Annotated in this window: 196 protein-coding genes, 7 tRNA genes, 3 rRNA genes and 5 pseudogenes (2 of these 211 cut by a window edge); 63 read left to right on the top strand and 148 right to left on the bottom strand. The window is 69.2% G+C overall.

The genetic code is table 11. The features are described from left to right. From nbrcactino_RS08275 to rpsP, 16 genes are all read right to left on the bottom strand, one after another. Positions 1–517 carry the 5' portion of a siderophore-interacting protein gene (locus tag nbrcactino_RS08275; RefSeq protein ID WP_161926922.1) on the bottom strand. The gene continues 356 nt to the left of window position 1, outside the view, so 517 of the gene's 873 nt are visible here — the first part of the coding sequence; it begins with the start codon at positions 515–517; its stop codon lies off the left edge, out of view. A 201-nt stretch (positions 518–718) separates the two neighbouring features. Continuing rightward, the gene (locus tag nbrcactino_RS08270) at positions 719–1,630 is read right to left on the bottom strand and encodes a CE1 family esterase (protein WP_228460740.1); all 912 of its coding nucleotides are present in this window, start codon (positions 1,628–1,630) and stop codon (positions 719–721) included. A gap of 76 nt (positions 1,631–1,706) precedes the next feature. Continuing rightward, a complete protein-coding gene (locus tag nbrcactino_RS08265) occupies positions 1,707–2,378 on the bottom strand; it encodes a TetR family transcriptional regulator (RefSeq protein WP_161926921.1) in 672 nt (223 codons plus the stop codon). Positions 2,379–2,420: 42 nt separating this feature from the next. Next, entirely contained in the window at positions 2,421–3,554 is a 1,134-nt protein-coding gene (gene dprA, locus nbrcactino_RS08260; RefSeq protein WP_161926920.1) for a DNA-processing protein DprA, read from the bottom strand. After that, entirely contained in the window at positions 3,551–5,062 is a 1,512-nt protein-coding gene (locus tag nbrcactino_RS08255) for a YifB family Mg chelatase-like AAA ATPase (RefSeq protein WP_161926919.1), read from the bottom strand. The genes dprA and nbrcactino_RS08255 overlap by 4 nt, the downstream gene beginning before the upstream one ends. Beyond that, entirely contained in the window at positions 5,062–5,463 is a 402-nt protein-coding gene (locus nbrcactino_RS08250; protein ID WP_161926918.1) for a YraN family protein, read from the bottom strand. Before nbrcactino_RS08250 ends, nbrcactino_RS08255 begins: the two co-directional genes overlap by 1 nt. Before the next feature lie 93 nt (positions 5,464–5,556). Then, positions 5,557–7,155 (bottom strand): GMC oxidoreductase, encoded by a 1,599-nt coding sequence (locus nbrcactino_RS08245; protein ID WP_161926917.1) that lies wholly within the window; start codon positions 7,153–7,155, stop codon positions 5,557–5,559. Positions 7,156–7,249: 94 nt separating this feature from the next. Continuing rightward, positions 7,250–7,792: a TetR/AcrR family transcriptional regulator gene (locus nbrcactino_RS08240; protein ID WP_161926916.1), complete on the bottom strand. Its 543-nt coding sequence runs from the start codon at positions 7,790–7,792 to the stop codon at positions 7,250–7,252. A gap of 63 nt (positions 7,793–7,855) precedes the next feature. Next, the gene (locus tag nbrcactino_RS08235; protein WP_161926915.1) at positions 7,856–8,161 is read right to left on the bottom strand and encodes a DUF2469 domain-containing protein; all 306 of its coding nucleotides are present in this window, start codon (positions 8,159–8,161) and stop codon (positions 7,856–7,858) included. Further along, positions 8,158–8,835: a ribonuclease HII gene (locus nbrcactino_RS08230; RefSeq protein WP_161926914.1), complete on the bottom strand. Its 678-nt coding sequence runs from the start codon at positions 8,833–8,835 to the stop codon at positions 8,158–8,160. Before nbrcactino_RS08230 ends, nbrcactino_RS08235 begins: the two co-directional genes overlap by 4 nt. 12 nt (positions 8,836–8,847) lie before the next feature. Further along, entirely contained in the window at positions 8,848–9,636 is a 789-nt protein-coding gene (gene lepB / locus nbrcactino_RS08225; RefSeq protein WP_161926913.1) for a signal peptidase I, read from the bottom strand. A 122-nt stretch (positions 9,637–9,758) separates the two neighbouring features. Beyond that, on the bottom strand, positions 9,759–10,100 hold the full coding sequence (rplS, locus tag nbrcactino_RS08220) for a 50S ribosomal protein L19 (protein WP_161926912.1): 342 nt from the start codon (positions 10,098–10,100) through the stop codon (positions 9,759–9,761). 144 nt (positions 10,101–10,244) lie between these two features. Next, on the bottom strand, positions 10,245–11,006 hold the full coding sequence (gene trmD / locus nbrcactino_RS08215) for a tRNA (guanosine(37)-N1)-methyltransferase TrmD (RefSeq protein WP_161926911.1): 762 nt from the start codon (positions 11,004–11,006) through the stop codon (positions 10,245–10,247). Between the two features lie 2 nt (positions 11,007–11,008). Then, positions 11,009–11,527 (bottom strand): ribosome maturation factor RimM, encoded by a 519-nt coding sequence (gene rimM / locus nbrcactino_RS08210; RefSeq protein WP_161926910.1) that lies wholly within the window; start codon positions 11,525–11,527, stop codon positions 11,009–11,011. A gap of 19 nt (positions 11,528–11,546) precedes the next feature. Continuing rightward, positions 11,547–11,792, bottom strand: a complete 246-nt coding sequence (locus nbrcactino_RS08205; protein WP_161926909.1) for an RNA-binding protein — start codon at positions 11,790–11,792, stop codon at positions 11,547–11,549. After that, entirely contained in the window at positions 11,789–12,346 is a 558-nt protein-coding gene (gene rpsP / locus nbrcactino_RS08200) for a 30S ribosomal protein S16 (protein WP_161926908.1), read from the bottom strand. Before rpsP ends, nbrcactino_RS08205 begins: the two co-directional genes overlap by 4 nt. Before the next feature lie 346 nt (positions 12,347–12,692). Here rpsP and nbrcactino_RS08195 point away from each other — a divergent pair, with 346 nt between their 5' ends. Together nbrcactino_RS08195 and nbrcactino_RS08190 are read left to right on the top strand one after the other, a co-directional pair. Continuing rightward, entirely contained in the window at positions 12,693–12,959 is a 267-nt protein-coding gene (locus nbrcactino_RS08195; protein ID WP_161926907.1) for a hypothetical protein, read from the top strand. Between the two features lie 49 nt (positions 12,960–13,008). Beyond that, positions 13,009–14,679 carry an HNH endonuclease signature motif containing protein gene (locus nbrcactino_RS08190; protein WP_161926906.1) on the top strand — a complete coding sequence of 557 codons (1,671 nt, stop codon included), beginning with the start codon at positions 13,009–13,011 and terminating at the stop codon, positions 14,677–14,679. A gap of 30 nt (positions 14,680–14,709) precedes the next feature. Here nbrcactino_RS08190 and nbrcactino_RS08185 read toward each other — a convergent pair whose 3' ends face one another. The 10 genes from nbrcactino_RS08185 to nbrcactino_RS18155 form a co-directional block, all read right to left on the bottom strand. Continuing rightward, positions 14,710–15,795, bottom strand: a complete 1,086-nt coding sequence (locus tag nbrcactino_RS08185) for an amidohydrolase family protein (RefSeq protein WP_161926905.1) — start codon at positions 15,793–15,795, stop codon at positions 14,710–14,712. A 6-nt stretch (positions 15,796–15,801) separates the two neighbouring features. Beyond that, positions 15,802–17,370 (bottom strand): signal recognition particle protein, encoded by a 1,569-nt coding sequence (ffh, locus tag nbrcactino_RS08180; protein ID WP_161926904.1) that lies wholly within the window; start codon positions 17,368–17,370, stop codon positions 15,802–15,804. A gap of 44 nt (positions 17,371–17,414) precedes the next feature. Further along, positions 17,415–19,811, bottom strand: a complete 2,397-nt coding sequence (locus nbrcactino_RS08175) for a [protein-PII] uridylyltransferase (RefSeq protein ID WP_161926903.1) — start codon at positions 19,809–19,811, stop codon at positions 17,415–17,417. A 36-nt stretch (positions 19,812–19,847) separates the two neighbouring features. Continuing rightward, positions 19,848–20,186, bottom strand: coding sequence for a P-II family nitrogen regulator (locus nbrcactino_RS08170; RefSeq protein WP_161926902.1), 339 nt, complete (start codon positions 20,184–20,186; stop codon positions 19,848–19,850). A gap of 42 nt (positions 20,187–20,228) precedes the next feature. Then, the gene (locus nbrcactino_RS08165; RefSeq protein ID WP_161927662.1) at positions 20,229–21,569 is read right to left on the bottom strand and encodes an ammonium transporter; all 1,341 of its coding nucleotides are present in this window, start codon (positions 21,567–21,569) and stop codon (positions 20,229–20,231) included. A 164-nt stretch (positions 21,570–21,733) separates the two neighbouring features. Next, a complete protein-coding gene (gene ftsY / locus nbrcactino_RS08160) occupies positions 21,734–22,987 on the bottom strand; it encodes a signal recognition particle-docking protein FtsY (RefSeq protein WP_161926901.1) in 1,254 nt (417 codons plus the stop codon). Between the two features lie 9 nt (positions 22,988–22,996). Continuing rightward, positions 22,997–26,638, bottom strand: a complete 3,642-nt coding sequence (gene smc / locus nbrcactino_RS08155) for a chromosome segregation protein SMC (RefSeq protein WP_161926900.1) — start codon at positions 26,636–26,638, stop codon at positions 22,997–22,999. Positions 26,639–26,657: 19 nt separating this feature from the next. Next, entirely contained in the window at positions 26,658–26,933 is a 276-nt protein-coding gene (locus nbrcactino_RS08150; RefSeq protein ID WP_161926899.1) for an acylphosphatase, read from the bottom strand. Between the two features lie 7 nt (positions 26,934–26,940). Next, positions 26,941–27,348, bottom strand: coding sequence for an OsmC family protein (locus nbrcactino_RS08145; protein WP_161926898.1), 408 nt, complete (start codon positions 27,346–27,348; stop codon positions 26,941–26,943). Between the two features lie 208 nt (positions 27,349–27,556). After that, on the bottom strand, positions 27,557–28,129 hold the full coding sequence (locus tag nbrcactino_RS18155; protein ID WP_267130400.1) for an HNH endonuclease signature motif containing protein: 573 nt from the start codon (positions 28,127–28,129) through the stop codon (positions 27,557–27,559). A gap of 155 nt (positions 28,130–28,284) precedes the next feature. On the opposite strand from nbrcactino_RS18155, the gene nbrcactino_RS18350 reads away from it, so the two are divergent. The 3 genes from nbrcactino_RS18350 (at position 28,285) to def (ending at position 30,354) form a co-directional block, all read left to right on the top strand. Continuing rightward, a complete protein-coding gene (locus nbrcactino_RS18350) occupies positions 28,285–28,419 on the top strand; it encodes a hypothetical protein (RefSeq protein WP_267130399.1) in 135 nt (44 codons plus the stop codon). 480 nt (positions 28,420–28,899) lie between these two features. Further along, the gene (locus tag nbrcactino_RS08135) at positions 28,900–29,712 is read left to right on the top strand and encodes a helix-turn-helix domain-containing protein (RefSeq protein ID WP_161926897.1); all 813 of its coding nucleotides are present in this window, start codon (positions 28,900–28,902) and stop codon (positions 29,710–29,712) included. 78 nt (positions 29,713–29,790) lie between these two features. Further along, positions 29,791–30,354: a peptide deformylase gene (gene def / locus nbrcactino_RS08130; RefSeq protein ID WP_161926896.1), complete on the top strand. Its 564-nt coding sequence runs from the start codon at positions 29,791–29,793 to the stop codon at positions 30,352–30,354. 57 nt (positions 30,355–30,411) lie between these two features. On the opposite strand, the pseudogene nbrcactino_RS08125 reads toward def, so the two are convergent. The 3 genes and pseudogenes from nbrcactino_RS08125 to nbrcactino_RS08115 all read right to left on the bottom strand — a co-directional run. Continuing rightward, a pseudogene (locus nbrcactino_RS08125) lies at positions 30,412–30,576 on the bottom strand (zinc finger domain-containing protein); the annotation flags it as partial. A gap of 78 nt (positions 30,577–30,654) precedes the next feature. Further along, positions 30,655–30,945 carry a type II toxin-antitoxin system RelE/ParE family toxin gene (locus tag nbrcactino_RS08120; RefSeq protein ID WP_161926894.1) on the bottom strand — a complete coding sequence of 97 codons (291 nt, stop codon included), beginning with the start codon at positions 30,943–30,945 and terminating at the stop codon, positions 30,655–30,657. Continuing rightward, entirely contained in the window at positions 30,942–31,175 is a 234-nt protein-coding gene (locus nbrcactino_RS08115) for a type II toxin-antitoxin system ParD family antitoxin (protein ID WP_161926893.1), read from the bottom strand. The genes nbrcactino_RS08120 and nbrcactino_RS08115 overlap by 4 nt, the downstream gene beginning before the upstream one ends. A 135-nt stretch (positions 31,176–31,310) precedes the next feature. Here nbrcactino_RS08115 and nbrcactino_RS08110 point away from each other — a divergent pair, with 135 nt between their 5' ends. Next, positions 31,311–31,538 carry a YfbU family protein gene (locus tag nbrcactino_RS08110; RefSeq protein ID WP_161926892.1) on the top strand — a complete coding sequence of 76 codons (228 nt, stop codon included), beginning with the start codon at positions 31,311–31,313 and terminating at the stop codon, positions 31,536–31,538. A 13-nt stretch (positions 31,539–31,551) separates the two neighbouring features. Here nbrcactino_RS08110 and mutM read toward each other — a convergent pair whose 3' ends face one another. From mutM to nbrcactino_RS07995, 23 genes are all read right to left on the bottom strand, one after another. Then, positions 31,552–32,436, bottom strand: coding sequence for a bifunctional DNA-formamidopyrimidine glycosylase/DNA-(apurinic or apyrimidinic site) lyase (mutM, locus tag nbrcactino_RS08105; protein ID WP_161926891.1), 885 nt, complete (start codon positions 32,434–32,436; stop codon positions 31,552–31,554). 1 nt (position 32,437) lies between these two features. Continuing rightward, positions 32,438–33,163: a ribonuclease III gene (gene rnc / locus nbrcactino_RS08100; RefSeq protein WP_161926890.1), complete on the bottom strand. Its 726-nt coding sequence runs from the start codon at positions 33,161–33,163 to the stop codon at positions 32,438–32,440. Continuing rightward, positions 33,156–33,722, bottom strand: coding sequence for a YceD family protein (locus nbrcactino_RS08095; RefSeq protein WP_308470339.1), 567 nt, complete (start codon positions 33,720–33,722; stop codon positions 33,156–33,158). The genes rnc and nbrcactino_RS08095 overlap by 8 nt, the downstream gene beginning before the upstream one ends. Before the next feature lie 45 nt (positions 33,723–33,767). Then, positions 33,768–34,550 carry a DivIVA domain-containing protein gene (locus nbrcactino_RS08090; protein WP_186343322.1) on the bottom strand — a complete coding sequence of 261 codons (783 nt, stop codon included), beginning with the start codon at positions 34,548–34,550 and terminating at the stop codon, positions 33,768–33,770. Between the two features lie 97 nt (positions 34,551–34,647). Beyond that, positions 34,648–35,136 (bottom strand): pantetheine-phosphate adenylyltransferase, encoded by a 489-nt coding sequence (gene coaD / locus nbrcactino_RS08085; protein WP_161926888.1) that lies wholly within the window; start codon positions 35,134–35,136, stop codon positions 34,648–34,650. Beyond that, the gene (locus nbrcactino_RS08080; RefSeq protein ID WP_161926887.1) at positions 35,133–36,485 is read right to left on the bottom strand and encodes a glycoside hydrolase family 125 protein; all 1,353 of its coding nucleotides are present in this window, start codon (positions 36,483–36,485) and stop codon (positions 35,133–35,135) included. The genes coaD and nbrcactino_RS08080 overlap by 4 nt, the downstream gene beginning before the upstream one ends. Beyond that, positions 36,482–37,312, bottom strand: coding sequence for an NHL repeat-containing protein (locus tag nbrcactino_RS08075; RefSeq protein ID WP_161926886.1), 831 nt, complete (start codon positions 37,310–37,312; stop codon positions 36,482–36,484). Before nbrcactino_RS08075 ends, nbrcactino_RS08080 begins: the two co-directional genes overlap by 4 nt. Before the next feature lie 9 nt (positions 37,313–37,321). Further along, positions 37,322–37,894 carry a 16S rRNA (guanine(966)-N(2))-methyltransferase RsmD gene (rsmD, locus tag nbrcactino_RS08070; protein WP_161926885.1) on the bottom strand — a complete coding sequence of 191 codons (573 nt, stop codon included), beginning with the start codon at positions 37,892–37,894 and terminating at the stop codon, positions 37,322–37,324. Next, positions 37,894–39,024, bottom strand: coding sequence for a glutamate 5-kinase (gene proB / locus nbrcactino_RS08065; protein ID WP_371864507.1), 1,131 nt, complete (start codon positions 39,022–39,024; stop codon positions 37,894–37,896). Before proB ends, rsmD begins: the two co-directional genes overlap by 1 nt. Beyond that, a complete protein-coding gene (obgE, locus tag nbrcactino_RS08060) occupies positions 39,021–40,547 on the bottom strand; it encodes a GTPase ObgE (RefSeq protein WP_161926883.1) in 1,527 nt (508 codons plus the stop codon). Before obgE ends, proB begins: the two co-directional genes overlap by 4 nt. 110 nt (positions 40,548–40,657) lie before the next feature. Beyond that, complete coding sequence (gene rpmA, locus nbrcactino_RS08055; protein WP_161926882.1) at positions 40,658–40,921, bottom strand: 50S ribosomal protein L27; 264 nt, start codon at positions 40,919–40,921, stop codon at positions 40,658–40,660. A gap of 12 nt (positions 40,922–40,933) precedes the next feature. Next, complete coding sequence (gene rplU / locus nbrcactino_RS08050) at positions 40,934–41,245, bottom strand: 50S ribosomal protein L21 (protein WP_161926881.1); 312 nt, start codon at positions 41,243–41,245, stop codon at positions 40,934–40,936. Positions 41,246–41,397: 152 nt separating this feature from the next. Then, positions 41,398–44,418 (bottom strand): translation initiation factor IF-2 N-terminal domain-containing protein, encoded by a 3,021-nt coding sequence (locus nbrcactino_RS08045; RefSeq protein WP_161926880.1) that lies wholly within the window; start codon positions 44,416–44,418, stop codon positions 41,398–41,400. 409 nt (positions 44,419–44,827) lie between these two features. After that, on the bottom strand, positions 44,828–45,238 hold the full coding sequence (gene ndk / locus nbrcactino_RS08040; RefSeq protein ID WP_161926879.1) for a nucleoside-diphosphate kinase: 411 nt from the start codon (positions 45,236–45,238) through the stop codon (positions 44,828–44,830). Positions 45,239–45,665: 427 nt separating this feature from the next. After that, a complete protein-coding gene (locus tag nbrcactino_RS08035) occupies positions 45,666–46,070 on the bottom strand; it encodes a DUF4233 domain-containing protein (protein WP_161926878.1) in 405 nt (134 codons plus the stop codon). Next, on the bottom strand, positions 46,067–47,479 hold the full coding sequence (gene folC / locus nbrcactino_RS08030) for a bifunctional tetrahydrofolate synthase/dihydrofolate synthase (RefSeq protein ID WP_161926877.1): 1,413 nt from the start codon (positions 47,477–47,479) through the stop codon (positions 46,067–46,069). The genes nbrcactino_RS08035 and folC overlap by 4 nt, the downstream gene beginning before the upstream one ends. Continuing rightward, the gene (locus tag nbrcactino_RS08025) at positions 47,476–50,133 is read right to left on the bottom strand and encodes a valine--tRNA ligase (protein WP_161926876.1); all 2,658 of its coding nucleotides are present in this window, start codon (positions 50,131–50,133) and stop codon (positions 47,476–47,478) included. The genes folC and nbrcactino_RS08025 overlap by 4 nt, the downstream gene beginning before the upstream one ends. Before the next feature lie 138 nt (positions 50,134–50,271). Beyond that, positions 50,272–51,552 (bottom strand): ATP-dependent Clp protease ATP-binding subunit ClpX, encoded by a 1,281-nt coding sequence (clpX, locus tag nbrcactino_RS08020; protein ID WP_161926875.1) that lies wholly within the window; start codon positions 51,550–51,552, stop codon positions 50,272–50,274. A 151-nt stretch (positions 51,553–51,703) separates the two neighbouring features. Next, complete coding sequence (locus nbrcactino_RS08015) at positions 51,704–52,372, bottom strand: ATP-dependent Clp protease proteolytic subunit (RefSeq protein WP_161926874.1); 669 nt, start codon at positions 52,370–52,372, stop codon at positions 51,704–51,706. A 43-nt stretch (positions 52,373–52,415) separates the two neighbouring features. Then, a complete protein-coding gene (locus tag nbrcactino_RS08010; protein WP_161926873.1) occupies positions 52,416–53,009 on the bottom strand; it encodes an ATP-dependent Clp protease proteolytic subunit in 594 nt (197 codons plus the stop codon). A 214-nt stretch (positions 53,010–53,223) separates the two neighbouring features. Further along, entirely contained in the window at positions 53,224–54,576 is a 1,353-nt protein-coding gene (gene tig, locus nbrcactino_RS08005) for a trigger factor (protein ID WP_161926872.1), read from the bottom strand. A gap of 36 nt (positions 54,577–54,612) precedes the next feature. Then, a tRNA-Pro gene (locus tag nbrcactino_RS08000) sits at positions 54,613–54,686 on the bottom strand. A gap of 39 nt (positions 54,687–54,725) precedes the next feature. After that, positions 54,726–54,796, bottom strand: a tRNA-Gly gene (locus nbrcactino_RS07995). Between the two features lie 325 nt (positions 54,797–55,121). Here nbrcactino_RS07995 and nbrcactino_RS07990 point away from each other — a divergent pair. Beyond that, positions 55,122–55,796, top strand: coding sequence for a L,D-transpeptidase (locus nbrcactino_RS07990; RefSeq protein ID WP_161926871.1), 675 nt, complete (start codon positions 55,122–55,124; stop codon positions 55,794–55,796). Positions 55,797–55,909: 113 nt separating this feature from the next. Then, positions 55,910–56,965, top strand: coding sequence for a serine/threonine-protein kinase (locus nbrcactino_RS07985; RefSeq protein ID WP_161926870.1), 1,056 nt, complete (start codon positions 55,910–55,912; stop codon positions 56,963–56,965). On the opposite strand, the gene nbrcactino_RS07980 is transcribed toward nbrcactino_RS07985, so the two are convergent. The 3 genes from nbrcactino_RS07980 to nbrcactino_RS07970 form a co-directional block, all read right to left on the bottom strand. Further along, positions 56,940–58,213, bottom strand: a protein-coding gene (locus nbrcactino_RS07980; protein ID WP_161926869.1) for an IS3 family transposase whose coding sequence is annotated in 2 segments (ribosomal slippage) — positions 56,940–57,940 and positions 57,940–58,213 — 1,275 coding nt in all. Because the reading frame shifts where the segments join, the coding sequence is not laid out codon by codon here. The two genes, nbrcactino_RS07985 and nbrcactino_RS07980, sit on opposite strands and share 26 nt — an antisense overlap. A 28-nt stretch (positions 58,214–58,241) precedes the next feature. After that, the gene (locus nbrcactino_RS07975) at positions 58,242–60,098 is read right to left on the bottom strand and encodes a hypothetical protein (protein ID WP_161926868.1); all 1,857 of its coding nucleotides are present in this window, start codon (positions 60,096–60,098) and stop codon (positions 58,242–58,244) included. A gap of 117 nt (positions 60,099–60,215) precedes the next feature. Further along, positions 60,216–60,740 carry a hypothetical protein gene (locus nbrcactino_RS07970; RefSeq protein WP_161926867.1) on the bottom strand — a complete coding sequence of 175 codons (525 nt, stop codon included), beginning with the start codon at positions 60,738–60,740 and terminating at the stop codon, positions 60,216–60,218. A gap of 236 nt (positions 60,741–60,976) precedes the next feature. On the opposite strand from nbrcactino_RS07970, the gene nbrcactino_RS07965 reads away from it, so the two are divergent. Beyond that, positions 60,977–61,621, top strand: a complete 645-nt coding sequence (locus tag nbrcactino_RS07965; protein WP_161926866.1) for a hypothetical protein — start codon at positions 60,977–60,979, stop codon at positions 61,619–61,621. Between the two features lie 214 nt (positions 61,622–61,835). On the opposite strand, the gene nbrcactino_RS07960 is transcribed toward nbrcactino_RS07965, so the two are convergent. Then, positions 61,836–62,657: an Fpg/Nei family DNA glycosylase gene (locus nbrcactino_RS07960; RefSeq protein WP_161926865.1), complete on the bottom strand. Its 822-nt coding sequence runs from the start codon at positions 62,655–62,657 to the stop codon at positions 61,836–61,838. Next, the gene (locus nbrcactino_RS07955) at positions 62,650–63,123 is read right to left on the bottom strand and encodes a ribose-5-phosphate isomerase (RefSeq protein WP_161926864.1); all 474 of its coding nucleotides are present in this window, start codon (positions 63,121–63,123) and stop codon (positions 62,650–62,652) included. The genes nbrcactino_RS07960 and nbrcactino_RS07955 overlap by 8 nt, the downstream gene beginning before the upstream one ends. Positions 63,124–63,145: 22 nt before the next feature. Between nbrcactino_RS07955 and nbrcactino_RS07950 the strand changes: the two genes are divergently transcribed. After that, positions 63,146–64,177, top strand: coding sequence for a M48 family metallopeptidase (locus nbrcactino_RS07950; protein WP_161926863.1), 1,032 nt, complete (start codon positions 63,146–63,148; stop codon positions 64,175–64,177). A 19-nt stretch (positions 64,178–64,196) separates the two neighbouring features. Here nbrcactino_RS07950 and nbrcactino_RS07945 read toward each other — a convergent pair whose 3' ends face one another. Continuing rightward, on the bottom strand, positions 64,197–64,799 hold the full coding sequence (locus tag nbrcactino_RS07945) for a mycothiol-dependent nitroreductase Rv2466c family protein (RefSeq protein ID WP_161926862.1): 603 nt from the start codon (positions 64,797–64,799) through the stop codon (positions 64,197–64,199). A gap of 78 nt (positions 64,800–64,877) precedes the next feature. Here nbrcactino_RS07945 and pepN point away from each other — a divergent pair, with 78 nt between their 5' ends. The 3 genes from pepN to nbrcactino_RS07930 all read left to right on the top strand — a co-directional run bounded on the left by pepN (position 64,878) and on the right by nbrcactino_RS07930 (position 69,977). Further along, the gene (pepN, locus tag nbrcactino_RS07940) at positions 64,878–67,457 is read left to right on the top strand and encodes an aminopeptidase N (RefSeq protein ID WP_161926861.1); all 2,580 of its coding nucleotides are present in this window, start codon (positions 64,878–64,880) and stop codon (positions 67,455–67,457) included. Between the two features lie 15 nt (positions 67,458–67,472). Further along, a complete protein-coding gene (locus nbrcactino_RS07935; protein WP_161926860.1) occupies positions 67,473–68,804 on the top strand; it encodes a cation:dicarboxylate symporter family transporter in 1,332 nt (443 codons plus the stop codon). Between the two features lie 462 nt (positions 68,805–69,266). Beyond that, the gene (locus tag nbrcactino_RS07930) at positions 69,267–69,977 is read left to right on the top strand and encodes a hypothetical protein (protein ID WP_228460738.1); all 711 of its coding nucleotides are present in this window, start codon (positions 69,267–69,269) and stop codon (positions 69,975–69,977) included. Between the two features lie 66 nt (positions 69,978–70,043). Here the strand turns inward: nbrcactino_RS07930 and nbrcactino_RS07925 are convergent, their stop codons facing one another. The 3 genes from nbrcactino_RS07925 to nbrcactino_RS07915 are packed head-to-tail and all read right to left on the bottom strand — an operon-like array spanning position 70,044 to position 71,405. Further along, on the bottom strand, positions 70,044–70,514 hold the full coding sequence (locus tag nbrcactino_RS07925) for a DUF5130 family protein (RefSeq protein WP_161926859.1): 471 nt from the start codon (positions 70,512–70,514) through the stop codon (positions 70,044–70,046). Continuing rightward, a complete protein-coding gene (gene ctaJ, locus nbrcactino_RS07920) occupies positions 70,501–70,761 on the bottom strand; it encodes an aa3-type cytochrome oxidase subunit CtaJ (RefSeq protein ID WP_161926858.1) in 261 nt (86 codons plus the stop codon). The genes nbrcactino_RS07925 and ctaJ overlap by 14 nt, the downstream gene beginning before the upstream one ends. 41 nt (positions 70,762–70,802) lie before the next feature. Then, a complete protein-coding gene (locus tag nbrcactino_RS07915) occupies positions 70,803–71,405 on the bottom strand; it encodes a TetR/AcrR family transcriptional regulator (protein ID WP_161926857.1) in 603 nt (200 codons plus the stop codon). 70 nt (positions 71,406–71,475) lie between these two features. Between nbrcactino_RS07915 and nbrcactino_RS07910 the strand changes: the two genes are divergently transcribed. Further along, positions 71,476–72,882, top strand: coding sequence for a flavin-containing monooxygenase (locus tag nbrcactino_RS07910; RefSeq protein WP_161926856.1), 1,407 nt, complete (start codon positions 71,476–71,478; stop codon positions 72,880–72,882). Further along, positions 72,879–73,787, top strand: coding sequence for an alpha/beta hydrolase (locus nbrcactino_RS07905; RefSeq protein WP_161926855.1), 909 nt, complete (start codon positions 72,879–72,881; stop codon positions 73,785–73,787). Before nbrcactino_RS07910 ends, nbrcactino_RS07905 begins: the two co-directional genes overlap by 4 nt. A gap of 8 nt (positions 73,788–73,795) precedes the next feature. On the opposite strand, the gene nbrcactino_RS07900 is transcribed toward nbrcactino_RS07905, so the two are convergent. Next, a complete protein-coding gene (locus tag nbrcactino_RS07900) occupies positions 73,796–74,311 on the bottom strand; it encodes an HNH endonuclease (protein ID WP_228460737.1) in 516 nt (171 codons plus the stop codon). Between the two features lie 63 nt (positions 74,312–74,374). Further along, positions 74,375–75,286, bottom strand: a complete 912-nt coding sequence (locus tag nbrcactino_RS07895; protein WP_161926853.1) for an esterase/lipase family protein — start codon at positions 75,284–75,286, stop codon at positions 74,375–74,377. Between the two features lie 70 nt (positions 75,287–75,356). Between nbrcactino_RS07895 and nbrcactino_RS07890 the strand changes: the two genes are divergently transcribed. Then, positions 75,357–75,749, top strand: a complete 393-nt coding sequence (locus tag nbrcactino_RS07890; RefSeq protein WP_161926852.1) for a globin — start codon at positions 75,357–75,359, stop codon at positions 75,747–75,749. 23 nt (positions 75,750–75,772) lie between these two features. Then, positions 75,773–77,506, top strand: coding sequence for a glycoside hydrolase family 13 protein (locus nbrcactino_RS07885; RefSeq protein ID WP_161926851.1), 1,734 nt, complete (start codon positions 75,773–75,775; stop codon positions 77,504–77,506). A 99-nt stretch (positions 77,507–77,605) separates the two neighbouring features. On the opposite strand, the gene nbrcactino_RS07880 is transcribed toward nbrcactino_RS07885, so the two are convergent. The 5 genes from nbrcactino_RS07880 to ettA form a co-directional block, all read right to left on the bottom strand. Continuing rightward, a complete protein-coding gene (locus nbrcactino_RS07880; protein WP_161926850.1) occupies positions 77,606–78,295 on the bottom strand; it encodes a DUF8010 domain-containing protein in 690 nt (229 codons plus the stop codon). A 1-nt stretch (position 78,296) separates the two neighbouring features. Continuing rightward, complete coding sequence (locus nbrcactino_RS07875) at positions 78,297–78,746, bottom strand: acyl-CoA thioesterase (protein WP_161926849.1); 450 nt, start codon at positions 78,744–78,746, stop codon at positions 78,297–78,299. 100 nt (positions 78,747–78,846) lie between these two features. After that, positions 78,847–83,301 carry an NAD-glutamate dehydrogenase domain-containing protein gene (locus tag nbrcactino_RS07870; protein ID WP_161926848.1) on the bottom strand — a complete coding sequence of 1,485 codons (4,455 nt, stop codon included), beginning with the start codon at positions 83,299–83,301 and terminating at the stop codon, positions 78,847–78,849. A 66-nt stretch (positions 83,302–83,367) separates the two neighbouring features. Continuing rightward, positions 83,368–83,880 carry a hypothetical protein gene (locus nbrcactino_RS07865; RefSeq protein WP_161926847.1) on the bottom strand — a complete coding sequence of 171 codons (513 nt, stop codon included), beginning with the start codon at positions 83,878–83,880 and terminating at the stop codon, positions 83,368–83,370. A gap of 126 nt (positions 83,881–84,006) precedes the next feature. Beyond that, on the bottom strand, positions 84,007–85,680 hold the full coding sequence (gene ettA, locus nbrcactino_RS07860; RefSeq protein ID WP_161926846.1) for an energy-dependent translational throttle protein EttA: 1,674 nt from the start codon (positions 85,678–85,680) through the stop codon (positions 84,007–84,009). A 191-nt stretch (positions 85,681–85,871) separates the two neighbouring features. Between ettA and nbrcactino_RS07855 the strand changes: the two genes are divergently transcribed. Together nbrcactino_RS07855 and nbrcactino_RS07850 are read left to right on the top strand one after the other, a co-directional pair. After that, positions 85,872–86,654 carry an oxygenase MpaB family protein gene (locus nbrcactino_RS07855; RefSeq protein ID WP_228460735.1) on the top strand — a complete coding sequence of 261 codons (783 nt, stop codon included), beginning with the start codon at positions 85,872–85,874 and terminating at the stop codon, positions 86,652–86,654. Positions 86,655–86,797: 143 nt separating this feature from the next. Further along, positions 86,798–88,123 (top strand): HNH endonuclease signature motif containing protein, encoded by a 1,326-nt coding sequence (locus nbrcactino_RS07850; protein WP_161926845.1) that lies wholly within the window; start codon positions 86,798–86,800, stop codon positions 88,121–88,123. A 196-nt stretch (positions 88,124–88,319) separates the two neighbouring features. Here nbrcactino_RS07850 and nbrcactino_RS07845 read toward each other — a convergent pair whose 3' ends face one another. The 3 genes from nbrcactino_RS07845 to nbrcactino_RS07835 form a co-directional block, all read right to left on the bottom strand. Then, the gene (locus tag nbrcactino_RS07845) at positions 88,320–88,787 is read right to left on the bottom strand and encodes a single-stranded DNA-binding protein (protein WP_161926844.1); all 468 of its coding nucleotides are present in this window, start codon (positions 88,785–88,787) and stop codon (positions 88,320–88,322) included. A gap of 150 nt (positions 88,788–88,937) precedes the next feature. Continuing rightward, on the bottom strand, positions 88,938–90,926 hold the full coding sequence (locus tag nbrcactino_RS07840) for a bifunctional copper resistance protein CopD/cytochrome c oxidase assembly protein (RefSeq protein WP_161927658.1): 1,989 nt from the start codon (positions 90,924–90,926) through the stop codon (positions 88,938–88,940). Between the two features lie 151 nt (positions 90,927–91,077). After that, a tRNA-Arg gene (locus tag nbrcactino_RS07835) sits at positions 91,078–91,151 on the bottom strand. 122 nt (positions 91,152–91,273) lie between these two features. Here nbrcactino_RS07835 and nbrcactino_RS07830 point away from each other — a divergent pair. The 5 genes from nbrcactino_RS07830 (at position 91,274) to nbrcactino_RS07810 (ending at position 101,044) form a co-directional block, all read left to right on the top strand. Next, the gene (locus nbrcactino_RS07830) at positions 91,274–95,428 is read left to right on the top strand and encodes a bifunctional nitrate reductase/sulfite reductase flavoprotein subunit alpha (protein ID WP_161926843.1); all 4,155 of its coding nucleotides are present in this window, start codon (positions 91,274–91,276) and stop codon (positions 95,426–95,428) included. A gap of 28 nt (positions 95,429–95,456) precedes the next feature. Then, complete coding sequence (locus nbrcactino_RS07825) at positions 95,457–97,163, top strand: NTP transferase domain-containing protein (protein WP_161926842.1); 1,707 nt, start codon at positions 95,457–95,459, stop codon at positions 97,161–97,163. Between the two features lie 187 nt (positions 97,164–97,350). Then, complete coding sequence (gene nirB / locus nbrcactino_RS07820; RefSeq protein WP_161926841.1) at positions 97,351–99,906, top strand: nitrite reductase large subunit NirB; 2,556 nt, start codon at positions 97,351–97,353, stop codon at positions 99,904–99,906. Next, positions 99,903–100,325 (top strand): nitrite reductase small subunit NirD, encoded by a 423-nt coding sequence (gene nirD, locus nbrcactino_RS07815; RefSeq protein WP_161926840.1) that lies wholly within the window; start codon positions 99,903–99,905, stop codon positions 100,323–100,325. The genes nirB and nirD overlap by 4 nt, the downstream gene beginning before the upstream one ends. Beyond that, entirely contained in the window at positions 100,322–101,044 is a 723-nt protein-coding gene (locus nbrcactino_RS07810) for a sirohydrochlorin chelatase (protein WP_161926839.1), read from the top strand. The genes nirD and nbrcactino_RS07810 overlap by 4 nt, the downstream gene beginning before the upstream one ends. Here the strand turns inward: nbrcactino_RS07810 and nbrcactino_RS07805 are convergent. The 7 genes from nbrcactino_RS07805 to moaA all read right to left on the bottom strand — a co-directional run bounded on the left by nbrcactino_RS07805 (position 101,004) and on the right by moaA (position 107,267). Next, on the bottom strand, positions 101,004–101,681 hold the full coding sequence (locus tag nbrcactino_RS07805) for a YoaK family protein (protein ID WP_161926838.1): 678 nt from the start codon (positions 101,679–101,681) through the stop codon (positions 101,004–101,006). The genes nbrcactino_RS07810 and nbrcactino_RS07805 overlap by 41 nt on opposite strands. An 87-nt stretch (positions 101,682–101,768) precedes the next feature. Next, positions 101,769–102,899, bottom strand: a complete 1,131-nt coding sequence (locus tag nbrcactino_RS07800) for a uroporphyrinogen-III synthase (protein WP_161926837.1) — start codon at positions 102,897–102,899, stop codon at positions 101,769–101,771. Beyond that, entirely contained in the window at positions 102,899–104,305 is a 1,407-nt protein-coding gene (locus nbrcactino_RS07795) for a nitrate/nitrite transporter (protein WP_161926836.1), read from the bottom strand. Before nbrcactino_RS07795 ends, nbrcactino_RS07800 begins: the two co-directional genes overlap by 1 nt. 85 nt (positions 104,306–104,390) lie before the next feature. Further along, complete coding sequence (gene modB, locus nbrcactino_RS07790) at positions 104,391–105,248, bottom strand: molybdate ABC transporter permease subunit (protein WP_228460733.1); 858 nt, start codon at positions 105,246–105,248, stop codon at positions 104,391–104,393. Positions 105,249–105,261: 13 nt separating this feature from the next. Beyond that, a complete protein-coding gene (gene modA, locus nbrcactino_RS07785; RefSeq protein ID WP_228460732.1) occupies positions 105,262–105,999 on the bottom strand; it encodes a molybdate ABC transporter substrate-binding protein in 738 nt (245 codons plus the stop codon). Between the two features lies 1 nt (position 106,000). Further along, on the bottom strand, positions 106,001–106,252 hold the full coding sequence (locus nbrcactino_RS07780; protein ID WP_228460731.1) for a MoaD/ThiS family protein: 252 nt from the start codon (positions 106,250–106,252) through the stop codon (positions 106,001–106,003). Next, the gene (moaA, locus tag nbrcactino_RS07775; protein WP_161926833.1) at positions 106,245–107,267 is read right to left on the bottom strand and encodes a GTP 3',8-cyclase MoaA; all 1,023 of its coding nucleotides are present in this window, start codon (positions 107,265–107,267) and stop codon (positions 106,245–106,247) included. The genes nbrcactino_RS07780 and moaA overlap by 8 nt, the downstream gene beginning before the upstream one ends. 58 nt (positions 107,268–107,325) lie before the next feature. Between moaA and nbrcactino_RS07770 the strand changes: the two genes are divergently transcribed. The 4 genes from nbrcactino_RS07770 (at position 107,326) to nbrcactino_RS07755 (ending at position 110,496) form a co-directional block, all read left to right on the top strand. Then, entirely contained in the window at positions 107,326–108,510 is a 1,185-nt protein-coding gene (locus nbrcactino_RS07770; RefSeq protein WP_161926832.1) for a molybdopterin molybdotransferase MoeA, read from the top strand. Further along, positions 108,492–109,511 (top strand): bifunctional molybdenum cofactor biosynthesis protein MoaC/MoaB, encoded by a 1,020-nt coding sequence (gene moaCB, locus nbrcactino_RS07765; protein WP_161926831.1) that lies wholly within the window; start codon positions 108,492–108,494, stop codon positions 109,509–109,511. Before nbrcactino_RS07770 ends, moaCB begins: the two co-directional genes overlap by 19 nt. Then, the gene (locus nbrcactino_RS07760) at positions 109,504–109,935 is read left to right on the top strand and encodes a molybdenum cofactor biosynthesis protein MoaE (RefSeq protein WP_161926830.1); all 432 of its coding nucleotides are present in this window, start codon (positions 109,504–109,506) and stop codon (positions 109,933–109,935) included. Before moaCB ends, nbrcactino_RS07760 begins: the two co-directional genes overlap by 8 nt. 102 nt (positions 109,936–110,037) lie before the next feature. Then, positions 110,038–110,496, top strand: coding sequence for a hypothetical protein (locus nbrcactino_RS07755; RefSeq protein WP_161926829.1), 459 nt, complete (start codon positions 110,038–110,040; stop codon positions 110,494–110,496). A gap of 48 nt (positions 110,497–110,544) precedes the next feature. Here nbrcactino_RS07755 and nbrcactino_RS07750 read toward each other — a convergent pair whose 3' ends face one another. After that, entirely contained in the window at positions 110,545–111,168 is a 624-nt protein-coding gene (locus nbrcactino_RS07750) for a TMEM175 family protein (protein WP_161926828.1), read from the bottom strand. A gap of 34 nt (positions 111,169–111,202) precedes the next feature. Here nbrcactino_RS07750 and nbrcactino_RS07745 point away from each other — a divergent pair, with 34 nt between their 5' ends. The 8 genes and pseudogenes from nbrcactino_RS07745 to nbrcactino_RS07710 all read left to right on the top strand — a co-directional run bounded on the left by nbrcactino_RS07745 (position 111,203) and on the right by nbrcactino_RS07710 (position 117,120). Then, positions 111,203–111,568 (top strand): PLD nuclease N-terminal domain-containing protein, encoded by a 366-nt coding sequence (locus tag nbrcactino_RS07745; RefSeq protein WP_161926827.1) that lies wholly within the window; start codon positions 111,203–111,205, stop codon positions 111,566–111,568. A 1-nt stretch (position 111,569) separates the two neighbouring features. After that, positions 111,570–112,456 (top strand): annotated as a pseudogene (locus nbrcactino_RS07740) (Sir2 family NAD-dependent protein deacetylase). A 36-nt stretch (positions 112,457–112,492) separates the two neighbouring features. After that, the gene (locus nbrcactino_RS07735) at positions 112,493–113,041 is read left to right on the top strand and encodes a PadR family transcriptional regulator (RefSeq protein WP_161926826.1); all 549 of its coding nucleotides are present in this window, start codon (positions 112,493–112,495) and stop codon (positions 113,039–113,041) included. Between the two features lie 55 nt (positions 113,042–113,096). Further along, on the top strand, positions 113,097–115,196 hold the full coding sequence (locus nbrcactino_RS07730) for an NADPH-dependent 2,4-dienoyl-CoA reductase (RefSeq protein ID WP_161926825.1): 2,100 nt from the start codon (positions 113,097–113,099) through the stop codon (positions 115,194–115,196). A gap of 14 nt (positions 115,197–115,210) precedes the next feature. Then, on the top strand, positions 115,211–116,014 hold the full coding sequence (gene cmrA / locus nbrcactino_RS07725; protein WP_161926824.1) for a mycolate reductase: 804 nt from the start codon (positions 115,211–115,213) through the stop codon (positions 116,012–116,014). A gap of 10 nt (positions 116,015–116,024) precedes the next feature. Continuing rightward, on the top strand, positions 116,025–116,624 hold the full coding sequence (orn, locus tag nbrcactino_RS07720; protein ID WP_161926823.1) for an oligoribonuclease: 600 nt from the start codon (positions 116,025–116,027) through the stop codon (positions 116,622–116,624). Between the two features lie 107 nt (positions 116,625–116,731). Next, a tRNA-His gene (locus tag nbrcactino_RS07715) sits at positions 116,732–116,804 on the top strand. Between the two features lie 139 nt (positions 116,805–116,943). Then, the gene (locus nbrcactino_RS07710; protein WP_161926822.1) at positions 116,944–117,120 is read left to right on the top strand and encodes a hypothetical protein; all 177 of its coding nucleotides are present in this window, start codon (positions 116,944–116,946) and stop codon (positions 117,118–117,120) included. Positions 117,121–117,125: 5 nt separating this feature from the next. Here nbrcactino_RS07710 and nbrcactino_RS07705 read toward each other — a convergent pair whose 3' ends face one another. The 11 genes from nbrcactino_RS07705 to nbrcactino_RS07655 form a co-directional block, all read right to left on the bottom strand. Then, on the bottom strand, positions 117,126–117,548 hold the full coding sequence (locus tag nbrcactino_RS07705; protein ID WP_161926821.1) for an ectoine synthase: 423 nt from the start codon (positions 117,546–117,548) through the stop codon (positions 117,126–117,128). After that, positions 117,545–118,816 carry a diaminobutyrate--2-oxoglutarate transaminase gene (gene ectB / locus nbrcactino_RS07700; protein WP_161926820.1) on the bottom strand — a complete coding sequence of 424 codons (1,272 nt, stop codon included), beginning with the start codon at positions 118,814–118,816 and terminating at the stop codon, positions 117,545–117,547. Before ectB ends, nbrcactino_RS07705 begins: the two co-directional genes overlap by 4 nt. 94 nt (positions 118,817–118,910) lie before the next feature. Beyond that, positions 118,911–119,423 (bottom strand): diaminobutyrate acetyltransferase, encoded by a 513-nt coding sequence (gene ectA / locus nbrcactino_RS07695; RefSeq protein ID WP_161926819.1) that lies wholly within the window; start codon positions 119,421–119,423, stop codon positions 118,911–118,913. Positions 119,424–119,602: 179 nt separating this feature from the next. Next, entirely contained in the window at positions 119,603–121,096 is a 1,494-nt protein-coding gene (locus nbrcactino_RS07690; protein WP_161926818.1) for a DUF4185 domain-containing protein, read from the bottom strand. A 437-nt stretch (positions 121,097–121,533) separates the two neighbouring features. Further along, the gene (locus nbrcactino_RS07685; protein ID WP_161926817.1) at positions 121,534–122,676 is read right to left on the bottom strand and encodes an acyl-CoA dehydrogenase family protein; all 1,143 of its coding nucleotides are present in this window, start codon (positions 122,674–122,676) and stop codon (positions 121,534–121,536) included. 31 nt (positions 122,677–122,707) lie between these two features. Then, positions 122,708–123,922: a L,D-transpeptidase gene (locus tag nbrcactino_RS07680; protein ID WP_161927656.1), complete on the bottom strand. Its 1,215-nt coding sequence runs from the start codon at positions 123,920–123,922 to the stop codon at positions 122,708–122,710. 144 nt (positions 123,923–124,066) lie between these two features. Beyond that, positions 124,067–124,654 (bottom strand): hypothetical protein, encoded by a 588-nt coding sequence (locus nbrcactino_RS07675; RefSeq protein WP_161926816.1) that lies wholly within the window; start codon positions 124,652–124,654, stop codon positions 124,067–124,069. Then, entirely contained in the window at positions 124,651–125,355 is a 705-nt protein-coding gene (locus tag nbrcactino_RS07670) for a serine hydrolase domain-containing protein (protein ID WP_161926815.1), read from the bottom strand. The genes nbrcactino_RS07675 and nbrcactino_RS07670 overlap by 4 nt, the downstream gene beginning before the upstream one ends. A gap of 223 nt (positions 125,356–125,578) precedes the next feature. Next, a tRNA-Lys gene (locus tag nbrcactino_RS07665) sits at positions 125,579–125,651 on the bottom strand. A 92-nt stretch (positions 125,652–125,743) separates the two neighbouring features. After that, positions 125,744–126,901, bottom strand: coding sequence for a L,D-transpeptidase (locus tag nbrcactino_RS07660; protein ID WP_161927655.1), 1,158 nt, complete (start codon positions 126,899–126,901; stop codon positions 125,744–125,746). 41 nt (positions 126,902–126,942) lie between these two features. Next, positions 126,943–127,185 carry a DUF3618 domain-containing protein gene (locus nbrcactino_RS07655; protein WP_161926814.1) on the bottom strand — a complete coding sequence of 81 codons (243 nt, stop codon included), beginning with the start codon at positions 127,183–127,185 and terminating at the stop codon, positions 126,943–126,945. A 109-nt stretch (positions 127,186–127,294) separates the two neighbouring features. Between nbrcactino_RS07655 and bcp the strand changes: the two genes are divergently transcribed. From bcp to nbrcactino_RS07640, 3 genes are all read left to right on the top strand, one after another. After that, positions 127,295–127,768, top strand: a complete 474-nt coding sequence (gene bcp / locus nbrcactino_RS07650) for a thioredoxin-dependent thiol peroxidase (protein WP_161926813.1) — start codon at positions 127,295–127,297, stop codon at positions 127,766–127,768. Between the two features lie 11 nt (positions 127,769–127,779). Continuing rightward, positions 127,780–128,409 carry a TetR/AcrR family transcriptional regulator gene (locus tag nbrcactino_RS07645; RefSeq protein WP_161926812.1) on the top strand — a complete coding sequence of 210 codons (630 nt, stop codon included), beginning with the start codon at positions 127,780–127,782 and terminating at the stop codon, positions 128,407–128,409. A gap of 119 nt (positions 128,410–128,528) precedes the next feature. Beyond that, positions 128,529–130,085, top strand: a complete 1,557-nt coding sequence (locus nbrcactino_RS07640) for an HNH endonuclease signature motif containing protein (RefSeq protein WP_161926811.1) — start codon at positions 128,529–128,531, stop codon at positions 130,083–130,085. Between the two features lie 13 nt (positions 130,086–130,098). Here nbrcactino_RS07640 and acpS read toward each other — a convergent pair whose 3' ends face one another. Both acpS and nbrcactino_RS07630 read right to left on the bottom strand, forming a co-directional pair. Further along, a complete protein-coding gene (gene acpS, locus nbrcactino_RS07635) occupies positions 130,099–130,509 on the bottom strand; it encodes a holo-ACP synthase AcpS (protein ID WP_161926810.1) in 411 nt (136 codons plus the stop codon). Next, positions 130,506–139,763, bottom strand: coding sequence for a type I polyketide synthase (locus nbrcactino_RS07630; RefSeq protein WP_161926809.1), 9,258 nt, complete (start codon positions 139,761–139,763; stop codon positions 130,506–130,508). Before nbrcactino_RS07630 ends, acpS begins: the two co-directional genes overlap by 4 nt. Before the next feature lie 277 nt (positions 139,764–140,040). Here nbrcactino_RS07630 and nbrcactino_RS07625 point away from each other — a divergent pair, with 277 nt between their 5' ends. Continuing rightward, positions 140,041–140,454 carry an HIT family protein gene (locus nbrcactino_RS07625; RefSeq protein ID WP_161926808.1) on the top strand — a complete coding sequence of 138 codons (414 nt, stop codon included), beginning with the start codon at positions 140,041–140,043 and terminating at the stop codon, positions 140,452–140,454. A 17-nt stretch (positions 140,455–140,471) separates the two neighbouring features. On the opposite strand, the gene nbrcactino_RS07620 is transcribed toward nbrcactino_RS07625, so the two are convergent. Continuing rightward, positions 140,472–140,771 (bottom strand): rhodanese-like domain-containing protein, encoded by a 300-nt coding sequence (locus tag nbrcactino_RS07620; RefSeq protein ID WP_161926807.1) that lies wholly within the window; start codon positions 140,769–140,771, stop codon positions 140,472–140,474. Between the two features lie 158 nt (positions 140,772–140,929). Further along, the gene (locus tag nbrcactino_RS07615) at positions 140,930–142,639 is read right to left on the bottom strand and encodes a DEAD/DEAH box helicase (RefSeq protein WP_161926806.1); all 1,710 of its coding nucleotides are present in this window, start codon (positions 142,637–142,639) and stop codon (positions 140,930–140,932) included. Positions 142,640–142,786: 147 nt separating this feature from the next. On the opposite strand from nbrcactino_RS07615, the gene nbrcactino_RS07610 reads away from it, so the two are divergent. Beyond that, a complete protein-coding gene (locus nbrcactino_RS07610; protein WP_161926805.1) occupies positions 142,787–144,571 on the top strand; it encodes an AMP-dependent synthetase/ligase in 1,785 nt (594 codons plus the stop codon). After that, entirely contained in the window at positions 144,552–145,766 is a 1,215-nt protein-coding gene (gene opgC, locus nbrcactino_RS07605; protein ID WP_228460728.1) for an OpgC domain-containing protein, read from the top strand. Before nbrcactino_RS07610 ends, opgC begins: the two co-directional genes overlap by 20 nt. On the opposite strand, the gene nbrcactino_RS07600 is transcribed toward opgC, so the two are convergent. Together nbrcactino_RS07600 and nbrcactino_RS07595 are read right to left on the bottom strand one after the other, a co-directional pair. Continuing rightward, positions 145,751–147,244, bottom strand: a complete 1,494-nt coding sequence (locus nbrcactino_RS07600; protein WP_161926804.1) for a DUF7782 domain-containing protein — start codon at positions 147,242–147,244, stop codon at positions 145,751–145,753. The two genes, opgC and nbrcactino_RS07600, sit on opposite strands and share 16 nt — an antisense overlap. Beyond that, positions 147,241–147,978 (bottom strand): HNH endonuclease family protein, encoded by a 738-nt coding sequence (locus tag nbrcactino_RS07595; protein ID WP_228460727.1) that lies wholly within the window; start codon positions 147,976–147,978, stop codon positions 147,241–147,243. Before nbrcactino_RS07595 ends, nbrcactino_RS07600 begins: the two co-directional genes overlap by 4 nt. A gap of 114 nt (positions 147,979–148,092) precedes the next feature. Here nbrcactino_RS07595 and nbrcactino_RS07590 point away from each other — a divergent pair, with 114 nt between their 5' ends. Continuing rightward, on the top strand, positions 148,093–148,812 hold the full coding sequence (locus nbrcactino_RS07590) for a trypsin-like serine protease (RefSeq protein WP_161926803.1): 720 nt from the start codon (positions 148,093–148,095) through the stop codon (positions 148,810–148,812). 340 nt (positions 148,813–149,152) lie between these two features. On the opposite strand, the gene nbrcactino_RS07585 is transcribed toward nbrcactino_RS07590, so the two are convergent. Beyond that, positions 149,153–149,234: transfer RNA gene (locus nbrcactino_RS07585), tRNA-Leu, on the bottom strand. Between the two features lie 69 nt (positions 149,235–149,303). Between nbrcactino_RS07585 and nbrcactino_RS07580 the strand changes: the two genes are divergently transcribed. Both nbrcactino_RS07580 and nbrcactino_RS07575 read left to right on the top strand, forming a co-directional pair. Then, a complete protein-coding gene (locus nbrcactino_RS07580) occupies positions 149,304–149,726 on the top strand; it encodes an MATH domain-containing protein (RefSeq protein ID WP_161926802.1) in 423 nt (140 codons plus the stop codon). Positions 149,727–149,833: 107 nt separating this feature from the next. Then, positions 149,834–150,193, top strand: coding sequence for a DUF3817 domain-containing protein (locus tag nbrcactino_RS07575; RefSeq protein ID WP_161926801.1), 360 nt, complete (start codon positions 149,834–149,836; stop codon positions 150,191–150,193). A gap of 9 nt (positions 150,194–150,202) precedes the next feature. Here nbrcactino_RS07575 and rdgB read toward each other — a convergent pair whose 3' ends face one another. The 10 genes and pseudogenes from rdgB to clpS form a co-directional block, all read right to left on the bottom strand. Further along, positions 150,203–150,814: an RdgB/HAM1 family non-canonical purine NTP pyrophosphatase gene (gene rdgB / locus nbrcactino_RS07570; protein WP_161926800.1), complete on the bottom strand. Its 612-nt coding sequence runs from the start codon at positions 150,812–150,814 to the stop codon at positions 150,203–150,205. Between the two features lie 11 nt (positions 150,815–150,825). Then, a complete protein-coding gene (rph, locus tag nbrcactino_RS07565) occupies positions 150,826–151,587 on the bottom strand; it encodes a ribonuclease PH (RefSeq protein WP_161926799.1) in 762 nt (253 codons plus the stop codon). Between the two features lie 101 nt (positions 151,588–151,688). Beyond that, complete coding sequence (locus tag nbrcactino_RS07560; RefSeq protein ID WP_161926798.1) at positions 151,689–152,471, bottom strand: cyclic nucleotide-degrading phosphodiesterase; 783 nt, start codon at positions 152,469–152,471, stop codon at positions 151,689–151,691. 88 nt (positions 152,472–152,559) lie between these two features. Then, positions 152,560–153,381, bottom strand: coding sequence for a glutamate racemase (gene murI, locus nbrcactino_RS07555; RefSeq protein ID WP_186343321.1), 822 nt, complete (start codon positions 153,379–153,381; stop codon positions 152,560–152,562). 18 nt (positions 153,382–153,399) lie between these two features. Continuing rightward, complete coding sequence (locus nbrcactino_RS07550) at positions 153,400–154,371, bottom strand: PLP-dependent cysteine synthase family protein (RefSeq protein WP_161926797.1); 972 nt, start codon at positions 154,369–154,371, stop codon at positions 153,400–153,402. Positions 154,372–154,474: 103 nt separating this feature from the next. Next, positions 154,475–154,747: pseudogene (locus nbrcactino_RS07545) on the bottom strand (MoaD/ThiS family protein); the annotation flags it as partial. Between the two features lie 2 nt (positions 154,748–154,749). After that, positions 154,750–155,253 (bottom strand): M67 family metallopeptidase, encoded by a 504-nt coding sequence (locus nbrcactino_RS07540; RefSeq protein ID WP_161926795.1) that lies wholly within the window; start codon positions 155,251–155,253, stop codon positions 154,750–154,752. Between the two features lie 10 nt (positions 155,254–155,263). Further along, a complete protein-coding gene (locus tag nbrcactino_RS07535) occupies positions 155,264–156,370 on the bottom strand; it encodes a P1 family peptidase (RefSeq protein WP_161926794.1) in 1,107 nt (368 codons plus the stop codon). Beyond that, entirely contained in the window at positions 156,367–156,960 is a 594-nt protein-coding gene (aosR, locus tag nbrcactino_RS07530) for an oxidative stress transcriptional regulator AosR (RefSeq protein ID WP_161927651.1), read from the bottom strand. Before aosR ends, nbrcactino_RS07535 begins: the two co-directional genes overlap by 4 nt. Next, the gene (clpS, locus tag nbrcactino_RS07525; RefSeq protein WP_161926793.1) at positions 156,957–157,274 is read right to left on the bottom strand and encodes an ATP-dependent Clp protease adapter ClpS; all 318 of its coding nucleotides are present in this window, start codon (positions 157,272–157,274) and stop codon (positions 156,957–156,959) included. The genes aosR and clpS overlap by 4 nt, the downstream gene beginning before the upstream one ends. An 18-nt stretch (positions 157,275–157,292) precedes the next feature. On the opposite strand from clpS, the gene nbrcactino_RS07520 reads away from it, so the two are divergent. From nbrcactino_RS07520 to glgB, 3 genes are read left to right on the top strand one after another with little or no spacing between them, the layout of a single operon-like run. Continuing rightward, positions 157,293–158,594 (top strand): nicotinate phosphoribosyltransferase, encoded by a 1,302-nt coding sequence (locus tag nbrcactino_RS07520; protein WP_161926792.1) that lies wholly within the window; start codon positions 157,293–157,295, stop codon positions 158,592–158,594. Further along, positions 158,584–160,677, top strand: coding sequence for an ATP-dependent DNA helicase (locus tag nbrcactino_RS07515; protein WP_161926791.1), 2,094 nt, complete (start codon positions 158,584–158,586; stop codon positions 160,675–160,677). The genes nbrcactino_RS07520 and nbrcactino_RS07515 overlap by 11 nt, the downstream gene beginning before the upstream one ends. Further along, positions 160,674–162,929, top strand: a complete 2,256-nt coding sequence (glgB, locus tag nbrcactino_RS07510) for a 1,4-alpha-glucan branching protein GlgB (protein WP_161926790.1) — start codon at positions 160,674–160,676, stop codon at positions 162,927–162,929. Before nbrcactino_RS07515 ends, glgB begins: the two co-directional genes overlap by 4 nt. A gap of 64 nt (positions 162,930–162,993) precedes the next feature. Here the strand turns inward: glgB and nbrcactino_RS07505 are convergent, their stop codons facing one another. The 3 genes from nbrcactino_RS07505 to nbrcactino_RS07495 are packed head-to-tail and all read right to left on the bottom strand — an operon-like array spanning position 162,994 to position 165,533. Next, entirely contained in the window at positions 162,994–163,899 is a 906-nt protein-coding gene (locus tag nbrcactino_RS07505; RefSeq protein ID WP_161927650.1) for a tetratricopeptide repeat protein, read from the bottom strand. A 56-nt stretch (positions 163,900–163,955) separates the two neighbouring features. Next, positions 163,956–164,333: a DUF3817 domain-containing protein gene (locus nbrcactino_RS07500; protein WP_161926789.1), complete on the bottom strand. Its 378-nt coding sequence runs from the start codon at positions 164,331–164,333 to the stop codon at positions 163,956–163,958. Positions 164,334–164,342: 9 nt separating this feature from the next. Beyond that, positions 164,343–165,533, bottom strand: coding sequence for an acetyl-CoA C-acetyltransferase (locus tag nbrcactino_RS07495; RefSeq protein WP_161926788.1), 1,191 nt, complete (start codon positions 165,531–165,533; stop codon positions 164,343–164,345). Between the two features lie 77 nt (positions 165,534–165,610). Between nbrcactino_RS07495 and mce the strand changes: the two genes are divergently transcribed. Next, on the top strand, positions 165,611–166,066 hold the full coding sequence (gene mce, locus nbrcactino_RS07490; RefSeq protein WP_161926787.1) for a methylmalonyl-CoA epimerase: 456 nt from the start codon (positions 165,611–165,613) through the stop codon (positions 166,064–166,066). 25 nt (positions 166,067–166,091) lie between these two features. Further along, positions 166,092–167,150, top strand: a complete 1,059-nt coding sequence (locus tag nbrcactino_RS07485; RefSeq protein ID WP_161926786.1) for a coiled-coil domain-containing protein — start codon at positions 166,092–166,094, stop codon at positions 167,148–167,150. A gap of 18 nt (positions 167,151–167,168) precedes the next feature. On the opposite strand, the gene nucS is transcribed toward nbrcactino_RS07485, so the two are convergent. Beyond that, positions 167,169–167,852 (bottom strand): endonuclease NucS, encoded by a 684-nt coding sequence (nucS, locus tag nbrcactino_RS07480; RefSeq protein ID WP_161927649.1) that lies wholly within the window; start codon positions 167,850–167,852, stop codon positions 167,169–167,171. An 18-nt stretch (positions 167,853–167,870) separates the two neighbouring features. On the opposite strand from nucS, the gene nbrcactino_RS07475 reads away from it, so the two are divergent. Further along, entirely contained in the window at positions 167,871–168,722 is an 852-nt protein-coding gene (locus nbrcactino_RS07475) for a universal stress protein (protein ID WP_161926785.1), read from the top strand. 94 nt (positions 168,723–168,816) lie between these two features. On the opposite strand, the gene rrf is transcribed toward nbrcactino_RS07475, so the two are convergent. The 3 genes from rrf to nbrcactino_RS07460 all read right to left on the bottom strand — a co-directional run bounded on the left by rrf (position 168,817) and on the right by nbrcactino_RS07460 (position 174,063). Beyond that, a 5S ribosomal RNA gene (gene rrf / locus nbrcactino_RS07470) occupies positions 168,817–168,933 on the bottom strand. Positions 168,934–169,028: 95 nt separating this feature from the next. Then, positions 169,029–172,159, bottom strand: a 23S ribosomal RNA gene (locus nbrcactino_RS07465). A gap of 383 nt (positions 172,160–172,542) precedes the next feature. After that, positions 172,543–174,063: ribosomal RNA gene (locus nbrcactino_RS07460) — 16S ribosomal RNA — on the bottom strand. Together the 16S, 23S and 5S rRNA genes form the textbook arrangement of a ribosomal RNA operon. Before the next feature lie 550 nt (positions 174,064–174,613). Between nbrcactino_RS07460 and mftM the strand changes: the two genes are divergently transcribed. Continuing rightward, complete coding sequence (gene mftM, locus nbrcactino_RS07455) at positions 174,614–175,507, top strand: mycofactocin oligosaccharide methyltransferase MftM (RefSeq protein WP_161926784.1); 894 nt, start codon at positions 174,614–174,616, stop codon at positions 175,505–175,507. Here mftM and nbrcactino_RS07450 read toward each other — a convergent pair. The 7 genes from nbrcactino_RS07450 to murA form a co-directional block, all read right to left on the bottom strand. Next, a complete protein-coding gene (locus nbrcactino_RS07450) occupies positions 175,500–176,159 on the bottom strand; it encodes a MadR family response regulator transcription factor (RefSeq protein WP_161926783.1) in 660 nt (219 codons plus the stop codon). The two genes, mftM and nbrcactino_RS07450, sit on opposite strands and share 8 nt — an antisense overlap. Continuing rightward, a complete protein-coding gene (locus nbrcactino_RS07445; RefSeq protein ID WP_161926782.1) occupies positions 176,156–177,469 on the bottom strand; it encodes a MadS family sensor histidine kinase in 1,314 nt (437 codons plus the stop codon). The genes nbrcactino_RS07450 and nbrcactino_RS07445 overlap by 4 nt, the downstream gene beginning before the upstream one ends. A 2-nt stretch (positions 177,470–177,471) precedes the next feature. Further along, positions 177,472–178,650, bottom strand: coding sequence for an iron-containing alcohol dehydrogenase (locus tag nbrcactino_RS07440; protein WP_161926781.1), 1,179 nt, complete (start codon positions 178,648–178,650; stop codon positions 177,472–177,474). Positions 178,651–178,688: 38 nt separating this feature from the next. Then, entirely contained in the window at positions 178,689–180,230 is a 1,542-nt protein-coding gene (madC, locus tag nbrcactino_RS07435) for a MadC family VWA domain-containing protein (RefSeq protein WP_161926780.1), read from the bottom strand. A gap of 1 nt (position 180,231) precedes the next feature. Then, positions 180,232–181,296, bottom strand: a complete 1,065-nt coding sequence (locus nbrcactino_RS07430; RefSeq protein ID WP_161926779.1) for a MadB family AAA-type ATPase — start codon at positions 181,294–181,296, stop codon at positions 180,232–180,234. 122 nt (positions 181,297–181,418) lie between these two features. Continuing rightward, complete coding sequence (mdo, locus tag nbrcactino_RS07425; protein ID WP_161926778.1) at positions 181,419–182,690, bottom strand: NDMA-dependent methanol dehydrogenase; 1,272 nt, start codon at positions 182,688–182,690, stop codon at positions 181,419–181,421. 158 nt (positions 182,691–182,848) lie between these two features. After that, positions 182,849–184,105, bottom strand: a complete 1,257-nt coding sequence (gene murA, locus nbrcactino_RS07420) for a UDP-N-acetylglucosamine 1-carboxyvinyltransferase (RefSeq protein WP_161926777.1) — start codon at positions 184,103–184,105, stop codon at positions 182,849–182,851. A gap of 29 nt (positions 184,106–184,134) precedes the next feature. Between murA and nbrcactino_RS07415 the strand changes: the two genes are divergently transcribed. Next, complete coding sequence (locus tag nbrcactino_RS07415; protein ID WP_161926776.1) at positions 184,135–184,725, top strand: cob(I)yrinic acid a,c-diamide adenosyltransferase; 591 nt, start codon at positions 184,135–184,137, stop codon at positions 184,723–184,725. Between the two features lie 21 nt (positions 184,726–184,746). Here nbrcactino_RS07415 and nbrcactino_RS07410 read toward each other — a convergent pair whose 3' ends face one another. From nbrcactino_RS07410 to rpmE, 15 genes are all read right to left on the bottom strand, one after another. Next, a complete protein-coding gene (locus nbrcactino_RS07410; RefSeq protein ID WP_228460726.1) occupies positions 184,747–185,211 on the bottom strand; it encodes a DUF2550 domain-containing protein in 465 nt (154 codons plus the stop codon). Positions 185,212–185,260: 49 nt separating this feature from the next. After that, positions 185,261–185,641, bottom strand: coding sequence for a F0F1 ATP synthase subunit epsilon (locus nbrcactino_RS07405; RefSeq protein WP_161926775.1), 381 nt, complete (start codon positions 185,639–185,641; stop codon positions 185,261–185,263). Positions 185,642–185,650: 9 nt separating this feature from the next. Then, positions 185,651–187,102: a F0F1 ATP synthase subunit beta gene (gene atpD / locus nbrcactino_RS07400; protein ID WP_161926774.1), complete on the bottom strand. Its 1,452-nt coding sequence runs from the start codon at positions 187,100–187,102 to the stop codon at positions 185,651–185,653. A 50-nt stretch (positions 187,103–187,152) separates the two neighbouring features. Continuing rightward, a complete protein-coding gene (locus tag nbrcactino_RS07395; protein WP_161926773.1) occupies positions 187,153–188,103 on the bottom strand; it encodes a F0F1 ATP synthase subunit gamma in 951 nt (316 codons plus the stop codon). Between the two features lie 3 nt (positions 188,104–188,106). Beyond that, on the bottom strand, positions 188,107–189,744 hold the full coding sequence (atpA, locus tag nbrcactino_RS07390) for a F0F1 ATP synthase subunit alpha (RefSeq protein WP_161926772.1): 1,638 nt from the start codon (positions 189,742–189,744) through the stop codon (positions 188,107–188,109). 67 nt (positions 189,745–189,811) lie between these two features. Further along, the gene (locus nbrcactino_RS07385; protein WP_161926771.1) at positions 189,812–190,621 is read right to left on the bottom strand and encodes a F0F1 ATP synthase subunit delta; all 810 of its coding nucleotides are present in this window, start codon (positions 190,619–190,621) and stop codon (positions 189,812–189,814) included. A gap of 34 nt (positions 190,622–190,655) precedes the next feature. Then, positions 190,656–191,204: a F0F1 ATP synthase subunit B gene (locus tag nbrcactino_RS07380; RefSeq protein ID WP_161926770.1), complete on the bottom strand. Its 549-nt coding sequence runs from the start codon at positions 191,202–191,204 to the stop codon at positions 190,656–190,658. A gap of 13 nt (positions 191,205–191,217) precedes the next feature. Then, positions 191,218–191,463, bottom strand: a complete 246-nt coding sequence (locus tag nbrcactino_RS07375; RefSeq protein ID WP_161926769.1) for an ATP synthase F0 subunit C — start codon at positions 191,461–191,463, stop codon at positions 191,218–191,220. Positions 191,464–191,541: 78 nt separating this feature from the next. Further along, a complete protein-coding gene (gene atpB / locus nbrcactino_RS07370) occupies positions 191,542–192,327 on the bottom strand; it encodes a F0F1 ATP synthase subunit A (RefSeq protein WP_228460725.1) in 786 nt (261 codons plus the stop codon). A gap of 257 nt (positions 192,328–192,584) precedes the next feature. Next, positions 192,585–193,034: a Cg1360 family ATP-synthase-associated protein gene (locus tag nbrcactino_RS07365; RefSeq protein ID WP_161926768.1), complete on the bottom strand. Its 450-nt coding sequence runs from the start codon at positions 193,032–193,034 to the stop codon at positions 192,585–192,587. Positions 193,035–193,056: 22 nt separating this feature from the next. After that, positions 193,057–194,244: a glycosyltransferase family 4 protein gene (locus nbrcactino_RS07360; RefSeq protein WP_161926767.1), complete on the bottom strand. Its 1,188-nt coding sequence runs from the start codon at positions 194,242–194,244 to the stop codon at positions 193,057–193,059. 25 nt (positions 194,245–194,269) lie between these two features. Continuing rightward, a complete protein-coding gene (locus nbrcactino_RS07355; RefSeq protein ID WP_161926766.1) occupies positions 194,270–194,929 on the bottom strand; it encodes an L-threonylcarbamoyladenylate synthase in 660 nt (219 codons plus the stop codon). 23 nt (positions 194,930–194,952) lie between these two features. After that, a complete protein-coding gene (locus nbrcactino_RS07350; protein WP_161926765.1) occupies positions 194,953–195,906 on the bottom strand; it encodes a N5-glutamine methyltransferase family protein in 954 nt (317 codons plus the stop codon). 12 nt (positions 195,907–195,918) lie between these two features. Next, complete coding sequence (gene prfA / locus nbrcactino_RS07345; protein ID WP_161926764.1) at positions 195,919–196,995, bottom strand: peptide chain release factor 1; 1,077 nt, start codon at positions 196,993–196,995, stop codon at positions 195,919–195,921. A 90-nt stretch (positions 196,996–197,085) separates the two neighbouring features. Continuing rightward, positions 197,086–197,316: a 50S ribosomal protein L31 gene (gene rpmE, locus nbrcactino_RS07340; RefSeq protein WP_161926763.1), complete on the bottom strand. Its 231-nt coding sequence runs from the start codon at positions 197,314–197,316 to the stop codon at positions 197,086–197,088. Between the two features lie 240 nt (positions 197,317–197,556). Here rpmE and nbrcactino_RS07335 point away from each other — a divergent pair, with 240 nt between their 5' ends. From nbrcactino_RS07335 to nbrcactino_RS07320, 4 genes and pseudogenes are all read left to right on the top strand, one after another. Further along, complete coding sequence (locus nbrcactino_RS07335; protein WP_161926762.1) at positions 197,557–199,302, top strand: sulfite reductase subunit alpha; 1,746 nt, start codon at positions 197,557–197,559, stop codon at positions 199,300–199,302. Between the two features lie 153 nt (positions 199,303–199,455). After that, a pseudogene (locus nbrcactino_RS07330) lies at positions 199,456–204,070 on the top strand (glutamate synthase-related protein). A 4-nt stretch (positions 204,071–204,074) separates the two neighbouring features. Beyond that, the gene (locus nbrcactino_RS07325) at positions 204,075–205,946 is read left to right on the top strand and encodes a sulfite reductase subunit alpha (RefSeq protein WP_161926761.1); all 1,872 of its coding nucleotides are present in this window, start codon (positions 204,075–204,077) and stop codon (positions 205,944–205,946) included. 1 nt (position 205,947) lies between these two features. Beyond that, positions 205,948–206,967 carry a ChuX/HutX family heme-like substrate-binding protein gene (locus tag nbrcactino_RS07320; protein ID WP_161926760.1) on the top strand — a complete coding sequence of 340 codons (1,020 nt, stop codon included), beginning with the start codon at positions 205,948–205,950 and terminating at the stop codon, positions 206,965–206,967. A gap of 77 nt (positions 206,968–207,044) precedes the next feature. Here nbrcactino_RS07320 and rho read toward each other — a convergent pair whose 3' ends face one another. The 6 genes from rho to argS form a co-directional block, all read right to left on the bottom strand. Continuing rightward, positions 207,045–208,952, bottom strand: a complete 1,908-nt coding sequence (gene rho / locus nbrcactino_RS07315; protein ID WP_161926759.1) for a transcription termination factor Rho — start codon at positions 208,950–208,952, stop codon at positions 207,045–207,047. 255 nt (positions 208,953–209,207) lie between these two features. After that, positions 209,208–210,143 carry a homoserine kinase gene (thrB, locus tag nbrcactino_RS07310; RefSeq protein WP_161927646.1) on the bottom strand — a complete coding sequence of 312 codons (936 nt, stop codon included), beginning with the start codon at positions 210,141–210,143 and terminating at the stop codon, positions 209,208–209,210. Between the two features lie 16 nt (positions 210,144–210,159). Beyond that, the gene (thrC, locus tag nbrcactino_RS07305; protein WP_161926758.1) at positions 210,160–211,233 is read right to left on the bottom strand and encodes a threonine synthase; all 1,074 of its coding nucleotides are present in this window, start codon (positions 211,231–211,233) and stop codon (positions 210,160–210,162) included. Beyond that, positions 211,226–212,491 carry a homoserine dehydrogenase gene (locus tag nbrcactino_RS07300; protein ID WP_371864562.1) on the bottom strand — a complete coding sequence of 422 codons (1,266 nt, stop codon included), beginning with the start codon at positions 212,489–212,491 and terminating at the stop codon, positions 211,226–211,228. Before nbrcactino_RS07300 ends, thrC begins: the two co-directional genes overlap by 8 nt. Before the next feature lie 59 nt (positions 212,492–212,550). Then, positions 212,551–213,912, bottom strand: coding sequence for a diaminopimelate decarboxylase (lysA, locus tag nbrcactino_RS07295; protein WP_161926756.1), 1,362 nt, complete (start codon positions 213,910–213,912; stop codon positions 212,551–212,553). A 3-nt stretch (positions 213,913–213,915) separates the two neighbouring features. Continuing rightward, positions 213,916–215,568, bottom strand: coding sequence for an arginine--tRNA ligase (gene argS / locus nbrcactino_RS07290; RefSeq protein ID WP_161926755.1), 1,653 nt, complete (start codon positions 215,566–215,568; stop codon positions 213,916–213,918). A gap of 97 nt (positions 215,569–215,665) precedes the next feature. Between argS and nbrcactino_RS07285 the strand changes: the two genes are divergently transcribed. Next, the gene (locus tag nbrcactino_RS07285; protein WP_161926754.1) at positions 215,666–216,490 is read left to right on the top strand and encodes a DUF305 domain-containing protein; all 825 of its coding nucleotides are present in this window, start codon (positions 215,666–215,668) and stop codon (positions 216,488–216,490) included. A gap of 10 nt (positions 216,491–216,500) precedes the next feature. On the opposite strand, the gene nbrcactino_RS07280 is transcribed toward nbrcactino_RS07285, so the two are convergent. Both nbrcactino_RS07280 and nbrcactino_RS07275 read right to left on the bottom strand, forming a co-directional pair. Then, a complete protein-coding gene (locus nbrcactino_RS07280) occupies positions 216,501–217,709 on the bottom strand; it encodes an MFS transporter (protein ID WP_161926753.1) in 1,209 nt (402 codons plus the stop codon). A 66-nt stretch (positions 217,710–217,775) separates the two neighbouring features. After that, positions 217,776–217,848: transfer RNA gene (locus tag nbrcactino_RS07275), tRNA-Arg, on the bottom strand. A 94-nt stretch (positions 217,849–217,942) separates the two neighbouring features. On the opposite strand from nbrcactino_RS07275, the pseudogene nbrcactino_RS07270 reads away from it, so the two are divergent. Then, a pseudogene (locus nbrcactino_RS07270) lies at positions 217,943–218,068 on the top strand (DivIVA domain-containing protein); the annotation flags it as partial. A 46-nt stretch (positions 218,069–218,114) separates the two neighbouring features. Here the strand turns inward: nbrcactino_RS07270 and nbrcactino_RS07265 are convergent. The 4 genes from nbrcactino_RS07265 to nbrcactino_RS07250 all read right to left on the bottom strand — a co-directional run bounded on the left by nbrcactino_RS07265 (position 218,115) and on the right by nbrcactino_RS07250 (position 224,189). Beyond that, positions 218,115–220,706, bottom strand: coding sequence for an AAA family ATPase (locus nbrcactino_RS07265; protein WP_161926752.1), 2,592 nt, complete (start codon positions 220,704–220,706; stop codon positions 218,115–218,117). After that, on the bottom strand, positions 220,703–221,932 hold the full coding sequence (locus nbrcactino_RS07260) for a metallophosphoesterase family protein (RefSeq protein ID WP_161926751.1): 1,230 nt from the start codon (positions 221,930–221,932) through the stop codon (positions 220,703–220,705). The genes nbrcactino_RS07265 and nbrcactino_RS07260 overlap by 4 nt, the downstream gene beginning before the upstream one ends. Positions 221,933–222,069: 137 nt before the next feature. Next, complete coding sequence (locus nbrcactino_RS07255; RefSeq protein ID WP_161926750.1) at positions 222,070–223,572, bottom strand: MFS transporter; 1,503 nt, start codon at positions 223,570–223,572, stop codon at positions 222,070–222,072. Then, positions 223,569–224,189, bottom strand: coding sequence for a PadR family transcriptional regulator (locus nbrcactino_RS07250; RefSeq protein WP_161926749.1), 621 nt, complete (start codon positions 224,187–224,189; stop codon positions 223,569–223,571). The genes nbrcactino_RS07255 and nbrcactino_RS07250 overlap by 4 nt, the downstream gene beginning before the upstream one ends. A 268-nt stretch (positions 224,190–224,457) precedes the next feature. Here nbrcactino_RS07250 and nbrcactino_RS07245 point away from each other — a divergent pair, with 268 nt between their 5' ends. The 4 genes from nbrcactino_RS07245 to nbrcactino_RS07230 form a co-directional block, all read left to right on the top strand. Next, positions 224,458–225,495 carry a glutathione S-transferase family protein gene (locus nbrcactino_RS07245; protein ID WP_186343320.1) on the top strand — a complete coding sequence of 346 codons (1,038 nt, stop codon included), beginning with the start codon at positions 224,458–224,460 and terminating at the stop codon, positions 225,493–225,495. Next, positions 225,488–226,288 (top strand): hypothetical protein, encoded by an 801-nt coding sequence (locus nbrcactino_RS07240; RefSeq protein WP_186343319.1) that lies wholly within the window; start codon positions 225,488–225,490, stop codon positions 226,286–226,288. Before nbrcactino_RS07245 ends, nbrcactino_RS07240 begins: the two co-directional genes overlap by 8 nt. Beyond that, a complete protein-coding gene (locus nbrcactino_RS07235; RefSeq protein WP_161926747.1) occupies positions 226,285–230,097 on the top strand; it encodes an ABC transporter ATP-binding protein in 3,813 nt (1,270 codons plus the stop codon). The genes nbrcactino_RS07240 and nbrcactino_RS07235 overlap by 4 nt, the downstream gene beginning before the upstream one ends. 181 nt (positions 230,098–230,278) lie before the next feature. Next, on the top strand, positions 230,279–230,686 hold the 5' portion of the coding sequence (locus tag nbrcactino_RS07230; RefSeq protein ID WP_371864561.1) for a multifunctional oxoglutarate decarboxylase/oxoglutarate dehydrogenase thiamine pyrophosphate-binding subunit/dihydrolipoyllysine-residue succinyltransferase subunit. 3,348 nt of this gene lie beyond the right edge of the window; 408 of the gene's 3,756 nt are visible here — the first part of the coding sequence; the start codon lies at positions 230,279–230,281; the stop codon falls past the right edge of the window.

The raw sequence follows: 230,686 nt of genomic DNA, 5'->3' as shown, positions 1-230,686 counted from the left end.
CGATGAAGACCTGTCCGCGGGCATCGGCAGGCAGCACCTCGAGCGCCGCCGCGACGGCGGGCAGCCCGGCCTCATCCGAGGCGAGCAGGTGCCACGGCGCATCCGGGCGCGGGCGGTAGCCGCTACCCGGCCCCAGGAAGCGGACCGTCTCGCCGGGCCTGGCCCGCTGCGCCCAGGCCCCGGCCAAACCCTCGTCCCCGTGCACGACGAAGTCGATCGCCATCTCGCGGGCGGCCGGGTCGTAGCGGCGGATCGTGTAGGTACGCAGGACCGGCTGGCCCGGCTCGCCCGATCCGCCCCGCAGAACGGCCGGGTCGAGGTCGTCGGGAACCGCCGAGCCGTCCGGCATGAACACGATCTTGACGTACATGTCGCTATCCCAGTCCGTCGTCACGTCGTCGCGCCCACGGACCGGGAGGAAGTCGTCAAACCCCTCGCCGCCGAGATAGACGCGGACGAAGTGCGGACTCAGCCGCTCGGTCCGCAGCACCTGCATCGTGTTCAGCCGCTTGGCCATGAATCCTCCACAAAGTCGATGCCCCCACCCTACGCAAAGGCTGACCTAAGTCGCTGGCGCGTGGTGGCGACGATCACGCCGCGCTGTGTCGACGATCAAGCTGTGTCGACGATCAAGCTGTGTCGACGATCAAGCTGTGTCGACGATCAAGCTGTGTCGACGGTCAAGCTGTGTCGACGATCAATCAGGGGGCGAGACCGATCAGTGGGCAAGGAGGAATCCGACGACCCAGCGGTCCAGGCGCGGACCGTTGAGGGTGACCCCGCCCGGGCCGGTCTGGTGGCCGGCGCCGATCACCTCGGCGACGACCACCTCGGTGCGGCCCGCACCGAAAGTCGTGATCCGGGTCGGGTACCGGTCGGCACCGACCGCCGGGAGGTACCGCGAGCCACTCGGTCGTGCGCCACCGATCCCGTTGGCCGACAACGCCGCCGAGAGTTCGGCGGCGCCGATGATCGGCGGCGCGACGTCGTCGCGGTCACCGTGGATCAGGAAGGTCGGGACCGGGCGTCCGGCGCGCGCCCGGCGCGCCGCCGTCCCGGTGGGATCGCCGAGGAAGGGGAAGCCCGCCGACACCGCGATGGCCGAGACGATGTCGGGGTAGAGCGCGCCGAGCACCTGGACGGCGCCGCCGCCGGCCGAGTGTCCGATGGCGTAGATGCGACGGGGGTCGGCCCGCTGGTCGCGAGCCGCGATGCGCAGGATGTCGGCGAGAATCGACACCTCGCCGTGGCCGCGGGTTAGCCCGGCGGGCTCGAAGAACTGCCACATGCCCGAACCGTTGGCGCGCAACGACTGCAGGGGCGCGACCACGCTGAACCCGAGCCGGTCCGCCTCGGCGAGCAGGGTGTTCGACCGCCGCAGCCCCATCGGGTCGCCGTTGCGCACCTTGCTGGTGCCGTGGACCCAGGCGATCAGGGGGCGGCCCGGGGCCAATCCTCTCGGGGTGTACACCTGGTAGGCCCGGGTGCCGGCCGCATTCGTCAGCGTTGTGGTGACCAGCGTCCCGTCGGGACCGGACGCCGGCGGCGCCGCGGACACCGCACCACCCGCCAGCACCGTCGCGCAGAGTGCGGCCGCCACGGCCGTCAGCATGGTCGTTGGTTTCCGCATCGGCGGTGCCCCTCTCGCGGGGGCAACGCCCCCTCTAGTTTCAATACCAAAAGGTATCAAACCATGGGGTGTGCCGCTACGGCGCGGCGATCGCGGCGAGGATGTCCACCAGGTGGCGTCGGACCTGCGCCTCATCCATGTCGAGCAGGAGTTGGTAGATCACGCCGTCGTACACCGTGACCACCGCCCGCGCCAGAGCCGCCGGCGTGGGCAGCGACGCCGGCAGCACCACGCCGGATTCGGCGATAAAGGTCGTCAACCCATCGATGACCTCGGCGCGCAACCGGCGTCGGTGGTCCGCCAAATCAGCCGCGACCTCGGGAGAGCGCGCCGCGTAGGAGACGAAGTCGGTGTTGATCAGCAGCCAGTCCCGATCCAGCGGCACCGTCATCGCCCACCCCGCCACCACCTCGATGACGTCGGGGGAGGCGGCCCCCGGGTCGGCTGTCCCCGCCGCCTCTATCCCCGCCGCCTCCATCCCCACCGCCTTCCGGTCGACGGCGGCGAGTACGGCCGAGGCGCCGGCTTGCGATTGTCGGTCATAGAGTGCGAAGAAGAGTTCCTCGAGGCTGGCGAAGTTCGAGTAGAAGGCGCCCTTGGTGTAGCCGGCGGCCCGGCACACGTCGTCGATCCGGGTCCGCCCGAATCCCTTCTCGACGAAGACGGTCATCGCCGCGTCGAGAAGCCGCTCCCTCGTCTCGACCCGCCGCCTGGTCAGTGCGGGGCGCCGCGCCGGCTTCTCCGTCATCTCTCCGAATCTACGACAACGGTCTTTTCGGCCGGCCGCCGGTCAGTCGCGGACGATGGCCCACCCGTCGCCGACCGCGGCGACGAAGCCGTCCACCTCGAGCATCGCGAGTGCGGCCATCACCGCGGTCACGCCGACCCCGGCGTTGACCGCGATCTCGTCGGCCGTAATCGCACCGCGGGCGGGTATCGCCTCGTACACCAGTTGCCGGTCGCCGGCCAGGGCGTCGGTCGTGCGCACCGGGCCCCGGTTCGGTCCGCCCTCCCCATCGGGTGCGGCGAGTGAGATGAGCGCCGCGGCGCCGGTGATGAGCGCGGCCTGTTCGTCGGCGATCATCCGGTTGCAGCCGACCGACATCGCCGAGGTGACCGGACCGGGAACCGCGCCGAGGGGACGGCCGAGCTTGCGTGCCCAGGCCGCCGTGTTGGCCGCACCGCTGCGCCGGCCCGCCTCCACGACGACGACCGCCGTGGACAGCGCGGCGACGAGCCGGTTGCGCGTGAGGAAGCGGTGCCGGGCCGCCGTGGTGCCCGGCGGGTACTCGCTGACGATGAGACCGTCGCGCGCAATGGCCGCGAACAGCGCGGAATGCGCCGAGGGATAGTCCACGTCGATTCCGCAGGCCATGACCGCGATCGTGGTGCCGCCACTACCCAGGCAGGCCCGGTGGGCGGTGCCGTCGATGCCGAAGGCCCCGCCCGAGACGACCGTCCACCCGCCCTCGACGAGGCCGCCGACGAGTTGTCCGGTGACGTATTCGCCGTAGGACGTCGAGTTGCGCGCCCCGATCACGCCGATGCCCGCCGTCGCCGCGTCTGCTAGGTTTCCCGGTCCCCGCACCCAGAGCGCCAACGGCGGACCACCCCGTTCGACGGTGTCCGCGGCGCGCAGACTCCACAGCTGCCACCCGGGCCACTCCTCGTCCTCTGGCGTGACCAGTCGGACCCCGAGTCGCGCGGCGGTCTCGAGATCCTGTGCGGCGGTGTCGATTTCGGCCCGCGCCTGGGTCGGACCGAGCAACGCGTCATAGGGGGCCGGCAGTCGGCGCGCCCGGATCGCCGCCGCGGCCGCTTCGGGGCCCTCGGTCTCGACGAAGTCGCGCAGGCCGGTGTGCGGGGGCTCGACCACCCGCGACAGATAGGCCCATGCCCGCCGGGTCGTCTCATCGGTGCTCATGCCACTCCCCCGCGGTCGCGGAACAGCAGGGCCTGGGCCACGTCGTCTTCCACCGGCAACTCCGCTCCCCGCAAGTCCGCCAGTGTCCACGACAGCCGCAGCGCGCGGTCGGCGCCGCGCGCGGTCACCCGGCCGTCGCGCAGGAACAGTTCCACCGGCCGCATCGCCGCCGGGGCCAGGCGGAACTCCCCGCGCAGCACCGTTCCGGGCACCTCGGCATTGCTCCGCCACCCGTGCCCGGACCATCGGTCGACGGCCGCGGAGCGCGCCGCCACGACGCGCCCGCGCACCGCCGCGCTCGACTCCCCCGATTCGGTCAGCAGTGCGGTGTTGCCCGGCGGGTTCATCCGCACCCGGATGTCGATCCGGTCCATGAGTGGGCCCGACAACCGGCCCAGGTAGCGACGCCGCGCCACCACCGAACACACGCAGTCGACGTCGTGCGCGGGCGCGCACGGGCAGGGGTTCGCCGCCAGGACGAGCTGGATCCGGGCCGGATACGTCGCGACGCCGTCGCGTCGCGACACCCGGACCTCCCCCTCCTCCAACGGCTGCCGCAGGGCGTCGAGCGCCTTGGCCCCCATCTCCGCGCACTCGTCGAGGAACAGCACGCCGCGGTGCGCCAGCGACACCGCGCCGGGCCCGGCGATCCCGGTGCCGCCGCCGAGGAGCGCGGTCACCGACACCGAGTGGTGCGGGGCGATGAACGGCGGCTCGACGATGAGCGGCCGGGACCGCGGCAGGGTCCCGGCGATCGAGTGGATCGCGGTGACCTCCAGCGACTCCTCGCCGGCGAGCGACGGCAGGATTCCGGGCAGGCGCCGGGCCAGCATCGTCTTGCCGATCCCGGGAGGCCCGGTCATCAACACGTGGTGCATGCCCGCGGCGGCGATCTCCAGTGCCCGGCGCGCCGGCGCCTGCCCCACCACGTCGGCCAGGTCGGGGACCGACTGGTCGGCGTCCTCGACCTGGGCCGGCGCGGAGTCGAGCGCCAGGTCGCCGTCGAGCCAGCGGCAGACCTGGTCGAGGGTGTCCGCCGCGTTGATCTCGATGTCGGAGACAAGCCCCGCTTCGGCGGCGTTGCCCGTGGGCACGACGGCCCGTGCGAATCCGGCGCGGCGGGCCTCCAACAGGCACGGGAGCACCCCGCGTACCGGGCGGATCGCCCCGTCGAGGCCGAGTTCGCCGAGGAACACCGTCGTCGCCGCCTTCTCGCCGGACACCTCCTTGTTGGCCAGGATGATGGCCACCGCCATCGCCAGGTCATACCCCGGTCCGGTCTTGGGCATGTTGGCCGGGGCGAGCGCCACCACCACCTTGAGTTCGGGAAACTTCTTGCCCGAGTTAACGATTGCCGGGCGGACCCGGTCGCGCGCCTCGCGCAGCGCGGTGTCGGCGAGGCCGGTGATCGCGAACCCCGGGTTGCCGCTGCTCGTGTTGGCCGCGACCTCGACCACTTTCGGAGTGAACGCGTTGAGCCCGGCGGCGAACGCCTTTCCCAGCGCCATCAGTCCAGCACCCCACGGTGGTGGCGCAGCCGGGGCGAGCCACCCCGGCCGTCCATCCGGATCGAGACCACGTCGTAGCGGATGACCTCGAAGTACTCCAGTTCACCGGCCTCGCGCCGATCGGCCACCCACATCCAGGCCAATCGGCTGATGCGCTCGAGCTTGGCCTCGGTCACCGCCGCCACCGGGTCGTCGAACACCGCGCCGTTGCGGCGGGTCTTGACCTCGACGATCACCAGGATGTCGGGCCCGCCGACCGGGTCGGGCTCCCGCGCGATCAGGTCCAGCTCCCCGTACCGGTTGCGCCAATTGCGGGCGCAGACGCGCCAGCCGAGGGTGGTCAGGTAGTCGGCGGCGATATCCTCGCCCACCGCGCCGAGCCGCTGTCGTCCATCAGTCACGTCAGCGAGCGTGCCGCACCGCCCCCTCGGCGAACCGTCCCGGAAGCCCGCGCGCCCACCGGCCTGGGGATGGGCGAAAACTGTGGACGGGCGCTAGATGATCGACCCGACATCGGTGGCCACCACCCGGTCCAGCGCCCGCTCGGCGACCGCGGCAATCATCATCGACGGGTTGCACGCCGCGCAATTGCCCGGCATCAGCGCCCCGTCGATCACGTAGAGGCCGCGCTGCCCGAGGACCCGGCCCTCCAGGTCGCACACCGTCCCCATGTTGGCCCCGCCCAAGGCGTGCCAGGTCGAGTTCACCGTGCGGTTGGTATCGGCCAGCACCGAACGCGGGCCGGCGATGCGCCGCCCCGCCGGATCGATGTGGCGGTTCTGGATGAACGAGTCCCCGTTGGCCGGCCAATGCAGGATCGCCTCGTCGCGACCGCCGTCGTAGACGAAGTGCCCGCGGCTGTCGCTGACCCCATAGCCGACCAGCATCGTCGAGCGCGACGCCGCCGGGCTCGGCGGCGTCGACGCCTGGATCACCGTGAAAGCCGCATGCGGATCGGACCAGTTCCGACTCCCGTACACCACGGGACCGCCCTGCACGGGCCCGTAGTCGGCGTCGGGGTCGGTCCAGGTGTAGATGCGGTCGGCGTTGGTCCCCCACCCCCGCCCGACCCCGTCGGGCAGCCCGCCGATGTGCCCGAGCGCCGCGGACCGGACCAGCAACTTGGAGGTGTTGACGCTGCCGGCCGACAGGATGAGCGCCCCGGTGGTGAGGATCTTCTTCTCGACGACCCGTCCGGTCTCGTCGGTGCGGTCGACGTGCAGTTCCCACTTCCCCCGCTTGCCGCGGAACACCTCGGTGACGTTGTGGTGGGTCCGCACGACGGCCTTGCCGGTGGCCTCAGCGGCTTTGATGTAGGTGACGTCGACGCTGAACTTGCCGCCGTTGTTGACGCCGAGCGCGCCCTCGCCAGTGGTGTAGGACGGCCGCATCGCCCCGCGGAGTTCGGCCAGCGCGTAGTTCCAGTCGATCGGCATCGGGATCTTCGACACCGGCATTCCCGCCGCGCGGACCTTGCGGGCGAAATGCCGTGCCACGCGGTAGTTCGGCGAGTTGACGAGGGCCGCCGGGGCGGTGGCGAGGTGCAGCATCGAGGCCACGCGCCGGTAGTGGACGCGGTTCATGAGATCCCAGTCGAGCTCTTGCGGGAAGTGGGCGTTGAACACCTCGCGCGTCGGTTGCAGCGACATGCCTTGGTAGACCAGCGATCCCCCGCCGACCCCGGCCGGACACAGCGCGGTCATGTTCTCGCCGACGACCGACTCGACGAGGCCGACGTAGGGATCGACGCGGACCGGGCGCCCGAGGATCTCCGTCACCGACCGGTGCCACAGCATCCGCTTGTCCGGATCGCTGGTGCTCGGGAAGGTCGTCGAGTTGGGCCCGGTCGGCCAGCGCCGGCCGCGCTCCAGGACCAGGACGGGCACACCGGCCGTGGCCAACCGCAGCGCGGCGACGCCGCCGCCGAACCCCGACCCGACGATGATCACGCGATGGTCCTCCCGCACGGTCCGCACGCGCCGCGGGGCGGCGTGGCTGGCGGGCGCGCCGGCAACTGCCAGGGCGGCCGCCCCAGCAGCGGCGGCGGCACCGGCGACGAAGGTGCGGCGGTTGATCTCGACGTGACGTGGCATGGATTCATCCCGGTGTGTGAGTTGGATCTCGGCGAAGTGCGAGGCCAAACTTTACACATGTGGCAATTACTGTCAAGATTTGGCGGTGAGCGCCTCACCCACGTACGAGCTGCGACAATGCCGGGGACAGCCAGCGTCGGAGGAACTCGCGCAGGTCATCAGTCGTCTGATCCGCATCGCCGAACAGGAACAGCGTCAGGCTCAGATGCGTGGCGACCGCGGCGACCTCGTCGATCTCGGTGAACCGGTCGGCGACCGGTCCGAGAAATTCGAGCGTGACCGGCTTGGCACGGTCCAGGGCGCCGGGATCGAATAGCGGATTACCGCCCCCGACGCCGACCAGGGCGGCGATGGCCGGGGTGGTACGGGCGAACCCGACGCCCGCCGCGATCAACTCGATCACGAACTCCACCGGGTCCTCGGTTTGCGCGATCACCGCGCGCAAGTCGTCGGTCGTCGTCCGCGTCAGGTGGGCCATTGCCTCGGAGACCATGGTTTCGCGGTTGCCGAAGATCGAGTGCACCGTCTGCCGGGACACGCCGGCACGGTGGGCCGCGGCAGCGATCGTCACACCCTCGAACCCGTCTTCGGCGATGAGTTCGAGGGTGGCGTCGATGATCTTTCCGCGGGACCGCACGTCACCATTATCGATCACCACGGGCCGGATTCGCCGGATCCCGCAGCCACCGGCCCTTCGGGCCTATTCGGGCAACCGCAGCTCGGGCTGCTCGAGCTCCTCGATGTTCACGTCCTTGAACGTGATCACCCGCACCTGCTTGACGAAGCGGGAGGGCCGGTGCAGATCCCAGGCCCAGGCGTCGGTGAGCCGCAACTCGAAGTAGACCTCGCCGTCGGCGTTGCGCGGCGTCATCTCGACGCCGTTCGCCAGATACATGCGGCGGTCGGTCTCCACCAGGTAGGTGAACTGGCCGACGATGTCCTTGTACTCGCGGTACAGGGACAGCTCCAACTCGGCTTCGTAGTTCTCCAGGTCCTCCGGGCTCATGGGTTCAGGGTATCGCGCGCGGCGTGGGCCGCGACGTTGCGATAGGACATACGGTGTTGCGGCGACGGCCCGAGTTGCGCCAGCCGCGACATGTGCAGCCCGGTCGAGTAGCCCTTGTGCACGGCGAAGTCGTATCCGGGCAGCTCGTCGTCCAGGCCCGACATGATGTCGTCGCGGGTCACCTTGGCCAGGATGCTCGCCGCGGCGATGCAGGCGGCATTCGCGTCCCCGGCGATGATCGGCAGCGACGGGACGGGCAGACCGGGGACGGCGAAGCCGTCGGAGAGCACATATCCCGGCGCGGGGTCGAGCCGGGCCACGGCCCGCCGCATGCCCTCGATGTTGGCCACGTGGATGCCGATCCGGTCGATCTCCCCCGCCTCGACGACGACCACCGAGTAGGCCTGCGCGTATTTGCGGATCGCCTGGTAAAGCCGGCGGCGCACCGGTGGGGCGACCTTCTTGGAATCGTTCAGGTCCGCCAGTGACCGCAGTTGGTTCGGCTTGAGCACGCACGCCGCGACGACCAGCGGCCCGGCGCACGCACCCCGGCCCGCCTCGTCGACCCCGGCAACCGGGCCGAGGCCGTTGTTGTGCAGGGCGAACTCATAGGTGCGCAGGGAGGCCGCACGCCGGATCGGCGGGCGCGGCGGCCAGCGCAACGATGCCGACATCGATCTCCCGGCCTACTTCTGCGGGTTCACCGATCCGACACCACCCATACGCGAGAGCGGCCAGATGATGAACCGGACTTTGCCGCGGATGTCGTTGCGCGGCACGGTGCCGTGGAACTCGTCGCCCTGGTGGTAGCGCGAATCGGCCGACATGGAGCGGTTGTCGCCCATGACCCACACGTTGCCCTCGGGCACCTTGACCGGGCCGAACTCCATGTCGAAACACGGCGGCGACCCCGGCGGCTGGATCGCCGAGTCGACGAAGGGCTGTTTGATCAGCTTGCCGTCGACCTTCGTCCCGCCGTCGGCGTTGTGGCACTCGACGGTTTGGCCGCCGACCGCGATCACACGCTTGACCAGGCTGTATTCGTTGGGCGGCGCGTAGCCGAACCAGGACAGCACGTCGAGGAACTTGCCGCTCAGGGTGCTGGAATCACGCGGCGGGCCACTGTCGTCCCAGTCGTCGCTGGGGGCCTTGAAGACGATGACGTCACCGGGCTGCGGATCGCTGAAACGGTAGACGAGCTTGTCGATGACGATCCGGTCGTTGGACCGGGCCTCCCCGTTGGGGCCGGGGCCACCGACGAGCGTCGGTTCCATCGATTGCGACGGGACCACGTACTGCCGGAAGAGGAAGGTCTGCGCGATCCAGGCGACCGCCAAGACGACGACGAGGATGACCGCCAGCTCGCGCAGGAACGACCGCTTCGGCTCCTCGGGTTCCGCGTCTTTGCGATTCCAGGGGCGCTCGGCTGAATCGTTGTCGCCGTTGTCGTCGTTCTCGTCGTAATCGTCGGACACGACTCCACAGCCTACCGGGTCAGACCCGGCCGAGCCGCCCACACATGCGGGCAGGAGCGGATAAAGTAAGGCCCCGAGGGGATGATCCCTCGGGGCCTCGACTCAGTCTCATTCTCAGCGGGTCAGCGCTTTTCCTTGATCTTCGCCGCCTTGCCGCGCAAGTCGCGCAGGTAGTACAGCTTCGCGCGACGGACGTCGCCGCGGGTGAGGACGTCGATCTTGGCGATGTTCGGGCTGTGCACCGGGAAGGTGCGCTCCACGCCGACGCCGAAGGACACCTTGCGGACGGTGAAGGTCTCACGCACACCGCCACCCTGGCGGCGGATCACGACGCCCTTGAAGACCTGGACGCGCTCCTTGGAGCCCTCGATCACCTTGACGTGGACGTCAAGGGTGTCGCCGGGGCCGAAGTCGGGCAGGTCGTCGCGGAGGGACTGCTTGTCGAGCGAGTCGAGGGTGTTCATTGTCTGTTGTCCAATCTGGCGTGTGCGTGAGTAGAGGAACCTGGCGGCCAGCTGACTGGTTCGACCGGTTCGTGCTCCGAGCATGGTGTCGGCCGCGGGCCCGGATCGTTTCACGACCGGCCGCGCGGCAACCGCTCCATTGTGTCAGGTGTCGTGCTTTGGCAGCAAATCTGGACGCCGCTGCGGCAGCAGCAAATCTGGACGCCGCTGCGGCAGCAGCAAATCTGGACGCCGCTGGGTTGTGCGCTGCAGCGACTGCTCGTGGCGCCAGGCGGCCACCTTCGCGTGGTCGCCCGACAGCAGCACGGCCGGCACGTCGAGACCGCGCCACGACGCGGGCCGGGTATAGCTCGGCCCTTCCAACAATCCGTCGGAGAAGGAATCCTCTTGGTGGGACACCGGGTTGCCCAGCACCCCGTCGATCAACCGCGTGGTGGCCTCCACCATCGCCATCACCGCCACCTCTCCCCCGATGAGGACGAAGTCGCCGATCGACACCTCTTCGACACGCATCCGCCGCGCCGCATCGTCGATGACGCGCTGGTCGATGCCCTCGTACCGACCGCAGGCGAAGACGAGGTGCTTCTCGGTGCTCCACCGTTGTGCGGTCTGTTGGGTGAAGGGGACGCCGGCCGGCGTGGGCACGACGAGCAGCGGGCCGTCGTCGAGATCGGCCTGGGTCCCGCAGACCTCGTCGAGGGCCTCCCCCCAGACCTGCGGCTTCATCACCATGCCGGGCCCGCCGCCGTACGGTGAATCGTCGACGCTGCGGTGGACGTCGTGCGCCCAATCCCGCAGGTCGTGCACATCGAGGCTGACAATCCCCTTCTCGATGGCCTTGCCCAGCAGCGCTTCGCGCAGCGGTGCGACGTAGTCGGGGAAGATCGTCACGATGCTCAGCCGCACGACTATCCCTCCAACAGCCCGTCGGGCGGGTCGATGACGATGCCGTCGCCGCGCGAGACCTCCGGGACGATCTCGCGGACGAAGGGAATCAGGATCTCGCGGCCGTCGTCGGCGGCGGTCACCGCCAACAGGTCCGACGCGGGCAGGTGGATGACCTCGCGTACCGTCCCGACCTCCTCGCCGTCGCGGGTGCGGACCGGCAGCCCGGCCAGCTCGTGGTCGTAGAACTCGTCGGGGTCGTCGCCGGAGTCGACGTCGGCGGCGTCGATGACGAACAGCACGCCGCGCAATTCGTCGGCGGCGTCGCGGCCGGCCACGCCCTCCAGCGACACCAACAGCCGCCCGGAATGATTCCGGGCGGCTGTGACGGTGAACGTCCGGGTGCCCTTCGCGCGCGGCAGCAGGCCGCGCACCGAGGTCCCGGGGGCGAACCGCAGATCGGGTTCATCGGTGCGCACGTCGACGACGAGTTCGCCGCGCACCCCGTGGGGTTTGACGACGCGGCCGATTACCAGGTCCACGCGGACACCCCGGTCTTTCTCAGCGGTCGGTGTCGACGATGTCGACGCGCAGTCCGCGTCCCCCGATGCCGGACACCAGGGTGCGCAGCGCGGTCGCGGTGCGGCCGTTGCGCCCGATGACCTTGCCCAGGTCCTCGGGGTTCACGTGCACCTCGATCAGACGCCCGCCGCGGCCGCCCGAGAGCAGCTCGACGCGCACGTCGTCGGGGTTGGCGACGATACCGCGAACGAGGTGTTCGACGGCGTCGGCGACGACGACGCTCACGCCTTCTCCTCGGCGTCGGCGACGGCCTCGGCGACGGTCTCACCGTCGTCGGCGAGGTCCTGCTTGACGGCCTCGGTCTCCGGCTCGGCGGTTTCCGGGGCGGCGGCGGCCTCGGCGGCGTCGGCGCTCTCCTGAGCGGCCTCGTCCTTCTCGGCCTTCTTCTTCGCCGCGGCCTTCTTCTTCGGCGTGGTGGCCTCGACGGCGGGCTCGTTGTCCGCAGCGGCGAGCGCGGCGTTGAACAGGTCCTGCTTGCTCGGCTTCGGCTCGGCCACCTTCAGGGTGCCCTCGGCGCCCGGCAGGCCCTTGAACTTCTGCCAGTCACCGGTGATCTTGAGGATCGCAGCGACGGGCTCAGTCGGCTGGGCGCCGACGCCGAGCCAGTACTGGGCACGCTCGGAGTCCACCTCGATGAACGAGGGGTCTTCCTTGGGGTGGTACTTGCCGATGGTCTCGATCACGCGGCCGTTGCGGCGCGTGCGGGCGTCGGCGACGACGATGCGGTACTGGGGCTGGCGGATCTTGCCCAGGCGGGCAAGCTTGATCTTGACAGACATGTTTCCTTCAATGGTCACTGCGCAATTCAGCGATCCGCACCCCTTGTGCGAATCCGGTTTTGCGCTTGATTCGGTGTGACCGCCGGTCGGTGCGTAACCGGGTCCGGCGAACCGACGTTTCATTCTGCCACCTGCGCCGCGCCGATCCAAAACACCGCGCACCGAATCTGTCCGGTTTCGGTCTGCCCGGGCTGCGACCGGCGGATACTGCTGTCCATCCCTCACCCGCCCTCTCGCCCTCACCCGCCCTCTCGTCACTGCCACCCTGATCCTCATCGCCGCCCTCGGGACCGCCGTGGTCGGCGCGGGCCACGCCGACGCCCAGCTCCGCCCCGGGAAATACACGATGATCTCGAAGTCCAACGGGCCCTACGGCATGCTGCCGGCGACGAGGACGCCGGTGACGGTGTGTCGCAACGGAGCACTGTCGACGCAGAACACCGCCGATTGCGCCTGGTCGGTCCTCCCCACCGCCGACGGCGGCATCGTGGTCGGGTACGAGAGCACCTGGTCGTGGATCTACTTCCGCCAGCAGGGCAACGGGTACGTCGGCACACAGTCCTACACCGGTTCGACCAACCCGTCGACCCTCATCCTGGTGCCGCGCCGATGACCGCCGATTTCCCCTTGCCTTAGAACACCTGTTCCAGTAGAATTGGGGCATGAACACCGACACTCGGGACAATCCACGTCCGTGGGACGACCCCGACTCGTGGGACGACGAAGCGCACTGGAGCACTCGCGCCCAGGCGGTCGGGCCGGCTGCTTCCCTGACGGTGGGCGATCCCCAGTGGACGGTCGATGTTCTCGCGCACACCGGCAAGGCCAACGCGATGCTCGCCTGGATCGAATACCGCGAAATCGGCGCCATGCACTCGCGGTTGGTGGCCATCGGCAAGCCGGAGGCGTCGGCGCGCGGGGTTCGGATGCTCGACATCGAAACCCAGGCGGCCGCCCGCATCGCCATGAGCCGGGGCATCACCCAGAATCAGGGCGACAGGTGGCTGGCGGAGGCAATCGCGATGCGCGACCGCATCCCGGCCATCGGGCGCTGCCTGCGCGAGGGGATCATCAGCCCCAGACAATTCCGGTTGGCGGTGTCCCGCACCGAGCTGATTGACGGCCAGGACTGGTCCGAGACGATCGACCGTCATGTGGCCGCAGCGCTGCGTTCCCGTACCGGCACCTGGTCCAACAAGCGGTTGACCGACCTCATCGACCGCATCATCTTCCGGCACGACCCCGACGCGGTGCGCCGCCGCCACGAGAACGCCAAGGAGGCCCGGACGGTCTGGATCCTCCCCGGCGCGGACGGCATAGCGACCCTTGGTGCGACGATGACCGCCCAGGATGCGAACATTGCCCTGGGCACCGTGTTCCTCCTCGCCGATCGGGTCTGCGGCAAGGATCCGCGCAGCGAATCGGCCCGACGCTGCGATGCCCTGTTTGCACTGATGAGTGGATCGCGCTTCGAATGCGACTGCGGCACCGACGACTGCACCGCCGATATCCCCGAGCCCGACGCCCTGGCACAGTGGGTCGCAGAACACCGGGATCGGGAAGTCGCCACGGGTCGGGTGCTCGTGCACGTGATCGCCGACCGGGCCACGGTCGACGGCCGCAACGACGAGCCGGCGTTCATGGACGGCCACGGCGTCATCTCCGCCGCCCACCTGCGTGACCTGCTTGCCCGCGATGACACCACCGTCCGAGACCTCAATCCGGCGTCGGGCGATAAAACGGGTACGTCCCTGCCGACGCACCTGCCCTCCGATCCGTACCGTCCGTCGACGGCACTGAACACGTTCGTTCGCGCTCGCGACGGCTACTGCACGATCCCCGGCTGCGACCGACCGGCATGGCGCTGCGACATCGACCATGTCGCCGAGTACGACCACGCCGACCCGGCCGCCGGAGGGCAGACCACGCCCGACGGGCTGGCCGCCAAGTGCCGCATGCACCACAACCTCAAGACTTTCGGCAGCGGCTGGATCGACGACCAGTATCGCGACGGCACTGGCCGCCTGGTCTCCGAGGTCGTCTCCCCCGAAGGACTCCACTTCCCCGGCCCCGCGGAAACCAATTCCGCGCTGTTCCCCGGCCTCGACATGATCCGCTGGCACCAACCCGCGGCCACCGGCCCGAACACCGCGGACGACCAGCAGCGACATCGCCCACCCCGCGATCGGACTCGGGCCAAACACGCCCGTCGACGATTCGAACGCCAGGCCAACCGCCGACGACGACTCGCCGAGGAGGCCCTGGCCGAGGAGCGTGATCTGCGACGCCGGCGCGAACAGCCCTGCGAGACCGACGGCGACCCGCCCTTCTGACCGGGACCCGCTCTACTGACACGGCCTCGGCTAGCCGCTGACCGGAACTCCGCCGCAGATGATCTCGCGCGGTCGGCGCAGCGTCGACAGGTCCTCTCGGGGGTCGGCGTCGAGGATGAGGACATCGGCGCGATCCCCCGCGTCGAAGACCCCCGCCCCCAACCACCGCCGCGCGGCCGTGCTCGCCGCGGCGAGGGCGTCGACAACCGGCATGCCCAGGCCCACGAGCGCCTCGATCTCGTCGACGATCCGCCCGTGCCCGATGAACCCACCCGCGTCGGTGCCCGCGTAGATCGCCACCCCGGCCTCGCGCGCGGCGGCCATCACGGCGCCGGCCCGGTCGTAGAGCGCGCGCATGGTGGCCTGGTAGGCCGGAAAGCGGTCGGCCCCGTCGGCGATGCCCGGGAAGTTCTCGATCTGGATCATCGTCGGCACGAGCGCGATCCCGCGGCCCACCATATCGTCGATCAGGTCCGGGGTCAGGCCGGTGCCGTGTTCGAGGCAGTCGAACCCGGCGCCGATGAGGTCGGGCAGTGCGTCGAACCCGAAGACGTGTGCGGTGATCTTCGCGCCCGCGTCGTGGGCGGCGGCGACCGCCGCATCCAGTTGCGCCCGGGTCCAGAGCGGGGCGAGGTCGCCGGCGTCGCGGTCGATCCAGTCGCCGACGATCTTCACCCAGCCATCCCCGGCGCGCGCCTGGCGGGCGACTTCGGCGGCGAGTTCGTCGGGGTCGTCGAGGTCGACACCGTAGTCGCGCAGGTAGCGCTTGGGCCGGGCGATGTGGCGCCCCGACCGGATGAACTGCGGGCACCGCGGATCCGCGTCGAGCGGATGGGTGTCCAACGGGGAGCCGACCTCGCGGATCAGCGTCGTCCCGGCTGCGACGTCGGCGTAGGCGTAGGCCCGGGCCTGTTCCACCGTGACGCCGAGCCCCGGCGCGATGCCGACGTGGTTGTGGGCGTCGACCAGCCCGGGCAGCAGCCATCCGTCGTCGGCGACGGTGAGCGCTCCCGACACCGGTTCGCTGACGAACATGCCGTCGACAATCCACCGGTCGATCCGCTCACCGGTGATGCCGTCGCGGCCACCGACGTGCAACACCTCGTCACCGGCCATGAGGCCCTACTTCTTCTTGCCGTTCGGGTCGAACTGGGAGAAGTCGATGTCGGCCAGGCCGGGCGGCAACTCGTCGAGCCCGGGCGGCATCGACGAGAGGTCGGGCATCCCGCCGGGGAACGCACCCGGGGGCATCCCCGGGAACCCGCCGCGCACCTTGGGCGGCGTCGGACCGCGGCCACGCACCTTCTTGCCCTTCTTGCCCTTGCGCTTGGTGTTCTTGCGGCCGCCGCCGGGGCCGGCCATGCGGCCGGTCATCGCGGCCATTTGCTTGCGCGCCTCGAAGAACCGGTCGACGAGCTGGTTGACCTCCGACACCGAGACGCCGGAGCCGTTGGCGATGCGCAGCCGGCGCGAGCCGTTGATGATCTTCGGGTCGGCGCGCTCGGCCGGGGTCATCCCGCGGATGATCGCCTGCACCCGGTCCAGTTGGGAGTCGTCGACCTGCGCGAGGGCTTCCTTCATCTGACCGGCGCCGGGCAGCATCCCGAGCAGGTTCCCGATCGGCCCCATCTTGCGGATCATCAGCATCTGCTGCAGGAAGTCCTCCAGCGTCAGCTCGCCACCCATGATCTTGGTGGCGGCCTCTTCGGCCTGCTGGGCGTCCCAGTGCTCCTCGGCCTGCTCGATCAGGGAGAGCACGTCGCCCATGCCGAGGATGCGGCTGGCCATCCGGTCGGGGTGGAAGACGTCGAAATCCTCGAGCTTCTCGCCGCTGGAGGCGAAGAGGATCGGCTGCCCGGTGACCTCGCGGACGCTCAGCGCGGCACCGCCGCGGGCGTCGCCGTCGAGCTTGGTGAGTACGACGCCGGTGAAGCCGACACCGTCGGCGAAGGCCTGCGCAGTCGTGACCGCGTCCTGGCCGATCATGGCGTCGACGACGAACAAGACTTCGTCGGGGTTGGTGGCGGCACGCACGTCCGCGGCCTGGCGCATCAGCTCGTCGTCGACGCCGAGGCGGCCGGCGGTGTCGATGATGACGGTGTCGAAGTGGCTGGCCTTGGCATGCTCGACACCGCCGCGTGCCACTTCGACCGGGTCGCCGGCCGAGACGCCCATCTCGCCCTCGCCGCCGACGCTGGTGCCCGGGTGCGGCGCGTACACCGGCACGCCGGCGCGCTCCCCGACAACTTGGAGCTGGCTGACCGCGCCGGGCCGCTGCAGGTCACAGGCCACCAGCAATGGGGTGTGCCCCTGCTTGCCGAGCCATTTCGCCAGCTTTCCGGCCAGCGTCGTCTTACCCGCACCCTGCAGGCCGGCGAGCATGATGACCGTCGGCGGGTTCTTGGCCCGCGCGATCCGCCGGGTCTCGCCGCCGAGGATCCCGACGAGTTCCTCGTTGACGATCTTGACGACCTGCTGCGCCGGATTCAGCGCGCCGGAGACCTCGGCACCCTTCGCCCGGGTCTTGACCCGGTCGATGAAGGTCCGGACCACCGGCAGCGCGACGTCGGCCTCCAGCAGCGCGAGACGGATCTCCCGGGCGGTCGCGTCGATGTCGGCGTCGGTCAGGCGGCCCTTGCCGCGCAGGTCTTTGAGGGCACCGGTCAACCGGTCAGACAGTGAGTCGAACATGGCGTCCAGTCTTTCACATTCGCCGACGGCGGCCCGGCGGGCATTCAGGCACTCGCACAGGCCCCGCGGACCTGCTCGAGGACGAGTCGGCGGCGCCGGTCGTCGAGGGTCGACTCCCACGTGAGCGCAAAGGTGTCCACGACGGTGCCGCCGAGGGTGGTCGCCGACGCCCAGCGGATCGACCCGCCGTTGCGCTCGACGACCGAGGCCACCGTGGAGAGCAACCCCGGCCGGTCGGTCGCCCGGACCTCCATCGTCGCCACGCTGTCGTCGACCCAGCGCACCACCGGCGGCGCGGGCACCGCCTGGGCGGGCACACCGTCGCGCGACGCGGCCGGGGTGGTGCTGACCCGCATCGACGCGAGACGCGCCTCCAAGTCGACCGATCCCGACCGCACGCCGACCAGTCGCTGCCGCAGCAGTCCGGCCTCGGGCGGATCGCCGTAGAACGGGGCGACGGTGAACGTGTTGATCGCCCGCTCCCCGACCGAGCGGACGGTGGCCCGCAGGACCCGCAGATCGGAAAAGGCCAGCACCCCGGCCATTCTCGCCAGCAGACCCGGCGAATCCGGCGCGCTCATCGTCACTTCGAAGCGGTGCAGCTGATCGGTCGGCGCGATCTCGACGACGACCTCGTCGCCGCTGAACCGCGCGATCTCCGCCGCCGACAGCGGCTCGGGTTCGACGACCTCCTGGCCGGCGATCATCTTCGCGGTGTTGCCGACCAGCCGCGTGGTCAGCGTCTGCTTCCAGTCGCTCCACACACCGGGCCCGGTGGCGAGGGCGTCGGCCTGGGCGAGCGCGCCGAGGATCTCCAACAGCACCGGGTTGCCGCCGATCGCCGAGGCCACCCGCTCGGCGGTGGCCGGGTCGTCGACGTCGCGCCGGGCAATGGTCTGGGCCAGCAACAGGTGGTGGGTGACGACGTCGGCCACGATGTCCACATCGCCGGGCCACAATCCCAGGCGCTGGCCGATGACCCGCGCCATCCGCGCGCCGACCTCGCTGTGGTCGCCGCCGCGGCCCTTGCCGATGTCGTGCAACAGCGCGCTGAGCAGCAGCAGGTCCGGTCGGGACACCTGCGTGGTGAGCGGTGCGGCATGGGCGACCGCCTCCAGCAGGTGGCGGTCCACCGTCCAGGCGTGGATGGCGTCGCGCGGCGGTAGGTCGCGGACGAAGTCCCACTCGGGGAACAACCGGCCCCACAGCCCCATCCGGTCGAGCGCCTCGACCGGGCCCAGCATCGCCTTGCCGGCGGCCAACAGGTCCAGGAGGCTGTCGCGGACGGTTCCCGGCCACGTCCCGCGGATCTCCGGGGAGTAGTCGGCCAACCGGTGCAGGGTGGAACTGGAGATCGGCAACCCGTTGCGCGCCGCCGCCGCGGCGACACGCAGGACCAGCCCGGCGTCCTGGCTGGGCAACGCATCGCGGGCCAGGACAACCTCGCCGGCGTGCTCGACCACCCCTTCGTCGAGGGGGCGCCGGACCGGGAGCAGGCCGCGCACCGACAGGCCGCGGCGCGGAACCGCACCCCGCGCGGTGCGCAGCCCGACGTCGACGGCGTAGCTGATGGTGCGCGCCTCGTCGGAAATCAGCCGCGACAGCGCGAAACGGTCGCCGAGGTGCATCGCCGCGGCGATCTCATCGGCGTCCTGGGCGCGCAGTTGCTCGCGGCCGCGCCCGGCGACGCGGTGCAGTTCGGTGCGGACGTCGAGCAGCCGCCGGTAAGCGATACCGAGGCCGCCGCCGGGCGCGTCGTCGCCGGCCAGTCGCAGCCCGTCGGTCAGATGCGCCAGCGCCAAAGCGTTGAGCAGCTGCACGTCGCGCAACCCGCCGCGGCCGTTCTTCACGTCGGGTTCGCTGCGGTGGGCGACCTCGCCGGCCCGCGACCAGCGGACTTCGGCGTGCTCGATCAGCTGTGGCAGCCGTCGGGGTGCCTCCTTGCGCCACTGCCGGCGGATCTCCCCGATCAGCAGGTCCGACAGGTCCTCGTCGCCGACGATGTGCCGGGCGTCGAGCAGCCCCAGGGCCGCCGACAGGTCCTCCTGCGCGACGCGCAGCGCCTCGGGCACCGTCCGCACACTGTGGTCCAGGCCGATACTGGCGTCCCAGATCGGATACCAGAGTTGATCGGCGATCTTCTGCACCCGATCGGGCTGGTCGCCGTCATGCAGCAGCACCAGGTCCAGGTCGGAAAACGGCAGCATCTCCCCCCGTGCCAGCCCTCCGACCGCGACCAGGGCGAACCCGCCGCCGTCGGTCAGCCCGGCGCGGCCGGCCGCACCGGCCAGCCACAGTTCGAACAGGTCGCCCAGCGCCCGACGCAGTGCTGCTGCGTCGGGCACCGGGCGCTTGTCCGGGGCGAGGCGGGGGTTGCCGACCAGTGCCGCTCGGGCGCGGGTGAGGTCGGCGGCCGGGTTTATCGTCGGTTCCGCGCTCATCGGTTGCGCCTCCCCACTCCGCCGTAGGCCCGTGGCCTAGAGGGCCTCCGGCCCGCGTTCCCCGGTGCGCACCCGCACCACGGAGTCGACCGGCGACACCCACACCTTGCCGTCGCCGATCTTGCCGGTGCGGGCCGCCTCGACGATCGTGTCCACGACCGAGTCGGCGATCGAGTCGTCGACGACGACCTCGATCCGCACCTTCGGCACGAAGTCCACGGAGTACTCCGCACCCCGGTAGACCTCGGTGTGGCCCTTCTGCCGGCCGTAGCCCTGGACTTCGCTGACCGTCATGCCGACGATGCCGGACTGCTCGAGTCCCGCTTTGATGTCCTCCAGCGTGAACGGTTTGACAATTGCGGTGATCAATTTCATCTGTGTTCGTCCCTCTCGGTCCCTATTGAGCCTAGTTGTGGATCACGCCAAGTCGTAGGCGGTCTCGGCGTGTGCCGACTCGTCGATACCGGTCATCTCCTCTTCGGCGCTGATCCGCCAGCCGAGCGGCTTGAGGACGTACACGATGAGCGCCGTCATCACGCCGGTGAAAGCCAGGGCGATCAGCGCGATCACCGTCTGGACGGCCAGTTGCTTGAGGTCGTGGCCGTAGAACAGTCCGGAGTCCTTGGCCAGCAGGCCGATACCGATGGTGCCCCACAGGCCCGCGACGAGGTGGACGCCCACGACGTCGAGCGAGTCGTCGTAGCCCAGTTTGGTCTTCAGCGAGATCGCCAGGGCCGAGAGGACACCGGCGACCGCGCCCAGGGCGATCGAGCCGACCGGGGTCAGCGCGGCACAGGCCGGGGTGATGGCCACCAGGCCGGCCACGATGCCCGAGGCGGCGCCGACGCTGGTCGGGTGCCGGTCGCGGATCCATTCCACCGCGAGCCACGCAACCATCGCCGCGGCGGTGGCCACGGTGGTGTTGATCCAGACCAGACCGGCGTTGGCGTCGGCGGCCAATTCCGAACCGGCGTTGAAGCCGAACCACCCGAACCACAGCAGGGCGGCGCCGAGCATGACGAACGGGATGTTGTGCGGGCGGTACGCGACCTTGCCGAAGCCCCGGCGGGCGCCGATGATCAGGACCAGCACGAGGGCGGCCATACCGGCGTTGATGTGGACCACGGTGCCACCGGCGAAGTCGATCGGCGCAACCGCCGCCGCGTCCCCGGCCTCGTTCTTGCCGAACATCGCCGCGGCGACGCCGTCGACCGAGTCGGAGAGCAGGCCGCCGCCCCACACCATGTGGGCCAGCGGGAAGTAGACCAGGGTCGCCCAGACGCCGGAGAACACCAGCCATGTGCCGAAGGACACGCGCTCGGCCAGCGCACCGCTGATCAGCGCGACGGCGATCACCGCGAAGGTGAGCTGGAAGGCCAGGAAGACCAGGGCGGGAATGGTGCTGCCCTCACCGGCCAGCACGACGTGCGTCGCGTCGCCGACCGTCTTCGTCTCGGTCAGTTGCGACGACCCGAACAGGCTGAACGGGTTGGCGAAGATCCCGCCGATGTCGGATCCGCCGGCGATCTTGTCGCCGAAGGACATCGAGAATCCCCACAACACGTAGATGATGCCGACCACGCCGATCGTCGCGAAGGACATCATCATCATGTTCAGTACGGATTTTCCTCGCGACAATCCGCCGTAAAAGAATGCCAGCGCCGGCGTCATCAACAGCACGAGCGACGCACTCATCAGAATCCACGCCGTATCGCCGGTGTCAGCAGTACCGAACACGTTGTCCGGCAGTGCCATCATGGTTTGTCCCACCACGGGCCGTCCTCCTTGCTCTCACTCACATGGGTGCTCCAGTGATGAGTCAAAGAGTGCTAGGCGGCTGTTTCCCCGGAGGTGCCCGCCGTGTTTCGCGGCGGTGAACGCTACTGCGGTTGGTGTTTCGGATCGGTTACGCCGCGGCCGGTCTACAGCAGTGCGTCGACGAAGGCGGCAGGGTCGAACGGCGCCAGGTCGTCGGCCCCTTCGCCGAGCCCGACGAGCTTCACCGGCACACCGAGTTCCTCCTGAACGGCGAACACGATGCCACCCTTGGCGGTCCCGTCGAGTTTGGTCAGCACGACGCCGGTGATGTCGACGACGTCGGCGAACACCCGGGCCTGGGTGAGGCCGTTCTGGCCGATCGTGGCGTCGAGGACGAGGAGGACCTCGTCGACCTTCGCCTTCTTCTCCACGACGCGCTTGACCTTGTCCAACTCGTCCATCAGGCCGGTTTTGGTGTGCAGGCGGCCCGCGGTGTCGACGATGACCACGTCGACACCGGTGTCGATGCCGGTGCTGACCGCGTCGAAGGCGACCGACGCCGGGTCGGCGCCCTCCTTGCCCCGGACGGTGTCGGCACCCACGCGCTCGCCCCAGGTCTGCAGCTGATCGGCGGCGGCGGCCCGGAAGGTGTCGGCGGCCCCGAGCAGCACGCGCCGACCGTCGGCGACGAGGACGCGGGCCAGCTTGCCGGTGGTCGTCGTCTTGCCGGTGCCGTTGACGCCGACGACGAGGACGACGGCGGGCCGGCCGTCGTGCGGCAGCGCCTTGACCGAGCGGTCGAGTTCGGGGTGCAGCTGCTCGGTGAGTACGCGGGTGAGCAGCGACCGGGCCTCGTCGGCGCTGCGGACGGTCTGCGCGGCCAGCTCGCCCCGCAACTTGTCGGTGATCGCCAGCGTCGCCGGGGTACCCACGTCGGCCATCAGCAGGGTGTCCTCGATCTCCTCCCAGGAGTCCTCGTCGAGGTTTCCGCCGCCCAACAATCCGAGCATGCTCTTGCCCAGCGCCCCCTGCGACCGGGCCAGGCGGCCGCGCAGCCGCCCCAGGCGTCCCGCGGTGGGGGCGATCTCGTCGAGCTCGGGCTCCGCGGTGTCCACTGTCTTGACCGGCTCGGCCGGCTTTGCGTCGGACTCTGCCGTCTGGACCGCCTCGGTCGTATCAGCCCGGTCCGGCTCCACCGGCGCCGGTTCCAGGGTTTCCGGTTCCAGGGTTGCCGTGCCGCCCTGGCCGAAGCTGAAACCGGCCTGGGTCTGGTAGCCGCCCTCCCGCGCGGATTCGACGGCCTTGTCGGTCGACGACCCGAGCGACACCCGGCGGCGGCGCGCCAGGACCAGGCCGAGGGCCAGGACCGCCACCAGCACGACGACGACAACGATTCCGATGATGATCGGAGTTTCCAAGACTGCTCCCTATTCGGCCGCGTCGGCCGTTGCGGTGGTGGTTTGTGCGCCGACGAGGTTCTGTCCGCGCATCCGCTGCGAGATCACCTGGGTGATGCCGTCGCCGCGCATGCTGACGCCGTAGAGGGCGTCGGCCACTTCCATCGTAGGTTTCTGGTGGGTGATGACGATCAGCTGCGACCGTTCGCGCAGCTCCTCGAACAACCCGATGAGCCGCTGCAGGTTGGTGTCGTCGAGGGCGGCCTCGACCTCGTCCATCACATAGAACGGGGACGGGCGCGCACGGAAGATCGCGACCAGCATCGCGACCGCGGTCAACGACTTCTCGCCGCCCGACAGCAGGGAGAGCCGCTTGACCTTCTTGCCGGGCGGGCGGGCCTCGACCTCGACGCCGGTGGTCAGCATGTCCGACGGGTCGGTGAGCACCAGGCGTCCCTCGCCGCCGGGGAACAACCGGCCGAACACCCCGGAGAACTCGCGCTCGACGTCGGCATAGGCCTGCGTGAACACCTCGAGGATGCGGGCGTCGACGTCGTCGACGACCTGCAGCAGGTCGGCACGGGCGGCCTTGACGTCCTCGAGCTGGGCGGAGAGGAAGTTGTAGCGCTCCTCCAGCGCCGCGAACTCCTCGAGCGCCAGCGGGTTCACCTTGCCCAGGGTGTTGAGGTCTTTCTGCGCCTGCTTGGCCCGGCGTTCCTGGGTGGCGCGGTCATAGGGCATCGGGGCCGGGGCGACGACGAGCTCGCCGCGCGCCTTCGCGTCCTCGTACTCGGCGATCTCCAGCGCCGACGGCGGCATCGGGACGTCCGGGCCGTATTCGGCGATCAGGTCTTCGGGGTTGACCGCGAACTGCTCGGCGATCTGTTCCTCGAGCTGCTCGATGCGCATCGCGGCCTGCGCCTTGGCCATCTCGTCGCGGTGCACGGCGTCGCGCAGCCCGTCGAGTTGCGCGGTCAGCTGGCCGACCTGGGTCTTCAGTTCGGCGGCGCCGGCGGTCTGCTGTGCCCGGACGGATTCGAGGTGGTCGCGGGCGGCCTGGGCGCGCTCCACGGCCTGCGCCAACCGGGCCGCGACGCGCTCCCCCGACTCGGCGACGGCGGCGGCCACCGACGCCGCGTGCCGACGGGTCGCATCGGCGCGACGGGCCCGTTCCCGGGATTCGCGCTCCTGGCGGGCCGAGCGCCGCAGGCTGTCGGCGCGGCCGCGCACCGAGGCCAACCGCTCTTCGGCGGTGCGCAGGGCGAGTCGGGCCTCGACCTCGGCGGTGCGCGCGGCGGCGACCGCCTGGGCGGCCTGCGACCTCTTGTCGTCGTCGACGCCGGCGGCCGGACCGTCGTCGGTCGGTTCCTCCCGCGCGAGGCGCAGCCGCTCGGACAGGGCGGCCAGCTTCTCGACGGTTTCGGCGTGGCCGGTCTCGGCGAGTTGGCGCTGCCGGGTCAGCCGGTCCGCCTCGTCCTTCGCCGCCCGGATGTCCTGTCCCAGTCGGGCCAGGTGCTCGTAGGCCGCTCCCAGCGAGGAATCCGATTCGTGCAGCGCGGCCAGCGCCTCGTCGGCGGCCTCCCGGCGATCGGACTGTTCGGTCAACGCACCCGAAAGGGCGGCGCCCAGTTCCTCGGCGGTGCGGTTGGCCTTGGCGAGTTCGGCCGTCGCCGCGTCGATCGCCGACTGCACTTCGAGGCTCGACGTGCGGCGCGACGAGCCGCCCTCGACGGTGGCCGCGCCGATCCGATCGCCGTCGGCGGTGACCACGGTCAGCTCCGGGTGGTCGGCCACCAGGCGGCTCGCGACCGCCGGCGCATCGTCGAGGCCGGTGCTCAGCACGACCACGCCGTCGAGCAGCGCGTCGACGGCGCCGCGGATCGACGGCGGGCAGGCGATCACCGCACGGGCCCAGCGCGCACCGGCGGGCAGTGTCGCCCCGCCCGGTTCGGGCAGCGGGCGCAGTCCCCCGACGAGCAGGGCGGCCCGGCCCCCGTCGCCCGCCTTCAGGGCGGTGAGTGCTTGGGCAGCTGCCAGCGCGTCGACCGTTGCAATGGCGTCGACGGCCGGTCCGAGCGCACCGGCCACCGCGGTCTCGAACCCGGCGTCGACGGTGAGGAGATCAGACACCGGGGCGAGCAGGCCCTCCTCGGCATGCTCGAGCAGCCACGCCCCGCCGTCGTTGCGCTCCAACCCGACGGCCAGCGCCTCGATGCGGGCGGTCAGTGACGCGATCTTCTGCTCGGCCTCGCGCTCCTGCGCACGCAGCAGATCGACCCGCTCGTCGGCGGCGGTGGCCGCGGCGGTCCAGCGCTCATGGTGCTCGTCGAGTCCCTGCTCGGCGGTTTCCATCTCGGCCACCGAGGCCGAGACGGCGTCCATCTCGGTCTGCGCCTTCTCCGCACGCTGGGCGGCGGCCTCGATCGCCGCGGTCAGGCGCGCGGTCTCGGCGTCGACCGAGTCGGCGCGGGTGGTCAGGTTCGCGACCTCGCCCTCCAGGCGGGCCAGTCCCTCGCGACGGTCGGCGACGGCGGCGATGGCGGCGGCGTGGGCGCGTTCGACGGCGGCGGCCTGCTCCTCGGCGGCGGAGAGGCCGGTCTTGACCGTTTCGAGCGCGACCCCGGCCTGCTCGACCTGGGTGGCGAGCTGTGCCTCCTGCTCGGCGGCGCGCTGCGCCTGGGCGTCGAGCTCGTCGGGGTCGGGGCCGGTGGCGACCGTCGTCGGGGTGGCCAGGTGGCGGCTGCGCTCGGCCGCGACGCGGATGGTGGCGTCCACGCGCTCGGCCAGCGCGGACAGCCGGAACCAGCCCTGGCTCGCGGTCTGGGCGGCCGGCTCGATCTCGGCCAGCTGGGACTCGCGGGCGGCGAGTTGGGCGGTGGCGGCGTCGAGGGCGGCGGCGACCTCGGTCTGCTGGCGGCGGATGGTGTCCTCGAGTTGCGACTGCTCGGCCATCTCGGCCCGGCGGTGCACCAGGTCGTCGGCGGCCAATCGCAGCCGGGCGTCGCGCAGGTCGGCCTGTACCGTCGCGGCCCGCCGCGCCACCTCGGCCTGGCGGCCCAGCGGCTTGAGCTGGCGGCGCAGTTCGCTGGTGAGGTCGCTCAGCCGGGCGAGGTTGGCCTGCATCGAGTCGAGCTTGCGGACCGCCTTTTCTTTGCGCTTGCGGTGCTTGAGGACGCCGGCGGCCTCTTCGATGAAGGAGCGCCGGTCCTCCGGGCGGGATTCGAGGATGGCGGCCAGGCGCCCCTGCCCGACGATGACGTGCATCTCGCGGCCGATGCCGGAGTCGCTGAGCAGTTCCTGCACGTCCATGAGGCGGCAGGACTCGCCGTTGATCTCGTATTCGCCGGCACCGTCGCGGAACATGCGCCGGGTGATCGACACCTCGGAGTACTCGATCGGCAGCGCGCCGTCGGAGTTGTCGATCGTGAGGGTCACCTCGGCACGGCCCAGCGGCGGGCGGCCGGAGGTGCCGGCGAAGATGACGTCTTCCATCTTGCCGCCGCGCAGCGTCTTGGCACCCTGCTCGCCCATCACCCAGGCGAGGGCGTCGACGACGTTGGACTTCCCCGACCCGTTGGGGCCCACCACGGCGGTGATCCCGGGCTCGAATCGCAGCGTCGTGGCCGACGCAAACGACTTGAAGCCCTTAAGGGTGAGGGATTTCAGATGCACGACGGTACAGACTACCTACTCAACGCTCGACAAATCCGCGCAAGTCGCCACGCGCCTGCTCGAATCTTTCGACGACGGTGTCGACGCGGCCCGGGGTGTCGGGTCCGTGCAGGAATCCCAACAGTGCGTCGAGGTCCTCGCGCGGCCCTTCGGCCACCACGTGGACCCGTCCGTCGGCGAGATTGGCGGCGTAGCCGACCAGGCCCAGCTCCAACGCCCTCGACCGCGTCGACCAGCGGAAACCCACGCCCTGGACATGGCCGTGGACGAAGGCGCTCAACCGTTCGGCGGACACGCGGCAATCAGTCCGTCTCGATGGTCAGGTTGACCTGGGTACCGGCCTTGAGGGTCCGCCCGACAGTGCAGACCCGGTCGATCGCGCGCTCGACCACGACCAGCAGGCGTTGCGCGGCCTCCGGATCCAACTCGGACAGGTCGATTTCGAGCACCTCGTCGAGGACGGGGTAGGTCTCCGTCTCTCGGTCGGCGGCACCGCTCACGCGCACCGTCGCGTCGTAGTCGTCACCGAGCCGACGGGCCAGCGTGACGTCGGAGGACATTCCGCTGCACGCTGCCAACGCGATCTTCAACAGTTCACCGGGGGTAAAGACCCCCTCGACGTCCTCCGACCCGATCTGCACGCTCGCCCCGCGCGAGCTCTGGCCGACGTAGCGGCGCGATCCGGTGCGCTGTACCCAGAGTTCTGTCATGACTCCATTCAACACCGCCGGAGTTTTCACCACCGTCGCAGTCCGCCACCGTCGGAGTATCAACGGAGGTCGAAGTGTCAGCCGAGGCCGGCCGTCGCCATATGAAGTTCTCAAAGGACAAGAGTCTCAAAGGACAGGTGAGACCCGTAGGCCGAAAGTGCTGCGCTGTTGTGAATGGACGGCTGCTGCGGATGGATGGACAGAGCTGTCAGGCTGCCAAGGTCAGGCCTGTGCTGCGTCGGTGGTGGCAGGGCATCCACTCACCTCCTTCAGGAGCTTGGAACCAGGGGTGGCCATCGGATCCGATGCGGACCTGCCAGCCTTGGGCGTGCACGGCGGTGTGGTGGTGGAAGGCGCACAACAGGCACAGGTTCTCCAACACCGTTTCGCCACCCTCGGCCCACTCTTTGATGTGATACGCATGCGCCCACGAGGTGGGCCGGCCGCAGCCGGGAAACTGGCAGCCGTGGTCTCGGGCGTTGAGGGCTGCCCTCACCGGCCCGGTGGCCAGGCGCTGGTTGGCACTGATCGACAGCGGCACCCCGTCGGCCATCACAATCGCGGCCAACTCGTTGTCCCCGCAGCACAATTCGCGAGCGGCTTGGGGTGAGACGGCGCCGGTGAACCCCAGGCGAGCCACGGCGTCCGGGCTCTCTGGGCCCTCCACCAGGGCGGCCGGACTGTCGGGCACCAAGACAGGCAGCGGCACCGTGAGGTTGATGTGAGGGACGATCCCACTCGACGTGGGCCGGTCGGGTCGGGAGAGGTAAGCCTCGACCATCTCCACCAACCCGTCGGCCAGCCGACGAGACCGCGAGCGGGTCGCGGCTCCCGTCGGGTGCGGAAATCGGTCGGGACAAGGCGTCCAGCGCAACGAGAACCTTTTCCCCGGACACCTGATCCAGATCTGCCGAGAGTGCGACGCGCCCTTCGTCGGTGACGGTCACCGACGCCTCGTTGAGGTCGTGGTTGTTGGCGGCCGGCACCGCGGGCGGATGGTTCGACGCCAATCCGTGGGCCAGTTCCCTGGCCTTGGCCGCCACTTGGGCCGGCGAATCCATCCGGGCATGAGCCAGCAGGGTCGTCGCCACGCTGCCCTTGACAGCCTCGAACCCCTCGACTTCCATGCGGGAGTCGACGTGGGCGATACCGCGGATCACGGCGTCGGCGTGCTCGAGGGACAGGTCCCCGTCGCGCACCTCGCGGGCGAGATGCGGCAGCAGCCATGAGATAGTCCCCGATCGTCGACAGCCGAAACCCGGCCACCATGACGGCCAGCAGGTCGGCGTCGTCGGCGATCGGTTCCGCCGACGCCAACAGCGACCCCAATCCGCCCCCGGATTCGGTCGCCGCGGGGGCCAGATCGTCGGCCAGCAGGACGGCCAGATCGGCAAGCTCAACGGTGTTCAATTGACCCCTCCTACCAACGCGGTGTGCCACCTAGCTTAGTACATATGTTCGTCTGTTGTGTGATGCGAGAGAAGGGTGCGAATCCCACAACCCGCCTTGAGTCGAAATCGCCTATCCGTCTCAACCGCACCCGCCCCCGCTATGCTCAGCAGTTCCACCGCGGGTGAGGCACTTCAAATCGCACTACGGACCGCGCAAGTCGGTAATCGCTTCATCGACATCACGGCCAGCCTCACGTCGACGACCGGGCGGATAACGTTCGGCCACACCGACCTTCCTGCGGACGTTCGCAACTTTCTGCTCGAGCGCGACATCGTCATCATCTTCGGTGTGATCGTCTTGCGATGCTTGAGCCCGCAACTGGTCGACCGCCTTGGCGAAACCCGACTGGAGCTGGCGCTTCCGGCCGACCGCACAGCGCTCTTGGTCGACGGCATCACCGAGATGCTGACGGACCTCGCGCACGATCCGGTACGAGAGGTGCGGATCGTCGCGGACCGTCCGGTTACCGAACTGACCTTTCCACTCGACCTTCTCGGCGAGCCGATGGCGATGCCGGATCCGGCGACCGCTGCGATGTGCGAGCAGCAATGCCTGGACCTCTTGCAGCATCGACTCGAGCGCGGTCCGCTGGCCGCCAAGATCCGAGCCATCCTCGTGCAGGAGATCCATGACGCACCCACCGCGGGCGCGATTGCCGCGAAACTGAACATGGACGGCCGGACTCTGCGCCGACGACTCACCGACGAGGGAAGCAGCTTCCGCAAGCTGCAAGAAGAGACCCGCTGCACCCTGGCGATCGACATGCTGGGCGTCTTGAACCTCACTGTGTCCGAGACTGCGGTTCGCCTGGGCTACACCAGCTCAGAGGCATTCAGCAGATCGTTCACCCGCTGGACCGGCAAGCCTCCCAGCGCCTTCGGAACGGGTGACCGCCAGCGCGTCGGACAGTAGAACGACCTCCGGTTCAAGAACTGCTCGCGGACGATCCGGACGTTTGACGCAAACCCGACCGCAGCGCACCATGAACACGTGCCTGTAGCCGAACTCCTGCGCCTCGGTGCGCCTCGCCCCATTTCTCGTTGGGGAGACCCTGTGCTGCACTCCCCGGCGCGGCAGGTTGCCGATTTCGGGAGCGACCTTCAGGATCTGCTGGCCGATATGTTTGCGACGAACACCGCCGCCAACGGAGCGGGCCTCGCCGCGGCGCAGATCGGCACAGATCTTGCGGTGTTCGTCTACGACTGCACCGACGAGACCGGCGTGAGGCGCACCGGGGTCGTCTGCAATCCGGTCATCCAGGTGGATCAAGGACAGGGCAGAATCCTCGTCGAGCTCGACGAGGGATGCCTGTCACTGCCGGGCGCCTACGCCGAACTCGCGCGACCCGAGTTCTCAATCTGCCGCGGGCAAGACCAGTACGGCGATCCGGTCGAGATCACCGCCGGCGGCACCCTGGGCCGATGCCTGCAACACGAGACCGACCACATCAACGGAATGGTGTTTGGGGACAGGCTCTCTCGCCGCAGGCGCAAGCAGCTCTACCAAGACCACCGGGACGTCGCTGACGAGTACCCGGACGACTGGCCGGCGTAGTCGTGCCCGCCGGTCGCTCGACGCCCCAACGAGAAGACTCACGCCTTGAGAGACTCCTCATCCCCGTCTGGCTGCGCTCCTGCGCGGTGGCTTCTGGCACGCCGGACAGTAGAACGAACTGCGGTTCATGAACTGCTCGCGAACGATCAACCCGCCGCACCGGTTACACGGGCTCCCCTCGCGGCTGTACGCGTTCAACGACCGCGCAAAGTAGCCCGACTTGAATCGTTTCTAAACGTTCATGTCCGTTGGCGTCCAGGAGTGACCACTCATGGGGACCTGGCAGATCGCGCGTCGGTCTTACAGGTACCGCGTCGGGTCCATGCGCTGATGCAGGATCCTGATGACGTCCACGCCGTCGGAGCGCTCGACATAGAACAGCAGGTGGCTGCCGATGCTGTATCGACGGTAGCCCTCGCGGACCTCGTCGCACGCGCGACCGCGACCGGGATCGTCAGCGATGCGCTCGACTGCCGCTCTAATCTCGGTCACATACGTCTCGGCTTGGCGGACGTCCCAACGCTCCTCTGTGAAGTCCCAGATCGAGGAGAGGTCGCGCTGTGCGGCCGGGGTGAGGCGGTACCTCGTCACGACTTCTTCGCCGCGACAAAGGCGTCGAAGTCGAAGGGCTCCGCCTCTCCGCTGTCCTCGCCGGCGACGAGGGCGGCACGGAGCGCGGCCAGTTGCGTCTCCCGATCCTCCAGCAGCCGGAGGCCGGCGCGGACGACCTCACTGGCGGAGCGGTAGCGCCCCGACGAGACCTCCCGGGAGAGGAAGTCGGAGAAGTGATCGTCCAGGCTGATCGAGGTGTTCTGAGCCATGCGACGATGATACCAAACATTGGTAACCACCCGGGCGCCCTGAGACGAGGGCTCGGCATGGAGGAGTCGGGGAAGGCCATCGCTCTCCACGAACGACGTGTGCGGATCGTCCACACTCCTGAAGGCGAGCCTTTCGTGGATAAGCGGTTGCGGGATGTGTGGGAGCTGCACGGCCTCAAGCTCGAGGGCCACATGGCCAGTTGTGTCGAGTTCCTCCTGCGCGACGACCGCTGGACCGGACTGAAACGCAACGACGACGGCCACTCGCATCACCGCGTGCTTGACGTGTACGTGCGCATGCAGGCCGAGAGCGACGAGGGTCTGCTCTGCTCAGCTCAACCGACCTGGACGCTGATCGGCTGAACCGATGAAACGCCTACCGGTGGTGAGGCGGTCGTTGACACTTCGGGCAGAAGTACGACGACCGGTTCATGAATTGCTCCCGCCTGATCGGCGTACCGCATCGGTGGCACGGCAGACCTTCTCGGCCATATGAATGTAGTTCTCTGCTGAAGTACCCGGACTCCCCGTTGACGTTGACGTACAGCTCGTCGAAGGAGGTGCCGCCGACGGCGAGGGCGGCGGCCATGACCTCGCGGGCGTGGCCGAGGAGCTCGACGAGCTTGGCTCGGGAGATCGAATCGGTGAGCCGGGTGCCGCGGAGCCGGGCGCGCCACAGCGACTCGTCGGCGTAGATGTTGCCGATCCCCGACACCAGCGACTGGTCGAGAAGTGCCCGCTTCACCTCGGTGTGCTTGCGGCGCATCGTCGCCGCGACCGCATCCGCGTCGTAGGCGTCGTCGAACGGATCGGGTGCGATGTGGGCGACCACCGACGGCACCGACCGCGACGGGTCGAAGCGGTCGGGCACCAGGTCGTCGACCTGCCAGCCGCCGAAAGTCCGCTGGTCGACGAACCAGAACTGCCGTCCGCCCAGGTCGGCAGAGATCCGCAGATGGTTGGTGGGGCCGGCCTGCTCCGGATCGTCGACGACGCGCAACTGACCACTCATCCCGAGGTGGATGACCAGCGCCTCGTCGACCGATCCTGCCGCATCGGCCAGGTCGAGCCACAGGTATTTGCCGCGGCGGCGGGCCGCGACCGCGGTCAACCCGCGCAACCGTCCGATCAGTTCCGCCGCCCCACCGGCCTGGCGGCGCACCGCCCGGTCGTGGTGGACGACCACGTCGCCGAAGGCGGCTCCGACAACGTGTTTGTCGACGCCGAGGCGGATCGTCTCGACTTCGGGGAGTTCGGGCACGCTACTCGCCCGAGGCCGCGTCGTCGTCCCGGCCGTCGATGGCCCGCCACGCCTCTTGCGCGGCGACCTGCTCGGCCTCCTTCTTCGACTTCCCGACGCCGGACCCGAGTTCCTCGCCCGCGACGACGGCGGTGGCGGTGAATTCTTTGTCGTGGTCGGGGCCGGTCGAGGTGATCTGGTAGCTCGGCGGGCCGAGCGAGCGGGCGGCGGCCAGCTCCTGCAGCGACGTCTTCCAGTCCAGACCCGCGCCGAGTTGGCCGGCATCGGCAACCGCGTCGTCGAAGAGGGCGAGGATGACCTGCCGGGTGGGCACGAACCCGTGCTCCAGGTAGACCGCGCCCAGCAAGGCTTCCATCCCGTCGGCGAGGATCGAGTCCTTGTCCCGACCACCGGTCATCTCCTCGCCGCGGCCGAGGTACAGGTGCCGGCCGAGGCCGCCGGGTCCGAGCGTGCGGGCGAGCCGGGCCAGTGCCTGGCCGTTGACGACGCTCGCGCGAATCTTGGCCAACTCCCCCTCCGGCCGGTCCGGATAGTCGAGATAGAGCTTTTCGGTGATGACGACGCCGAGGACCGAGTCGCCGAGGAACTCCAGCCGCTCGTTGGTCGGTAGACCGCCGTTCTCGTAGGCGTAGGAGCGGTGGGTGAGGGCGAGGGTGAGCAGATCGTCGTCGAGGGTGGCGCCGACCGCCTGGAGCAGCGCGGCCGTGTCGCGCGCGGCCTCAGCCATTGTCGGTGGGCTGGTCGCGCAACTCGCCCAACCTGTTGGCGAGCCCGGCCCAGCGCGGATCGATCTTGTCGTGGGAGTGACCCGGTTCCGCACCGTCCAGGGCGACGCCACAGTCCGGGCACAGGCCCGGGCAGTCTTCGCGGCACAACGGGGCCAGCGGCAGTTCCAAACCGATCGCGTCGATCAGCGACTGCTCGAGATCGATCTGATCGTCGTCGACGCGGTGCACCTCCTCGTCGGAAGAGGTCTTGTCGGTCTCGCTGTCGGGGTAGGCGAACAGCTCGGTAAGGAACACCGTGACGGTCCCCTCCAGCGGTTCCAGGCAGCGCGAACACTGCCCGAAGGTCTCGCCGCAGGCGGTCCCGGTCACCAGAACGCCTTCGGACACCGCTTCCATGCGCAGGTCCAGATCCATGTCGGTGCCCGGTTCGATGGCGACCATCTGGGTCCCGATGCGGATCGGGGTCACCACGGTGCGGTGCGACTCGATCATGTTGCCGGGGCGGCGCCCCAGCGACCGGATGTCGAATACGAACGGTGCGTCAACTACTTGAGCCACACCGCAACCATACGCCGGGATTGCCCGGATGATTCGAGGCGGCGCTCAACCGGCGAGCGACGCTTCCTGGTTCTTGTCGTCGACGGCGCGCGGGTACTCGACATAGTCGTGCGTGCCGGCTCCGGTGCGCAGCTGCTGGCGTCCGCGGCCGACCGAACGCAGGGTCCCGGTGAGGACCTCTTCGAAGTCGGCGAGCTTCTTGTCGACGTAGATGTCGCATTCGCCGCGCAGGCGGTCGGCCTCGGCATGTGCCGCGTCGATCACCCGCTTGGCCTCGGACTTCGCCGCCGCGACGACCTCGTCCTGGGCGACCAGGCGCTGCTGCTCGGCGATACCGTCGGACACCGAGCGCTCGTAGTGCGCGTTGGCCTCCTCGATGATGCGCGCCGCCTCCGACCGGGCGCGCCCGGTCATCGACTCGTGTTCGCGCGCCGCGCTGGTGGTGAGGCGGTGGGCCTCCTCGGTGGCGTCGGCCATCATCGACCGGCTGTGGTTGGAGGCATCCTCGACCATGCGGTCGGCGGCGGTCCGCGCCTCGGCGACGAGGCGGTCGGCCTCGGCCTGGGCGGCCGCGACCATCGCCTCGGCATCGGCCTTGGCCTGCGCCACGGTCGTGTCGGCGTTCTGTCGGGCGTTCCCGACGAGCGCGTCGCGCTGGTCGAGGACGTCTTGGGCATCGTCGAGCTCGGTCGGCATGGAGCCTTTGATGTCGTCGAGCAGGTCGAGGACGTCGCCGCGCGGGACCATGCAGCCCGCCGTCATGGGGACGGCACGCGCTTCTTCGACAATCGCGACCAGCTCATCGAGGGCTTCGAATACGCGGTACACAGCAACACCCTTCTCACGGTGAATGACTTCTGTGACCATTGTGCCGAATGTTACTCGTGTGATTGGGGATGTTTTTGAGGTCGGCGTGTCGCGCCGGCTAGACGCTCATCTCCCCGTTGACCTTCGCCATCACCGCCCGGTAGACCGCGGGCGGGAGGAACGGCTCCACGTCGCCGCCCAGTTTGGCGACTTCCTTCACCAACGAACTCGACACGTGCGCATAGCGCGGGTCGGTCCATAGGAACAGCGTCTCGACATCGGCGAGCTCCCGGTTCATCTGCGCCATCGGCACCTCGTACTCGAAGTCGGTGCTCGACCGCAGCCCCTTGACCATCGTCGTCACCCCCTCGTTGCGCATGTAGTCCACCAGCAGCCCCCGCCACCGGTCGACGCGCACGTTGGGCAGATCCGCGCAGGCGGTCGCGATCAGGTCGATCCGCTCGTCGACGGAGAACATGCCCTGCTTGTTCGGATTCACCACGACGGTGACGATGACTTCGGCGAACCGGGCGGCGGCGCGCTCGACGACGAAGCGGTGACCGAGGGTGAACGGATCGAAAGAACCCGGGCACAGTGCGATGCTCATAGCGCCCGAGGGTACCCGGCGACCGCCAGCGCGAGCTCGCAGTACATCGAGTCGGCCCAGCTGAACCAGTCGCGGGTGAAACGACTGTCGTCGTCGACGTGGAAACTCTCGTGCACGTAACCGGTTCCCGCCGTCGTCGCCGCGATGGTCCGCAGCATCGCCGACGCGGTGTCGGGGTCGGTCGCGGTCAGTCCCGCCACCGCCAGCGCGATCGGCCACACGTGATCCACCGGCGTGTGCGGGCTGCCCGGGCCGGCGGCCAGCGCACCCCGGTAGTAGTAGGGGTTGTCCGGCGACAACACGAACCCGCGGGTGCGCAGATACCTCGGATCGGCGACGTCGACACCGGCCACCAGCGGCAGCGACAACAGGCTCGGCATGTTGGCGTCGTCGGCACAAAGCACCGAGCCCAGCCCGTCGACCTCATAGGCCCAGATGTCGCCGTGGTGGGGGTGGTCGACGACGCCGTGCTCGTCGACCGCCGCGCGCAACCCGGCGGCCAACCGCCGGGCCCGGGCTGCAGTCTCACCATCGCCCAACCGGGCGGCCGTCTCACCATCGCCCAACCGCGCTGCGATGAGATCGAGGGTGTGTGCCGCCATGAGGTTCGCCGGCACCAGGTAGCCGTACACGCACGCGTCGTCGGAGGGACGGAACCCCGACCAGGTCATCCCGGTGACCGCCACCGGGGCACCGAGCCCATTGCGGGCCAACGTGTCCTGTGCGGTCGTGTCGGGGCGCACGAACCGATACGACGAGGAGTTCTCGTGGTCGAGCTCGGTGGTCAACGTGTCGACGGCGGCACGGGCGGCGATCCGGAACTCGTCGCCGAACAACTCGTCGGCCCACCGCCCGCCGACGGCCCCGGCCAACTGGTCGGCCAGTTGGAACGGGAAGCACAGCGAATCGATCTCGTACTTGCGCTCCCACAGCCACGGGTCGTCGCCCAGGTCGCGCGGTTCGTGGCAGTTCCCGTTCGGCGCCGCGTTGAACGCGTTGGCGTAGGGGTCGTGGGCGATGAAGGCGAACTGCCGTCGCACCACCCCGGCGACGACCTCGGCCAGTGCGCCGAGTTCACCACCGTCATCACCGGCGAGCAAGTGCACGTAGGGGCGCATCTGGGTGGCGGAGTCGCGCAACCACATCGCCGGGATGTCCCCCGTGATGACGAAGACACTGCCGTCGTCGAGGCGGTGCAGGGTGCGGGCCAGCGTGCGCCGGGCGGCGGCGGCGAACAGGTCGGCACAGTCGGGTCCGGCGGCGTCGGCGACGCGGCGCGACCACCGCGCCAGCACCGGCGGCGGCAGCAAGTCGTCGGGATCGGGCCGACGACCGGGCGCCGCACTCATCCGGGCGGGACGACGACGATTCGGCGCTGCGCCGAATCGGCGATGATGACGTCGCCGGCCGCGTCAATGGCGATTCCGCGCGGCGCCCCGAGCCCCTCGACGGGCAACCGGTGCTGTTCACCGGTCGCCTGCTCCAGGACCACCACCTTGGGGTCGTCGCCCATGTCGCTGACATAGACGGCGCCAACCGAGTCCACCGCGACCGCGGACGGAAAGTTCAGCCCGGTGAACGGCAGCGTGGTGGCGCCGGGCTCCCCCGGTGCCCACCGTTTCACGACGCGCCCGTCGACGACGTAGACCACTCCCGCCGCGTCGACGGCCATGCCACCGGGAAACCGGACGTCAATCGGCAGCCGGACGTGCTTGGCCTTGCCGAACACCGATTTCTTGTCCGCCAGCCGCAGCACCCCGCCGCGCCCCTCGCCGCGCGTGAACCCCGGGTGATACACGGCGTAGACCGCACCGTCCGGCCCGACGGCGACACCGCAGGGTTTCCGGTCGGGCCCGACACTGGGCCACAGCGACACCGTCGCGTTGGCCGAGACCACCAGGCTGGATGAGTTGTTGTCGGCCACGTAGATTTCGCCCGCGGCACCGGCGGCCACCCCGTCGGGCATGCCGAGGGTGTCCATGATCGTCGTCGGCGCACCCCCCTCCGCCGGGACCCGGCTGAGCCGCCCCCACTTGGTGACACCCAGTCCCGGCGGCGCGTCAGGATCAGGTTCGTAGTCGGTGACCAACAACCCGCCGCGCGCGTCGATGGCGAGGCCGTGCGGACGGCCGAGCCCGGGGAACGGCAGCGTGAGCGGAGTGGAATAGCGACGCATACGCCGATCTTAGGAGGTGGCCGCATCCGAATCGCTGCACGACTGAGCCCATTCCACCCTTGTGTCGCCGTACCTCTTGGCCAACACCGGCGACAGCGTCGACGGCCACACGGTGGGCGCTGCGCGCTTGGCGCGCTCGAGCACCAGATAGCCGTCGCCCAGGTGCTCTCCCACCAAGGCCAACACCTGCGCCAACTCGTCGTCGGCCAGGTCGTAGGGCGGATCGCAGAAGACCAGGTCGTAGCGCTGCTCCCCCGCAGCGCGCAGAAAGTCCGTCGCCGTCGCGGCGACGACGCGGACGCGTTGCTCCGCACCACATGCTGCGACGTTGCGTTTGAGTCCATCCACCGCACGGCGATCCGCGTCGACGAGCACCGCGCTCGCCGCGCCGCGGGACACCGCCTCCAGGCCCAGGGCGCCGGTGCCGGCGAACAGGTCCACGACGGTCATGTCGGTAAGGTCGACACGGGACTCCAGCGCGGCGAACAGCGCCTCACGAACCCGGTCGGAGGTGGGCCGGGTCGCGTCCGAGGCCACCACCAGCCGGCGGCCGCCCCACTCCCCGGCAATGATCCGAGGCATCAGATCAGGGCCAGGTCGTCGGCGTGCACCACCGCGCCGTGCATCTGCGACGGGAGATCCGAACTCGAACGGCCCATCATCGCGGTCACCTCATCGGTACCGAAACCGACGACACCACGCGCGCACAGCTGGCCGGATTGGTCGACCAGCTCGACGACGTCGCCGGCGGAGAACACACCGGTCACCCCGACGATCCCCGCCGCCAGCAGCGAGCGGCGGCGCTGTACCGCCGCCACCGCCCCGTCGTCGAGGACGAGTCGGCCGTGGGTCTCGGCGGCGTGGCGCAGCCAGAAGCGCCGCGCGGACATCCGCTCCCCGCTCGCGGCGAACACGGTGCCCACCGACGCGTCGCGCAGAGCGGTGGCGGCATCGTCGGCGGCGGCCAGCAATACCGGGATCCCGCCGTCGGCGGCGAGCCGGGCCGCGGCGAGCTTCGAGGCCATGCCGCCGGTGCCCAGGGAACCGCCCGTTCCGGCGATCACCCCGTCGAGGTCGGCCGGACCGGCCACCTCCTCGATGAACCGGACCGGTCGGTCGGCGGTGGCCTTGCGCGGATCGCCGTCGTAGAGCCCGTCGATATCCGACAGCAGCACGAGGGCCTCGGCGCCGGCCAGGTGCGCCACGAGCGCGGCGAGTCGGTCGTTGTCGCCGAAGCGGATCTCGTTGGTCGCCACCGCGTCGTTCTCGTTCACCACCGCGACCGCGCGCAGCGATCGCAACCGGTCCAGCGTCCGCTGGGCGTTGGCGTGGTGGGAGCGGCGGGAAATGTCGTGGGCGGTCAGCAGCACTTGGCCGACGACCCGGTCGTACCGCGCGAACGAGGTGCCCCAGGCGTGCGCCAGCGCCAGCTGCCCGACACTGGCCGCGGCCTGTTTGGTCGCCAGGTCCGCAGGCCGTTTACGCAGGCCCAACGGCGCCAAGCCGGCGCCGATCGCGCCCGAGGACACGACGATCACGTCCGTGCCCGCGCGCATCCGGGACTCGAGGGCGTCGGCCAGCCGGTCCAGGCGGGCGGTGTCGAGCCCCTCGTCGAGGTCGGTCAGCGCGGCCGAACCGATCTTGACGACCACGCTCCGCGCACCGGCGATCGTTGCCCTCGTCCGCGACACCGACGACGCGGCCGAACTCACGACTGGTCCTCGGACCCGTCCCCGTCCTCGTCGGGAAGGGTCGGATCCCATTCGTCGTGGTGTTGGCGCCGCAGCTTGCGGGCCGCCTTGCGCTCCGCCGCGCCGATCCGATCGGGGCGGTCCAGGCGGATGTCGGTACCGCGACCGGATACCGGCAAGCTGTCGCTGGTCGGCGTCGACGGCTCCCAGTCGAAGGACACGTCGCCGACGGTGACCGGGGCGCCCGGCTCGGCGCCGAGTCGCTCCAGTTCCTCCTCGACGCCGAGGCGGTTGAGCCGATCGGCCAGGTAGCCCACGGCCTCGTCGTTGTCGAACTGGGTCTGGCGGATCCACCGCTCCGGCCGCTCGCCTCGGACGATGAAACCGCCCGGGACCTCGGGGTCGGGTTCGACGCTGAAGTCGGCGGCGTCGACGGCCTTGGGTCGGATGACGGCGCGGCGCGCCTCCTGCTTGGGGTTCGCCTCGCGGTAGTCGCGCACCTGCTTGGCCAACGCGAAGACCAGTTCGCGCAGCCCGTCGTGGCTCACCGCCGACACGCGGTAAATCGGCCAACCGAACTTCTCCAGGTCCGGTTCGACGATGTCGGCGAGTTCGGACGCCTCGGGGATGTCCACCTTGTTCAAGATGATGATCCGGGGCCGCTGCGCGAGGTCGCCGAGACCGTGGTCGTCGTCGAGCGCGGGTTGGTAGGCGGCCAGTTCCGCCTCCAGCGCCTCGATGTCGGAGACCGGGTCGCGACCGGGCTCCAGCGTCGCGCAATCCACGACGTGGGCCAGCACCGCACAGCGCTCGATGTGGCGCAGGAAGTCCAGCCCGAGGCCCCGGCCCGACGAGGCCCCCGGGATCAGTCCGGGCACGTCGGCGATGGTGAAGGTGTCGATGGCCGAGGCGCGCTCGCCCCCGCGGGCGGGCACGGTCTGCACCACGCCGAGGTTGGGCGCCAAGGTGGTGAACGGGTAGTCGGCGATCTTCGGCTTCGCCGCCGACAACACCGACACCAACGACGACTTGCCGGCCGACGGGAAGCCGACCAGTCCGACGTCGGCGACCGACTTCAGCTCCAGGACGAGTTCGCGCTCCTGCCCGGGCTCGCCGAGCAGGGCGAATCCGGGCGCCTTGCGGGCCTTCGACGCCAGTGCCGCGTTCCCCAGCCCGCCACGGCCGCCCTGTGCGGCGACGAAGGTGGTCCCGGCGCCGACGAGGTCGGCGAGGATCTCGCCATCCGGATCCAGGATGACGGTGCCGTCGGGGACGGCCAGCTCCAGATCGCCCCCGTTGGCGCCGTTGCGGTTGTCGCCCATCCCGGGGGTGCCGTTGCCGGCGCTCGCATGCGGGCGGAAGTGGAAGTCGAGCAGCGTGTGGACCTGGGGATCGACGACGAGCCGCACGTCGCCGCCACGGCCCCCGTTACCGCCGTCGGGGCCGCCGAGCGGCTTGAACTTCTCGCGGTGCACCGACGAGCACCCGTGGCCGCCGTTGCCGGCGGTCACGTGGATCGTCACCCGGTCGACGAAGCGCGACATCGGTGCCTCCTAGCCAGTCGTGGGAATCGCGGTGTGGGTGAAATGCACACAGGGCGGGCAAAGGGATCGGTGATCCCCGCCCGCCCTGTGTGAGAGCTTATGCGCCCGGATCAGACCGAAGCGGTATCCGGGACGATGTTGACGGTCTTGCGTCCGCGCTTGGTGCCGAACTCGACCGCGCCCGCCGCGAGGGCGAACAGGGTGTCGTCGCCGCCACGGCCGACGTTCACGCCCGGGTGGAAGTGGGTGCCGCGCTGGCGGACCAGGATCTCACCGGCGTTGACCTTCTGGCCGCCGAAACGCTTCACGCCGAGGCGCTGGGCGTTGGAATCGCGACCGTTGCGAGAGCTCGATGCGCCCTTCTTGTGTGCCATGTCGTGGTACTCCTACTTGATTCCGGTGACCTTGAGAACCGTCAGCTGCTGACGGTGGCCCTGCCGCTTGTGGTAGCCGGTCTTGTTCTTGAACTTGTGAATCCGGATCTTCGGGCCCTTGACGTGCTCGACGACCTCGGCGTTGACCGAAACCTTGGCCAGCTTGTCGGCCTCGGTGGTCAGGTTGGCACCGTCGACGACCAGCGCGACGGGGAGCTGCACGGTGCTGCCGGGCTCGCCTTCGAGCTTCTCGACCTTCACCACGTCGCCTTCAGCGACCTTGTACTGCTTACCGCCGGTCTTGACGATCGCGTACGTAGCCATCGGGTAATCCCTCAATCTTCGTTGTCACAGTTAAAACGTTGTCACAGATAAAACGCCTGCCCGCGTTTCGCTGCAGGTAGGCGACTTTCCAAGGTTACGGGAGTAGCTTGGTTCGGGTCAAACCGACAGGCCACGCCCAGGGGTGAGCCGTCTCACCCCTCGTGCTGCGGTGCCCCCGACGGCCGGCTGGCAGCGCGTCGGCGGGGCCGGCGCACGACCGCGACCACCTCGTCGACCGGGGCGGCCGACGCGGGGCCGGCCGTGGTCGTCGTCGTGGTCGCCGGGGAATCCTCATGCTCGTCGGCGCCGATCACGATCGTGGTCCCCGACCCCGTCGACACCGGCGCGCGCCGCACCCGGCGGTGCCGGGTCTTGGCCACGGGCCCAGTGCTCGTGGGCTCGTCGACCTTCGGCTCGGCGGCCGTGGGCTCAGCGTTCTTGGGCTCGGGGGCCTTAGACACTGCCGCCTGAGGCTCCGTCGACTCCTCGACGACCTCGACCTCGACCTCGGCCTCGACGATCTCGACGTCGGGAGTCTCGACGGCGGGCGCCTCGGCTTCCTCGGCTTCGACCGCCACGGTCTCGACGATCTCGACGTCGTCACCCTCGTCGTGCTCGTGGATGTGGGCGTGCATGGCCCGGAAGAGCGGGTGCTCGGCCGGGTTGTGCGCGGGCGCCTTGGCCTCGGCGGCGGGTGCCGGCTCCGACTTGCCCTTGCGGCGGCGCGAGCGGCGCGAACTCTCGCCGCGGGGGCTCTCCTCGGTCGGGCGGACCTCAACCGGGTCGGCGTGGACGATGAGGCCACGGCCACCGCAATGGGTACACGTCGTCGAGAACGCCTCGAGCAGCCCGGTGCCGAGCCGCTTGCGGGTCATCTGCACCAGCCCCAGCGACGTCACCTCGGACACCTGGTGGCGGGTCCGGTCACGGGCCAACGACTCGGTGAGCCGGCGCAAGACCAGGTCCCGGTTGGATTCGAGGACCATGTCGATGAAGTCGACGACGATCATGCCGCCCAGGTCGCGCAGCCGCATCTGGCGCACGATCTCCTCGGCCGCCTCCAGGTTGTTGCGCGTCACCGTCTCCTCGAGGTTGCCCCCGGAGCCGGTGAACTTGCCCGTGTTGACGTCGATGACGGTCATCGCCTCGGTGTGCTCGATGATGAGCGTGCCGCCCGAGGGCAACCAGACCTTGCGGTCGAGTGCCTTGGCCAGCTGCTCGTCGATGCGGTGCACGACGAAGGAGTCCGGTGCGTCCGGCCCGGTCTTCTCAAACTTCTCGACCCGGTCCATCAGGTCCGGGGCGACACCGCCGACGTAACCCTCGACGAGGTTCCATGCCCCGCCGCCTTCGACGACGAGCTTGTTGAAGTCCTCGTTGAACAGGTCGCGGACCACCCGGACCAGCAGGTCGGGCTCCTCGTACAGCGCGCGCGGCGCCACCGACTTGCCGTTCTTGCCGGTCGCCTCGTCGGACTGGGCCTCGATCTTCTTCCACTGGGCTTCGAGGCGCTTGATGTCGGCCTCGAGATCGTCGGCGCTGATCCCCTCCGAGGCGGTGCGGATGATGACACCGGCGCCCTCCGGGACGATCTTGGCCAGGATCGACTTGAGGCGCTTGCGCTCGACGTCGGGCAGCTTGCGGCTGATCCCCGTCGACGATCCGCCCGGCACGTACACCAGGTAGCGCCCGGCGAGCGAGATCTGGGTGGTCAGTCGGGCGCCCTTGTGGCCGACCGGGTCTTTGGAGACCTGGACCAGGACGTTGTCGCCGGGCTTGAGGGCCTGCTCGATCTTGCGCGAACCGCCGTCGAGGCCGGCGGCCTCCCAGTTGACCTCGCCGGCGTACAGCACGCCGTTGCGGCCGCGGCCGATGTCGACGAATGCGGCCTCCATCCCGGGGAGCACGTTCTGGACGCGCCCCAGGTAGATGTTGCCGACCATCGACGTCGACGTGGCGGTGGTGACGAAGTGCTCGACCAGGATGCCGTCTTCGAGCACGGCGACCTGCGTGTAATCCTCGTGCGCCCCGTTGTCGCGCTCGGCGGCGGTGTGCACCTTCTCGCGCACCACCATCACGCGCTCCACCGACTCGCGGCGGGCCAGGAACTCCGACTCGCTCAGGATCGGCGGGCGGCGGCGGCCGGCGTCACGGCCGTCGCGGCGGCGCTGCCGCTTCGCCTCGAGCCGGGTGGACCCGGAAATGCCCTGTACCTCGTCGCGGGCCCGCTTGCTGCGGGGCTCCCGCTCGTGGATGACGGTGTTCGGCGGATCGTCGGAGGAGGACGCCTCGTCCGAACCCTCACCGGTGCCCTTGCGACGGCGGCGGCGACGACGGCGGCGCGTCGACGACCCTTCGCCGTCCTCGGCGGAATCGTCGTCACCGGCGGAGTCGTCGGCAGCGTCGTTGTCGTCGTTGTCGGCGGCGTCCTTGGCGGCGGCGGCGTCTTTATCGGCACCGCGGCGCTTCTGCCGGGCATCCTTGTCACCGCCGGACTCACCGGACTCGTCGGAGGAGGACTGCTGATCGTCGTCGGCCGACTTCTCGTCGGTTCCCTCGACGTTCGCGTCGGCGGACTCGCCGCGGCCACGGCCACGGCCACGGCGGCCACGGCGCCGGCGGCGGGCCCGGTTGGGCTGCTCGCCGGAATCATCGTCGGAATCGGTGCCCTCGCCCTGCGAGTCGGCCTCGTCGGCGACGACCGTCGAATCGTCATCGCCGGTGCCGCGGTCCGCATCCTTGGCGGGTTCGTCGACGACGGGCGCCGGCTCGGGTGCCTGCGGGGGCAGGAACAGCGGGTTGGTGGCGGCCGGGGCCTGGGCCTGAATCGGCGCGTGGGTGATCGCGGCAGCCGCTGAGAACAGGGTGTCGGCGGGTTCGGCGGCGGCGGTCTCCTCAACCGGGCTCGCCTCAACCGGGGTCGACTCGCCCTGGGTCGGCTCCGCCTCGGCGGCGGGCAGGCCGCCCACGCGCTGCACGACCTGTTCGGCCAGGGCCCGGTCGATGGTGGCAGAAGCGCTGCGCACCGCGGACCCGAGGGCCTCGAGGTGGGTGAGCACGTCGCGGCTGGTGGCTCCCAACAGCCGGGCCAGTGCGTGCACGCGCATCTTGTCGGGAAGTTCTGTTGCCTGGACCGGCGCGTTTGCGTCGGTCGGCGACCCGTTTTCGGTCACGTATTCTCCTAGCACCCCCGGGCGCGTCGAACATCAACGCGGCCACTCGGGGGCTCATCGGTATGCGGTTGTGGGTCGCGCCGGGTGTCCGGCGTCGACCGCTTGGCTGGTCTTTCGGCGTGTCTTGGCGTCGATCCGGGGTTCCAGCTCGACGGGCAAATGCGCGCCTCGTGGTGATGCTGTCACGGACCTCGACGCCGCGGTGCTGCTTCGACGACATGTCGTCGAAAGCGGTAACACCGTGGGGAGGGCCTGCGCGCGAACTCAGCCAGGTTCTCTTGCTGGTCGCGAGCGGTGAACCGCCACCGTGTGTTGCGGACCGACACGGTGTGGCGGCCGCAACACCCGCCAGTATCCCATACCGGTGAGCGATACGGAGAATCCCGCGCCGATGATGCGGGTCCGGCGGTTACAGGCCCGGGAACCAGAGCGCGATCTCGCGGGCGGCCGACTCGGGCGAATCGGATCCGTGCACGAGGTTGTTCTGCGTCTCCAGGGCGAAGTCGCCGCGGATGGTGCCCGGCGTCGCCTTCTCGACCGGGTCGGTGCCGCCGGCGATCTGACGCCACGCGGCGATGGCGCGGGGTCCCTCGACGACGGCCGCGATCAGCGGGCCGGAGGTGATGAAGTCGAGGAGGTCGCCGTAGAACGGCTTGCCGTCGTGCTCGGCGTAGTGGCCGGCAGCCACCTCGCGCGTGGCGGTGCGGAGGTCCAGCGCGACCAGCGAGAGGCCTTTGCTCTCGATGCGGCGGATCACTTCGCCGACGAGGCCGCGGGCCACGCCGTCGGGCTTGATGAGGACGAGGGTGCGTTCAGTCACGCGGAAATACTAACGGCCGCGCCCATCCCCGCCGACTGGGCCCTCGATTCCGCCGACTGGGCCCTCGATTCCGCCGACTGGGCCCTCGATTCCGCCGACTGCGCCCTCGATTCCGCCGACTGGGCCCTCATCCTCACCTACTGGGCCTTGTTCTACTGAGACATCAAGGGCGGGTGGTGACAGCAGAGAAGAAGCTTAGGGCCGACGCTGTCGGTCTCCTGCAAGGCCACTCGACGTCAGTGCCAGATTTGTGGGTGCCGCTGTTGAATCACCCCAGGTTTGATGCCGCCCCGTATAGGAGCGGCAGAAAACCTGGGGTGATTCACATAGGAGAAACAGATCGAGGGCCCACTCGACAAGATCCAGGGCCCACTCGACGGGGATGAGGGCCCACTCGACAAGATCGAGGGCCCACTCGACGGAGGGGTCAGTCCTCGATCGGTTCCTGCCCTGGCAGTTGCCCGTGGGCGATGCGCTGCTCGACGTCGCGCTTGATGTAGATGATGTAGGCCCAGACCAGCGCGAAGACCAAGCCGATCGCGGCGATCGACCAGTGGAACACGCCCCCGACGATGGTGAGCAACGTCAGCGCGCAGTTGAGCTGCAGCGCCCACGGACGGCTCTGCATCCCGCACGCGAGCACGAGGGCCAACACCAGCACGGTGAGGTAGGTGATGCTGAATGCGGTCAGCCCGCCGGCGATTTTTGCCACGACGGGGAAAGCCAACCCGACGACGATCGCCTGCAGGATCAGCACGCCCGACATCACGCCGCGGAAACCCTTCCACGGGTCGTTCGTCGGCGGGGTGTACCGCGTCGTCGGGGTGCTCATGCCGGTTCCTTTCCGAACAGGGATCGCGCCGCGCCCGCGGTGACCACCGAGCCGGTGATCAACACGCCGGCCCCCGACATCGGGGCACCGGGATCATCCTCGGCCAGGGCGATCGCCTGTTCCACCGCGTCGGGCAGGAACGGGGCGACCACAATGCGGTCCTCCCCGAAGATCGGCAGCGCGGCCTCTTCGAGCAGCGACGTCTCCAGCGCACGGGGCGACCCGTTGTTGGTCAGCACGATCGTCTCCAGGACCGGTTCGAGTTCGCTCAGCAATCCGCTCACGTCCTTGTCCCCCAGGACCGACACCACACCGATCAACCGCTGGAAGTCGAATTCAGACTCCAGCGCGGCGGCCAACGCGTGGGCGCCATGCGGGTTGTGCGCGGCATCGAGGTAAACCGTCGGCGCACTGCGCACCCGCTCCAGCCGACCGGGGTTGGTCACCGACGCGAAGCCCGCACGCACCAGGTCGACATCGAGTTGCCGATCGGGTCCGGCGCCGAAGAACGCCTCGACGGCGGCCAGGGCCAGCGAGGCGTTGGCCGCCTGGTGCGCGCCGTGCAACGGCAGGAAGATCTCGGGATAGACCCCGCCGAGCCCCTGCAGCTCCAACAGCTGGCCCCCGACGGCGGTGCGCGCGTCGAGCACGGCGAACTCGCTGTCCTGGCGGGCGACGACGGTGCCGGCCTCGACAGTGGCGCGGAGCAGGACGTCGGCGACCTCGGGCTCCTGGCGGGCCAGGATGGTCACCGGGTCGAGGGGCACGAGTTGATCGGGATCGGCGCCCTTGATGATCCCCGCCTTCTCCCCCGCCACCGCGGTGAGCGTGTCGCCGAGGTAGTCGGCGTGGTCCATCGCGATCGGGGTGATGACCGCGACCTGCGAGGAGATCACGTTGGTCGCATCCCAGCGGCCGCCCATGCCGGTTTCGACGACGGCGACGTCGACGGGGGCCTCCGCGAAGACGGCATAGGCCATTGCGGTCAGCACCTCGAACTTGCTCATCCGAGGTCCGCCGGCCGAGGTCGACGAGTCGTCGACCATCGTGATGAACGGCTCCAGCTCGCGGTAGGCGTCCACATACGCGCGGGGGCTGATCGGCGCGTTGTCGACCGAGATCCGCTCAGTGGCCAGTTGCAGGTGCGGGCTGGTGATGCGCCCGGTACGACGGTGCATGGCGGTGAGCAGCGCGTCGATCATGCGCGTCACCGAGGTCTTCCCGTTGGTCCCGGCGATGTGGATGCTCGGGTAGGAGTTCTGCGGCGAGCCCAGCAGGTCGAGCAGGGCGCTGATGCGGGTCAGCGACGGCTCGATCTTGGTCTCGGGCCAGCGCGTGTCCAGCTCGGCCTCAACCTCGGCGAGCTCGGCGAGGTCGGCCGGATCGGGAACCGAACCGGGGGTGCTCACGCGCCGCCCAACGCCGCCAGCTTGGCGCCCAGGCGGGCGATCTCCTCGCGGGCGAGCTCTTGGCGCCCGCGGATCTTCGCGACCACCTCGTCGGGCGCCTTCGCGAGGAACTGTTCGTTGCCGAGCTTGGCCGTCGTCGTCGCCATCTCCTTCTCGGCGACGGCGAGATCCTTGGCGACACGGCGCTTTTCGGCCTCGACGTCGACCGCGCCGGAGGTGTCCAGGTCGACCTGCACGGTGGCACCGCTGAGCCGGACCTCGATGGAGGCGGTGGCGGTGAATCCGTCGTCGGCCGGGTCGAGCCGGGCCAGGGCGTCGAGGTAGTGGCGCGACCCGGCCAGTCCGGCCTCGTCTAGCCCACTCAACACCGCGGCGACCCGCTGGCCCGGGCGCAGGCCCTGGTCGCTGCGGAACCGCCGCACCTCGGTGATGAGCCGCTGCAGGTCGTCGATCTCGGTGGCCGCCGCGGAATCTGCGGCCGGCCCGGTCGGCGCGGGCCACGGCGCGATGACGACCGACTCGCCACCGGTCAGCGCCTTCCACAGTGTCTCGGTGACGAACGGCATCACCGGCGACAGCGCGCGCAGCAGCGGATCGAGGACCGCACCGAGGACACGCGCCGTCGACGCCTTGAGCGCCTCGTCGGCCAACTGCACCTTCGCCAGCTCCAGGTACCAGTCGCAGACCTCGTCCCATGCGAAGTGGTAGAGCGCCTCGCACGCCTTGGAGAACTCGTAGGACTCGAAACCCTCGTCGACGAGGGTGAGCACCTCGTCGAGCCGGTCGAGGATCCATCGGTCGGCGACCGTGAGGGACTCACGCGGCGGGAGTTCGCCCGCGCAGGTCGCCTCGTTCATGAGCGCGAACTTGGTGGCGTTGAAGAGCTTGGTCGCGAAGTTGCGGGAGCTCTGCGCGTGGTCCTCGCCGACCGAGATGTCGCTGCCCGGGTTCGCCCCGCGGGCCAGGGTGAAGCGCAGCGCATCGGCCCCAAAACTGTCCACCCAGTCGAGCGGGTCGATGCCGTTGCCGCGCGACTTGCTCATCTTGCGACCGTGCTCATCGCGCACGAGCCCGTGCAGGAACAGGTCGGTGAACGGCACGGCCGCGTCGCGCTGGGCCAGCCCCGCGGTGTCCTTGGCGCCGACGTAGGTGCCGAACATCATCATCCGGGCGACCCAGAAGAACAGGATGTCGTAACCGGTGACCAGCACCGACGTGGGATAGAACTTGCCCAGGTCCGCGGTGTCGTCGGGCCAGCCCAGGGTGGAGAAGGGCCACAGTCCCGACGAGAACCAGGTGTCGAGGACGTCGGTCTCCTGGGTGTACCCGGCCGGCGGCTCCTCCCCCGGCGCCGGGCAGACGACCTCGCCGTCGGGCCCGTACCAGATCGGGATGCGGTGACCCCACCAGAGCTGGCGCGAGATGCACCAGTCGTGCATGTCGTCGACCCAGGCGAACCAGCGCGACTCCATCTGCTGCGGGTGGATGGTCGTCTCGCCGTTGCGGACCGCATCGCCGGCGCGGCGGGCCAGCGTGTCCACCGCCACCCACCACTGCATCGACAGCCGCGGCTCGATCGGCTCGCCGGTGCGCTCGGAGTGGCCGACGCTGTGCAGGTACGGACGGACTTCCTTGACGATGCGACCCTGTTCGCGCAGCGCCTCGCAGATGGCGCTGCGCGCCTCGAAGCGGTCCAGCCCGTCGAAGCGGGTCCCGGTGTCGACGACGCGGGCCTGCTCGTCGAGGATCGTCGGCATCGGCAGGTCGTGACGCTGGCCGATGGCGAAGTCGTTGGGGTCGTGGGCCGGGGTGATCTTCACCGCGCCCGAACCGAACTCCGGGTCGACGTAGTCGTCGGCGATCACCGGGATACGACGATCGAGGAAGGGGTGCTCGAGTTCGGTGCCCACGAGCGCGGTGTAGCGCTCGTCGTCGGGGTGCACGGCGATCGCGGTGTCGCCGAGCATCGTCTCCAGCCGGGTCGTCGCCACGACGATGTGCGGCTCGTCGTCGGAGAGCGATCCGTAGCGGAACGAGACGAGCTCGCCCTCGACGTCGGAGTACTTCACCTCGATGTCGCTGACCGCGGTCTGCAGCGCCGGCGACCAGTTCACCAGGCGTTCGGCCTGGTAGATCAGCCCGTCGTCGAAGAGCTGTTTGAAGATGGTGTGGACGGCGCGGGACAGCCCCTCGTCCATGGTGAACCGCTCGCGCGACCAGTCGACGCTGTCACCGAGGCGGCGCATCTGGCCGCCGATGGTGCCGGAGATGGCCGCCTTCTCCTGCCACACGCGCTCGATGAAGGCGTCGCGGCCGAGGTCGTCGCGGGTCTTGCCCTCGTCGGCGAGCTTGCGCTCGACCATCGTCTGCATCGCGATCGCGGCGTGGTCCATGCCGGGTAGCCACAGCACCTCGTACCCCTGCATACGACGACGACGACTGAGCGCATCCATGAGGACGTGCTCGTAGGCGTGCCCCATGTGCAGCGACCCGTTCACGTTGGGCGGCGGGATCACGATGGAGAACGGCGGCTTGTCGCTCGACGCGTCGGCGGTGAAGTAGCCGGCGTCTACCCACCCCTGGTACAGGCCTTCCTCGTGGTCGGCGGGAATCCAGGCAGCGGGCAGCGCGCTCGTCGCGTCAGGGGTAGTCACGATGTCAATTCTAGGGATGACCGGGCACCTGCCGCCCGAGGGGGCTGGTCTGTCCCGCAAATCCCGCACGAATTGGCATATCCCGCGGGAATTACTGCGGGATATGCCAATTCGTGCGGGAGGAGCGAGGGTTCGAGGCTAGGCGCTCTTGTCGCGCGGCTCGGCGCGGTGCTTCTTGCGCGGCACGATCGTCGGCAGGACGTTGTCACGCACGGTCTCACCGGTGACGACGACCTTCTCGACGTCGTCGCGGCTCGGGATGTCGTACATCACCGGGAGGAGGACCTCCTCCATGATCGCGCGCAGGCCGCGGGCACCGGTTCCCCGGTGGATGGCCTGGTCGGCGATCGCCCCGAGCGCATCATCGGCGAACTCGAGCTCGACGTTGTCCATCTCGAACAGCTTGGTGTACTGCTTGACCAGCGCGTTCTTCGGCTCGCTGAGGATGCTCACCAGCGAGTCCTTGTCCAGGTTCGTCACCGACGCGACGATCGGCAGACGGCCGATGAACTCCGGGATCAACCCGAACTTGATCAGGTCCTCCGGCATCACCTCGGCGAAGTGGTCGGTGGTGTCGACCTCTTCCTTCGAGGCGACCTCGGTACCGAACCCGATGCCGCGCTTGCCGACGCGGTCGGACACGATCTTCTCCAGCCCCGCGAAGGCGCCGGCGACGATGAACAGCACGTTCGTCGTGTCGATCTGGATGAACTCCTGGTGCGGGTGCTTGCGCCCGCCCTGCGGCGGGACCGACGCCTGGGTGCCCTCGAGGATCTTCAGCAGTGCCTGCTGAACGCCCTCGCCGGACACGTCACGGGTGATCGACGGGTTCTCGCTCTTGCGGGCGATCTTGTCGACCTCGTCGATGTAGATGATGCCGGTCTCGGCACGCTTGACGTCGTAGTCGGCGGCCTGGATCAGCTTCAGCAGGATGTTCTCGACGTCCTCGCCGACATAACCGGCCTCGGTGAGGGCGGTGGCGTCGGCGATGGCGAACGGCACGTTGAGCATCTTGGCCAGCGTCTGGGCGAGGTAGGTCTTACCGCAACCGGTCGGGCCGAGCATCAGGATGTTCGACTTCGCCAGCTCGACGGTCTCGCCACTCTTGGCGTCCTTCTTCTCGCCGGCCTGGATCCGCTTGTAGTGGTTGTAGACCGCGACGGCCAGGGTGCGCTTGGCGTTGTCCTGGCCGATCACGTAGTTGTCCAAGAAGTCGCGGATCTCGACCGGCTTGGGCAGCTCGTCGAGTTTGACGTCGCTGTTCTCGGCGAGCTCTTCCTCGATGATCTCGTTGCACAGGTCGATGCACTCGTCGCAGATGTACACACCGGGTCCCGCGATGAGCTTCTTGACCTGCTTCTGGCTCTTCCCGCAGAACGAGCACTTCAGCAGGTCGCCACCGTCTCCGATTCGCGCCATCGATCGTTACCTACTTCCCTGCTGGTCCGGTGCGGCTGGACGCGCACCTGCGGACGGCCGTCATGGATTGGTCACCGCCGGTACACCGACGGTACCCGCGTCCGACGTGAACTTCGAGCTACTTGGGGCGAATGTCGCCACTTGATCAGAGCTATTTGTTCAGCGACTTCTTGCGGTAGCCGAACACCTCGTCGATGATCCCGTACTCCTTGGCCTGTTCGGCCGTCAGGATGTTGTCGCGGTCGGTGTCGACGCGGATCTTCTCCGGCGTCTGGCCGGTGTGCCCGGCCAGGATCTCGTCGAGGCGTTTGCGGATGCGCTCGATCTCGGCGGCCTGGATCTCCAGGTCCGACACCTGGCCCTGGTAGGCACCACCGGTGCGCGGCTGGTGGATCAGGATGGTCGCGTTCGGCAGGGCCGCACGCTTACCCGGGGTTCCGCCGGCCAGCAGGATCGCCGCCGCCGACGCCGCCTCGCCGAGGCACACGGTCATGATGTCGCAGTGGACGTACTGCATCGTGTCGTAGATGGCGAGCATGTCGGGCACGCTGCCGCCCGGCGAGTTGATGTACATCGTGATGTCACGGTCGGGATCCTGGCTCTCCAGGACCAGCAGCTGCGCCATCACGTCGTTGGCGACCGTCTGGTCGATCGGCGTGCCGACGAAGACGATGCGCTCCTCGAACAGCTTGGCGTACGGGTCGTACTGGCGGTGCCCGGTGGGCGTCTGCTCGATGAAGCTGGGCAGGATGTAGCGCGCCTGCAGGTTGCGGTAGGCCTGCGCGGCCGTACCGGCGGTGGTGGTGGGTTCGTTGCTCATGAAGGCTCTTTCGGCGTCGAAGGGAATGGCGGAGCGGTCGCTGCTAGAGCGTGGTGACGACGTGGTCGACGAGGCCGTAGTCCTTGGCCTCTTCGGCCCGGAACCACTTGTCGCGGTCGGAGTCGGCCTCGATTTTCTCCAGCGGCTGACCGGTGTGCTGCGAGTTGAGGAGGTTCATCTCCTTCTTCGTGGCGGAGAACTGCTCGGCCTGGATGGCGATGTCCGCGGCCGTACCGCCGATGCCCGCCGACGGCTGGTGCATCATGATCCGCGCGTGCGGCAGCGCGTAGCGCTTGCCCTTGGTGCCGGCGGTCAACAGGAACTGACCCATCGACGCCGCCATGCCCATCGCGTAGGTGGAGATGTCACACGGCGAGAGCTGCATGGTGTCGAAGATCGCCATGCCCGCGGTGACCGAGCCGCCCGGCGAGTTGATGTAGAACTGGATGTCCTTGTCCGGGGCCTCGGCGGTGAGCAGCAGGATCTGCGCGCACAGCCGGTTGGCGATGTCATCGTCGACCTGGGTGCCGAGGAAGATGATGCGCTCGCGCAGCAGACGCTCGAAGACCGAGTCGTTCAAAGTCAGGCCGGCGACGCCCGACGACAACAGGGGCGTGTGGATCGACGAAGTGCTCAATGTTCCTACCTTTGGATTGATCTCGCGGTCACGTGGATTCGCTGAAGGTGTTTGCACCGACAGTAACCAATCCCCGACGCCAACCGTTCCTTCTAACACGCCGATTCGCTTACAGCTAAACGGCGAGTCGCCCGGACCGGGTGCTGCGGAGACGACTGTGCCGGGTCCGGAACCGCGTTTCGCGGGCCGGACCCGGCACAGGGTCGTGGTCGGACTACTCGTCGTCGGTGTCGCCCTCGGCGTCACCGACCGGGCCGAAGTACTCGGCGGTGTCGACGGTGGCGCCCTGGTCGTCGGTCACGGCGACACGGGAGATGATCGACGACAGCGCCTTGTTGCGGCGGGCGTCGGCGTAGAGCGCGCCGATCTGGCCGGCCTGCTGGAGCTGGTTGACGAACTCCTGCGGGGCCATCCCGTAGCGCTGCGAGGCGAAGATGATCTGCTGGGTCAGCTCTTCCTGGCTGACCTCGGTCTCTTCCTGATCGGCGATCGCGTCGAGGAGCAGCTGGGTGCGGACGCCGCGCTCGGCGTTCTCCCGCGCGTTGGTCTCGAACTCCTCGCGCGTGGTGCCCTGGGCCTCGAGGAGGCGCTCGAACATGGCCTCGTCATGGCCGATGCTGTGCAGGACCTCTTCGAGCTGGCCCTCGACCTCGGCGTCGACGATCGTCTCCGGCACCGGGAACTCGACCTTCTCCAGCAGGTCGTCGAGGACCTTGTCGCGGATCTGGTTGGCCTGCTCGATCTTCTTGGACTGCTCGACCCGGCCGCGGGCCGACTCGCGCAGTTCGTCGATGGTGTCGAACTCGCTGGCCAGCTGGGCGAACTCGTCGTCGAGCTCGGGCAGCTCGCGCTCCTTGACCGCGCCGACCTTGACCTTCACGGTGGCATCGGAGTCGGCGAACTCGCCGGCGACCAGCTTGGTGGTGAACTCGGCCTCTTCGCCGGCCTTGAGACCGGTGACGGCCTCGTCGAGCCCGTCGATGAGCTGGCCGGAACCGACCTCGTGGCTCAGCCCCTCGGTGGTGGCGTCGGGAACCGGCTTGCCGTCGACGGTGGCCTCGAGGTCGAGGGTGACGTGGTCGCCGGTCTGCGCTCCGCGCTCGACGGCCTTGAGGGTGCCGAAGCGCTCGCGCAGGCCTTCGAGCTGCTCGGCGACCGCGTCCTCGTCGGACTTCAGCGCATCCACGGTCACCGCCAGCGACGCGAAGTCGGGCAGGGAGATCTCCGGACGCACGTCGACCTCGGCGGTGAAGGTGACCGGCGCGCCGTCGACGAGCTCGCCGAGCTCGATGTCGGGCTGGCCGATGGCCTTGACGTCGGCCTCTTCGATGGCCTGGCCGTACTTGGCCGGCAGCGCATCGTTGACGACCTGGGCGAGCACCGCGTCGCGGCCGACACGGGCCTCGATCAGCTTGGCCGGTGCCTTACCGGGCCGGAACCCGGGGATGCGGACCTGCTGGGCCAGCGTCGCGTAGGCACGGTCGAACTCCGACGAGAGCTCGTCGAACGGGATCTCGACGCTCAGTTTGACCCGGGTCGGGGTCAGCTGCTCCACGCTGGTCTTCACAGACGTTCTCCTTGTTTAATGTGATGTCTCGAGTTGTCGGGATGACAGGATTTGAACCTGCGACCCTCCGCTCCCAAAGCGGATGCGCTACCAAGCTGCGCCACATCCCGTGGCCCTGGCGAATCCGTGCCCATCCGAATCCACGGCAGAGCGGGTGACGGGAATCGAACCCGCGTAGCTAGTTTGGAAGACTAGGGCTCTACCATTGAGCTACACCCGCGTGCAGGCAGCGCTCCGGGGTCGCCGGAATCGCCGCATGCGAAGAACGACTGTACACGGACGGTGCGGGTCGCTGAAATCGGGGCGCGGGCTGACGCGGCGGCCCTTCGGTGGGAAAAGTCACACCCGATGTATCCGCAGGCAGCCTGCGGATTTCGCCCCGAACCAACTCCGACATCTCGGTCAAGTGACCAAAGTTCATTGGCTCAAATGAAACGTTTGTGCAACGATTGACGATGAATCTCAAGGTCGGGCACCGTCCGGCCGGAGGGAAATCCCCAGGGTGATGACAAGACCCTGACGACCAAGTGAAGGATTTCAAGAGAATGCTTAGCACCACCAAGCATGCTCGGCGCAGCGCTGCGAAGGGCGTTCTGGCCGCTGTTGCCGGGACCATCGCCGTGGCCCTGGTGATGCCGGCGTCGGCCCACGCCGCACCCATCACGATCATTCCCGGCCTCCCGCCGGTCGAGATCCCCGGTGTGCCGGCCCCGCCGAAGCCGAAGCCGAAGCCCAAGCCGCAGGCCAAGCAGAACGGCCCCGCCGTTCCGGGTATGCCGGCCGTCGCCAGCCGTACCGGTTGGGTCGCGCTGGCCGATGACGCCACGCACACCATCCACTGGTGGCACAACGGCTCCTACAACCGGGCGATGCCGATCTCGATGGGCACCAACAAGCACCCCACGCCCAACGGCACGTACTACACCAAGGAGAAGCACCGCTCGATGTACATGGACTCGTCCACGTACGGCGTGCCGGTGAACTCCCCCGAGGGTTACCGCACCTTCGTCGAGTACGCGACGCGGATGGACTGGAACGGCATCTTCATCCACGCCGCACCGTGGTCGGTGGCCCAGCAGGGCAATAGCAACGCCAGCCATGGCTGCATCAACATCAGCATGGACAACGGCCGGTGGGTCTTCGACACCATCCCCCGTGGCACCCCGATCGTCGTCCGCGGCACCGTCGGCGGCGGCAACTGGCGCACCCCGCGCGACTAGTCTCTACTCAGTACCGGCCGGGCGCAGGTCACGGCCACCGGGTGGTACCTCGTATCCTGGTGAACCGGAGGCTGCCGATCGAGCAGCGGGGGTTGGACCGGAGGATGTTCATCGTGCTGTCACCGGGTGACGTCTTCGCGGGGTACAAGGTGCTCGGCGTGTTGGGCTCCGGCGGCATGGGCACCGTCTACCGCGTGTCCCACCCCCGCCTCGGCCGCGAAGAGGCCCTCAAGACGATCACCGCCGACCATGCCGTCGGCGACGGCGACGAGCGGTTCCGCCGCGAGGCCCGTGCGGCCGCCGCACTGCACCACCCGGGCATCGTGACCATCCACGAGTTCGACGTCACCGACGACGTGCCCTGGTACACCATGACCTATCTCGACGGCGAGGACCTCGCCAACGCCGCCGGGCGGGTCTCCGTGGCCGAGGCGGGCGAGATCATCACCCGCGTGGCGTCGGCGCTGGACTATGCGCACGGCCGCGGCGTGGTGCACCGCGATATCAAGCCCGCCAACGTCATCATCACCCGGCTTCCCGGCGGTCGGGTCGACGGCGTCGTCGTCGTCGACTTCGGGATCGCCCGAGACGTGACCGTCCCCAGTGACCTGACGCAACCGTTCAGCCCCGTCGGATCCCCGCCCTACATGGCACCGGAGGTCATCCGCGGCGAGGCGGCCGGCGCGGCCGCCGACCAGTACTCGCTCGCGGTGACCGCATTCCAGGCACTGACCGGGCACACCCCGTTCTCCGGTTCGACCGGCGAACTGCTGGCCGCCCACACCACCGCGGCCCCGCCGTCGATCACGCGCCACCGACCCGACCTGGCCGCTGCGGACCCGGTGCTGCGCCGCGCGCTGGCGAAAGACCCAGCACAGCGCTACGCCACGTGCGGCGACTTCGCGACGGCCCTGTCCGCGGCGCTGGCCGCTCCGTCGCGCGACACCCTTGTCCCCCCGGCCCCTGTCCCCCCGGCCTCGATAGTCCCCCCGGCCTCGACGCCCACACCGTCCGCCCTCGAATCAGAACCACCGACTCCCCCACGGAACCGCCGCCGCATGGCGATCGCCGCGGCCACCGTGGTCGTCGTCGCCCTCGCGGCGACGATCACCGGGGTGAATCACCCCAGGTTTTCTGCCGCTCCTATACGGGGTGCAGCTCTCGGTTGAGGGCGGCGTAGTAGGTCGACTCGAACTCGGCGGGCGGGACCATCCCGATGCTCGAGTGGAGCCTGTCATTGTTGTACCAGGCGACCCATGCCGACGTTGCGAACTCGACATCCGAGAGGGTCTTGTAGGGGCCGGCGTGGAAGACCGTTGTGTGGATGCACTCGGTCTTATATAGGCCGTTGACGGACTCGATGAGCGCGTTGTCGTAGGCGTCGCCGACAGAGCCGATGGAAGGCCAAATCTTCTGCAGTGCAAGGTCATCAGTTAACGCCGTCGATGTGTACTGGGTACCGGCATCCGAGTGGTGGATCAACCGGCCTGCTCGAACGGGGTGGCCTTGGTGGCGACGCCACCACAGCGCCATTCGCAGCGGAGTCGTGACCAGGTCGGCCTCCCTACCGGTTTGGGCGTGCCAGGACACGATGAGGCGGGAGTACACATCGACGATAAACGCGACGTACACCCATCCGGACCAGGTGCGAACATAGGTGAAGTCGGTGCACCACAGTTCGTTGGGTTCGGATGCAGTGAAGTCCCGGTCGACGAGGTCCTCTGCCCGCACGCCATCGGGGTCCGGGATCGTTGTCCGAATCTTTCTGCAACGCCGAATTCCGTTGTGTCCCAACAGCTTCATTGCCCGGTCAACCGAACCGGGGGTGACCTCGTGGCCAAGGCGTCGCAGGTGCGCAGTCAGCTTGGATCGACCGTAGAGGCCTTCGGGAGTCAGCTTTCGTCGACCGTGGTCGTCGGTGGTCCAGACGGTGTCGCGAACGGCGTCGACAGTGCGGGCGTCGCTGACAGTGCGTTTGGCCGGACCCGCGCTGCGCCAGGCCCGGTAGGTGCGTGCCGCGATCTTGCAGCCCTGCTCGGTGAGGACTCGGCAGATCGACTCGACGGCAAATCCTTCGTCGCGCAAGGAATCTACGAAACTCATGATCATCGGCTTCGGGGGTCGAGTTCCCCCGCGAAGAAAGTTGTCGCTGCTTTCAAGATGGCGACGTCCTCGCGCAGCCGCTTGTTCTCGGCCTTGAGGCGCTTGATCTCGGCGAGTTCTTCGGTGGTGGTACCGGCGCGGGCTCCGCTGTCGACCTGCCACTGCAGGATCCAGCGGCGGACGGTCTCCTTACCGAGGCCGAGCTGCTCGGCGAACGCCGTCGCCGCGGCGGTTGGGTTCGCGTACTCGGCGCCGCGCTCGCGCCACAGACGCTCGGCACGAGCCTGGATGGCCGGATCGATCTTCTTGGGCATGATTGTCATCCTTCCCGATGTGTGGGACTCAGAAAGGAGCGGCATCAAACCTGGGGTGATTCACACCGGGAACCGCGGATGGACGTGCTTTGGTGAGGTCGTCGGCGTGTTTAGCGACTTTGTTCAAGGCATACCGGTTGAGGGCGAAACGGGTGTTGGCTGCTGCTTTTTCCGCGCCCGAGGCGACACGGGCCGCGGCCTTGGCAACCGCCGGAGAAGCCTTCGATGCCGCTTTCGCTCCCGCTTTCAGCGCTGCGGTACCTTTGACGGGAACGAAGAACATCGCCGCACCGAACACGGCTTCACCGGCCAGTTGGTTACTATCAATACCGTCTTTGCCGAAGTTGCGGGGATCTACACCCAGCCACGCATTGGTCATTCCAGAAACCCGATCGACCGGATTCTCGGCGACATAGTCCTTACTCGTCAAAGTTCGCACAACATCATAGGCAGTCTTGGTCGCAACGACCTGCGGATTGTAGGTCCACAAAATGTTACCCAAGCCTTTCCCGAAACCAACCCACGCCTCACCCACCCCTGGTCCACCCTTGCCGCCGATCCCCACCAACGATCCCAAGCCTTTAACGGTGCCCCACGCACCCTTACCGACACCTTTGAAGAAGTTGCCCGTCCCAGTTAACGCCTTCTTCCACGCCGGTCTATTGTCCGGGGCATCAGTGTGATCGATATGGGCACCGGCGGCATCAAACTTGTCTTTGGATCCATCGGACTTGAACTGCTCCACACTCCCATCAGCGGCGACAACCTGCTTTTTCCAGTCCTTGTTCTTCTCGTTCTTACCGTCGTGGGTGATCGTGGCGATCCCGTTGACCCACGACGTGCGGACCCCACCATCAACGACCACACCCGATACTGGTTTGCCGTCCTTGTCGTAGTCGACGGTCCCGATCTGCTTCCCAGACTTATCGGTCACCCGCGAACGCTGCAACCCCGACTTCGGATCGACGTAGGTGGTGGTCTGCGAACCGGTCTCCTTGTTCGTCGACACCGTGACCTGGTTACCGTGCTCATCACGGTGCACCTTGGCCGCACCACCATTGCCGTCATCAACCCACCCGGTGCCCTTGGCATCGGTCTCACCGATCAAATGCAGCTTCCCGTCCGGATCGACCCGCGCCAACCGCACCGAACCATCCTCAGCCGTGGTCTGCGTCTCCCAGCCCCCGGTCTCGGTCTTGACCTTGTCGACCCGCGACCACACCCCCTTCTCATCAACCGCCTCCGTCGACGAACGCGTCCCATCCCACGAACTCGTCGTCACCGAATACGGCGGCGAGGACGATGCATCAACCCCCGGCCGCCACGCCATCGTCGTCACATCAGCACCCGGCTTATCCTGCGACCGATAACTCGAGGTCCCACCCTTATCGTTGGACCACTGCTGAAAACCACCCTCCCCGTTGGACACCACCCGCGAGTTCGACACCGCCTTGCCGGACTTGTCGTACGTCACCTGATCAACACTTTGATCCCCATTACCGGTCGGGATCGTGTACACCACCTTCGTCCCGTCAGCGTTGCGTGTCTCCCACGAATCCCCCTCCTTGCGCCCAGCCGCCTGACCCAACGCCGACGCATCCGCCGGGGCCTGCTTCGGGTTCGGTTTCTGAAACCCCGCCACGCCATTACCATCGGGATCGTCAGGCGTGCATTGCCCAATCCCCTCCGCCTTCAACCCCGGCGCCTGCCCATCCGAGGCCGCAGTCACCGCCGCCGGCAACAAATGATGCGGAATAACCTTCGGCCCAGCCACCGGATGCGACGCCGCATCCGCTCCCTCAACAGCCTGCCCCGACCCCGACCCATCCGGCTGGGCAGCCGACGCACCCTGCTGCGTATCGCCAATCTTGGTGTAAGTCGGCATCTCCGAGTTCGCAGGAGCTGCAAGCGCAGCAGGCGCCTGCGCACGCTCAGTCGGCCCAGCCACAATCAACCCCCTGAACTAGTCCAGCAACGGTAACAAACCATCAGGCCACACCATTCAAACGCCGGGATCTGCACCCGGATCGTCGAACTCGGCCGCCAACAACTCGTTGACCGGAAGGGGACCATCACCCAGTCGGATCGTCTCCACCAACCGGGAAAACTCCTCGGCAACAGGACCGAAATCATCATCGGAAGCCGACAACCCCACGAGGATCTCAACCACACCCCCCAACTCGGGCAGATCCACCGTCAAAACAGTGTGAGCAACCGACCCGCCCGCAACACTGAACACCTGCGTACCAATCTGCTCCTCGCCCCTAGACTCGCCGATCTCGACCACCAGGGAGTCACCCACGATATCGAAGCCCTCTCGCGCGCGCCGGAGCTGCTCATCAATCAGCGGCTCATGAACGTAGGCCTGGCGCCAACTCAAACGCGCCGACGGGTAGCTTGGGTTGACCATCTCCGCAGTGAACCAATCGGGTCCTCGACCGATCGCAGCAGGATCAACACGCCACGCCAACCCCACCTCGAACACGAACGTAGGCAGCAACCGCCACCGCTGCTGATCGTCGCCCATCTACATTCCCGTTCCACCCGACAAAGGCTGCCAACCTAGAATCACTGAACATGTCTTTGCACAGTCTAGTGCGCGGAGTCCCCGACAAACGCGCCGAGTCACGCGCCATCCGGCGCGCGACGCAGGCCATTCAACCTGAGACGTGGAAGCCCCGCCAAGTCGCAGTAGTCCCACTGGACCCCGGTGCCCCAACATCTGCAGTTGCAGCCCTACTCACCATTGCCGCAAGCCGGGTCATGATCCACTCCGTTGACAACGGGGTCGGCCGGGTTATCGGTGTCGACACCGGTTCCGGGCGCGAGCTCGCCCGGTACCTCGGAGCCCACGACGGCGGGAGTATCGCCGGGCTTGCCGGACTGGATCTTGGGACCGCAGCGCCCTCCGAGCTCGCCCGGTTCATCGACAGTAGGACCTATACGGCCACTTTGGTGGCGTCGGCGCCGACCTCCGGGCCTGCTGATGAGTCCGTCCGGTCTGCTTTGGCCAGGCTCGACCGGCTCGGTCTTACGACCTTTGTGAACGTGCCGGCTCCTGTCGCGGGCCAGGTCATGACCGCGGTGCTCGGCCACACCCAGCGGGTCGTCGCCGTCACAGCCGGGTCAATTCCCGAATGGCTCCTGACTACCCAGAACCCACTTCACCCCTTCATTGACTCCGCGAGCATCCTCGTGTCCCAATGGCAAGGTCCCGACGGTTCGACGAGCCTCGCAGACCTTGGCCTCAGCATTCCCGTATTGCACATCGACCCCACGACCAAGCGCTACGCACGCGACACCTACGGCTTCCAGCTCGCAGAAGCACCGACAGCCTTGATCACCGGCCTGCTGGACGCACTCCAGTTCCTCCTTGCCGATCCACACGACCAACACGCGCGGCCATAGCGGGACCGTTACAACTGCGTTGACGCAGTTTCGCCCTCCGGATCTCACTCGTTGCTACGCTGACCGACCACCAATCGACGGCACTGTGGGGGCAAGGCGGCAATCCGCCCCCATCCTCGCCGACGGGGTAGTTCACCCCATGCCCGTCCTGGCCCCTATCGATCCACCCGACCCGGGTTGGCCCCGACACGGACTCTGACAGCACAGCATCTACCTACGACTGACAGTTCGGACACCAGAACAGGTTGCGGCCCTCCATGACCCCGTGGGCGATGGGGGTGCCGCAGATCCGGCACGGCTCGCCAGCCCGGCGGTACACGTAGGTGCGCGGCCGGTCGGGGCGGTACGACGGAGCGCCGTGGTCGTCCTCCGGTCGCATGACATGCATCTGACCGCGTCGGACGCCGACCGGCATGAGCTCGACCAGGTCGGCCCAGAGGGCGTCGAACTCCTCGTCGGATATCGACGTGCCGAGGCGGTGCGGGTCGATGCCGGCGCGGTACAGCACCTCCGCGCGATACACGTTGCCGACGCCGGCGATGACCTTCTGGTCCATCAGCAACGCCCCGATGGGCCGACGGGACTTCTGGATCGCGGCCCGGGCGCGGTCGGGCTCGGCGTCGGGTCGCAGCGGGTCGGGCCCGAGACGCGCGATCAGGGTGTCGAGGTCTTCGGGGCTGTACAGCTCACAGGCATTGGGGCCGCGCAGATCGACCGCGGCATCGGGCCCGACGATCCGCAGCCGCACCTGGCCGACGGGCGGGCCGGGTGGAACCGTCAGATCGTGGAAGGCACCGTAGATCCCCAGGTGCACGTGGACCAACTGTCGACGGCCCGATCGCGCCGACGATCCCGGTTCGCGGTACTCCTGCAGCAGGTGCTTGCCCCACGCCGAAGCCCCGTGAAAGGTCCATCCGTCGAGGTAGGCGGCCTCGTCGGCGAAGCGCCCCTGCGGGGAACTCAGCGCAACCGGGCGCCCGCCGAACTGCCGCTGCTGGCGTCGGGCGAGCCGGTGAAGGGTGTGTCCCTCAGGCACCGGGCACGGCGGGGGCCTCGCCGGTGCGCTCGTACTCGTCAAGGATGTCGATACGGCGCTGGTGGCGCTCCTCCCCCGACCACGGCGTAGCCAGGAAGGCGTCGACGATGGCCAGGGCCTGGGCCTCGGTGTGCATGCGCCCGCCGATGCCGATCAGCTGGGCATTGTTGTGCTGGCGCGCGAGCTCGGCGGTCTCGACGCTCCACGCCAGCGCGCAGCGGGCGCCGGGCACCTTGTTCGCCGCGATCTGCTCGCCGTTGCCGCTGCCGCCGAGCACAATGCCCAGGCTGCCCGGATCGGCAACGGTGCGCTTGGCCGCGTCGATGCAGAAGGCGGGATAGTCGTCGAGAGCGTCATAGGTGTGCGCCCCACAGTCGACCACCTCGTGGCCGGTGGCGGTCAAATGTTCGGCGATCCGGTTCTTCAACTCGAAGCCGGCATGGTCAGCACCCAGGTAGACACGCATGGCGCCACTATAGTTTGAAGGCGTGTCCCAACCAGTAAACGCCCCCGGCTTGTCGTCGCCGATCCCCTCGGTACCCGGAATCCCGGCCGGACCCGCCCCGGAGCCGCAGCAACTGCCGCCCGACGCGCATTGGCTGCCGCCGGCCCGATTCGCCAGCGCCCCCCGGCTCCACCCCTGGGAGATCCCCATGCTGGTGATCATCATCGTGGTGACCCTGTTGGCCTACCTGTCTCTGGTCGTGACGGTGCTGAGCGGCTCGCTGACCTGGCAGGTGCTCTCGGTCTTGCTGATCCCGCTGCTCCTGGTGATCGGCCGTGGTGTTCTCTACGCCCAGCAACGCGTCAACGGCGTGCAATTGACCCCCAGCCAGTTCCCCGAGGCCTACCAGATGGTCGTCGACGCGGCCGCCCGGGTCGGCCTGGAATACGTCCCCGACGCCTTCGTGGTCAACGGCAACGGCACCCTGAACGCCGGCGCCTCCGGTCACGGCTTCCGCCGCTTCGTCATCGTCTACAGCGACCTGTTCGAGATCGGCGGCCAGGCCCGCGACCCGGAGGCCCTGCGCTTCGTCATCGGCCACGAGGTCGGACACATCGCCGCCGGCCACGTCTCCTACTGGCGGCAGGTCGCCACCGCTCTGGGGATGCGGATCCCCATCCTCGGCTCCGCGCTGTCGCGGGCCCAGGAATACACCGCCGACAACTACGGCTACTACACCCAGCCGTCCGGCGCCCCCGGGGTCATCGGCGCCCTCTCGTCGGGCAAGTACCTGCTCTCCGCGGTGGATTTCGACCAGTTCGCCGACCGCGCCACGCAGGAGCGCGGACCGTTCGTGCACCTGGTCAACGCGCTGGCCAGCCATCCGGTCCTGACTTGGCGGGCCGCCGCGCTGCGCGACCGCTCTCGGGCCGGCGCATTGTGGCTGCGACCCAAGACCATCACCCGCGGCGCCGGGTCCGGAAACGCCGTGCCGATCATCCCGCCCCCGCCCAACCCGGCGGCGGTACCCGAGGGCTATCTGCCCAACGGCATGGTGTCGCTCACCAAGCCCTAGCGACACCCGCCCGAGCGGCTCAGTCGAAAGCCGGGTCCTCGGTCCGGGTGCGCTTGAGCTCGAAGAAGTGCGGGTTCGCGGCGACCGCGACGACCCCGTCCCACAGCGAACCGGCATCCTCGCCGCGCGGGATGCGCGAGAGGACGGGGCCGAAGAAGGCGACGCCGTTGACGTGGATGGTCGGCGTGCCGACATCCGGCCCGACCTTGTCCATCCCCGCGTGGTGGCTCTCGCGGATCGCGTCGTCGTATTCGGTGGAGTCGGCCGCCGCGGCCAGGTCGGCGGGCAGGCCGACATCGGCGAGCGCCCCGGCGATGACCGAGTCGAAGTCCTTGTCCCCCTCGTTGTGGATCCTGGTCCCCATCGACGCGTACAGCGGCGCCAACACCTCGTCGCCGCGCGCCGCGGCCGCGGCGGCCAGCACCCGCACCGGCCGCCAGGCGTTCTTCAGCAGCTCGCGATAGTCGTCGGGGATGTCCTTGTCCTCGTTGAGGTACGCCAGGCTCATGATGTGGAAGTTCACGTCGATCGGACGGACCTTCTCCGCCTCGAGGATCCACCGGGAGGTGATCCAGCACCACGGGCACAACGGGTCGAACCAGAAATCCACACGATTGGTCATGTCTCCGTTCTACCCGGATGCCGACGAGTCCGCCCACCTGACCGGCCCACGACGGCGACCACGGCTACCCTCTAACCCGTGACTGCGCCGAACCTGACCCGAGACCAAGCCGCTGCTCGCCGAAGCGTCCTCACCGACGTCGCCTACGCGATCGACCTCGACCTGACCGACGGGGCCGGCAAACCCGGCGAGCAGACCTTCCGCTCAACCACGACGATCCGCTTCGGCGCCACGCCGGGCGCCTCGACCTTCGTCGATCTCGTTGCCCCGCAACTGATCTCGGCGACGCTGAACGGCGCCCCCCTCGTCGTCGACGGATATGACGAGGAGGTCGGCCTGACCCTGCCCGACCTGGCCGAGCGCAACGAACTCGTCGTCGTGGCCGATTGCGCCTATTCCAACACCGGCGAGGGGCTGCACCGCTTCGTCGATCCGGCCGACGGCGCGGTCTACCTCTACTCCCAGTTCGAGACGGCCGACGCCAAGCGCATGTTCGCCTGTTTCGACCAGCCCGACGTGAAGGCCGTCTTCGACGTGACGGTCACCGCGCCGGCGGACTGGCAGGTCGTCTCCAACGGTGCGACGGCGTCGACGACCCCCGGCGACCGCGGCACCGTCCACGTCTTCGCGCCGACCCCGTTGTTGAGCACCTACCTCGTCGCACTGATCGCCGGGCCGTACCGGCGCTGGACCGACACCTACTCCGACGAGCACGGCACGATCGACCTGGGCCTGTTCTGCCGCGAGTCGTTGGCGCCGTACATGGACGAGCAGCGGCTGTTCACCGAGACCAAGCAGGGTTTTGCCTTCTACCACCGCAACTTCGGGATCCCCTACGCCTTCGGCAAGTACGACCAGCTGTTCGTGCCGGAGTTCAACGCGGGTGCGATGGAGAACGCCGGCGCGGTGACCTTCCTGGAGGACTACGTCTTCCGCTCCCGCGTGACGAACTACCTCTACGAGCGGCGCGCCGAGACTGTCCTGCACGAGATGGCACACATGTGGTTCGGCGACCTGGTCACCATGGCGTGGTGGGACGACCTGTGGCTCAACGAGTCCTTCGCCACCTTCGCCTCGGTGCTGTGTCAGGCGCAGGCCACCGAGTACACCGGCGCGTGGACCAGCTTCGCCAACGTCGAGAAGTCGTGGGCCTACCGCCAGGACCAGCTCCCGTCGACGCACCCCATCGCCGCCGACATCCCCGACATCGCCGCGGTGGAGGTCAACTTCGACGGCATCACCTACGCCAAGGGCGCCTCGGTGCTCAAGCAGCTGGTCGCCTATGTGGGCCTGGAACCGTTCCTGGCCGGATTGCGCGACTACTTCGCCGCGCACAAGTTCGCCAACGCCACCTTCGCCGACCTGCTGGCCGCGCTGGAGCGCTCGTCGGGCCGCGACCTGTCCGAGTGGGGCGCGCAGTGGCTCAAGACGACCGGCATCAACGTCATGCGGCCCGACTTCGAGATCGGCGACGACGGGACGTTCACCCGCTTCGCGATCCTGCAAGAGGGCGCCGCCCCCGGTGCCGGTGAGACCCGCGTACACCGGATGAAGGTGGGAATCTACGGCTCCGATGCCGACGGCAAGTTGGTGCGCCGCACCGTCGTCGAACTCGACATCGACGGGGAGCACACGGAGGTCGACGAATTGGTCGGCGTCGACGCGGGCGAGCTCATCCTGCTCAACGACGACGATCTGACCTACGCCTCGATCCGGTTGGACCCCGATTCGCTGCGCGTGGCCACCGAGCGCATCGCCGACATCGCCGACCCGATGCCGCGGACCCTGATCTGGTCGGCCGCCTGGGAGATGACGCGACAGGCGGAGATGACCGCGCGGTCGTTCGTCGACCTGGTGTCTCGCGGCATCGCGGCAGAGACGCAGATCGGCGTCGTGCAGCGCGTCCTGCTGCAGGCGACCACCGCGTTGGACTCCTACGCCAATCCGACGTGGGCCACGACGCAGGGTTGGCCGGCCTTTTCGGCCCGGTTGCTCGACCTCGCCCAACGCGCCGAGGCCGGCTCCGACCATCAGCTCGCCTTCCTCAACACCCTGCTCACCGGGGTCACCTTCGGCCCGCAGCAGGCGGTGCTGCAGTCCCTGCTCGACGGTGCCGATCCGGCGTCGCAGGGGCTGGCCGGCCTGGCTGTCGACACCGACCTGCGGTGGCGCATCGTCAAGGCCCTGGCCGCCGCCGGGGTGATCGACACCCCCGAGATCGCCGCCGAGCTGGCCCGCGACGAGACCGCCGCCGGACACCGCAACGCCGCCGCGTCGCGCGCGGCCCGCCCGACGGCGCAGGCGAAGGCGGACGCGTGGGCGGCCGCGATGGCCGACGACTCGCTGCCCAACATCACCGTGCGCTCCATCGCCGAGGGCTTCGTGCGCCCCGGACAGGACGAGCTGCTCGCCCCCTACGCCGACCAGTACTTCCAGACGGTCGCCGACGTGTGGGGACGGCGTTCGAGCGAAGTCGCCCAAACCGTGGTGATCGGCCTCTACCCTGGCTGGGATATCAGCGACGGGGGCCTCGCCCGAGCGGATGCCTTCCTGGCCGGCGACCACCCGCCGGCCTTGCGGCGCCTGGTCCTCGAGGGCCGCGACGGCGTGGCCCGGTCGCTGCGAGCGCAGCAGTACGACCGGACCGAATCCCCCTAACCCGCCAGGAGAGCCATGGCCACCGACATCGAGCAGCTCCCGCCGACGCCGAAGCCCAAGCGCAACCGCAGCCATTGGCTCTACCTGATGGTCATCGTCGGCGTCGTCGCCGGGGTGATCGTCGGATTGGCGGCGCCGGAAGTCGGCAAGGACGTGGCCTTCCTCGGCACGATGTTCGTGAACCTGATCAAGATGATGATCGCGCCGGTCATCTTCTGCACGATCGTCATCGGCATCGGGTCGGTCCGCAAGGCGGCGACGGTCGGCAAGGTCGGCGGGCTGGCCTTCGTCTACTTCCTGGCGATGTCGACCGCGGCGCTGGGGATCGGCCTGATCGTCGGGAACCTGCTCAAGCCGGGGACCGGGTTGGACTTCACCCCCGATGCCGCCAAGGGCGCCGAACTCGCCGACAAGGCCCACGAGGCCGGCGACACGATCGACTTCCTCCAGGGCATCATCCCGGACACGTTGGTGTCGGCGCTGACCTCGGGCAAGGTGCTGCAGGCGTTGTTCGTGGCGCTGCTGGTCGGTTTCGCCATCCAAGCCCTCGGCAAGGACGGCGAACCCATCCTGACCGCGGTCAGCTACTTCCAGAAGCTGGTCTTCAAGGTGCTGTCGATGGTGTTGTGGACCGCACCCATCGGCGCGTTCGGCGCCATTGCCGGTGTCGTCGCCCAGACCGGCTGGTCGGCGGTGCGCGAGCTGTTCGTGTTCGTCCTCGCCTTCTACGCGACCTGCATTCTGTTCGTCTTCGTCATCCTCGGGCTGGTCCTGCGGCTGGTCACCGGCTTCTCGATCTTCCGGCTGGCCCGGTATCTGGCCCGTGAATACCTGTTGATCGTCGCCACCTCGTCGTCGGAACCGGCGCTCCCCTCGCTGATCGCCAAGATGGAGCACATGGGCGTGTCGACGCCGACCGTCGGGATCGTCGTGCCGACCGGCTATTCCTTCAACCTCGACGGCACGGCGATCTATCTGACGATGGCGTCGCTGTTCATCGCCGACGCGGCCGGTGACCCGATGAGTCTGGGCGAGCAGCTCGGGCTCTTGGCCTTCATGATCATCGCGTCGAAGGGGGCCGCGGGCGTCACCGGCGCCGGTCTGGCCACGCTGGCCGGCGGGCTGCAGGCCCACCGGCCGGATCTGCTCGACGGGGTGGCCGTCGTGGTCGGCGTCGACCGGTTCATGTCCGAGGCGCGCGCGTTGACCAACTTCTCCGGCAACGCCGTGGGCACCCTGCTCATCGGGACGTGGACCAAGACGATCGACCGCGACCGCGCCGACCGAGTCCTGCGCGGCGAGATCCCCTTCGAACTCGACGCCGCCGGGGAACCCGCGCACGCCTAACCCGCGCCACCACGGCGGTACACCTCACAACCCCAGCCTCACATCCGTGCGCCCTGGCTTGTGAAGTGCGTTACACCAATCCCCGATTGGCCTTTCCCGGGCTGTTTCCGTCGCATTGATCAGACATTGCCACGGCATTTCTATCGACCCGCGGAATGAATTCGCCCCGCATTTCACGGCACCGGGAAAACAGTCGTTAACTTCTCCTACACACACCGGCGAGTACCCCCGAAGCCGCGCCTGCAGCTGCTCCGCTTGCCTCCCCAATCACGGATTGATAAACACAGTGGCACGACGACATGTCGCTGGTAGAAGCAGAATCTGCCTCGCCCGGCAACGTGGAGTCGTGTCAATTGGGCAGTGTTGGCAACGGCGCCAGAAAAGATCGCATTCGCCCGGCACAACCATGCTCGACCCGCATTTGCCGGTCTCACGAAAGAGAGTCAATCGATGATGAACACCGTGACCAAGGGAATCGCCGCCACCGCCATCGCCGGCGGTGCACTCGCACTCGGATCCGGCTTGGCCAACGCCGCGCCGGCCAAGCCCGCGAAGCCCGTCAAGTCGCATGTCGCACCGGTAAACCCGCACCGCGTCTCCGTCGGGCTCGCCCAGGGCGTCACCTACACCGGCGACGCCAAGTCCGGCGCCGCGGAGATCACCACCCCGTGGGGCGTGCTGAAGACCACCAACGGGCGATTCGCGGTCTCCGACACCCGGGGCAAGACGGTCTACGGCGATCCCAAGCTCAAGGGCCTCCAGGCGTCGAACCAGCGCCCGGTGACGATGACGAACAGCCCGTTCCAGCCCGGCAAGGCCGCCGCGACCAACCCGGCCGCGGAGCCCAAGAAGGCCCTGACCGCCGCCGAGAAGGAGGAGGCGGTCTACGGTGCCATCGGCAACGTCGCCACCCACTTCGGCTTCGCCTACGGCGTCGGCGCCATGGTCGGCGGCGTCGCGGGTGCGGCCATCGGCTGCCCGATCGGCGCGGTGGCCATGCAGGTCTCGGTGCCCGTTCCCGTCCTCCCGGTCGTCCTCGGCTGCGTGGTCGGCGCCGGCACCATCGGCACCACCGGGGCCATCCTCGGCGGCGCGGCAGTCGCCGTTCCGGTCGCCGTCGCCAGCGGCAGCTACGAGGTCTCCAAGCTCGCCGCCAACGGCGTCCTCGGCTGAGCCGCACGCCCGAACAGAAACGGGCGGGATGGGCGATATCGCCCATCCCGCCCGTTTGTGTCTGAGTTACGGCGCGACGGCTGCGGTGGTCATGACGCGCAGCGCCGAGACCAGACCGTCGATCAACTCACCGCGACGGAAGGAACCGGCCGCGGCGGTCACACCGAGCGCGGCGACGCGGTCGTTGACCCGGCCGGCGACGGCGCTGCCGGAAACCACGGCGATGTCCTTCGAGTTCGGCGACACCGCGATGAGCGTGCCGTGGGCGGGCTCGGGGCCCTTCAGCAGGACCTCCCGCGCACCGGCCACCGGATCGGAGCCGAGGTCGCCGAGGTAGACCGAGAAACGGACCCGGGCGCGCTCCGAGCAGTCCCGCAACGTCTCTTCGAGGCGGGCGAGATCCTTGGCGGGGAACGGGAAGCCCGGCACCTCCGAGTCGGGGAAGCGCACCGCCGAGACGCGACCGCTGTTGGTCACCACGGCACCCATCGGCAGATCGCCGACCGGGTTGTTTGCGACGACGTCACCACTTGCCATGAGCGGCACCACCTTCGGTGTCAGACTCCTCCGCGTGCGACGGAAGGGCCATGTTCGGCACCCCGGTTGCGGAGAAGAGGATCGGATCGCGGTCCCAGGGCTGGTCGAGCGTGTACAGCGTGGGAGCCTGGTACTTCGTCTTCCCGAAGAAGGTCAGGTACGTCATCGCGAGCACGCACAAGATGACCGAGGTACACACCGCGATCACCGTCGGCAGTCCGATCGGAACAATGAGGTCTTCGACCACGACTGGCCCTCACTTTCGGTTGGCTGTATGAGTTGAATTTATCAGTGCTCGGGAGCCAGGCGTAGTGCGGGCAACACATAGCGCCGAAAATGGCGCCGGACCGAAGCCGGGTCGTCGGCGTCCAGCCGGTTTCCCGGCACGCTCCCCAGGCTGATCAGGACTCGTGCCACCCACTCGGATGCCTCGTCGACGTCGGTGTCGGCGTGGATCTCCCCGTCGCCCACCGCCGCCTGCAGGTAGCGGTGCCAGAAGGCGGCAAGGTCGGGTACGAGGCCGGCGACGCCGACGCCGATCGCCGCCGCGAACTCCTCCGGCTCGGCGGTCCGCAGGCGCATCAGCGTGGCGCCCGGGTCGTCATAGGCCCGTCGGCCGATCTGCACACCGGCGACCAGCCGGTCCTCGAATCCGTCGATGGCCTCGAGTTCGGCGTGGTTGCGCTCCCACGTCGTTTCGACCATGCGGACCAGCGCGGCGCCGACCAGCGCGTTCTTGTCGGGGAACAACCGGTACAACCACGCGCGCGACACCCCGGCCCGCTCGGCCGCGGCACTCATCGTCGTCGCGCGGATGCCCTTGTCGGCGAGCATCTCGTCGGCGACGTCGAGCAAGCGCTCCCGCGTCGCAAGGGTTTCCGTGCGCACCATGGCGCGCAGTGTATCCCCGCGGATCGGCAAAGCGGGTAGACACATTAGTATTTCTGTGTACTCTCGCGGAATGAGCACCCCCACCGTCGCGGTCATCGGCGCCGGCATCAGCGGCCTGACCTCGACCAAGATGCTGACCGACTACGCGATCGACCACACCGTCTTCGAATCCTCCGACCGGATCGGCGGGAACTGGGCCTTCGGGAATCCCAACGGGCACTCGAGCGCCTACCGGTCGCTGCACATCGACACCTCCAAGCACCAGCTGTCGTTCCGCGACTTCCCCATGCCGGAGGAATACCCGGACTTCCCCCACCACACCCAGATCAAGCAGTACCTCGAGGACTACGCCGCCGCATTCGACCTCAAGCGCACCATCGAGTTTCGCAATGGCGTGGTCCACGCGCAGCGGCTACCCGGCGGCGGGTGGGAACTAAGGACGGAGAAGACCGGGACGCGCCGGTTCGACCTGCTCGTCGTCGCCAACGGCCACCACTGGGACCCGCGCTACCCGGACTTCCCCGGCGAGTTCACCGGCATCGAGATGCACGCCCACCACTACATCGACATCAAGACCCCGCACGACTTCACCGGCAAGCGCATCCTCGTCGTCGGGCTGGGCAACAGCGCCGCCGACATCGCCGTCGAACTGTCCTCCAAAGCGCTGCAGAACACGCTCATGCTCTCCACCCGCTCCGGCGCCTGGATCGTGCCGAAGTACTACGGCGGCACGCCGGCCGACAAGTTCTACCGCACGTCGCCGCACATCCCGCTCAAGTGGCAGCGCAAGTTCCTGCAGATGATGATCCCGATGGCCGGCCGGCCGGAGAACTTCGGCCTGCCCACGCCCAACCACAAGTTCTTCGAGGCCCACCCGACGCAGTCCATCGACCTGCCGCTGCGCCTGGGCTCCGGCGACGTGATTCCCAAGCCGAATGTCAGCCGCCTCGACGGCGACACCGTCCACTTCGACGACGGGACCTCGGCGGATTTCGACATCATCATCTACGCCACCGGCTACAACATCACCTTCCCGTTCTTCGACGAGGACTTCATCAGCGCCCCGGAGAACCGGATCGACCTGTACAAGCGGATGTTCTACCCCGGCATCGACGACCTGGTCTTCCACGGCTTCGCGCAGGCGACGCCCACCCTGTTCCCCTTCGTCGAATCGCAGGCCCGACTCGTCGGCGCCTACGCCGCGGGCAATTACCGGCTCCCGCCGATCGAGACGATGCGCCGCGTCATCGACGAGGACATGGCCCTCTACACCGGCCACATGCTCGACCGCCCGCGCCACACCCAGCAGCTCGACTACTTCCTCTACGAACACAACATGCGGACCAAGGAGATCCCCGAGGGCCTTGCCCGTGCCCGACAACTGGGCCCGCCCCGCTGGTCCGGCGTCGGCGCGGCCGATTCCGCCGCGAAACCCGGCGCACACACCACCGGCGAGACGACGGAGGCCACGGCATGAGCCCGACGACGACCGACCGCGTCGACGTGGCGTTCACCAGCGGCGGGGACAAATGCGCGGCCTGGTTCTACCCCGCGCCCGGTCCGGACCCGGCGCCGACCGTCGTGATGGGCCACGGCCTGGGCGGCACCATGGACACCGGACTCGACCCGTACGCCCGCGCCCTCCAGGCGGCCGGCCACCCGGTGTTCACCTTCGACTACCGCGGCTTCGGCCAGTCGGCGGGCCTGCCACGCCAACGGGTGTCGATGCGCAACCAGGTCGCCGACTACCACGCCGCCTGCGACGCGGCCAAGCGCCAACCCGGCGTCGCCCCGGCGTCGGTGGTGCTTTGGGGGGTGTCCCAATCGGGTGGACACGTCTTCGAAGTCGGTGCCTCCCGCACCGATGTGGCCGCCATCATCGCGGTGGTCCCGATGGTGAGCGGCCTCTCCGCCGCACGCCACTCGCTCCCGCTGCACACCCCGGCCAGTCTGCTGAGGTCCACGACGACGGGATGGCGCAGCTCGGTGCGGCAGATGACGGGCAAGACGCCGGCCACGATTCCGATCGTGGCCCGGCCCGGCGAGTTCGGCGCGCTGACCGCCCCCGGCTACTACGAGGCCTATACCGAGCTCGCCGGACCGTCGTGGCGCAACGAGGTCGACGCGACGATCGGCACCGAGATCGCCCTGCACCGGCCCGGCCGCTACGCCAAGCAGATCACCGCGCCGATGCTGGTCCAGATCGCCGACCTGGACCAGGGCGCTCCCCCGCACGCCGCGGCCAAGGCGGCGTTCGCCGCCCGGGCCCAGGTGCGCCACTACCCGTGCGACCACTTCGACGTCTTCGCCGGCGTCGCCGGGAACAACTGGTTCGAGCAGGTCGCCCGCCACCAGGTCGACTTCCTGCGGCGCCTGGGCTGACGCGCCGATCAGGCGGCCAGATACTGCTCCCACACCGGGTCGATGTCGGTGACGGTCGCCAGGAGGCGCCAGTGCCGCCCCTTCGGCGCCGTCGGCTCGCGGTGCAGCGACCAACCGATCTCTTGGAGTAACCGGTCGCCCTTGCGGCGGTTGCACGGCGCACAGCACGCCACGCAGTTGTCCCAGGTGTTCAGCCCGCCGCGGCTGCGCGGCACGACGTGGTCGATCGTCGTCGCGCGGTCGCCGCAGTAGACGCACCGCGACGCGTCGCGACGCATGAGTGCGGCCCGCGTCATCGGGATCTGTGCCCGGTAGGGCACGCGCACGAAGTGGCTCAGCCGGATCACCGACGGCACCGGTATGGCCAACTGCTCGGAGTGGGCGACCGCGTTCTCCTCGTCGACGTGAACGGTCTCGGCGCGGCCGGTGATGGTGAGCACGATGGCCCGTCGTGTGGTCACGACGGTGAGCGGCTCGAATGTGGCGTTGAGCAGCAAGACCCGCTGTCGCTGCCACGTACTCACAAACACGGTGTCCAGACAACCACGCCCGACGCCATCTCGCACGCGATATCTATCCGGTGGGAATCAGAGCGGTATGCCCGGCTGGCATGGGATGTGACGACGACGGGCCGGGTCCAGGTGGTTCAGAATCAGCTCGATGACACCGCGGTCGTAGATGAGTGCCGTGTGCCCGACCACCGACCGTGGACACACCGCCTGCACGACCACATTGGTCACATTCGGGGCCGCCGGCAGTAGCGCATTGCGGTACGGGGTGACGAATTCGTCGTGGGTGCTCGCGATGGCGACGTACTGCACGCGCGGATCGGTCTGGCGCAGCTGGGTGTACGTGCGCGGGTCGGCGAACTCGTTGCATCCCGGGCACGGGCCCTCCAAGAGCTTGCGCATCCCCGGGATCTCCACGGTCGCCAGCCCGCTGACCGTCGGGTATCCCGACACCACACCGCCCAGCGAGATCGCGCGGGCCACCTTCGCCGCGCCGCCGTGGTGCTTGATGTAGATCGACTGCACCGTGCCGCCGAGCGAATGCCCGATGACGTCGACCTTCGTGGCGCCGGTCTGCGCGCGCACCCGGTCGACCAGCGCACCCAACTGTCGGGCTGAAACCGACATCCGGTCCAGATTGCCGAACGGCCCACCCGGGGGCAGCTGTCCCGTGGTGAGGGTGAAGACGCAGTAGCCCTCGTTCGCCAGTCGCGGAGCCAAGGCCTGCCAACTGTTGTTCTGGTTGGCCATGAACCCGTGGACCAGGATGACCGGGCGGGGATGGACGGCTCCTCGACACGAGGGCCGGTTCGCGCCGGGCGGCGGCGTGTCGGCGGCCAGGCTGCCCAACGCGAACGCCGACGCGAAGTCGTAGTTCACCGGGAAGTGCGGCCGCGCGTCGGCAAGGCCCGGACTGCCCGCCGCCACCAGGGCCACAGCGGCAAGGGCGCCCGCCGCCCACCGTCGTCGGTTCAACCGGCGCCGAATCATCCCGTTCCCCCTTCATCGTCGTCGTTGGACGATAACGCGTGATTCGCCCCGGTGAACCCGGATGTGGACAATGGGATCCGTGCCCAGCTTTTACGACGAGGTCGGCGGCCATCCGACATTCGAGGCCATCACCAAACGGTTCTACGAGGAAGTCGCCCGCGACGAGATCCTCCACCCGATGTATCCCGAAGAAGACCTCGGGCCCGCCGAACGGCGCCTGCGCATGTTCCTCGAGCAGTACTGGGGCGGACCGCACACCTACTCCGACGAGCGCGGACACCCGCGGTTGCGAATGCGTCACGTGCCGTACCACATCGGCCCCATCGAGCGGGACGCGTGGCTACGCTGCATGGAGACGGCCATCGCCGCGATCCCGGCAGACGTGATCGACGACGACCACCGCCGCGCACTGCTCGACTACATGAACATGGCCGCCAATTCGCTGGTGAACGCTCCGTTCTGATCCGAAGGGAATCCGCAGCACGAATGAGCGAGACTCCGAACATCGTGCGGTCTGCCGCGACCCCGAACATCGTCCGCTCCACCCGGCCCACCACCCCTAACATCGTGCGGTCCACCGTTGCGACCACCCCGCCGCAGTACCGCGGTTCCGGACAGCTCGACCCCGCCGACAACGATTGGTGGCGGCGCGCGGTCGTCTACCAGGTGTATCCACGGTCCTTCGCCGACTCTGACGGTGATGGCGTCGGCGACCTCGGCGGGATCATCGCCAAACTGGGCCATCTCGAGCTCCTCGGCGTCGACGCGGTCTGGCTCTCCCCGGTGATGGCCTCGCCGATGGCCGACCACGGCTACGACGTCTCCGACCCGAGGGCCATCGACCCGCTGTTCGGCGACCTCGCGACCCTCGACCGCCTCGTCGCCGAGGCCCACGCCCGGGAGATCCGCGTCGCGATGGACCTGGTGCCCAACCACACCAGCATCGAACACCCGTGGTTCGCCGCCGCCCTGGCGGCCGGTCCAGGCAGCCCCGAGCGGGCGCGCTACTACTTCCGCGACGGCCTCGGCCCCCACGGCGAACAGCCGCCGAACAACTGGGTGAGCGTGTTCGGCGGTCCGGCGTGGTCGCGCATCACCGAGCCCGACGGGACGCCGGGCCAGTGGTATCTCCACCTGTTCGCCCCCGAACAACCGGACCTGGATTTCGAGAACGACGAGGTGGTCGCCGACCTCGAGCACACCCTCCGGTTCTGGCTGGACCGCGGCATCGACGGGTTCCGCATCGACGTGGCCCACGGTCTCGCCAAGGCCCCCGGGCTGCCCGACATGGATCTCGACGCGGCCCAGATCCTGCGCCACACCGACAGCGACCCGCGGTTCAACAACCCCGGCGTGCACACCATCCACCGCCGCATCCGCGCCGTCGTCGACGAGTATCCGGGCGCCTTCACCGTCGGGGAGATCTGGGTCGACGACAACGCGCAGTTCGCCGCCTACCTCCGCGCCGACGAACTGCACCTCGGCTTCAACTTCCGCCTGGCCATGGCGGCGTTCACCGCCGACGAGATCCGCGAGGCGATCGACAACTCGCTGGCCGCGGTCGCCTCGGTCGGCGCGCCACCGACGTGGGCGCTGTCGAACCACGACGTCTACCGCGAAGCCACCCGGTACGCCCCGGACGACTCGCCGGAAGGGCTCGCCATCGGCGCCGACCGGGCGCGGGCGATGATCCTCGTCGAATTGGCGCTGCCCGGAACGGCATTCATCTACAACGGCGCCGAGTTGGGGCTGCCCAACGTCGACCTCCCCGACGAGGCGCTGCAGGACCCGGTGTGGGAGCGGTCCGGGCACACCGCGCGCGGCCGCGACGGCTGCCGGGTGCCGATCCCCTGGGAGGGTGAGGCACCGCCGTTCGGGTTCAGCACCAACCCGACCACGTGGCTGCCGATGCCCCCGGAGTGGTCCTCGTTGACCGTCGAGCACCAACTCGAAGACGTGTACTCGACTCTCGCGCTCTACCGCCGCGCCATCGAGTTGCGCTATCACCGCGCCGAGTTCCGCGGCGACGACGTGCAGTGGTACGGCGCACCCGCCGGCTGCCTGGCGTTCCGCCGCTCGACCGGACACCTGGTGTGTGCACTCAACACCGGGTCGACGCCGGTGTCCGTCCCGCCGGGCGACGTGTTGCTGACCAGCAAACCCTTCATCGACGGCCGGCTGCCCGGCAACTCCGCCGTGTGGCTGGTGTCGCACCGCTGAGCCGCGGCGGCCGACCCGCCTGAGGGTTGGAGAACTGCGGGTTGGAGATCTGTGGGTTGGAGAACTGCGGGTTGGCGAACGGCGGTTGGCGAGGGGTGGTCAGAGAACGGTGACGGCGAACTGGTCGCCGCGGCGCTGGTAGACCGCACCGAAGCGGGCGTCGAGGCGGATCCACGTGGCGCTGGCGCGCACGCGCACCGGCTCGTCGTCGGCGATGTCGTCGAGCGCCGAGGAGTCGGTGATCGCCCGGCCGTTGCGGTCGCGGGCGAATCCCATTCCAGTGAGGGCGAACAGGGATCGCAGCGCGATGCCGACCGAGGTCTCACCGTCGGGGTCGGTGACCTCCAGGACGACCTGGTCCAGCAGCGAGGTGACCGGCCCGTGCCCGCCGCCGACCGGCTCCTTGGCCAGGGCGGCGCCGCGTTGGGCCAGGTCGACGATGGTCCGCAACGGAACATCGTCGACGTGGTGGTAGCCCGTCTGCGGCGGGAGCGCGCCGCGCCACGCACTGTCGAGGGCGAACCCCGGGTCGATGTCGCGCTGCCCGGTCTCCGCGGCCGCGCGCAGGACGTTGGCGTCGCAGACCACATCGCCCGGACTCAGCGAGCCGAACACCGCCCGGGTCGCCAACACCTCGAATCCCGTTGTGCCCCAAATCCCGACGAGGCCGTCGTCGCGCTGCTGCAGGCGGATGACCGCCGCCTCGTCGAGCCGGAGCAGCCGTCCGGCAAAGGCGGCCAGATCGGCGGCGTCGGCGGCCGATGCCAGGGTGAGGTTCCGGTCGCTCATGTCACTGCTCCCGCAGGAACTCGCGGAGGTAGGCCCGCGCCTCGTCGGTCATCCGACTCGGGCGCTGGGTCTCGATGTCGAAGGACGCGAGATGCGTGCTCGCCACGACCGCGGGCTTGGAGTCGAGGTCGGCGCCGGCCGGTCGGACCTCGTAGCCGACGATGAAGTCGACCGAGCGGAGCTTCTCCACGTACATCAGCACCTCGATCGGCGACTGGTCGTGGCGCAGCTGCGCCTGGTACTTGACGTGCATGTCGACGACGACACAGCCGTCGCGCAACGAGGCGGTGGGCCGGTCGTCGAAGAACAGCCACGGGATGCGCGCCTCCTCGATGAGCGTCACCATGCGCGCGTGGTTGATGTGCTGGAACACGTCCATGTCCGACCAGCGCACCGGGACCTTGACCAGATAGCCGCGGTCTGTCCGGCACCCGTCCTCGGGGATCTCCATCAGCGCAGCGCCTCTCCTGTCGAACGTCATCGGTTGTGCCGCCCATTGTCCCACTGGGTCCACTCGGCGGGATGGAGAGCCCACTCGGCGCGGGCGGCGGTCAGAAGGCGATGCTGCGCAACGCACGGGCGGCCACCGAGAGGGAGGCGAACTCGTACTCCCCGGCCCCCCGGACCTGGCCGATGGTCGCCTGCACCCGGGCCAGCCGGGCCGCATTGCGCAACTCCCACTCGGCGACCTGCTCGGCCGGCGAGTCGCCCGGGTCGCCCTGCTGCAAGACGGTCTGGGTCAGGGTCCGCAACACCCCGTGCAGATCGTCGCGGATCGCCAGCCGCGCCTGCGCCTGCCACCGGTCCCGCGCCTGCAACTCGGTCACCGCGGTGAGCAACTGCTCGACGGCCAGCCGCTCGCACAGGGTCCAGTACATGAGCCCCACCTCAGCCGGGTCGCGGTCGGTGATCTCGGCGACGTCGATGATGTCGAGCAGCGCATAGCTGTGCAGGCTCAGCGCGACGGTCCGCGCGAGATCCGGGTCGACCCCCTCGAGCACGAGCCGCCGGGCGCGGGAGTCGACGTCGGCCCGCGAGGCGGTGCCCAGCCAGCCGTAGAGGTCGTCGCGCAAGGCGGCCACCCCGTCGCGGTAGCGCGAGACCTCGGCGGCCAGCGCCAGCGGCTGGGGCCGGGTCGCGAGGAACCAGCGCGACGCGCGGAACAGCAGACGCCGCGAGTAGTAGAGCATCGCGTCGACGACCGCGGTCGCCACCCTGGTATCCACCACCCGCGACCACAGCGGCAGGAGGTCGAAGACCTCGCTGACCACCACGAAGGCGCGGACCGCGTCCACCGAGCCGACCCCGCCGCCCTCGCCGAGGCGGAACACGTGGGACAGTCCGCCCAGGTCGACGACGTCGTTGACGATGCTGGTCGCGATGATCTCGCGCCGCAGCCGGTGGCCGTCGAGGTCGACGGCGAAGCGCTCGACCACGGCGGACGGGAAGTAGTCGTGCAGCCTCGCGGTGAACAGGTCGTTCTCCGGGAGGTCCGATTCGAGCAGGTCGGATTTCAGCTCGAGTTTGACGTGGGCCATCAGGGTGGCGAGTTCGGGCGAGGTCAGTGCGCGGGCCCGCCCGGCCGCCGCCGTCGCGGAGTACCGGTCGCGCAGTGCCGCAGGTGTCGGCAGCCCTTCCAGCGCGAGGTCCAGGTGCCGACGATCCGCCTGGTCGGCGAGCATCCGCTCGTGGGTGTCGACATAGCGCGCCGCCTGGGTCCGCTCGAAGCCGAGCTCGTTGTTCTGCGCGACGTTGTCGGCGAGGACGGCGGCGGCGACGTCGTCGGTCAGCGACGCGAGTAGCGCCGGGCGCTCGTCGGCGGCCAGGGCCCCCGACGCCACCGCGGCCTGCAGGGCGATCTTAAGGTTGACCTCGTGGTCGGAGCAGTCGACGCCGGCGGAGTTGTCCAAGGCGTCGGTGTTGATCGCGACCTCGTGCAGATCGGCCTCGATGCGGCCCTGCTCGGTGACGCCGAGGTTGCCACCCTCCCCCACGACGGTCACCCGCAGTTGGTCGGCGTCCACCCGGACCGCGTCATTCGCCTTGTCCCCCACCTCGGCGTCGGTCTGCGACGACGCCTTGATGTAGGTCCCGATCCCGCCGTTCCACAGCAGGTCGACCGGGGCGAGCAGGATCGCCCGGATCAACTCGGGCGGCGACAGCTCGGTCACCTCGTGCGCAATGCCCAGCGCCTCACGCACCTGCGGGGTCACCGGGATCGATTTGCGGTCCCGGCTGTACACGCCGCCGCCCTCGCTGATCAGGGTGGAGTCGTAGTCCGCCCACGACGACCGCGGCAACTCGTAGAGCCGTCGGCGCTCCGCGTAGGAGGCGGCCGCGTCGGGGTCGGGGTCGAGGAACACGTGGCGGTGGTCGAAGGCGCCGACCAGCCGGATGTGGTCGGACCGGAGCATCCCGTTGCCGAAGACGTCGCCGCTCATGTCGCCGATCCCGACTACGGTGATGTCCTGCTCGTGCGGGTCGATGCCGAGTTCGGCGAAGTGGCGCAACACCGAGATCCACGCGCCGCGCGCGGTGATCCCCATGGCCTTGTGGTCGTAGCCCACCGAGCCCCCGGAGGCGAAGGCGTCGCCCAACCAGAAGCCGTAGTCCGCGGCGACCGCATTCGCCTCGTCGGAGAACGAGGCGGTGCCCTTGTCGGCGGCGACGACGAGATAGGAGTCGTCGCCGTCGCGGCGCACCACGCCGTCCGGGGTGATGACGGCGCCGGTGGCCGCGTCGATGTTGTCGGTGACGTCGAGCAGGCCCGCGATGAACTCGCGATACCGTGCGACGACGGTGTCGCGCGTCGGCGAGCGGTCCCCCTTGACGATGAACCCGCCCTTGGCGCCCAGCGGCACGATCACCGCGTTCTTCACCGACTGCGCCTTGGCCAGGCCGAGGATCTCGGTGCGGTAGTCGGTGCCGCGATCCGACCACCGCAGTCCACCGCGGGACACCATCCCGAACCTCAGGTGCACCCCTTCGACGCGCGGCGAGTGCACGTACAGCTCGAACCGCGGCCGCGGCGCCGGGGCCAGCGGGATCTGTTGCGGCGCAAGCTTGAAGACCAAGGCGCGGCGCACGCCCGGCGAATAGGTTTGGGAGACAAAGGCATTCGTCCGCAGGGTGGCGAGCACGACCGACCGCAGCGCCGAGAGGACGCGGTCCGCGTCGAGGCTGAGCACCTTGGCCGCCTCCTCGTCGAGGCGAGCCGCGGCGGCTGCCCGCCGCTCGTCGTCGACCTGCGCCGGGTCGAAGGTCGCCTCGAACAACGACACGAGCGCCGTGGTCACCTCGCGGTGGGAGGCGAGCACCTCCGCGACGTAGGCCGTCCGATAGGCGAATCCGCATTGCCGGAGGTAGTGGTGGTAGGCCCGCACCACGGCGACCTGGCGCCAGGTCAGCCCGATACCGAGGACCAGTCGGTTGAAGGCGTCCCGCTCGGCGTCGCCGCGCCAGATCGCCTCAAAGGCCTCGATCAGCCGTTCGGTGGCGGCGGGGTCGGTGGTGTCGGCGACCTGCTCGACGTCGGGGAGTTCGACGTCGAAGTCGTAGGCCCAGCAGGTGACGCCGTCGGCCCGGTCGATGCGGAACGCCTGCTCCTCGGCGACGCGGACACCGAGGCTGTCGAAGACGGGCAGCAGGTCGGTCAGATCGGCCGAGCCGCCGCAGATGTACAGGACGAGGCTGCGCGGCCCGGGCGCGGTCACGGCGACCTCGCCCGGCGACATGGCATAGACCTGCCGCTCGTCCCAGGTCACGATCACCTGTGCGAGTCGTTCGACCAACCCGTGCTGCGCCTCGCTGCCCGTCGCATACGACTGCTCACCGGCGTCGGCATCGATGTGCATGAGGACCTGCAGCAACGCTCGCGGCCCGTCGCCCACGTGGCCGGTGTATTCGACGTCGACACCACCGAACTCGGCGGCCAAGACGTCTTGCAGTTGCAGTCGGGTCGTCGTGTTATAGCGCTCCCGCGGCAGGTAGACCAACGCCGTGGCGGTGCGCGTGGCCGGGCTGACCCGCACAAACGCATGCAATGCCGGTGAGGCCACCGCGTCGTGCAGCTCGTGCATCCGACGCGACAACTCGGCCGTCGGGGTGGCGAAAAGCTCGGCCAGCGGATAGGCCTGCAGATACTCCGCGACGGCTTCCCCCAGATAGGAGTCCAGATCGATGCCCGCCTCGTCGAACACCTCGCCAACCGCGCGCCGGACCACCGGGACGTCGAACACCGGCTGACTCTGGCCGGCGGTGCTGAGCAGTCCAACGAATCGGTGTGCGCCCCCCTCCCCGGGCAGCGCGACGATCAGCGGATAGTCGGTGCGGGTGACCAGCATCGGGAAGTAGCACCGCGCCACCAGCGGGACGTCCGACGATTCGACGGGGAGTTCACCGTCGGCCAGGCCCGGTCGGCAGATCCCCCGCTTCAGATCCCCGTCGACCTCGCCGAGCGGCACGAAATTGCCGTCGGCGAGCCAGCGCAGGAGTGCCGCTAGCTCACGGTCGCCGTCGTCCTCGACCTCCTCGGCCAACCGGGGCAAAGCGGCGAGCATCGCATCGTGATCGGCATGAATCGCCGCGACCGCGGAGAGGGACCGTGCGATCGCGTCATGGAGCCGCTCACCAGGGTCCTCGGCCACCGCACCCACGGCGCGTGTGTGCAGGAGGATCCACGACTCGTCGTCACCGGCCCGCGTGCCAACCTCCGCCAGCCCGCCGTCGGACGCGCGCCGGACCGCGACCACCGGGTGGTCGATGGATTCGACGCGCATACCCGCGGAGTCGGCAGCGCCCATCACCGCGTCGACGATCATCGGCATGTCGTCGGTGACCACGAACGTCGAGAATTGCCCGCCACGGCTGGCGACGACGACCAGCGGCTCGCCGTTGGGGCGCCGTGCCGCGACCTCGGCGAAGGCGCGCTGGTCGTCGTCGGGAACCACCACCCCGGCAGCACTCAGCTGGGTCCTGATCTCCTCGAAAACCGGCGGCGGGGTCACACCTGCGATGCTAGTGACTTCGCACCGCTTCGGTGCGGCACCGCGCTGGGGTTCAACCAGGTGTCATCAGCTGTGGCTTTCGCCGCCGCCGCCGGCCCTGAGGTTCTTATCCTGGCCGCCGCCGCCACCGCGATAGACCGGCGGCGCCGCCCGATTCAGGTTGTAGACCGTCAACTCCACGGTGCATCCGATCGTCTTGGCGCGCCAATGGCTACTCCAATCCTGTCGGCATAGCCGGAGTTTGGTCCACCGGTGCTTGATGTAGACGCCGCCCACGGTGTTGCGGAAGTTCTCCGGCAAGGCCCCCACCGTCTTCCACCGGTCGAAAGCGTGGGGACTGTCGGGCCTCTCCTGCACGACCACCCGGTAGATGCCACCCCACCGGGCGGCCCGCCACCAGCCGGTGTTGTTCGACGTGCGCATAAAGATGAACCCCGCCTGATTCGACGGCTCGAAGTAGGGGCCGGACACTCCCGGTGCCGCGTGGGCGTCGCCGGGGTGTGCCGTCAATCCCAGTCCGGACGCGGTCGTCGCGGCCACCGCCGCGGCAACAACGGCCTTCGTCGCATATGCCCTCATTGCCAATCCACCTCTCTTCCCGACGATCGTCGGGTCAAGAGAAGAATCCCAGATTCGTGATGCCGAATCGGCCGATGACCCAATTGTCGGATAGCGCGGATAAACCGGCTTCGCCCGGATCCTCCGTCAATCCCGGGTGAGCTTGCGGTGGGTGACCCGGTGCGGACGGGCGGCGTCAGCGCCGAGGCGGTCGACCTTGTTGGCTTCGTAGGCCTCGAAGTTGCCCTCGAACCAGAACCACTTCCCCTCTTCGACGTTGCCCTCCCACGCCAGGATGTGGGTACACGTCCGGTCGAGGAACCACCGGTCGTGCGAGATGACCACGGCACAGCCCGGGAACTGCTCAAGCGCGTTCTCCAGCGACGACAAGGTTTCGACGTCGAGATCGTTGGTCGGCTCGTCGAGCAGGATCAGGTTGCCGCCCTCTTTCAGGGTGAGCGCCAGGTTCAAGCGGTTGCGCTCACCACCGGAGAGGACCTCCGACGGTTTCTGCTGGTCGGCCCCCTTGAAGCCGAAAGCGCTCACATAGGCGCGCGACGGCATCTCGTTCTGCCCGACCTCGATGTAGTCCAACCCGTCGGAGACGACCTCCCACACGGTCTTCTTCGGGTCGATGTTGGCGCGGGTCTGGTCGACGTAGGACAGCTTGACCGTCTCGCCCACCTTCACCGTGCCCGAGTCCGGCTCCTCGAGCCCGACGATGGTCTTGAACAGCGTGGTCTTACCAACGCCGTTGGGGCCGATCACGCCGACGATGCCGTTGCGCGGCAGCGTGAAGCTCAGGTCCTTGATGAGGACGCGGCCGTCGAAGCCCTTGTCGAGATTGTTGACCTCGACGACGACGTCGCCCAAACGCGGCGGCGTCGGAATCTGGATCTCCTCGAAGTCGAGCTTGCGCTGCTTCTCGGCCTCCGCGACCATCTCGTCGTAGCGGGCCAGACGCGCCTTGTTCTTGGTCTGCCGGGCCTTGGCGCCGGAACGGACCCAGGCGAGTTCTTCCTTGAGCCGCTTCTGCAGTTTCTGGTCCTTCTTGCCCTGGACCTCGAGGCGCTCGGCCTTCTTCTCCAGGTAGGTCGAGTAGTTGCCCTCGTACGGGTGCAGCTTGCCGCGGTCGACCTCACAGATCCACTGCGCGACATGGTCGAGGAAGTACCGGTCGTGGGTGACGGCGAGCACGGCGCCGGCGTAGTTCGCCAGGAACTGCTCGAGCCACAACACCGACTCGGCGTCGAGGTGGTTGGTCGGCTCGTCGAGCAGCAGCAGGTCCGGCTTGCTCAGCAGCAGCTTGCACAGCGCGACTCGGCGTCGCTCGCCACCGGAGAGGTGGGTGACCGGCGAATCCGCCGCCGGGCAACGCAGCGCATCCATCGCCTGCTCGAGCTGCGAGTCGAGATCCCACGCGTCGGCGGCGTCGAGCGCCTCCTGGAGCTGGCCCATCTCCTCCATGAGTTCGTCGGAGTAGTCGGTGGCCATCAACTCGGCAACCTCGTTGTAGCGCTTGAGCTTGACCATGACCTCGCCCATGCCCTCTTCGACGTTCCCCTTGACCGTCTTGGACTCGTCGAGCGGCGGCTCCTGAAGCAGGATTCCGACGGTGGCGCCGGGGTCGAGGAAGGCCTCACCGTTGGACGGTTTGTCGATCCCGGCCATGATCTTGAGGATCGACGACTTGCCCGCGCCGTTGGGGCCGACCACGCCGATCTTCGCGCCGGGGTAGAACGACATCGTGACGTTGTCGAGGATGACCTTGTCACCGTGCGCCTTACGCACGTTCTTCATCGTGTAAATGAACTCAGCCAACGGATTTCCCTCTTCTCACGGCACCTGGGCACAACAGCTCTCCATTGTAGTGGCGATCCGGCCGGGCGATCCGCCCGCGTTCACCCAGGCGGCCGAAACACCTCCCAACAGCACGAGGACGAACGTCCCGACTCCGCCACAGCGGCCACTTCACAACTGACAACTCCCGTTCTCATATTTACGATGGCGGCATGGCATCCTCGGCACTCGACCCGACCAGCCACCGTTCACGCCGACAGACACCGATGCCGCTGGTGTACCGATACCTCGGCGACAAACGTTTCGCCTACACACTCCCGCGGGCACTGTCACTGCAGATCCTGCACCCGGGCAACGCCGCCAGCCTCGTCGAGCACGTCCACGGCGGCCTGTGGGCACACAAGAGCCGCGCCGTGGGCCAGATGGTCTACATCGCCTACAGCAACCGCGACCTGCGCTCAGTGATGCGCACGGCACACTCGCACGTCAAAGGCGTCGACAGCGCCGGCGTCCGCTACCACTCGCTCAACCCCGAGTTGTTCTTCTATCAGCACGCGACCTACCTGGACGCGCTGTACACGTCGATCGACCTGTTCCACGGCGGCATCGGCAACGCGGAGAAGGAACAGCTCTACCGGGAGTGCAAGCTCTGGTACGCCAAATACGACATCTCCGACCGTGCGCAGCCCGACACCTACCGCGAGTTCGTCGACTACTCCGAGGACTTCGTGTCCACAAAGCTGCGCATGAGCCCGGAGGCCGGCCAGCTGCTCGAGGAGACGCTCAACCCGCCGACCTGGTACCCGCGCCGCGTTCCGCCGGCCGCAATCCGGGCCATGCTGCACCCGCGTGCCGCCGAACTCCTGGGCATCAAGCCGTCCACCGGCGATCGAATCGCGCTCAAGACCTTCGTCAAACGCACCAACGTGCGCCTGGCCCTGACCCCACACCCGTACGAGATGATGGCGTCGGCCCGGCACAATCCCAACGACTGACGGTCCCCATCGCCCCAGCTCAAGCCATAACAATCTCCCTTGTCAGACCTCTGGCATACGCTAGAATGTAGATAGAAGGTCATCAGCACATAGTTTCTAACCGAGTCCGCACAATATGATGCGAACCCGGGCATGGGGGTCACATGAACCACGACGAACTCGCCACATTCGTCACCGACCTGGCCGATGATTTGGCGCCAACCGCCGTCGAATCCGGGACCGGCGTGGGTGCGTTGTTGGCCACGGCGGAAGCTATCGCCGACGACAAGGCCGTGTTGGGGGTGATGGTCACCGCGGTCCGGATGGGCAACATCGCCTCCTATCTCTTGGCTGCCGCGACGGCGCGGGCGGAGAAGGTCGGTATCCCAGTGCGGCACCGGTTGAAGAACGGCCGTGACCTCTTGCGGGAACTACCGTTGGCGCCCGCCACCATCAACCGGGTCGCCCGGCTGGCCCAGCATCTGAATGATCTGCCGAACGTGGTGCGCGAGGTCCGCGACGGCGACCTGGGCATCGACCATGCGGATGCGGTGATCCGCGGTCTCGACCACATCGCCACCCGCATGGGGGCTGACGGATTTGCCGAGGTGCGGAACAAGACTGCGACGACATTGTTGGCGCATGCCCGGATCGATCAACCCGCCCAAGTGATGGAGAAAGCCCGCGAACTCGGCCACGAGTTGGCGCCCCTGGATCCACCCAGCACCCCGCCCGCGGACAATCCGTCGTTGAACCAGGCCACCGTGTCGCGCACCGATGAGGGACGGGTGACCCTCGAAGCGGACCTCGACCAGTTGTCCGGGGAGAAACTCCACACCGCGTTAGATGCACTCGCGAAGCCGATCCCAGCGCCTGATGGCTCCCCGGATCCGCGTCCAAGGGCGCAACGCACCGCCGATGCCCTGGTCAGCGTGATCACCGCCTATCTGGCGTCCCGAAACCGTCCGACCGTCGGCGGGATCGTCCCGCACATCACCATGACCGTGCCCTTGCCTGTCCTGGTCGGTAGCGGTGGTGAAGGAGATTCGCGAGTCACGCGGTTGGGATTCACCGGCTCGGTCTCCGCCGAGACGGCACGTGAAATCGCCTGCGGCTGCACCGAAGTGACCGCCCTACTCACTGCGGACTCGGTGCCGTTAGATGCCAAACGTACCCAACGGTTCGTCACCGGCGCTCTGCGCAAAGCACTCGAAGCCCGCGACGGTGGCTGCCAATTCCCCGGATGCGGCAGACCACCAGCCTGGTGCGAAGGGCATCACATCAAACATTGGGCTGATGGGGGCGAGACGAACCTCAAGAACACGGTGCTGCTCTGCCCGCTGCATCACCACACCTACATCCACGGCAAAGGCTGGAACATCCAGATCGGCTTCGACGGCCATCCCTGGTTCCAACCACCCGAAGGAGGTGAACCGATCCGCTGCCACAACCGACGCACCCTCACCCTCGCCAACCACGCCGCCGCCTAGCACCACCGTTCACCTGAGCTTTCCACCCAGCGATTTCAACCCAGCGCAGCACCTTCGGTCTCGAACAATCACGGGGCCACACACGTACCTTGAGAACTTCATAGCGAAAGCGGCCCGGTCGGGGCCGGTCCACGACACCCACGCACACGCCGGGCGTATGAACGGCCCCGACCAGACTGCACCGGGTGACCCAGCCTCAGGCCGGCGCGAGTTCGGGCTCGGGACTCCCGTTGCTTTCCGGATCCGGGTCGGACTCGATCTGCGGCGCGTCGGGATCGACGACCTCGACGATCGGCGCGGGTCCCGCGGGATACCCGCACACCTTGACGATGGACCGACTCAAGTCGATGCCGACGGCGGTGGCATTCATCTCCAGGCTGGCCCGGTACTCGCCGTCGCCGGTCGTGTACTCCGAGGTGTGAACGGTGCCCGAGGCGATGATCGCGCGGCCCTTCTCCACCGACGCGGCGACACCGGCGGCCAGTTTGCGCCAGCACGAGACCGTCAGGAACAGGGTCTTGTCGTTGATCCACTCATTGGTCACCGGATCACGACGGCGAGAATTGCTCGCCATGCGGAAGGACACCACCTCCCCCGCCGACGTGTTCCTCGTAACCGGATCGGTGATGACATTGCCGATGACGGTGATCGACGTTTCGAACATGGTGGCCTCCCCCAAGGCGAGATTGATCGGACCTACCCAGGGTCGTGCCGGGAACGCGGCTCCACAAGACCCGGCGCAGCGGTCTGGGGATAACTCAGCCCTTGTGGATGACCCCCGCCACCAAGGTGCGACGGACGCGCGACCGAGGATCTAGCGCTTGCCCTCGTTGAGGGCGGAGAGCATCTCGTTGTAATCGCGCAATTCGGCGTCGTGGTCCCGCTCAGCGTTGCGGTCATAGCGCCGCGCCTCTTTCGCATCCTCCCGGCGCCATTGCACCAGCAACGCGATCATCACCAAGACCAACGGGATTTCGCCTGCGGCCCAGGCGATTCCACCGCCGACGCGCTGGTCGGAGTACAGGTCGGAATTCCACGGCAGCAGCAGCCCGCGGTAGTAGTCCTCGGCGATCACCGCCGACGTCATCATCAGGGCGACGCCGAAGAACGCGTGCAGCGGCAGCGTGCCCCAGACGATGCCCAGTTTGCCCAGCGGCTTAAGCCGGTAGGGGGCGTGGTCGATACCGATCACGGTCCAGTAGAAGAGATAGCCCGAGAGCAGGAAGTGGAAATTCATCAGCAGGTGCGCGCTGTGGTGGGGCACCACCACGTCGAACAATCCACCGAGATAGAGAACGTAGAAGCTGCCGACGAACATGACCACCGCCACCGCCGGATGGCCCAGAACCCTGGCGACGGGACTGTTGACCGCATATTGCACCCATTCGCGGGGGCCGGGCGGGTTGTCGCGCCCGGCCACCGGCAATGCCCGCAAGGCGAGCGTGACCGGCCCACCGAGGACGAGGAGGACCGGCACGAGCATCGACAACATCATGTGGTTGACCATGTGCACGGAGAACATGGCCGGCGCATAGCGGCCCAGCCCCGACGACGTCGCGACGAGGAGCGCCAGGCATCCGAGGACCCAGGAAACGGTCCGGCCGACCGGCCAGGCGTCACCACGCCGGTTCAGGCGCCACACCCCCCGCAGGTACACCGCGCACAGCACGATCGCCGCGGTGCCGAAGATCAGGTCGAAGCGCCAGTCGAAGGCCAACCGGGCCGGTGTCGGCGGTCCGTCGAGCAGGTAGCCGAGCTTCTCCTCCATCGGCAGGATGTCGGTCCGCACCCGTCCCGGCGGCGGCGGCGTGCGCGAGAGCGCCACCGCGATGCCGTAGGTGATGGCGAACACCAGCAACTCGACGAGCCCGAAACGGACGAACAGCGACCGCGACGCGTCGGGGTTCGCATCGAGTTCGGCGATGGTCCGCCGACGGTGCAGTCCGCCGAGCACGCCGAGCACCACCAGCGCCACCACTTTGGCCACGATGATCCACCCATAGGTGGAGGTGAACAGGTCGGCGGCGCTGACACGGATCGCCGCATTGATCACCCCGGATACCCCGACGACGAGGATCAGCCAGAACGCGACCCGGGAGAACCGGCGGACCGCCAGTCCCCGCCAGCGCCCGGCGGCAAGTGCATAGGTGACGACGGCGAACAGGCCGCCGAGCCAGAGGACTGCCGCCACGATGTGCAAGATGAGGCTGTTGGCCCCGAGGTCGTGGTTGCCGCCGTCCGCGGAATGTCCGGCGAGGGCCAACGGGATAAGCGACGCCACCCCGAACCCCAACGCGCCGAAGGAATAGCCCCAGTGCATGCCGACGCGGCCGAAGACCATCGCGATGAGCGCGAAGACCGCCGTCACGGTCCAGGTGCGCGCGTCGGCGACCGTCGAATAGGCGGTGAAGAAGTCCCCCGACGACACCAGCGACCACACGGACTTGCCGACCAAGTTCGATACCGACAAGGCGATCATCGCCACCGAGCAGACGACCCAAGCGGCGTAGAACCGGCCCGCCCAACGCATCGCGCGGTAGCCCCCGATGTCGAACACCCCGTCGCGCTGCGGGGGGACGAAGAACGCCGCGAACAGGGCCGACCCGACGGCCAACGCCACCACGACATAGCCGATGGCGGTGACCGCGGGAACCCCGTAGGTGGTGATGTCCCCCGGGTCGCGCAGACCGAGCAGGGCCCGCGCGGTCGGCGCCGACGGCAGGAACACCGCGACGGCCACCCCGCCTGCAACCGCGGCGAGAGTGGCGCCAAGGGCTCGTACTGCCGGGCTCCGGTCGTCCATCTCGTCGTGGTCGGTCACATCCAACAGCCTAGTCAGTGCCAGAGGCGGCAACTCGCGTGGTGCACCTGCGTCGGAATATCAGTGCGCCCGCGTGAATCTCTTTCAAACACAGTGGGCGTACCCCGGCCGGAGGCCGGCAAGGATGTAACAGTGCCCCCGGCAGGAATCGAACCCGCGACCAGATCATTAGAAGTGAACTGCTCTATCCAACTGAGCTACGGAGGCGCATGATGACTGTATCGGACCAGCAACCTCACATTCCAGATTGTTACCTTGTGAGGATCAATTGACGCTGGCGTTACGCGGGGCCGACCATCGCGAAACGGGTCAACTCGACGATGGGGCGCATGGAGAGCCCCACCCTGCCGACAACCGTGGACACCGTCTGCGGTTATTGCGGCGTGGGCTGCGGCCTGACCCTCACCGCCAAAGACGGGGCGGTGCGCTCGATCGGCAGCGCCAAGGGCACCCCGAACCACCCGGCCAACCGGGGCCGGTTGTGCACCAAGGGCAACACCACCGCAGACATGCTCAACGCCCCCGGGCGGCTGACCACCGCGCTGCGCCGGAGCTCGCGCGATGACGAGCAGGTCGTCGTCGACGTGGATGCGGCGATCAGCGAGGTCGCCCGGCGATTCACCGAGATCCGCGCCCGCCACGGCGACGACGCGGTGGCCTTTTACGTCTCGGGGCAGATGTCCCTCGAGGCCCAATACCTCTCCAACAAACTGTGCAAGGGCTACTTCCGCACCAACCTGATCGAGTCGAACTCCCGGTTGTGCATGGCCAGCGCCGGCACCGGATACAAGCAGTCGCTCGGTGCCGACGGCCCGCCGGGGAGCTACGACGACCTCGATCACGCCGACGTCTTCCTGGTGATCGGCGCCAACATGGCCGACTGCCATCCGATCCTGTTCCTGCGGATGATGGACCGGGTCAAAGAAGGCGCCAAGCTCATCGTCGTCGATCCGCGCCGGACGAACACCGCGGCCAAAGCCGACTTGTACCTGCCGGTGAAACCGGGCACCGACATGGCGCTGCTGAACGGACTGCTGCGGTTGATCGTCGACGCCGGGCAGGTCGATGAGTCGTTCATCGCCGAGTTCACCGAGGGCTGGGAGGACCTCGACCCGTTGCTCGCCGAGTACCCGGCCGATCGGGTCTCGACCATCACCGGCGTCGCCGAGGCCGACCTGCGCCAGGCTGCCGAGTGGATCGGGGGCACGCAGAACTGGGTCAGCCTGTGGACGATGGGCCTCAACCAGTCGATCCACGGAACCTGGCACACCAACGCCTTGTGCAACCTCCACCTGGCCACGGGGGCGATCTGCCGGACCGGCAGCGGCCCCTTCTCCCTCACCGGTCAGCCCAACGCCATGGGCGGCCGCGAAATGGGCTACATGGGACCGGGGTTGCCGGGCCAGCGCACCGTGTTGGACCCCGCTCATCGCGCCGAGGTCGAGGCTCGCTGGGGCGTGCCGGAAGGCACCCTGCACACCAATGTCGGCGGCGGAACCGTCGATCTCTTCGAGTCGCTGTCCGACGGGCGGATCAAGGCGGTGTGGGTGATCTGCACCAACCCGGTCGCCTCCATGGCCAACCGCGCCAAGGTCATCGAGGGCCTGACCAACGCCGAATTCGTCGTCGTCCAGGACGCCTTCGCCGGGGTCGAGACCGCCGCCTACGCCGACGTCGTGCTGCCCGCCGCGCTGTGGTCGGAGTCGGAGGGCGTGATGATCAACTCCGAGCGCAACCTGACCCTCACCGCCCCGCTGATGACCGCGCCCGGCGAGGCCCTGCCGGACTGGAAACTCATCTGCCGCATCGCCGAGGAGATGGGTTTCACCGACGGATTCGACTTCCCCGACGCCGCCGCCGTCTTCGACGAGATCGCCGGGTTCCACAATCCCCGGACCGGATGGGACCTGCGGGGGGTCGACTACGCGCGGCTGCGCGGCGGACCGGTGCAATGGCCGGCCGCCCCGGGCGCGCCCGACCGCAACCCGATCCGCTACCTCAACGACGGCGTGAGCCAGGAACTGTTCGTCGACGAGAACGGCGCCACCCCGCGCCTGGCCTTCGCCACCCCGTCGCGCCGGGCCAAGTTCTTCGCCCGCCCCTACCTCCCGCCGGCCGAACTCCCCGACGACGACTTCCCGCTCACGCTGACCACCGGGCGCCTGGCGCACCAGTGGCACACCATGACCAAGACCCGCAAAGTCGCCAAGCTGATGAAGCTCAACCCGTCGACGTTCGTCGAGATCAACCCCGCCGACGCCGAGCCCCTCGGTATCGCCGACGGCGACCGCGTGGAGATCCGCTCGCGCCGCGGCGTCGCTTTCGCACCCGCGGTGGTGACCGATCGCATCACCGTCGGCACCTGCTTCGTCCCGATGCACTTCGCCGACACCGCCGGCGCCGACCTCGCGATCAACGCCGTGACCAACGACGCCGTCGACCCGGACTCGCTGCAACCCGAGTTCAAGGCCTGCGCCGTCGTCCTCACCCCGGCCCCGCTCCCGGCGGAACCGGCCGACACCCCCCACTCCCCAGGAGGTTCCGTGTCCGATACCGCCAGTCTTCTCGAAGCGGCATTTGGCCCGTTGGCCAGCTCGGAACCGGTCACCCTGTCCGATCCGGAGCGGGCCTACCTCACCGGAATGCTCGCCGGACTCCGCAGCAGCCCGCCCGACGGGCACGTGCCGACCGTCCCGGCCCACGCACCGCTGTCGGACACGTCTCGCGCATGGATCGACGGCGTCCTGGCCGGGGTGTTCTCGCGGATCCCGCTGGCCACCACCGGCACGCCGATCGCCCCGGGATCGCCCGTCGCCGGCGGCGCCCCCGAAAGCACCCAACGCACGGTTCGGGTGGTGTGGGCGTCCCAAACCGGAACCGTCGAGGAGTACATCCCGACACTGACCGCCGCGCTGGGTGCCGCCGGATTCGTCGTCGACGAGGCGAGTGCGGACCGCGTGTCGGTCGACTCGCTGTCCGGCGACGTGCTGTTCGTCGTCGCGTCGACCGGCGACGGTGACGCACCGGATTCCGGTGTGGCGCTGTGGGATTCGCTGGCGAAGGTGGAGAGGGACGACGAGCTGTCGGAGCTGCGCTTCTCCGTCCTCGGCTTCGGCGACTCCTCCTATGCCGACTTCTGCGGCTTCGCGCGCAAACTCGACGCCCGCCTGCACGACCTCGGCGGGACCCGGATCGCCGACCGCGCCTCGTGTGAGCCCGACTACGAGGTGCATGCCGCGCCCTGGCAGGAGACCGTGCTCGCCGCTCTCGCCGCCGGTGATGCCGCCGACGAAACCCCCGAGGCGACCGGTGAGACGGCCGGCGGGACAACCGAGGCACCCGCCCCCGACCAGCCGGTGGCCACTCCGCCGGCCGTGTCCTACTCGCGCAAGAACCCGCTCACCACGACGCTGATCGGGAACACCCGCCTCACCGCGGCCGAGTCCGACAAGGACGTCCGGCGGTTCGCCTTCGCGATCCCGGAGGGCACGCTGACCTACAGCGCCGGCGACGCCCTCGGCGTGTGGCCGACCAACCGGCCCGCCGTCGTCGAGGAGTGGCTGGCCCGCACCGGTCTGGACGCCGATACGCCGGTGACGGTCGGCGGCGCACAGCGGCCGCTCGTCGAGGCGCTCACCGAGCACTTCGACATCACCCGGATCACCCCGGACCTGCTGCGCCTCCTCCACACCCACCACCCCGACGAGGGGTTCGCCGACCTGGCCGGCCACCCCGCCGATCTGCGGTCGTGGTCGTGGGGGCGCCAAGCCGTCGACCTGCTGGCCACCCACCCGGTGAACGCCCCGCTGGCCGAGTGGCTGGGTGTGCTCAAGCCGTTGGCACCGCGCCTGTACTCCATCTCGTCGACGCCGCGCTCGGATCCCGGCCGGGTCGAGATCACCGTCTCGGCCGTGCGGTTCGGCGGCGAAACCCTCCGCCACGGCGTGTGCTCGACCTTCCTCGCCGACGCCGAGGAAGGCACCTCGGTGCGGATCTTCATCGCGCCGAACAAGAAGTTCGGCCCGCCCAGCGACGGGGACGCCCCGATGATCATGGTCGGTCCCGGCACCGGGATCGCCCCGTTCCGCGGGTTCCTGCACGACCGGGCGCACGTCGGCGCGCAGGGGCAGAACTGGCTGTTCTTCGGCGACCGACACGAATCCACCGACTTCCTCTACCGGGAGGAGCTCGTCGAATTGAGCTCCGCGGGGATTCTGACGAAGCTCGACCTGGCGTTCTCCCGCGACCAGGAGGAGAAGGTCTACGTCCAGGACCGGATGCGGGCCAACGCCGAAGAGTTGTGGGACTGGATCCGCCGCGGTGCCCACCTCTATGTCTGCGGCGACGCCGACCAGATGGCGCGCGACGTCGACGACGCGCTGCGCCAGATCGTCGCCGAGCAGGGCCGCATGTCGCCGCACATGGCCGATTCCTATGTCTCCGCGTTGGCCGCCGAGCACCGCTACGTCCGAGACGTCTACTAACCCGGCCGCGGGTGAGTACGGTGGCAGGGTGGATCGGCCGACGGTGTCTTCGCGCTTCGACGCGGTCATCCTGGCCGGTGGCCGGGCCAGGCGCCTGGCGGGTGCGGACAAGCCCGCTTCCCTGGTCGGGGGGCGCCGCTTGATCGACATCGCCCTGGCGGCGGTCGCCGATGCCGGAACCGTCGTGGTCGTCGGGCCGGACCGCGACCTGCCCGATCACGTGCGTCAAGTCCGCGAGGACCCCCCGTTCGCCGGACCCGCGGCTGCGGTGGCCGCCGGATTCGCCGCCCTCGGCGACCTACCCGACGACCGCGCGGTCGCCGTTCTCGCCGCCGACCTCCCCTTCCTGCGGGCCGCGCACATCGAGGCACTGGCCGACCATCGCGACCAGGAGCGCGCCCCGGTCGCCCTGGCCCTCGACGAGGAGGACCAGCCCCAATACCTCGTCGGGGTGTGGCGCGCCGGGTCGTTGCGCGCGGCGCTGACCGGCGCCGACGCGTCGATGCGGTCGCTCATCCCGGCCGAGGCCGCCGCGCTGGCCCTGGTCGGCCTCGCCGACGTCGACACCCCCGACGACCTCGCCGACGCGAGGCGCCAGGCCGATCCGGTCGCGGCGATCACCGCGGCCGCCGCCGCGCTGGACCCGCTGGCGCCCGCCGACCGTGCCCCTGACGCCGACGTCCTCGGCGCCGTCCTGGCCGAGCCGTTGCGGGCGGTCGCACCGTTCCCCGCCTTCGACACCTCGGCCATGGACGGCTACGCCGTGCGGGGGCCGGCGCCGTGGCGCCTCGTCGGTTCCGCGGTGCGCGCCGGACACGACGCCCCGGCCCTGACCGAGCCGGGCTCTGCCCTGCCCATCGCCACCGGCGCCGTCCTGCCGCCCGGGGCCGAGCGCGTCATACGGTACGAGGAAGTCGTGGTCGTCGGCGACAACACCCTGACCAGTGAGGTCGTGGGACGCGACGACACCCGCCGGCGCGGGGATTCGTGGGCGGCCGGCGACGACCTGCTCCCCGCCGGGACGGTGGTGGATGCCGCCGCGGCCGGCACCGCGCGGGCCGCCGGCGTCCCGCTGATCCGCGTGCGCGGGCCGCTGCGCGCCGTCCTGCACACCTCCGGCGACGAGGTGGGCGCCGACACCGGTTCGGGGATCGCCGATACCGCCTCGCTGCCGGTGACCGCCGCACTGCACGGCTTCGGCGTACGCGTCACCCCCGGCCCGCACCTGCCCGACTCAGCGGCGGCGATGCGGGCCGCCCTGGGCCCCGACCGCACACCCGGCGACGTCGTGATCATCATCGGTGCGACCGGGCGCGGGGCCGCCGACCATCTGCGGACCGCCCTGAGCGCAGCCGGCGGACGGATCTTGCTCGACGGGGTGCCGGTGCGTCCCGGCGGTTCACTGCTGCTCGCCGCGCTGCCCGACGGCGGGGCCGTGGTGGGCCTGGGCGGCAATCCGGTGGCGGCCCTCACCGGCGCCGCACTGTGCGTACCGCCGGTGCGCGACGCCCTCGTGGCCGCCGCCCCCGTCGCGCCGGAGCACCTCCGGGTGACCGGCGCCACGGCACTGGCCCACCCCCGGCTGTGGCGCGCCGTCCCGATCGACCCCGACGGTGTCGGCGGATGGGTCGGCCGAGCGGTGGATTCCACCGCTGAGCTGCGGTCACTCGCCGGATCCCGGGGGCTGGCCCTGCTGCCGCCGACCGGCGTCGGACTCGCCCGACGACTGATCTGACCGCAACCTCACAGCACCCCTGTTGGGGCGGTGAGAGATTGCGAACGTGTGCGAAACACGAGCGCCATTTTTGTCATAGCTGCGCAACAGTCACGGCAACACGTGCGCAACACCGCGTTCTTACCTTGGATTTCAGCAACGCCGCGGGCCTCACCGCCCCGGCGATGACACAGCCAAGGAGGAACACATGGCATCCGCCGCCCAGCCCCAGACCGTCGTCGTCATCGGCCACGGAATGGTCGGTCACCGGTTCGTCGAAGCACTGCGCACCCGCGACCAGGACAACAGCTGGCGAGTCGTCGTCCTCGGCGAGGAATCCGACGCGGCCTACGACCGGGTGGGTCTCAGCTCCTACGTCGGCGAGTGGGACCGCAGTGCGCTGGCATTGACCGGCAACGACTACCCCGGCGACGACTTCGTCGATCTGCGCCTGGGCGCGCCGGTCGCGGGTATCGACCGCGATGCGAAGACCGTATCCCTGGCCGACGGCCAGGAGATCGCCTATGACGCGCTGGTACTGGCCACCGGCTCCTACGCCTTCGTTCCGCCGGTTCCCGGCCACGAGGCCGCCGGCTGCCACGTCTACCGCACCCTCGACGACCTCGATGCCATCCGCGCCGACGCGGAGACCGCCCTGGCCGCCGACGCCGGCGCCGTCGGCATCGTCGTCGGCGGCGGCCTGCTCGGCTTGGAGGCGGCCAACGCGCTGCGTCAGCTCGGGCTGCGCCCCCACGTCGTCGAGTACAACCCGCGACTCATGCCGCAGCAGGTCGACGACGCCGGCGGCGAACACCTCGCCCGCATGGTGGGCGAGCTCGGAATCGACGTGTCGCTGGGGGTCGGCACGTCGAACATCGAGGCCGTCGACGGCGGTGGCCTGCGGGTCACGCTCGGTGAGGACACCGTCGTCGACGCGGCCCTGCTCGTCTTCGCCGCCGGCGTCCGCCCGCGCGACGAACTGGGCCGCTCCGCCGGACTCGATCTCGCCGAGCGCGGCGGAATCCTGACCGACCTCGCCGGTGTCACCTCGGACCCGGCCATCTACGCGATCGGCGAGGTCGCCGCGGTCGAAGGCCGCTGCTACGGCCTGGTCGGGCCGGGTTACGCCACCGCCGAGGTCGTCGCCGACCGGCTGCTCGGCGGCGACGCCGAGTTCCCCGGCGCAGACATGTCCACCAAGCTCAAGCTGCTCGGCGTCGACGTTGCCAGCTTCGGCGATGCGCACGGCACCACCGAGGGCGCGCTCAGCGTCGTCGTCAGCGACCCGATCAAGGGGACCTACGCCAAGCTCGTCCTCTCCGACGACGCGAAGACGCTGCTCGGCGGCGTGCTGGTCGGTGACGCCAGCTCGTACGGACTACTCCGCCCGCTGGTGGGCCAGACCGTGCCCGGCGACCCGGTCAGCCTGATCTCGCCGGCCTCCGACGGCGCGCCGGCCCTGGGTGTCGGCGCCCTCGGCGACGACGCGCAGATCTGCTCGTGCAACGACGTCAGCAAGGGCACGCTGTGCGCCGCCATCGAGAACGGCGCCTGCACGGTCGCCGACCTGAAGAAGTGCACCGGCGCCGGCACCGCCTGCGGCTCCTGCGTCCCGCTGCTGTCGCAGGTTCTCGACGCGGCCGGCGTCGAGGTCAGCAAGGCGCTGTGCGAGCACTTCGAGGCGTCGCGCTCCGAACTCTTCGAGCTGGTCCAGGCCAGCGGGATCCGGACCTTCTCCGGACTCATCGAGCGGTTCGGCACCGGCACCGGTTGCGATATCTGCAAGCCGACCGTCGCCTCGATCCTGGCGTCGACGAGCTCGGACCACATCCTCGACGGCGAGCAGGCATCGCTGCAGGACAGCAACGACCACTTCCTGGCCAACATCCAGCGCAACGGCACCTACTCGGTGGTCCCCCGCGTACCCGGCGGCGACATCACCCCCGAGCACCTCATCCTGATCGGCGAGATCGCCCGCGACTACGGGTTGTACACCAAGATCACCGGCGGCCAGCGCATCGACATGTTCGGCGCCACCGTCGACCAACTGCCCGAGATCTGGCGGCGCCTGGTCGACGGCGGGATGGAGTCGGGTCAGGCCTACGGCAAGTCGCTGCGCACCGTGAAGAGCTGTGTCGGGTCGGACTGGTGCCGCTACGGCCAGCAGGACTCGGTCCAGCTGGCGATCGACCTGGAGTTGCGCTACCGCGGTCTGCGCAGCCCGCACAAGATCAAGATGGGTGTCTCCGGCTGCGCCCGCGAATGCGCCGAGGCCCGCGGCAAGGACGTGGGCGTCATCGCCACCGACGGCGGCTGGAACCTCTACGTCAGCGGCAACGGCGGCATGACGCCGCGCCACGCGCAACTGCTGGCCGGCGACCTCGACACCGAGACGTTGATCCGCTACATCGACCGCTACCTCATGTACTACATCCGCACGGCCGAGCGGTTGGAGCGCACCGCCGCATGGATGGAGCGCATCCCCGGCGGACTCGACCACATCCGCGACGTCGTCGTCGACGACAGCCTCGGGTTGGCGGCCGACTTCGAGGCCGCGATGAGCCGCCACGTCGGCGGATACGAGTGCGAGTGGAAGGGCGTCCTCGACGACCCGGACAAGCTCTCGCGCTTCGTGTCGTTCGTCAACGCCCCGGACACCCCGGACCCGACCGTGTCCTTCACCGAGAACCACGGCCGCAAGGTCCCGGTCCTCCTCGGAACCCCAGCCATGCCCTCGACGACCCCGGAACGGAGCGCACAGTGAGCCTCAACTTCGATCTGCACCGCTGGACCCGCGATTGGACCGCGGCCTGCCCCCTGGCCCGGCTCGAGCCGTTGCGCGGGGTGGCCGTGCTGCTGCCCGACAACGCCCAGGTCGCCCTGTTCCGGCTGGCCGATGACAGCATCCGCGCCATCGGGAACATCGACCCGATCGGGCGGGCGGCGGTGATGTCGCGCGGCATCGTCGGCGACCGCAACGGTTTCCCGACCGTGCAGTCCCCGTTGAAGAAGCAGGCCTTCAGTCTCATCGACGGCCGCTGCCTCGACGCCGAGGGCGTCCGGATCCCGGTGTACGCCACCCGAATCGGCCTGGACGGCACGGTCTTCGTCGCCAACTCGCCCGAGGTGCGCTTCGGCTACCGACCCGACGGCTTCATCCGAACGCTGTCGAGCGCATCATGACCACGCTGCTGGTCGCCCACGGCACGCGCAACCCGCACGGCGTGGCGATGATCGGCGACCTCGCCGCAGCCATGTCCGAGCACCTGCGCGACGACGTGCGGGTCGGGTTCGTCGACGTCCTCGGCCCCGATCCGGCCGAGGCCCTCGACTCGATCGGCGAATCCGGTCCGGTGACCGTGGTCCCGGCCTTCCTCGCCAGCGGCTACCACGTCCGCGCCGACCTGCCAGCCTACCTGCGACAGGCACAGCGGACGACGTTGTTGGCGCCCGCCCTGGGTCCCGATTCCGCGCTCGCCGATGCGATGGTCGACCGACTGCTCGACGCCGGGTGGATGCCGGGCGAGCCGGTCGTTCTTGCCGCCGCCGGCTCCCGCGACCCGCGGGCCCAGGCCGACGTCGCCGCGATGGGACGCCTGCTGGCCAAGCGCGTCGGCGCACCGGTGCGCATCGGTTTCGTGATGCCGGCCGCCGATGGCTCCGGCTATCCGCCGGTCGCCGAGGTGGTTGCCGGGCTGCGCGCCCAGACCCGTCCCGGGACGCGGATCGCGGTGGCGACGTACCTGCTCGCCGACGGGCTGTTCGCCCGCCGCATGCACGAGGTCGGCGCCGACGTCGTCGGCGATCCGCTCGGTCTGCACCCGTCGGTGGTGGCGTTGGCCTGCGACCGTGCCGCCAGTGCTACTGCTGCCGTCGAGCTCGCACGCCCGCTAGCTCGTTAGCCTCGGCGCGGCGCACGAGCCAGGTGACGGCGGTGGCACCGGCCAACACCACCAGCGCCGGCCACAGCGCGGCAATCCCGACGAGGCCGTAGACCCAACCGCCGAGCAGTGCACCGCCGGCGAGCGAGGCCCACAGGATCAAGTGGATGAACCACAACCACCGGGGTCCGCCGAACAACGCGTCGGCCAGCCGCTGCCCGGCTTTCACCACCGCCCCGGTCATGTAGGTCAGGCCGACCGACACTTCCCCCTCCCGCAGGAAGGTCGCGTTCATCGTCCCCATCGCCACGACGACGATCAACACCGCCGGTACCGGGAACCAGCCCGCATGCGAGGCCGCCAGCGCCGCACCGACGAGCAGCGTGGTCACGACGAGCACGCTGGTCCGGCCGTCCCGGAATCGTGCCACCACTGCACCCAGGAACGAGCCGACGAAGAACAGACCGATCAGGCCGATCGCCTTGCCCGCCCCGATCAGGTTGGCATTGGTGGCCTCCGCCGACATCCGCGTGGTGTTCCCGCTCATGAAGGACACGAAGTATCCACCGAGGTCCAAGAAACCCACGGCGTCGAGGTACCCGGCGGTGCTCGACAGCACTCCGGCGAGCACCCGCTCGCGCGGTCGGATGGAAAGCATGCTGCCGATCCTATTGCCCGGGCGTGGCGAGAACAGTGCTGGACCTGCGGTGGTCCACCGCGTCCGTGCTAGGCCACCGCGTCCGCGCTAGTCCAGCGCCAGGCGGTAACCCCGTTTGACGACGGTGGCGATGATGTCGCGGACGCCGAGTGCCGAGCGCAACCGCCCGATCGCCACCTCGACGGCGTGCAAGTCCCCGCCGGCCGCCGGCAGCAGCGCCAACAGGTCGGTCCGCGCCACCACCTCCCCCGGATTCGCGGCCAGCGCGTGCATCAGGGCCAATCCCGACGGGGACACGTCGCACAGTTCGCCGTCGACGACGACGGCGTTGGCGCGGACCCCCACCTCGTGCCCGGCCACCGACAGCGTCGGCCGCCGTCCGGGCAGGTCGTCCCCGATCAACCGGGCCAACGCACCGAGCCGCATCCGCTCCGGGGCGACGACCGGGACATCCAGGTCGACGAGCGGCCGCGCGGTCACCGGACCGACGCAATACGCGATCACCGGACCGCGCAGCGCGGCGAGCAACTGATCGGTGATCCCCCGCTCCTTGGCCCGGGCCAGCATCGCCGCCACGGCCGGCGCTGACGTGAAGGCCACCGCGTCGACGCGGGCGGCCGCGATGTCGGCGACCAGCGAATCAAATCGGGCCAGGTCGGCCGGCGCCGTCCACCGGTACACCGGTACACCGATCACCGTCGCCCCGCGGCGGCGGAGCTCGGCCAGGAATCCGGGATTGGGATCCCAGTCGTCGGTGGCCCCGTGCAACTGGATCACGACCCGTTGACCGGACAGATCCTCGGGCAGATGCTCCAGCAGTTCGGCGGTCGACTCGGATTCGGGCGACCATTCCTCGCGCAATCCGGCCGCCCGCAGCGCACCGGTGGCCTTGGGGCCGCGCGACAACACCCGCGCCCCCGCCAGCCGGTCCATGAGCGCCGACGCGACACCCCACTCCTCGGCGGCTTCGACCCACCCGCGGAATCCGATCCCGGTGGTGGCGATCAGGATGTCGGGAGTAGCGGCCAGGACGTCGTCGGTCGCCGCGCGCAGCGACTGGTCGTCGGCGAGGGGGACGATGGCCATCGCCGGGGCGCCGACTGTCCGCGCACCCCGCCGCTGCAGGAGCACGGCGAACTCGTCGACGCGGCGGGCCGCGGTGAGGGCAACCGTGAACCCGCTCAGCCCGGTGTTCGAGGTGGTCGCCTCCGCAATCATTACCCCAGTCTCTCAGACACCGGTGCCGACGTGTCGACCTGCGGCGCCTGCGCGGCGTCGTGCGGCACGCGGACGTAGACCGCCCAGGTGATCACCGCGGCGACGACGTAGAAGACGCCGAAGACGATGAACGCCGAGGTCGCCGACCCGGAGGTCAGGTACGACTGCCGCAGCACCAGGTTGATGCCCACGCCGCCCAAACCGCCGACGGCACCGGCGATGCCGATCACAGCGCCGGTGAGGGCGCGCGAGTAGTCGGCGCGGTCGGCCGGGTTGTCGAAGCCCTTCGACTGCGCCGCGGCGTCGAACACCGACGGGATCATCTTGTAGACCGAGCCGTTGCCCGCCCCGGACAGGATGAACAGGACGATGAACCCGGCGATGCACACGGCCAGCGATCCGCTGCCGACGATCAGCAGGGTCGCCGCGGCCATCATGCCGAGGAACACCCACAGGGTCACCCGGCTGCCGCCGATCCGGTCGGCCAGCTTGCCGCCGTAGACGCGGCTGATCGAGCCGAGCAGCGGACCGATGAAGGCGATCTGCGCGGCCTGCAGGGCCGCATCGGCCGGGGTGGCGCCGCCGTCGCGGAAGTGCCCGACGAGTACCTGCCCGAAGGCGAAGGAGTAGCCGATGAACGAGCCGAAGGTGCCGATGTAGAGCGCGGCGATGATCCACGTGTTGCGGTTGGCGACCGCGCGCTTCATCGCGGTCAGGTCGACCCCGGGAATGGTCAGGTTGTCCATCTGCAACGCGGCGCCGATACCGGCGATGGTCAGCAAGACGAGGTAGACCGCACACACCCAGTACGGGGCGGCGTCGCCGATCCAGGCCACCGCCAGCAGGCCGATGAGCTGCACCGCGGGGACGCCGAGGTTTCCGCCGCCGGCGTTGAGGCCCAGTGCCCATCCCTTGAGTCGCTGCGGGTAAAAGGCGTTGATGTTGGTCATCGAGGAGGCGAAGTTACCGCCGCCGAGACCGGTGAGCGCGGCACAGGCCAGGTAAACCCACAGCGGCATACCGGGATTGGCCAGGATCCAGATGGTGGCGCTGACCGGGATCAACAGGACGAACGCGGAGAAGATGGTCCAGTTCCGCCCGCCGAAGCGGGTGGTGGCCATCGTGTACGGGAACCGCAACAGCGCTCCGACCAGCGTCGCGGTCGCGCCGATGAGGAACTTGTCACCGGTCGACAAGCCGTACACGTCGGTCGGCATGAACAGCACCATCACCGACCACAGCGACCACACCGAGAACCCGACGTGTTCGGCCGCCACCGACCAGATCAGATTCCGTCGGGCGATCCTGGATCCACCGCCCTCCCATTGGGCGGTGTCCTCGGGATCCCACTCCCGCAGTATCCGGTCGTCGGCTTCTTGTCGTAGCGCACTCACATTGCCTCCCATGGCTGTCTGGTGTGCATGACGCTAAGGACGCCGTATTGCGAACTACGGCACCGGCGGTCACGCAGACGTAACCAGAACCTCACACCTAATCAGAAGGCGGTGTGCGCTCATCGGAGGAGTGCGGCCACAGTCCGGGGAGCCAGCTGCGCCGCAATCCGACGAGGACTGTGACCGATACCAATACCAGCCCCACCGACATGGCGACCGCAGCCCGGTCGTCGCGGATAAGTGCCAGGTAGATGGCCAATGGCAGCGTCTGGGTGACCCCCTCGACGTTGCCCGCGAATGTCACGGTCGCACCGAATTCGCCCAGGCATCGGGCGAAGCAGAGCAGCGCCCCGGCACCGATCCCGGTGCGGACCATGGGCAATGTCACATGCCAGAACGTCGCCCACCGACCCGCGCCGAGGGTGTAGGCGACCTCTTCGGTGTCGGTGTCGCGACTGCGCAACGCCGACTCCACGCTGATGACCAGGAACGGCATCGCGACGACCAGCTGGGCCAGCACGACCCCGGCGAACGTGTAGGTGGGCGTCCACCCGAACCACGAGTCCAGCAGGGAACCGATCGGGGCCCGTCGTCCGAAGGCCGCCAACAGCCCGGCGCCGACAACGACGGGCGGCAGCACCATCGGCACGAGCACCGCCAGGCGCACCGCGGTGCGCACCCGGTCCGAGGAGATGCCACCGGCCAGCAGCGCCGCCAGCGGTACCCCCAGCACCATCGCGATCAGGGTGGCGATCACCGCGGAGGCGAGGGACAGCCGCAGCGCCGACAGCGCCGACGGTGCGGTGAGCAATCCCCACATCTGCCCCCAGGGTGCCGTCGCCATCAGGGCGATCAACGGGGTCAACAGGATCGCGAGCCCCGCTATCCCGACAACGGTGACGGCCGGGGCGGGCCGCTGGTTACTCCGGGGACCCGCCGCGCGGCCCCACCTCACGGTTGAACGAGCCTCACGGTTGCCCGAACCCGGCCTCCCGGAAGACACGCTGGCCGGTCGGTCCGGCCAGCAGGTCAACGAATCCCTTGCCTGCATCGGTCAGGGCCGACGCCGGATAGTGGTTCACCGGTGCATCCGGGATGGCAATCGTCTCCACCCGGTCCCCCGCGGACGCGGCATCGGTGGCGTAGACCAGAGCGGCGTCGGCTTCACCGCTGGTCACCGACGCAAGCGCGGCACGCACATCGGTCGCGCGGCTGATCGGCTTGAGGGTACCGCCGATCGCGGCGATCGCCTCCTCCGCCGCCGCGCCGCAGGGCACCTCGCGGGCACACACCACCGCCCGGTTGCCGGCCACGGTGAAGAACCGGACGTCGGTCACCTTCCCCGGGTTCCCCTTCGGCACGACGATGACCAGCCGGTTGGTGGCCACCACCCGGGGATCATGGGCGACCCCCGCAGCCACGGCGTTGTCCATGGTCGACTGGTTGGCGGTCACCAGCACGTCACCCTTGGCGCCTGACTTCAGCTTCTGCACCAGTGCCGACGACGCCCCGGTGTCGACCTGGACCTTGGCGCCGGGATGCTCCGCGGTGTAGGCGGCCACCATCGGCTTGAGCACGTCGACGAGCGACGCGGCGGCCAAGATCCGGATCGACTCCTCCGACGACTTGTCGTCAGAACAGCCGGTGAGCGGTGCGGCGACCACGAATGCGGCGACCGCCACGGCGGACAGCTTCTTCAGCAACACTTCATCCTCCTGCGAATGGGGGTAACAGGTCCACGATCGAGTCGATCGACGCCGCGTCGTCGTTGACGAGATCGTCTCCGGTCAAGACCAGCGACAGGCGCGCCAACTCTCCCACGTCGCGCCCGTGTCGTTCTAGCACCGCGGCCCGCAATCCGCCGACGGTGAGGTCGGCGACGGCGAGTTCCTCGCGGCGGCATCCGGTGCGGTCGGCGAGCGCCGCGAAGTAGGTCACCGTGACGGTTCGCTCAGCCACCGATCGCCCCCATCGTCCGCTGCGGCGCGGAGACCTCCGCCACATCGGCGTGCCCGGCCCCCTTGCGCCGGGTGACGGCACGCCACGCGTCGGCGAGTTCGGTGTCGGTGCCGCCCGAGCGGAGCACGGCGGCCAGGTCGATCTCGTCGTCGGAGAAGAGGCAGGGACGGACCCGGCCCTGCGCGGTGATCCGGGTGCGGTCGCAGGTACCGCAGAAAGACCTGGTCATCGACGCGATGATGCCGACGCGGTACGGCCCGCCGTCGACCTCCCACAGCGCCGCAGGGGCACTCGGATCGTCGCGGCCGACCGGCGTCAGCGCCATCGTGGCGCCCAGCTCGTCGAGGAGATCGGCCGCGGTGACCATCGTCTCGGCCGACCACGCCCGGTCGGCATCGAGCGGCATCGCCTCGATGAAGCGCAGGAACACGCCCCGGTCCCGGCACCACGCGAGCAACTCGGCGGCCCGCGACAGCGTCTCCGGCAGCAGGACGGCGTTGATCTTCACCGGGGCGAGTCCGGCTGCCACCGCCGCATCGACCCCGGCAATCACGTCGTCGAGCCGGTCGCGGCGGGTGACCGCAGCGAACAGTTCCCGGTCCACGGTGTCCAGCGAGATGTTGACCCGCGACAGGCCGGCGTGGGCCAGCCCCGCGGCGCGGCGGGCGAGGCCAATCGCATTGGTGGTCAGCGCTATTGGAAGGTCGCGGTGGCGGGACCGGATACCGGCGACGATGAGCTCGAGGTCGCCGCGCACGAGCGGTTCCCCACCGGTGAGGCGGACCTCCTCGACCCCGAGGGTCCCCACCGCGACATCGACGAGCCGGATCACTTCGGCGGTGGAGAGCAACTCCTCACGCGGCAGGAGCGGCAACCCCTCCGCGGGCATGCAGTAGTGGCAGCGCAGGGTGCACGCCTGTGACAGTGATATCCGCAGGTCACGCGCCCGCCGACCGAAACCGTCGACGAGCAGCGGCGACGGCACGGGAATCTTCGGTGCGGTCACGACTGTCACGCTACGCCGGGTTTGTTACGTCCACATTCCGATCGACCGGTCCGCCTAAGCTGATGGCATGCCCCGCCGCCCCGTCGCCGATCATCGGCGTGCCGTCGCCGATCATCTGTCCGCCGTCCGCACCGTCGGGCGGGTTCGACTGGCCGACGCGCTGGGCCTGCTCCTGGCCGAGCCCGTCGAATCGGCCGTCGCCCTGCCCCCGTTCGACAACTCGGCGATGGACGGCTTCGCAGTCCGCACCGCCGAGGTCGCGCCGGGCACCGCCCTGCCGGTCTCCGCGCGCATCCCGGCCGGCACCGCCGCGGCACCGCTGAAACCCGGTACCGCAGCGGCGATCATGACCGGCGCCCCGCTGCCCGAGGGGGCCGACGCGGTGATCCCCGTCGAAGAATCGGCCGAGTCGGCGTCGGGGGTCGTCTTCACGGCGACGCCCCGGCTCGGCGCGTTCATCCGGCACCGCGGCTCCGACACCGAGCCCGGCCGGCGACTGGTCGACGCCGGCACCCGACTGGCGCCGCACCACCTCGGCGCCCTCGCGGCGGCCGGGATCGGCGAGGTCGCCGTCGTCACCGGACCGCGCATCGCCGTCCTGTCCACCGGATCTGAACTCGTGCCGGCGGGAGAACCGTTGGCGCCGGGGCAGATCTACGAATCCAACTCGACCCTGCTCGCCGCGCTGGTGCGCGCCAACGGCGGTGACGTCGTCCGCGTCGACACCACCGACGACGACGGCGGTTTCGAGGGCGCCCTCGACACCGCCTGCGCTGAAGCCGATCTCGTCCTCACCACCGGCGGGGTCTCGGCGGGGGAACACGAACCGGTCCGAGAACTGTTGTCGGGCACCGACTCTTCGTGGTTCGGCGCCGTCGCGATGCAGCCCGGCGGACCGCAGGGGCTCGCGCAGCACGGCGGTACCCCCGTCGTCTGCCTGCCGGGCAACCCGGTCAGCGTGCTGGTCTCCTTCGAAGTGTTCCTGCGGCCCGTCCTGCGCGCACTCGTCGGAGCCGACCCGCTCGCCCCGATGACCGGCCGGGTTGACCGGCCGGTGTCCTCGGTGGCGGGCAAGACGCAATTCCTGCGGGGGCTGCGCACCGACGACGCCGGCACCGTCCGCATCCTCGGGGGCCCGAGCAGTCACCTGATCGCCACGGCGGGGCGCGCGGACGTCCTCGTCGAAGTCGATACCGCGATCACCGAACTCACCCCGGACCTGGAGGTACCGCTATGGCCGCTGACGACGTAACCCCCCGGCTCACCCACCTCGATGCGGCGGGTGCCGCACACATGGTGGACGTCTCGGAGAAGGCGGTCACCCGGCGCGAGGCTCGTGCGCGCGGGGTCTTCCGCACCACCCCCGAGGTCATCGCCCTGATCGGCTCGGGCGGCCACCGCAAGGGCGACGTCCTGGCCGTCGCCCGGATTGCGGCGATCATGGGGGCCAAGCGGACCGCCGAACTGATCCCGCTGTGCCACCCACTGCCGTTGGACTCCGTCGACGTGGAGTTCGCGCCCGGCACCGATGCCGTCACCGTCACCGCGACCGCGGTGACCACCGGGAAGACCGGCGTCGAGATGGAGGCGCTGACCGCCGTCACCGTCGCCGGGCTGACGCTGCACGACATGGTCAAGGCCGTCGATCCCGCGGCGACGATGACCGACGTCGCGCTGCAGCGCAAGACGGGTGGCCGCAGCGGCGACTGGACCCGCGACGGCGAACCGCATGACTCCGCCGAACCCGCGGCACCGGCGGCCGGCATCGTCGACATCCATCCGGGCCGACGGGCGCGGATCATCGTGTCCTCCACCCGGATCGCCGCCGGCGAACGCACCGACGCCACCGGACCGATCCTGCGAGAGTGGTTGTCGCAGCACGGATTCGACGTGGCCGAGCCGGTCATCGTCGCCGACGCCGACATCACCGCCGCGGTGACCGCCGCCCTCGCCGACCGGCCGTCACTGCTCATCACGACCGGGGGCACCGGACCGACGTCGGACGACCACACCCCCGAGGCCACCGCACCACACCTGACGACGACGCTCCCGGGAATCGCCGAGGCACTGCGGGAGACGGGCCGGTCGTCGACGCCGTACTCCTCCCTCAGCCGCGGCCTCGCGGGTTTCGCCGGACGCACCCTGGTGGTCAACCTGCCCGGGTCGCGGGGCGGTGTGCGCGACGGGATCAAGGTCCTCGACCCGCTGATCGTCCACCTGTTCCACCTGGCCGGCGGCGGCGGGCATGACTAGTCCCCAGTCAGGGGTCCCCCTGGCCGCCATCGTCGACGCGGCGGTGGACCCGCGGGACTGCGAGTCCGCCGTGCGCACCGACGCCGACGGCGCCCTGGTCACCTTCACCGGAACGGTGCGCGACCACCACGACGATCGGCCGGTGACCGCGCTTCGCTACGAGGCGCATCCGCGCGCCGCGGAGTTCCTCGACCGGGTCTGCGCGCGTTACCGGTCGGGCGAGATCCGCGTGGCCGCCCAGCACCGGGTCGGCGACCTGGCGATCGGCGAGATCGCCGTCGTCGTCGCGGTGGCCGCACCGCACCGCGCCGAGGCCTTCTCGGTGTGCGCCGCGGTCATCGACGAGATCAAGGCCACGGTCCCGATCTGGAAGTTCGAGACCTACGCCGACGGCCGTTCCGAGTGGCAGACGCCGACCTGCTGATCGTCGGGGACGGCGGGGGCCAAGGGACTTTGGTCCGGGTGCTGCCGCCGGTCCGGGGCCACTAGGTTTGGAAGTACGACGAGATGTAGGAGGTAGGTGCGCATGAGCACGTTCGGGGCGGGTCTGGCCGTTGCGGCGGTACTGATCTGGTTGGGCATGGTGGTGGCGATCTCGTTCATCGAGGCCCCGCTGAAGTTCACCGCTCCCGGCGTCACCCTCGCCATCGGCCTCGGAATCGGCCGCAAGGTGTTCCGCGCACTCAACTCCGTCGAGGGGCTCCTCGGCGTCGTCGCGGTCATCGCGGTCATCCTCATGGCCCGCGCCGACGAGACCTATTCCGCGGCGATCTGGATCGGCGTCGTCGTCGCCATCGCCTGCCTCGCCGTCCAGGTGATCGGTGTCCGCCCGGCGTTGACGCGGCGGTCCAACGAGGTCCTCGCCGGCGACGGCACGAAGGCCGAGGACAAGCGGAGCACCGCGCACTACTACTACGTCGCCTTCGAGCTGATCAAGGTGATCGCCCTGATCACCGCCGCGACCGCCCTGCTCCTCCACGAATAACGCCGACTGGGCCCTGTTTCTCGCCGACTGGGCCCTCATCCCCGTCGACTATTCGCCTCGGGCCCGAGTGAGGATCGCGCTGAGCGGTCCCGGAACCACCAGCAGGAGCAACGGCAGGCTGCCCAGCGACGGCCAGACGATCGTGACGACCAGCGCGACGATCAGCGCGATGATCGTGCCGACGCCCGACCAGCCGGCCAGACTCCGCCGGACCGCATCGTCGTGGACGACCAAATCGGGATGGCGCAGCCCCTGTCGCGAGATCACGATGAGCGACCCGATCGCGAACCCGAGCACGACGATGTAGAAGGCATCGGCCCACGACACCCGATCATTGGAGATCAGTGCCGTGGCCAACGGGAGAACGACGATGGACAACAGCCACAAAAAATGGACGTTGAACATCGTGGCGTTGTACCCCTGGAAGTTCTCCATGATCTCGTGGTGGTTGCGCCACAACACCCAGATCACCGCGAAACTGATGAAGAAGCCGAGCAGCGCATCGCTGTGTTGGTTCATCGCATCGATAAAGGTCGGTTGGGCACGCAGCTCACTGGCCAGGTCGGCCAACGGCAACACCAGCAATGTCAGCGCGATCGCGACGACGCCGTCGGAGAAGGCGATGAGGCGTTTGAGCCCCTCGGGCGTGCGGCGTTGCGGGGGATTCGACATGAGGTGAGGGTAGCCCCGCTGATAGATTCCACACATGCCGTATCTGGGACTCTTCACGCTGGCCGTCATGGTGCTCACGCTGATCGACGTCATCCGAACCGACGAGTCGTTGGTGCGCGGCCTTCCCAAGATCGCCTGGGTGATCCTCGTCGTCATCATTCCGCTGGTCGGTGCGATCGCCTGGATCGCCATGGGCCGGCCCGCCATCGACGACGTCCCACACCGGGACCCGCAGTCGACGGCCTTCCCCGAGTACGACCGCCCCGGCCGACACGTGGCCACCGACCCCGACGCCGACCGGGAATTCCTGGAGCAGGTCCGGCGCCGCGCCGAAGAACAACGGCGCAAGGGTCTTGAGCAGCGCGGGGACCTGGAGCGCAAGGAACCCGACGCGGACTGAGATGCGCCAGGCAGCGTGGGAACCGGCCGAGCCGACTGACCCCGACCCCGACCCCGTCGGGCGGGCCGCGCAGCTCGCCGCCTTCCTCGACGGCCGGCGCACACTCGCCCTCACCGGCGCCGGCCTCTCGACGCCGTCGGGGATCCCCGACTACCGCAGCCCGGGGTCACCGCCGCGGACCCCGATGACCATTCAGATGTTCCTCGGATCCCCGGACTTCCGGCGCCACTATTGGGCACGCAACCACCTCGGGTGGCAGCACATGGACGCCGCGCGCCCCAACGCCGCGCACCGGGCCCTCGTCGACCTTGAACGGTCCGGCCACCTCACCGGAGTGGTGACGCAGAACGTCGACATGCTCCACCTCAAGGCCGGGTCGCGGCGCGTCCTCGACCTCCACGGTTCCTACGGCCGGGTGATCTGCCTCGGCTGCGGGCACCGATTGTCCCGCCACGCGCTACACCGATCCCTCGACGCGGCGAATCCGGGGTTCGCCACCCGCGTCGCCGGGCGGGGCGCAATCGAGGTGGCCCCGACGCCGACGCCGACCTCGCCGACACCGAGTCCTTCACCATGGTCGACTGTCCCCGCTGCGGCGGGATCCTCAAGCCCGACATCGTCTACTTCGGCGAATCGGTGGCCAAGACCGTCGTCGCCCGGGCCTTTGCCCTGGTCGACGAGGCCGACGCCCTGCTGGTGGCCGGCAGCTCGCTCACCGTGATGTCGGGACTGCGGTTCGTCCGATACGCCGCCAAACACCGAAAACCGGTCGCCATCGTCAACCGCGGCGCGACCCGCGGCGACGGGGTCGCCGAGCTCAAGATCGACCACCGTTGCGAGGAGGTCTTGCCGGTCACCGCGGCCGCCCTCACCGCGCTATGCACATAGTTGCATAGCAACAACGCGCACTGCTACTGTGCGCGTATGGCGCTTGAGCACGCGATCATGGTTTCCCTGGCCGAACGGCCGGGCACCGGCTATGAGATCGCGCGGCAATTCGACCGGTCGATCGGCCACTTCTGGTCCGCAACGCACCAGCAGGTCTATCGCACCCTGAAGAAGCTCCACGTCGACGGCTTGGTCGACTTCGAGCCGGTGGCCCAAGACGGCCGCCCGGACAAGAAGGTCTACCAACTCTCCGACGACGGCCGCGAGGCGCTGGCCAAGTGGGTATCGACCCCCACCCCGGTGACCCCGCTGCGCAACGAGCTGGGCGTCAAGATCCGAGGAGCCGAACACGGCGACCTCGCATCGATCATTCTCGAGCTCGAGCAATACCGCACCAACAACCAGCACCTGCTCGACTTCTATCGCTCCTCCGCGGCGCGGGACTATCCCGACCCGGACTCCCTCACCGGCCGCAAGCTGCACCAGTACCTGGTCTTGCGCGGCGGGATCCGCGCCGCCACCGGAGTCGTCGAATGGTGCGACGAGGTCATCGCCGGCCTCGGCAAAGAACTGAAAGAACACTAGCCCGGCAATCAGCCCGATCAGCCGAGCCAGCCCAACCCATCGAAAAGGATCTCCCGTGGCTTCTCCTACCGTTCCGGTCGCTCCCAACCCGCACTACCCGCACCTGTTCGAGCCGCTGACCATCAACGGCCTCACCATGCCCAACCGCATCGTGATGGGCTCCATGCACACCGGCCTCGAGGATCGGGTCTGGGACACCGACAAGCTGGCCGCCTACTACGCCGAACGCGCGCGCGGCGGCGCCGGACTGATCATCACCGGCGGATTCGCCACCAGCCGGACCGGCCAGCTGGTCACCCTCGGCGGCAAGATGACCAACCAACTCGACGTGGCGCGCCACCGCAAGGTCACCAAGACCGTCCACGAGGCCGGCGGGCTGATCGCCATGCAGCTCATCCACGCGGGCCGGTACGGCTACAACCCGTTCAAGGTGGCCGCCGGCTCCGAGCCCTCCCCGATCCACCCGTTCAAGCACCTGAAGATGACCGAGCAGATCATCTGGCACGTCATCCGGACCTTCGGCCAGGCCGCGAAGCTGGCCGAGAAGGCCGGATACGACGCAGTCGAACTCATGGGCGGCGAGGGCTACCTCATCAACCAGTTCCTCTGCCCGCACACCAACGACCGCACCGACAAGTGGGGCGGCACCACCGAGAACCGGCAGCGCTTCCTCGTCGAGATCATCAAAGAGGTGCGCAAGCAGGTCTCGCCGGCCTTCCCGATCATCCTGCGGCAGTCCATCGCCGACTTCGTGAAGAACGGCCAGACCTGGGACGAAATCGCACTCATGGCGCGCAAGGCCCAGGAGTACGGCGTCGACGCCATCAACACCGACATCGGCTGGCACGAGGCGGGCGTCCCGACCATCGTCACCTCCGTCCCCCGCGGCGCCTTCGTGAAGTTCACCGAGCGGCTGCGCGACGAGGTGACCATCCCGCTGATCGCTTCCAACCGCATCAACACCCCGGAGTTCGCCGAGGAGATCCTCGAGCGCGGCCGCGTCGACGCGGTGTCGATGGCCCGCCCCCTGCTGGCCGACCCGGACTGGGCGAACAAGGCCCGCGACGGGCGCGCCGACGAGATCAACACCTGCATCGGGTGCAACCAGGCCTGCCTCGACCACGCCTTCGTCGGCAAGAAGGTCTCGTGCCTGCTCAATCCCCGGGCCGGCCGCGAGACCACGCTGACGCTCGGCGCCACCCGCCTGGCCCGCCACGTCGCGGTCATCGGCGCCGGCCCCGCCGGACTCGCCGCGGCCGTCTCGGCGGCCCAGCGCGGCCACCGTGTCGAACTCTTCGAGGGCGGCGAGGCGATCGGCGGTCAGTTCGCCATCGCCGCGCGCATCCCGGGCAAGGAAGAGTTCAACGAGACGATCCGCTACTACCGGCGCCAACTCGAGATCAACAACGTCCGGGTGCACCTGGGCAAGCGGGTGAGCGCCGAGGAGATCCTCGACGGCAGCGCGAGCGGCTTCTCCGGCGAGCAGGCGAAGTTCGACGACGTGGTCATCGCGACCGGCGTCGTACCGCGCATCCCCAACATCCCCGGCATCGACCACCCCATGGTGATGTCCTACGCCGACGCCGTGCTCGGGCGCCGCGAGATCGGCAAGCGGGTCGCCGTCATCGGCGCCGGCGGTATCGGTTTCGACGTCACCGAGTTCCTGACCGTCGACGAGTCGCCCACCCTCAACCTCAAGGAGTGGGAACAGGAGTGGGGCGTCAGCGAAGACCTGTCGATCCCCGGCTTCGTCACCAAGCCGCGTCCGCTGCCCCCGGTGCGCGAGGTCTACATGGTGCAGCGCAAACCCGGACGCCAGGGCAAGTCGCTGGGCAAGACCACCGGTTGGGTGCACCGCGCTGCGGTCAAGATGAAGGGCGTCGAGCAGATCTCCGGCGCGACCTACGATTTGATCGACGACGCCGGGCTGCACATCACGCTTCACGACAAGGAGGGCAACGAGACCGGCAAACGGATCCTCGAGGTCGACAACGTCGTGGTGTGCGCCGGCCAGGAGTCGGTCCGCGAACTCATCGACCCGTTGACCGTCGCCGGGGTGACCACCCACGTGATCGGCGGCGCCGACGAGGCCGGTGAGCTCGACGCGAAGCGGGCCATCCGGCAGGGCACCGAGGTGGCCGCCTCGCTGCCCTGACTACCATTGGGGCTATGGGAATCCCACATCCGTCAGCGCAGGCCAGAGCCGTTGTCACCGGCGCATCGTCGGGAATCGGCATGGGGTTCGCGCGCGATCTGGCCGCGCGCGGCCACGGCCTCATCCTCGTCGCCCGGCGCGGCGAGATCCTCGAGGATCTCGCTGCGCAACTGCGCGCCGAGCACGGGGTGCCGGTCGAGATCCGGGCCATCGACCTCTCCGACCCGACGGCGGTCACCGTGCTCTGCGGCGAGTTGGCCGGGCGGGAGATCTCCATCCTGGTCAACAACGCCGGGGTGGCCACCTTCGGGCCGCTCGTCGACCTCGATCCCGAGTACGAGCGGGCGCAGGTCCGGCTCAACGTCAACGCGGTCCACGACCTGACGCTGGCCGTCCTGCCCCAGATGGTGGCGCGGCGGGCGGGCGGCATCCTGATGGTCGGCTCGGCGGCCGGCAACATGCCGATCCCCAACAACGCCACCTATGCGGCCAGCAAGGCCTTCGTCAACACCTTCAGCGAGTCGCTGCGGGTCGAGGTCGCCGACGCCGGCGTCCACGTGACCCTCTTGGCGCCGGGGCCGGTGCGCACGCACACCCCGACCGCCGAAGAGGCGAGCACCGTCGACGCGAACGTGCCCGACTTCCTGTGGCATGACTCGGCAAAAGTCGCCACGATGAGCGTGGATGCACTGTTGCGCAACAAGATGCGCGTGGTTCCCGGTGCGCTGTCCAAAGCCATGTCGGTGGCCGGCGGATACTCGCCGCGCAAAATCACCGCGCCGATCGTCGGCGCCTTCTACCGCAAGCTCGGCGACTAGGGTTGGTCCGGTGCAAGACAAACTGGTGTGGATCGACTGCGAAATGACCGGCCTGGACTCGGCCGCGGACAAACTGATCGAGATCGCCGTCTTGGTGACCGACGGCGACCTCAACATCCTCGGCGACGGCTTGGACATCGTGATCCACGCCGACGACGAGGCCTTGGCGAACATGCCCGACGTCGTCACCAAGATGCATGCGGCCTCCGGCCTGACCGACGAGGTCCGCGCGTCCACGGTGACCCTCGCCGAAGCCGAGGATCAGGTCTTGGCATACATCCGCGGCCACATCAACTCGTCGGGACAGGCACCGCTGGCGGGGAACTCGATCGCCACCGACCGCGCCTTCATCGCCCGTGACATGCCCCGGCTCAACGAGTACCTGCACTACCGGATGGTCGACGTCAGCTCGATCAAAGAGCTCTGCCGCCGCTGGTATCCGAAGATCTACTTCGGCCAGCCGGCCAAGGGCCTCGCACACCGGGCCCTGGCTGACATCCGCGAGTCGATCCAGGAGCTCCGGTACTACCGTGCGGCGGCCTTCGTGGCCGCTCCCGGGCCCGACACCGACGAGTTGACCGCGATCGTCGCCGATCTCGACCAGTCGTGACCTGCCGCGACACGACGGCGGGGAACCGATTGGTATTCGGCCGCGTTGACCCGCTAGAGTAGGACCCTGGCTCTGGGCGATGGCGATCCCGTCGGTCAGCGCCGATGGTGGCTGTAGTTCAGTTGGTAGAGCACCAGGTTGTGATCCTGGCTGTCGCGGGTTCGAGTCCCGTCAGCCACCCCGAGCCGACAGCGCCCGGCCCGCGATTCGCGGACCGGGCGCTGTTTGTCTTTCCGGATGTTGTCTTTCCGAATGGGATTCGGGGTGCCGCGTTCTTCACGATGACGCATAATGGTGGCCAACGGCTAGGAGCTCCGACATGAATGTCCCCACCCCATCGATGTCCCGCGACACGACGACGCGCTGTCCCGCCGAGTGGTCCGGTCGCCGCCGCACCCCGCACAAGCCGCGGTGCGCCCTGCCCGTCGGACATCAGGGCCAGCATCGTGCGGAGTCGCGCGCCGACGATCAGACCAACGACATGTACGTCTGGTAGTCGGTTTATCCCGCGGCTGCGTTGGCCGCCTGCGCGGGAACCTCGACCAGCGGGTACACCCCGTTGTCGTCGTGGACCTCGGTACCCACGACCGGCGGGTTGAACACGCACAACATGCGCAGTTGAGTCGTCGCCTCGACGGTGTGGCGCTCATGCCCGTTGAGCAGATACATGGTCCCCGGAGCCAGCGGGTAGACCTCGCCGGTCTCCCGGTCGGTCAACCTTCCCTCCCCTTCGACGAGCCACACCGCCTCGATGTGGTTGGCGTAGTGGAACTCGTTGACCGAGCCGGCGGCGATCGTCGTCTCGTGGAAAGAGAACCCGACGCCGTCGCCGCCGAGGACGATGCGCTTGGAGCGCCAGTTGCCGTTGGGCGCCGCGACGTCGCGTTCGGTACCGGTGATCTCCTCGGTGGTGCGCACGATCATGCCAGCACCTCCTCGACGGCCTGGGCGAGCACGGCAAGGCCGACCTCGAGGTCGTCGGCGTTGATGGTCAGCGGCGGCAGCAGTTTGACCACCTCGTCGGCGGGACCCGAGGTCTCGACCAACAGGCCGGAGTCGAAGGCGATCGCACACACCTTGGCCGCGGCCGGCGCGTCGTCGAAGACCAGCCCGCGCACCATCCCGCGCCCACGGTGCGACAGGCCCTCGTGCTTCTCGCACAACGCGGTGAAGGCGGTGGCGATGCGGTCGCCCTTGGCGATCACGTCGCGCGAGAGGGCATCGTCGGCCCAGTACTCCCGCAGTGCCGCCGCGCCGGTGATGAAGGCCGGGTTGTTGCCGCGGAAGGTGCCGTTGTGCTCCCCCGGGCCCCAGACGTCGAGGTCGGGGCGGATGAGGGTCAGCGCCAGCGGCATGCCGTAGCCGCCGATCGACTTGGACAGCGTCACGATGTCGGGAACGATGCCGGCCTCCTCGAACGAGAAGAAGGTACCGGTGCGGCCGCAGCCCATCTGCACATCGTCGACGATGAGCAGGATGTCGCGGCGGCGGCACAGTTCGGCGAGCGCCCGCAGCCACTCGGCACGGGCGACGTTGACCCCGCCCTCGCCCTGCACCGTCTCGACGATCACCGCGGCCGGGCGGTTGAGACCGCTGCCCGAATCGTCGAGCACGCGCTCGAACCAGTTGAAGTCCTCGACGACCCCGTCGAAGTAGTTGTCGAAGGGCATCGGCGTCGCGTGCACGAGCGGAATGCCCGCACCGGCGCGCTTCATCGAGTTGCCGGTGACCGACAGCGAACCCAGGGTCATGCCGTGGAAGGCGTTGGTGAAGCTGATGATCGACTCGCGTCCGGTGACCTTGCGCGCCAGCTTCAGCGCTGACTCGACGGCGTTGGTCCCGGTCGGCCCGGGGAACTGCACCTTGTAGTCGAGGCCGCGCGGGGCGAGGATCAACTCGTTGAAGGCGGAGAGGAACTCCCCTTTCGCCTCGGTGTACATGTCGAGGCTGTGGGTGATCCCGTCCTGCGCCAGGTACTCCATCAACGGCCCCTTGAGGGCGGTGTTGTTGTGGCCGTAATTGAGTGCGCCGGCGCCGGCGAAGAAGTCGAGGTAGCGCTTACCGTCGACGTCGGTGAGCCATGCGCCCTTCGCGCGGCTGAAGACCGTCGGCCAGTTCCGGCAATAGCTGCGGACCTCGGACTCGTGGTCGGCGAAAACCTCGGGGGTGATCTGTTGCGATAGGAGTTGCATCGATATTCCTCATTTCGTTTCGTATATCTACTGGTTGCGTGTGTGACGTACGCGAGTCGTGCGTGACGTGTCGGCCGGCGGCGCCGTGCCGCTCCTAGGGGGCGAGGACGTAGAGGTCCTCGGCCTCGTGTCCGTCGCCGAGATCGGTCGCGGCGAACAGCGGCCGTCGGGTGAAGGTCAGTCCCCGGCGCTGCGCGACCGAGGAGAACAGGCGTTGCGATGCTTCGTTGTCCGGGCTGATAGTCGTGTGCATGGCACGCACGCCGCTGTCGGCGAAACCGTCGATCAGGTGGTTCAGCATGGCCGCCGCGATACCCCGCCCCCGCTGTCGACCGTCCACGGCCACCTGCCACACCATCAGGACCGACGGATCGGCGGGCCGCTGGTAGCCGGTGACGAAGCCGGCGAACTCCCCGTCCACCTCGGCAACGACCGAGGTGGCTGCGAAGTCGTGGCACCACAACACGTAGGCGTAAACGGTGTTGGCGTCGAGGACGCCGGTATCGACGGCCAGACGATGCATCAAGGCACCGTCTGAGATCCGCGGTTGCCGCAAGGCAACCCGGTCGTCGGGAGTCGTGGTCGCGCTTGTCTGGGACAGCCTCATACCTGAACCGACCGTAACCACAGCCGGTGGGCGAAATCATCCCGGCGCTGAAATCGACCCGCTCAATCCCGTGCTTGGCACTGGTCAGACCCGATCTGTGACTTGTGTCACATTTCAGCCTCGTTCGCCGGCTCACGGACAAGCGGTTGCGGGGGTGGGAGTGGGAAGCTCCGCCTCGATCAGTAGACGCGGGCCCGCATCAGGCTCACGTTGTAGGTCGACCACTGGCTCAGCGTGAAGTAGAGGTCGTTGCCGCTCGACCAGGGGTGGATGAATCCGCCGTAGAGCTGCGACCGGTCGCCGGAATGGACCAGTTGCACCGGCTCGGACCACCTGCCCTGGGGTTCGCGCGCGGTCCGCAACACGATCGCCCCCTTCACGACGTCGAGATAGGTCATCTCCCAGCGTGCTGTTTCGGCGTTGTACCGCACCGACAACTCGCCCGTCGGGCCGCCGAACAGCACCGATGCCGCGTTCGCGTCGCGGGAGGGCACCCAGCGCCCATCGCGCCAATACTGGTAGGCGGTCTTGTTCAGGACGTCATCCTTGCGGACCCGCGCGAGGCCGACCGAGCCCAACCGCGAGTTGGGGGTGCCGAACATGTAGACGTAGTCGCCCTGGGGCACCATCGACGCCACCTGGAACTGCGAGGTCCCGAAGACGTTGTCCCACCGCAGGTACGGGTCGCGGGTCCACGTCGACCCCTCGTCGTCGGAGTAGGCCAACCCGCCGTGGTTGGTCAGCCACACACCGGGGATGTTGCCCCACGCCCGGACCGACATATAGGTCATGAACTGCCGCTCGCCGATCGCGAAGCCCGACGTGGGGATCGTCGTCAACTCGTAGTGGTTGATGTGCCGCGCGTCGACGACCTGCACCGCATGGCACCGACTGTCCTGGATCATCGTGTCGATCGACATCCCGTCGGCCAACTTCCGATCCGAACTGAATCCGATGATGTTGCTGCGCCAGTCGCCGCCGTTGGCCCCCGGCGGCTTGAAACCCTTGCCGAAGGTGTCGCCGAAGGCGACCGCGATCTGGCCCGGCTTGGACTCCCACATGATGCCCAGGTCGGTGCCCATGACCTGCCAGCGCTTGTCGGTCCGGCTCGTCGACCCCTTGCCGGTCAGCGTCGAGACCCACCGCACCGAGCGGACCCGCGGAAGGCTCGGCGCCGGGGTGAGCGGGGCGCGGTCCCACCCTGGATTCACCTTCGCCGGCGGCGGCGGAAGCTTCGGCGCATACGGATTCGGCACCGGGTATGGAATGTTGATCGGCTTCAGTTTGAAGGTGATCTTCGGCGCGGCCAGACTGCCCAGAGACCCGTTCGCCCCGGATGGTTTGGGCTTCTTGGGATCGGTGAGATCCGGGCAGGGGTCGACGCAGCGCTTCTTCTTGGGCGGCGGCTGCTGCGACGGTATCCGCACCGGCTTCTTCTTGGGCCCCGGCTCCGGCACGGGCAGCAGCCTCGGATACGGCAGGTCGAAGCGAAACTCCTGCGGGACCATGTCGCCGGGTCCGACCGGGTTCGGCTTGGGCTTGGGCGGCAGGTCGTTCACGCAGCCCGAGCTCGGCAGAATCCGCGCATGTGCCGACCCCGGCACCAACGCCGTCGACGCGACGAGGGCAGCCGATACCGCAAACCAGACGAACCGCTGGCGGGCCAGTGTCATGGAAGGAAACCATACCGCGTCCGATTGGGTCCCCGACCGACGACGCGGAATGGGACCCAACCGTGATGCTGTTGTGGCTGTCGGCCGTGGAAAATGCCTTCGATCACCCTCGCCGGTTCAGGTAGCCTCACCGACCGTGCGCAAGGAACCTGACATGACCACTTCCGATCTGGGAGGTAGGAATGCAGGTGAACGTATTCGCGGCCGGGATGGTTGCCGTTATCGCGCGCACCGAACCGGACAACACCGCATCGCGCCGCGTTCTGGAGGCTGCCGGTTTCGTCCGCACCCCCGCTGCCGACTCTGTTGAGCACCTGGCATATCGGCGTTCCGTGGGCGCTGTTTCGCCGCGGCCCATCCGGTAGAGCCGGAAAACCCGGCCCCAGCGGCGTGCTGGAGCCGGGTTTACCAACGCGTCTGACTGACGCCGGGCACCGTCACAGGGAACGGGCGATGATCTCCTTCATGATCTCGTTGGTACCGGCGTAGATCTTCTGCACGCGGGTGTCGGCCCACATGCGCGCGATCGGGTACTCGTTCATGTAGCCGTAGCCGCCGAACAACTGGAGGCACTCGTCGGCGACGACCATGGCGCGGTCGCTGGTCCACCACTTCGCCATGGCGACGGTCGGGATGTCGAGCTCGCCCTTGAGGTGCTTGACGATGCAGTCGTCAACGAACACGCGGGCGATCTTGGCCTCGGTGGCACACTCGGCGAGCTTGAATTTGGTGTTCTGGAAGCTGAACACCGGGCGGCCGAACGCTTCACGCTCCTTGGTGTAGGCGACCGTCGCCTCCACCGCCGCCTCCATGCCCGACACCGAAGTGACGCCGATGATCAGTCGCTCCTGCGGGAGCTGCTGCATCAGCTGGATGAAGCCCAACCCCTCGGCATCGCCGAGCAGGTTCGACTGCGGGACGCGCACGCCGGTGAAGTTCAGCTCCGAGGTGTCCTGGCCGCGCTGCCCGATCTTGTCCAGGACGCGACCGCGGCTGAAGCCCTCGCGGTCGGCCTCGACCAGGATCAGCGAAATGCCCTTGGCGCCCTCGTTGGGATCGGTCTTGGCCACCACGATGATGAGGTCGGCCTGGCCGCCGTTGGTGATGAAGGTCTTCGACCCGTCGATGACGTAGTCGTCGCCGTCCTTGATCGCCTTGGTCTTGACGCTCTGCAGGTCCGATCCGGTACCCGGCTCGGTCATCGCGATGGCGCCGACGACCTCACCAGTCGCCATCTTCGGCAGCCACTGCTTCTTCTGCTCCTCCGAGCCGTATGCGAGGAGGTAGTGCGCAACGATGGCGTTGTGCAGGCTCACGCCCCAGGACGAGTCGGCGATGCGCGACTGCTCCTCCATGAGCACGGCCTCGTGGGCGAACGTGCCGCCCCCGCCGCCGTACTCCTCCGGGATCGACATGCAGAGAAGGCCGACCTCGCCGGCCTTGTTCCACAGGTCGCGGTCAACGTGGTGCTGCTCGCGGAATCGGTCGATGTTGGGTGCGATTTCCTTCTCACAGAAGGCGCGCGTCATCTCGCGCAGTGCACGCAATTCGTCTGTAGCCCAAGGGGAATTATCTGCCATGCGGGTGACACTAGCACTGCCCGAACGATCGCTAGGCGTTGCCCTTCTTCCACCGTTCCCAGGGGATATTCCAGTCGCCGAGGCCGTCGGTGCCCGACAGCATCGGGCCCTGCGTGTGCTTCACCGTCACCGGATCGCCGCGCAGCGTGTTGTTCATCACCCACAGCGCGTCGGCCGGGCTCAGGTTCAAACAGCCGTGGCTGGTGTTGGTGTTGCCCTGGGCCCACACCGACCAGGGGGCCGAGTGGAAGTAGATGCCGCTGTAGGACATCTGGGTCGCGTAATCCACCGGGGTGCGGTAGCCGTCGGCCGAGTTGATCGGCACGCCGTAGGTCGAGGAGTCCATCACCAGGTGGGCGTGCTTGTCGCCGACGATGTAGATGCCCCGATCGGTCGGCGTGCCCGGCTTGCCCATCGAGGTGGGCATCCGCCGGACGACCTTGCCGTCGCGCTCAAAGGTGACGGTCTTCGTCCGGTCGTCGGCGGTGATGAGCATCTGCCGACCCACCCGGAACGTCGACTTCACGTTCTTCTGCCCGTACACCCCGTCGCCGAGGTCGATCCCGAACACGTTGACCGCGACGGTGACCTTGGTGCCGGACTTCCAGAACTTCTCCGGGCGCCACCGCAGGTCCTGCGGGCTGATCCAGTAGAAGGCACCCTCCACCGGCGGGTCGGTGGTGATGACGATCGCGTCCTGCACCGCCTTGCGGTTGGTGATCGGCTCGTCGAACTTCACCGAGATCGGCTGGCCGACGCCGACGACCTCGCCGTTGCGCGGCACCAGGTAGGGCATCGTGAAGTTGTTCGCGGTGCTGGTGGTGAACGAGCGCTGGATGTCGGACTGTCCGCCGACGCCGGTCGCCCGTGCGGTCAGGGTATAGCGGCTGGCGAATGCCATCGGCGCGGTGTTGGTCCAGGTCGACCCGTTGTCGGTGATCTGCCCGGGCACCTCCCGACCCCCGCTGGACACCTTGACGTTGGTCAGCGATCCCTGCTGGGCCCGCACCGTCACCGGCGCGCCCGGCTGCACGCCGATTGCGTTCTCCTTCAACGCCTTCTCACCGAGGCCGGTCACGGTCAGCGCCGGCGCCGCCAGATCGGCGAACTGCGACGAGTCGCTGACCGTGTCGGGATAGGTCGGCGATTTGGTGCACGAACTGAGCATGCCGACCATCGCAATCAGTGCTGCGAGGACGACGAACGGCGCGCGGCCACCACGGGTGCCGCCACGGGGGTAACCCATCATTCTCCAACCATCGATCGTGCGAATCCGCTGTGCGGACATCGAGCCGGCCGGGTGCGAGCACCTGCGGCGTCGGCGATGGCTCCCATTGTAGGCGATCTCCGCGGTACGGACATACCCGCGCATCGGGTCAAAGCGCGCCGGCTACCTCAGCGCACTGATCTGTGCCATCGCACCGGCCATAAAGTCCCCCAACGCCTCCGGCGCGGCAACGCCGGCGCAGACCGCGAAGTTGCAGCCGGCCCCGCCGAATCGGCCGGTGCCCGTCATGATCCCGATCAGGTTCGGGGCGTCGACGATAGTCGGCAACCCCTTGATCATCGTCGTCATATCGCTCGGGGGCGACTTCCGCGCGCGCCGCTTGGCGAAGTCGACGTGAGCGGGGTTCTTCTTGTCGGTCGCCGATTCGATCACCCGCTGGAAGAACTCCTTGAGGTCCAGGTTCGACGAACTGGCAAAGATGTCGCTCACCCCCGAGCTCAGCGGAGGGAGCCCGGTGCGCACGATGACGATGTCGAAGCTCGGCACCACCACAACCAACTGGCCAAGGGCGCCCGACATCGCGAAGGCATCGCGCGGCAGCCCCTCCCAGACCCGGCGGTTGAAGAACTGGGGTGACGACACGGAGGTGTTCCCGTACCGGTCACCGGCATTGGTCCAAAAGGTATAGCCGTATCCGGGATTGGCCTTCGTGCCCTTCACCGCGTCGGCGAAGTAGTCGGCGGAGATCACCCGCTGACCGCGCCAGGCCCCCAGTGCATGGACAGGGCTCCCAGCCGACCGAGGTCACTCGGGCGCATCGCCAGACCTCCGGCAACCTGCGGGACGCCCCGCCGGTCAGCGATCCACGCCCAGCGATTGCGCGCGATGCCCACGCGCGAGAACACTTCGGCCTGCGCGAAATCGAGGAATGAGCGCCCGGTGGTGCGACTGATGATCGCCGCGAGCAACGACAACGAAGCCTGGGCGTACTGGAACGTGGTGCCCGGCGCATGGTCCCGGGCGGTGTGGAGCAGGTAGTGCTCGATGTCGGTCAGATAGCCCGCGACATCGGCGGGCCAGCTGAAGTGCAGTCCACTGGTCTGGGTGATCACCTGCTCGACGGTGATGTTGCCGACCGGCCCCCGCGCCTTGGGGAAGAACTTCTTCAGCGGATCAGTCATCGAGAAGTATCCCAGCGTGACCGCACGGCCGACGACGAGCGAAGCGACGGACTTGCTCGCGCTGAACACCGGCGCCGCCTTGTCCGCCCCATACGACGCAACCAGGCAATCGTGCCGGTACACCCGCACCTCCCAGGCCGAGGTGCTCGCGGCGAACTGAACCGATCGTCGCAACTTGGCGGCGTCGAGGTTGACACTCGTCGGCGAAGCCAAGGCACCCGGTTCGGCGCAGGTCGCCGTCTGTGCACCGGCGGCGGGCACGGTCAGCACGGCCGCAGCCGCAGAGAGGGCAATGAACGCCGATGTTACAAGTCGTAACTTAGATCGCATGGGGAGCAAGTTAGCCGATCGCGAGACGGTTGTCACATCTACCCGCCGTCATGCAACGCCTCACAGTGTCCCGCCACACCCGTTGGCGGGGGCATAAGGGGGTTTCGGCCGGAATCGAGAAAGACCCCCACCAGCGTTTCCACTGGTGAGGGTCTGTGTCTTGTGCGCCATCAGGGACTCGAACCCCGAACCCGCTGATTAAGAGTCAGCTGCTCTGCCAATTGAGCTAATGGCGCTCGCGAATGCGACCCCAAGACATTAGCACCGCTGCGGCCTGCAGACGAAATCCGCTGGTAGCAGCCTTATCTGGGGGTGCGCGCGACGCGGATCAGGCGTTGCCCTTCTTCCACACCGACCACGGGACGTTCCAATCGCCGAGACCGTCGTCGCCGGGCAGCGGCGGGCCGACGGTGTTCTTGACGATCACCAGATCGCCGCGCCTGGCGTTCTCCCGGAACCACAGCGCATTGGCGTCGTTGACGTTGAGGCAGCCGTTGCTGACATCGGTGTTCCCCTGTTGCCCCACCGACCAGGGAGCGGCGTGGACGTAGATCCCGCTGAACGAGATCCGCGACGCGTTGTAGACGACCTCGCGATAGCCCGCGGCCGACTTGACCGGCACACCGTAGGTGGAGGAGTCCATGATGACGCTCGGCACCCGCTCGGCGACCATGTACACGCCGGTGTTGGTCGGGGTGGAGTCCTTGCCCATCGAGGTGGCCATCGTCCGCACCGGCTTGCCGTTGATGTAGACGACGATCTGCTTGGACTTGTCGTCGGCGATCGCGACGAACCGGCGGCCGATGGTGAAGTGCGACGACAGGTTGTTGGTGCCGTACACCCCGTCACCCAGGTCGATCCCCTTGGTGTGGACCGCCACCGTCACCTTGGTACCGGGTGCGAAGTAGTGCTCGGGGCGCCAGCGGACCATCGAGTCGTTGAGCCAGTAGAAGGCCCCCTCCACCGGCGGATCGGTGGTGACCGTGATCGCGCGCTGCGCGTTGAGCTTGTTGGCCACCGGCGCGTCGAAGTTGATCGGGACGGTCTGTCCGACCCCGACGGTCTCGCCGTCGTTGATGACGGTCGAGGCGGAGGCGAAGCTCGACGCGGTACTCGTGGTGAATGCCACCTGCTGCGCCCGTTCGCCGGCCACGCCGCGGGCCGACGCGGTCAACGTGTAGTGCGCGCCGAAGGACAGCGGCTTGGACGACTGCCAACGCTGGCCGTCGTCGGTGAGGCGGCCCGGCACGGTGCCGTCGGGCCCGGACACCGTGACGTCGGTCAGCACGCCCGCATGCGTGGCCACCACGACCGGCGCGCCGGGCATGACGCCGACGGCCTGGTCGGACAGGGGCTTGCCCTCCCACCCGGTGACCGTCACCGCCGGCAGCGCGGACTTTTGAAAGTCGCCCACCCGGTCGATCTGATCGGAATACGAGGGCGCCTTGGTACACCCGGCGGCGGCCACGACGACGACCCCGGCCATCGCGACGACGGCCGCGGCACGCACCGCGTTTCGAACCTCGATCACCGGCGACGCCCCCGGAGCTTGCGGATGATCGACAGCAGCACGAGCCCGGCGAACCCCACGCCCACGCCGACGACGGTGTACTTCACCGCCGGTGTGTTGAGGGTGGCGATGGCGCGCGACTTGGCGTCATCGGCCAGTCGCTGCGGGTTCGCGCGATCGGCGAGTTGGTCCAGCGTCGAGGCCAAGTCCTCGCGGGCCTGCGCGATCTGCTGTTCGATGCGCTCTGTGTCTTTGGCCACGGGAGATCTCCTTCTCGTGTGGTCGGGTCGCAGTGGTCAGGTCAACTGGGATTCGAGCCTACTCCGCAGCCCCCCGCCGAGCGCGATCCGATCGGCTAGCCTCAAACACATGTCTGCCCCCACGCGTTTGGCCGTCGGCGATCCCGCGCCGGAATTCACCCTCCCGGACTCCCACGGCAACCCCGTCTCCCTCTCCGACTACGCCGGCCGGCGCGTCATCGTGTACTTCTACCCCGCTGCTATGACGCCCGGCTGCACGAAGCAGGCCTGCGACTTCCGCGACAACCTGGCCGAGTTGAACGACGCCGGTCTCGCGGTGGTCGGCATCTCGCCGGACAAGCCGGAGAAGCTGGCCCGGTTCGCCGAGGCCGACGGCCTCACCTTCCCGCTGCTCTCGGATCCGGACAAGAAGGTGCTGACCGAGTGGGGCGCCTTCGGGGAGAAGAAGCTGTACGGCAAGGTCGTCCAGGGCGTCATCCGCTCCACCTTCGTCGTCGGGGCCGACGGCCGTCTAGAGCAGTGCCTGTACAACGTCCGCGCAACCGGGCACGTCGCCAAGCTGCGCCGCGACCTCAAGATCTGACCCCGTCGGCCATGCGCGACCCGTTGACTCCCCTGGTCCCCCGACGGCGGCCGACCCAGGAGCGCAGCCGGCGCAAGTTCGAGACCATGCTCGCCGTGGCCCGGCAGCTCCTCATCGACGTCGGATTCGAGTCGATGACCTGCGAGGAGATCGCTGCGCGCGCCGACGTCCCGATCGGAACGCTCTACCAGTTCTTCGCCAACAAGTACGTGATCGTCTGCGAGTTGGACCGGCAAGACACGGTCGGCGTCCAAGCCGAGCTGGCCGAACTCGGCTCGGCCATCCCCTCGCTGGACTGGCCCAATATTCTCGAACGGTTCCTCGACCACCTCGCCGCGCTGTGGCAGCACGACCCGTCGCGCCGGGCGGTCTGGTTGGCGGTGCAATCCACGCCGGCCACCCGGGCCACCGCGGTCCTCAACGAGCAGGCGCTCGCCGAGCGCCTCGAACACATCCTGGCGCCGCTGACCCCGCATCAACGCGAGCGGCGCAAGACCATGGCCCGGCTGCTGGTCCACACCGTGTACTCCGCGCTGAGCTTCTCGGTCCAGACCGGCCAGGACCACGAGGCCACCGTCACCGAACTCAAACGGATGCTCGGCGGCTATCTCCTCCGCGAACAGGACAAGCTGGAAAACTGAATCGACCCGACGCTTGTCAGCCTTATGCGCTAGTATGAACATACGTTCGATTGCATGCTTTAAAGCGCAGGCGGGAGGGGGTGAATCCGGTGAACGATCATCCAGCGAGCGATTATCCAATGAGCGATACTGCCGCGTCGGCACCTGGTGACCTACCCGACACCGCCCTCGGGCTCGCACAGATCATCGACGCGGCCATCAGCCGGCTCGCAGCGATGCCCTTGGGCCTGACCCCCGACGATCAGGTCCTCGAGACCGTCACGACGCTGGAAGCCGCGTGGCGACGGGCCGACGGCGCCAACGCGGCCCTGTTGGTGGAGGTCTCCGATCGCGAGCTGTTCCGCACCGCCGGGCACACGTCGGTCAAGCGGTACTACGCCCAGGCGCAGCGGTTGGGTGCGTCGGCGGCGAATCGACGGGCGGAGGTGGCCCAGGCCATCGGAATCCTCACGTCGATGACCGGGGAGAAGCTCCCGCCCAAGCGCGAGCCCGTCGCCGATGGGGTCGCCGACGGAATGATCTCGGCCGAGGCGGTCCACGAGATCGAGCAGGTGATGGCCAAGGTGCCGCGGAACACGCCGCCCGACGAGGTCGACACCGCGGTCGGCATCATGGCCACCGCGGCACGGGAGATGGCCCCGGTCGACCTGCGCGCGATCGGCACGCGACTACTCGCGCATCTCGATCCCGACGGCTCGCTCACCGACGACACCGATCGCCGACGCCAACGCGGCCTGACACTGGGCCCTCAGGACATCCGCGGCATGAGTCGGATCAGCGGCTGGCTGACACCCGCCGCACGCGCCAAACTCGAAGTCCTGCTGGACAATTGGGCCGCGCCGGGAATGAACAACCCGGAAGACCCCGGCAGTCCGGCGGGTTCGGTCGCCGAGCTCGGCGAAGCCGACCGCGACACCCTCTCGCAGTCGGTACAGCGCGATGCGCGCAGCGCCGCCCAGCGCAATGTGGACGCCCTCGAGCTCGGACTGGATTGGCTCCTCGGGCACGAGGCCTATGGCCCGCCCGACCGGATCCCATCGCAGCTGGTGATCACTGTCGACGGAGAGGATCTGCACCGCCGGGCCGGCGTGGCACTCACCGCGACGGGAACGATGGTGCCGGTCGGCGACTTGATCACCCTCGCTGCCGACGCCCTCCCCTACCTCGAGGTGTTCAAGGGAGGCACACGTGTGGTCCTGGACTTCTGGCGCGGCAAGCGCTTGGCCACCCTGCCCCAACGGCTCGCGATCTTCGGTTCCGACCTCGGTTGCACCCGACCCGGCTGTACCGAGCCGTTCAGCCGCACCGAGGCCCACCACGGCGCACTCGACTTCGCCAAGGGTGGCAACACGAACGTCAGCGAGATGACGGGTGCCTGCGGGCCCGACAACCGCAACGTCGGGACCAAACCGGGCCAGTGGGAAACCGCGGTGATCACCGAGGGGCCCGACGAGGGGCGAATCGGCTGGCGACCGGCCGGCACCGACCAGCCCTTCGCGACCAACCCGGTGCACAACCCGGCGGCGTTTCTCGGTAGTCGGCACACCGCCGATCCCCCACCCGATCGCCGGCCACCGCCGAGGATGCACCGCACGCGGCCAGCGCCCATCGGCCAGTCGACCCGACCGCCGGGCTCGCTCGTCGAAGCCGGCTTCGAACGGCTCCTCGCCGCCTGAGCCGGGACCGGGACTATGACTCGTCGTCGCCGAGGGACTCCTCGAGAATGACGACCGCTGCCGCGGTGTCGCCGTCATGGGTCAACGACACGTGGATCCGAGCCTGGGCCAGGTAGTCGCCGATGGCGCCGGAGAGTCGGATCGCCGGACGCCCCCAGTTGTCGGTCACCACCTCGATGTCGGAGTGCACGATCATCGGCAGCGCCGGTCGCCGTGCGAAACGGCTCACCGACCACGCCTTGATCACCGCCTCCTTGGCGGCCCAACGGGCCGCCAAGGAGCGCTCGGCATCACCGGCACCGGCCCGCGCGTCCCGGCGCTCCCCGGCGGTGAAAGCGTCGGTGAACCGGGTGCCCGGCTGGCGCAACTGCTCGCTGAACTCGGGGATCGACACAAGGTCGAGCCCCACGCCGAGCACCGTCACCGGTGGCAGCCCGTCCGATATGCGCCGTCGGCGTCGAGGCGCGCCTCGTCGTCGAGGAGCAGCGCCGCCTCCTGGGCCCCCTCGTCCTGGGCGGCGGTGTCGTCGAACCGCCGGCCCGACGGCCGGCGGTAGGCCGGGTCCCCGCCGCACATCGCCTGGAGGATCCGCTGCCGACCGTCGCGCAGCCGCTCGGCGCGGCGGGCGCGGTAGGCCTCGCGCTCCGACTCCGGTAGCGAGGCGATGAACGCCTCCGGGTGCACCACGGCGATCAGACCGGACACGTGCCCGAACCCGAGGGAGGTCAGCAGACCCGCCTTCAGTTCGAACCGACCGTCCATCGCCAACGGACTCGTCGGCCACACCAGGTGCTCGTAACGCTCGAGCGCGTCGTCGACGCAGTCGAGGCTTCGGTTCGGCGGAATCAGCCCGGAGTTCAGCACCTGGCAGAGCCCGATCAGCTGGAAGGCCGCAGCACCGCCCTTGGCGTGACCGGTGAGCGCCTTCTGCGACACCACGAACAGCGGCGCGCCGCTACTGCGCCCGATCGCCGAGGCGAGGTGTTCGTGCAGTTTCGACTCATTCGGGTCATTGGCCTTGGTCGACGTGTCGTGCTTGGAGACCACGGCGACATCGTCTGGGCCGCAACCCAATTCGCGCAGCGCCACCGCCAGCGGCGACTCCGCCGAACCGCGGGCCGCACCGAGCGCGCCGATGCCCGGAGCCGGGATCGAGGTGTGCACCCCGTCGCCGAAGCTCTGCGCGAAGGCGACCACGCCCAACACCGGCAGGCCCAACTGCGCCGCCACATCGCCGCGCGCCAACAGGACCGTTCCACCGCCCTGCGACTCGACGAATCCGCCGCGCCGGCGGTCGTTGGCCCGCGAGGAGCGGCGCTCGTCGATCCCGCGCGCGGCCATCGCCGCGGAGTCGGCGGTGGCCGACATGTCGCCGAACCCGACGATGCCCTCGATACCGAGGTCGTCGAAGCCACCGGTCACGGCGAACAACGCCTTGCCCAGCCGGATCTTGTCCGCACCCTCCTCCACCGAAACGGCGGCGGTGGCGCAGGCGGCGACCGGGTGGATCATCGAGCCGTAGCTGCCGATGTAGGACTGCACGACGTGCGCCGCGACGACGTTGGGCAGCGCCTCCTGCAGGATGTCGTTGGCCTTGGATTCGCCCAGCAGCGTGTCCACGTACAGCGACCGCATGGAGGTCATCCCGCCCATACCGGTGCCCTGGGTGTTGGCGACCAAGGTCGGGTGCACCCAGCGCATCAGCTCCTCGGGGGTGAACCCGCTGGAGAGGAACGCATCCACCGTGGCCACGAGGTTCCAGAGCGCGACCCGGTCGATCGAGCTCGCCATATCCGGCGACACACCCCAACGCACGGGGTCGAAACCGGTCGGGATCTGGCCGCCGACGGTACGGCTGAGTTCGAACCGGCGCGGCACGCGGATCTCGGTTCCGGCCAACCGGGTGACGGTGAACTCGCCAGTGTCGGCGACCGGGGCGATCCGGGTGTGCTCGGGATCGGCCGACGCAAAGGCCCGCGCGGTTTCCTCGGAGGCGACGGTGAACGTCAGGTCCTCGTCGAGGAAGACCGACTCCAACAACGGTGAGGAGTTGTCGATCATCGCCCCGTCGTCGCCGTAGCGCCGGATGCCGCACCGGGCCACGACCTCGTCGTGGTAGCGGTCGGCGATCTGCGACTCGGGCACCGCGTCGCCGGTCTCGGCGTCGTACCAGCCCGGCTTAGGGTTCTCCTCCCAGGTGATCAACCCGGTGCTCCAGGCGAGCTCGGCGACGCCGGCCGCCGACAACTCGCCGGACACCTCCATCTCGAAGCGGGTGCGCGCCGAGCCGTACGGCCCGACCTCGCCCGCGCCGACGATGACGACGAGGTCCTCGGGCTTCACCCCGACCTCGGGCCAAGACACCGGCGCATCCTCCGGCGCCCGGGCCGGGAACGGCAGGGCGTCGATGGCATCAGCGGCCGGGACCGCATCGGTCTCGACGCTCTCGGCCGGGGCATCCGCAGCGGCCGCGTCGGCCAGCGCCTTCAGGTCGATGGACGGGTCCAAGCCCGCGGTCAGGTCGACCTGCAGCGGCGCGGTCACCGCGGCATCGCGCTGTTCGGGCGTGCACAGTGCCAACAGTTCGGCGGCCATCTCCTCGGTGCTCCAGGTCCGCACGCCGGCGGCCTCGACGGCGGCGACCATCGGGTCGTTTCCGCCCATCAGGCCGGTGCCGCGCACCCACCCGATCAACGCGTGGGCCAACGTGGTCCGCGAACCCCAGGACGACTCGGCCGACCAGCGGGTGACCACCGCGTCGAGGGCGGCCTTGGCCTCGCCGTAGGCGCCGTCACCGCCGAACATGCCGCGGTTGGGCGAACCCGGCAGCACCACGTGCAACCGCGCGTCGATGTTGTGGTCGGCGTGCAGGCCCGACAGGCCGCCGATCATGCGCTCGACCGACCAGAGCAGCACCTTCATCTCCGCCTCGGCGCGTGCCCCGGCGTCGGTGAGGTCGCCGGCCACCCGGGGGGCGGCGAACGGGAACAGCAGCGTCGGGCGCATCGCGGCCTTGGTGACCTCGGTCGCCCCGCCGAGGGTCTGCGACTGCTCGTCGCCGATCCACTCGACCAGCGCGTCCACGTCGGCGTAGCTGGCCAGGTTGGCCGGCACCACCCACAGCGCCGCCCGGTAGCGGGCGTTGGACCGGTAGAGCTTCTTGAAGAAGTCGAGACGGTCGGCGTTGAGCCGCGACGTCGTCGCGATCACGGTCGCGCCGCCCCGCAACAGCCCGGCGACCACCGATCCGGCGATCGACCCGTCGGCGGCACCGGTGACGACCGCGATGTCCTCGGCGTGGACGCCGGGAGTCGGGTCCTGCGCCGCCTCCGCGATCTGACCGAAGACCCGCGCGTGGACGTCGTGCTTGCGCGCCAGCGCCCGGCCCTGCCACCACGCGGCATGCTCGGCGATCGTCTGGCCGGCCCCGCGGAACGCCTCGGTGCGCTCGGTGAATTCGGCGCCCAACTCGTCGGCACCGACCAGCCACAGTTGTGCCAAATCGGTGCGGGCACTGGCCCACCGGTCGTCGATCAGCACCGCACGGCGGTCGTCGAAGGCCGGGGTGACGGTCCGCGCCCAGTCGGAGCCGAGCTCGGCCGCGACCCGGTCGGCCAACACTGCGGCCTCCTCGTCGACGTCGAGGGCGCCCGTGGCGGTGTCGTCGAGACCAAGCTGGCGCAGGATGGTCCGGGCGGCCGTGGCCAACACCCCGGAGGAGCCGGTGACCTGCTCGGCGAACTCGCCCAACGCCGCGGCGTCGACGGTGCCGCCGGCCTCGCCGCCGGTCGCCGGCAGTGCGACGGGGATGCCGTGGGCGGCCCCGACGGACTGCACCGCCCGGTCGATGACCGCGTCGAGCGCGGCCAGGTTGCCGACCGCACCGTCGGCCAGATCGCCCAGCGCACCACCGCGGACGCTGTCGCCGTCACGGGTGCCCAGTGCCACCGCCACCGCGGCGTGGGTGGCCCACCCGGCGCCCAGCTGCCACACATCGGCGACCCGCTCGGTCAGGTAGTTCGGCCGCTTGCCCAGCGGCCCGGCGATGCGACGCAGCTGGTCGCCGACGGCGTCGGTGAGCACCGGCCCCAGGGCGCGGTAGCCGCGCGCCAAGGTGTTGACCGATTCGCCGAGCGCCTTCAACGGCGCCTCGGCGGCCCCGTCGATCGCGCCCAGGCCCAACTCGGCCCCGATGTCGAGCAACAGCTGGTTGCGGCGCGAGGAGACCCCGTCGCACAGCGCTTCGATGGTGTCGGCGGCGCCGATCTGCTCGACCCGGATCTTGGTCCACTGCGCGATGACGGCACGGACCGCGTCGGCCGGGGCGAACGGCAGGTCGTCGGGACGCGGACCCGCGGACGCCGCCGGCGCGGCGGGTGCGGGCGCCTGGGTGGCCGGTGCGGCCGCGGCCGCCGGAGTGGCCGAAGCCCCTTCCGACTCGACCACGTCGACCTCGGGCTCCGGCTCGGCGCCCTCGTCGGCGGCGAGCAGGACGGCGGTGTCCCGCTCGAAGTTCAGCACCTCCGCGTCGGCGGCGGCGAACCGGTCGAGCTTGAGCGTGTTGGCGGCCAGCCCGGACAGCGTCGGTGCCGACTTCACGCCGACCTCGACGAACCGGGCGACGTTGAGGCCGCCCTGCCCAGTCGGACCGAAGAGCAGGTCCTGGGTCTCGATCCAGCGCACCGGCGAGGCGAACTGCCACGCCAGCAATTCGATCAGGACGATGCGGGTCAACTCCGACGGCCGCGCCGACCAGGAGTCGAAGTCGGCGAGAACCGCGTTCAGCGGCTCCGACGGCACCAACTCGGCGATCTCGGTGATGAATTCGCGGCCCAGGTTGAACAGGCGGGGCACCAGGTTCGGGATGTAGTGCCCGACGAGGATCGCCGGGTCGATGTGCTCAGGCAGGAGGGCGTCGAGGCGCTCCCGGAACGCGGGCACGCCGTCGCGCAGCACCGTCGAGTGGAACGGCACGTCGATGCCCGGGACGAGGATGAAGGCGCGCTTGCCGCCGAACTCGGCGACGCGGCGCTCGATCTCGGTCTCGAGGGCCTTCAAGCCCGCCACCGTGCCGGCGATCGCATACTGCGAGCCGCGCAGGTTCAGGTTCACGACCTCCAGGAATTCACCTACCGCCTGCCCGATCCCGGAGACGAAGGCGTCCACCTCGTCGTCGGCGAGACCGAACTGGCTGGGCCGGATGGCCGCCATGCGGTAGTCGGAGTTGCCCGTGGCGTCGCGCGGCACGAGGTGGTGCATCGCCTCACCGCGCTGGAACACGACCTCGAGCACCGCTTCGAGCGGAAGCACGCCCGCGCAGGCGGCCAGGGCGTTGTACTCGCCCACCGAGTGCCCGGCGGTGATCGCGTTCTCCACGAAGCCGCCGGCCTCGCGCAACTCGGCAACCTGGGCGACGCCGAGCGTGGCCATGGCCACCTGGGTGAACTGGGTCAGGAACAGCACACCGTCGGGGTGGTGGTAGGTCGTCCCGTTGGCCACGAGGGTGGTCGGGTTGTCGCGGACGACGGCCAGGATGGAGAATCCGAGCGCCTCGCGGGTGTGGGCGTCGGCGCGGTCCCAGACGTCGCGGGCCGCGGACGAGCGCGCCCGGGCCGCCAGGCCCATGCCCTTGCTCTGGATCCCCTGGCCGGGGAAGGCGTACACGGTCCGCGGGGCGGCGAGCAGTGCCGTCGCCGCGGCGACCAGTTCACCGTCGACCTTCATCGTCACCTCGACGACGTCGCGGCCCCGGTCGAGGCCGACGCGGTCGACGCGCACGGCGACCTGGTCGCCCAGGCGCACCATGCCGAGGAAGCGGATGGTCCACCCCTCGATGCCGCGCGGCGCGCCGCCGTGGCGGCCGTCGCGGGCGCTGAGAACCTGCTGGGCCGCGGCCGACAGCCACATGCCGTGCACGATGGGTTCACCGAGGCCGGCCAGGGCCGCGGCGTTGGCATCGGTGTGGATGGGGTTGTGGTCCCCCGACACCAGGGCGAAGCCGTTCATCGACCGCGGTGCGGCGATCGTGGCCGCGCGCACGAACTTGCGGGTGGCGTCGCGTTCATCGTCGGGCAGTCCGCCGGCACGCACCGGGTCGTCGAGCTCGCCGGAACCGAGGCGGCCGCGGATGGCGAAGCGTTCGTGCAGGACCGCCACCGTCGAGTCGCCGTCGGCGAGCTCGACGTCGACGGTCAGCACCCGTCCGACGGTGGTGTCGGTGACGCCGCGCAACGTCGACGTGCAGGTCAGGGTGGCGGGGTTCGACGGGATCGGCGCGGTGAGCGCGATCGCATGGTCGAGGTGCACCAGGTCGAGCAGACCCTCGACGACGGGGGCGCCGGCATCGGTGCGGGCGGCGCCGATCAGGGCGAAGACCGACGGCCAGGTCAGCCCGACGAGGGCGTCGGGAACGGTGAGGCCCGGTTCCGTCGCCAGCGGTGCCGGCAACGAGGCGGCGGTCACGCCGCGGTGGTCGGCGGCCAGGTCCGGATTCCAGTCGATGTCGGTCCGCGCGGTCGGCTCCCCCGACTCGGCCGCCGCGACGTCGGCAAGCTCGCCCCCGGCCGCGATCCGGACGATCTCGCCCATGGCCGCACCGGCGTCGTCGACACCGACGATCGGGGCACCGCCGTCGAGCAGCGCCGCGGTCACCGACAGCGGGATCACCGTGGTGGTGGCGCCGATCGGCACGATGAGGTCGAAGCGGTCCTCGCCGCGGCGGCGCAGCGAGGCCCCGGACGGGCCGTGCTCGGCCAGATCCTCGCCGAGGATCTCCCACCGGTCCGGATCACCTAGGCGCAGTGCGGGATTCGGGACGATACGACCGGCCCAGCGGACGTCGGCCACGGACAGCAGTGCCGTGATCGGTCCGGCCTGGCTCGCCAAGTCGCGGCGGCGGGCGTCGACCGGCGTGGTCGGCTCGCCGGCCTGCGTCAGCTGCCCGACGAGTTCCGCCTCGAACCGGTCGAGCAGCGCGCCGACCGGCTCGTCGACGACGGTGATGCCGGCAACGGCGACCGGGCCCGGGATCACGCAGACCTCGTCGGCGCGGTAGCGCGGGTCGTGGGCCTGCCACAGCGAGTCACTGCGCCACCAGCGGCGCACGTCGGCGTCGATCACCGGGACGAAGTTGACCGGCTTGCCCGGGGTCTTGCAGAGGTCGAGGAAGAAGGCCACGTCGGCGGGGTGCAGGATGTCCGCGGCAGCGGCGGGATAGGCCGCCACCAGGCGGTCGATCACACCGTGCGGATCGGCGGCATCGGCGAACCGGGCCGCGATCTCGCCCCGGTCGAGCTCGTGCAGCCGGGCCTCGGCGCGCTGCAGCATCTGGACGAACCGCTGCTCCCACGTGATGTCGGCCCACGGCAGCACGGCTTCGCGCTCGCCGACGGCCAAGACCGCATAGCGGCGCAGCCACTGCTCGTAGGTCATCGCGGCGACGTCGCCGAAGTAGGGCTTGGCGGTGTGCGAGAGGGCTTCGGCGATCTCGTCGCGGCGGGCCGCGACGGCATCCCCGTCACCGGCCACCTCGTCGAGGAGGCGGCCGCAGCGCGATGCGCTGTTGTCCACCTCGTGGATGTCGGCGCCGAGCTGGCTGCGGCCCGAGGCCATGCCCGCGTCGGCGTGACCGGCCCCGATCCAGTCGTCGCAACCCACGGTGTCGACCAGCAACTGCTTGACCTCGGGGGTCGTGGTCGCCTCGGCGGTGGCCATCGCGGCGGTGCCGATCAGGATGCCGTCCAGCGGCATCAAGGGGTAGTCGTGTGCGAGCGACCAGCGTCCGGACAGGTATTCCGCGGCACGCTCGGGGGTGCCAATCCCACCGCCGACGCAGATGACCACGTTCGCCCGGGCGCGCAACTCCGCATACGTCGCCAGCAGCAGGTCGTCGAGGTCCTCCCACGAGTGGTGTCCGCCGGCCCGGCCGCCCTCGATCTGGACGATCACCGGGTGGTGCGGCACCTCGGCGGCGATGCGGACCACGTCGCGGATCTGGGAGACGGTGCCCGGCTTGAAGGCGACGTAGTGCAGTCCGGCCTCGACGAGCTCGTCGACGAGCGCGACGGCGTCGTCGAGCTCGGGGATCCCGGCCGAGACGATCACCCCGTCGATCGGCGCCCCCTGGGCGCGGGCCTTCTGGACCAGGCGCTTGCCGCCCAGCTGGAGCTTCCAGAGGTAGGGGTCGAGGAACAGGGCGTTGAACTGGGCCTGTCGGCCGGGTTCGAGCAGCTCGGTCAGGCGGGCGACGTTGGCGTCGAAGATCTCCTCGGTGACCTGTCCGCCACCGGCCAGCTCGGCCCAGTGCCCGGCATTCGCGGCGGCGGCGACGATCGCCGGGTCCACCGTCGTCGGCGTCATGCCCGCGAGCAGCATCGGCGAACGCCCGGTCAGGCGGGTGAACGCGGTGTCGACGACCGTGCGGCCGTCGGGCAGCTCGACCAGCCGGGGGGCGAAACTCTCCCAGCGGTGCGCCACCTCGGGGACCCCGCCGGGGGCGAACAGGTTACGCTGGCCGCCGCGCAGTGCGGCGGGAATGACGCCGATTCCGGCACCGCGGACCAGGGGCGCGGTCAAGCGGGTGACCACGTCGGACGGACCGAAGTCGAGGACCCACTTGGCGCCGTCGGCGTTGACCTCGTCGACCACCGCGACCCAGTCGACCGGGTCGACGAGGACGGCGGCGGCCTGTCGGCGGGCCCACTCGGGGTCCAGGCCGGACCGCTGCGCCCAGTCGACGACGAGATCGACCGCTTCGGCCATCTCCGGGTGGTGGAAGGCGACCGAGACGTCGAGCGGGTCGAAGGTCGGCGCGAACGGCGCACCGCCGGTGAGCTTGCGCTTGCGCTCGTCGGATTCCTGTGCGGCGATCTGCTCGCACCGGGCCGCCACCGCGGCAAGGTGGACCGGGGAGCCGGAGAGCACGACTCCGCGGCGGCCGTTGCGCAGCGCCACCACGGGCAGACCGCGCTCGCCCTCGGCGGCCTCGTTCCGGTAGTCGGCCAGGATCTCTTCCACTCGGGTGGGTGCGGCGTTGGTGATCGCCAGCATCGGCGATCCCGCGGCGGCCGAGCCGAGCCCGCGGCGCGCGGCGACGACGGTGCCGGCCGCGCCGATGAGCCGGGCCAGGGCCACGAGGGCACCCTCTCCCGGGGCGTCGGAGAGGTTCTCCCCGACCCGCACCGAGTCGACGGCGAGGCAGCCCTGGGAGTGGCCGACGACGCTGGACGGCGGGAACTGGTCGGTGTCGAGTCCCTGCTTGCGCAACGAGGTCAACGCCGCGAGTTGGGCCAACAGGATGCCCGGCACCGACGATGCCGCGGCGCGTAGGGCGGTGTCGTCGGGCAGGTAGCCGTGGTCCGCCTCGCCGGCCCCGTCGTCGAGGGCATCGCCGGCGTCGAGCAGCGCCACCCAGCGCAGCGGGTCGAACCCGTCGGGGGCGGCCATCGACAGCTCCGCGGCGACCGGCTCGAGCAGGCGCCGAGACGCGACGAGGATCTGCTCGAAGTGCCGGTGCAACTCCGCATCGATGACCAGTTCGGCCAGGGTCGGCAGCCACGGAGTGCCCTGACCGCCGAACGCGACGGCGTAGGCCTCGCCGTCGGCAATGCGGTCGATGAGTGCCTCGGGCGCGCGTCGGGCGTCGGTTCGAGCGGTGGTGTGCTCCTGGTCGATGGTCACAGGCGTGCTCCTCAGCAACAGACTTAAACGGGGAATCGCAGACCATCGTCGCACGAGAAAATGAGGAGACCCTCATGTTTTAGGGCGACCCGTCGGTATACTCGCCAGTAGTCTGACGAGTAACATTTCCGCCCGCGTGACGCGCATCACAGGGCGCAGTCGAACGTCCTGCTCACGCCGCCCAGCGTGCCAACCATGCCTTCGACCAGCGGCAACGTCGACTTGTTATCAAATCGTTATCAAACTCCCCCGCGTCGAATCCGGTAGGGTCCCGGCCATGTCCGATTGCATCTTCTGCGCGATCGCCGCCGGCGAGGCCCCGGCCCGCGAGGTCTACTCCGACGACGACGTCGTCGGCTTCCTCGACATCCGCCCGGTCATGCGCGGCCACACCCTGATCGTCCCGCGGGCCCACTCGGGCGGGCTCGTCGACCTCGATCCGGTACTCGGCGGCAAGGTCTTCGCCGTCGGCCAGCGGGTGGGCACGGCGATGCGCGGCGCACTCGGAGCCGACGGGGTCAACCTGTTGGTCAACGACGGCCGGGCCGCGATGCAGACCGTGTTCCACACTCATCTGCACGTCGTGCCGCGGCACAACGGCGACAAGCTCTCATTCGCCAAGGGTTTGGTGGTGCGCCGGGACCCCAATCCCGACGAGACCGCCGCGCTCATCCGCGCCGCCCTGGCCTGACGCGGCGGGAGCGGCGCCTACGACTTCTCGCGCAGCGCCCGGAACCCCCCGGCGATTCGGACCAGCTTGGTGAAGCCGAGTCGCGACAGTCGGGATTCGATCTCGTCGGTCTGCGCGGTGAGCGCGACGACGGCGACCTCGGCATCGGTGCGCACCGCCGGATTCATCCGCAACTGACCGGTCAGCTCGCCGGGCTCCACCACGACCGCCCCGGGGACACTGCCCTGGTGGCGGACCACCTGGGGCCGCACGTCGAGAATCACCGCCTCGCCGCGTTGCGCGTGCTCCATGGCTTGCGCCGCCGAGATTTCCCGCATGTCGACCGCCTCCCTGTCGCTCGGTGCTGCACCACCGGCCGTTACCGGTGTCCATCTGGGGCAACGGCCGCGAGCCCGGCAGAGTTCCAGCCGCACCGATTGACCATTGTTACGCCCGCCACATCTCGGCAGCGACCCCGAGGGGTAAAGGTTGGATCTCAATACCGGTTGCGCCGACCGGCAACCTTCGGGCTTCCCCGTCGATTGCCGTCGCGCGGCGGACCCTTGCGGCCGCCGCGCCCGCGGGGTGCGCCCATGTCGGGTTTCAGGTTGATCGGGTTGCGCCCGATCCGCGTGTGCTTGAGAAGGGCGAGCGTCTCGGCGTCGAGATCGGCGGGCAACTCCACGAGCGAGAAGTCGTCCCGGATGCTGATGTTGCCGAAGTCGCCGCGGGTCAAACCGCCCTCATTGGCGATCGCGCCGACGATCGCACCGGGGTTGACCTTGTGCTTGCGACCCACGGCAATCCGATAGGTGGCGAAGTCACCGCCGCGCCGGGGCGCGCGGTCCGACCGCGGCTCGCGCGGCGGGCGCTCCCCCGCCGGCGGGTCGGGGGCCATCAGGAACCCGCCGTCGCGCGTCTCGAGCGCCAGCGCCGCGGCGATGTCGGCCATCGCCACGTCGTGTTCGCGCGCATAGGACTCGACCAACCCGCGGAACAGGTCGAGGTTGTCCGAGGAGAGGTTCTCAGTGATCGAGTCGGCGAACCGGGCGACGCGCTGGGCGTTGACGTCCTCGACCGACGGGAGGTCGATCTCGATCAGGGACTGCCGCGTCGCCCGCTCGATCGACCGCAACAGGTGGCGCTCCCGCGGCGAGACGAACAGCAGCGCGGTGCCCGAGCGGCCGGCGCGACCGGTCCGGCCGATGCGGTGCACGTAGGACTCGGTGTCGTGCGGGATGTCGTAGTTCACCACGTGCGAGATCCGGTCGACGTCCAGGCCGCGGGCCGCCACGTCGGTGGCCACCAAGATGTCGAGCGAGCCATCCTTGAGCTGGTTGATCGTCCGCTCCCGCTGGGCCTGGACCATGTCGCCGTTGATCGCCATGGCCGACAACCCCCGCGCCCGCAGCTTCTCGGCGAGTTCCTCGGTCGCCTGCTTGGTCCGGACGAACACGATCATCCCGTCGAACTGCTCGACCTCGAGGACCCGCGTCAGGGCGTCGAGCTTGCGCTGGTGGGAGACCTGCAGGAACTTCTGGGTGATGTTCTGCGCGGTGGAGGTCTTCGCCTTGACCGTGATCTCGACCGGATCGTCGAGGTAGCGCTGGGCCAACCGGCCGATCGCCTTGGGCATCGTCGCGGAGAACAGCGCGACCTGCTTGGTGTCGGGGGTGTCGGCAAGGATCCGCTCGACATCCTCGGCGAATCCCATCGTGAGCATCTCGTCGGCCTCGTCGAGGACGAGGTACTCCAACTCGGAGAGATCGAGCGTCCCCTTGTCGAGGTGGTCGATCACGCGTCCGGGGGTGCCGACGATGACCTGGGCGCCGCGCCGAAGGCCCGACAGCTGGATGCCATAGCTCTGGCCGCCGTAGATCGGCAGCACCCGCAACTCCGGGATGTGGATGGCGTAGCGGCCGAATGCCTCGGCCACCTGCAGCGCCAGCTCGCGGGTGGGCGCGAGGACGAGCGCCTGGGGTTTGCGCGCCGAGGTGTCGATGCGCGACAGGATCGGGACGGCGAAGGCGGCGGTTTTGCCCGTTCCGGTCTGGGCGAGCCCGACGACGTCTCGCCCGGCCATCAGCGGCGGGATGGTCGCGGCTTGGATCGGCGACGGGGTTTCGTAGCCGACGTCGTCAAGGGCGCGTCGAACTCGGTCGTCGAGGCCCAAGTCGTCGAAGGACTCAGCGTGATCATTGGTCATGAGGACTACAACTCTATCGCTGTCGGGCCCCAGAACCCGCATTGAGCGATAACACCCGCGACCTGGCTGTGACGGCCGCCACCGACTTGCTACCGTGGCAGGGTCAAAATCAGACAATCTTCGTTGACAAGAGCTGGAGAGCGCACCATGCAGGAATCGTCCAAGCCCGCCAACTTCACCATCGACGGGTCCACCACCTGCGTCGACACCGTGTTGCGGTATCGCGCCGAGGGTCCCTCGGTGCCGATCTTCCGGCGGTTCGCCAACGGCACCTGGGTCAACGTCACCGCCGCTCAATTCGCCGACGAGGTCGACGCCGTCGCCAAGGGCCTCATCGCCTCGGGCGTCCAGGCGGGCGACCGCGTGGCCCTGCTCTCGTCCACGCGCTACGAGTGGACCGTCGTCGACTACGCCATCTGGCGGGTCGGCGCCACCACGGTCGCGATCTTCGACACCTCCTCCCCCGACCAGGTCGACTGGATCCTGTCGGACTCGGGCACCTCGCTGGTGATCCTGGAGACCCCGGCCAACCTGGCCGCCCACGGCGACGTCATCAAGGGCTGCAAGGACATCCGCGAAACCCTCGTCATCGACGAGGGCGCCATCGCCGAGCTCACCAAGCGCGGCAAGAGCGTCGCCGACGAGGAGCTCGACGCCCGTCACGCGAAGGCCAGCGCCGCCGACGCCGCCACCCTCATCTACACCTCGGGCACCACCGGCCGCCCCAAGGGCGTCGTGTTGACCCACGCCAACTTCCTGTCCGAGGCGGCGGCGGTCACCGTCGCCCTCGGCTCGATGATGACCGCGGGCAAGTCCACGCTGCTGTTCCTCCCGCTGGCGCACGTGTTCGCCCGCGTCATCGCCATCACCGCCTTGGAGAACCACGTCGTCGTCGGGCACACCAGCGACATCCCGAACCTGGTCGACCACTTCGCCCAGTTCAAGCCGGACTTCGTCCTCTCGGTCCCCCGCGTCTTCGAGAAGGTCTACAACTCCGCCGAGCAGAAGGCCATCGACGGCGGCAAGGGCAAGATCTTCGGCAAAGCCGCCGAGGCCGCCATCGAGTGGAGCAAGGCCCAGGACACCGGCGGTGCCGGGCTGGGGCTCAAGCTCAAGCACGCGGTGTTCGACAAGCTCGTCTACTCCAAGCTGCGCACGGCACTCGGCGGCAACTGTGAGGCGGCGGTCTCCGGCGGCGGCCCGCTCGGCGCGCGCCTGGGCCACTTCTACCGCGGCGCCGGCGTGCCGATCTACGAGGGCTACGGCCTCACCGAGACCACCGCAGCGGTCACCGTGAACACCCCGGGCCAGCAGCAGGTCGGCAGCGTCGGCCGCCCGGTCGAGGGTGTCTCGGTCGCCATCGCCGACGACGGCGAAGTGCTCCTCAAAGGCCCCGTCGTCTTCGGCGGTTACTGGAAGAACGAGAAGGCGACCTCGGAGGCCATCGTCGACGGCTGGTTCCACACCGGCGACCTGGGCAGCCTCAACGACGGCTACCTCTCGATCACCGGGCGCAAAAAGGAGATCATCGTCACCGCCGGCGGCAAGAACGTCTCCCCCGCCCAGCTCGAGGACACGATCCGCGCCAACGCGCTGGTCAGCCAGTGCCTCGTCGTCGGTGACGCCAAGCCCTTCATCGGCGCCCTGATCACCGTCGACCCGGAGGCCCTGCCGAGCTGGTTGGAGCGCAACGGCCTGCCCGCCGACACCCCGATCGCCGAGGCGGCCGCCAACCCGGCGCTGCGCGCGGAGATCCAGTCGGCCGTCAACGCCGCCAACGCCACCGTGTCCAAGGCCGAGGCCATCAAGAAGTTCACCATCCTCGACACCGATTTCACCGTCGAGAACGGTGGTCTGACGCCGACGCTCAAGCTGAAGCGCAACGTCATCCACGACGCGCACAAGCAGGCAATTGCCGACCTCTACACCTAAGGGCACGGCACACCGGACCACGACGCCGGCCACGGGTCGCGACTGGGCGATCGACGCGACCCGTGGGCTGGCGATCTGGAGCATGATCGCCGCGCACTTCGCCGGGCGGAAGTCAATGCTCGCCTACCCGACGCACGCGTACCCGTACGTCGACGGCATGGCCGCATTCGTCCTGCTCTCCGGGCTGGTGTTCGGCATCGTCTACGGGGGTTGGATCGACCGGCGCGGTTGGGGGTTCACCTACCGCCGCCTCGGCAAGCGCCTGGTGGTGCTGTACCTCTGCCAGGTCCTCATCTGCCTCGTCGCCGTCGCCGCCGGCATGGCCGGCTACTACCAGCTGGTCCGCCTGCGGCCGGTCGGCGACGCCGGCACCGGGATCGGGCTGGCCCTGCTGCTGCGCTACCTCCCGTCGGGCGGCGACATCCTGCTGATGTACCTGGTGTTCCTGGCCGTCGCGGGTCTGCTGCTGCCGCTGCTGCGGCGCGGCCTCGGGTGGCTGGTGCTGGCGGGTTCGGTCGGACTCTACGCCGTCTCCCAGATCCACAGCCCGGCTTGGTTCGCCATCACCAGTTCGCCCGGCCGCGCCTGGATCGGCCACCCGGACTGGTCGGATTGGTGGACCATCGCCTTCGGCGGTCTCCCGATCCAGAACTGGGCCGCATGGCAGATCATGTTCTTCCCCGCGCTCGTCATCGGCTGGTACTGGCGCCGGTGGAAGATCGACGAGGCCCTCATCCGCTGGCTGCCGTGGCTGCTGGCGTCCTCGGCCGCCCTCTGGTGCTTCCTCTACTTCGGCTTCAAGACCGGGCCCTGGCACCACATCGAACCCTCGATCGCCGACAAGGTCGACTTCCGGGTCGCGCGCGTCCTCGCGTCGTGGTTGGTGGTCGCCACCCTCTATGCCCTGTTCGCCTGGTTGGTCCCCCGCCTGCGACGGGTCAACCTGTTGCGGCCGCTGATCATGACCGGCGCACGCAGCCTCGACTCCTACGTCCTGCAGGCCGTGGCCCTGGTGGCGATACCGATTTTCCTCCTCGCCCGACCGTGGTCGCACTGGGCGACCAGCGCCATCACCCTGGCCGTCTTCGGCCTCTGTTGGGCGTGGGCGGAGTTCCGCCGATCACTCGCCGTCGACAAACTCCACCGGCTACCGGTCATCGTGGTCCGGCGGCTGCGAACTCAGACCGGCCGGTAAAGGATTCCCCGGGCAATCGCCTCGCGCACCACCGGCATGGCCGCGTGGCCGAGCGCACCGGCATCCACGCCGTGGTGGGCGGCCAACAGGGCGATCAAGTCTCCCAGCGGCAACTGCCCGCGGCACCCGGCCAGCAACGCCCGCGACACCTCGTCGAGGGGGATGGCCGCTCCCGGCCCGCCCGGGCGCCGCACCACCGAAGAGATGCTGCGCCAACCGGATTCATCCGGCAACGCCTGCTCCTCGAGGATCACCGGCATCGTGGCCAACGCCATCGCCAGCAGCTCGTCGTCGGTGTGTGCGGCCAAGAAGTCCTGGCGCGCGAGGAAGGCCTGCGCCTCATCGCCGGTCACCTCCTCGCCGGCGCCGGTGATCTCCTCGACCACCTGGAATCGGACCGCGCCGTCGACCGGCCGCTGCAGGGTCAGCACCCCCATGCCGATCGCGACGATCCCGGCGTCGGCGAAGTAGGCCAACCAGTCGCGGCCCCGCCGGGCGCTGCGCTCCGGCGACTCGCCGGCGTCGGCCAGCCACAGGGACACATAGCTGACCGGGTCGGCGAGCTCGCGCTGCACGATCCAGGCATCCAGACCCGTGCCCGCCAACCACTCCCGTGGCCGCGCCGCCCAGTCGTCGGGATCGGTGACCACCCAGTTCGCCATCACCGTGGCGACCCCGCCGGGGTTGAGGTGATCGGGCAACTCCTTGATCAACCGGGCGCACAAGCCGTCCGCGGGCACCCCGGAGTCCCGGTAGATGTAGTCCTGGGCGCCGCTGCCGATCACGAACGGCGGATTGGAGACGACCAGGTCGAACCGCTCGCCGGCCACCGGCTCGAAGAGGCTGCCGCGCCGCAGGTCCCAGGTCTGCCCGCTGGCGCGCGCGGTGGCCGCGGCCAGCGCCAGGGCGCGCTCGTTGGTGTCGGTGGCGACGATTTCTTCACAGTGCGCGGCCAGGTGCAGTGCCTGGACGCCGCAACCGGTGCCGAGGTCGAGCGCGCGGTGCACCGGACGGCGGATCACGGCCCGCGCCAAGGAGACCGACGCCCCGCCGATCCCCAGCACGTGGTCCCCGGCCAGCGCGCCGGAGCGGCGGCCGGAGTCCTGATCGGCGAACACGAGGTACTCCCCAGCGTCGTCGGCATAGGGCCGCACGTCGAGGATCGGCACCACCGCATCCCCGTCGCCACGCTCGAGGATCCCCTGGGCGGCGAGTTCACCGACGTCCACCCCGGGCAACGCCGCGGTCAGCGCCGCCGCCGGACGGGATTGGCCGAGCAGGAAGACGGCGATCAGCGTGGACAGCGGCCGGTCGTCGTCCACCGCGGCGGCGGCCGGCCACGAGACCCCACCGGTCAGGGCGGCCGACACCTCCTGACCCAAGTGCTCCTCGATCCCCGTCGTCGTGAAACCCGCACCGCGCAACGCTTCGGCAAGACGGTCCACGACGGCCGGGTCGGCACACGGCAGCCCGGTCATGCCGGCTTCGGGCAGGCCAGGAGGACAGCACGCATCGCCGCGGCCTCTTTCTGGGTGATCCACAGGCGGTAGGCCAGCTTCACGTCGATCTGCCGGTTCACGTAGGTGCACCGGTAGGCCCGGTTGGGTGGGAGGAATACTGCGGCGTCCATTGGCCCCTTGTCCTGGTTGATCGCCCGCCCCACGGCCTGCAGGTTCCGCGGGTCGTTGGCGAGGTTGCGCCGGGTGGCGTCGTCGAGGAACCGGGCGCCGGTGGTCCACGCATTGGCCAGCGACACAAGGTGGTCGATCTCGACCTGGCCCGACGTCGTCGGACCGCGCACGAACCGTATCGTCGCCGCGGTGTAGCGGTCGAAGAGGGTCCCCGTGGACACAAAGCAGTTGCCCGCCCGCATCACCACGTCGGTCAGGTCGCGCCGCAAGACGTCGTCGCGGGTGTTGCAGCCGTTGTGCCCGAACTCGACGTCGACGTTGTCATCCCACAGGGGGCCGAATGCCGCGCGCGAATAGCCCTGCATCGACACCCGGTTGCGGACCGGGAGCTTCAGCATCTTGGTCAGTGCCGCGGTGTCGACGTAGGTACCCGTATCCCCGACCGCGATGGTCGACGGAATCCCGGATTCGTTGATCGATTCGACCTGTTCGAGAAGGTAGTCCTGCAGGCCGCACGCCGACAGCGCGGCCACACCGGTGACCGATATCGCTGCCAGAACGCGCCGAAACCTGAGAATCACATCCAAATTATGCGTCAAGTAGGTGTCAAACCGGTCTAGCGATTGCACCGCGCCTACCGACCGCATACCGTCAAATCCGTTCGTCATCTTCTCAAAGAACGAGGTTGTCCCTTCATGCGCTCATCCGCCCTGTTGACCGCTGCCCTGGCCCCGGCCGCCGTCGCACTCGCCGTCGGACTGGCCGCGCCCGCCGCCGCCGCGCCGGCCGCGAAAAGCACGACCATCACCTCCGGCATGGAGATCCGCCGGCCCACCAGCATCATCACCGAGGCCAAGTGCACGCTCGGTGCGGTGATCAGCGCCAGCCGGGCCCTGACCGCCGGACACTGCGGCAAGCGCGGTGACAAGATCTACACGGTCGACGGCGACAAGATCGGCACTGTGACGGCCAACCTCATCGGCCGGCACGCCGACATCTCGGTGATCAGCCTGGTTCCCGGCCAGCGCGTCAAGGTCGATGCGATCGATTGGTCCTCCCGCGTCGGCCAGGGCTCCGCGGTCAGCAAGCTCGGCGCCACCACCGGCCTGTCCCGCGGCGTCGTCGTGAACCCGAAGCCGAAGATGATCCAGGCCGTCGAGTGCCCGGTCCCCGGTCCGCTGGCCATCGCCTGCGCGGTCGCCCCGCCCAGCTTGCTGGTGAACCAGTCGACCCTCGTGGTCGAGACGACCTTCCGGTCGGAGTCCGGTGACAGCGGCGCGGGCGTACGCCTCGGCGGCGGGCCGATCGTCGGCATCTTGTCGTCGAAGGCGGTCGGCGCCACCGACTCGAAGAACCGTGACATTGTGCGGTCCTTCTACACACCGGTCTCGCTGGTGCCCGCCAACCTCCGGTAGGCGAACCCGAACCCGGGTTACGACCCGACCAAGACAGACCCGAGCAACAGCGCCGGACCGCTTACGAGCGGCTCCGGCGCTGTTCTCCTTTCGCCGACTGGGCCCTAGATTTCGCCGAGTGGGCCCTCTTCTCCGCCGACTGGGCCCCGCCCCCTCATTTCGATCGACTGGGCCCGACGGCATATCTACCGCGTAATAGCCGTGCATGTGAAGAAGGCTCTCAATGCGGTCCGCTGTCCACTCGACGAGAATGAGGGCCCAGTCGGCAAGAATGGGGGCCCACTCGACGAGAATGAGGGCCCAGTCGGCGAGAATCAGGGCCCACTCGGCGGGGTTGCGGTGCGCGAGACAGGACTTGAACCTGCACGTCCGAGGACACTGGAACCTAAATCCAGCGCGTCTGCCAATTCCGCCACTCGCGCCTGTAGCGCCGCCCACACTACACGGCAGGCGATTGCCCCCACGACCGGCGGCACGGGTACCGTCAAGGTATGTCGCAGTCTCGGCAACCCCGGCGCCACCGCCCGGCACTCATCGTGTTGACGCTGGTCGCGGCGACGGCCTGCCTGGGCCTGGCGTACTGGCAGTGGGTGCGATTCGAATCGGCGGCCGGCACCTTCCAGAACCTCGGTTACGCGCTGCAGTGGCCGGCATTCGCCATCGCCGTCATCTACGCCTACCGTCGCTTCGTCGTGCTGGAGAGCGACCCCGACGAGCAGGCACGCCTGACCGACAAGCACCGGACCGACGCCGAGATCCCCGCCGACCTGTTGCCCGAGCGGCCCGCGATCCCCAGCGCCGACGCCATCGGCGACGAGCTCGGCGGCGTTGACCCCGACGACGAACTCGCCAGCTACAACGCGTACCTCAAAGCACTCAACTCCCCGACCACCCCCGAGAGGAAGACGACGTGACCGACGCCGACCAGACCTCGTCCAGCCCGGATGCACCCGAGACGGATGTCCCTGCCACGGATGTCCCTGCCACGGATGTCCCTGCCACGGATGTGACTGCCACCGATGTGACTGCCACCGATGCTCCCGCCACTGAGACGCGGCAGAATCCGTTGAACGCCGCGGCCATCCCGGGCGCACTGGTGCGCTACCGGACGTTGGCGTGGATCACCGGTATCTGGTTGCTGTTCCTGGTCGGCGAGATGATCGCCAAGTACGGGTTCGGGAACGACGGCTTCGGCTGGGTCGGCATCGTGCACGGATGGGTCTACTTCATCTACCTGATCTTCTGCGTGGATCTGGCGATCAAGGCGCGCTGGGGAATCGGCAAGACGGTGGCCACGGCACTGGCCGGCACCATCCCGTTCCTCTCCTTCTACGTCGAGCACATCCGCACGCGCGACGTGAAGACGCAGTACGGTCTCTGACGGCGCGGCTCAGGCCAAAGCGCGTAGGAACGGAACCAACTGGGCCAGAGCCTTGCCCCGATGGCTGAGCGCATCCTTCTCCGCGGGCGCCAACTCGGCCGACGTGCGACCACCCGCCTCGGCGTCGTCGGGCACGAACAGCGGGTCGTAGCCGAAACCGGCCGCTCCGCGCGGCTCGTCGACGATGCGTCCGCGCCATTGGCCGCGGACCACCGTCTCCTCGCCCGCCGGGGTCACCAGCGCGCACGCGGAGACGAAGGCACCGCCGCGCCGGTCCGCCGGGACATCACCCAGCTGCCCCAGGAGCAGGGAATTATTCGCCTCGTCGTCGCCATGCCGGCCCGACCACCGCGCCGACAGCACCCCCGGCATGCCGTTGAGCGCGTCGACGGCCAGTCCGGAATCATCGGCGACGCAGGGCAATCCAGTCGCCCGCGCACCCGAACGCGCCTTGATCAGCGCGTTCTCCTCGAAGGTCGCGCCGGTCTCCGGCTCTTCGGGGAACTGCGGCACGTCATCGAGCCCGACGACGGTGAGCCCCTCCAGGCCCGCCGCGGCGACGACGCGCCGGAGCTCGGCCAGCTTTTTGGCATTGCGGCTCGCCAGCAGGACGCGGGTCATCGACGGGCCGATCAGGAACTCGCCCGACCGGGCAGCGTGCCCGGGTAGTCCTCGGCGAGCACCTCGCGCTGCGCCTCGAACAGCTTCTCGGTGCCGGCCTGCGCCAGGTCGAGCAGCTTGTCGAGCGTCGCGCGGGAGAACGTCGCCCCCTCGGCGGTGCCCTGCACCTCGACGAGGGTGCCGGCATCGGTGGCGACCACGTTCATGTCCACCTCGGCCCGCGAGTCCTCCTCATACGGCAGGTCCAACCGGACCCGGCCGTCCACGATCCCGACGCTGACGGCGGCGATCGCGCACGACAGCGGCTGCGGATCGGTCAGCAGGTCCGCCGCGCGCAGGTAGGTCACCGCGTCGACGAGGGCTACATAGGCACCGGTGATGGCGGCGGTCCGCGTGCCACCGTCGGCTTGCAGGACGTCGCAGTCGATGGCGATGGTGTTCTCGCCGATGGTGGCGAGGTCGATACACGCCCGCAGCGACCGTCCGATCAGACGGCTGATCTCGTGGGTCCGGCCGCCGACCCTGCCCTTCACCGACTCGCGCGACGAACGCTCGTGCGTCGCGGCCGGGAGCATGGCGTACTCGGCGGTCAGCCAACCGCGGCCGGAGCCACGGCGCCAGCCGGGCACCCCCTCGGTCACGCTCGCCGTGCACAGCACTCGGGTCTGACCGAATTCGACGAGAACCGACCCGGCCGGGTGGGTGGTGAATCCGCGGGTGAATTTGATGGGCCGCAACTCGTCATCGGCTCGGCCGTCAGCACGTGTCGTCACGTGCTCAACTGTAGTGCCATCACGCCGCGGCGCCTGCCGAGTGGGCCCTGTTTACCGCCGAGTGGGCCCAGTTTTCGACGTCGGCTGGGCCCTGCCGCCGGTCAGGCGCGCGAGGAGACGGCCGCGACGTCGAGTTCCTGGCCCTGCTGGACCAGTTCAATGTGTCCGGAGAATGCCGACCGCGCTTCGGCCAGGATGTCGGCCGTCGAGGTCCACGGGGGGATGTGGGTGATGGCCAAGACGCCGACCCCGGCCGCCGTGGCCGCCTCCCCCGCCTCGAGCCCCGACATGTGCAGGTGCGGCGGACGATTCGCCGGGTCGTGCGTCCACGACGCCTCGCAGAGGAAGACGTCCGCTCCCCGCGCCAGGTCGATGAGCCCGTCGCACAGCGCGGTGTCCCCGCTGTAGGCGAGCACGGCCCCGTCGGGACCGGTGACCCGCACCCCGTAGGTCGTCGGCGGATGGTCCATCTTGCGGGGCTCGATGTGCAACCCGCGCAAGTCGATCCCCTGCCCGTCGACCCACTCGAACACCTCGAAGGTGTCGCTGATGTCGTCGACCTCGCCGGGGAACTCCGACGACCCGGCCCCGATCCGCGCGGCGGTCCCGGCCGGCCCCCACAGCGGCACCCGCCCCACGGCGGGAACCGGCGCCCACCGGCGCCACACGAGCATGGCCGGCAGGTCCATGCAGTGATCGGCGTGCAGGTGGCTCAGGACGACGGCGACGTCGTTGGGATCGGCCACCGCCTGCAACTCGCCGAAGACGCCCGGACCGCAATCCAGGAGGACCGGCAGTTCGCCGGGTGCGGACAGCAGGTATCCCGAACACGCCGCCCCGGGGCCGTTCACGCTGCCCGAGCATCCAAGGACTGTCAGATGCATGGCGACCACTCTGCCACGTCCCCGGCGGGGCCACGTTCGATTGCCGGGGTTTCGGAATCCATCCGTGACCACTTCCGCGACAAACGGTTCACAGGTGCTCGACGCGGCCCACCGCGGGCCCCAGGAATCGCTTGGCAAGGCGGGCAAAAGACTCAGGATCGCCGGTGGCGGTGAACACCCGGCGCGCCTCCCGATTCGAGTGCGGGTGCAGCAGGTCGAGTTCGGTCAGGACCCGCAGCACGTCCTTCGCCGTCTCCTCGGCGCTCGACACCAGGGTGACCTGGTCGCCCATCGCCAACTGCACGACGCCGGAGAGCAACGGATAGTGCGTGCAGCCGAGCACCAGCGTGTCGACGTCGGCCTCCTGCAACGGCTCGAGATAGCCCTGGGCCAACCCCAGGATCTGGCGGCCGCTGGTGATCCCGCGTTCGACGAAGTCGACGAACTTCGGGCACGCGACCGAGGTGATCTCGGCGTCGCGCGCCGCGGCGAAGGCATCTTCGTAAGCCCGGGACGCGACGGTGGCCGCGGTGCCGATCACGCCGATCCGCCCCGACCTGGTGGTGGCGACGGCCCGGCGCACCGCTGGCAGGACGACCTCGACGACGGGGATCGGCGCATACCGCTCCCGCGCATCGCGCAGGCACGCCGCCGACGCGGTGTTGCAGGCGATGACGATCGCCTTGACCCCGCGCGAGGCCAGCTCGTCACCGATTGCCAAGGCGTGGCGGCGGACCTCCGGGATCGTCAGCGGACCGTAGGGACCGTTCGCGGTGTCACCGATGTAGATGACGTCCTCGTCGGGCAGCTGGTCGATGATCGCCCGCGCGACGGTCAGTCCGCCCACGCCGGAATCGAAGATGCCGATCGGCGCCTGCCGGTCGATACCGGTCTTCCTGCCCTCACTCACAAGTCGGCAAGTTTACGCTCAGGCCCACAGCTGGCCCTCGATCGCCGCGGCCGCCGCCTCGGGATCGGAACCGTAGACGCCGGTCGAGAGGTACTTCCAGCCGGCGTCGGGCATGACCATGGCGATGTCGGCACGCTCGCCGCCGCGCACCGCGGTCTGTGCGAGGCGCAGTGCGGCGTGCAGAATCGCCCCGGTCGACACACCGGCGAAAACCCCTTCGGTCTCGACCAGCTCGCGCACCCGGGCCACCGCATCCTCGCCGGTGACCGAGAACCGGCGGGTGAGCACGGATTCGTCGTAGAGCTCGGGGACGAACCCCTCGTCGACGTTGCGCAGCCCGTACACCTCATCCCCGTAGCGCGGCTCGGCGGCGACGATCGCAATGTCGTCGCGCTGTTCGCGCAGAAACCGGCCGACCCCCATCAAGGTGCCGGTGGTGCCCAACCCCGCGACGAAGGCGGTGATCTCCGGCAGGTCGGCCCAGAGCTCTGGGCCGGTCCCCTCGTAGTGCGCCCGGGCATTCGCCTCGTTGCCGTATTGGTAGAGCATCACGACGTCGGGCCGTTGGGCGGCCAAGTCCTTGGCCATCGCCACCGCGGTATTCGACCCGCCGGCCGCGGGCGAGGAGATGATCTGCGCCCCGTACATCTGCAACAGCGCGCGGCGCTCGGCCGACGTGTTCTCCGGCATCACACAGATCAGCCGATAGCCCTTGAGCTTGCAGGCCATCGCCAGCGAGATCCCGGTGTTGCCACTGGTCGGCTCCAGGACCGTCACACCGGGGGTCAGGATGCCGTCCCGTTCAGCGGCCTCCACCATGGCCAGGGCGGCCCGGTCCTTGATCGACCCGGTCGGATTGCGGTCCTCCAACTTGAGCCACAGCCGCACGTGCGGACCGGCCGGTTCGTCGTCCCAGCGGGGCGACAACCGCTTGAGCCCGACCAGCGGGGTATGGCCGACCGAGGCGATCAGCGAGTCGTACCGGGTCATGTCGTCAGCCGCGAACGGTCAAGACAGATGCGCCTCCGGCGGTCAAGACAGATGCGCCTCCGGCGGTCAAGACAGATGCGCCTCCGGCGGTCAAGACAGATGCGCCTCCGGCGACGGCCGGCAAGACGGTCACATCGTCGCCGTCGGCGACCGCGGTGTCGAGCCCGCCGGTGAACCGGACGTCCTCGTCGTTGACGTAGATGTTGACGAAGCGCAGCAGCGCACCGCCGTCGTCGCGCAGGCGCCCCACCAACCCGGGGTGGTTCGACTCGAGATCGGCGATCACCTCGCCCAGCGTCGCACCGGTCGCGGGCACTCGCTTGGCGCCATCGGTGTGCGCGCGCAGGATCGTCGGAATCGATACGGATACGGCCATGGTCATTCTTTCGTCTGGGCGCCGTGGCGCCGGGCTGGATGATCGTCGGAATCGGGGTCGGGGGTGACGAAGGCCGGCCCGCCGCCGACGTCGCCGCCATCGCGGACGACGGTGATCGGCTCGGCGCTGATCTGGCCGTCGACGATGCGGTAGCTGCACACCAGCGCCACCTCTGGATCGGCGGTCCCGATCAGCACGTAGTGGGCCGACGGCTCGGCGGCCAGCGACGAGTCGGTGCGCGACGGGTACGGATCGGTGGCGGTGTGCGAGTGGTAGATGACCACCGGCACCTCGTCGGCGTCGTCCATGGCGCGCCACACGCGCAACTGCTCGCCGGAGTCGAACCGGTAGAACGTCGGCGAACGCTCGGCGTTGTCCATGGCGACGAACCGCGTGGGGACGTCGCCGCCCTCGGGACCGGGCAGGACGCCACAGGCCTCATCGGGGTGGTCGGCGCGCGCATGCGCAACCATCTGCTCGACCAGTCCCGCATCGATCTGCAACACAGTGGGCCCCTTACGCGGCTCGGTCCGCCACCGCCGACGGCAGCAGCGCGCGCAGCGACGGGATGTCGGCCACCGGCGTCGCCGCCAGGACCGCGTTGACGATGGCCCGCTGGGTCACGGTCGCCGCCGCCGCGCTGACATGGGCAACAATGGCGACGTCGTGATGCATTCCGGCCGGGGTGAATTCGCGCAACGCGTCGCGCGAGTCCCCGGGATGGGTCCCGGTCGACACCGCGAACAGCGTGTCCCCGTCCAACGGCGAATGCGCCGGCACCACCGCCCGGGCCAGCCCGTCGTGGGCGGCCAACGCCACCCGCTTCGTGCACGCCTGGTCGAGTTCGGCATCCGTGGCGACGACGCCGATGGTCGTGTTCAGCGGCGTCGACTTCGCCCTCGCCTGTGCCAGCGCCAACCGGTCCGCCTCGACCGGCGGACGCAAGCGGTAGTAGTCGAGGTCGGCCGCCGATGCGCCCCAGGGCAGCCCGGTGGCCGGGTCCAGCACGTCGCCGACCGGGTTCGCGACGACGAGGGCGCCGACGGTGATGCCCGCGGCCGGCCCGTCGCCGAGTGTGATCGAGGCGGTGCCCACACCGCCCTTCAGGGCACCCGCGCGGGCACCGGTACCCGCCCCGACGGTCCCGGTCTCGAAGTCGGCGGCCGCCGCGGCGAGCGCCGCCGCACCGAAGGCCGCATCGGGGCGCGCCTGCCAATCCCCGACGAGGAGGTCGAAGATGACCGCCCCCGCCACGATCGGCACGACGTGGCCCAACGCATCCATGGGGATGCCGACCCCGCGCGACTCCAGGCCGGTCATCACCCCGTCGGCGGCGGCGAGCCCGTAGGCACTCCCGCCGCCCAATACGATCGCGTGCGCGGTCTGGACGGTGTTGACCGGGTCCAACAGATCGGTCTCGCGGGTACCCGGCCCGCCGCCGCGCACGTCGACGGCCACGACCGATCCGGGCGGCACGGTCACGACCGTGGTCCCGGTGGCCCACCCGCTGCCGGGCGCCTCAGCGGTCCCGACGACGACATCGGGGTCGAGCCGCCAGTGATGGCCCACGGCGATGCCGGTGACATCGGTGATCCGGTCGCCCGCCCGGGCCGACCCGGTCATTCCATCAACTCCTCGACCAGGATCCATTGCTGCTCGGTCAGCCATCGGTAGACGTGCAGGTGGGCCGCGTACGGATGGTCGGGGTCGAGCTCGTCGGGGGCGTCCTCGGTGATGCCCAGCATCGCGCCGAGCGAGAGCCGGACGTCGTTGATGGCGGTGAGCCATTGGTCGGCCTGCGCCCGGGTCAGCGCGATCTCCCCGCCGCCCACCGGCACCGTGTCGAGGAGGCAGTGGGCGGCGGCGAGCTTCTCGTCGATGATGACCGGTTCGTTGATGCTGCGCAGGGCCCCGTTGAGGTCGCCGTTGACGGCGTCGCAGCCGATCTCCTCGTCCTGGTCGGGACGGTGGAAATCGGGCAGCAGCCGACCCAGGGTCGCGTCCTGCGGGGCCGATGAATGACCGGACCGGATACCGGTGATCGCGGTGAGCTCGTCCGAGGGCGCCGATTCGGCCCGCTCGGTGAGCAATTCGCACATCGACTCGACGATCGAGCGGAGCAGGTCCGACTCGTGTGCCGAGCAGTGCGCCAGGTATACCGCCGAGTCGCCCGAACCGCGGCGCTTCCAGCCGGAGAGGAACCGTGCCGTCATGAGTCCCGCTGCATCGTCGCCCACAGCCCGGCGGTGTGCAGTCGCCGCACGTCGGCCTCCATCTTGTCTCGCGAGCCCGACGAAACCACCGCCTTCCCCTCCGTATGGACCTGCATCATCAACTCGTGCGCCTTGGCCCGGGTGTACCCGAACAGCTTCTGGAAAACATAGGTCACGTAGGGCATCAGATTGACCGGGTCGTCCCAGACAACCGCGACCCAGGGGCGGTCGATGCTCTCGTCAACCGTCGTGTCCGGCTCCGCCACGGTGGCGCCCGAAGGCGCGGCCGCGCTGCCACCAGTCTCGAAGGACATGAGACTAGGGTATCGAGAGTGACCCGACCTAGCACAGCCTTGCTGACCGATCACTACGAACTGACCATGATCTCGGCGGCCCGGTCCCACCCCGCCGCGGCCCGGCCGTGCGTGTTCGAGGTCTTCGCCCGCCGCCTGCCCGACGGCCGCCGGTACGGGGTCGTCGGCGGCACCGGGCGGCTGCTCGACGCCCTCGCCGACTTCCGATTCGGTGACGACGAGCTGGCCGCGGTCAGCGGGTTCCTCGACGCCGAGACCCTCGACTGGCTGGCCGGCTACCGTTTCACCGGCGACATCGACGGCTATCTCGAGGGCGAGCTGTACTTCCCGGGTTCCCCGATCCTCACCGTGCGGGCCCACTTCGCCGATGCGGTGATCCTGGAGACGCTCATCCTGTCGATCCTCAACCACGACAGCGCGATCGCCTCGGCCGCCGCCCGGATGGTGTCGGCCGCCGGCTCGCGGCCGATCATCGAGATGGGATCCCGCCGCACCCACGAGCGCGCCGCGGTGGCCAGTTCCCGCGCGGCCTACCTGGCCGGGTTGACCGCCACCTCCAACCTGGAGGCGGCGCGCAGCTACGGCGTCCCCAGTGCCGGCACCGCGGCCCACGCCTTCACCCTGCTGTTCACCGGACCGGACGGGCCCGACGAGCTGGGCGCCTTCCGCGCGCAGGTCCAGCGCCTGGGCACCGGCACGACGCTGCTGGTCGACACCTACGACATCACCCGCGGTGTGGCGAACGCGATCGAGGCGGCCGGGCCGGAACTGGGCGCGGTGCGGATCGACTCCGGCGACCTCGGAATCCTGGCGCGCCAGGTCCGCGACCAGCTCGACGGGCTCGGGGCGCACGGCACCAAGATCGTCGTCTCCGGGGACCTCGACGAGTACGCGATCGCCTCGCTGCGCGCGGAGCCGGTGGATATCTACGGCGTCGGCACCTCCCTGGTCACCGGCAGCGGCGCGCCGACGGCGGGAATGGTCTATAAGCTCGTCGAGGTCGACGGCCTGCCGGTCGCCAAGCGCTCCAGCCACAAGGAATCCCACGGCGGGGCGAAGGCCGCGGTCCGGCTGGCCCGGGAGTCGGGCACCGTCGTCGAAGAGGTGCTCTACCCGGCCGGCGGTCCGACCCCGGTCCTCGCCGGACACACCGCCGCCCCGCTGCAGACCCCGCTCGTCCGCGGCGGGCAGCGCGTCGAGGGCCTGCCGTCGTTGACCGAGTCCCGCGAGCACCTGCGCGACGCCCTCGTCACGCTGCCGTGGGAGGGCCTGGGCCTCTCGCACGGCGAGCCGGCCATCCCCACCCGCTATGAATTCTGAGACGGCCACCGACACCACCGATCTGCTCGCCGTCGCGGTGGCGGCCCTCGGCGGCGCCACCCGCGACGGACAGGTCCGGATGGCCAACGCGGTCGCGCACGCGATCGACACCGGTGAGCACCTGGCGGTCCAGGCGGGGACCGGCACCGGCAAATCCCTCGCCTACCTGGTACCGGCGATCGCGCATGCCGCCGAATCGGGGAAGACCGTGGTGGTGTCGACGGCGACGATCGCCCTGCAGCGCCAACTCGTCGAGCGCGACCTGCCGCGCCTGGCCACCGCCCTCGCCGCCCCGCTGGGCGCCGAGCCCACCTTCGCGATCCTCAAGGGCCGCTCGAACTACCTGTGCCTCAACAAGATCCACGGGGGCGTGGCCGACGAGCCGGAGGCCGAACTCTTCGACCCCTTCGAGGCGTCGCGCACCGGCCGCGAGGTCACCCGACTGCGCGAGTGGTCGTCGGACACCGAGACCGGCGACCGCGACGACCTGCCCACCGGCGTCGCCGACCGATCGTGGCGCCAGGTCAGCGTGACCGCGCGCGAGTGCCTCGGCGCGGCCAATTGCAGCTACGCGCAGGACTGTTTCGCCGAGCATGCCCGCGAGCGCGCCGCCGGCTCCGACGTGGTGGTGACCAACCACGCCATGCTCGCCATCGACGCCCTCTCCCCCGCGACGATTCTGCCCGAGCACGACGTGGTGATCATCGACGAGGCGCACGAGCTGGCCGACCGCATCACCTCCGTGGCGACCGACGAGCTGTCGGCGGCGTCGGTCACGCTGGCGGGCCGCCGCGCCGGCAAGTTGATCGACGAGGAGTTGGCCGACGACGTCGTCGGTGCGGCGGAGATGCTCGGCACGCTCCTCGACGAGGCGGCGCCCCGGTTGTTGACCGGGCTGCCGCACGGGTGGGACGCGGTGTTGGCCGGATTGCGCGACCGGCTGTGGCGGGCCCGCAGCGCGATCGGCCCGGTGCGCGCCTCCGGGGACACCGACGGTGATGCCGCCGCCGCCCGCTCGGCCGCGCTGACCTCCCTCGACGAGTTGCACGACGCGGCAGTCCGGGTGCTGGCCGCCTTCGACGAACCCGACCCGGCCAAGCGCCGCGACGTGGTCTGGCTCGCCGAGGAGAATCTGAAGTCCGGTACCCGGCGATCGCTGCGCATCGCCCCGCTCTCGGTGGGCGGACTGCTCCGGGCCTCGTTGTTCGCCGACTCGACCGTCATCCTCACCTCCGCGACCCTGGTGCTCGGCGGTTCCTTCGATGCCCTTGCCGCGACGTGGGGACTGCCGGCGGCCGGCAACCGCCTGCGTCCGGGCCAGGAACAGACAGACCAGGAACGCACAACCCAGGACCTTTCCGCCCAGGCCCGCGATGTCACCGCATCGGGAAAGGCGGTACCCGACGAGAGCGGGACGGTCCGGTGGAGCGGGTTGGACGCCGGCTCCCCTTTCGACTACCCGCGCTCGGCCATCCTCTACGTGGCCAGGCACCTGCCGCCGCCGGGCCGCGGCGGTCTGTCGCAGGAGATGCTCGCCGAACTCGCCGAACTCATGGCGGCGGCCCGGGGCCGGACCCTGGGGTTGTTCTCGTCGATGCGCGCGGCGCGCGAAGCCGCCGATGAACTCCGCGAGCGCACCGACCACACGATCCTCTGCCAGGGCGAGGACTCGACGTCGACGCTGGTCCGGCGATTCAGCGAGGACCCGGAGACCTGCCTGTTCGGCACCCTGTCGCTGTGGCAGGGGGTGGATGTGCCGGGCGACTCGCTGTCCCTCGTCGTCATCGACCGCATCCCGTTCCCCCGCCCCGACGACCCGTTGGCCAGCGCCCGCGCCCGGGCCGCCGAGGCGGCCGGCGGCAACGGCTTCCTGTCCGTCTCGGCCAACCACGCCGCACTGCTGCTGGCGCAAGGCGCCGGCCGGCTGCTGCGCTCGACCACCGACCGCGGGGTGGTGGCGGTCCTCGACTCCCGCCTGGCCACCGCGCGCTACGGCAACTACCTCCTCGCCTCCCTCCCCCCGTTCTGGCGCACCACCGACCGGGCCACGGTCCTCGCCGCCCTCAACCGGCTGACCGCATGAGTCCGGCCGGCGCGGATCCGCGGCTCGGGGCCCCCGGGCTCGCCGAGCTGGCCGGGACGACGCTCACCGACCCGCACGCGATCCTCGGCGCCCACCGGCTCGACGACGACTCGGTGGCCGTCCGGGCCCTGCGGCCACACGCCGACGCGGTGTCGGTACTGATCGACGGCGTCGAGCACCCGATGGACGAGCAGGTCGACGGGTTGTGGGTCGTCGCCCTGAACCGGCCCGCGACCGAACCGCTGCCCGACTACCGGCTGCGCGTGCACTACCCGGCCGACCCGGCCCACGGTGCGGCCGATCGGGAGTTCGTCGTCGCCGATCCGTACCGGTTCGCGCCGACCGTCACCGAGGACGAACTGGCGCTGATCGCCGCGGGTCGCCATCGACGGCTCTGGCAGGTGCTCGGCGCGCGGGTGATGACCCGCGACACCGGCCTCGGCCCGGTGTCGGGCACCGCTTTCGCCGTCTGGGCGCCGGCGGCCAAGGGAGTCGTCGTCGTCGGTGATTTCGAGGGCTGGGAGGGGCGTTTCGCCCCGATGCGCCGGCTCGGCCACAGCGGCGTCTGGGAGGTCTTCCTCCCCGGCGTGCGGGCCGGGGAGCTCTACAAGTTCCGCATCCGCGGTGCCGACGGCGGTCTCGTCGACAAGGCCGACCCACTGGCCCGGGCCGCCGAACCACCGCCGGCGACCGCCTCGGTCGTCGTCGGCGACGCCGCCTTCGCCTGGTCCGACGACGAGTGGCTGGGGCGCCGCGCCGCCACCGACCCGCTGTCGGAGCCGATGAGCATCTACGAGGTCCACCTGGGGTCGTGGCGCCCCGGGTCGGGCTACCGCGCACTCGCCGTCGAACTGGCCGACTATGTCGAACAGGCCGGGTTCACCCACGTCGAACTCCTGCCCGTGGCGGCCCATCCCTACGGCGGCTCTTGGGGCTACCAGGTGACCTCCTACTTCGCCCCGACCGCCCGCTGGGGATCGCCGGACGACTTCCGCTTCCTGGTCGACTCGCTGCACCGGCGCGGTATCGGTGTCCTCCTCGACTGGGTGCCGGCCCACTTCCCCCGCGACGCGTGGGCGCTGGCCCGCTTCGACGGGTCGCCCACCTATGAGCACCCCGACCCGCAGCGCGGCGACCACCCGGACTGGGGCACCCTCGTCTTCGACTACGGGCGCCGCGAGGTCGCCGACTTCCTCATCGCCAGTGCCCTGTACTGGCTCGACGAGTTCCACGTCGACGGCCTGCGGGTCGACGCCGTCGCCTCGATGCTCTACCTGGACTACTCGCGCGCCCCCGGGCAGTGGACGCCGAATGTGCACGGCGGTCTGGAGAACCTCGAGGCGGTGGCCTTCCTGCGCGAACTCAACGACGCGGTGCACCGCAGCCACGCCGGGGTGCTGACCATCGCCGAGGAATCCACCTCGTGGCCGGGCGTCACCCGCGACACCGCCTCGGGCGGACTGGGCTTCTCCCTCAAGTGGAACATGGGGTGGATGCACGACACGCTGGGCTACCTCGCCCGCGACGTCGCCGACCGCGCGTTCCACCACCACGAGATCACCTTCTCGTTGATGTACGCCTTCAACGAGCGCTTCCTGCTCCCGCTGTCGCACGACGAGGTGGTGCACGAGAAGGGCACGCTGTGGACGCGGATGTCCGGCGACGCCGACGCGAAGGCGCGGACCGTCCGGTTCTTCCTGGCGTATCAGTGGAGCCACCCCGGCAAACAACTGCTGTTCATGGGCCAGGAGTTCGGGCAGACGGCCGAGTGGGCCGACGACCGCGGCGTGGACTGGCACGAACTCGACGCCGGGCCCGACGCAGGCCGGCACCGCGGGATCGCCCGGTTCGTCGCCGATCTGAACCGGCTGTGCCGGACCCATCCGGCGCTGTACGAGCGGGATGTGCGCGCCGACGGCTACGAGTGGTTGTCCGCCGGCGACTCGTCGTCGCCGGTCTTCGGCTTCTGCCGACACGGAACGGGATCGACCGTCGTGTGTTTGTTCAGCGTCGCCCCCGAGCCGTTCGCGGAGTATCGGATCGGCATGCCCGCCCCGGGGCGTTGGCGGATCATCCTCGATAGCGACGACGAGAGATATCGGGACGACGAGAAGCACCAGGACGACGAGAAGCACCGCCCACCGGCGTCCGGCGCTGTCATCGAGACGACCGCTATCGCCTGGCAGGGACGCGCGACCTCGATCGCCCTGCCGTTGAAGGCCAACGCCTCGGTGTGGCTCGAGTTGCTCTGATCAGAAGAGTGCAGACGGGAGCTTGCGGCTCGTCAGAAGAGTGCAGACGGGAGCTTGCGGCTCGTCAGAAGAGTGCAGACGCCAGCTTGCGGCGCGCGGCCATGACGACCGGTTCGTTGGGCTCGTACAGCTCGAACAGCTCCAACAGCCGGGCCCGGGCGCGCGCCCGGTCGTCGTCGGCGGTGACCCGGACCAGCTCGACGAGCCGGTCGAACGCCGCCTCGGGCTGCTGCCCGATCAGTTCCACGTCCGCCGCGGCGAGTTGGTCGTCGACGTTGCCGGCCGCCGCCGTTTCGACGATCGACGCCGGGTGCTTCGACGCCCGCGACACAAAGGTCAGGTTTCGCACCAGGGACGCGGCTTCGAGGTTGCCCGGCTCCGCCTCCGCGATGGCGCGGTAGTCGGCCAGCGCACCGTCGACGTCGCCGTCGTCGAGCTTGGCCTCGGCGGCGGCCATCCGCGGATCCACCGGCTCTTCCTGCTCGGCCGGCGCCGGGCCGGCGTCCGGGAACGACGGCCCCACCTGGGTGAGGATCTCGTCGATCCAGGCCTGGATCTCGCCGCGCGGCTTGACCCCGGTGAACACCGAGACCGGCTGACCGTGGGCGAGCGCGACGACCATGGGGATCGATTGGGCACGGAACGCCTGGGCGATCCGCGGGTTCGCGTCGACGTCGACCTTGGCCAGGACCCAGCGCCCGCCGGACTCCCCCGCCATCGACTCGAGGAGCGGGGAGAGCTGCTTGCACGGCTCACACCAGGTCGCCCACAGGTCGACGACCACCAGCTGGCGGGTCGATCGGTTGATGACCTCGGATTCGAAGGTGGCCTCGGTGACGTCGATGACGGCGTCGCCCGACGCGGCGGGCGACGGATTCGGACCACCCGGGGCCCCGGCCGGCGCGGACTGTGCGGCCCGTTGGGCGTCGGCGCGGTCCTTCAGGACCGACAGATCGACCGCGCCCGACATCGCCGCGGCGGCGCGCTGCTGCGCGGCCACGGCCTGCTGACGATTGACAGGTTTGCTCACACGTCTATCTTGTCATGATCGGCCGGCACCGCATCCGGCCCGGCGACGGCGCCGACGGAGAGCTCGGCGAGATGCCCGGCGCGGCGGGCCCACCACTCGAACACCAGGGTGCCGAACGGCGGGATCGAGGACACCAGGGCCAGGCCCAAGACGAGCAGGTTCCACTTCAGCGCCCGCGCGGTGATGAAGGACATCACGACGAAGGCCACGAACACGATCCCGTGGACCATGCCCGGGATCCGGATCGCCCCCTCGTTGCCCTCGACATGCTTGAAGTACATCGAGATGAGCAGCGCCGCCCAGGTGATCGCCTCGGCAACGGCGACGAAGCGGAACCGCTTGGCCGGCGTGGACAGGTTGAAGAAGTCGGTCATCGATGTCTCTCAGACTTTCGGAACGGTGACAATGAGCGCATCGCCCTGGCCGCCCGCGCCACACAGCGCGGCGGCGCCGACGCCACCGCCACGGCGGCGGAGCTCCAGTGCGAGGTGCAGGACGATGCGGGCACCGGAGGTGCCGATCGGGTGGCCGAGTGCGATGGCGCCGCCGTTGACGTTGACCTTCTCGGGATCGATGCCCAGGGCCCGAGTGGAGGCCAGCCCCACCGCGGCGAAGGCCTCGTTGATCTCGACGACGTCCAGGTCGGCGGGGGCGATACCGGCCCGGTCGCAGGCCTTCTTGATCGCATTCGCGGGCTGTTCCTGCAGGCTCGAGTCGGGCCCGGCGACGACGCCGTGCGGGCCGATCTCGGCGAGCCAGGTCAGGCCGAGTTCCTCTGCCTTGACCTTGCTCATCACCACGACCGCGCAGGCGCCGTCGGAGATCTGCGACGAGTTGCCGGCCGTGATGGTGCCGTCCTTGCGGAAGGCCGGGCGCAGCTTGCCCAGCGTGTCCACCGTCGTGTCGGCACGGACACCCTCGTCGACGGCGAACTGGACCGGGTCGCCCTTGCGCTGCGGGATGGACACCGGCACGATCTCGTCGGTGAAGACGTCGCCCTCGGCGGCCGCCGCGGCCAGCCGGTGGCTGCGCGCGGCGACCTCGTCCTGCTGCTCCCGGGTGAACCCGTCGGCGTCGTTGCGGTCCTCGGTCAGGGCGCCCATGGCCTGGTCGGTGAAGGCATCGTGCAGGCCGTCGAAAGCCATGTGGTCGACCAGCGTCGTCGGGCCGTACTTGAAGCCGCTGCGGCTGCCCGGCAGCAGGTGCGGCGCCTGGGTCATCGACTCCTGGCCGCCGGCGACGACGCAGTCGAACTCGCCGGCCCGGATGAGCTGGTCGGCGAGGGCGATCGCGTCGATGCCGGACAGGCACATCTTGTTGATGGTCAGTGCGGGAACATCCCAGCCGATCCCGGCCTTGACGGCGGTCTGCCGGGCTGGCATCTGGCCCGCGCCGGCGGTGAGCACCTGGCCCATGATCACGTAGTCGACCGCGGAGGCCGGGACACCGGAGCGCTCCAGCGCCCCTTGGATCGCGATGGCGCCCAGATCGACGGCGCTGAAATCTTTGAGCGCGCCCAGCAGGCGGCCGAAGGGGGTGCGCGCGCCGGCGACGATGACGGTGGAACCGGACATGGGAAGACTCCTGTGCAACGATGTTCTATCCCGGCCCGACCTCGCGGACCGCTACCTGATAACGCTACCGTGAGAGCATGACCGCCTCTGCCACCGCCCTCATCAACGACCTGGTCGTCGGAATCGATCACGTCGGGATCGCCGTTCCCGACCTCGACGCGGCGAAGGCCTGGTACGCCGAGCACCTCGGCTTCGCCACGCTGCACGAAGAGGAGAACGCCGAACAGGGCGTCCGCGAGGCGATGGTGGGCCCGGCGGGGACCGACGGTGCGCTGATCCAACTCCTCGCCCCCCTCAACAGCGAGTCGACGATCGCCAAATTCCTGGACCGCAACGGGCCGGGCCTGCAGCAACTCGCCGTCCGGGTGACCGATATCGACGAGGTCGTGGCCCGGCTGACCGGCGCGGGTCTGCGGGTGCTGTACCCGGAACCGCGGCGCGGCACGGCCGATTCGCGCATCAACTTCGTCCACCCCCGCGATGCCGGCGGGGTGCTCCTCGAACTGGTCGAACCCAACCCCGAAGCACACTGAGCCGCAACCGCATTAGGCTGAGACCATGGCCGTCCCCTCCGAAAGACCACCGCAGTTCCCGATCAGCCTGCGCGGCTACGACCGGGAGGCTGTCGACCAGCAGCTTTCCCGACTCAACTCGGAGTTGAACCTGCTCGCGACGGACCGGGATTCGGCCGTCGCCCACGCCAACGAACTGGCCCACCACCTCGACCAGTCGCGCGACGAGATCGAACAGCTGCGCCGCGAGATCGACAAGCTCGCCGTCCCGCCCACCTCGGCGGCCGGGATGAGCGAGCGGCTCTCGCGGATGCTGCAGCTCGCCTCCGACGAGGCCTCCGAGATCCGGGCGTCGGCGCAGGCCGAGGCCGACGAACTCCGATCGGTGGCCCGCCAGGAGGCCGACACGGCCAAGAAGGCGGCCGACGAGGAGCGGGCCAAGGCCGAGAAGAGCTTCCGGGACCGGTCGGAAAAGCTGACCCGCGAGGTCAAGGAGGCCGACGCGCACCGGGCGCAGCTGCTCGCCGAGGCCAAGGACGAGGCGGACAAGGTGCTCTCCGACGCCAGGGCGAAGGCGAACAAACTCGAGTCGGAGACGAAGGCAAAGGCCGCCCAGCTCACCGGCGGTGCGGCGACCGAGGCGGAGAAGCTGCTGGAGATCGCCCGGGCCGAGGCGAAGAAGGTCGGGGCCGACGCCCAGGCCGAAGCCGAGCGCATCGTCGCCGAGGCCAACGCCGAGGCGAAGAAGATGCGCGAGTCGGCGCGCGAGCTCGCCGCGGAACGCCTCCGCGCCGCGCGTGCCGTGGCCGCCCAGACCCGCCGGGTCCACGACGGCATCCAAGACCGGTTGCGCGAGCTGGCCGAGCACTTGGCCAAGGCCCCCGAGGTCACCGCCGATGAGCTCGATGTCGTCGCCGACGCCACCGACGAGGACGACTCGGCCGCCCTCGACAAGCACATCACCAACCACAGCGCGATCACCCGCTCGACGCCGCACCGCGGTACCGCGTCGTCCGCGCGCGACGAGGCCGGACCGTCCAATGCCGCGACCGGCCCCATCACGATCCGGACGCGGACCAATCCCGCCCGGCCCCCGCAGGCCTGACCCCCAGAGGACCGGTCCTCAGAACAGCCGGAACTCGGTGCTTTCCATGCCGCGGAGTTCGTCGTAGTCGAGTACCAGGCACCGGATGCCCCGATCGGTGGCCAGGGTGCGCGCCTGCGGCTTGATCTGCTGCGCCGCGAAGACCCCGCTGACCGGTGCGATACTCGCATCCCGGTTCAACAGCTCGAGATAGCGGGTCAGCTGCTCCACCCCGTCGATCTCCCCCCGCCGTTTGATCTCGACCGCCACCGTGGCGCCGTCGGCGTCCCGGCACAGCAGGTCGACCGGACCGATGGCGGTGGGGTACTCCCGGCGCACCAACGTGTATCCGGCTCCCAGGGTTTCCACGTGCTCGGCGAGCAGTTCCTGCAGGTGGGCTTCGACGCCGTCCTTGACCAGGCCCGGGTCGACGCCGAGTTCATGGCTCGAATCGTGCTCGATGTCGGCGATCGTGATGCGCAGTTGTTCGCCGGCCTTGTTGGTCACCACCCAGAGCGCGACCGCCTCGACATCGTCGGGAACCGCCTCCTCGGTGAGCCAGCACGGCGGGCTCATCCAGTTCAACGGCTTGTAGGCGCGGTCGTCGGCGTGAACGCTCACCGACCCGTCCGACTTCACCAACAGCAATCGTCGGGCCATCGGCAAGTGGGCGGTCAACCGACCCGCGTAATCAACCTGACATTCTGCAACGACCAGACGCACACCGGCTAGCTTAGACATATGAGAATCCTCGTCGCCTACCTGGCCAACGATGGCGGCGCCGACGCGGTCGCCCTGGGCGGATGCCTGGCCCGATCACTGGGCGCGGAACTCGACATCGCCATTGTCGCCCCGGGCGGACATCCCGACGCCGCCCTCTCCGACGTGATCCGCGAGCAGGCGGCCGACTGGCTCACCGATGCGCAGGCACTGGTGCCCGACGTGCCATCGCAGGCCCACATCGCCTTCCACGACTCCATCCCCTCGGGCATCATCGCCGAGGCCCAACGGGTCGAGGCCGCCGCCATCGTCGTCGGCGGTTCCGGCGGCGGGATGGTCGGCAGCCACTCGCTGGGCAGCGTCGTCAACGACCTGCTGCGGGCCTCTCCCCTGCCCGTGGTGTTGGCCCCGCGGGGCTTTCGGCACTCGCCGGTTACCCGCTTCACCCAGATCACCTGTGCGATCGGTACCCGCGCGGGAGCCGCGGGCCTGTTCGAGCTCGCCATCGGCGCCACCTCGAACTCCCGCGTACCGCTACGGCTCATCTCGCTGGTGACCCTGGACCAACTGCCATCCGGCACCGACGACCCCGCGGCCGCCCAACGGGCGACCGATGCCGCCGAGGAGGTCCTCAACGAGGCCCGCAAACGACTGCCCGAGGACATCGAGGTCACCGTATCCATCGCCCACGGTTCGACGATCGAGGAGGCCGTCGAGCGGTTGGACTGGCATGACGGAGACGTCCTGCTGGTCGGCTCGAGCCGCCTTGCGGCGCCCCAACGCATCTTCCTGGGCTCGACCGCGGCCAAGATGCTCCGGGTTCTCTCCGTCCCCGTCGCGGTGTTGCCGTCGCCGAACCTCGACGCACCGTAACGCCGGCCCCTGCCGGCCCCGCGGACTGGCGGCCATATAAACCAAAACAAAGCAAAGTACCCCCGGAAAAATCCGGGGGTACTTTGGACGTTGTGTTCGGCGGTGTCCTACTCTCCCACACTGATTAAGGTGCAGTACCATTGGCGCTGGAGGGCTTAGCTTCCGGGTTCGGAATGGGGCCGGGCGTTTCCCCTCCGCTATTGCCGCCGTAACTCTATGAAACTGTGTGCTGCCCACACGTGTGTGGGTGGCAGTGTTGTTTCAGAGTTGCATAGTGGATGCGTGAACTTCTTGTTGGTGAAGTGTTGTTGTAAGTCCTCGGCCGATTAGTACCAGTCACCTGAACACATTGCTGTGCTTACAGTTCTGGCCTATCAACCCCATGGTCTGTGGGGGGCCTTACCCCTGCTAGAGGGTGAGAAACCTCATCTTGGAACAGGCTTCCCGCTTAGATGCTTTCAGCGGTTATCCCTTCCGAACGTAGCTAACCAGCGGTGCTCCTGGTGGAACAACTGGCACACCAGAGGTTCGTCCGTCCCGGTCCTCTCGTACTAGGGACAGGTTTCCTCAAGTTTCTTACGCGCGCGGCGGATAGAGACCGAACTGTCTCACGACGTTCTAAACCCAGCTCGCGTGCCGCTTTAATGGGCGAACAGCCCAACCCTTGGGACCTACTCCAGCCCCAGGATGCGACGAGCCGACATCGAGGTGCCAAACCATCCCGTCGATATGGACTCTTGGGGAAGATCAGCCTGTTATCCCCGGGGTACCTTTTATCCGTTGAGCGACACCGCTTCCACTTGCCGGTGCCGGATCACTAGTCCCGACTTTCGTCCCTGCTCGACATGTACGTCTCACAGTCAAGCTCCCTTGTGCACTTACACTCAACACCTGATTGCCAACCAGGCTGAGGGAACCTTTGGGCGCCTCCGTTACTTTTTGGGAGGCAACCGCCCCAGTTAAACTACCCACCAGGCACTGTCCCTGAACCAGATCATGGTCCGAGGTTAGAGGTCCAATACGATCAGAGTGGTATTTCAACAATGACTCCACCCACACTGGCGTGCGAGTTTCACAGTCTCCCACCTATCCTACACAAACCGAACCGAACACCAATACCAAGCTATAGTGAAGGTCCCGGGGTCTTTTCGTCCTGCCGCGCGTAACGAGCATCTTTACTCGTACTGCAATTTCGCCGAGTCTGTGGTTGAGACAGCAGAGAAGTCGTTACGCCATTCGTGCAGGTCGGAACTTACCCGACAAGGAATTTCGCTACCTTAGGATGGTTATAGTTACCACCGCCGTTTACTGGGGCTTAAATTCTCAGCTTCGCCACACAAGGTGGCTAACCGGTCCTCTTAACCTTCCAGCACCGGGCAGGCGTCAGTCCGTATACATCGTCTTACGACTTCGCACGGACCTGTGTTTTTAGTAAACAGTCGCTTCTCTCTGGTCTCTGCGACCACCCCCAGCTCACGGCGCAAGGCCGGTCACCGGGCGTGGTCCCCCTTCTCCCGAAGTTACGGGGGCATTTTGCCGAGTTCCTTAACCACAGTTCTCTCGATCGCCTTAGTATTCTCTACCTGACCACCTGTGTCGGTTTGGGGTACGGGCCGTGTACCAGCTCGCTAGAGGCTTTTCTCGGCAGCATAGGATCATGGATTTCGCCTCAACGGCTACGCATCACCTCTCAGGATATGTGGGACACGGATTTGCCTATGTCCCTCCCTACAGGCTTACACCAGCACTACCATCGACTGGCTCCACTACCTTCCTGCGTCACCCCATCGCTTGACTACTACAACCGAGGTCCCATGCAGCACCCGCCGGCCACCCGAAGGTGGTCCATAGGGATTTGGATGGTTAGTACAATTGATTCGCCATTGGGCGCGGATACACGGGTACGGGAATATCAACCCGTTGTCCATCGACTACGCCTGTCGGCCTCGCCTTAGGTCCCGACTCACCCTGGGCGGATTAACCTGGCCCAGGAACCCTTGGTCATTCGGCGGCAGAGTTTCTCACTCTGCTTTCGCTACTCATGCCTGCATTCTCACTCCCACACCCTCCACAACTGGATCACTCCGCTGCTTCCACGGATGCAGGACGCTCCCCTACCCACCCACACCACTGGACCAACCCCCGCAGGGGAAGGCCGATGTCTTGTGTGAGTGCCGCGGCTTCGGCGGTGTACTTGAGCCCCGCTACATTGTCGGCGCAGGACCACTTGACCAGTGAGCTATTACGCACTCTTTCAAGGGTGGCTGCTTCTAAGCCAACCTCCTGGTTGTCTAAGCGATCCCACATCCTTTTCCACTTAGTACACGCTTAGGGGCCTTAGCCGGCGATCTGGGCTGTTTCCCTCTCGACTACGAACCTTATCGCCCGCAGTCTCACTGCCCCGCTCTCACTTACCGGCATTCGGAGTTTGGCTGACGTCAGTAACCTAGTAGGGCCCATCGGCCATCCAGTAGCTCTACCTCCGGTAAGAAACACGGGACGCTGCACCTAAATGCATTTCGGGGAGAACCAGCTATCACGGAGTTTGATTGGCCTTTCACCCCTACCCACAGCTCATCCCCTCCATTTTCAACTGAAGTGGGTTCGGGCCTCCACGACGTCTTACCGTCGCTTCACCCTGGCCATGGGTAGATCACTCCGCTTCGGGTCCAGACCCAGCGACTCAAACGCCCTATTCAGACTCGCTTTCGCTACGGCTACCCCACACGGGTTAACCTTGCCACTGAGCACTGACTCGCAGGCTCATTCTTCAAAAGGCACGCCATCACCCACCCCACAAGGGGCGCAGGCTCTGACGGATTGTAAGCGTCCGGTTTCAGGTACTATTTCACTCCCCTCCCGGGGTACTTTTCACCTTTCCCTCACGGTACTTGTCCGCTATCGGTCACCAGGAAGTATTCAGGCTTACCGGGTGGTCCCGGCAGATTCACAGCAGATTTCACGGGCCCGCTGCTACTTGGGAATCATTCCAAACGAGGCCACACACTTTCAGCTACCGGACTCTCACCGTCTACGGCAGACCATTCCAGGCCACTTCGCCTAGCATGCGACTTTCTCACTCGTCTCCAGCACGGCAGCACCAGACAGAACAACCCCACAACACCACACGCACAACCCCTGCCGAGTATCACATGCGCATGGTTTAGCCTCCTCCGCTTTCGCTCGCCACTACTCACGGAATCACAATTGTTTTCTCTTCCTATGGGTACTGAGATGTTTCACTTCCCCACGTTCCCTCCACACCGCCTATACATTCAGCGGCGGGTAACACGACATCACTCGTGCTGGGTTTCCCCATTCGGACACCCTCGGATCACAGCTCGGTTGACAGCTCCCCGAGGCTTATCGCAGCCTCCCACGTCCTTCATCGGCTCCTGGTACCAAGGCATCCACCGAACGCCCTTACACACTTACAACAACACCTACACCCACACCCACACGCACAAAACGCGTGGCCACGAATGTAGACGCGTGCAAAAAATGTTTACAAAAACCATTAGAAATTGCAGATCTATAAAAATATAGATGCTCGCATCCACTATGCAATTCTCAAACAACACACACCAACCAACCCCACACCCCCACAAGGGCGGTAGCCGGCCAACATCAGAAAAAACACACACCCCCCACAAAGAGGAGTAAACCGTGTGTTCCCTCAGAACCCCGATAGTGTGCAACAGAAAACCACCACCCACCAGCACCAGCCGGCAGACAATGACCGTTTGACGTTTCACCCATGAACATCAACCCCGCCGAACCACACTCGGGCCCGAAACAGGACATGTTGATAGCTCCTTAGAAAGGAGGTGATCCAGCCGCACCTTCCGGTACGGCTACCTTGTTACGACTTCGTCCCAATCGCCGATCCCACCTTCGACAGCTCCCTCCACAAGGGTTAGGCCACCGGCTTCGGGTGTTACCGACTTTCATGACGTGACGGGCGGTGTGTACAAGGCCCGGGAACGTATTCACCGCAGCGTTGCTGATCTGCGATTACTAGCGACTCCGACTTCATGGGGTCGAGTTGCAGACCCCAATCCGAACTGAGACGCGCTTTAAGGGATTCGCTCCACCTCACGGTATCGCAGCCCTCTGTACGCGCCATTGTAGCATGTGTGAAGCCCTGGACATAAGGGGCATGATGACTTGACGTCATCCCCACCTTCCTCCGAGTTGACCCCGGCAGTCTCCTGCAAGTCCCCGGCATAACCCGCTGGCAATACAGGACAAGGGTTGCGCTCGTTGCGGGACTTAACCCAACATCTCACGACACGAGCTGACGACAGCCATGCACCACCTGTACACCAACCACAAGGGAACAACTATCTCTAGCTGCGTCTGGTGTATGTCAAACCCAGGTAAGGTTCTTCGCGTTGCATCGAATTAATCCACATGCTCCGCCGCTTGTGCGGGCCCCCGTCAATTCCTTTGAGTTTTAGCCTTGCGGCCGTACTCCCCAGGCGGGGTACTTAATGCGTTAGCTACGGCACGGATCCCGTGAAAAGGAACCCACACCTAGTACCCACCGTTTACGGCGTGGACTACCAGGGTATCTAATCCTGTTCGCTCCCCACGCTTTCGCTCCTCAGCGTCAGTAACTACCCAGAGACCCGCCTTCGCCACCGGTGTTCCTCCTGATATCTGCGCATTTCACCGCTACACCAGGAATTCCAGTCTCCCCTGTAGTACTCAAGTCTGCCCGTATCGCCTGCACGCCTACAGTTAAGCTGCAGAATTTCACAGACGACGCGACAAACCGCCTACGAGCTCTTTACGCCCAGTAATTCCGGACAACGCTTGCACCCTACGTATTACCGCGGCTGCTGGCACGTAGTTGGCCGGTGCTTCTTCTCCAGGTACCGTCACTTACGCTTCGTCCCTGGCGAAAGAGGTTTACAACCCGAAGGCCGTCATCCCTCACGCGGCGTCGCTGCATCAGGCTTGCGCCCATTGTGCAATATTCCCCACTGCTGCCTCCCGTAGGAGTCTGGGCCGTGTCTCAGTCCCAGTGTGGCCGATCACCCTCTCAGGTCGGCTACCCGTCGTCGCCTTGGTAGGCCATTACCCCACCAACAAGCTGATAGGCCGCGGGCCCATCCCAAACCGCAAAAGCTTTCCACCACAAGACATGCATCCTGAGGTCATATCCGGTATTAGACCCAGTTTCCCAGGCTTATCCCAAAGTTTGGGGCAGATCACCCACGTGTTACTCACCCGTTCGCCACTCGAGTACCCAGCAAGCTGGGCCTTTCCGTTCGACTTGCATGTGTTAAGCACGCCGCCAGCGTTCGTCCTGAGCCAGGATCAAACTCTCCATGAAAAAACAAAGAAAACAACCAACCACCAACAGGCAGCCGGCCATCCTCAGAACAATCCTCACAGAGGCAAAAACCCCAGCAAAAACAATCCAAAAAACAAACTGGCATCAAAAAACAAGACACCAAAAAAATTGGCATCAAACAATCTGTCACACACTATCGAGTTCTCAAAGAACACACACCCGCCAACACCATCCGGTGACCCGGACGAACTTCGGTGAGCTATGTTGTTGCCCGTTTCGGGGCAACTGTTCCAGCTTAGACCTGCGACTCCGGCTTGTCAAGCCCCTACCCCGTGGGGGTTGGTCCGCCTGATTGGGCCTCGGGGTAGATACCCCGTCGAGTCGAGCCTTGCCGCTTCGCCTCGGGGCTGTTGGGCCCCGCTCGCTGGCGGCCTCGATTAAGTTACACACGTGGAAACAGATTCACAAATCGCCTGGTAGAGAGGCGGTTTCGTGATAGGCGGATCGTGCGCGCAACCCATCCTTTTGGACAGTCGGCGCACCCGTTCGGGCAGGTCCGGACGCCGCCGTCGGCGCTTAGCGTCGACGTATGCAGGCGATTGTCACCGATTTCCCCGATCTGGCCGCCGTACCGAGGCACACCGTTTCGAGGCACACCGCGTCGAGCACGGCCGTGTCGAGCGCTGGGCCACTCGTCGTGGCCCATCGGGTCCGGGCCGCCGCCGCGGGTGGCGGCCGGTGGCGGTGCGACCGCCGGCCCGACGGCTCGGTGGTCGTCTCCCACCCGCTGGACCTGGCAACCGTCAGCGACGACCAGGTGGTCGGCGCGTTGTCGCGCTTCGCGCAGGACGGACTGCTGATCGGCCAGGACGAGTTCGAGCAGGCCGCCATCGCGGTGATCACCAGTCTCAGCCCTGACCACCGGGCCTGCTGGCGCGCCTTTTACGCGAACTCCGTGGCGCAGCTGCGGGACGGCCGGGCCGCCTTCAGCCCCGTGCACCGGCGAGCGCGTTCCCTGTTGCGGGGCCAATCCGTCCTGGAAGTCGGCTGCTGCTTCGGACTCTTCGCCCTGCAGTGCGCCCAAGACGGCTACGACGTGACCGCCTGCGACATCTGCCCCGGTGCGCTGGACCTGCTCGGCGGTGCGGCCGCCGACTTCGGGTTGCCGGTGACCGCGCGAATCGGCAATGCGCTGTCCCTGCCCTTCGCGCCCGGATCGTTCGACACCGTCACCCTCATCCACCTGCTCGAACACCTCGACGGCCCCGCCGTCGGCGCGGCGATCGGCGAGGCGTTACGGGTGGCGAGCCGGCGCGTCGTCATCGCCGTTCCATTCGAGGAGCACCCCAACGCCCACTTCGGCCACCGTCAGCGTCTCACCGAGGGCGACCTGCGCGAATGGGCGCGTGACTGGCCGGCCTACCCGTCGCAGACCATCGTCGACCACGGCGGCTGGCTGGTCCTCGACCACCGGGTCAGATGAGTCCCCGCTTGCTCGCCACATAGACCGCGTCGGTGCGTTTGGTCACACCGAGTTTGCGGATCAGGTTCCGGATGTGGAACTTCACCGTCGACTCGGAAATGAACAGGCGCTGGCCGATCCCGGCGTTCGACTGTCCGTCGGCCATCAACCGCAGCACCTCGCGCTCCCGCTCGGTCAGCTCTTCGGAGGGGTTGTGCTGCCCGGCCATGGTCCGCATGACCGCGGTCGCGCTGCGCGGGTCAAACGCGCTCCCCCCGCTGGACAGTGCGCGGATCGCGCGGACCAGCTCGGTGGTGTCCACGTCCTTCACGACGTAGCCGCTGGCCCCGGCGCGCACCGCGCGGACCACCAGGTCGTCGTCGAGGAAGGTCGTCAGCACCAACACCGCGACGTCGGGATTCCAACGCTTGAGTTCGCCGATCAACCGCATGCCCTCGTAGTCGGTCGACGACGTCAGCTTGAGGTCGACCACCACCACGTCGGGCCGGGTGTGCGCCACCTCGGCCAGCGCCGCGTCGAAGGTGCCGGCCTCACCCACCACCGCGACCTCGGGGTGGCGTTCCAACAGCGCCCGCAGCCCCTCGCGCAACATCGCGTGGTCGTCGACCAACACCGTGCGGATGGCCCGTGGCGGCACCGATTCGGTCGTCATACCGCTCCCCTGCTCGGCGTCGGCAATTCGGCCACGATCCGGACGCCGCCGAGCCGGGACCGGCGGATCCGCAATGTGCCGTCGAGTTCGGCCGCACGCGAGGCCATGTTGGCCAGGCCCCGGCGACGGCCCTCCTCGAGGTCCCCGGTGACCGCGGCCTTCATCCGTTCGCGCAGTTCCACCGGGTCCCCCGAGCCGTCATCGTCGACCGCCAGCACCACGCGCTCGTCGCCATAGGACAGGACCACCGAGACCTGGGCGGCCTGGGCGTGGCGGGCGGCGTTGAACAGCGACTCCCCGGCGATCCTCAGCACCGCGTGTTGAACATCACCGGGCAACTCGCGCGGACGCCCGCGGATCGCGACCGACGCCCGCGTCTCGCCGGTGAGGTGCAGGTCGCAGAGCTGGTCGAGGGTGTCGCCGACGCTGTGGGACGGATCGCTGGCCGCGTTCAGCGTGAAAATGGCGTTGCGCAGTTGCGTCATCGCGTCCCGGGTCAACCGGACCGCGGTGGCCAGGTGCTTCTCGGCCGCCGCGGAGACCTCGCCCCGGCACAGCTCGATCTGCAACCCGGCCGAGAGCACCGACTGCCCCACCGAGTCGTGCAGTTCGCGGGCGATGCGCGACCGCTCGTTGTGCAGCAGCGCGGTGCGGTGGGCCGCGGAGAGTTCCCGCTGGGCGGCCTCGAGCTCGGCGTTGCGCTCGGCCAGCTCCTCGGTGCGCCGGCGCGACTCCGACAGCAGCTCGGAGTTCACCATCGCCACCGCGGCCTGACCGGCGAGGATCTTCAGCACCACCAAGTCCGACGGGTCCACCTCCCGCTCGGGCGGCGTCCAGGCGGACAACCCGCCCACCACGCGGCCGTGGTACTCGATCGGGACGTGCAGGTGGTGGGCACTCGCGATCGGGACGTGCAGCACCGTGCGCTCCCCGCGCAGCACGTCGATCAGCCGGTTGAGCACTTCGACGGGCAGGTCGGTCGGCGGATGGGCGACCCCGCCGGCCTCGAAGGCCAGGATCCCCCCGTCGTGCGCAGCGATGAGGTGGCGCGGCGCCGCCTGCTCGAGATGCCCGTCGGCCAGCGCGAACAACACCCACTCGGCGCCGAGGTGTTCGCGGACCGTCTCCAACACCGCGACGACCAGCCGCTCCGGACCCTGATCGGTTTGCACCAGGGCCTTGGAAATCCCCTCCAACGCCGTCATCACCCGGTTCAGGCGCGCCTCCGCGCCGCGGTACTGCGCGTAGTGGCCGCGTTTGACGCTGCTCAGCCCCACCAGGCTCGCGAGATCCGGGTCGGCGGCGGCCATCGCTACAGCGCCTGCCGGTAGACGTCGAGAATGGCCTCGCCCGCGGCCGGCCGCGGATTGGTCAGCATGCACGAATCGGCCAGGGCGCGCTGGGTGAGCCATTCCAGGTCGTCGGCAGCCACGCCCAGCGGACTCAACGCCGAGGGCATGCCGACCCGGTGCGCCAGGTCGGCGATGGCGTCGGCGAGACGGTCGGCGACGACCCGGTCCCCGCCCGCCGTCGACAATCCGACGGCGTCGGCCAGATGGACGAAGTCATCCGCGCACACCGTCGCGTTGTAGCGGATCACCGGCGGGAGCAGCACCGAGTTGATCGCCCCGTGCGGGGCGTCGCAGTAGCCGCCGACGGGGTGGCTCATGGCGTGGGCCGCCCCCAGGATCGCGTTGGTGAACGCCATCCCCGCGCGCAGCGACGCCAGCGACATCTCCGCACCGGCGTCGGGGTCGGACGGGTCCTGGACGAGCCGTTCGAGGTTGGTCCACACGCCGACGAGGGCGTCGACGGCCAACGCATCGGTGAGGCGGCCCCGCGCCAACGAGACGAAGGCCTCGACGCAGTGGGTCAGGGCGTCCATCCCCGCCTGCGCGATGACCTCCGGCGCCGCGGTGGTGACCAGGGTCGGGTCGATCACCGCGACGTTGGGCACCAGGTTGCGGCCGATGATCGTGACCTTCGTGCGGCTGTGGGTGTCGTTGACGATGCAGAACTGGGAGACGTCGGACCCGCTGCCCGAGGTCGTGGGCACGGCGACCAACGGCGGCAGCGACCGGGTCGCCCGGTCGATGCCTTCGTACTCGAGGATGTGCCCGTCGTTGGACGCGAGGACCGCGACCCCCTTGGCCGCATCGATGACCGAACCGCCCCCGACCGCGACGAGGCCGTCGGCGCGGTGCGCGACGTAGACGTCGCGGCCCGCCTCGACCTCGGCCGCCCGCGGGTTCGGGGTGACCCCCAGGAAGGTCTCCGGCACCAATCCGCGCTGGCGCAGATCCGAGACCACCCGGTCCAACCACGGCGTCTGGGCCAACTGCTGGTCGGAGACCAACAACGGGCGGTCGATCCCCAGCGCCGACACGGCGTTGACGACCTCGCCGATCGTGCCGGGTCCGAACACGATTTGCGGCGTGTGGAACTTCACCACCCGGTCCAGGCCGTGCCCGCGCACGGGTGCGACACCCATCGAAGCTGCACCTCCTGCCCTGCGGCCGCGGCCCTCGGTCATCGGAGCGCGGTGCCGAGTTCGTCGCAGCGCGCCAGCACCTCGCCGCCGTCGCGCGCACTCACCACCGCCGAACAATGCTCAGCGTAGTCGCCCAGGGCACACCCCGTCTGCGACCAGTAGCGTTTGGGTTCCGGGGTCAGCCAGGCAACCCGGAAGGCCCGCCGCGCCACCTCCGCGAACAGGTCGACCCGCGGGTCGAAAGCATTGTGGCGGGCATCCCCCACCACCAGCACGCTGGTGCGCCGACTGATCAGATCGCCGTGCTCGTCGAGCAGCTCATGCCACATCCGCCCGTAGTCGCTCGTCGCCGACAGGTCCAGGCCGTCGGCGGCCAGCACCGCCGCGAGCGCACCGTCGGCCGAGGCGCCGCGCAGGGCCGCGGTGACCCGGACCGGGCGGTCGACGAAGGCGACGACCTCGCACCGGTCGCCAAACCGGTGCAGCGTCTGGGCGAGCCGCAGGATGAAGCCGGTGACCGGGCGGACCGAGATCGACACGTCGATGACCACGAGCAGCCGCACGGGCCCGGGCCGCGCGACCCGCCGCCACAACTCCACCGGCACCCCGTCGGTGGCCACGGCCGCGCGCATCGTGCGGCCGATGTCCAGGCGGCCCGGGGCGGTCAACCGGCTCACCCGTCGCGGTGCGCCGCGCATCCGCTGCACCAACCGGTGGCAGGCCCGGTCAATGTCGGCCTGGTCGCGGTGGACGTGCGTCGGCGGGTCGTCGTCGGTGCCCACCAGTGGACTGGCGGCGAGCCGGTCGGTCAGCGCCTCGACGAACCGGGTCAGGGCGTCGGCCAACTCGGCCATCGCCTGCTCGTCCAGACCGGCCATGCCGTCCACGCCATAGGCCATCGCCCCGTCGGCCGCGTCGAGCGCCCGCAGCAGGGCCGCGGCGTCGGCGAGCGTCAGGGTCGTCCCGGACACCCGGGTGGCCGCCGACGTCAGTTCGCCGACCTGGGAGGCGTCGGCGTGGTCGACTTCGACGGTGTAGGTCACGCCGCCGGAGACACTCGACGAGTCGGTGTCGACCTGCAGCTCCTCGGCGCCGCCGGAGACGGTGAAGTCGTTTTCCTCGCGGTGCGCGCTCTCCCCGGTCCGTTCCCGGGCATCGGGATCCTCGACCATCAGGTCGCCGATCTCGACGGTGTGCTCGTCGGCGCCGATCATCCGGCCGGCGCCCTCGAACTCCTCATCCCAGTCGATCTCGGCCGGCAGCGCCGAAAGCATGCCGCGCACGCGCGGCAGGTCGGCGGCGGCCCCTTGGGCGTGATGGCCGAGGAAGAACAGCGCAAACGCCTCGTCGAAGGGTTCGCGCTCGTAGGAGTACTTGACGGTCACCGCCCGCAGTGCGGTGCGCAGGCGGTCCAGATCCGTGGCCCCGACGATGTCGAGCACCCGGCGGATCTCGATCACCTCGGCCGGCGAGACCGCGACCGCCACCATCCGCAGCACCTCCCCGAAGGACACCGCCACGCGGTCGAGGAGGTGGTCGCGGCCGTGTCCGACGGGGCCGTCGGCGGCTGCCGCGCCCATGTCAGCCCCGGGCCGCGCTGCGGGCCCGCCCGGCACCGAAGGCCCGCTCGGTGACCGATCCGCCCGGACTGCTCCCGTCCACCCCGACCGGGGTCCGCTCCCCGGCCGGCGACTGGTCGTCGAGGGCACGGTGGACGTGTTCGAGGTCGGTGCCGAACTTCACCAGCAGCGACAGCAGCGCCGGGTCCTGCCCGCCGACCCGCTCGACGTCCTCGCGCCCGCCGGCGGCGGCCAGCCGCGATGCGGCACGCGCGGCGTCGATCACCTCGGCGATGGACGGGCTCTTGCGCAGCGGCAGGTCCCGCAGGGTGCGGGCCAGGTCGACCACGTCGGCGATCACCGACTCCTCCACGTCCGGCGCCCGAACGGCGACGATACGCCGCTCGCGCTCGGCATCGGGGTAGCCGACCTGGAAGTGCAGGCACCGCCGTTTGAGGGCCGGAGACAGCTCCCGGGTGTCGTTGGAGGTGAGGATCACCCAGGGGGCCGACCGGGCGGTGAAGGAGCCGAGTTCGGGCACCGTCACCTGCCGCTCGGCCAGGACCTCCAGCATCACCGCCTCCATGGCCTCGTCGGTCCGGTCGATCTCGTCGACAAGCAGCACCGTCGGGGTTTCCGACATGATCGCCGCCAGGAGCGGCCGCGGCACCAGGAAGTCCTCGGTGTACACCCCGACCTCGGTGCGGGCCAGGGCGGCCGAGGCCTGCGCCAACGAATCGTAGGCGGCCAGTTCGGCGCTGATCCGGTCGCGCAGCATCTGCACGTGCAGGAGTTGGCGCGCGTAGTCCCACTCGTAGAGCGCCCGCGAGTCGTCGAGGCCCTCGTAGCACTGCAGCCGGATGAGTTCGCGCCCCGACGCCGCGGCCAACGCCTTGGCCAACTCGGTCTTGCCCACCCCGGCTGGCCCCTCGAGCAGCAGCGGCCGGTCCAACAGCGTCGCCAGGTGCAGCACGACGGCGAGATCGTCGGCGACCAGATATCCCTGGTCCGACAATGCGGCGGTCAGCTCGGCGGGCGTGTCGAAAACGGGTGCGGATGCGGATGCGGATGCGGGCGAGTCGGGCATGGTGTCCTCCGAGCGGCTGGATGGGAGACGGTGAGAAACGGCGGTCGGATGCGGGGACGGCGACCGCCGGGCCCGGAGTAGTCGATGGGTGTACTCCGGACCCGGCGTCGCCGCAGGGCGACTCAGTAGGAGTCGACCATCGCGTGGCGGACCATCGGGATCATCGACTCGACGGTGCACGTGCGGGGGTTGCCCGGGGTGCACCAGTCGTCCATCATGTGCTCCGAGATCGCGCGGATCTGCTGCTCGGAGGTGTCGACCCCTTCGCCCTTGCCGGCGTACTTCCCGGTGTTCATCCGGTTCTTCTCGTAGCTGTTGACCGTGAGCTGGCCGAAGTTGTCGGGGATGCCGACGTCCTTCGAGAGACGGATGGCCTCTTCGACCGCCGCGTCGGCGGCCTGGACCGTCGTCATGTTGCGGGTGTCGACGCCCAGCAGCGCGGCGATGTCGGCGAAGCGCTCGTAGCGGGACGGCAGGTTGTACTCCCACACGCGCGGCAGCGCGATCGCGTTGTTGAGGCCGTGGTGGCTGTCGTAGAACGCGCTGAACGCGTGCGAGAGCGAGTGGATCAGGCCCAGCCCACCGGAGTTGAAGGCCTGGGCGGCGATGTACTGCGCGTGCATCATGCCGGTGCGGGCCTCGAGGTTGTGCGGCTCGTAGACGGCGGTGCGCAGGTTGTCGCGGATGAGCTCGATCGCGTACTTCGCGTTGCCCAGCGACGGCGCGAAGTCGAGGCGGGAGACGTAGGGCTCGCTGCAGTGCGCGAGGACGTCGAACCCGCAGAAGGCGGTGAAGTGCTCGGGGCACGAGTAGTACAGCAGCGGATCGTCCATCGCCAGGTCGACCAGGCAAGTGTCGTCGAAGGCCACCCACTTGTGCGGGTGGTCCATGTCGGAGGTGTCGGTGATGACGTAGGCCCACGAGGTCTCCGAGCCGGTGCCGGCGGTGGTGGAGACCGCGATGTGCTTGGGGTTCTCCTTGTTCGTCGCCTTGGAGAAGCCCTCGAACTCGTTGATGTTGCGGCCGTCGTGGGCGATGACCATGCGGGCGCCCTTGGCCGCGTCGTGGCTGGAGCCGCCGCCGACGGAGATGATGCCGTCACACTTCTCGGACTGGTACCGCGCCGCGGCATCCATACAGTTGTAGTCCTTGGGGTTGGACTCGACCTCGTCGAACACCACCACGTCGACGCCCTGGTACTCGATCTTGCCCTTGAGCTCGTCGATGATCCCCGAGCCGCGCAGGCCGGTGGTCATCAGCAGGACGCGGGTCATGCCGAGATCCTTGGCCTCGACGCCGAGCATGTCGTGGGCGCCGACCCCCAGCTTCGCCTTGGGGAACGGGTGGAATTCCTTGATCGGGAAGTCCCAGATCTGATTCATCTCGATGGCCATCGTGCGGTCTCCTTGAGTCGAAGGGCCTGGTGTGTTGTCTGACACATTCAGACTGTGCAACCGCTCACACCCCCGACAAGGGGTCCTGACCGCTGGCGCACGCCTTCGGTCCCGAGGACCAGGCTGCAGGCCTATCCGTTCGGACAGGCCGGTCGGGTTCAGTCCCCGACGCGCTCGATGACCCCGCCCAGCGAGCGCAACTGCGCCACGAAGTCGGGATAGCCCCGGTCGATGTGCTCGACCTCGTGCACCTCGGTCACGCCGTCGGCGACCAGGGCGGCCAACACCAGGCCGGCGCCGGCCCGGATGTCCGACGACCAGACCGGGGCGCTGGAGAGGCGCTCCACCCCGCGGATCACCGCGTGGTGCCCGTCGGTCCGCGCATCCGCGCCCAGGCGCACCATCTCCTCCACGAACCGGAACCGGGCCTCGAAGACGTTCTCGGTGACCACCGACATGCCGTCGGCGATCGCCGCCAGACCGATCACCAGCGGTTGGAGGTCGGTGGGAAAACCCGGGTACGGAAGCGTCGACACGTTGATCGCCACCGGGCGCTCATTCTGCTGCACCCGGAAGCCGTCGGGGAAGCGGTCGACCTTCGCCCCCGCATCGGCCAATTTGTTCAGCACCAGCGAGAGGTGCTCGGGCGACACCCCGTACACCGACACGTCGCCGCGGGTCACCGCCGCGGCAATGCCCCATGTGGCCGCCACGATGCGGTCACCCACGACGCGGTGGGTCGTCGGCTTGAGCTCGCGCACCCCGGTGACGGTGAGCGTCGAGGTGCCCGCGCCGTCGATGCGGGCACCCATCTGGGTCAGCATCTCGCAGAGGTCGACGATCTCGGGTTCCCGTGCCGCGTTGTCCACGGTGGTGACGCCGTCGGCGAGGACCGCCGCCATCACGATGTTCTCGGTGGCACCGACCGACGGGAACTCCAACGCAATCGCGGCGCCGGTCAACCGGTCCGCGGCGGCCACGACACACCCGTGCTCGATCGAGCTGTCCGCCCCCATCGCGCGCAACCCGGCCTGGTGCATGTCCAGCGGCCGCGAACCGATCGCGTCCCCGCCGGGCAGCGCAACGACGGCACGGCCGCAGCGGGCCATCAGCGGACCGAGCACGCACACCGAGGCGCGGAACTGTTTCACCGCGTCGAAGTCGGCGTGATAGCTCGGCATCGCCGGGGTGTCGATCACCACCTCGTCGGCGGTCACGGTCACCGTCGCGCCGAGGCCGCGCAACACGTCTGCCATCAACGGCACGTCGGCAATGTCGGGTGCATTGGTCAGAACAGTCCGGCCCTCGGCGAGCAACGCAGCGGCCATCAGCTTCAACACGCTGTTCTTGGCGCCGGTCACCCGCACTTCGCCGGTCAACCGGGCCCCGCCCGACACCAGAAAGCGATCACTCACCCCCGTAGCTTATCCACTACCGTGAGACCATGGCCGTTCACCTCACCCGCATCTACACCCGCACCGGCGACGACGGGACCACCGGACTCTCCGACTTCTCCCGCGTGGCGAAGAACGACCTGCGAGTCGTGGCCTACGCGGACTGCGACGAGGCGAACGCGGCGATCGGCATGGCGCTGACGCTGGGCGGCCTTCCCGACGAGGTCGGCGCGGTCCTGCGCACCGTCCAGAACGACCTTTTCGACGCCGGGGCCGACCTGTCCACGCCGGTCGTGGCGGATCCGAAGTACCCGCCGCTGCGGATCGAGCAGTCCTATATCGATGCACTCGAGCGGTGGTGCGACGCCTTCGGCGAAGACCTGCCGGCGCTCGACTCGTTCATCCTGCCCGGCGGCAGTCCCGGATCAGCCCTGCTGCACCACGCCCGCACCGTCGTACGGCGTGCCGAACGGGCCGCCTGGGCGGCCATCGACGCCCATCCCGACGACACCTCGGTCCTGCCGGCGAAATACCTCAACCGGCTCTCCGACCTGTTGTTCATCCTGGCCCGCGTGGCCGCCGGTCCCGCCGGCGACGTCAAATGGGTACCCGGAGGCGACCGGAGCCGACCAGACGCCTGACCCGGGCCGAGGAGGCGTGCGTCAGCGACCGCCCCGGCGGGCACGCTGCGGCGGCGCCGACTCCAACCAGGCCTGAAAGGCGGTCAAGGCATCGGGGGTCATCCCCAACTCGTAGGCGCCGCCCGCGCCGTCGGCGCCCGGCGCCAACTCGATGACCACCATCCCGTCGAGGATCTCGCGTTCGGTACCACGCGGCTCGCGGCGCCCGTCGACCGCGATCGCACTGCGCACCAGCCGGACCGTCGGCCCCTGCCAGAACGTCACCAGCCGGTAGTACACGAGCGCGTCATCGCCATAATGGGCCGAACCGTGTCGCCACCCCTGGTCCTCGGCGGCCGGGACCGGCCGCAACAGCAGGGGCGTGCCGGCATTGCGGATCTCGGTCAACCGGTAGAGCGCGGCTCCGGCGACGATCAACGCCAAGACCAGCGCCACCGCCAGGATCACCAGACCGACGATCACCGACACTCCCCCCGATACGACCATCGCCCGCGCGGTGACAAGCACCGGCGCGGGCGATGGGCGACGATCACGACTACCGGGCCAGCGCGGCGGCCGCGGCAAGGCGGGACTTGGCGAGCTGATGCTCGGCCGTTCCCGCTTCGGCCGCTTCGAGGGCCGCCGTCTCGGCCGCGACGTCGACCGACTCGGCCCACTCCGCGGTCTCGGCCAGAATGGTCACGACGTCGGCGGAAATCGACAGGAACCCGCCGGTGACCGCGGCCACGCGACGATCGCCGCCGACCTCGGTCACTGCGATGTAGCCGCCGTCGGTCAGCTGGCCGAGCAGCGGCGCGTGGCCGGCCAGGATGCCGATCTCACCATCGGTGGTCTGCGCGACGAGCATGGTCGCCTCACCGGAGTAGAGGCGCTCGTCGGCCGAGACGACCTCGACCTGGAAGCTCTTGTCCGCCATGGCCGACCGCTACTTCCCGGCGAGCTTGGCGGCTGCGGCCTCGACGTCGTCGAGTCCACCACAGCTGTTGAACGCCTGCTCGGGCAGGTGGTCGAACTCGCCCTTGCAGACCCGGTCGAAGGCGTCGATGGTGTCGGCCAGCGGCACGACCGATCCGACCTGGCCCGTGAACTTCTCGGCGACGAGGAAGTTCTGGCCGAGGAAGCGCTGCAGGCGGCGGGCGCGGGCAACGGTGACCTTGTCCTCTTCGGAAAGCTCGTCCATACCGAGGATGGCGATGATGTCCTGCAGTTCCTTGTACTTCTGCAGGATGCGCTTGACCTCGTTGGCGACGCGGAAGTGCTCCTCACCGACGATCGAGGCCTCCAGGATGCGGGAGGTCGAGGTCAGCGGGTCCACCGCCGGGTAGATACCCAGCTGCGAGATCGGGCGGGAAAGCTCGGTCGTCGCGTCCAGGTGGGCGAAGGTGGTCGCCGGAGCCGGGTCGGTGTAGTCGTCGGCGGGGACGTAGATCGCCTGCAGCGAGGTGATCGAGCGGCCCTTCGTCGAGGTGATGCGCTCCTGGAGCACACCCATCTCGTCTGCCAGGGTCGGCTGGTAGCCCACCGCGGACGGCATGCGGCCGAGCAGGGTCGACACCTCCGAACCGGCCTGGGTGAAGCGGAAGATGTTGTCGATGAACAGCAGCACGTCCTGGTGCTGCACGTCGCGGAAGTACTCGGCCATGGTCAGGGCCGAGAGGGCGACGCGCATACGCGTCCCCGGCGGCTCGTCCATCTGGCCGAACACGAGGGCGGTGTCCTGGAGGACGCCCATCTCCTCCATCTCGAGCTTCAGGTCGGTGCCCTCACGGGTGCGCTCGCCGACGCCGGCGAACACCGAGGTACCGGAGAACTCGCGGGCAATACGGGTGATCATCTCCTGGATGAGCACCGTCTTGCCCACACCGGCACCGCCGAAGAGGCCGATCTTTCCGCCCTTGACGTACGGGGTCAGCAGGTCGATGACCTTGATACCGGTCTCGAGGATCTCGGTCTTGCCCTCGAGCTGGTCGAAGGCCGGGGGCTTGCGGTGGATGCCCCACTGCTCGCCGTCGCGGCCGGTGCCCGGCGCGTCCAGGCAGTCGCCCAGCGCGTTGAACACGTGGCCCTTGACGACGTCGCCGACGGGAACCGAGATCGGCTTGCCGGTGTCGGTCACCGCGGCACCGCGGACCAGGCCGTCGGTCGGCTGCATGGAGACCGCGCGCACGACGTTGTCGCCGAGGTGCTGGGCGACCTCGAGGGTCAGGGTCTTGGCCACTGCCTCGAGGGTGATCTCACAGTGGAGGGCGTTGAACAGGTCTGGGATCGCTCCGCGGGGGAACTCCACGTCGACGACGGGGCCGATGACGCGTGCGACGCGGCCCACTCCGGCGGCCGACGAAGCGCCCGCGTTGTCTGCGGTTACTGCTGCGGTCATGGTTGTTTCTCTTTCCTCGGTAGTCGTGGGGCCCTGGGTGAACGTCGGGCTCAGTGGGCCAGCGCTTCGACGCCGCCGACGATCTCGCTGATTTCCTGCGTGATCTGTGCCTGGCGGGCCTGGTTGGCCTGGCGGGACAGGGTCTTCTCGAGCTCGGTCGCGTTGTCCGTCGCCGCCTTCATGGCGGTGCGGCGCGCGGCGTTCTCCGACGCGGCGGAGTCGAGCAGTGCGGCGAAGATGCGCGACGCGACGTAGCGCGGCAACAGCGCGTCGAGCAGCTCCTTGGCCTCGGGCTCGAACTCGATCTCGGCACTCACCTCGGCACCGGTGTCGGTGTCGAGCATGTCCTCGCCGATGTTGAACTGCTCGATCTCGAACTCGACGTCGATCGGCGCCATCCGGCGCACGACCGGCTTCTGCGTCAGCATCGACACGAACCGCGTGTAGACGACGTGCAGCTCGTCACAGCCGACGATCTCCTCGCCGTCGAGCTCCACGGTTCCGTCGGAACCGGCCAGGAACGCGTCCACCAGGTGCTTGATCGCACCGTTGATGTCGGCGAACACCGGCTGCTGGGAGAACCCGGTCCAGCTCGCCGCGACCGGACGGTCGCGGAAGGTGTAGTAACCCACACCCTTGCGCCCCATCACGTAGACGACCGGCTCCTTGCCCTCCGAACGCAGCAGCGCGATCAGCTCTTCGGTCTCGCGCAGCACGTTGGAGTTGTAGCCGCCGCACTGGCCGCTGTCAGAGGTGACGACCAGGATCGCCGCCCGGCGCGGGTTCTCCCGCTCGGTCAGCAGCGGGGAGTCCAGCGAGACCGACGCACTGGCCAGCGTGGTGACCACCTTGGTGATCTCCTGCGCGTACGGCCGCGCCGCGGCCACCCGGGCTTGCGCCTTGGTGATCCGCGAGGTCGCGATCAGTTCCTGCGCCTTGGTGATCTTCTTGGTCGACTGGATCGACCGGATCCGCCCGCGCAGCTCCCGAATGGTTGCCATTGCCTACTTCTTCTTCTTGGTCACCCGGAGGGTCTCGGACTCGACCTCGTCGGCGTCGAGGGCCGCTGCCTCCGGTTCGTTGACGACGCGGCTGCCGTCGCTGGCGACGAAGCCTTCCTTGAAGTTGTTCGTCGCGGTGGTCAGGGCCGCGATGTCCTCGTCGCTGAGCGCACCGCCGCCGGCGATGTTGCTGTAGACGCCGGCCGCACTGTGGCGCAGGTCGGCCAGCAGCTCGGACTCGAAGCGGCGCACGTCGTCGACCGGGACCGAGTCCATGAAGCCCTCACCACAGAGGTAGATCGAGACGATCTGGTCCTCGACGGAGACCGGGCTGTACTGGTCCTGCTTGAGCAGCTCGACCCAGCGGGCACCGCGCTCGAGCTGTGCCTTCGACGCGGCGTCGAGGTCGGAGGCGAAGGCCGAGAAGGCCTCCAGCTCGCGGAACTGGGCCAGCTCCAGACGCAGCGAACCGGACACCTTCTTCAGGCCCTTGGTCTGCGCGGCACCACCGACGCGCGACACCGAGATGCCGACGTTGATGGCCGGGCGGACACCCTTGTTGAAGAGGTCCGACTCGAGGAAGACCTGGCCGTCGGTGATCGAGATGACGTTGGTCGGGATGAACGCCGAGACGTCGTTGGCCTTGGTCTCGATGATCGGCAGGCCGGTCATCGAACCGCCGCCCATCTCGTCGGACAGCTTGGCGCAACGCTCCAGCAGGCGCGAGTGCAGGTAGAAGACGTCGCCGGGGTAAGCCTCGCGGCCCGGCGGGCGGCGCAGCAGCAGCGAGATCGCACGGTAGGCCTCGGCCTGCTTCGACAGGTCGTCGAACACGATCAGGACGTGCTTGCCGGCGTACATCCAGTGCTGGCCGATGGCCGAGCCGGTGTAGGGCGCGAGCCACTTGAAGCCGGCCGAGTCCGACGCGGGGGCGGCGACGATGGTGGTGTACTCCATCGCGCCGGCCTCTTCGAGCGCCGTCTTGACGCCGGCGATGGTCGAGCCCTTCTGGCCGATGGCGACGTAGATGCAGCGAACCTGCTTGTCCGGGTCGCCGCTCTTCCAGTTGTCCTTCTGGTTCAGGATGGCGTCGATGCAGACCGCGGTCTTGCCGGTCTTGCGGTCGCCGATGATCAGCTGGCGCTGGCCGCGGCCGATGGCGGTCATCGCGTCGATGGCCTTGATACCGGTGGCGAGGCTCTCCTCGACCGGCTGGCGCTCGAGCACCGTCGCCGCCTGCAGCTCCAGCACGCGGTCGGCCTCGGCCTCGATCGGGCCCAAGCCGTCGATCGGGGCGCCCAGCGGGTCGACCACGCGGCCGAGGAAGTTGTCGCCGACCGGCACCGACAGCACGTTGCCGGTCCGCTTGACCTCTTGGCCCTCTTCGATGTTCTCGTAGTCACCGAGGATGACCGCGCCGACTGCGTCGAGGTCGAGGTTCAGCGCGACGCCGCGGATTCCGCCGGGGAACTCCAGCAGCTCGTTCGCCATGGCGCCGGGCAGGCCACTGACGTGGGCGATGCCGTCGCCGGTGTCCACGACCGTGCCCACCTCTTCACGGGTGGCCGATGCGTCCACCTCCTTGGTGTACGTGCTCAGCGCGCTCCGAATCTCATCGGAGGAGATGGTCAACTCCGCCATGTGCTTACTCTTCCTGGCTCTGGTGATCGGGTCTCGATCAAGGTTTCGTGTGGGGTTGTTGGTTGGGCTACCGCAGGCCGCGGCGCACCGCAGCGAACTTGCCGGCGACGCTTCCGTCGATCTGCTCGTTGCCGACGCGGACCACGACACCACCGAGGAGGGCGGGATCGACGTCGACATGGAGGGTGACCGGCGAGCCGAGGTCGGCCTCGAGTTCGCTGGCCAACCGCTGCCGCTGGGCGTCGGTCAATGCCTCGGCGGCGCGGACGTGCGCCACCCGTCGGCCGCTGATGGCCGCCGCGGTGTCGGCCAGTGCCGCAAGGGCGTCGGCCGGCTGGAGCGACGAGCGCTCGATCGCGTCGAGCGCCAGCTTCTCGGTCACCGGGTTCACCTTGCCCGCGATGAGCGAGCGCAGGAGGCCGACGCGGTCGGCCACCGGGCGGGCCCGGTCCGACAGCGCCTGCTCGAGGGCGGCGTCACTGGCGATGATCCGGCCGAGGCGGAATAGCTCGTCCTCGACCGTATCGCCGGTACCCGCCGCCGACGCCGAGCGCAGCAGCGCCTCGACCCCGAGGTCGTGCAGGCCCGAGGCCAGGTCGGTCGAAGTAGACCACTGTCCGCCGACGGCTGCCCCGACCACCTCACCGGTGGCGTCGGCAACCTTGCCGCTCAGTACGCCGCGGGCGACCGCGGTGCGCTCAGCGGGCGGGACGGCGGCCTCGGTCAGGGTGCTCAGCAACTCCCGGTTCTCACCGAGGAGCCGTGAGACCTCGAGCAGTTCGTCGCCGACGGTGGCGGCGGCGGCTGCGGATCCGGTCGCCGGTTCCAGCACTGAGCGCGCCCCGGCAAGGGCCTCGCGTGACGATGCTGCGTACATCTACCTCTTCGTTCCTGTCTCGTTGCCCACCGCGCTATTTCGCGGTGTCGATCTCGGCGAGGAAGCGGTCGACGGTGGCCGACTGCTTGGCGGAATCGCCCAGCGACTCCCCGACCAACTTCTCGGCCAGGTCGATCGACATCTTCCCGATGTCGCCGCGGAGCTCCGACACCACCTGCTGGCGGCTGGCCTCCAGCTGCTGGTTGCCGGCCGCGACGATGCGGTCGCTCTCGGCCTGCGCGGTGGCGGTGGCATCGGCGACGATCTGCTGGCCCTGGGTACGGGCCTCGTCGCGGATGGCTGCCGCCTCCTCGCGGGCACCGGCCAGCTTCTCGCGATAGGTCGCGAGTTCGGCATTCGCCTGTGCCTGTGCCTGCTCGGCCCGCTCGATGCCGCCCTCGATCGCGTCCCGGCGCTCGTCGAGCACCTTCTGGTAGCGAGGGATCACGAACTTCCAGAACACGAAGAAGACGACGGCGAACGCGACCAGCGACCAGACGATGTCGTACGTGTGCGGCAGAAGCGGGTTGTGCTTCTCCCCACCCTCTGCAACGAGCAGCGTCAGTTCGGTTGCGTTGATCATGTCGATTCTCAGATCAGAAAATGAAGCCGGCGACGATACCGATCAGCGCCAGTGCCTCAGACAGTGCGATACCGAGGAACATGGTGGTGCGGATCTGGCCGGACAGCTCGGGCTGACGGGCAATACCCTCGATGGCCTTGCCGGCCACGATACCGACACCGATACCGGGGCCGATGGCGGCGAGGCCGTAGCCGATGGCACCGAAGCCGGTCCCCTTGATCTCGTTGGCGTCGGCCAGGGTCTGGGCGATGTAGCTCATCTTGCTATTCCCTTTCTAAATGGCTCCCCATCCGGGCGGATGAGTAGTCAGGTTTGTTGTGGTTGTCGGGTCGGGTGGTCAGTGCGCGTCGGCGTGGATCGACTGGTCGATGTAGACCGCGGTCAACAGCGCGAAGATGTAGGCCTGCAGGGCGATCACCAACAGTTCGAAGAAGGTGAAGGCGACACCGACCAGCAGCGCGGGCAGTCCGAAGACCGCCATCCAGTTCTTCGCCTCGAAGAAGAAGAACTGCGTGGCCGAGAAGAACAGGACCAGCATGATGTGGCCGGCCAGCATGTTGGCCATGAGACGAACGGTGAGCGTGAACGGCCGCAGCAGGAAGGTCGAGATGAACTCGATCGGGATCAGCAGGAAGTGGATCGGCAGCGGCACACCCGGCAGGACCGTGGACGCCTTGAGGAAGCCGAAGAAGCCGAACTTGCGGAAACCGACCCACAGGTAGGTCACGTACGCGGCCGCGGCCATCACCATCGGGAACCCGATGCGGGCGTTGGACGAGATGTTCAAGAACGGGATGACCGAGGTCAGGTTCAAGAAGATGGTCGCGAAGAAGATGGTCGCGATGATCGTCAGATACTTGCGCCCGTTCTCCTTGCCCAGGATCTCCTCGGCGATCTGGACGCGGACGAAGTCGAGCATGCTCTCGGCGACGTTCTGGATACCGCGCGGGATGAGCTTGGGGCTGCGCATGGCGACGATGAAGAAGAGCGACACGAGCAGGACCACGCCGAGCCGGATGAGCATGAGGCGGTCGAGCGCGAACGGCGTGCCCTCGAACAGGACTTGCGGGGGAAAGAAGTCGTCCAGCGTGGGCGGTTTGAATTCTCCACTGGAATCGGCCAAGAAGACGTTGATCAGCGTTCTCTCCCGTGGTCGGGCCCGTCGGCCGCGCAAGCGACTCGGGTTCGATCGGACAATCCCGCGGCTGCGGGACACAAGCAGGCCTGGCGCTTCGGTCCGGCGAACCGGGTCCGTGGCGCAACCATGTCCTGTTTGGTGTGATCAGAACTTTATCAAGTCCCGTTCACGTGCGTGTTCACCGGGGTCGGATTGCACGCATCCCGCCACACTACGACACAGCGTAGTAGCAGGTCGGGGGCCTAATGACCCTTCGACACCTCGTCGATATAGGGCACCCGCGTGCGCAGGACGCCGTAAAACTCGGCGCCGAGCACGATCACGATCGCGCCGATCAGCATGCTGACGAGCGCGCCCTTGTCGTAGAACGTCATGTTCCGCAGGATGGCCATGACCACGATGACGGCCACCATCTTCAGAAACCACGACCCCATGATGATGTACAGCGACGTCGTCGGCGGCAGTTTCGCCGTCCCGAGCACGACGAGGATGGTCACCAGGATGAACCCGCCACCCACGCCGGCGCCGATCAGCACCCCCCACAGTCCGGGGGTGTGCGCAATCGGCACCCAGACCGCCAGGCCGATCACGAACAGGGCGACCAGGCCGAGCGCCCCGTAACGCAGGCCCGCCTTCAGCGCGCCGAGCGGATCGGTGGTGGCGCGGACGATGTCCGGGGTGTCATCAGCCATGCAGCACAGGCTAGCGCCCCGGTCAGGGCGCCTTCGGCGCGGGTGTGCCCCGCACCGTGGCAATGATCCGCGGCAGGAAGGTGAACACGAGCGCGACGAGGAGTCCGGTGGCGAAGATCGGTCCGACGACCCGCAGCGGGACGACGGTGCTCGCGGACACCGACAGCGCCAACACGCCGACCCACAGGTAGATCAGCAGGGCCACGCGCGATTGCGAGTGTCCGAGTTCGAGGAGTCGGTGGTGCAGGTGCATCTTGTCCGGCGTGTAGAAGCCGACCCCGGCCCGGGTCCGGCGCACCACCGCCATCAGCATGTCCAGCATCGGGATGAACATGATCGCGGCGACCAGGATCAACGGGGACAACAGGGTGAAGACGTCGGCGGCGCCGTAGGCGTTCGGCGCCCGACGGCCGGTCGCGCTGGTCGAGGCGGCCGCCAGCATCAACCCGATGAGCATGGCGCCCGAGTCCCCCATGAAGATCCGGGCCGGGCTGAAGTTGTGCGGCAGGAAGCCCAGGCAGGCCCCGGCCAAGGCGACGGTGATCAGCGCCGGCGGGTAGGAACTCGAGTCGCCCCCGAGGTCGCGCAGCTGGCCGAGGGAGAACAGGCAGATCGCCAACGCGGCGATCAGGCCCAACCCGGCGGCCAGGCCGTCGAGGCCGTCGACGAAGTTGATGGCGTTGATGGTGGCCACGGTGATCACCACGGTGAGCAGCCCGGCCTGGAGCGGGTCGAGCGTCAGCGTCCCGATGTTGCCGAACGGGATGTAGATGACCGTCCAGCTGACGCCCATGATGACCAACACCCCGGCCGCGGTCACCTGGCCGAGGAACTTGGTCAGCGCATCCAGGCCCCACCGGTCGTCGATGACGCCGACCAGCACGATCACCAGTCCGGAGACGATTACCGCCATCATGTCCGGCGTGTAGGCGAATCCCCGGTTCAGCGCGGGCAGCTGCGCGGCAAAGGCGATCGCGGCCACCGCCCCGAGGAACATTCCGACGCCGCCCAACCGGGGCGTCGGGATGACGTGCACGTCACGGGCCCGCGGCACCGCCACCGCGCCCGCCCGGATGGCGAACACCCGGACCAGCGAGGTCAGCATGAAGGTCACCGCGGCGGCCGTCGCCCCCACCAGGACGAGTTCGCGCAGCGGCACCCCGGCCCCCGAGGAACTGATCCCCGAGGTCACCGCGACCAGCTCGTTCACCGGCGCGCACCCTCGTGCGCCGCGCTCACGACACGCCCCGCAGTTCGGCGACGTCGACGTCGAGGACCTCGGAGATCCGCTCCGCGCTGATCGCGCCCTCGCGCAGGATCAGCGGTACCTCGCGGGTCACGTCGACGATCGTCGAGGCCACCGCGGCGGCCGACGGACCGCCGTCGAGGTAGACCGAGACCGAGTCGCCGAGTTGGTCGCGCGCCTGCCCCACCGTCGTCGCGGGCGGCTGGCCCGAGACGTTGGCGCTCGACACCGCCATCGGCCCCACCTCGCGCAGCAGCTCGATGGCCACCGGGTGCAACGGCATCCGGAGCATCACCGTGCCGTCGGTGTCCCCCAGGTCCCACGCCAACGACGGGGCCTGCTGGACCACCAACGAGAGGCCACCGGGCCAGAACGCCCGGGTCAGTTCGCGTGCGGCGAGCGGCACCGACAGGACCAGCCCGTCGATGGTGTGCCAGGAGCCGACGAGGACGGGCACCGGCATGTCCCGACCACGCCCCTTGGCGGCCAGCAGGTCGGCCACCGCATCGCCGTCGAAGGCGTCGCAGCCGATCCCGTAGAGGGTGTCCGTCGGAAGCACGACCAGGCGCGACGACCGCGCTGCGGCGACCGCCGCCGAGATGCCCGCCGACCGGGTCTGCGGGTCCGTGCAGTCGTAGACAGTGCTCACCGTTTCATCCTTGCACAGTGCACTCAGCACTCCCCCGAACCCGCGCGGTGGTCGGTGCTCCCCGGTGCCCGCGCGGTCGCGAAGCGGGGACGTCCGGCGAGATCGGCGGTCGCGCGCACATCGTCGAAGCCGGCCGCCGCCAAAGCCCGCGCCACCGCGGGGCCGGTGGAATCGTCGTGCTCGATGCCGACCGGCGCACCGGCCGCGGCGAGATCGCGGATCGACGCCAGCATCGGGACGATCACCGCCATCCCGTCGTCGCCGCCGAACACCGCCTCGGGCGGGTCGGCCCGCACCTCCGGCGAGACCGGCGTGGGTGCATCACCGACACGGAGCGGGACGTAGGGCGGATTGCTGACGATGAGGTCCAGCGGCGCGTCCACCGGCCAGCCCACCGGACCGGCCTGGGCCACGACCGCCTCGCGCAGGGCCGCCGGTTCGGTGACGTCGGCGGCCACCACGGCCACCCGGCGGGCGACTGCCAGCGGCTGGGCGGCGATGTTGCGCCGCAACCAGGTGCGCGCCGACGCCGACAGTTCGACCGCGAGTACGCGGAGATCGGGCCGCGCGGCCGCCAGGCCGACGGCCAAGGCGCCCGAGCCCGAGCAGAGGTCGGCCACGAGTGCGCCCGGCGGTGCGCTCGCGACCGCCCACGCGAGGAGCAGTTCGGTCTCCGGCCGCGGCGTGAACACCCCCGGTCCGACGGCCAGCACCACCGTCGCGTCACCGGCGCCGAACTCGACGCGGCCCAGGATGTGCTGCAGCGGTTCGCGGGCGGCCCGCCGCGCCACCGCCGCCTCGAAGGCGGTCGCGGCGCGCGGATCCACCTCGTCGACGAGGATCAGGCGGCCGCGGGGGACCCTGAGCACATCGGCCAGGAGCCACTCCGCGTCGGCACGGGGCGAGTCGACACCGGCCGCGGCGAGCCGGGCGCAGGCATCGGCGAGGAGACCGCCGGGGGCGACGGGTCTAGTCACGCGGCGCCACCGTCACTCGGCGGCGAGCCGGGCCTGCTTGTCGGATTCGACGAGGGCGTCGAGCAACGCGTCCATGTCGCCGGCGAGGACCGAGTCGAGGTTGTTGGCCTTGTAGCCGATGCGGTGGTCGGCAATCCGGTTCTCCGGGAAGTTGTAGGTGCGGATCCGCTCGGAGCGGTCCACCGTGCGGATCTGCGCCGCGCGCCCCTCGGCGGCGGCCGCGGCCGCCTCCTCCTCGGCCTGCGCCTGCAACCGCGCCGCGAGGACCTGCATGGCCCGCGCCTTGTTCTGCAACTGCGACCGCTCGTTCTGACAGGTCACCACGATGCCGGTGGGCAGGTGGGTCAGGCGGACCGCCGAGTCGGTGGTGTTGACGCCCTGACCGCCCTTGCCGGAGCTGCGGTAGACGTCCACGCGCAGGTCGGAGTCGTCGATGACGACCTCGGCGACCTCGTCGGGTTCCGGGTACACCAGGACCCCGGCCGCGGAGGTGTGGATCCGACCCTGCGACTCGGTGACCGGGACCCGCTGCACGCGGTGCACGCCGCCCTCGAACTTCAACCGGGACCACACGCCGTCGCGGGTCGCCTGCGGGGCGCGGATCGACAGGGTCGCCTCCTTGTAGCCGCCGAGGTCGGACTCGGTGACGCCGAGCACCTGCGCCTTCCACCCGTGCCGCTCGCAGTATTTGAGGTACATCCGCACCAGGTCGGAGGCGAACAGCGCCGATTCCTCGCCACCGGCGCCGGGCCGCACCTCGAGCACCACGTCGTCACCGTCGTGCGGATCGCGCGGGGCGAGCAGGTCGGTGAGTGCGGCGTCGAGCGCGGCGACCTGCTCGGTCAGCGCCGGGATCTCCTCGGCGAAGCCGGGGTCGTCGGCGGCGAGCTCGGTGGCCGCGGCCAGGTCGTCGCGCGCCGCGGTCAGCTTGGTGTAGGTCGACATCACCGGGCCGAGTTCGGCGAAGCGCTTGGCGACGCGTCGGGCGTTGGCCGCGTCGTCGTGCAGCGCCGGGTCGGAGAGCTGCGTCTCCAACCCGGCGTATTCGGCCAGGATGTCGTCGATCGCCGACGGTTGCTCGGTGGCCATGGTTTCCTCTGCTTTCCCCTGGGTCGCTTTCTCTCGAGAACACAAACGGCGCCCAGGCGTGCTGATGCACGCCGGGCGCCGTCGGGGAAGCTAGCTGTCGGCGGTGGCCTTCTTCTCGCGCTTGCCGTACCGCTTCTCGAAGCGGGCGACGCGGCCGCCGGTGTCGAGGATCTTCTGCTTGCCCGTGTAGAACGGGTGGCACTGCGAGCAGACTTCGACGTTGATCCGTCCGTCACTGCGGGTGCTGCGGGTCTCGAACGTGTTGCCGCAACCGCACACGACGGTGGTGGCCACGTACTCCGGGTGGATGTCCTTCTTCATGGTGTCCCTTTCGTGGTCGCCGGGTCACCCGTGCGGAATGCCTCGGGTGTGAACCGGAACCGGACTTGATTCGACGATCCAGTATGCCACGCGGGGCCCGCAGGCCCGAAATCGCGATCACCGGTCGTCGTACCGGGGTAAACGGCCCGTATCCGGCGGGTATTCCCGCCGGATACATTGGAACCGCCGCAACCGCCGTTGCCGACGCTCCGCCCGCCGACCGAGAGGGATCGATCATCGATGGACCTGCTCGCCACTGCCCCGACTCCCGATGCACCGCTGACCGGTGAGCAGAAGGCCTGGTTGGCCGGCTATCTCGCGGGGCTCAAAGAGCGGCCGAATCTGGCCGCCCCCGGCGGGGGCGAACAACTGCTGGTCCTCTACGGCTCACAGTCGGGCAATGCCGAGTGGGTCGCGGTGCAGGCCCAGCGGCTGGCCGGCGCGCGCGGCCTGATCAGCCGCGTGGCCGACATGGACGAGGTCGGGATCGCCGACGTGGCGGCGGCGCGCAAGATCCTCATCGTCGTGTCGACCTACGGCGAGGGCGAGATGCCCGACGACGCGGCCGCACTGTGGCACGAGTTGGCCGACAGCGCCGCCCCGCGGCTCGAATCCACCGAGGTCGCGGTATGCGGCCTGGGCGACTCGAGCTATGACGGCTTCTGCCAGACGGCGATCAACATCGACACCCGGCTGGCCGAGCTGGGCGCCAGGCGGGTCGTCCCGCGCGCCGAGTGCGACGTCGACTTCCAGTCGACGATCGACACCTGGCTGCCGGCCGCCCTCGACGCCCTCGCCGGGATCGAGGCCCCGCCCGCAGCACCCGAACCGGCCCCGGCGCCCGAGCGCAAACCCGCCCGCAAACCGGCATGGGGCCGCCGCAACCCCTACTCGGCGACGATCGTCACCAATCGCACGCTCTCGGCCCCCGGCTCGGCCAAGGAGGTCCGCCACATCGAGATCGCCCTGGGCGACAGCGGCATCGCCTATGAACCGGGCGACGGCCTGTCGGTGGTGCCCTCCAACGACCCCGAACTGGTCGCTCGGATCCTCGAGCGCCTCGGCGCGACCGGCGACGAGCTGATCGTCGACCGGCGCAGCGAGCGGACCCTGCGGGAGTCTCTGACCCATCATTTCGAGATCTCGACCGCCTCGAAGTACCTCGTCGACTACGTCGCCTCGCGCAGCGGCGACGCCGAGCTGACCCACCTCGCCGAAACCGGCGACCGCGAAGCGCTCGAGGCGTGGCTGTGGGGGCGCGACGTCCTCGACGTGCTCAACGTCGACCCGTCGCTCACCATCACCGGCGAGGAGCTCCTCGGCGAACTGCGGCCGTTGGCGCCGCGCGCCTATTCGATCGCCTCGTCCCCGACGATCCACGGCGATTCCGTGCACATCACGATGGCCGTCGTGCGCTACCGCTCCTTCGACCGCGATCACGGCGGCTGCGCCTCCACCCACCTCGCCGACCGCCGCGCGGTGGGCGAGCAGATCGGGGTGTTCATCACCCCCAACCGGTCCTTCCGGCTCCCCGACGACGACGTGCCGGCCATCATGATCGGCCCGGGCACCGGCGTCGCCCCGTTCCGCTCCTTCCTCCACGAGCGCGCCGCCCGCGGCGCCACCGGGGACAACTGGCTGTTCTTCGGTGACCAGCGCCGCGAGTTCGACTTCGCCTACCGCGAGGAGCTCGAGGGCTTCGTCGACGACGGGCTGCTCACCCGCCTCGACACCGCCTTTTCCCGCGACCAGGAGCACAAGGACTACGTCCAGCACCGGATGGCCGAGAACGGCGCCGAGCTGTTCGCCTGGTTGCAGCGCGGCGCACGGGTGTACGTCTGCGGCGACGCGACGCGCATGGCCCACGATGTCGACGAGGCGCTGCACGAGATCATCGCCGAGCACGGCGGTTTCGACGCCGACGGGGCGGCGCACTACGTCGACGAGCTCCGCACCGCCAAGCGGTACCTGCGCGACGTCTACTGATCGGGCCCGTCACCGGCCCGTACGCGGGCAGAAGGCCCCGTAACAGGGTGCCCTATTTTTAGTTAGCTTTGGCTAAGCTATTGTTCTCTTCGGTGTCGCTTCACCGTCGCAGCGCCACCGGTTCTGGCATACCCAAACGAACCGGGAGTTTAGTTGCGACGCGAGCACAGTTCACAGGAACTGCTGTGGAACAGCACCGATGACAAGAGCAGTTGCGGGGTGGGGTTCATCACCCGCAAGGACGGGCAGGCACGCCACGAGGTGATCACCATGGCAAGGCAGGCGCTGTGCTCGGTGCCCCACCGCGGGGGGATCTCCGCGGAGGGCGTCGGCGACGGCGGCGGGGTCTCCGTCGACCTGTCGACGGCCTTCTTCGCCAAGGTCGCCGGCCGCGACCTGCGCGCCGGTGAGTTCTGCGTCGGCAACTTCTTCCTGCCGGAAACGCCCGAGGGGGCCGCCGCGGCGACCGATCTCATCGAGTCGACGATGACCGAGCGCGGCTTCTCCGTCCTCGCGGTGCGCGACGTGCCGGTCAACGACGCGGCCCTGCCGCCGGCCGCGGTCGCCCACCAGCTGCCGATCCGCCAGTGGGTGTTCGGCGCCCCCGAACGGGGTTCCCGGGCCGAACCGACCGACCTCGACCTGCTGGTCCAGCAGGCACTGCTGCACATCGAGGCGGTCGGATTCACCGAGCCCGCCCTGGCCGGGCTGTACCCGCTGTCCCTCTCGGCGCGCACGCAGGTCCTCAAGGGCCGACTGTCCTCGCCCGAGGTCATCGACTACTTCGCCGACCTGGCCGACCCGGACCACGCGGTGCACACCATCTATTTCCACACCCGCTTCTCCACCAACACCGACCCGCACCCGACGATGGCACAGCCGTTCCGCTACCTGGCCCACAACGGTGAGCTCAACACCGACCGGAAGAACCGCATCGCCCAGGTGACCGCGGCGGCCGCCGCGCGGCGCACGATTGTGCGGCCGCCCGGCCAGTCCGACAGTTCCCGCCTCGACCAGACCGTGGCCACCCGCGTCACCGAGGACCACGTCGACCTGGTCACCGCGATCGTCTCGATGATGCCGCCGGCGTGGGAGAACGACGCCACCCTCTCCCCGCAGGTCCGGGCCATGTTCGAGTACTTCTCGCTGTACGAGGAGAAGAACGACGGACCGGCCGCGGTGGTCTTCGGCAACGGTTCGGTCATCGGCGCCCGCCTGGACCGGCTGGGCCTGCGGCCGCTGCGCACGGTGGAGACCGACGACTACCTGTGCGCCTTCTCCGAGGCCGGCCAGATCGACTTCGCCCCCGACACCGTCCTCTCCCGCGGGCGCGTCCCGGCCGGCGGGATGATCTGTTACGACCACGACGAGCAGCGCGTGTACACGACCACCGAGGTCTACGAGAAGCTCGCCGCCACCGCCGACTTCCCGGCCCTGCTGCGCCGCGCCAAGGTCGACCTGGCCGATCTCGAGCAGGTCGACCCCGCCGAACCCGACGAGCACCTCACCGACCGGGCCGGACTCAGCGACCACCAACGGTTCCGCGCGTACTTCTTGGACCAGGAGAGCTTCCGGTTCTTCGTCGACCCGATGCTCGACAGCGGGACGGAGCTGGTGTCGGCGATGGGCTTCGGGTTGGCGATCAACGCGCTGACCAATGCCGAGCCGAGTGTCGCGCGCTACTTCTCCCAGCGGTTCGCCCAGGTCACCAACCCGCCGCTGGACAGCATCCGCGCGCTCGCCGACCGGCGGGGTCGGCCTGGGCCCGATCGCCGATTCGCTCGACAGCGCCCATGCCGCGGCCGTTGCCGCCCCGCTCGCCACCGACCGCGAACTCCCGCTGTTGGGGTTGTTCAAGGAGCGTTCGGAGGGGGCCGGCCATTCCTACGGCACCACCGCCGTCCGCCGCTGGGAGGAACTGAACGCCGAGGCGCCGGTCTACCCGGCCGGCGACCGGGTGTCCCCCACCGTCGAGCGGGCCGGGGCGACAGCCTCGCTGCCCCTGTTGACGCTGAGCGAACTGAAGAGCGCCTTCGGCCTAGACGCCCACGCGTACGACGACAGCGGATTCGACCGCCTGTCCGACGAGGCGATGGACGCCTTCACCGTGACCGAGGCCTACCGCGCGCTGTCGGCCGATCTGGCCCGGGCCCGGGAACGGCGTCCCAGCGCGCTGCGCGACGTCCTGGCCATCTCGCCGGCCGGCGACCCGGTCGACCTCGGCGCGGTCACCCCGGTGCACGATATCACCGCGACCTTCGCCTCCGGCGCGATGAGCCACGGGGCCCTGGTCGCCTCGGCCCACGAGGCGGTGGCCCACGGGACGAACATGGTCGGTGCCCTGTCCAACTCCGGCGAGGGTGGCGAGCACCTGTCCCGGTACGGCACGATCCGCGCCTCGCGGATCAAGCAGTTCGCCTCCGGGCGGTTCGGGATCTGGGCCGGTTACCTGGCCGATCCCGAGCTGCGCGAGCTGGAGATCAAGATCGGCCAGGGCGCCAAGCCGGGCGAGGGCGGCCAGTTGCCCGCCCCCAAGGTCACCGTGGAGATCGCCGCGGCCCGCGGCGGCACCCCTGGCGTCGAACTCATCTCCCCGCCGCCGCACCACGACACGTACTCGATCGAAGACTTGGCGCAGCTGATCCACGACTGCAAGGCGGCCCGCGTCCGGGTCATCGTCAAACTCGTCTCCTCCGAGGGCATCGGCACCATCGCCGTCGGCGTCGCCAAAGCCGGCGCCGACGTGATCAACGTCGCCGGCAACACCGGCGGCACCGGGGCCGCGGCGGTGACGAGCCTGCGCTACGCCGGCCGCGTCGCCGAGATCGGTCTGGCCGAGGTCCACCAGGCGCTGTGCGCCAACGGACTGCGCAGCAAGGTCGTGCTGCGGGTGTCCGGCGCCCACCAGACCGGTCGCGACGTGGTGGTGTCGGCGCTACTCGGCGCGGACAGTTTCGAGTTCGGCACGTCGGCGCTGATGTCCATCGGCTGCGTGATGGCCAAGAACTGCAACGTGCGCTGCCCGGCCGGGCTCACCACCAACCCCGAGCTGTTCGAGGGCGATCCGCGCGCGGTGGCGCAGTACCTGCTCAACGTGGCCGCCGAGGTGCGCGAAGTGCTCGCCGCCAACGGGTTGACCAGTTTGGCCCAGGCCCGTGGGCGCACGGATCTGCTCAGCGTCCTGGACCACCCGGCGATCGTCGGGCGGATCCGCCCCGACGCCCTGCTGGCGCGGATCGACGAGGTGGTCATCGCCGATCCGGTGTACCTCGAGCGCGATTACGCCGTCGACGACGAGCTGGTGGCCCAGGTGCGGGCCGCCCTGGTCGACGACCGCGCCGCGGTCGCCACCCCGGCGCCGGCCCGCCTCGACAACCGCAACAAGGGCGTCGGCGCACAGTTGGCCATCGACCTGGAACGGCTGCTCAACTGGGAGCTCGACGGTCCCGAGGCGGATGCGCTCGCCCCCGTCCTGCTCGACGACCGCGGCCGCCGCTATCTCGCGCCCGACTCGGTGCGGGTCGAGACCGACGGATCGGCCGGCCAGTCCTATGCCGCCTTCTGCAACGACGGGATGCGCCTGCGCCACCGCGGCACCTGCAACGACGGTGTCGGCAAGTCGATGTCGGGCGGCACCGTCGTGGTGTGCTCGCCGGGCGGCGGCTCGACCGACGTCGGCGGGAATGTCCTGATCGGCAACTTCGCCCTCTTCGGCGCGACCGGTGGCCGGCTGTTCGTGCAGGGCGAGGCCGGTGACCGGTTCGCCGTCCGCAACTCCGGTGCCACCGCCGTGGTCGAGGGCCTCGGCGAATACGGCTGCGAGTACATGACCAACGGCGCGGTGCTCAACCTCGGCGGCTACGGCAACGGCCTGGCCAACGGGATGAGCGGCGGCTTCCTCTACCAGTACGACCCGGCCGGGAAGGTCGGGCGCCGGGTCAGCGCCGACTCGGTCATCACCGGGTCCATCGCCGATGCCGACGACCCGTTCGCCGCGCTGCACCACGACGCGGTTCACCTGATGCTCACCTGGCACGCCGAGGCAACCGGGTCGGCGCTGGCGCAGCGGTTGCTGCGCGACTGGGAGACCGAGCGCGGGTCCTTCGTCTACGCGATGCCGCGGGCGCTGCTGGCCCACCAAGACTCGGCCACGATCATGGCGTCGCTGGACCGGCGCGGCCTGCTCGACGAGCTGTCCACGTCGATCGCGCTGGAACAGGTCCGCGGGCTCAAGCGGGCCACCCGCGAGGCCACCGCGGTCGCCGACGGGGTGGTCCCGGCGTTCGGGCACACCGACGACGAGTCGACATTCCGCCTGCTCAACGCGTTCACGCTGTTCGAACTGTCCCGCGAGGTCGCGGCGAACCGGTTGCGGAAGTCGCCGGACGTCGATACCGAGTCGATCGCCCGCGCCGCGCGCAACCTGGTCCTCACCGAGGACTTCGAACTGATCAACCGGGTCGCCAAGTACGCCCGGGACATCCTCGGCGACTACACCGCCGAACAGTTGGCCGCGCTGATCGGCGCCAAGCGGGTCAACGACTACAAGCAAGCGCTGGCCCTGCGCAACGTCCGCTCGATGGATGCCCCGGCCACGTATGGCTGGCTGCTGCTGCAGGACCGCCGCAACCGTGCGTTGCTCGGCGGGCTGCCCAGCTACGACGAACTGTTCGCCTCCCGGGCCGTCCCCCACGTCGCGCAGTCGCTGCGCACGGCGGGGATCACCCGGGAACTGTCCACCCCCGTCACGAGAACAAAGGCCGGTTGAACCGATGGAGTTGCCGTACTACCCCTCCGATACGCCCTTCAACGGCGAGCAGAAGGCATGGCTCGCCGGATTCCTCGCCGGGCTGAACACCCGGCTGGCCATGCCCGCCGGGGCGGCGGTGCCGACGGCCGGCGCGGTCGGGGGGCCGGTCGCCACGCTGGAGCGGCCGGCTGACGGCACCGCGGCCGAGCCGGCGGCCGCCGAAGCCGCCGCGCCCGCCGGGCCCGGTTCGCTGCTCATCATCTACGGGACGCAGAGCGGCAATGCGGAGTGGATCGCCGACCAGGCGAAGGACGCGGCCACCGAACTCGGTTTCGACGTCACCCTTGCCGACATGGGCGAGGCCACGCTCGAGCAGGTCGCCGGGGCGACCAAGCTTCTTGCCGTCGTCTCCACCTACGGCGAGGGCGAGATGCCCGACGACGCCGAGGACCTGTGGAGCGAGATCGCCGGTCCGGAGGCGCCGCGCATGGAGGGGGTGAGCTTCGCCGTCTGCGGCCTGGGCGACACGATCTACGACGGTTTCTGCCAGGCGGCCAAGAACCTCGACGCGCGCCTCGCCGCGCTCGGCGCCACCCGCGTCGTCGACCGGGCCGAGTGCGATATCGATTTCCAACCGGCCGCCGATGCCTGGATGCCGGGTGCGCTGGACGCCCTGCTCGCCGCGGGATCGGCTCCCGCCGCCGCGCCGGTCGCGCCGGTCGCCGAACCGGCGGCGGAGCCGGTGGCCGAACCCGCCGCTGAACCGGTCGCCGAGGCCTGGGGGCGCAAGAACCCCTACCCCGCCACCATCATCGAGAACACGGTGCTCTCGGGTCCCGCATCGGCGAAGGAGGTCCGACACTTCGTCGTCTCCCTCGGCGACAGCGGGATCGAGTACGAACCGGGCGACGGTTTGTCGGTGCATGCCGTGAACGACGCGGCCCTCGTCGAACTGGTCCTCGCGCGCCTCGGTGCCACCGGCGACGAGCTCATCACCGACCGCAAGACCGAGCGGACCCTGCGCGACGCGCTCACCAACCACTACGAGCTGGCCACGCCGTCGAAATATCTTGTCGACTACATCGCCTCCCGCAGCGGCGACGCCGAACTCACCCACCTGTCGGCCACCGGGGACCACGAGGCCCTCGACGCCTGGCTCTGGGGGCGCGACGTCCTCGACCTGCTCAACGTCGACCCGACCCTGACGATCACCCCCGAGGAGCTGGTCAACGAATTGCGGCCGCTGGCACCCCGGGTCTATTCGATCTCGTCGTCGCCACGCGCCCACGCCGGCACCGTGCACCTCACCGTCGCCGCGGTCCGCTACCGCTCCCTGGACCGGGATCGGGGCGGCGTCTGCTCGACCTTCCTCGCCGACCGGTGCGGCGACGGGGCGCCGATCAGCGTCTACATCACGCCGAACCGCTCGTTCCGCCTGCCCGACGACGACGCCCCGGTCATCATGATCGGCCCGGGCACCGGCGTCGCCCCGTTCCGCTCCTTCCTGCACGAGCGCGCCGCCCGCGGCGCCACCGGCGAGAACTGGCTGTTCTTCGGCGACCAGCACCGCGAGTCGGACTACCTCTATGCCGAGGAACTCGCCCGCTTCACCGACGACGGCCTGTTGACCCGGCTCGACCTGGCGTTCTCCCGCGACCAGGAACACAAGATCTACGTCCAGGACCGGATGGCCGAGAACGGTGCGGAGTTCTACGACTGGCTCGAGCGCGGCGCGAGCGTCTTCGTCTGCGGCGATGCCACCCGGATGGCCCACGACGTCGACACCGCGCTGCACGAGATCGTCGCCAAGCAGGGCGGGCTCGACGCCGACGGCGCCGCCCACTACGTCGACCAACTGAAACAGCAGAAGCGCTACCTGAGGGATGTGTACTGAGATGAGCGAACCGGACCAGACCGGCCCGAACGAGACCTCCCACTCCCCCGGCGACTGTCGCTGCCCGAATCCGCGCTGCCACCGCTTGGCGGGGGCGACGAGCGATCTCGACGAGCTGCTGGCGGCTCCCGGCGTCACCGCCTCCGTCGTCGACGGACCGGTCGGCACGCTCGCCGACGCACTGCCCCTGCTCGACCAGATCGTCGGCGTCACCGCGGCGGGTCCGGTCATCACCAACGACCTGGGCATCCACCGCCGGCCGTCGTACCGCGACGACCCGCTGCACGGTGGCGCCGAGGGGATCTCCCTGCGGATCAACCCCGACATGCTGGGCACCGTGCTGGTGACCGAACCGACCCCCCACGCACCGCCGACCCTGCGGATCTTCGACCGTGACGGGAACGCGGTCCACGTCACCTATCTCGTCGAGGGGTCGGACCGCCTCGCCTTCGAGGCGCTGAGCCTGTCGCGCTCCAGCGACATCGACCTGCTCGACGAGCTCTCGCCGGAACGGCGGCGGCCGGTGGAGGTGTTCCCGGTGCCGGTCGACGACGAGGCGCCGTTGGACACCGATCAACTCGGCCTGTTCGACTCGATCCTCGCCGACGGCGGGCGGTCCCGCCTCGACGCCCTGCGCACGGTCCCCGCACCGGGGTTCGCCCGGGTGTGCTCGCGCCGCGTCATCGCCGCGCTGAGCCACGCGGCCGCGCTGACCATGCCGATGACCACGTGTGCCGCCGCGACCGGCTGCCTGCAGATCCGGCACGACCGGCTGGACGGGTCCCGCGAGCGCTACGGTTCGATGGTGCTCGCATCACGCGGGGCCCGCACGATGATCAACTTCAACGTCGTCGACGAGTGCTGGGTGACCAGCGCGACCGGCGTCTGGGGTGCCACGGCGGCGATCGAGTTGTATGACCGCGAGGGACGCTGCTGCTTCGTGGCCACCCAAACCGGCCCGGTCGACCTGACCACCTACGAGGCCTGGCAGACGCTCACCGGGGAATTGGCCGACGCCTAGATCTGCCGACGCCTAGATTGGCCGGCGCCTAGATTGACCGAAGCCTAGATTGGCCGACAGACCACCCCGCCGGGCGCTCAGTCGTTGTCGTTGAGCGCGCCCGGGGTGTTCTTCTGCACCTGCATGAGGAACTCGACGTTGTTCTTCGTCTTTTTCAGCTGGCTGATCAGCAGGTCGATCGCCTGGTGGCTGTCCAGACCGGACAGGACGCGGCGCAGCTTGTGGACGATCGAGAACTCCTCCGGGGACAGCAGCAGCTCGTCCTTGCGGGTGCTCGACAGGTTGACGTCGACGGCCGGGAAGACCCGGCGCTCGGCGATCTTGCGGTCGAGCTTGAGCTCGGCGTTGCCGGTGCCCTTGAACTCCTCGAAGATGACGGTGTCACCGGTCGAACCGGTCTCCACCAGCGCCGAGGCGATGATGGTCAGCGATCCGCCGTGCTCGATGTTGCGGGCGGCGCCCAGGAAGCGCTTCGGCGGGTACAGCGCCGTCGAGTCGACACCACCGGAGAGGATGCGCCCCGACGCCGGCGAGGCGTTGTTGTAGGCGCGGCCCAGTCGGGTGATCGAGTCGAGTAGCACCACCACGTCCTTGCCCTGCTCGACGAGTCGCTTGGCACGCTCGATCGCGAGTTCGGACACGCTGGTGTGGTCTGACGGCGGGCGGTCGAAGGTCGAGGCGATGACCTCACCCTTCACGCTGCGCTGCATGTCGGTGACCTCTTCGGGGCGCTCGTCGACCAGCACGACCATGAGGTGGCACTCGGGGTTGTTGGTGGCGATCGCGTTCGCGATGTCCTGCAGGATCGTCGTCTTACCGGCCTTGGGCGGCGACACGATCAGCGCGCGCTGCCCCTTGCCGATCGGCATGATCAGGTCGATGACTCGGGTGTCGAGGCGCTCGGTGGTCGTCTCCAGGCGCAGCCGCTCGTTCGGGTAGAGCGGGGTGAGCTTGTTGAAGTCCGGGCGCTTGCGCGCGGCCTCCGGATCGCTGCCGTTCACGGTGTCCAGGCGCACCAGCGGGTTGAACTTCTGCCGGTTGTTCTGGTTGCCGCCGCCCTGCTGCTCACCCTCGCGCGGCACCTTGACCGCACCGGTGATCGCGTCGCCGCGGCGCAAGCCGTATCGGCGCACCAGGTTCATCGACACGTAGACGTCGTTGGGGCCGGCCAGGTAGCCGGAGGTGCGCACGAAGGCGTAGTTGTCCAGGACGTCGAGGATGCCGGCGACCGGGGCGACGACGTCGTCCTCGGACAGCTGCGGCTCGGCGTCGCGGTCACGACCGCCGCGGCGGTTCCGCTCGCGGAATCGCCGGTTGCGACGGCCACGACCGCCCTCGCCGTCGTCGTCGCGACGGTTCTGGTTGCCCTGGCCGCCCTGGTTGTTCTGGCCGCCCTGGTTGTTCTGGCTGTTCTGGTTGCCCTGGCCGCTGCCCTGCTCACCGCCGTCGCGGTTGCGGTTACGGTTCCGGTTGCGGTTGCCGCCCTGCCCGTCTTTCGACCCGGCGTCGTCGTTGGCGTCCTTGGCCTTCGCCTCGCCGCCATCCTGGGCCTTGGGCTCGTCGGATCGGCCGGTGTCGGCCCGGGGTGCGTCGTCGGAGACGGGGGCACTCTCGGTCTTGGGGGCACTCTCGGTCTTGGGGGCACTCTCGGTCTTGGGGGCACTCTCGGTCTTGGGAGCGCTCTCGGTCTTAGGGGCGCTCTCAGCCTGAAGAGCGCTGTCGGCCTTCGGGGCCGATTCGGCGGTCTGCGCCTTGGGGGCACCGCCGCCCTGGCGCTCCTTGATCGCGCTGATCAAATCGCCCTTGCGCATACCCGAGGCACCCTTGATGCCCAGGCCGCTGGCCAGCGAGCGCAGCTCCGGCAGCACCATGGCCGACAGGCCGCTCTTGGCGCGGGAGGTGGGAGCGTCGGCGGCCGGCGCGGACAGCGCCTCCACCGGGGCCGAAACCGTAACCGGTGCCGTGGTGAGATCCGTTTCAGTCACGGAAGTCCTTTCGTTCCCTCGCGGCGTCGTTGTGCGCGAGGGGGGATGAAGTCCCTACACGGGAAAACTGGGGTCTACTGGCGGCGGAAGTCGCAGGCCGTGACCGGTGTCAACCGTGACGCGGGGCGTGACGCGTATCAACCGGAAAATCGGGGGGACGTCCGCAAACGGCGATTTCACGTTCGCCCAGCGAGACGTTGTTATGGTACCGCGACACAGTGGCGCGGGCAACAACAGGGCCCGTCGGCGTGCCGGTCAGCGGTCCGCCACCACCGTCGGACCGTCGCTGATCGCCGTTTCGACCATCGTGAACCCGTCCCGGTCGGCCAGGCCCGCCGGGATGTCGGCGGTGTGCAGCACGAGCACCGTCGGGCCGGCACCGGAGATCGTCGCGGCGAAACCCGCTGCACGCAGGTCGGCGACCAACTCGGTCGACGACGCCAGCGCCTGGGCACGGTACTCCTGGTGGAGGCGGTCCTCGGTGGCGTCCAACAGCAACTCGGGCTCGCGGGTCAACGCGTGGACCGCGAGCGCGGTGCGGCTCAGGTTGAACACCGCATCACGGCGCGGCACCGTGTCGGGCAGCAGCCCGCGGGTCTGCGACGTCGACGATTCGGCGTGCGAGATGAAAGCGGTGGCACGGATCCGCGGATCGATCGCGAGGCGCCGGGCGCTGTAGCGCGTGTCGTCCCCGCTCCCCTCGGTCCAGGTGACCACCGCGCCGCCCAACACACTGGCGGCGGCGTTGTCGGGATGTCCTTCGAACTCGGCAGACAGCTGGACCAGTTCGCCATCGGAAAGCGGTTGCGCTCCAAGCGTTTCCGCTGCCGCGCCGAGCAGTCCCGAGGCTGCGACCAACCCCGATACCACTGCCGACGCCGACGAGCCGACGCCGCGCGAATGCGGAATGGCGTTGACGCAGGCCACCTCCAGGCCGACCGCGGCGGCACCGCCGCGGGCCAGCCCGCGCTCGATCGCCCGCGCCACGAGGTGGGTGTGGTCCAGCGGCACCGACTCCGCCCCCTCGCCGGTGACCGACACCTGGACGCCGGGCCGGTCGAGCGTGGTGACGGTGACGTCGTCGTAGATCCCCAGCGCCAGGCCGAGGCAGTCGAACCCGGGCCCCAGGTTGGCACTGGACGCCGGGACGCGCACGGCGACCCGCAGTCCGGGCGGAAGCAGCTTGGTCATCACGTCGGTCACCGGATCAACCGACCCCCAGCGCATCGGCGACCGCACCCGGGTCGACCGGGATGGCCGAGACCTCGGGCATGCCGAGCAGCGCGGTGTCGGGGTCCTTGAGCCCGTTGCCGGTGACGGTGCAGACCACCGTCGACCCGGCCTCGATCCAACCGTCGGCGCGGGCGGCGAGCAACCCGGCCACCGAGGCCGCCGACGCGGGCTCGACGAACACCCCGTCGCGGCCCGCCACCAGGCGGTAGGCCTCCAACAGCTTCTCGTCGGTGGCCGCGCGGAACTGCCCGCCCGACTCGTCCTTGGCGGCCACGGCCTGGTTCCAGCTGGCCGGCGCACCGATCCGGATCGCGGTGGCGATCGTCTCCGGGTTGGCCACCGGCGCACCGTTGACCAGCGGCGCGGCACCGGCCGCCTGCACGCCGAGCATCCGCGGCAGCGAATCACTCAAGCCATCGGCGCGGTATTCGGTGTAGCCCTTCCAATACGCGGTGATGTTGCCGGCGTTACCGACCGGCAGGGCATGCACGTCAGGGGCCCGGCCCAGCACGTCGACGATCTCGAACGCCGCCGTCTTCTGGCCCTCGATGCGTGCCGGATTGACCGAGTTCACCAACTCGATCTCGGTGAAGTCGGCGGTCACCTTGCGGGCCAGCTCGAGACAGTCGTCGAAGTTGCCCTGGACTTGGATGATCTTCGCGCCGTGCATGACGGCCTGGGCGAGCTTGCCCATGGCGATCTTGCCCTCGGGGATCAGCACCGCGCAGGTCATGCCGGCGCGGGTCGCGTAGGCGGCGGCCGACGCGGAGGTGTTGCCGGTAGACGCGCAGAGCACCGCGCGCTTGCCGTGGTTGAGGGCGGTGGTGACCGCCATCGTCATCCCGCGGTCCTTGAACGACCCGGTCGGGTTGAGGCCCTCGACCTTCAGATAGACCTCGCACCCGGTGATCTCGGACAGGTGGTTGGCCTTGATGAGAGGCGTTGCCCCCTCCAGCAGGGTCACAATGGTCCAGTCGTCCTCAACCGGCATCCGGTCGCGGTAGGCCTCGATCAGGCCCGGCCAGGCCTGGTGCACATGCTTACTCATGGGTTCCCTCCATCCGCAGAACCGAGGACACCGCGGTCACCGCTTCCATGTTTTCCAATGCCGATACCGTCTCGGCCAGTGCCCCATCCGGCGCGCGGTGGGTGATCACGATCAACCGGGTCGCGTCGGCGCCGCCCTCCTGGCGGACGGCGGCAATGCTCACGCCGTGCTTGGCGAACTCGCCGGCGATGGTCTCCAAGACACCCGGCCGGTCGACCACGTTCATCGCGACGTAGTAGCGGGTCGGGACCTGGGCGATCGGCATGACCGGCAGCGACGCATACGTCGACTCCAGCGGTCCGCGACCGGAGTACACCTTGTTGCGCGCGGCCATCACGACGTCGCCCATGACCGCCGACGCGGTCGGCGCTCCGCCGGCGCCCTGGCCGTAGAACATCAGGCGGCCGGCGTCGACGGCTTCGACGACGACGGCGTTGTAGGCGCCGCTCACCGTCGCCAACGGGTGCGACAGCGGGATGAGCGCGGGATAGACCCGGGCCGAGATGCGCTCGCGGCCGTCGTCCCCGACGACGCGTTCGCAGATCGACAGCAGCTTGACCGTGCAATCGAACTTGGCGGCGCTGGCCAAATCCTCGGCGGTCACCGACGAGATGCCCTCGCGGTAGACGTCGGCGGCGGTCACCCGGCTGTGGAAGGCGATCGATGCGAGGATCGCGGCCTTGGCGGCGGCGTCATAGCCCTCGACGTCGGCGGTCGGGTCGGCCTCGGCGTAGCCCAGGCGGCCCGCCTCGGCCAGCGCCTCGTCGTAGTCGGCACCGGTCTCGGCCATCGCGGAGAGGATGAAGTTCGTGGTGCCGTTGACGATGCCGGCGACGCGCTGCACCTTGTCCCCGGCCAACGACTGCATCAGCGGGCGCACCACCGGGATCGCCCCGGCGACGGCGGCTTCGAAGTACAGGTCGACGTTCGCCTCCGCCGCCGCGGTGGCCAGCTCGCCGGTGTACTCGGCGAGCAGCGCCTTGTTGGCGGTCACCACCGATTTCCCCTGTTGCAGGGCGGTGCGGATGAGCTCGCGCGGCGGTTCGATCCCACCGAGGACCTCGATGACGATGTCGACGTCGTCGCGCCGCACCAGTGCGGCCGGGTCGTCGGTCAACAGGGCGCGGTCGATCCCCCGCCCCCGCTCGAGGTCGCGGACCGCGACGCCGCGCAGGACCAGCGAGGCGCCGATGCGGGCGCGCAGGTCCTCGGCGTTCTCGGTGATGATCCGCACGACTTCGGCGCCCACGTTGCCCATCCCGAGCACGGCGACGCCGAGTTCGGTCGGCGCACCAGTGCGTTGCGCGGTGCCCTCGGTCACTGCGATACCTCCAAGCTCAACAAGTCGGCGACGGTCTCCCGCCGCAAGATCACACGGGACTGCCCGTCGCGCACGGCGATGACGGCGGGTCGGGTGACCATGTTGTACCGCGACGACATCGAGTAACAGTAGGCCCCCGTCGCGCCGACGATCAGCACATCACCGGGAGCCAAGTCGCCGGGCAGCCAACAGTCCCGCACGACGATATCGCCGGTCTCGCAGTGCTTGCCAACCACGCGACACACCACCGGTGGCGCATCAGAGGTCCGCGAGGCCAGCCGGACGTCGTATTCCGCGTCGTACAGGGCGCTTCGGATATTGTCGCTCATGCCGCCGTCGACCGACACGTACCGGCGCTGGCCACCGCCGTCGAGGTCGACGTCCTTGATCGTGCCGACCCGGTACAGGGTCACCCCGGGCGGGCCGGCGATCGCGCGGCCCGGCTCCACGGCCAGGGTCGGCATCGGCAGGCCCAGGGCCGCCGTTTCCCGCTCGACGATCCCGGCCAGGGAGTCGGCCAGCGTGGTCACCGGCAGCGGGTCGTCGGTGGGCAGGTAGGAGATCCCCAGGCCGCCGCCGAGGTCGATGATCGAGAGTTGCTCGGCGCGCGCGCCGAACTCGGCGACCACTTCGCCGAGCAGCCCGATGACCCGGCGGGCGGCGACCTCGAACCCGTCAAGGTCGAAGATCTGCGACCCGATGTGGCTGTGCAGGCCGACCAACCGCAGGTGGTCCGTGGCGAAGACGGCGCGCACGGCGGCCATCGCCTTGCCGCCGCTGATCGAGAAGCCGAACTTCTGGTCCTCGTGCGCTGTCGAGATGAATTCGTGGGTGTGCGCGTTGACGCCCGGCGTCACGCGGATCAACACGTCGGCGACGACGCCGTGGCGGGCGGCGATGGCGTCGAGGCGCTCGATCTCGGTCAACGAGTCCAGCACGACGTGGCCGATCCCGGCGGTGACCGCGGCCTCGAGTTCGTCCTCGCCCTTGTTGTTGCCGTGCAAGGCGATTCGCTGCGCGGGGAAGCCGGCGTGCAGCGCGACGGCCAGCTCGCCACCGCTGCACACGTCGAGGCTCAGCCCCTCTTGCTCGACCCACTTCGCGATCTCGACGGAGAGGAAGGCCTTCGAGGCGTAGTGCACCTTGCCGTAGCGGCCGAAGGCCTCCCGCATGGCCGCGCAGCGCGCGCGGAAGTCGGCCTCGTCGTAGACGAACAGCGGCGTCTGGTACCGATCGGCCAGCTCGTCGGTACCGATGCCGCCGATGGCGATGGCGCCGTCGGCGTTGCGGGCGGTCCCGGCCGGGTAGACGTTGGCGGGGATGGCGGCCACCTCGGCCGCCGAGGCACGGTCAGTCATCGCCTACATCCGTTCCGGCGCCGAGACGCCGACGAGGTCGAGGCCGTTGGCGAGCGTTCGGCGCGCCGCGGCGCACAGCGCCAGCCGCGCACGGTTGACGTCGGTGGCCGCCTCGTCCCCGAGGGGCAGCACCCGGCACTGCGTGTAGAAGCGGTGGTAGGCGCCGGCCAGCGACTCCAGGTACCGGCAGACGCGGTGCGGTTCGCGCAGCTCCGCCGCGGTCGCGACGACGTCGGGGAAGTCGCCCAGCGTGCGGATCAGCTCGCCCTCGGCCGGCTCGGTGAGCAGGGCGACCGCCGACGGGTCGGCCGACAGACCCAGGTCGGCGGCGTTGCGGGCCAGCGCGGCCAACCGCGCGTGGGCGTATTGCACGTAGTAGACCGGGTTCTCGTTGGACTGCTTGCGCAGCAGGTCCAGGTCGATGTCAATGTTGACGTCCACCGACGAGCGGATCAGCGAATACCGCGCGGCGTCGACGCCGACCATCTCGACCAGGTCGTCGAGGGTGACCACGGTCCCGGCCCGCTTGCTCATCCGGACCGGGGCACCGTCCTGGACCAGGTTCACCATCTGGCCGATCAGCACCTCGACCTTCGCCGCGTCGTAGCCGAGCGCGGCGGCGGCGGCCTTGAGGCGCACCACGTAGCCGTGGTGGTCGGCCCCGAGCATGTAGATCAGGTGGTTGAACCCGCGGTCGAACTTGTCTTTGAGGTAGGCGATGTCGCCGGCGATGTAGGCCGCGTTGCCGTCGCTCTTGAGGACGACGCGGTCCTTGTCGTCGCCGTGGTCGGTGGACCGCAACCACCAGGCCCCGTCGGCCTCGTAGAGGCTGCCGTTGGCCTTGAGTTCGGCGATGCACTCCTCGACCAGGCCGCGTTCGAACATCGAGTTCTCGTGCGTGTACACGTCGAAGTCGGTGCCGAAGTCGTGCAGCGTGGTCTTGATGTGGTCGAACATCAACTCGACGCCTCGGGCCCGGAACGTCTCGACCCGCTCCTCGTCGGGGAGGTCCACGACGCCGGGAACGGCGGCCACGACCTGCGCGGCGATGTCGGCGATGTACTCCCCGGCATAACCGTCCTCCGGGGTCGGCAGGCCTCGCGCCGCGGCGTCGAGCGACCGGGCGAAGCGGTCGATCTGCCCGCCGTGGTCGTTGAAGTAGTACTCGCGGGTGACCGCGGCGCCGCGCGCGGAGAGGACCCGGCCCAGCGCGTCGCCGACGGCGGCCCACCGGGTGCCGCCGAGGTGGATCGGTCCGGTCGGGTTGGCCGAGACGAATTCGAGGTTGACCGTCGAGTCGGCGAAGTCCGCGCCGCGGCCGAAGTCTGCGCCCTGCTCGAGAATCGTCTCGATGACGCTGTTCTGCGCGGCCGCGGCCAGGCGCAGGTTCACAAATCCCGGCCCGGCAATCTCGGCCGAGTCGATCCCGGCGTCGGCGGCGAAGGCCTCGGCCAACCACTGCGCCAGGTCGCGCGGCGCGACACCGACCTTCTTGCCGATCTGCAGGGCGATATTCGTCGCGTAATCACCGTGCTCCGGGTTGCGCGGGCGCTCCACCGTGACCGCCTCGGGCAGTGCGGCGGTGTCGAGACCGCGGTCGGCCAGAACGGTCTGGGTGATGGCGCGCAGCAGCGCGGCGAGGTCGGCGGGAGTCACAGGAAACCATTCTATGGAGTAGCCGGTCGTCGGCGGTATTCGGTATCGGCGACGAGGTCGCGCCACCCCCGCCGATCCGTGGACTAGCGTGGTGACCATGCCGAACGATGAGTCCTCCCCCGCCGTCACCCCGTCGTCGAGCCCGGTCGCGCAGAACCATGACCACGCCGGTCGGCCCCGGTGGCTGACCACCGCCCTCGTCGGCGTCGCGGCCCTGCTGATCGGTGTCGGGGCGGGGCTGGCGATCGGCACCGCCAAGGACTCCGACGACGGCCACCACGGTCACACCGGCGCGAATGCCATCGCGGTCGGCTTCGCCCAGGACATGATCGTGCACCACCAGCAGGCCGTCGAGATGACCCGCGTGGTGATCGAGCGCGGCTCGGATGCCCGGGTCCGCGACCTCGCGGTGACGATGCTGTCGGATCAGAGTGCGGAGATCGGCCAGATGACCGGCTGGCTGCAGAGTTGGGGCGCACCGCTGAGCAACCCGGGAGCCCCGATGTCGTGGATGCACCACGGCAGCGGGTCCGACCACTGCGCCGACGGCCACGTCGACGAGCACTGCCCCGCGCCGGGCAACGGCGGCCATGACCACGGCAGCGACCACGGGGGCGATCACCACGGGGCGACGATGCCCGCACCGGTGTCGGACGACCCGCCGATGGACGGCATGGCGACCAAGGCCGAGATGGCCCGGTTGCGATCACTGTCCGGCGCCGCCGTCGACACCTATTTCCTGCAGCTCATGCTCCGCCACCACCAGGGCGGCCACCACATGATGGAGATGGTCGTCGATCCGAAGAACGGCGCCCCGGAGTATGTCCGCGCCCTGGCCGACAAGATGAACGCCGCCCAGGTCTCCGAGGAGGCGACCATGAAGCAGCTGCTGGCGCAGCGCAACGCCGCACCCCTGCCCTGACGATTCATTCTCAGCCGTCGGCGACCAAGCCCCGGCTACCCCGGGTTTCCGCGGTACCCACCCACACGGCGGCGATGATCGCGGCCAGCACCGCAGTGAGGATGAACGCCGGACCGAATCCGAAGCGGTCGGCGACGGCCCCGGCGATTACCGGACCGGCGATCACGCCGCAGTCCTGCGACATCTGATAGGTCGACAACGCGGTTCCGCCGCGGCCGCCGTACAAGACGTCGGCGACCGTGGCCTGCAGGACCGGGGCGACCAGGCCGGTTCCCACGCCCGCCACCGCGGTGACCGCCAACGCGACGGGGGTCGAGTCGGTGAGGGTGAGCGCCGCGGTGGCCACCGCCAGGATTGCCATCCCGCCGATGAGGAACGGTCGGCGCCCGAAACGGTCCGACGCGCGTCCGGCCGGGATCATCACCAGCACGTCGCCGAGAGCGTAGGCCGCGAGGGCCAGGCCGGCCATCGAGGTGGACTGGTGCAGCACGTCGGTGAAGTACAGCGGCAGCAGGGACACCCGCATCGCGAAGACCCACCCGAAGACCACCGCCGTGACCAGGACCGCGCGGTACGCGCCGACGGGCAGTGCCGCCCGCAGCCCCGGCCCGTTCCCCGTCGTCGCATCCGGGTCGGCCAGCGGTGATCCGCGCAGCGCCGCCCACACCACGACCGTCGCCACCACCAGCGCCACCGCGTAGACCACGAAGGGCGTGCGCAACCCGAGCCCGGCCAGCCCGCTGCCGATCAGCGGGCCCACGATGTTGCCGAGCACGAAGCTCGACGAGTAGACGCCGGACACCCGGCCCCGGATCGCCGGCGGGCTGATCCGGATGAGCAGGCTCATCGCCGACACGGTGAACATCACCGACCCGATGCCGCCGACCGCCCGCAGGACCAACAGCTGCCAGTAGCCCTGGGCGAAGGCGCAGGCCAGCGTCGACATCGCCACGATGAGCAGGCCCGCCAGATAGACCGGCTGCTCGCCGAGGCTGCGCAACAGCGGCGCGGTCGCCGGGGCGAACACCAGGCGCATGAGCGCGAAGGCGCTGACCACCATCGTGGCCGCGGTGATGGAGACGTCGAAGCTGCGGGCGAAAGCTGGGAGCACCGGCGCAACCAGCCCGTAGCCCAGCGCGATGACGAAGGCCGCCGCCACCAAGACCCATACGGGACCCGGGATGCGTTCTCGGACTTCGGGTCCGGCGGTCGGGCTCACGTCCGCATCATGTCATCACGGAGACGCGGAGTGAATACCGGCCGAAGACCGGTAAGGATGTAACGGTGCCCCCGGCAGGAATCGAACCTGCGGCCTTCTGCTCCGGAGGCAGACGCTCTATCCCCTGAGCTACGGGGGCTCAGGAACCAGCACAGCCTATCCCACTGCCCCGCGCGGCTCCAAAGTAGTGTGGCCGTGGGCGATTCGCCCGCGTTCCCACCAGGAGAATCCCCATGCCGATCACCCCCGAAGACGTCCACAACGTCGCGTTCAGCAAACCGCCGATCGGTCGGCGCGGCTATCACGAGGACGAGGTCGATGCCTTCCTCGACGCCGTCGAGGAGGAGATCCGCCGGTTGCACGGCATCATCCGGAATCTGGGCGGCCAGCCCTGACGGGGCGGTCTCAAACCTCGACGGTGCTGGCGGTCGCCACGCCCCGGTAGCGCTCCGGGGCGCACGTCAACACGATCACCTGCGCGTGCTCCCCCGCCCGGGTCAGCACCCGGGCCATCTGGGCGACGCGGTCGGAGTCGGAATGACCCAGCGCGTCGTCGATGATCACCGGCACGCCCTGCGCCTCGTCGACCAGCATCGCGCACGCCAACCGGGAGATGATGCCGATCTGCTCGCGCGCCCCCATGGACAACTCGTCGAACGGCACGGTCGCGCCGTCGAGGGTGCGGGCGGTGATGCCGAGTTGCTCGTCGACCTCGAAGCGGACCGAGGGGCCGAACAGGGGCTCGGCGAGATCTTCGATGCGGCGCCGGAAGGGTTCGCTGTAGCGCGCGTGAGCCGCCGACCGGTGCCGGTGCAGCACCTCGTGCAGCACCTGCGCCGCCCGGGCCCGGGCGGTCACCCGCTCGAGGTCGGCCGCGGCACCGCGGTGCGCCCCGGCCGCCTCGTCGCGACGGTCCCGGCGGGCGTCTTCGCGGCACAGTTCGATGCGGGCCAGCGCCTGGGCGATCTCCCGCTCGCCGCGCTCGCGCTCCTGGGCGAGGTCGGCGATTGCGGTGTCCAACTGCTCCACCCGGCGCTCGAGTTCGGCCATGTCGGCGGCATCCAGCTTGTCGCGGAGTCCGCGCGCCACCTCCTCGATCTCGGCGACATCGCGCTCCGCCCGGTCGTGCTCGGCCGCCAACTCCGCATCCGACTTGTCCCGCCGCGCCTCGTCGCGCGCCGCGGTCAACTCGGCGAGGTCGCGCTCGATGCGCGCAATCGCCTCGTGTGCCCGTTGCAGGGTCGCCGTCGCGTCGGCCCGACGCCCGGACTGGGCCAACGACTCGCGCTCGGCGTCGAGATGGGCGGCGGCACACTCGCGTTCGGCCGCGCGCAGGGCCGCCAGGTCCGGCGTCGCGGGTTGCTCCGTATCGCCGATCTGCTCGGCCAGCTGCGACACCAGTTCGCCCAACGACTCGACCGTTTCGCCGGCGCAGACCCGATCGGCGTCGGCGCGCGCCGCCGCGACGCGCGGCTCGATCGCCTGTCGCTCCTCCCCCAGCGCGATCAGCGCACCGAGGTCGGCGACTCCGTGGGCGGTGCACAACTCGGCGGCCAGCCCGACGAGCTCGCCGCGGCGCGCCCCGAGTGCCGCGGTGTCCGAACCGGCCCGCAGTTCGACCCGCACCACCCCGGGCACCTCGACGACCAGGTCGTCGACCACCACGGTCTCACGGCCACCGGTGATCGCCTCGCCGTCGACGAGCACGGCTTGATCACCGAGTCCGACCACCCGCAGCGCGGTCCCGGCCGCACCCAGCCGCGCCTCGATGCCGACCAGCTCCTCGCGCAGCTTCCGGGCACGGGCCAGGACGCCCCCGTCGACCGTGTTGGCGGCCAGCTCGCGCTCCTGCGCGGCCAGGCGGTCGCACGCCTCGCGGACCAACGCCAGCCGACGGGTCGCTGAATCCAGTTCGCGGTGGCGGTCGAGGGCGCGCGCAGCCCCCTCGCCCTCCTTGACCCGCTCGCGGGCGGCCGTCCACGCGGCCTCGGCGGCGGTCCGGTCTTCCTCGACTGCCTGCTCCTGCGCCCCGACGCGCTCCACCGCCGCGACGGCCTCGCGCACCTGGTCACGAGCAGCGTCCCGGTCGGCGCCCAGCTCGGCGAGCTTGGCGTCGGTACGCCGGCGGGTCTGAATCTCCCGGGCACAGGCGGCCCGGCGCAGACCGGCCGCCTCGGCCTTGGCCGTCTGGGTGGCGAGTCGGTCGCGCACTTCGTCGGCGGCCTTGCGGGCCGCCTCGAACTCCTCGAGTTCGACCTGCCACTGCTCGGCGGCTGAACCGAGCTGTTGGCGCCGACGGGTCAACCGGGCCACCGTCTGTTCGTCCTCGTCGACGGCCGCCAGTGCGGCCTCCAGCTTCGCCAACTCGGCGCGGGCCGCCTCCTCGCGCTGGCGCGCGGCGAGCAATTCGCCGGTCGGCTGACCGCGCCCCACGGTGTAGTACCGCCCGTACTCCCGCGCGACCGCGCCGAGCAGGCCGTCGTCGGGATCATCGTCGGCCTCGGCGTCGGCATCGGCGACCGCCCGGTCGAGCGCCCGGGTGATCGACGCGCTCGCTGAGACCGCCACGGTGGTCGCGGCACTGCCCTGCACGACCCGCGACGCGCGCAGCAGCGCCAGGTCGACCGCCTCGGCCAGGATCTGCGTCGCCCGCTCGTGGGCCGGCTTCCCGGTCAGCTGCTCGGGCTTGGGCTCGTGGATCCGCAGCGTCGTCGATTGTCCTCGGTTGAAGACCTTGGTGTAGGTGAAATGCCAGGGGCCGCAACTGATCTCGGCCTCGACCTCGGTACCGACATCGCAACCGGCCGGCTGCACCGCCGCCACCCGCCGGCTCTTCGACGCCGAGGGGACGTCGAGCAACAGGTCCAGGGCCTCGACCATCGACGACTTGCCGGCCTCGTTGCGGCCGGAGACCACGGTCACCCCGCGATCGGCGAAGACACATTCGCGATCGGCGATGCCGCGGAAGTTCCGCAGGCGCAGGCGGTGCAGTTTCACTTCGCCGCCTTTCGGTCACGGACGGCCAATCGGCGCAGGAGCGCCAGCGCATCCCGCGCGGCCGCTGCCTCCGGCCCGGTCCCGGCAGCCGCGTCGAGGAGCTCATCGGCCGCCTGGGCGGCGTATCCGCGCAGACCCACCCCGGCGAGGTCGGCCGGGTCGGCGACCACGTGCAGATCGTCGTGGGAGTCCCAGCGCACCAGCGCCGCGAACCGGTCGGCCGACGCGTCGAGCACCTCCGTCAGCGCCTCGTCGTCGACCACCGACACCGTCCCGACGAGGCCGAGGCGCACCACCGTCCTGGCCTTGTCGGGCATCTCGTCCAGTCGCGCGGCGAGCGCCTCGATGTCGGCGGCGCCGGTGATCTCGGCGGTCATCGAGGTGAATCGCCAGCGTCCGACGACATGCTCGTCGACGGTCGCGGTCTGCGTCGAGCCGCGGGTGAGCGACACCGCGAGCACCCGTCCCGGGCGCGTCTCGACGTCGTCGAAGTTGGTGACCTCGGGCGCGCCGGAGTACCAGATCCGGCCGGTACCACCGACGTCGGTGACCGAGTGCCGGTCGCCGAGGGCGACGAAGTCGACGGTCGACGAGCGCACCGCGGCCTCCAGCGGATCGACGGCGACAATCGCCGGATCCGACCCGGGCACGAGGCGATCCGTGCCGCCGTGGCCGACGACGATGCGGATCCGGTCGCCGCGGGTCAGCCGGGCCACCTGCTCGCCGACGAGGTCGCCGGTCGGCGACTTGGTGGACCACGGTGCGACGACGAGGTCGATCCCGTCGGCCACCTCGCGCACCCCGGGCGCCGACAGCACGGTCACGTTGGGCGGGCACCGCTTGGTGAACACCTCCGAGCGGTAGATACTCGCCGCGTCGTACGGGTCGTGGTTGCCCGGGAGCAGGTAGACCGGCACCGGGATGCCGCGCAGCCGGTCGAGTGCCTGGCTCACGATCCGCGCGGAGACCCGATGGTCCTCGAACACGTCACCGCAGGCGACGACGAACTGGGCGCCCACCTCGTCGGCGATCTCGCCCATCCGCTCGAGCGTGGCGAGCCGATCGGCGGTGAACAGGGCCTGCGCGTCGGGCGAGAGGAAGTGGCGGGTCATCCCCAATTGCCAGTCGGCGGTGTGCAGGAAGGTGACCGCCCGGTCGGGTTCGGCGGCCGGCGTGCCCGAAGGCGGCTCGTCGAACGGCAACTCGTCGAACAGTGACGCAGACATGGCACCTCCTTCGGGGACGGCGGGCGATCCGGGTGATCCCCCATCGACTTGCATCGTAGAAGTGCCCCCCGACAAAGCGCGGGAGGCGAGCCGGGCACCGCCCGAACTCGCCTCCCGCAAGGGCCGATCAGCCGCGCTCAGTCTTGCGCCGGCGCACCGGGTGTCTTCATCGGCACCAGGAACAACGACACCGCGGCGGCGACGAAGACCACTCCCGCGGCGAGGAAGATCGAGTGCCCCATCGCGACGGAGAAGCCTTCGTGCATGGGCTGGGGCAGGGTTGCCGCCGCATGGCTGTGCGCCTGCGCCTGCTTCATGTCGAAGCCGGGGAACTCGCGGCGCAGCAGCGCCTGCATCAGCGCACCGATGCCGGCGCTGCCCAGCACCGATCCCACCACGCGGGTCGTGTTGTATACGCCCGCGCCGGCGCCGGCCTGGTGCCACGGAAGGTTGCGGGTGGCCGTCGCACCCAACGGCGCCCAGATCCCGGCACCGGCAACACCGAGCAGGATCGTCGGCAGCAACAGTTGCCACACCGGGGTGTCCGGCCGGTTGATGAGCGCCATCCAGCACAGTGCGACGCCGTTCAACAGCATCGCGGTGGCGATGATGGACCGCGGGTGGACGCGGTCGGCGAGGCGGCCGATGAGCGGCGCCAAGAAGCCGCTGACCAGTGCCATCGGGACCAGCATCAGCGCCGAGCGGGTCGGCGACATGCCGCCCACCAACTGCAGGAAGAACATGACCGGAATCATGATTCCGGTGATCGCGAAGCCCTGGGCGAAGATGCCCACGTTGGACACCCAGTAGTTCCGGTCGGCGAACAGCGACAGCGGCACCAACGGTTCGCGGCGCATGCGCTGCTCCCACAGGACGAACAGCACCAGGTACAGGACGCCGACGGTGATCATGCCCCAGATCCAGGGCTGCCAGTCGTACTTCTCACCGTCCTGGATACCGAAGACGAGGGCAGCCAGACCGATACCGGAGAGGATGACCCCGACCCAGTCGAACTTGTGGTCGTGGGTCTCGACGTTCGGCACGAAGATCTGCGCCAGGATCAGACCGATGATGCCGACCGGCAGGTTGATCAGGAAGATCCACTCCCAGCCGAAGTTGTCGGTCAGCACGCCGCCGAGCAGCGGGCCGACCATCGTCGCGACGCCGGCGACGATGCCCCACACGCCCATCGCGGCGCCCCGTCGTTCCATCGGGAAGATCCGGGTGACGATCGCCATCGTCTGCGGCGTGATCAGCGCCGCGCCGACGCCCTGGACGGCACGCGCGGCGATGAGCATGCCGATCGAGCCCGACATCGCACACCAGACGCTGGCCGCGGTGAAGACCACCAGGCCGATCTGGAAGATGAGCTTGGGCCCGAACTTGTCACCGAGGCGCCCGGCCACCAGCAGCGGGACCGCATAGGTCAGCAGGTAGGCGCTGGTCACCCACACGATCGAGTTGAAGTCGGCGCCGAGCGCCTGTTGAATCGCCGGCTGGGCCACGGCGACAATGGTCATGTCGACCAAGATCATGAAGAAGCCGACACACATCGCCAACATGGCGAGCCACGGGTTCTTCCCGTAGTCGGTCGACGGCTCCGGACCCGCGTCGCGGGCGGTCGTCTGTGCAGTGGTCATGGGAGTGGTCCGTCCAATCCGTTGCAGGGGCGATCGCGCAGCACCTCGTCGAGCCACGCGATCTGGTTGTTGTCGATACGGTCCAGCAGGTCGTCGAGCCAGGCGAGCTGCGCGCGCAACGTCGCGAGGCGCATCCCGCCGTCGAGGCGGAAGATCTCCGGCACGCCCTGTTCGGTCGTGCGGTCGACGAGCTCGACGACGGCGGCCAGTTCGGCCGCCATCGCCTCGCGACGTCGGCGCAGCAGGCGCGCGGCTTCGTCCCGCGGCACCTCGTGCGCCTGCGCCAGCGCCAGGTAAAGCTGTGGATATTCGGTCGGTTGCTCGGCCAGCAACGACTCCAGGGTGTCGCGGTGCGCCTGGCGCCCCGCGTCGGTGAGTTCGTAGACGGTCCGCTCCGGCCGGTTCCCCTCGCGCTCGACGTCGTGCACGGCGAGGAACCCTTTGCCGAGCAGTCGGGCCACCACGTTGTAGATGGATGTGGTCCGGATGTGCACGAGCCGGTCGAAGTGGCGTTTGACCGCCAGTTGAGCCATTTCATAGGGGTGCATCGGACGTTCGACGAGCATGCTCAAGACCAGCAGGTCCAGCGGCTTCTCGGGACGCTTTCCGGTTCGCACCTCAGGCCCCTTTCCGGTTTGTCCGAATTACTTCCAGTCCGAATATTCCGAACGGAATATATGGCTGGGGCGGGCTCGTGTCAACAGCCAGAGGGCCCACTCGGCGGGATTGAGGGCCCAGTCGACGAGAATGAGGGCCCACTCGGCGATCGGGCGGGGCGACTAACCTGGCAATCGACCCCTGTGTCAGCCGTCACAGGCATGCGAAGGAATCGCCGCACCGCGTCGGACGTTGGACGGGTGTTGCGACCACGATCGGAGGAACGCGTTGGGCGAGAAGGATCAGAAGCAGGGCGTGTACGTCACGACCGGCGAGGAATTCGTGCGCGACACCCGCTACATCTCGACGCGCATCACCCGCGACGGCGCCGACGGCTACCCCGTCGAGGCGAACCGCTACCGGTTGGTCGCCGCCCGCGCCTGCCCGTGGGCCAACCGGACCCTCGTGGTGCGCCGCCTCCTCGGACTCGAGGACGCGATCTCCCTGGGCCTGTGCGGTCCGACGCACGACGCCGACTCGTGGACCTTCGACCTCGACCCCGGCGGCGTCGACCCGGTGTTGGGGATCCCCCGGCTCAAGGACGCCTACAACAAGCGCATCCCCGACTACCCGAAGGGGATCACCGTGCCGGCCATCGTCGACACCCGCGACGGCGCCGTGGTCACCAACGACTACGCGCAGATCACCCTCGACTTCTCCACCGAGTGGACCGACTTCCACCGCGACGGCGCGCCCGACCTCTACCCCGCCGAGCTGCGGGATCAGATCGACGAGATCAACGCCACCGTCTTCAGCGAGGTCAACAACGGCGTGTACCGCTGTGGTTTCGCCGGCAGCCAGGCCGCCTACGACAAGGCCTACGACCGCTTGTTCACCCAGCTCGACGTCCTCGAGGAACGGCTGAGCACCCAGCGCTACCTGGTCGGGACCACCATCACCGAGGCCGACGTGCGGCTGTTCACGACGTTGGCCCGCTTCGATCCCGTCTACCACGGGCATTTCAAGTGCAACCGCAGCCTGCTCGCGCAGATGCCCGCCCTGTGGGCCTACGCCCGCGACCTGTTCCAGACCCCCGGGTTCGGCGACACCGTCGACTTCACCCAGATCAAGCAGCACTACTACATCGTCCACCGCGACATCAATCCGACGGGCATCGTGCCCAAGGGCCCAGACCTGCGGGGATGGCTCACCGCCCATCACCGCGAACAGCTCGGCGGCCGTCCATTCGGGGACGGAACCCCGCCACCACCACCGCGACCCGACGAGGTCGTCCCGACAACGAACGGGGTACCCACCCATGCGTAAGCGCGACAAGAACCTCCCGGTCCCGGCCGATCCGATCGCCGGCGACGGCGTGGAAACCCCCCGGCCCTCCGCGCAGGCGGTCGGGGCGGCGGACAAGATGCTCCGCCGGGCCCAACGGCTCCAGGGGCCCGCGGTGGCCAAGTACGTGGCCAAAATCCGCGCCGCCCACCCCGAGGAGACGCCCGAGCAGATCATCGGCCGACTCGAGAAGCAGTACCTGCTGGCCGTGACCGGCTCCGGCGGCGCGGTCGGCGCCACCGCGGCCGTGCCCGGCGTCGGCACGATCGCCGCCCTGTCGGCGGTCGCCGGTGAATCGCTGTTCTTCCTCGAAGCCTCGGCCCTCCTCGCGCTCGCCGTCGCCGAGGTGCACGGAATCGACCCCGACGACCAACAGCGCCGCGAGTCGCTCGTGCTCTCCGTCGCACTCGGCGAAGAAGGCCTCACCGCCCTGGGGAAGCTCGTCGGCACCGGCCGCTCGGGCGCGCTGCGGCAGCTCTCGATCGGCAGCATCCCCGGCGCCAACCTGTCCTCCTTCAACCGGAAGATGCTCAACAAGGTGATGCGCAAGTTCACCCTGAAGCGGGCGCCGATCATCGTCGGCAAGCTGTTGCCGGCCGGCGTGGGCGCCACCATCGGCGCGGTGGGCAACCGGGCCCTGGGCAAGCGGATCGTCGACAACTCGCGTGCCGCGTTCGGCCCGGCGCCGCGGCACTGGCCGACGTCGACGGTGATCGACGGCAGCGTGGTCGACCCGGCGCTGCCGGCACCGAGGCTGGGTCTCCCGACCCGGTGACCGTCTCCGACGACCGGTGGTTGCGGCGCCTGGTGCGCCATGCCGCGGTACGTCGGGGAGCCCTCACCGTCACCGCCGTCGCGGTGGTCGTCGGCGTCGTCGCGGACCTGGCGTTCCCGCTGCTGTCACGCTCGGCCCTCGACCATGCCACCGGCGCGGCGAAGGCCGGGTGGGCCCTGTCGAGCATCATCGCGGTGATGGTCGCCGTGGCCGCGGTCCGCTATCTGTCCACCCTGGGGCGGCGCTGGGCCGCGGGGGTGATGGCCGTCGGCGCGCAGCGCGATCTGCGCGTCGCCCTGCTGGACACGGTTCTCCACCTCGACGGCGCCGCCCAGCACACCATCCGCACCGGCCAAGTGGTGTCCCGGTCGATCTCGGATCTGCAAGTGGTGCAGGGTCTGCTGGCGATGGCGCCGCTGGCCATCGGCGGCGCCGTCCAGGGCGTCCTGACCTTTGTGATCATGGCCCACCTCTCCCTGCCGCTGACCCTGGTGACCCTGCTGCTGCTCCCCGTCCTCGGCGTGACCGTCTACCGCAGCCGCCGACGGCTCTTCGCCGCGACGTGGTCGGCCCAACAGGCCGCCGCCGACGTCGCCACCCACGTCGAAGAGACGGTGACCGGCGTGCGGGTGGTGAAGGGGTTCGGCCAGGAGGACCGCATGGTCGACCGGCTGGTCGGGCTCGGCCGCACCCTGTACGCGCGCCGCGTGCGGGCGGCGCACGTCGAGGCGCGCTACGCACCGTTCATCGCCGCCCTCCCCCAGGCCGCCACCGTCGCGGTGATCGGCCTCGGCGCCGCCCTGGTGTTGCGCGGTTCGATCACCGCCGGCACCTTCCTCGCCTTCGCCGCCTACGTCACCGCATTGATGGCGATCACCCGGATGCTGTCCAACGTCGTCATCTCCGCCCAACTCGCCCACGCCTCGGCGCAGCGCGTGTTCAGCGTCATCGACCACCCCCGCGAAACCGACCCGGCCGATCCCCGGCCGATCCCCGACGGCGATCTCGGCCTCCGGTTTGCCGACACCGCCTTCGGCTATCCCCACGCCGCCGACACCCCGGTGCTGCGCGGGGTCGACCTGGCCGTCGCGCCGGGCGAGTGCGTCGCGGTGATCGGTGGGCCCGGGACCGGCAAGTCGACGCTGGCCGATCTCGCCATCCGCCACTACCGGGCGCAGGCCGGCTCGATCGAACTCACCACCGCCGACGGGCGCGGGGTCGACGTCGACGCCGTGACGGCCCACGACCTGCGCGCCGCCGTCGCGGTCGTTCCCGACGAGCCGTTCTTGTATTCGGACACCATCGCCGCCAACGTCGCGATGGCTCCCCTGGAGCAGTTGACCGACGAGGAGTGCGAGCGGTTGGACACCGTGCTCGCCGAGGCCGATGCCGACGGATTCGTCTCCGCCCTGCCCGACGGGGTCGCCAGCGTCGTCGGCGAACGCGGTCTGACCCTGTCGGGCGGCCAGCGGCAGCGCCTCGCCCTGGCCCGCGCGCTCTATGCGCAGCCGCGGGTGCTGATCCTCGACGACGCGACCTCGGCGGTCGACTCGACCACCGAGGCCGCCATCCTGTCCCGGCTGCGCGGACAGCGCGCCACCATGCTCGTCCTGGCGCACCGGATGTCGACGCTGCGCCTCGCCGACCGGGTCGCGATCCTCGACGGCGGGCGCATCGTCGAGACCGGGACCCTCGACGAGTTGACCCGCGGCAGCGCCCGGTTCTCGACGCTGATGTCGCAGGCGGCCACCATCCCGCTACCCGACTCCCCGGTCGACGACGAGCGGCCCGACCGCGCCGGCCCGAATCTGATCGACGCCGAACCGCTCGACGACCTCTGGCCGCAGACCGACGACGACGAGCAGTGGCGCCCGACCGGTGCGCCCCGCGGCCCCGGTGGCGGGGTGGGCGCCGGGATGGGCGGGGGCATGGCGATGTCCGGCGCCCTCGGCGCCGCCCAGGCCACCCCCGAACTGCTCGCCGACGTCGCCGCACTGCCGCCGGCCGACGCCGACCCGAAGGCCGATGTCGCACAGTTGCGCGGCGAGGCCCCCGACTTCTCCCTGCGGACCGCCTTGGCGCCGGTGCGGGTCCTGCTGACGCTGACCGCCTTGTGCGTCGCCGCCGACACGCTCGTGGGACTGGCCTTTCCCTCCCTCGCCCGGATCTCCGTCGATGCGGCCGGGTCCGGGAACGCCGGACCGATCGTGCGCGCGGTCGTGCTGGGTGCCCTGTTCGTCGTCGTCGGGTGGGCGCTGTCCATTGCGGCGCTGCTGCTCTCCACCCGCGCCGGCGAACGCGTCCTCTTCGGCCTGCGCGTGCGCAGCTTCGCCCACCTGCAACGCCTCGGACTCGACTACTACGAGCGCGAGCTGTCCGGCCGGATCATGACCCGGATGACCACCGACATCGATGCGTTGAGCACCTTTGTCCAGACCGGCCTGACGTCGGCGGGCATCGCGGCCCTGACCCTCGTCGGGGTGGCCGCCGCCCTCGCGATCACCCAACCCTCCCTCGCCGTGGCCCTGATCCCGGTCATCCCGGTGCTGGTCGCCGCCACCTGGCTCTTCCGACGCATCTCGTCGCGCGCCTACCTGCGCTCGCGCGAACTCGTCAGCGTGGTCAACGCCGATCTGCAGGAGAACATCGCCGGCCTGGCCACCACGCAGGGCTTCGGCCACACCCGTGCCGCGCTCGACCGGTTCGCCCGCTACTCCGACGACTGGTTTGCGGCCCGGATGGTCACCCAGCGGACCATCGCCTGCTTCTTCCCGTTCATCGTCGCCGTCGCCGACCTGGCCACCGCCGCGGTCCTCGTGCTCGGCGCCCACCGGATCGCCGCGGGCACCCTGTCCACCGGCGCCCTGATCGCCTTCGTCCTCTACCTGGCAATGCTGTTCGGCCCGGTGCAGCAGCTCACCCAGGTTTTCGACGGCTACCAGCAGGCACGGGTGGGCTTGATCCGCATCCGCGAGTTGCTCACGACACCGTCGACACTGGAATCGCGGGCCGACGCCGACCCCGTCCCGCACCCGACCGCCGGCCCCCGCCCGGCCCACCTGGTCCTCGACGGTGTCGGCTTCAGCTATCCCGGAAGCGGGGTACCGGCGCTGGCCGGGATCGACCTCGACATCCCGGCGGGATCGTCGCTGGCCCTGGTCGGGTCCACCGGGGCCGGGAAATCGACGGTGGTCAAACTGTTGGCCCGCTTCTACGACCCCACCGAGGGGTCGGTTCGGGCCGACGACGAGGACCTGCGCGACGTCGCGCTGCACGCCTACCGCTCCCGGCTCGCCGTCGTCCCGCAGGAGCCCCACCTGTTCGCCGGCACCGTCGCGCAGAACATCGCCTTCGGCCGCCCGTCGGCGACCCGCGCGCAGATCGAGGCCGCTGCCGCCGCGGTCGGCGCCCTCGACGTCATCGCCTCGCTCCCCGGTGCCATGAACCACGCGGTCGGCGAACGCGGCCGCGGGTTGTCCTCGGGTCAGCGCCAGCTCCTCGCGCTGGCCCGGGCCGAGCTCGTCGAGCCCGATCTGGTGTTACTCGACGAGGCCACCGCGACCCTCGACCAACAGACCGAGGCACGCGTGCTGGCCGCCGCGCGCGCGACCACGTCGCGGCGCACCAGCGTGATTGTCGCCCACCGGTTGGCCACCGCCGCGCAGGCCGACTCGATCGCGGTCATCGAGGCCGGTCGGGTGGTCCAACAGGGCACTCACGCCGAGCTCATCAGCGTTCCGGGGCGATATTCCCAGCTGTGGGAGGCCAGTGCGGACACTGGGAGCACGCGCTCGACGCCGCGCGCGTAGCATGCCCTTGGAGGGCGTGATCGCGATACCACAGTGTCGGCCGGTCACGACTCGGCGCGAAAGTGGAAAACAAGCGCGGGCCCACACCCCGACGGGCCCCGACTAAAGGGAATTGAGGCGAAGTTCCGCTGTGAACACCCCGGCATCTGACTACGGCCAGAACACCTGGTTGGTCGAGGAAATGTACCAGCAGTACAAGAAGGATCCGAACTCGGTCGATCCCAGCTGGCGGGAGGTGCTCAAGGACTATCAGCCGACCCAAAACGGTGCCGCGGGTAACGGCGCTTCGCCGGCGCCCGCCACCCCGTCCGCTGCGGCCCCCGCGACCCCGGCCCAGCCGGCGGCCGCACAGCCCAAGGCCGTGACCCTCGACGAGGAGCCGGCCAAGCCCGAGCCCGCCCCGAAGCCCGCCACCGAGGCTCCGGCCACGAAGGCCGCCTCCGGTGTCGCGACCACCGGGCGCGACGGTTCCAACCGCTCCTCGGCTCCGGCCCCGGCTCCCACCTCCCCGGCGGCCAAGACCGACGACGCCGCGCCGACGGAGACGTCGAAGGTGCTGCGCGGCGCCGCGGCCGCCGTGGCCCGCAAC

Source organism: Gordonia crocea, assembly GCF_009932435.1.
Lineage (GTDB): Bacteria > Actinomycetota > Actinomycetes > Mycobacteriales > Mycobacteriaceae > Gordonia > Gordonia crocea.
The sequence above is the reverse complement of the archived record's forward strand: the minus strand, read 5'-3'. Positions and strand labels throughout refer to the sequence as shown.

Coding starts and splice junctions, on each gene's coding strand:
- nbrcactino_RS07755 (WP_161926829.1), top strand. CDS start 110,038: ATGAGCACGTTCGGGGCGGGTCTGGCCGTTGCGGCGGTACTGATCTGG.
- nbrcactino_RS07660 (WP_161927655.1), bottom strand. CDS start 126,901: ATGGCCGGGGTCGTCGTCGTGGCCGCCGCCGGGTGTACCAAGGCGCCC.
- nbrcactino_RS07910 (WP_161926856.1), top strand. CDS start 71,476: ATGAGCACCCCCACCGTCGCGGTCATCGGCGCCGGCATCAGCGGCCTG.
- nbrcactino_RS07690 (WP_161926818.1), bottom strand. CDS start 121,096: ATGACACTGGCCCGCCAGCGGTTCGTCTGGTTTGCGGTATCGGCTGCC.
- glgB (WP_161926790.1), top strand. CDS start 160,674: ATGAGTCCGGCCGGCGCGGATCCGCGGCTCGGGGCCCCCGGGCTCGCC.
- nbrcactino_RS07440 (WP_161926781.1), bottom strand. CDS start 178,650: ATGGGTGTCGCACCCGTGCGCGGGCACGGCCTGGACCGGGTGGTGAAG.
- nbrcactino_RS07830 (WP_161926843.1), top strand. CDS start 91,274: ATGGAGAGCCCCACCCTGCCGACAACCGTGGACACCGTCTGCGGTTAT.
- rpmA (WP_161926882.1), bottom strand. CDS start 40,921: ATGGCACACAAGAAGGGCGCATCGAGCTCTCGCAACGGTCGCGATTCC.
- nbrcactino_RS07430 (WP_161926779.1), bottom strand. CDS start 181,296: ATGCCCGACTCGCCCGCATCCGCATCCGCATCCGCACCCGTTTTCGAC.
- nbrcactino_RS07750 (WP_161926828.1), bottom strand. CDS start 111,168: ATGTCGAATCCCCCGCAACGCCGCACGCCCGAGGGGCTCAAACGCCTC.
- nbrcactino_RS07880 (WP_161926850.1), bottom strand. CDS start 78,295: ATGAGCGACCGGAACCTCACCCTGGCATCGGCCGCCGACGCCGCCGAT.
- rplU (WP_161926881.1), bottom strand. CDS start 41,245: ATGGCTACGTACGCGATCGTCAAGACCGGCGGTAAGCAGTACAAGGTC.
- nbrcactino_RS07375 (WP_161926769.1), bottom strand. CDS start 191,463: ATGAGCTACATCGCCCAGACCCTGGCCGACGCCAACGAGATCAAGGGG.
- nbrcactino_RS07760 (WP_161926830.1), top strand. CDS start 109,504: ATGACTAGTCCCCAGTCAGGGGTCCCCCTGGCCGCCATCGTCGACGCG.
- ectB (WP_161926820.1), bottom strand. CDS start 118,816: ATGCAACTCCTATCGCAACAGATCACCCCCGAGGTTTTCGCCGACCAC.
- nbrcactino_RS08115 (WP_161926893.1), bottom strand. CDS start 31,175: ATGGCTCAGAACACCTCGATCAGCCTGGACGATCACTTCTCCGACTTC.
- atpA (WP_161926772.1), bottom strand. CDS start 189,744: ATGGCGGAGTTGACCATCTCCTCCGATGAGATTCGGAGCGCGCTGAGC.
- nbrcactino_RS07285 (WP_161926754.1), top strand. CDS start 215,666: ATGCCGAACGATGAGTCCTCCCCCGCCGTCACCCCGTCGTCGAGCCCG.
- mdo (WP_161926778.1), bottom strand. CDS start 182,690: ATGGCCATCGAGATGAATCAGATCTGGGACTTCCCGATCAAGGAATTC.
- thrB (WP_161927646.1), bottom strand. CDS start 210,143: ATGACCAAGCTGCTTCCGCCCGGACTGCGGGTCGCCGTGCGCGTCCCG.
- nbrcactino_RS07600 (WP_161926804.1), bottom strand. CDS start 147,244: ATGACCGGGCTGCCGTGTGCCGACCCGGCCGTCGTGGACCGTCTTGCC.
- nbrcactino_RS07895 (WP_161926853.1), bottom strand. CDS start 75,286: ATGATTCGGCGCCGGTTGAACCGACGACGGTGGGCGGCGGGCGCCCTT.
- nbrcactino_RS07845 (WP_161926844.1), bottom strand. CDS start 88,787: ATGTTCGAAACGTCGATCACCGTCATCGGCAATGTCATCACCGATCCG.
- nbrcactino_RS07840 (WP_161927658.1), bottom strand. CDS start 90,926: ATGGACGACCGGAGCCCGGCAGTACGAGCCCTTGGCGCCACTCTCGCC.
- madC (WP_161926780.1), bottom strand. CDS start 180,230: ATGGGCGCGGCAGCCGCCGACGGCCCCGTCGGACACGGCCGCGACCAC.
- nbrcactino_RS07875 (WP_161926849.1), bottom strand. CDS start 78,746: ATGGAGATCCCCGAGGACGGGTGCCGGACAGACCGCGGCTATCTGGTC.
- nbrcactino_RS07395 (WP_161926773.1), bottom strand. CDS start 188,103: ATGGCAACCATTCGGGAGCTGCGCGGGCGGATCCGGTCGATCCAGTCG.
- nbrcactino_RS07535 (WP_161926794.1), bottom strand. CDS start 156,370: ATGACCGGGTCGGCCCGGGCGGGCGACCGGATCACCGATGTCACCGGC.
- nbrcactino_RS07505 (WP_161927650.1), bottom strand. CDS start 163,899: ATGTCGGGCGCGGTCGATCTGTCGGTCCTGAAGGACCGCGCCGACGCC.
- nbrcactino_RS08015 (WP_161926874.1), bottom strand. CDS start 52,372: ATGAGCAACGAACCCACCACCACCGCCGGTACGGCCGCGCAGGCCTAC.
- nbrcactino_RS08075 (WP_161926886.1), bottom strand. CDS start 37,312: ATGCGTCGCTATTCCACTCCGCTCACGCTGCCGTTCCCCGGGCTCGGC.
- nbrcactino_RS07325 (WP_161926761.1), top strand. CDS start 204,075: ATGGAGTTGCCGTACTACCCCTCCGATACGCCCTTCAACGGCGAGCAG.
- nbrcactino_RS07415 (WP_161926776.1), top strand. CDS start 184,135: ATGGCCGTTCACCTCACCCGCATCTACACCCGCACCGGCGACGACGGG.
- nbrcactino_RS07485 (WP_161926786.1), top strand. CDS start 166,092: ATGGCCGTCCCCTCCGAAAGACCACCGCAGTTCCCGATCAGCCTGCGC.
- nbrcactino_RS18155 (WP_267130400.1), bottom strand. CDS start 28,129: ATGGTCGAGGCTTACCTCTCCCGACCCGACCGGCCCACGTCGAGTGGG.
- nbrcactino_RS07975 (WP_161926868.1), bottom strand. CDS start 60,098: ATGCCGACTTACACCAAGATTGGCGATACGCAGCAGGGTGCGTCGGCT.
- nbrcactino_RS07615 (WP_161926806.1), bottom strand. CDS start 142,639: ATGACCAATGATCACGCTGAGTCCTTCGACGACTTGGGCCTCGACGAC.
- nbrcactino_RS08135 (WP_161926897.1), top strand. CDS start 28,900: ATGCTCAGCAGTTCCACCGCGGGTGAGGCACTTCAAATCGCACTACGG.
- nbrcactino_RS07865 (WP_161926847.1), bottom strand. CDS start 83,880: ATGAGGGCATATGCGACGAAGGCCGTTGTTGCCGCGGCGGTGGCCGCG.
- rpsP (WP_161926908.1), bottom strand. CDS start 12,346: ATGTCTGTCAAGATCAAGCTTGCCCGCCTGGGCAAGATCCGCCAGCCC.
- nbrcactino_RS07500 (WP_161926789.1), bottom strand. CDS start 164,333: ATGACCGACTTCTTCAACCTGTCCACGCCGGCCAAGCGGTTCCGCTTC.
- rdgB (WP_161926800.1), bottom strand. CDS start 150,814: ATGACCCGCGTCCTGCTGGCGAGCCGCAATGCCAAAAAGCTGGCCGAG.
- ffh (WP_161926904.1), bottom strand. CDS start 17,370: ATGTTCGACTCACTGTCTGACCGGTTGACCGGTGCCCTCAAAGACCTG.
- nbrcactino_RS07990 (WP_161926871.1), top strand. CDS start 55,122: ATGCTTAGCACCACCAAGCATGCTCGGCGCAGCGCTGCGAAGGGCGTT.
- nbrcactino_RS07970 (WP_161926867.1), bottom strand. CDS start 60,740: ATGGGCGACGATCAGCAGCGGTGGCGGTTGCTGCCTACGTTCGTGTTC.
- nbrcactino_RS07800 (WP_161926837.1), bottom strand. CDS start 102,899: ATGATTGCGGAGGCGACCACCTCGAACACCGGGCTGAGCGGGTTCACG.
- nbrcactino_RS07380 (WP_161926770.1), bottom strand. CDS start 191,204: ATGATCAACGCAACCGAACTGACGCTGCTCGTTGCAGAGGGTGGGGAG.
- nbrcactino_RS07945 (WP_161926862.1), bottom strand. CDS start 64,799: ATGACCAATCGTGTGGATTTCTGGTTCGACCCGTTGTGCCCGTGGTGC.
- nbrcactino_RS07260 (WP_161926751.1), bottom strand. CDS start 221,932: ATGTCTGCGTCACTGTTCGACGAGTTGCCGTTCGACGAGCCGCCTTCG.
- nbrcactino_RS07735 (WP_161926826.1), top strand. CDS start 112,493: ATGGCGCTTGAGCACGCGATCATGGTTTCCCTGGCCGAACGGCCGGGC.
- nbrcactino_RS07905 (WP_161926855.1), top strand. CDS start 72,879: ATGAGCCCGACGACGACCGACCGCGTCGACGTGGCGTTCACCAGCGGC.
- cmrA (WP_161926824.1), top strand. CDS start 115,211: ATGGGAATCCCACATCCGTCAGCGCAGGCCAGAGCCGTTGTCACCGGC.
- nbrcactino_RS08145 (WP_161926898.1), bottom strand. CDS start 27,348: ATGACAGAACTCTGGGTACAGCGCACCGGATCGCGCCGCTACGTCGGC.
- nbrcactino_RS07620 (WP_161926807.1), bottom strand. CDS start 140,771: ATGCGGGAAATCTCGGCGGCGCAAGCCATGGAGCACGCGCAACGCGGC.
- nbrcactino_RS07640 (WP_161926811.1), top strand. CDS start 128,529: ATGAGCGATACTGCCGCGTCGGCACCTGGTGACCTACCCGACACCGCC.
- atpD (WP_161926774.1), bottom strand. CDS start 187,102: ATGACCGCAGCAGTAACCGCAGACAACGCGGGCGCTTCGTCGGCCGCC.
- thrC (WP_161926758.1), bottom strand. CDS start 211,233: ATGAGTAAGCATGTGCACCAGGCCTGGCCGGGCCTGATCGAGGCCTAC.
- rnc (WP_161926890.1), bottom strand. CDS start 33,163: ATGGCTGAGGCCGCGCGCGACACGGCCGCGCTGCTCCAGGCGGTCGGC.
- nbrcactino_RS07450 (WP_161926783.1), bottom strand. CDS start 176,159: ATGACGACCGAATCGGTGCCGCCACGGGCCATCCGCACGGTGTTGGTC.
- nbrcactino_RS07705 (WP_161926821.1), bottom strand. CDS start 117,548: ATGATCGTGCGCACCACCGAGGAGATCACCGGTACCGAACGCGACGTC.
- nbrcactino_RS07580 (WP_161926802.1), top strand. CDS start 149,304: ATGTCGCAGTCTCGGCAACCCCGGCGCCACCGCCCGGCACTCATCGTG.
- nbrcactino_RS08035 (WP_161926878.1), bottom strand. CDS start 46,070: ATGAGCACCCCGACGACGCGGTACACCCCGCCGACGAACGACCCGTGG.
- nbrcactino_RS07810 (WP_161926839.1), top strand. CDS start 100,322: ATGACCACGCTGCTGGTCGCCCACGGCACGCGCAACCCGCACGGCGTG.
- nbrcactino_RS07495 (WP_161926788.1), bottom strand. CDS start 165,533: ATGTCCGGTTCCACCGTCATCGTCGCCGGCGCGCGCACCCCCTTCGGC.
- nbrcactino_RS07890 (WP_161926852.1), top strand. CDS start 75,357: ATGGGATCCGTGCCCAGCTTTTACGACGAGGTCGGCGGCCATCCGACA.
- coaD (WP_161926888.1), bottom strand. CDS start 35,136: ATGAGCATCGCACTGTGCCCGGGTTCTTTCGATCCGTTCACCCTCGGT.
- nbrcactino_RS07795 (WP_161926836.1), bottom strand. CDS start 104,305: ATGGGAGGCAATGTGAGTGCGCTACGACAAGAAGCCGACGACCGGATA.
- rplS (WP_161926912.1), bottom strand. CDS start 10,100: ATGAACACCCTCGACTCGCTCGACAAGCAGTCCCTCCGCGACGACCTG.
- nbrcactino_RS07955 (WP_161926864.1), bottom strand. CDS start 63,123: ATGCGTGTCTACCTGGGTGCTGACCATGCCGGCTTCGAGTTGAAGAAC.
- nbrcactino_RS07915 (WP_161926857.1), bottom strand. CDS start 71,405: ATGGTGCGCACGGAAACCCTTGCGACGCGGGAGCGCTTGCTCGACGTC.
- mftM (WP_161926784.1), top strand. CDS start 174,614: ATGCAGGCGATTGTCACCGATTTCCCCGATCTGGCCGCCGTACCGAGG.
- nbrcactino_RS07770 (WP_161926832.1), top strand. CDS start 107,326: ATGCCCCGCCGCCCCGTCGCCGATCATCGGCGTGCCGTCGCCGATCAT.
- nbrcactino_RS08270 (WP_228460740.1), bottom strand. CDS start 1,630: ATGCGGAAACCAACGACCATGCTGACGGCCGTGGCGGCCGCACTCTGC.
- obgE (WP_161926883.1), bottom strand. CDS start 40,547: ATGTCGCGCTTCGTCGACCGGGTGACGATCCACGTGACCGCCGGCAAC.
- nbrcactino_RS07335 (WP_161926762.1), top strand. CDS start 197,557: ATGGACCTGCTCGCCACTGCCCCGACTCCCGATGCACCGCTGACCGGT.
- nbrcactino_RS07850 (WP_161926845.1), top strand. CDS start 86,798: ATGAACCACGACGAACTCGCCACATTCGTCACCGACCTGGCCGATGAT.
- nbrcactino_RS08265 (WP_161926921.1), bottom strand. CDS start 2,378: ATGACGGAGAAGCCGGCGCGGCGCCCCGCACTGACCAGGCGGCGGGTC.
- mce (WP_161926787.1), top strand. CDS start 165,611: ATGACCGCCTCTGCCACCGCCCTCATCAACGACCTGGTCGTCGGAATC.
- nbrcactino_RS07445 (WP_161926782.1), bottom strand. CDS start 177,469: ATGGCCGCCGCCGACCCGGATCTCGCGAGCCTGGTGGGGCTGAGCAGC.
- nbrcactino_RS07240 (WP_186343319.1), top strand. CDS start 225,488: ATGCGTAAGCGCGACAAGAACCTCCCGGTCCCGGCCGATCCGATCGCC.
- rsmD (WP_161926885.1), bottom strand. CDS start 37,894: ATGCCTCGGATCATTGCCGGGGAGTGGGGCGGCCGCCGGCTGGTGGTG.
- nbrcactino_RS07885 (WP_161926851.1), top strand. CDS start 75,773: ATGAGCGAGACTCCGAACATCGTGCGGTCTGCCGCGACCCCGAACATC.
- nbrcactino_RS08165 (WP_161927662.1), bottom strand. CDS start 21,569: ATGATGGCACTGCCGGACAACGTGTTCGGTACTGCTGACACCGGCGAT.
- dprA (WP_161926920.1), bottom strand. CDS start 3,554: ATGAGCACCGATGAGACGACCCGGCGGGCATGGGCCTATCTGTCGCGG.
- nbrcactino_RS08245 (WP_161926917.1), bottom strand. CDS start 7,155: ATGCCACGTCACGTCGAGATCAACCGCCGCACCTTCGTCGCCGGTGCC.
- nbrcactino_RS07710 (WP_161926822.1), top strand. CDS start 116,944: ATGAATGTCCCCACCCCATCGATGTCCCGCGACACGACGACGCGCTGT.
- nbrcactino_RS07320 (WP_161926760.1), top strand. CDS start 205,948: ATGAGCGAACCGGACCAGACCGGCCCGAACGAGACCTCCCACTCCCCC.
- nbrcactino_RS07255 (WP_161926750.1), bottom strand. CDS start 223,572: ATGACCACTGCACAGACGACCGCCCGCGACGCGGGTCCGGAGCCGTCG.
- nbrcactino_RS07385 (WP_161926771.1), bottom strand. CDS start 190,621: ATGTACGCAGCATCGTCACGCGAGGCCCTTGCCGGGGCGCGCTCAGTG.
- ectA (WP_161926819.1), bottom strand. CDS start 119,423: ATGAGGCTGTCCCAGACAAGCGCGACCACGACTCCCGACGACCGGGTT.
- nbrcactino_RS08235 (WP_161926915.1), bottom strand. CDS start 8,161: ATGAGCCCGGAGGACCTGGAGAACTACGAAGCCGAGTTGGAGCTGTCC.
- nbrcactino_RS07855 (WP_228460735.1), top strand. CDS start 85,872: ATGGCATCCTCGGCACTCGACCCGACCAGCCACCGTTCACGCCGACAG.
- nbrcactino_RS07935 (WP_161926860.1), top strand. CDS start 67,473: ATGGCCACCGACATCGAGCAGCTCCCGCCGACGCCGAAGCCCAAGCGC.
- bcp (WP_161926813.1), top strand. CDS start 127,295: ATGTCTGCCCCCACGCGTTTGGCCGTCGGCGATCCCGCGCCGGAATTC.
- nbrcactino_RS07680 (WP_161927656.1), bottom strand. CDS start 123,922: ATGGGTTACCCCCGTGGCGGCACCCGTGGTGGCCGCGCGCCGTTCGTC.
- nbrcactino_RS07475 (WP_161926785.1), top strand. CDS start 167,871: ATGAGAATCCTCGTCGCCTACCTGGCCAACGATGGCGGCGCCGACGCG.
- nbrcactino_RS07645 (WP_161926812.1), top strand. CDS start 127,780: ATGCGCGACCCGTTGACTCCCCTGGTCCCCCGACGGCGGCCGACCCAG.
- nbrcactino_RS07550 (WP_161926797.1), bottom strand. CDS start 154,371: ATGACCCGGTACGACTCGCTGATCGCCTCGGTCGGCCATACCCCGCTG.
- nbrcactino_RS08170 (WP_161926902.1), bottom strand. CDS start 20,186: ATGAAATTGATCACCGCAATTGTCAAACCGTTCACGCTGGAGGACATC.
- nbrcactino_RS07685 (WP_161926817.1), bottom strand. CDS start 122,676: ATGGCAGATAATTCCCCTTGGGCTACAGACGAATTGCGTGCACTGCGC.
- nirB (WP_161926841.1), top strand. CDS start 97,351: ATGGCATCCGCCGCCCAGCCCCAGACCGTCGTCGTCATCGGCCACGGA.
- nbrcactino_RS07965 (WP_161926866.1), top strand. CDS start 60,977: ATGATCCACTCCGTTGACAACGGGGTCGGCCGGGTTATCGGTGTCGAC.
- prfA (WP_161926764.1), bottom strand. CDS start 196,995: ATGGCCACCGAGCAACCGTCGGCGATCGACGACATCCTGGCCGAATAC.
- nbrcactino_RS08255 (WP_161926919.1), bottom strand. CDS start 5,062: ATGGCGCTGGGAAAGGCGTTCGCCGCCGGGCTCAACGCGTTCACTCCG.
- nbrcactino_RS07745 (WP_161926827.1), top strand. CDS start 111,203: ATGCCGTATCTGGGACTCTTCACGCTGGCCGTCATGGTGCTCACGCTG.
- lysA (WP_161926756.1), bottom strand. CDS start 213,912: ATGACTGACCGTGCCTCGGCGGCCGAGGTGGCCGCCATCCCCGCCAAC.
- nbrcactino_RS08195 (WP_161926907.1), top strand. CDS start 12,693: ATGATCTCGAAGTCCAACGGGCCCTACGGCATGCTGCCGGCGACGAGG.
- clpS (WP_161926793.1), bottom strand. CDS start 157,274: ATGTCCTTCGAGACTGGTGGCAGCGCGGCCGCGCCTTCGGGCGCCACC.
- nbrcactino_RS07925 (WP_161926859.1), bottom strand. CDS start 70,514: ATGGCAAGTGGTGACGTCGTCGCAAACAACCCGGTCGGCGATCTGCCG.
- nbrcactino_RS08175 (WP_161926903.1), bottom strand. CDS start 19,811: ATGAGCGCGGAACCGACGATAAACCCGGCCGCCGACCTCACCCGCGCC.
- aosR (WP_161927651.1), bottom strand. CDS start 156,960: ATGACGGCACGGTTCCTCTCCGGCTGGAAGCGCCGCGGTTCGGGCGAC.
- nbrcactino_RS08185 (WP_161926905.1), bottom strand. CDS start 15,795: ATGGCCGGTGACGAGGTGTTGCACGTCGGTGGCCGCGACGGCATCACC.
- nbrcactino_RS07405 (WP_161926775.1), bottom strand. CDS start 185,641: ATGGCGGACAAGAGCTTCCAGGTCGAGGTCGTCTCGGCCGACGAGCGC.
- nbrcactino_RS07805 (WP_161926838.1), bottom strand. CDS start 101,681: ATGCTTTCCATCCGACCGCGCGAGCGGGTGCTCGCCGGAGTGCTGTCG.
- nbrcactino_RS08080 (WP_161926887.1), bottom strand. CDS start 36,485: ATGAGTGCGGCGCCCGGTCGTCGGCCCGATCCCGACGACTTGCTGCCG.
- nbrcactino_RS07625 (WP_161926808.1), top strand. CDS start 140,041: ATGTCCGATTGCATCTTCTGCGCGATCGCCGCCGGCGAGGCCCCGGCC.
- clpX (WP_161926875.1), bottom strand. CDS start 51,552: ATGGCGCGAATCGGAGACGGTGGCGACCTGCTGAAGTGCTCGTTCTGC.
- moaCB (WP_161926831.1), top strand. CDS start 108,492: ATGGCCGCTGACGACGTAACCCCCCGGCTCACCCACCTCGATGCGGCG.
- rpmE (WP_161926763.1), bottom strand. CDS start 197,316: ATGAAGAAGGACATCCACCCGGAGTACGTGGCCACCACCGTCGTGTGC.
- nbrcactino_RS07560 (WP_161926798.1), bottom strand. CDS start 152,471: ATGCATCTGACAGTCCTTGGATGCTCGGGCAGCGTGAACGGCCCCGGG.
- nbrcactino_RS08190 (WP_161926906.1), top strand. CDS start 13,009: ATGAACACCGACACTCGGGACAATCCACGTCCGTGGGACGACCCCGAC.
- nbrcactino_RS08230 (WP_161926914.1), bottom strand. CDS start 8,835: ATGTCGGCATCGTTGCGCTGGCCGCCGCGCCCGCCGATCCGGCGTGCG.
- nbrcactino_RS07590 (WP_161926803.1), top strand. CDS start 148,093: ATGCGCTCATCCGCCCTGTTGACCGCTGCCCTGGCCCCGGCCGCCGTC.
- nbrcactino_RS07300 (WP_371864562.1), bottom strand. CDS start 212,491: ATGGGCAACGTGGGCGCCGAAGTCGTGCGGATCATCACCGAGAACGCC.
- nbrcactino_RS07610 (WP_161926805.1), top strand. CDS start 142,787: ATGCAGGAATCGTCCAAGCCCGCCAACTTCACCATCGACGGGTCCACC.
- nbrcactino_RS07410 (WP_228460726.1), bottom strand. CDS start 185,211: ATGGTCGTATCGGGGGGAGTGTCGGTGATCGTCGGTCTGGTGATCCTG.
- nbrcactino_RS07515 (WP_161926791.1), top strand. CDS start 158,584: ATGAATTCTGAGACGGCCACCGACACCACCGATCTGCTCGCCGTCGCG.
- nbrcactino_RS07365 (WP_161926768.1), bottom strand. CDS start 193,034: ATGGCTGATGACACCCCGGACATCGTCCGCGCCACCACCGATCCGCTC.